The following is a 229,012-nucleotide window of genomic DNA, read 5'->3' on the forward strand; positions in this document are numbered from 1 at the left end:
GCCTGGGCCCTGGACCGGCTGGAAGCCCTGCTGCACCCCCTGCCCCCCGCCGCCCGGGCCGAGGCGGCCTGGGCGGAAGCCTGGGCCATCGCCCACGAGGACGCCGCCCAGTGCGCCGCCATCGGCGCCCACGGCGCGGCGCGGCTGCTCGCTGAAATCAGCGGAATCGGCGGAATCGACGCCCCCTCCGGAAACCCAATAGGGACGCGGACCTTGGCCCAGGCCGGCAGCGTCGGCACCGCCACGGCAGCGCCCCGCCCCCTCAACATCATGACCCACTGCAACGCCGGCTGGCTGGCCACGGTGGACCACGGCACCGCCCTGGCCCCCATCTACCGGCTCCACGCCGACGGGGTGCCGGTGCACGTCTGGGTGTCGGAAACCCGGCCGCGCAACCAGGGCCTGCTCACCGCCTGGGAACTGGCCGAGCGGGGCGTGCCCTACACGGTGATCGCCGACAACGCCGCCGGCCTGCTGATGATGCAGGGCCAGGTGGACGCGGTGATCGTCGGTGCCGACCGCATCGCCGCCAACGGCGACGTGGCCAACAAGGTCGGCACCTATCTCAAGGCCCTGGCCGCCCGGGCCCACGGCGTGCCCTTCTTCGTCGCCGCCCCGGTGTCCACCCTGGACTTTGCCTGCCCGGCGGGCAGCGCCATCCCCATCGAAGAACGGGCCGGCGACGAACTGCGCCAGGTGCCGGGCCGGGATGCTGCCGACCGGCCGGCCACGGTGCGCCAGCTGCCGGCGGAGCGGCCGGTGGCCAACCCGGCCTTCGACGTCACCCCGGCGGCCCTGGTGACAGCCCTGATCACCGAGCGGGGCGTCTGCCCGGCCAGCGACGCCGGACTGGCCGCCCTGTACCCGGAGCGGGCCAGCGCCCAGCCCCGCTAAACCCCGCGCCAGTAAAGGATCTTCAGGCAGCCACCCTGAAACGCCGCGCCAGATAAGGATCTCCAGCCATGCCCCACCAAGACCCGCGCCCCGCCTTGCTTTCCGCCATCCACCGTTTGGTCGGGATGCGCCTCACCCCGGGCACCTCGGGCAACCTGTCGGTGCGGGGCACCTGGCAGGACGGCTCAGGCCATCCTGACGACGGGCCCCGGCCCGGCTTCTACATCACCCCCACCGGCATGGCCTACGAGGGGCTGACGGTGAACGACCTACCCTTTGTCGGCCTGGACGGCACGGTGCATGGCCGGCGCAAGCCCAGTTCGGAATGGCGCCTGCACCGGGACCTGTACGTGGCCCGGCCGGAAGCCCACGCGGTGCTGCACGCCCATTCCACGGCGGCGGTGGCCCTGGCCTGCCTGCGCCGCGAGATCCCGCCTTTTCACTACATGATCGCCCGCTTCGGCGGCGACACGGTGCGCTGTGCGCCCTACGCCACCTTCGGCACCCAGGCCCTCTCCGACGGCGTGGTGGCGGCCATGACCGGCCGGCGCGGCTGTCTGATGGCCAACCACGGCATGGCGGTGATCGGCGACAGCCTGGACCAGGCCCTGGATCTGGGGCTGGAGTTGGAGGTGCTGTGCGAGCAGTACGCCCGGGCCAGCCTGCTCGGCACGCCGGTACGGCTCAGCCCCCAGGAGATGGCCGAGGCCCTGGCGGCCTTCGGCGACTACGGCCGCCAGGACTGACGCGGCCGGGCCGGACGCCCGCTAGCGCAAGCGCGGCGCGGCCCCAGGCCGGACCCTGGCCGCGCCGCCGGCCCCTGGGATCGCCTAGGAGCCGGTCTCGGCCATGACGTAGCGGTTGCGGCCCGCCGCCTTGGCCTGGTACATGGCCCGGTCGGCGGCGCGGACCAAGGCATCGAGGTTGTGGCCGTGGTCGGGGAAGAGCACCACGCCGACGCTGGCGGAAATCTCCAGGGTGGTCGCCTCCACCTCGAAGGGCTGGGCCAGGGCGGCCACCACCCCGTCGGCCACGCGCCGCACGTCGTCGATCGTCACCACCCCGGTGAGCAAGATGACGAACTCGTCGCCGGCCAGGCGGGCCACGGTGTCGCTGCCCCGCACCAGCGCCGTAAGCCGTCCGGCCACCTGAACCAGCAGGCCATCGCCCACGGCGTGGCCGTAGGTGTCGTTGACCGGCTTGAAGTGGTCGAGGTCGATGAACAGCAGCCCGACCTTTTCCGCGCCCCGCTCGGCCACCGCCAGGGCCTTGTCGAGCCGGTCGTTGAACAGGCGGCGGTTGGGCAACTGGGTCAGGACGTCGTGGTTGGCGCCGAACCACATTTCTTCTTCGGTGCGCTTCTTCTCGGTGATGTCCTGGTAGAGGGCCACGTAGTGAGCCACCTGGCCGGCCTCGTCGCGCACCACCGAAATGGCCGCCCACACCAGCAGGGCCACGCCGTTACGGTGGCGGTTCCACACCTCGCCTTCCCAATGACCGCGCTCCGCCAGACTCGACCACATGCGCCGGTAGAACTCCCGGTCATGGCGGTCGGCCCGGTAGAAGCCGGCGGGACGGCCGACGGCCTCGCGGCGGGTATAGCCGTACAGTTCCTCGAAGGCGGGGTTGATCCGGACGATGCAGCCGCTGCGGTCGGTGACCACCACGGCCTGGGCCATGGCCTGGACCACGGCGCTGCCCAGGCTGGCCTCCAGAACGCTGTCCATCACCCGGGTCACGTCCGAGAACGACATCAGCACGCCGCCGCCCACCTCGGCCGCCAGGGGCCGGGCCGACGTGTTCAGCCAGACGCGGCTGCCGTCGGGGCGGACAAAACCCAGGGTGATGTCTTTCTGCGGCTTGCCGGTGCGCAGGACCAGGCTGGCGGGCAGGTCGGCCCCGAGACATTCGCCGCCGTCGGGCTTGATCACCAGCCAGTCGTCGCTGACCGCCGACAGGCCGATGAGGAATTCGCGCTCGATGCCGAGGATGGTGGAGGCCGCCGCGTTGACGTCGAGGATGATTCCCGCCCCGTCGGTGCGGATCACCCCTTCAGCCATGGCATTGACCACGCTGGCGGCGAGCAGCTCGCTGCGCGCTAGCTTGCGCAGTGCCTGGCCGCGCTGGCCCAGGTCGCGCAGCAGCAGGGCGACGAAGGCGAGCATGCCGAGCAGGGGCAGCCCGGCAAACAGCAGGTAGGAACGCTCGATCTCCCGGCTGTGGCGCCGATCGGCGCTGTTGCTGGCTTGCAGGACGATGGTGAAGGGGTAGTCGCGCAGGCTCTTCCAGGCCATCACCTGGTCATCCACCAGCATGACGCCCTTGGACTGCCCTTCCCGGGGCTTGGCGGCACCACTCAAGTGGCTGCCCGGTGCAAACAACTCGGGATGGGTGCTGGTCACCACCTGGCCGTTGCGGTCGAGCAGGATCAGCCGGTCCGCCTCTTCCAGGTCGATGAAGCCCCCCAGGCGAACCAGGTATTCGGGATAGACGACCAGGGCCAGCACACCCGACAGGTGTCCGTTCTCGTCGCGCAGGGGGCGGGCGAACGGCGTCACCATCCGGCCGGACAGGCGGCTGGCGACAAGCTCGCCGATGAACAGCTGGTTGGAGCGGCTGGGGGCCTGGATGAAATAGTCGAAATAGTCCCGTCCCACCGCCGACAGGGGCTTGGCCGGAACCGTGCTGCCCGGGGCGTCGAGGAACACCATGCGCCCCTCGAGATCGATCACCGCCACGCTGATCTCGTAGTGGCGCAGGCTGCCCTTGCGCAGCTCGGCCACGGTCTGGGCGAACATGGCCGGGCCTTCCTGCCATTCATGCTGCAAGGCCTGCAGCTGGGCATCGAACAATTCGACCTGGCGCGCCAGGGCCTGCTCGTACGCCCGCACTTTGGCCACCGCGTCGGCCTCTTCGCTTTCGGCCTGTCTGACCCGGTTGAGGTGGATCTGGGTCGCCACGGCGGCCCAGATGGCAACCATGATCGCCACGGTGAAGAAAACGATCATCAGCCGCGACCGGGACTCCCGCGCGGCGATGCCCTGTTCTCCCTGCAATTTCTTTTTCATGGGTAGGGAAGGCCGCCCCCCGGCGGCCCCTTTGCCTTAATTGCCGGACATGTTCTCCAGCAGGGTCAGGGCGCGAACCGAATCGTCCTCGCCGTAGCCGGCCCCCACCAGGGCGTTGAACATCTGCGCCGTGGCGGCGGTGCTGGGCAGGCACAGCCCCAGCTCATGAGCGCTATTCATGACGATGTTCAAGTCCTTCTGGTGCATCCAGGACTTGAAGCCGGGCTTGAAGTTGCCGTCGAGCATGCGCTTGCCGTGGTTTTCCAGCACGCGGCTGTAGGCCGAACCGCCCATCAGGGCCTCGCGCACCTTGTAGGGATCGACGCCGGCGCGGCGCGCCAGGGTGAAGGCCTCGGCAGTGGCCATGACGTGGACGCCGGTGAGGATCTGGTTGCAGGCCTTGGTGATCTGGCCGGCGCCGGAGGCGCCCACATGCACCACGGTCTTGCCCATGGCCTCGAAGGCCGGCTTGGCCTTGGCAAAACCGGCCTCGGAACCGCCGACCATGATCGACAGGGTGCCGGCAATGGCCCCCACGTCGCCGCCGGACACCGGCGCATCGAGGAAATCCACGCCCCGGGCGGCGAGCTTCTCGCCGATGGCCTTGGCGGCGGAGGGGGCGATGGTGCTCATGTCCACCGCCACCAGGTCGCGCCGGCCGGTGGCTTCGGCCCCGGCGGCGACGCTGTTGTCGCCCAGCATCACCTGCTCCACGTCGGGGGCATCGGCCACCATGGAGATGACCACCTTGACGTCGCGCACGGCCTCGGCCGGGCTCGCGGCGGTCTTGGCGCCGGCCTCGGCGAGCGGCGCCATGGATTCGGCGCGGCGGGCCCAGACGGTCACGTCATGGCCGGCCTTGAGCAAATTGAGGGCCATCGGGCGGCCCATGATGCCCAGGCCGATGAATGCGATTTTCATTGTCTTTCTCCGTTGGGTGGGTAGTTGAGTGTAGCAATCAAACCAAGGCTTTCTCTACTGCCCTTCCCCGGGTTTTTCGGGCCGCCCGTGCAATGCATCACCCCCGGCGCGAAACGTCGCCACCTGCGACGGCCGGAATGGCGGTTGCGGCCCTGGCCCTGGGTTTAACCAGGCGACACGGTGGCGTCCTGCCGGGCCCCGGCGAAGCCGCCCAAAAAAACCAAGATTCACCATTTCGAAACAACGGACACACCAACAAGCAATTACGCGCAATGCGAAAAAAATATATTTCGATCTTGTTAAATCATTAAAATCATTGAGCTACAAATTGAAATGAAAGTAAATATGGTTTTATGGAAGCAATAAAAGAACGCCGGTATAATTTTCATTGAACATTCCATAAGATTTACCCCCCCCCCCTTACAAGGAACATCCATGCAAGCGCTTTCGGTGAAAGCCCGCCTGATCGGCGGCTTCACATTGATCATCCTGTTGCTGATCGGGGCCGCCGGCACCGCCATCGTCAATCTGCGTGCCCTGCGCGAAGATATCCGCATCATCGTCGACGAGCGCCAGGTCAAGACCGCCATCGCCAACGAGGTCGTCATCGATCTGCTGCAGCGCTCCCGCCACACCCGCTCGGTCCTGCTGCTCACCAAGCCCGACGAAGTGCGCGACGAGATAGGAAAAGTCGAAAAGCTGCGCGATGCCACGGTCGGGCAGATGAGCAAGCTGGAAGCCAAGCTGCGGGGCGAGGAAGAGAAGGCCCTGCTCGATGCAGTGCAGGCCAGCCGCAAGCCCTACGTGGATAGCGAGGAGCGCTACCTCAACCTGGCCCGGGCCGGCCAGCGGGATGAAGCCTTTAACCTGCTCTTCAATGAAACCCGCCATCTGCAGGCCAAGTACCTGGAGGCGGTGCGCAACCTGGTCAAGTACGAAGAAGAGCAGACCGCCCAGTTCGGCGAGCACGCCCAGGACTCGGTGCAACGCCAGATCGTCACCCTGCTCGCCATTGCCGTACTCGGCGTGGTGCTCGCCGGGGTGCTGGCCAGCCTGATCATCCGCCAGCTGTTCGCCGACCTGGGGGCGGAGCCGGCCCTGGTCAAGGAAGTGGTCGGACGGATCGCCGGCGGCGATCTGACCCACCCCCTGGCGGTGCGCCCCGGCGACCGGACCAGCCTGCTGGCCTCGGTCAAGACCATGCAGGAGCGGCTGCGCGAGCTGGTCGGCAAGATCCACGGCGACGCCGCCTCGGTGCGCGACTCCGCCGGCCAGGTGACCCACGCCGCCGGTGAAGTCTCGATCGGTGCGGCGCGGCAGAGCGAAGCCTCGTCGGCGATTGCCGCCTCGGTGGAGGAAATGACGGTGAGCGTGCGCACTCTGGCCGACAACGCCGCCGAGGCCCGCCACCTGGCCGAGGACTCGCGCCGTCTGTCGAGCGAAGGCAGCCAGGTGATCGAAGCGGCCCTGGGCGACATCGTCCAGGTGGCGGAAACGGTGAAGACCGCCGCTGGTATCGTGCAGCGCCTGGGCGAGCAATCCCAGGAGGTCTCCCAGGTGGTGACGGTGATTCGCGACATCGCCGACCAGACCAACCTGCTCGCCCTCAACGCCGCCATCGAGGCGGCCCGGGCCGGCGAAGCGGGCCGCGGTTTCGCCGTAGTGGCCGACGAAGTACGCAAACTGGCCGAGCGCACCAGCCAATCCACCGCCCAGATCGCCGATACGGTGACCCGCATCCAGGACGGCACCCGGGAAGCGGTGAGCAGCATCGAGACCGGCGTCAGCCAAGTCGAGGAAGGGGTGGTGGAAGCCCGCCAGGCCGGTGCGGCGATCCAGCAGATCCGCGACGGTTCGGAGCGGGTGCTGGAAGTGATCGGCGACATTTCCGCCGCCCTGTCGGAGCAGAGCGCCGCCTCCACCGAAATCGCCCGCAACATCGAAGCCATCGCCCAGATGGCGGAGGAAAACGCCGCGGTGGTGAAGAGCGCCGAAGCGTCGGCCGGCGAGCTGGAGCAGTTGTCCGGCTCCCTGCGCCAGACGGTGGACGCCTTCCGCATGTAGCCACCAGGCTAAACCCCGCGCCAGTAGCCGATCTCCAGATGGTACCCTCTGAAAGGCAGAAGGGGCGCGGTTCTTCAGGCATGCCACCTGGAGAACCGCGCCCCTTCTTGGTTTTCAGCCCATGCATTGTTGGCGACCAACTTCCGGATGCAGCGGCAGCGCGACAGCGGGAGCGGGAGCGGGCCGGGTACGGTGCCGGATCGGGAAAGATGGCGCCGTGGCCGGCAGCGCGGCGGGAGGGCCCGCACCGCCAGCCAGGTGGAACGGTTGGACGGTAGGACGGCCAGGCCGCCCTACCCGGCCGCCAGTTTTTTCTCCAGGCGCAGCAAGGCCTCGGGCGGGCCGGACAGGAGCAGCACGTCGCCGCCTTCCAGGACCAGCTCGGCCGCCGGGTTGTCGATGCGCACTTCACCCCGCTTGACCCGTTCGACCCGCACCGTGCTGCCGGCGGGCACCACCTCGCCGAGCAGGCGCCCCACGGTGGGGCTGCCGGCCTCCACCACGAACACGCCCTTTTCCTCGGCCAGCCGCTTCATGCGGTCCTTCTCGCCCCGGTAATAGCTCTTCAGCTTGCCATAGCGTTCGGCCCGGGCGGCGCGCACCTGGCCCACGGCGCGCTCCACCGGCACCCCGAGCTCGGCCAGGGTCTGGGCGGCCATCATCAGGCTGCCCTCGATCACCTCGGGAATGACCTCGGTGGCGCCCAGATTCTTCAGGTGGTCGATATGGGTGTCGTCGGCGGAACGCACCACCACCGGCATGTCGGGCCGGGCGTCCCGGGTGTGAAAGAGGGCCTTCTCGGTGGCGGCCAGGTCGTTGTAGGTGATGACCACGGCCCGGGCGCGTTGCAGGCCGGCGGCCATCAGCACTTCGAGGCGGTCGGCGTTGCCGAACACCACCCGCTCGCCGGCGGTCTGGGCCTGCTCGATGCGCACCGGGTCCACGTCCAAGGCGATGAAGGGAATGCCCTCCACCTCCAGGAAGCGGGCGATGGTCTGGCCGCTGCGGCCGAAACCGCAGACGATCACGTGGTCTTCGATGTCCATGGCCCGGGCCGCCACGTCCTGGACCATCTTGGCACGCTGGGCGAAGTCCTTGGCCGACAGGCGCTTGCCCACCTTGCCCGCCCGGGCGATCAGGAAGGGGGCGAGGAACATGGAGAGCAGCAAGGCGGCGGTGGTCACCTGGAAGACGTCGCCGGGCACCAGGTGCAGGTCGAGGCCCAGGGTGAGCAGCACGAAGCCGAACTCGCCCCCCTGGGCGAGCTGGACGGCGGTGCGCACCGCCGTGTCGGTGGAGTTGCGCATGGTCGCGCAGAGCAGCAGCACCACCCCGCCCTTGCCGACGATCAGCAGAGCCAGGGCGATCAGCACGCTGCCGATCGACTGGGCGACGAAGGCCAGGTCGAGCTGCATGCCCAGGGTAATGAAGAACAGGCCGAGCAGGATGTCGCGGAAGGGCCGGATGTCGGCCTCCACCTGGTGCCGGTAGAGGGTCTCCGAGATCAGCATGCCGCCGACGAAGGCGCCCAGGGCCAGGGACAGGCCGGCGGAGGCGGTGAGGAAGGACAGGCCGACGACGATCCACAGCACGTTGAGCATGAACAGCTCGGGGGAGCGCTGCCGCACCACCGCGTCGAACCAGCGGTGCATCAGCTTCTGGCCGACGAAGATCATCGCCACCAGCACACCGCCGGCCTGGAGCATGGCCAGGGACAGAGAGGCCGCCAACCCGGAGGTCTTGGCGGCCAGGGCCGGCAGGGTGATCAGCAGGGGCACCACCGCCAGGTCCTGGAACAACAGCACCGCCATGGTCTGGCGGCCGGCGTCGGAATGCAGTTCCAGCCGCTCGGACAGCAGCTTGCTGACGATGGCGGTGGACGACATGGCCACCGCCGCCCCCACGGCAAACCCTTCGCGCCAGCCCTGGTGATAGAAGAAGCGGGCCACCGCCACGGTGCCGAGCAGGGTCAGGATCACCTGGCCGCCGCCCAGGCCGAACACCAGACGGTGCATGGCCTTGAGCTTGGCCAGACTGAATTCCAGGCCGATCGAGAACATCAGGAAGACCACCCCGAGCTCGGCCAGCACGTCGATCTGGTGGCTTTCCGGGATCAGGGCCAGGCCGTGGGGCCCGACCAGGATGCCAGCCGCCAGGTAGGCGAGCAGCGGCGGCAGCTTGAGCCGCAACGTGATGGCGACGAACAGCACCCCCATCGAGAGCAGGATCAGGGCGCCCCGTAAGCTTTCCACCGCCGGCCCCGCTTACAGCAACTGGAAGGCGAGGATGGCGACGAGGGTCGGCGGCAGGGCCGACAGGAACAGCCCGAGGGGATGCACCGACTCGTCGTGGAAGTGGCCCTTGAGAATGGAGAACCCCGCCGGGTTGGGGGCGTTGGCGATGATGGTCAGGCCGCCGCCGGTGACCGCACCGGCCACCAGGGCGTATTTGTAGGCCTCGGTCACCCCGTCCACCAGGGAGCCCAGGTAGGTCAGGGCGGCATTGTCGGTGATGGCGGTGAGGGCCGTGGCACCGTAGTACAGGGCCACCGGCGAGAGGCCGGCAAGCACGTCCTGCAGCCACCACTTCTGCATGCCGCCCAGGGTCACCAGGCCAGCCAGGAAGAAGGCCACCATCAGCCCTTCGCGCAGGATCAGCCGGTCGTGGTAGCGCTGGTAGGCGTGGGCGAAGCCGAGGAAGAACAGGAACAGGCCCATGAACACCTTGGGATGATGGGCGGTCAGCACCACACCGCCAAGGAAGAGCAGGTGCAGGGCGATCATGGTCAGGGGCATCGGCTCATGGTTGGCCGCCGGTGCCAGGGCCGGCACCTTGCGCAGCTCCTTGGCGAACAGCAGGGTCGCGGCGAAGGCGTTGATCACCACCGCCAGCCAGGCCTTCCAGCCGAAGTGGGTGAACATGAAGGCCAGGTCCCAGTTCCACTTGCCCGCCACCATCAGCACCGGCGGCGCCGCGTAGGGGGTCAGGGTGCCGCCGATCGAGACGTTGACGAACAGCACGCCGATGGTGACGTACTTGAGCCGGTTGGAGATCCCCGGGGCATAGAAGCGCTCGCGCAGCATCAGGGCCGCCAGGGTCATGGCCGCCGGCTCGGTGATGAAGGAGCCGAGCAAGGGCACCAGGGACAGCACGACGAAATAGAAGGCCATCTGCCGCGGCATGGGCAACAGGCTGGCGTTGACCTTCACGCACCAGGAGGCGAAGCGCAGGATCGGCCGACTGGCGGCGATCACCATGATGACGAAGACGAACAAGGGCTCGGTGAAATCGCGCCCGTCCAGGTAGGCCACCGCCTCGTGCCAGCCATCGTGGGAGGCCAGCACGAGCACCAGAACCATGGCCCAGAAACCGAACACCGCCTCCACCTCGCCGAGTAGGTGCCACATCCCGGCATGCTTGGGCTGGGCATGGGCGAGGCGCTCGAAGAACTTGGTGGAAAAGGTATGAATGACCGCGATGGCAAACAGGGCGGCAGCGATGATCTCGAGGGTCGTCGGCACGATCGTCATGGGGAATCCGCAGGGGGAAGCAAGGCAGGAACGGCGGGGAGCCAACTGCTGCCGTTGCGAAAGCGACTCCCGAACGGCGGCCGCCGACGCCGCTAGCGCCGGGCACCCCTGTATTTACGGGATTTTTACACAAAGTCCCGCCTGCGCCCCCATGGCGCGGCGAAAAAACATGACAAAGAAATATGCCGGCCCGCCGTACGGCAGGCCGGTGCGGAGACGGCTTACAGATCGTCGCCGTGATCGCCCAGGGTGACGGCGCGGGTGGCGTCGTGGCCGGGCTGACCTTGCATCAGACCGGTAAGCTCAGTGAGCAGTAGCGACAGCTGCAGGCGCTTGGCCGGCGTCAGCGCCGCCAGGGCATCGGGCAGCACGCCGCGCAGGGGCTCGGGGGCCCGGCCCAGGGCCGTCGTACCGGCATGGGACGGATACAGCTCGACCACCCGCTGGTCCCGGGTGGAACGGCGGCGCTCGATGAAGCCGGACCGGGTCAGGCGGTCCACCAGGTTACTGGCGGTGGTCTGGTGCACCGCCAGGGCCTTGGCCAGTTCCCCCACCTTGATACCGGGCTGGCCGGCGATCTGGGCCAGAGCCCACAGCTGGGCACCGGACACGCCACAGGCTTCCTCGACGCTCTGGAAGTGGCGCTTCACGGCGCGGAAGATCAAACGGAACTGCTGCAAGACCTCCACTTCGGAGGGGGCCGCATCATGGCGCAGTGCATCGGGAAGGGGGGGGGTGAGCGGGGAGTTCAAGGCGGTATAAGTTTGTTTTTAATTGGATTTTTAAACTTAACACCGGCTATATATTTGCCACCATGGCAAATCTCACGCTCGGCCAAAAGTAATACCAAATCCGGCAAAAACTCGAACCGGATTTGTCGTAAATCAAAACAAACGGTTGCACATCCGGGGCAGAACTTGCCCGCCCCCGGCGGGTCTGAACAGGGGATCAATAGTAGAGATTACCCCCCATCCAGTCCCGCGCCTCGTCCGGGAGGAGTTGCACCATGACCGCCCACATCGCAAACGACGCCTTCCCCAGGGAGGCGACCATGCCGGTCGCCGTACGGTGGCTGGGCTTTGGCGGGTTGGTACCCTTTTTCACCCTGGTCGGAGCCATGGCCCTGTTCGGCACCGACTACCGGGGGTTCCTGCTCTTCGTCCTGGTGTCCTACGGGGCGGTCATACTCAGCTTCGTCGGTGCCCTGCACTGGGCCTTCGCCATGACGGCGGCGGCGGATCAACCCGCCATCCGTACCCGCTTGCTGGCCTGGAGCGTGGTGCCGGCCCTGTGCGCCTGGGCCGCGATGGTGCTGCCGGCCGGCTTCGACCTGATTCTGCTGGTGACGATGTTCTGGGTGCACTTCGCGGTGGACGCAGTCTGGGCCCGGCGCCTGGGCCTGCCCTCCTGGTACGTCACCCTGCGCACGGTGCTGACCGTGGGCGCCACCCTGGCGCTGACCCTGGCGATCGCCATGCTGCTGCTCAACCCGGCCGGCCCGCCGGACCTGGTGCCGGCCCAACTGACCTGTCCGGCCGAGTCCGTCGGCCTGGAGGTTTGAGCCCGATCCGGCACAGGATCGGGCGGCGATGCCCCGATAGCAACGACGAATCGCCGCGCCACGCCGTCAATCGGCACGAGGGGGCAAAACCCCACTTCCACCGCTTCCACCGCCTCCCTTCCACCGCCTCCACCGGCCTGGGGGCCGGTTGCGGCGGGAGGTAGCGGCGTTCAGGCGCCGCGGATCAGAATCAAATGGACCCGGTACGGGCCGTGGGCGCCAAGCACCAGAGTCTGTTCGATATCCCCGGTACGGGACGGTCCGGAAATGAAGTTCACTGCCCGCGGCGGCTGGCCTCCCGGGGCCGTTTCCCGCAACCGGGCGAAGGCGGCTTCCATGGTCGGTACCAGGCGGGAAACCGGGATCAGGGCCACATGGGTTTCCGGCAGCAGGCTGACCGTGGCCGGCGATCCGGGGGCCGACAGCAGCATCAGGGTGCCGGTTTCGGCGATGGCGCAGAAGCAGCCGGTGATGCCGAGCAGGTCGGCGTCCCGCGCCTCCCGGGGTTCCACTGCCAGGCCGGCTCCGGCCCAGGGCAGCGCCGCCAGTTCCGGGGCGATCACCCCCTGGGTATCCAACCCCTTTTCCGCCAGATAGGCGGCCACGGCCGCCGGTACGCTGCCCCAGCCTTCCACCACGGCGACCGTCGATGCCAATTGTTCCGCCTCGCCCTGGAAGCGGCTCAGGAGCGCCTCCGGGTCATCGGCCAGGGCGGGCGCCGTGGCCGGCACGGCGAGGCCCAGGCGGGCCTCCACCGAGGCGCGGCGCGCAGCCACGGCGGCCGGATCGGCGCCCAGGGTGTCGCGCAGGCGACCGAGAATGGAAGCCCGGATATCGGCCCGGGCAGCGGGATCGGAAAGGCTCATGAAAACAGGACCACAGCGGAAGGGGAAAGGCGGGATCAGGCCACGCGGTTGCGCGGCTCGCCCCGGGCGAAGGCTTCGATGTTGTCGATCAGCTGATCGGCCAGGGCCTGCATGGCCGGGGCGCTGGCCCAGGCCACGTGGGGCGTGAGGATGAAGTTGGGCAGGGCCAGGACGTCCGGTGCCAGCAGCGGGTTGTCGTCCTTGGGCGGCTCCTCGGTGAGCACATCGAAACCGGCGCCGCCGATGGTGCCGGCGCGCAGGGCGGCGGCCAGGGCGGCCTCGTCCACCAGCCCGCCCCGGGCGGTATTGATGAGCAGGGCCGTGGGCTTCATCGCCGCCAGTTCGGCCGCGCCGATCAGGTGGCGGGTTTCCGGCGTCAGGGGGCAATGCAGGGAGATGGCGTCGCTCGCGGCAATCACCCGGTCGAAGGCGGTGTAGCCAGGGCGTACCGTGGCGGCACCCTTGCGCTCGGCCTTGAGCACGGTCATGCCCAGGGCCTCGGCCAGGCGGGCGAAGCCATCGCCCAGGTCGCCGGAGCCGATCACGCCCAGGGTCTGGCCGTGCAGGTCGCGGATCGGGTGGTCGAAGAAGCAGAACTGGTCGGAACGCTGCCAGCGCCCGTCCTGCACGCTGGCCCGGTAGGCCACCAGGTTGCGCGACAGGGCCATGAGCAGGGCCAGGGCATGCTCGGGCACGGTCTGGCGGGCGTAGCCGCGGATGTTGGAAACGACGATGCCGCGGGCCTGGCAGGCGGCCAGGTCCACGTTGTTGGTGCCGGTGGCGGCCACGGCGATCATCTTCAGGTCCGGCAACCGGCCGATCAGCTCGGCGGTGAACGGCAGCTTATTGACGATGGCGATGGTCACGCCGGCCAGCCGGGCGTCGAGCTCGGCCGGCACGGTGCGGGAATATTCCACCCACTCATGGGCAAACGCCGGGCGGCGCACGTCCGCCCGGATCGATTCCCGCTCGAGGTACGCGATGCGGTGCATGGCAGGGTGCCCGGGATTACTTTTCGAGCAGGCTGCGCAGCATCCACGCGGTCTTCTCGTGGAGCTGGATGCGCTGGGTGAGCAGGTCGGCAGTGGCTTCGTCGCGGGCCTTCTCGGCGGCGGGGAAGATCGCCCGGGCGGTGCGCACCACGGCTTCCTGGCCGGCCACCAGCTCCTCGATCATCTTCTCGGCCTTGGGCACGCCCTTGGGCTCGGGGATGGAGGACAGCTTGGCGTACTCGGAGTAGGTGCCCGGGGCGGGGAAGCCCAGGGAGCGGATGCGCTCGGCCACCAGGTCCACGGCCAGAGCCAGTTCGTTGTACTGCGCCTCGAACATCAGGTGCAAGGTGTTGAACATGGGGCCGGTGACGTTCCAGTGGAAGTTGTGGGTCTTCAGGTAGAGCGTGTAGGTGTCGGCGAGGAGCTTGGAGAGGCCCTCGGCGATTTTCTTGCGGTCCTTCTCGGTGATGCCGATATCGATCTGCATGGTCTTCTCCTTGTGATTGCGTACAGACGGAAACGCACGAACTACGAGTACATCATGAACCGGGTGGCAGGCGCTGTCAGGTCGGCCCCAACGTCCGTGGCGCGGCCCGAGGGGGCGGCCACAAACTACCCGACCCGGGTCTTTATGCTGCCACCAAACGGTCGCCGAGTTTTTGCCGAAGTTTGACCGCCAGGGCCTCCTCGCCGGCAAACAACACCCGGGCCACTTCCGGGCTGGCGGCCAGGGCGGCCACCAAGGCATCGTCGCCGTGCACCAGGTTCACCGCGCCATCGGGCAAACCGGCCCGGGTCGCCAGTTCGGCCAGGGCCACCGCCGCGGAGGGGCCCCGGGGGCTGGGTTTCAAAATCACCACCCCGCCAAACGCCAATACTGGCGCGGACTTTGCGACCAGTCCCTCGAAACACCGCGTGGAATCTGCCATTACAGCCACCACCTCTGGAGATTGGCTTGTGGCCTTGGTTTCCAGGGTGCCGGCTGCGGCGCGCAGGGCGGCGACGGCGGCGGCCACTTCGGCCTGGGCGGCGTCCATGGCAGCGCCGGTATCCTCGGTAATCAACTTGACCAGATGCCCGGCATAGGTTTCGACGCTCTCCGCCAGGGCAAGCAGGCGGGCAGCGCGCTCGGCCGGGGCGGTGGCGGACCAGCCGGGCAAGGCGCGCTGGCAGGAGCGCACCGCCTCGGCCAGTTCGTCGGCGCCGCCCAGGGGCACCCGGTAGCGTACCTGGCCGCTGGCGTCGGCCAGGTCGAAAAAGCCCGGGGTGACGGTGAGGAAGGCGCGTCCGCCGATCCAGAGCGGCAGGGCGGGGGCGTCGGAAGAGGTCATCATGGGAAGCAGCCTGTGGAAACGGAACGGACGGTGGCGTCAGTCGCGGAAGAGGTTCGAAAACGGAGGTCAGCCGCGCCGGGCGGCCCGTTGCGCGTACAGCTCGCGGAAGGTCTTGCCCTCGGGGGCGGGAAAATCGCGACCCTTGGTCCATTCCGGCACCATGCTGAGGGTCTGGATGCGGTCTTTGCCGCCGGCCAGCCACTTCAGGTAGCGGGTGGCAATCCGGGTGCCGAAGGCGTACAGCCGCGGGTGACGTGCTGCGAAGCCCCACAGCTTGAGGGCGCGCCGCTCGGCCTTGGCCGTGGCGGTGCCGACGCCGGTCTGCACCTGCTTCTCGCGCAGCTTGCGCAACAGCTCGGGCAAGGGGATCTTGACCGGGCAGACCACGCCGCACTGGTTGCACAGAGTAGCGGCGTGGGGCAGGTCCGGCGCCTTGTCCAGGCCGGTGTACAGCGGCGTCAGCACCGAGCCCATGGGACCGGGGTAGACCCAGCCGTAGGCGTGGCCGCCGATGGTCTGGTACACCGGGCAATGGTTCATGCAGGCGCCGCAGCGGATGCAGCGCAGCATCTCCTGGAATTCGGAGCCGACCAGGCCGACCCGGCCGTTATCCACCAGGATGAAGTAGAGGTGCTCGGGACCGTCCCGGTCGGCCTCGGCCTTGACCCCGGTGAGCAGCGACACGTAGTTGGAGATGGTCTGGCCGGTGGCCGAGCGGGGCAGCAGGCGCATCAGCGCCGCCAGGTCGTTGAGGCTGGGGATGACCTTTTCCACCCCCACTACCGCCACGTGCACCTTGGGCAGGGTGGTGACCATGCGGCCGTTGCCCTCGTTGGTCACTAGGGCCACCGAGCCGGTCTCGGCCACCAGGAAGTTGCCGCCGGTGATGCCCATGTCGGCGGAGACGAAATGGCTGCGCAGCACCTCCCGTGCCTCCCGGGTCATCTCGGCGATCTCGGTCTTGCGCGGCTTGTGGTGGTGCTGTTCGAAGAGGTCGGCGACCTCTTCCTTGTTCTTGTGGATGGCCGGGGCAATGATGTGGGACGGCGGCTCCTTGGCGAGCTGGATGATGTACTCGCCCAGGTCGGTCTCGATCGAGGCGACGCCTACGGCCTCCAGGGCCTCGTTCAGCCCGGCCTCTTCCGAGAGCATGGACTTGGACTTGATGGCCTTCTTCACCCCGTGGCGCTGGGCGATCTCCACCACCAGGCGGCTGATCTCGGCCCCGTCCCGGGCCCACAGCACGGTGGCGCCCCGGGCGGTGGCGTTCTGCTCGAAGGTTTCCAGCCACACGTCCAGGTTGTCGAGCACCTCGTCGCGGATGCCGCGGCCGATGTCGCGCAGGGCCTCGAAGTCGCCGCCCTCGGCGTCGAAGCGGGCCACGGCGCGGGCCCGGCCGCCGACGAACAGGCCCTTGGCGGTCTTCAGCTTGCCCTGCAGGGAACCGTCGATGGCGCGCTCGGAGGCGCGCTGCTTGAATTCGATGGAACGGACTTCCACGGTCAGTTCTCCCCACCGTTGCCGGCGCCGGCCAGCACCTCGGCCACGTGCAGCACCCGGGTGGTCTCGTCGCCCATGCGGCGCAGCTTGCCCTCGATGTGCAGCAGACAGCCCAGGTCGCCGCCGACCACGGCGTCGGTAGCGGCGGCGCGGATGTTGTTGCACTTGCGCTCACCGATGGCCGCCGAGACGTCGCCGTACTTGATCGAGAAGGTGCCGCCGAAGCCGCAGCACTCCTCGCAGGCCTCCATTTCGCTGAGGGTCAGGCCGGGCACCTTGGCCAGCAGGTCCCGGGGCTGGGACTTGATCTTCAGGCTGCGCAGGCCGGTGCAAGAATCGTGATAGGTGACGCTGCCGTCGAAACGGCCGGGCACGGCCTCGACCTTGAGGACGTTGGCCAGAAAATCGGTCAGCTCGAACACTTTCGGCGCCAGGGCCTCGGCGCGGCGGCGCCAGTCGGAGCCTTCGTCAAACAACCCGGGGTATTCGGTACGGATCTGGTCGGCGCAGGAGCCGGAGGGGGCGACGACGTAGTCGAAACCTTCGAACTCGGCGATGGTCTTTTCCGCCAGCTGACGGGCCAGGGCACGATCCCCGGAATTGAAGGCCGGCTGGCCGCAGCAGGTCTGGGCGGCGGGAACCGTCACCTCACAACCGGCGGATTCGAGCAGATCCAGGGCGGCAAAGCCGATACGGGGACGCATCAGGTCCACCAGACAGGTGACGAAGAGGGCAACACGCATGGGGTAGAATATTGCGACGCACAAGCCTGCACGGTGGAAGGCCGGAAGCGCCGATTTGGCAAAAAACCGATTATAGTTCCGCGCGCCCGGTTTCGCCCCCCTCGGGAAACCGCACCAGTGCTTGAAAGCAGATTTTTTGACCCCCCGCAGATTTCACAGAAAGAACATTCATGGCCGAAAGGCAAGAAGGGAAGAATTCGATTCAGGTGATTGAGCGCATGATGGCGCTCCTCGACGCCCTGTCCGAATCTCCCGACGCGGTCAGCCTCAAGCAGCTGGCCCAAACCACCGGACTCCATCCTTCCACGGCACACCGCATCCTGGCCGCCATGACCGGGTCGCGCTTCGTCGAACGGCACGACCCGGGCACCTACCGGCTGGGCATCCGCCTGCTGGAGCTGGGCAACCTGGTCAAATCGCGCCTCAACCTGCGCGAAGTGGCCCAGCCCTACATGCAAAGCCTGCACGAGCAGGTCGGCGAGAGCGTCAACCTGGGTATTCGCCACGACGACGAAATCATCTACATCGAGCGGACCTCCAGCGGCCGCTCCCTGATCCGGGTGGTTTACCTGGTGGGCGGTCGCGCGCCCCTGCACCTGACCTCCGCCGGCAAGCTGTTCCTCGCCGAGGATGGGCCGCAAAAGGTCAAGGAATACGCCAAACGCACCGGTCTGCCGGGCAAGACCCCCCATTCCCTGACCTCCCTACCCGCCTTGGAGAAGGAACTGGACTGGATCCGCCGCCACGGGGTCTCGTTCGACAACGAGGAAGCCGAGGCCGGCCTGAAGTGCGTCGCCGTCCCGGTGCGCGACGATGAAGGCAATCTGGTGGCCGGCCTGTCGGTCTCGGCCCCCACCGACCGGCACAACGCCGACTGGATCGACATGCTGCGGACCACCGCCGACGAAATTTCCCATGCCCTCGGCTACACCAAGCCCCGTAAATAAGGCCGAGGAACCGGAGCCGACAAACGCAACGGGCGCCCCAGGGCGCCCGTTTTGCTTGGCCGGATCTTGGCCGGCCCTTACTTGTTGTGGCTGTACATGAATTGCTCAATGGCGGCGTCATTGACGCTGAACCAGGCCTGTTCGTTGCGGCGGAATTTTTCCCACTCGGAGTAGATCTTCTTGAAGGTCGGGTTGCGCCCCGCCTCCTCGTTGTAGAAGTCGAAGGCTGCCTTCTGGGCGGCAACCATGATCTCGTTGGAGAAACGCTTCAACTGCACACCGGCCTTGAGCAGCTTGGCCAGGGCCAAGGGGTTCTTGGCATCGTACTCGGCCAACATGTGCATGTTGGCTTCGGCACAGGCCACGTCGAGGGCGTACTGGTAGGACTTGGGCAGCTTCTCCCATTCCTTGGCGTTGACGACCAGAGTGACCTGGGCGGACGGCTCCCACCACCCGGGGGCGTAGTAGTACTTGGCCACCTTGTAGAAGCCGAGCTTCTCGTCGTCGTAGGGACCGACCCACTCGGTGGCGTCGATGGCGCCTTTTTCCAGGGCGGCATAGACATCGCCGGCCGGAATGTTCTGCGGCACGGCACCGAGGCGGGAGAGCACTTCGCCGCCCAGGCCGGGGATGCGCATCTTGAGCCCTTTGAGATCGGCCAGGGTGTTGATTTCCTTACGGAACCAACCGCCCATCTGAGCCCCGGTGTTGCCACAGGGGAAATTCACCACCCCATATTCCTTGAACAACTCGCGCATCAGGGGCAGGCCGCCGCCGTAGTACATCCAGGCCATTTGCTGGCGCGGGGTGAGGCCGAAAGGCACCACGGTGTCGAAGGCGAACGCCCGGTTCTTGCCAACGTAGAAGGAACTGGTGGTGTGGCCACATTCGACGGTGCCCTGCTGCACGGCATCGAGTACCTGCAGGGCGGGAACGATCTCGCCACCGGCGAAGACCTGGATCTTGAAGCGCCCTTCGGTGAGCTGGGCGACCCGGTTGGCGACCATTTCGCCGGCACCGTAGATGGTGTCGAGGCTCTTCGGGTAGCTGGAGGCCAACCGCCACTTGATGGCGGGGGCGCTCTGGGCCAGGGCCGGCGCCGAAGCGGCGGCAGTGGCAGCACCGGCGGCCAGACCAACGCTGGATTTCTTCAGGAATTCACGACGCTGCATGGGGTCTCCTTTCAACAGGCAAAAAAAAGCCGCGGTCAGTCGCCGCGGCCTTATGGGTAAAACCGAAATCAGGCGCGGGTCGCCTTGGCCCCGCTGGATTCCATCCAGCGCTTGAGGCGGTTGGCATCACCGATGCGGGTCATCTTACCGGCAGAATCGAGCAGCACGATGGCCACCGGACGACCGGCCACATGGGCCTGCATCACCAAGCACTTGCCCGCTTCCTGGATGAAGCCGGTCTTGGACAGGCCAATCTCCCAGCTATCGCTCTTCACCAGGGCATTGGTGTTGTTGAAGGCCATCGGCCGGCCCGCCACCTCCACGGTAGCGCCGGGGGTGGTGGAAAACTCGCGGATCAGGGGGTAGTGGTGTGCCGCGGAAACCATCTTAGCCAGATCCCGGGCGGTGGAGACGTTGTTGGCGGTCAGGCCGGTAGGATCTTCAAAGCGGGTGTGGGTCATCCCCAGAGACTGGGCCTTGCGGTTCATCGCCGCGACAAAGGCGGCGGTGCCCCCCGGATAGTGGCGCGACAGGGCATGGGCGGCGCGGTTTTCCGAAGACATCAGGGCCAGCAACAGGGCCTGCTCGCGGCTGAGCTGGGTGCCGACATGCAGGCGCGAGCGGCTGCCCTTGAGGGTGTCCACATCCTCTTCGCCAATGGTCAGCGTTTCGTTCAGGTTGGGGTTGGCATCGAGAGTCACCATGGCGGTCATCAGCTTGGTGATCGAGGCGATCGGTACCACCGTGCTGCCGTTCTTTTCGAACACGAACTCGCCGGTAGTCAGATCCTGCACCAAGGCGGCACTGGACTGCAGCCCCAGGTTGCGGGCGGCGCCGACCCAGTCGCCGGAGTCCACGGCGACGACCTTATGCACGTTCTTGCGCACGCTCTTGGCCACCGGCGCCGGCTTGGCTGCGACGCTCGCCTGGCTGGCACGGCGGCTGCCGGCGCTCAATTTCTCGGCCTTGGGCTTGGCTGCGGTTTTCGCCGGAGCCTTGGCAACGGACTTGCTCGCCTTGGCCTTCTTGGCAGTGGTTTCAGATTTCTTTTCGACGGCGAGAGAGGCGCTCGGAGCGGCCAGGGTCGCGACAGAAACCATCAGAGTGGCGCACAGCCAGGCACGAAGAGAAGGAGCGGGCATCGGGGCTCTCCGGGCCGGGATTTGTGGGAAATCCCGACTCAATACAGGGGTGAAAATTTCGTGACGACAGCCGGGAAAAGGACCGGCCAAAACCGCGCTGGATTTTACGCCAGTTTATCAGCCGAGCTTGCTAAATCAAGAAAAATAAGGGGATAGGTTATTAACCTAATCCCCTTTCTTGAATCAATGCTCTGATGCGGTCAGCGCGCTGTCCCCGCATCAACCACCGTCAGCGCGGTCATGTTGACGATGCGGCGTACCGTGGCGGTAGGCGTCAGGATGTGCACCGGACGGGCCGTACCAATGAGGATGGGCCCCACGGTCAAGTTATCCCCGGCGGAACTCTTGAGCAGGTTGAAGGAGATGTTGGCGGCGTCCAGGGTCGGCATCACCAGCAGGTTGGCCTGGCCCTTGAGGCGGGAATTGGGGAAGCCCTGCAGACGGATCTGCTCGTCCAGCGCCGCATCGCCGTGCATCTCGCCCTCGGCTTCCAAGTCCGGCGCCTGTTCGGCCAGCAGCTCCAGGACCTTGCGCATCTTCAGGGAAGTGGGGGTGTCCTCGGTGCCGAAACTGGAATGGGAAAGCAGCGCCACCTTGGGCGTGATGCCGAAGCGGCGGATTTCCTCGGCTGCCAGCAGGGTCATCTCGGCCAGCTGCTCCGCCGTCGGGTCGTAGTTCACATAGGTGTCGCCGATGAACACGGTGCGGCCCGGCAGGATCAGCAGGTTGAGGGTGTAGTAGCTGCTGGAGCGGTCGTTGGTGCCGATGACGTGCTTGACGTAGAAGCGGTGCAGCTGATGCCGGCCGAAGGTGCCGCAGATCAGGCCATCGGCCACGCCCAGGCGCACGGCCAGGGAGCCGCACAGGGTATGGCGACGGCGCACTTCGCGCTTGGCGTAGTCGAGGGAAACGCCGCGGCGCTCCATGATCCGGTGGTACTCCTGCCAGAACTCGTCGTAGCGGGGGTTGTTGTCCGGGTCCAGCACCTCGAAGTCCAGGCTTTCGCGGATACGCAGGCCAGCGGCCTCGATCTTGGCGTTGATCACGGCCGGGCGACCGATGAGGATGGGCCGGGCGATGCGCTCTTCCACCACCACCTGCACGGCCCGCAGCACCCGCTCGTCTTCGCCTTCGGCGTAGATGATGCGCTTGGGGGCGGCCTTGGCCTGGGCGAACACCGGCTTCATGATCAGGCCGGAGTGGTACACGAATTCGTTGAGGCTCTGCAGGTAGGCCGGCCAGTCGGCGATGGGCCGGGTGGCCACGCCGGAATCCATGGCGGCCTTGGCCACGGCCGGGGCGATCTTGACGATGAGGCGGGGATCGAAGGGCTTGGGAATCAGGTATTCGGGGCCGAAGCCGGAAACCTTCTCGCCATAAGCGGCAGCCACGATTTCGCTCTGCTCGGCCCGGGCCAGCTCAGCGATGGCCTTCACCGCCGCCAGCTTCATTTCTTCGGTGATGGTGGTGGCCCCTACGTCCAGGGCACCACGGAAGATGAAGGGGAAGCAGAGGACGTTATTGACCTGGTTGGGGTAGTCGGAACGGCCAGTGGCGATAATGGCGTCGTCGCGCACCGATTTGACCACGTCGGGCAGAATTTCCGGCGTCGGGTTGGCCAGGGCCAGGATCAGGGGGTTCTTGGCCATCTTGGCGACCATTTCGGCCTTGAGCACGCCACCGGCGGAGAGGCCGAGGAAGACGTCGGCGCCCTCGATGACTTCGCCCAGGGTGCGAGCATCGGTCTTCTTGGCGTAGCGCGCCTTGATCTCGTCCATCTCCTCGACGCGACCTTCATAGACCACGCCCTTGATGTCGGTGACCCAGATGTTTTCCACCGGCACGCCGAGCATCACCAACAGATCGAGACAGGCCAGGGCGGCAGCACCAGCGCCGGAGGTCACCAGCTTGACCTGCTTCAGGTCCTTACCCAGATAAGTAAGGCCGTTGAGGATGGCGGCGCCGACGACGATGGCGGTGCCGTGCTGGTCGTCGTGGAAGACGGGAATCTTCATCCGCTCGCGCAGCTTCTTCTCGATGTAGAAGCACTCGGGGGCCTTGATGTCTTCCAGGTTGATGCCGCCGAAGGTGGGCTCCAGGCTGGCGATGGTCTCGATCAGCTGGTCCGGGTCGTTCTGCTCGATTTCCAGGTCGAAGACGTCGATGTTGGCGAACTTCTTGAACAGCACCCCCTTGCCTTCCATCACTGGCTTGGCGGCCAGAGGACCAATGTTGCCCAGCCCCAGCACAGCAGTGCCATTGGTGATGACGCCCACCAGGTTGGCCCGTGCGGTAACGGTGGAGGCCTCCGCCGGGTTAGCGACGATTTCCTCGCAGGCGGCCGCCACTCCCGGGGAGTAGGCCATGGAAAGGTCGTACTGGTTGGTCAGCTGCTTGGTCGGGGTGACGGAGATTTTTCCCGGTTTCGGATTGCGGTGGTAGTACAGCGCGGCGTCGCGCAGTTGATCCTTGTCCATTGAGCCAGTCCTCTGGTGCGGTGGGTAAAAACGAAACGGCGGGCGTTGGTGAAGCGGCGAAGAGACTATGGAATGCGCGCGGTTGGGTAGGCAACTGCGCAAATTTTCGCTTCACTCGGCCCGTCTTTTTATTTCGCCTGATGAATTGTCATTCCGGATTATAGCAACACGATTGCAGGTCGAGCGCCCAAGCGGCCCGCAAAGCAACCCGCCAGAAAGCGGGGCGCCTTCCGTGAGAGGCGGCAAAATGGCATAATTACGCGCTTTACTGCTCTTGCGGCAGTGGTTCGCAGCGTTCGCCATCGTGGCTCTCGCACCATGAACCCACTGCCCAGATTCGCCCAAAGCATGCTGTCCCGCAACCACTGCCCTCGTATCGACGCTCCCGTGTCGGGAACGCGGGGGCGGGGCGCGTCGGAGAAGCGTGGCGAATCGTGCCGGTCCACCGCGACATCCCATCTCCCCTCCCCGCTCAGGCTGCAGCCGAATCCCGGCCGCAGCGGCGGCCCGATGACGGCGGCCTGCGACCAGTCCCTCATGCAGCCGACTTTGGCACAGAGGGAGCCCTGCTCCTCTGCCCGCCTCGGCCTTGTCTCACAGAATCCCCCCACCGGCTCCCAGTCCGCGCCCTGTCTGCGGCATGCCCGGGAATCGGCCATAATTATTAATTTTGAACCCCCAGCTTTTCTGATTCGCTCTTTACCCTTATAGCCACAGGCACATTCCGAGGAGACTTTCCCATGGTGCAACTGAACGCCCCCGCCTACGTGAAAAACGAACGGCTCAAACAGTGGGTCGCCCAGATCGCTGAACTGACTCAGCCCGATTCCATCTATTGGGCCGACGGCTCCCAGGAAGAGTACGACCAGTTGTGCGCCCAGATGGTCGAAGCGGGCACGCTGATCAAGCTCAACGACGCCAAGCGCAAGAACTCCTACCTGGCCTGGTCCGACCCCTCCGACGTCGCCCGGGTCGAGGACCGTACCTATATCTGCTCTGCCCAGAAGGAAGACGCCGGCCCGACCAACAACTGGGAAGACCCGGCCAAGATGCGCGAGACCCTCAACGGCCTGTTCAAGGGCTGCATGAAGGGACGCACCATGTACGTCATCCCCTTCTCCATGGGCCCCCTCGGTTCGCCTATCGCCCACATCGGCGTCGAAATTTCCGACTCCCCCTACGTGGTCGTCAACATGCGCACCATGACCCGCATGGGCAAGGCCGTGTTCGACGTGCTCGGCGCCGACGGCGAGTTCGTGCCCTGCGTGCATACCGTGGGCGCCCCCCTGGAACCGGGCCAGAAAGACTCCCGCTGGCCTTGCAATCCGGATGTGAAATACATCGTGCACTACCCGGAAACCCGCGAGATCTGGTCCTACGGATCCGGCTACGGCGGCAACGCCCTGCTCGGCAAGAAATGCTTCGCCTTGCGCATCGCCTCGACCATGGCCCGCGACGAAGGCTGGATGGCCGAACACATGCTGATCCTCGGCGTTGAATCCCCCAAGGGCGAGAAGACCTACGTGGCCGCCGCCTTCCCCTCCGCCTGCGGCAAGACCAACTTCGCCATGCTGATCCCGCCCAAGTCGTTCAACGGCTGGAAGATCACCACCATCGGCGATGACATCGCCTGGATCAAGCCGGGCAAGGACGGCAAGTTCTACGCCATCAACCCGGAAGCCGGCTTCTTCGGCGTGGCTCCCGGCACCAGCGAGAAGACCAACTACAACGCCCTGGCAACCCTCAAGGAAAACGTCATCTTCACCAACGTGGCCCTGACCGACGAGGGTGACGTGTGGTGGGAAGGCCTGACCAAGGAAGCCCCGGCCCACCTGATCGACTGGCAGGGCAAGGACTGGACCCCGGAAGACGGCAAGGCCGGCCGCAAGGCTGCCCATGCCAACTCCCGCTTCACCGCCCCGGCCAGCCAGTGCCCGTCCATCGACGCCGCCTGGGAAGATCCCGCCGGCGTGCCCATCTCCGCCTTCATCTTCGGTGGCCGCCGCGCCACCACCGTGCCGCTCGTCTACGAAGCCTTCAACTGGGACTTTGGCGTGTACCTGGCCTCGACCCTCGGCTCCGAAACCACCGCCGCCGCCTTCGGCGCCCAGGGTGTGGTGCGCCGCGACCCCTTCGCCATGCTGCCCTTCTGCGGCTACAACATGGGCGACTACTTCGCCCACTGGCTGCAAATGGGCCGCACCGTCGAACATGCGCCGCGCATCTACTGCGTGAACTGGTTCCGCCAGAACGACAAGGGCGAGTTCCTGTGGCCTGGCTTTGGCGACAACATGCGCGTGCTGGAATGGATCGTGGACCGGGTCCACGGCCGCGTCGGCGCCAAGGAAACCCAACTCGGCTGGATGCCCAAGTTCGAGGACATCGACTGGAACGGTCTGGAGTTCTCCAAGGATGACTTCGACGCCCTGACCAAGGTCGATGCCGAAGCTTGGCGCACCGAAGTGGCCTCCCACAAGGAATGGTTCGAGAAATTCGGCGACCGTCTGCCCAAGCAACTGGCGCTCAAGCGCGAATTGCTGGAACTGGCGTTCCAACCCAAGGCTGCCTAAGCTTTACGGCACTCCGGCAGGCCGCCCCACCCGGGGCGGCCTTTTTCTTTGGTCAGCCTAACCAGACCGCCACCTCCCGCGTCCCCAACCATGACTGCTCCGACAGCCCCGTACCTCTCCGCCGTCTCGCGACGGGCCCAGGAAATCGCCCCCTTTCACGTCATGGAGCTGATGGCCCGGGCCGCAGCCCTGGAAGCGACGGGGCATGACATCGTGCACATGGAAGTCGGCGAACCGGATTTCCCCACGCCAGCGCCGGTAGTCGAAGCCGCACGCGACTTTCTCGCCAGCGGGCACGTCCACTACACTTCGGCCCTCGGCCTGCCGCGATTGCGCGAGGCCATCGCCGGCTTTTACCAGGAACATTACGGCATCGCCCTGCCCGCTTCCCGGGTTGTGGTCACCGCCGGCGGCTCTGGCGCACTGTTGCTGGCCCTGGGCGCTTTGGTCAATCCTGGCGACGAATGGCTGGTGACAGACCCTGGCTACCCATGCAATCGCCATTTCATCCGCACCTTCGAAGGCCAAGCCAAAGCCATCGTGGTCGGGCCGGAAAACCGCTTTCAGCCCACGCCGGAACAAGTCGCCAGCCATTGGACGGCACACACACGGGGCGCCCTCTTTGGCTCCCCTTCCAATCCCACCGGTACCGTCCTGCGCGGTCATGAGCTGCGGGGACTCACCGAGGCCGTCGAGTCCCGCGGCGGCACCCTGATTCTCGATGAGATCTATCACGGCCTGACCTACGGCGGCTGCGACGAAAGCGTCCTGACCTACTCACAGCAGGCCTGCGTGGTGCAGAGCTTCTCCAAGTACTTCAACATGACCGGCTGGCGACTCGGTTGGCTGATCGTCCCCGAAGCGTTCATTCGCCCTGTGGAAAAGCTCGCCCAGAATCTTTTCATCGCACCATCGACACCGGCACAGCATGCGGCCCTGGCGGCATTCCTGCCGGAAACCCGCGCCATCCTGGAGGCACGCCGCACCGAATTTCGCCAGCGTCGCGACTTCCTTCTCGGCGAACTGCTGCGTCTGGGCTTCACCATCCCGGCACAGCCCGAGGGGGCTTTCTACATCTATGCCGATATCTCGGCCTTCAGCGGCGACAGCTTCGCCTTTGCCAGCCGACTGCTCGACGAAGCCGGAATTGCCGCCACGCCCGGCCTGGATTTCGGCAACGCCGACCCGGCCCGGTATATGCGTTTCGCCTACACAACCAATCTGGAACGCCTCGCCGAAGGCATTGCCCGCCTGGAAAAAATGCTTGGCCGCTAAGCAATAAAAAAGCGCCGCCGACCCGTGACCGGGTGGCGGCGCCGATGGTACGCACCGGAATTACTTGGGGCGGGAGCCCGTCGGGAAAGGCCAAGCCGCCGCCGGATTGAGCGCGGACTTGAGCCCCGGCGTGGCGGCCGTAGACGGCGTGGCCGGAGCCGTCACCGGAGTGGCCACCAGCTTGGCCGCGGGAACGGCTGCCGACTTGGCCGGAGCCTTGGGCGCGGCAGGCTTTTTCGCGGCCGTCTTGGCTGCCGGTTTAGCCGGAGTTTTAGCCGCAGCAGGTTTGGCCGCCGGTTTGGCCACAGCTTTAGCCGCCGGTTTGGCGGCAGCAGCCTTGGCCGCAGGCTTGGCAACCGCCTTGGGAGCCGCAGCAGGTTTGGCTGCAACCTTGGCCGGTGCCTTTGCAGCCGGTTTAGCAGCAGCGGTTTTCGCCGCCGGTTTCGCGGCGGGCTTGGCAACGGCCTTGGCCGGCGCTTTGGTGGCAGGCTTAGCAACAGCAGCCTTGGTTGCCGGCTTGGCGGCGGCTTTCGCCGGAGCCTTGGCAGCGGCGGCGGGCTTGGTCACGGGCTTCGCGGTAGCCTTCGGTGCAACTTTAGCCACCGGTTTGGCGGCAGGCTTCGCGGCGGCTTTGCTGACCGCGGCCTTCACCGGAGCTTTTGCTGCCGCTGCCGGTTTGGCAGCTGCTTTCGGTGCAGCCTTGGCTACTGGTTTGGCTGCAGCCTTGGCAGCTACCTTCGTCGCAGGCTTCACTGCAGCCTTGGCCGGAGCTTTGGCTGCCGGCTTGGCGACCGTCTTCGCGGCAGGCTTTGCTGCCACGGCTTTCTTCACAGCCGGTTTGGCTGCGGGCTTGGCCTCGGCTTTCTTGGCAGGAGCCTTGGCCGCCGGCTTGGCAGCGGCCTTCTTGGCCGGAGCCTTCTCCGCTGCTTTCTTGGCGACAGGCTTGGCAGCCGCCTTTTTCTCAGCCTTCTTTTCGACCTTCTTCTCGGCCTTGGCAGCGCTCTTCACTTCGGCCTTTTTAGCAGCAGCCTTCGGCGCTGCGGCTTTCTTGGCCGCGGGCTTCTTGACCTTCTCGTCCTCGCTCTTTGCTTTCTTCGTGGTTGCCATGATCACCTCCGTAGCTATGGGTGTGAGGGGTATTCCCTCATCAGTACCGAACGGGCAGTCCGGTGTGGTCCGCGGCTCGCCATGCGAGCTCCGCCGGATAGGAAAAGCCAGGCCAGGAACAACGGAACGACAACAACAAAAACGCCCCGGCACGAAAAGCGTACCGGGGCGTTTGGCCAGGCGATGAATGGGTAGAGAATGGGGTGCAGATGATTTCTTGTTTGCCCAGCAAAAACGCTTGCACCATCGAGTGGAAAGAAATGCGGGGGAGACGCCACCTTGCGAGCCCATGCCGGAGGCTCGTCGAGAAGCCGCGTCGCAGCAGGCTTCGAGGTCGAAAAGGGGCGAGGACGATCAAGCGTTGAACCCTCGTTTATGCCGATGGCAGGCCACTAGATATAGTAGTAATTAGTTGGTATCCAACTAATTCTAGGGGTGTATTCCTGGCACTGCAAGATGTTGTTTGATCAACTTTCACGCCAAGGGAATAGAAGCTCGGGATGAGCCGCGGCAACCACTGACCAATCGAACAATGGCCCTGGATCCGTCTTGCGTTGCGGGGCGATATGACAGTGCCCGACAACCTCCTTCACCGGATAGTTTGTACCGAGCGCCCCAAGCAGAACATCCAGCGCCGCGTATTGCGCCGCCTCGAATGGCAAGGTGTCGCAGCCCTCAAGCTCGATGCCGATCGAAAAATCGTTGCAGCGCTCCCGGCCCCACCAGGTGGATACGCCCGCGTGCCAGGCCCGCTCGTCGCACGAGACGAACTGCACGAGCTGGCCATCGCGGCGAATCAGGAAATGACTGGAAACGCGCAACTGATGAATACCCGCGAAATAGGGATGGGCATCCGGATCCAGGGTATTGGTGAACAGTCGCAGGATGTCGTCGCTACCGAATTGGTCCGGCGGCAGGCTGATCGCATGAATCACCACCAGGCCCGGGATCTCGCCGCCAGGACGCGCATCGTGATTGGGCGACGCGACCCGCACAGCGCTCTGGAGCCAGCCATCCCGCCAGACCGGCGCTGCCGGGGAAGAAGGCGAGCACAAGGTTTCAGAACTCCGCATCACTCTATTCCCAGGCGCTCGAGGCGATAGCGTAGTGAGCGGAAGGTAATGCCAAGCACCCGGGCGGCAGCGGTACGGTTGTTCTGCGTCTGCTGCAAGGCTTCGAGGATCGCCTGGCGCTCCACCCGGTTGAGATAATCGTCGAGGCTCTCCTCGCTGCGTCCCACGACCGGCTCGCTGTCGCCCTGGGGTTGAAGCTGCAAATCATCGACATCGATGACATCGCCATCGCACAGGGCATGGGCGCGCTCCAAGATATTTTCCAGCTCGCGCACATTGCCCGGAAAGGAATAGGACTGTAGCGCCCGCAATGCGGCCTCAGTGACGCGGGGCCGCTGCGATCCGGCGGCGGCCACGATCCGCGACAGGACCGCTTCAACCAGATCGGGAATGTCTTCCTGTCGCTCGCGCAGAGGTGGCAAGCGCAATTCGATGACATTGAGCCGGTAGTACAAGTCCTGACGAAATGTCCCGGCGTCCACACAGGCCCGCAGATCCTTGTGCGTTGCGCTGATGATGCGCACATCGACAGCTTCTTCTTGGGTCGCCCCCACCTTGCGCACCCGCTTTTCCTGAATCGCCCGCAGCAGCTTGACCTGCATTGCCAGCGGCAGGTCGGCCACCTCATCAAGAAAAAGGGTTCCGCTGTCGGCCGCTTGAAAAAAGCCGTCCCGATCACTCTCGGCACCGGTAAACGCCCCTTTGCGGTAGCCGAAGAACTCGCTCTCCATCAGATTCTCGGGAATGGCGCCACAGTTCACCGCCACGAACGCACCTCCCGCACGCGGCCCTTGTCCATGCATGAGACGAGCGGCCCGTTCCTTACCCGTCCCCGACTCCCCCGAGATGTACACCGGCGCCAGATTGCGGGCCAGCTTAGCAATGGTTTCCTTGACCTGGACCATTACAGCCGAATCACCAACCAGCCCGGCAATACGGGTCGCAGTATCTTTTTCCCCGGGCACCTCCAGGGCGGACTTGACCAGGGTGCGCAACTGGTCGAGGGCCACCGGCTTGGCCAGATAATCAAAGGCCCCCGCCTTGAGAGCCGCCACGGCATTCTCGGTGCTCCCGAAGGCGGTAATGACGGCCACCGGGGTCTGGCTATGGCATTCGCCGATATGCCGGACGATATCGAGCCCTTCGCCATCCGGCAGGCGCATGTCGGTAAGGCACAACTGATAATCGTGGTTGGCCAGCAGGGTGCGGGCCTCGGCCACAGAACCGGCACTGTCGCAGCGCAGGCCCATGCGGGCCAGGGTCAGATCGAGGAGCTCCCGGATGTCGGGCTCGTCGTCGACAACGAGGACCCGGGCGACATGGTCGCAGGTGCGTCGTTCGTTGCGCGCGGGGGGCTGAGGGGGCACGTGGTACTCCTTGCGACGATACGGAAGTGGGCGCCGGGATTGTTTTCCAACAGATCGAGTCGTGCGCCATTGGCCTCGCAGAGTTCGCGGGCGATGTACAACCCCAGTCCGGTGCCCTGGTGCTGGGTGGTGAAGAAAGGTTCGAAGACCTGGATCCGCTGGGCCTCATCGATACCCGGACCATCATCGAGGATATGCAATTCTATCTGCCCTTCCGCCACCGTCGCGAAGACGAGCACACTGCCGGGACGGCGTTGGCAATGACGCAAGGCATTGCGCAGCAGATTGGCCAGGACCTGATAGAGATGGGAACGATCGAAAGTAATCGCCAAACCCGCGGGAACATCGGACCGGATCATGCCCTCTTTGGCCTGTACCAGGGTATTGTCCGGATTCCCCTCGGCCACGGCAGCCGCCGGCACCAGCTCTTCGACCAACGACGCCACGAATCCTTGTAATTCAATGCCCTCCGGATTCGCCCGGTCGCGCCGCCCCAGTTGCAGCACATCGGTGACGATCCGGTCGATCCGCGCGGTATTGTCGAGAATGATGCGGATCAAGCGCTCCTGCAGCGCATCGCGCCGCTCCTCGCGCAGCAACTCGCCGGCGTGAGAAATGGCAGCCAGAGGATTGCGCACCTCGTGTGCGATGGAGCCGGTCAGACGCCCCAGGGCGGCCAGCTTGAGTTGTTGGGCCTGCGCTTGGAGGGACGAAAGATCCTCAAGGAAAACCAAGGCCTCGTCGCTGGTGCTGTCTGTTCCGACGAAACGCACGCGCAGGGCCACGACGCCACCGGGGCGACGGATATCCAGCAGGGCCGCCCCGCCGGTCCGCCATGCCGCCAAGGCATTGAACACCTCCGGAGCGCTCCCCGCCAACGCCCCGGCAAACCCAGGGGGAAGGCCGAGCAATTCAGCCGCCCGGGGGTTGTACTGGATCACGGTATTACCGCCGCTGACCAGCAATACGCCATCCTGCATCTCTTCCATGACGCGCTGGCTGATGCGCACCTGGTTTTGCAATGCAATGCCGCGGCGCCGGGCAAGCTCTTCGTTGGCCACGACCCGGCGCGCCACCAGACGGGCAGAAATAGCCGACGTAAAAAACCCGGCCGACAACAAGCCCGCCTGGAAGAAGCCGACTGCGTCGAATTCGCTGTTCACTCCTCGCATGAACTCGCCGAACAGCAACGACAGGGTTGCCAGCGCCGCGTAGAACAACACCCAGCGCGCCTCTCCGACCAGTCCGGCAGCGGCCAGGCTGACCAGGAGCATGGCCCCCAGACCGGTACGGATACCGCCGCCGAGATACATCAGGGTCGTCATCACCAGGATGTCGACGCCGACTTGCAGGGTCAGCTGCAGGGTGAAGCGTTGCCGGATACGGGTTCCGAGCATTACTGCAGCAAGGGTTTCCGTGGCATAGCCGACACTAATCCACCACCCCAGCACGGGGTTGTGCTGGTAAGCCGACGCCCAGGCGTAAAGAACCAGGAAACCGGCAATCAGGAGCCGGTAGAGATTGAAGTAGCGGAACGAGGTCCAGTAGGAATCCGGCAACTCCCCTGCTACGCGCCCTCCAACGGCAGGGTCGGCCGGATGAGGGGGCGGAAAGAAGGGAGGCAGCGCCGAACTCATCGATCAGGCCGGCCCGTGGCCGCCGTCTTCAAGCTGGCGATGGGCTTCGCCACAAAAGAAGCGCCCCGGCCGGTCACCGGCGACGGCTTCGCTTTCGGGGACGAAAACGCCGCAATGCGAACAGGCCACCATGCGCTCCGGCGCAGCAGGCAAATTCGGCCCTTGCCGCTCGTCACGCCGCAGACGCTTGGCCGGACGAAAAAAAACCGCCCAGACGACAAAGAGAGTCAGGAGAAAAAGGAGGAATTTAGCCACAAACGCTCCCAAGCGCTTCAGGACGCACCGGAACCGAATCAATCGCGATCAACCGGCACGATAGCAGAAAGCGCCGCACTTCCTGCCAGGCTGCGGCATTGGCGCCGCACAAATGAAAAAAGCCGGAGACGAATCTCCGGCTTTTTTGAATTGGTCGGGGAAAGAGGATTCGAACCTCCGGCCCCTGCGTCCCGAACGCAGTGCTCTACCAGGCTGAGCTATTCCCCGTACAGTTGGCGCGGGTGAAACTCGGGAAGCGAATCTCACCGCAAAGCTGCGGTTTTGATTCAATAAGACCGCGCAACTGCGAAGGACGACAATTCTAACAGCGAATCCTTGTAAGTGGAAGAGGGAAGTGCAGCAATTGCGGCTTCAGCCTTGGCCACCTCCACTTTGGCCTGCTCACGGGTGTGGTCCAGGGCACCCGTGGCACGGATCGCGGCGAGCACGGCGGGAAAGTCATCGCGACCGCCCTCTTCGATGGCATGACGAACCGCAGCAGCCTGCTCGGGGGTACCGTGCTGCATGGCGTAGATCAGCGGCAGGGTCGGCTTACCTTCGGCCAGGTCGTCGCCCAGATGCTTGCCGGTTTCCGCTTCCTCGCCCGAGTAGTCGAGCACATCGTCGATCAACTGGAAGGCAGTGCCGACGTGCATACCGTAGGCGGCCAACCCCGCCTCGAGTTCAGCAGAGGCTCCGCCTAGGATGGCGCCCAACTGGGTGGCCGCTTCGAACAGTTTGGCCGTCTTGTAATGAATCACCTGCAGGTAGCGCGCCTCATCCACGTTGGCATCGTGACAGTTCATCAACTGCAGCACTTCACCTTCGGCAATGATGTTGGTGGCACTGGAGAGCACTTCCATCACCCTCATGTTGCCCACCGAGACCATCATCTGGAAGGCGCGGGAATAGAGGAAATCGCCCACCAGGACACTGGCCGCGTTGCCAAACAAGGCATTGGCCGTGTCGCGGCCACGGCGCAGAGAAGATTCATCCACCACGTCGTCGTGCAGCAGGGTGGCGGTATGAATGAATTCGACCACTGCCGCCAGCTCATGGTGGCGCGTTCCCTGATACCCCAGGGCTCCCGCCGACAGCAGCACCAGTGCTGGACGCAAACGCTTGCCGCCGCTATTGACAATGTACTCGGCCACCTGACGCACCAGCACCACGTCGGAGTGAAGTTGCTGGCGGATGACGGCGTCCACCGCCTTCATGTCGGGGGCGATGAGCGCGTAAAGCTGGTCGAGATTCACGATATTCAGGGAGATAGCAGGCGGGAGCGCCGAAACCGCGGGATAGTAGGCGGCCACAACCCGCAGCGTCAAGCGCACCCGGGCAAAAACGGCGGAACCCTTTGACCCGGAAACAAAAATCCGTATAATCGCGGGTTCTTTGTCTGACCCCCATTGGCCTTCTGGGTCGTTTGGGATTTTTGTTTGGAGTCCAACATGTACGCGGTCGTAAAAACCGGGGGCAAGCAGTATCGCGTGTCCGCCGGCGAAAAACTTAAAGTAGAACAGATACCTGCAGACGTTGGCGCCCAGATCACTCTCGACCAGGTCCTCATGGTAGGCGAAGGCGAGTCGGTGAAGATCGGCGCCCCGCTGGTTGCCGGGGCCAAGGTCACCGCCACCGTGGTTTCCCACGGTCGCCACGACAAGGTCAAGATTTTCAAGATGCGCCGCCGCAAGCACTACCAGAAGCACCAGGGCCATCGTCAGAATTACACCGAGCTCAAGATCGAAGCGATCTCGGCTTAATTAAGGAGCTACCGACATGGCACACAAAAAGGCAGGCGGTTCTTCCCGCAACGGCCGCGACTCAGAAGCTAAACGCCTTGGCGTAAAGCGCTACGGCGGCCAAGTGGTTCTGGCTGGCAACATTCTGGTTCGTCAGCGCGGCACCCAGTTCCACGCCGGTGAAGGCGTTGGCGTTGGCAAGGATCACACCCTGTTCGCCCTGGTGGACGGCAAGGTGCAATTCTCCGTCAAGGGTGAAAAGCAGCGCCGTTTCGTGAGCATCGTTCCCGCTCAGTAAGCGCGAACAGCTCAGGAAGAAGCCCTATCCTTGCGGTAGGGCTTTTTCGTTTCTACCCTCTTCATTTATATCCGGCGTCGGCCAGGGAAATTCCCCGCCACCGGAACGAGACAGACCTCATGAAATTCATCGACGAAGCAAAAATCGAAGTGATCGCCGGCAAGGGTGGCGACGGGTCCGCCTCGTTCCGCCGCGAAAAGTTCATCCCTTTCGGCGGACCGGATGGCGGCGACGGCGGTCGTGGCGGCAGCATCTACGCCGTAGCCGACCGCAACATCAACACCCTGGTCGATTACCGCTATACGCGCAAGTTCAAGGCCAACAACGGCGAAAAGGGGCGCGGCTCGGACTGCTACGGCAAGGGTGCCGAGGATCTGATCCTGCGGGTGCCGGTCGGCACCGTAATCTCGGACCTGAACAGCGGCGACGTGGTCGCCGACCTGGCGGTAGACGGCCAGAAGGCGCGCATCGCCCGAGGTGGACGCGGCGGCCTGGGCAACCTGCACTTCAAGTCCAGCACCAACCGGGCGCCGCGCCAATTCACCCGGGGTGAGCCCGGTGAAGAGCGCGAGCTGAAGATGGAACTAAAGGTGCTGGCCGACGTGGGTCTGCTCGGCCTGCCCAATGCCGGCAAGAGCACTTTCATCCGCTCCGTTTCCGCCGCCAAGCCCAAGGTGGCCGATTATCCCTTCACCACCCTGCACCCCAACCTGGGGGTGGTGCGCACCGATGAGAATCGCAGCTTCGTCATCGCCGACGTACCCGGCCTGATCGAAGGTGCCGCCGACGGCGCCGGCCTGGGCCACCGCTTCCTCAAGCACCTGCAACGCACCCGCATCCTGCTGCACCTGGTGGATCTGGCCCCCCTGGACCCGGATGCCGATCCGGTGCGCGATGCCCTGGCCATCGTTGCCGAACTGGCCAAGTACGACGCCCGCCTGGCCGATAAGCCGCGCTGGCTGGTGCTCAACAAACTCGACCTGATCCCGGAGGAAGAACGGGATCAGCGCGTCGCCGATTTCCTCGCCGCCTTCAAGGCCGCAGGCCACAGCGAAACCGGTCGGGTATTCCGCATTGCCGCCATCAGCGGCGAGGGCACCCGCCCCCTGGTATACGCCATCCAGGATGCCCTCGACGCCATGGGACCGGCCCTGCCGGAAGTGGGCGAGGAGCAGGACGACGACTTCGGCGACACCCTGCCCGCCCCCATCGAAGAACTCCCCCTGGAGGGCGAGGAGGACGGGCAATGAGCGCCATCTCCTGCCTTTCCAGCCACACCCCGACCCGGCTCGCCGAAGCCAGCCGCTTGGTCGCCAAGGTCGGCTCCGCCCTGGTCACCGCCAACGGCCAAGGGCTGGACGAAGCCGCCATCGGCGAGTGGGCACGGCAAATCGCCGCTCTGGTGGCCAGCGGCCGCCAAGTGGTGCTGGTCTCCTCCGGGGCCATCGCCTGCGGCATGCAACGCCTGGGCTGGAGCAAGCGCCCGAGTACCGTCCCCGAACTCCAGGCCGCCGCTGCCGTGGGGCAGATGGGCTTGGCCCAGATCTACGAGAGCGCCTTCGGCAGCCATGGCCTGAAGACCGCCCAGGTACTGCTCACCCACGAGGATCTGGCCGACCGCACCCGCTACCTGAACGCCCGCTCCACCCTGACCACCCTGCTCTCCCTCGGCGTGGTGCCGATCATCAACGAGAACGACACGGTGGTCACCGCCGAGATCAAGTTCGGCGACAACGACACCCTGGGCGCCCTGGTGGCCAACCTGGTGGAAGCCGATGCCCTGGTCATCCTCACCGACCAGATCGGTCTGTTCACCGCCGACCCGCGCAAGGACCCGAACGCCACCCTGATCCAGGAAGCCGCCGCCGGCGAGCCTGCCCTGGAGGCCATGGCCGGCGGCGCCGGCACGACGGTGGGCACCGGCGGCATGATCACCAAGGTGCTGGCCGCCAAGCGCGCCGCCCGCAGCGGGGCTGACACGGTCATCGCCAGCGGCCGCGAACGGGACGTGCTGACCCGACTGGCAGCCGGCGAACCCATCGGCACCCTGCTGGTGGCGCAGCAGGAGCCCCTGGCCGCCCGCAAGCAATGGCTGGCAGACCACCTGCAACTGGCCGGCCGTCTGCACCTGGACGCCGGCGCCGTCGCGGCCCTGGCCGAAGGCAAGAGCCTGCTGCCGGTAGGGGTGGTCGAGGTGGACGGCGAGTTCGAGCGCGGTGCCGCCGTGGCCTGCCTCGGCCCGGACGGCCGGGAAGTGGCGCGGGGCCTGACCAACTACGGTTCCAGCGACGCCCGCCGCATTGCCCGGCGCGGCAGCCACGAGATCGCCGACCTGCTCGGCTACGTGGACGCCCCGGAACTGATCCACCGGGACAACCTGGTCACCCTCTGAGCCGTTGCGGCCAGTGCCGCACAACCGGATCAGGCGCCCGCCGCCGCAACCGCAGTCCGGTCTGGGCCGCGCCGCCCGAGCCGGCGCCCCAGGGCGGCGGCGGGCAACTCGACCCAGCGGTAGAAGAGCCGGGCCAGCACCAGGCTGAGGCCGAAGGTCAGGCCAAGGGCAAGAACCGCCAGCTCCGGGGAGTCCAATTCCAGCCGGGCCCACAGGGCGCCGACGAATACCAGCACCGGAAAGTGCACCAGGAAGAGGCTGAAGGAAATCCGCCCCAGCCCCAGCACGGCCTTGTGCCGCGGCCAGCTGGCGCCCCAGCCGCGCCATTCCCCGTGCCATAGCACCATCCCGACCAGCAAGGCGCTGAGCAGCCGCCAGCGCCACTCGAACCCCATGGCCACCACCAGCAACAGGGCGTAAAGCCAGAAGGACCATGGCGAGCGGGCGCGATGCACGGCATGGTGGATGACGATGCCCATGAAGAAATAGGGAAAGAAGTACAGCCACCAGCTGTCCCAGTCGGGATTCAGGTTGAAATGGAACAGGGAGAAGACTGCCAGGGGCCAGCCCAGTAACAGGGGCGCATCGATCCACCCCCGCCCGGGACCGTCCCGCAGCCACAGGCTGGCTGCATAGACCAAGGCCAGCTGGAAATTGACACAGATGAACCAGAAGCCTGCCGACAGGTGCTCGTAGCCAAGAATGGCCTGAAGAAAAAAGAGGTGGGCCAGCACCTGGGGCACAGTCACGGGGGCGCCGGTAACTTCCTCCGGCAGCCAGTCCCGGCCGTAGAGGTAGGCCAGCCCCACCAGCACCATGGCCGCCAGGTAGGGCAAGCCCAGGCGGCAATAGCGCCGTACCACGTAGCGCCCCAGGGCTGGCAGGCGCCAATCCCGCCCGCTCATGCTCAAGGCCATCACGTAACCTCCGACCACGAAGAACACCTGGGTGGCCCGACCGTGCTCGGCCAGCCAATCGAGCAGATGGCCCAGCACCGGCGCCGCCCAGTCCTTGAGCGGCGGATAAAGGGCGAAGTGATGCCAAGCAATGACCACTGCTGCCACGGCTCGCAGGCCAATGACGAAATAGCGCGTATCGGCGGGGGTTTTGGGTGAAAGGTTGGAATTGGCAGAAACGACAACGGGGACAGACATAAATCGACATCCTGACTTCGAGAACAACCGACAACCAAGGTGAAGCGGTACGTCAATGGGGAGGCGAAAGGCTGCAGGGACTGAACGGCGGCAACCGCCTCCAGAAAGGACAAAGCCTTCGCAAAGGAAGGCTTTGTCAGCGGCTAAGGCGCCCTACTGCGCGCCTCGTTCTGGCCCGCGGGGATCAGGGCTGGTGCAAACTGCGCCGCGCCACCGCCACCAGGGCGGCCCCATAGGCGACATAGACCAGCAAGGACCAGTGCGCCATGGACAGCCCCAGCAACTCCCATTCCTTGCTGCTGCAAAAGCCCGTAGCGAGGAACAACCGGGGCCAGCGCTCGCCCAGCCATTCCACCGACTGCTCGATCAGGTTGGGCGGGCCAAAGCCGCATTCCAGGGCCGGATCGGCCATCCATTGCAGCCAGCCCTGGTAGCCCGCCGCGGCGATGCCGCCCAAGGCCGCCATCAGGGCGATCAGCAGCCCCCAGGGGCGCAACGGGCGCCCTGCCGCCGCCAACAGGGCACCGACGCCGATGGCCAGGTACAGCACCCGCTGGAAGATGCACAAGGGGCAGGGGTTGAGGCGTAGGGCTTCACCCAGGACGATGCCCACGACCACCAGGGCGAAGGCACCGATGCCGAGAATGAGGCAGGCCGTGCGATCCGAAATACGGCCACAGAGACGGCCACAGAGCGACGACAGGGACATGAATTCTCCTGGGAACAAAAAAACGGGCGGCCCGCGACCTGTCCAGGTCCGGTGCCGCCCGCAGTTTATGTCAATCGTGGAGCGGTCGCGTTACACCGCGTAACGGCGCAAGCGCAGAGCGATCTCCTCAAGTTGCCGGATACCGGAGGCCTCGGCACGCTGGCACCAGTCCTGGAGCTGCTTGACCAGCTGATCGGAAGAGGCGCTGGTGCGTTCCCACACCTGGGCCAGTTCGTCGCGCATGGCGTGTAGGGTAGCCAGAGGGCGGCTCTCCTTGAACAGTGTCTCCAGGGCGGCGCGGCGCTCGGCCCCCAGCTTGGCGGGATCGGCGTTGAGCAGTCCCGCCAGCCCCTTGAAGCGCTGCACCTCCTGCTTGCCGAGTCGCTGCTTGAGGGCCTTCAATTCCTCACCGTAGGTGCGGCGCAGGGAGGCGGCGTAGCGCGACAGCAGATCGTAGCGATGGGTGATCACCGCCTGCAGGCTGTCCAGATCGAGCACGGGCTTGGGAGCGACGAAGCGGGGCTTGGGAATGACCTTCTTGATCGTCGCCAGCTTGAGTGCCGACAAAATCCGCAGGTACATCCAGCCCAGGTCGAATTCGTGCCACTTGGTGGAGAACTTGGCCGAGGTGGCGAAGGAGTGGTGGTTGTTGTGCAGTTCCTCGCCGCCGACGATGATCCCCCAGGGGATGAGATTGGTGGAAGCATCGGCGCAATCGAAGTTGCGGTAGCCCCAGTAGTGGCCCACGCCGTTGATGACGCCGGCCGCCCAGAAGGGAATCCACGCCATCTGCACGGCCCAGATGGTCAGGCCGATCGGCCCGAACAACACCACGTTGAGCACCAGCAGGATGGAAACGCCCAACGCCGAATGCCGCGAATAGAGCTTGCGCTCGATCCAGTCGTCCGGGGTGCCGTGGCCGTAGCGGCGCAGGGTTTCCTCATTCTTGGCCTCGGCCCGGTACAGCTCGGCGCCTTCAAAAAAGACCTTCTTCAACCCCTTGGCCTGGGGACTGTGGGGATCGTCAGCGGTCTCGCACTTGGCGTGGTGCTTGCGGTGGATGGCCGCCCACTGTTTGGTCACCATGCCGGTGGTGAACCACAGCCAGAACCGGAAGAAATGGGAGACGACCGGATGCAGGTCCAGCGCCCGGTGGGCCTGGTGGCGGTGGAGAAAGATGGTGACCGCGGCAATGGTGACGTGGGTGAGGGCCAGGGTAACGAGCACATACCCCCACCAGGGAAGGTCCAGCAGACCGGAATACATCGACAACACCTTTCCGCCCGAAGGCGAAGACAAAAACAAGCCGCCGATTTTACGCGCCAACCCGGCCACTCACCGCCTGCTCCGGACGAAGCATGACGTCGGGGCAGGTCCGGCGCGGCAAGCCGCGCCGGACGGGGCTTGCCGGGTTAGACGACGCCCTGGGCGAGCATGGCATCGGCAACTTTGACGAAGCCGGCCACGTTGGCGCCGCGCACGTAGTCGCTGCTGCCGCCCACCCCCTGACCCTTGCCGTACTCCAGGCAGGATTCGTGGATGGCGCGCATGATCTCGCGCAAACGGCGATCCACCTCGTCGCGGGTCCAGGACAGGCGCTGGGCGTTCTGGCTCATCTCCAGCCCCGAGACGGCGACGCCGCCGGCGTTGGAGGCCTTGCCCGGGGCATAGAGGATGCCGGCAGCGAGGAAGGCATGCACCGCCTCCAGCGTCGACGGCATGTTCGCCCCCTCCGCCACGGCGGTGCAGCCGTTGGACAGAAGACGGACCGCATCGTTGCCGTCGAGTTCGTTCTGGGTGGCACACGGCAGGGCCACGTCGCAGGGCACGCCCCAGGGACGCTCCCCCGGCAGGAACTTGAGGCCGAACCGGCGGGCGTACTCCTCGATACGGCCGCGCTCCACCTCCTTGAGCTGGTGCAGGGCCTGCCACTTCTCCGGGGTCATGCCCTCCGGGTCCACCACGGTACCACCGGAATCGGACACGGTGAGCACCTTGGCGCCCTGCTCCATGGCCTTCTGGGCCGCGTACTGGGCCACGTTGCCCGAACCGGAGATCGCCACCCGCTTGCCCGCCAGGGTCTCGCCCCGGGTCGCCAGCATCTCTTCGAGGAAGTACACCGTGCCGTAGCCGGTGGCCTCGGGGCGGATCAGGCTGCCGCCGTAGACCCGGCCCTTGCCGGTGAACACCGAGGTGAACTCGCCGGCCAGCTTCTTGTACATGCCGAACATGTAGCCCACTTCCCGGGCGCCGACGCCGATATCGCCGGCCGGCACGTCGATGTCGGCGCCGATGTACTTGTTCAGCTCGGCCATGAAGGCCTGGCAGAAGCGCATCACCTCGCCGTCGCTCTTGCCCTTCGGATCGAAGTCGGCACCGCCCTTACCGCCGCCCATGGGCAGGGTGGTCAGGGAATTCTTGAAAACCTGCTCGAAGGCCAGGAACTTGAGGATCGACAGATTTACCGAGGGGTGGAAGCGGATGCCGCCCTTGTAGGGGCCGATGGCCGACGACATCTGGATGCGAAAGCCCCGGTTGACCTGGACCTGGCCGGCGTCATCCACCCAGGGCACGCGGAAGGTGATCACCCGCTCCGGCTCCACCAGCCGCTCCAGCAACCCCTGGTCGCGGTAGCGCGGGTTGGCGTCGAGGAAAGGCCACAGGCTCTCCATCACCTCCTTCACCGCCTGGTGAAACTCCGGTTGGTGCGGGTCCCGTTGCCGCACCGCGGCGAGGAAGGTATCGAGGGTCATCATGAGCTCCGAAATAAAAAGGGTGGGTTCCCCGCAAGCGGCGCCGAACCTGAGCCCACCGTCGGTTTGCGGAAAAAACGCACCATTTTAGTGCATCCTTGCCGAGTACCGGTGAGCGGATCGTCATCGTGACTTAGTTCCCCTCCGGGAGCACACCGTTCCCTCGGCCCCTTCTCCTCCTCCGGGGGTTTGTTACACTCCAGTCTTATAACTTTTAGCAAGCCACCCCAACGGTTTGCCAACAACGATAAAAACCACCCGTACTGGGAGGAGACGTGACACCACCGCCGACGCTACACCCCGGCGGCCAGTTGGATCCCCTGCTGACGGCCCTGCGCCGCGCCGGGGAACTGGCCTGCCGCGCCGTCGATCTGGGCGACCTGGCCCGCACCACCTGCGAAATCCTGCTCCAGGGCGGACTGACCCTGGCCGCCCTGGCACGCCTGGCGCCGAACCTGCCCGAACCCGTACTGGTGGCCTGCCGCGACGTGCACGCCCTGCCCCATGCCGCCGACTCCCGGGGGCCGGCAGACACCTGGTCCGACTGCGGCCGCCTCGCCGAAGCCCGCTCCTGGCAGCGCCAGTGGCCGTGTAACTGGCGCGGCCGTACCCACGGCCTGCTGCTGATCGGCGGCGACGAGGCGGACAGCGCCGAACTGCCGCCCCGGGTGGTGGACGCCCTGGACACCCTGGCCGCGACTCTGGGCGCCGTCCTCGCCCTGCATTACTGCGAGGAAGAATCGGTGCGCCTGCGCCACGCCCTGGACCAAGGACGCCCCGCCGGCAACCGCGGCGGCACGGCCAAGGAATCCACCGCCGAAGAACAGCTGCGCCTCAAGACCCGGGCCCTGGAATCGAGCCTGAACGGGGTGATGATCACCTCCGCCGTGCTGCTCGACCACCCCATCACCTACGTCAACCCCGCCTTCGAGCGCATCACCGGCTACCGGGCCGACGAGGTCATCGGCAAGGCCGGCCGCTTCCTGGTGCGCGACGACCTCAACCAGCGCGGCCTCAACGAAATCCGCGCCGCCCTGCGCGACAAGCGCGAGGGCCACGCCATCGTGCGCAACTACCGGCGCGACGGCAGCCTGTTCTGGAACGAGCTGCACATCGCCCCGGTGCGCGACGAATCGGGCACCCACACCACCCACTTCGTCTCGATCATTTCCGACGTCACCGAGCGGGTGCGCTACCAGGAACAGCTCGAATACCAGGCCCACCACGACGTGCTCACCGGCCTGGCCAACCGGGCCCTGCTCGCCGACCGCATCGGTCAGGCCATCGCCCAGGCGCGCCGCGACAAGAGCCAGGTGGCGGTGCTGCTGCTCGACCTGGACCGCTTCAAGCTGGTCAACGACGGCCTTGGCCACGGCCCCGCCGACGAACTGCTCAAGACCGTAGCCACCCGCCTGATGGCCTGCGTGCGCGACACCGACACGGTGGCGCGGCTGGGGGGCGACGAATTCGTCATCGTGGTGCGCGACATCCGCCACCCGGAAGACGCCGCCGGGGTAGCCGACAAGGTGCTCAAGTCCCTGGCCCTGCCGTTCACCATCGCCGACAAGGAAGTGTTCATCGGCGCCTCCATCGGCATTTCCCTCTACCCGCGGGACGGCGACCACGACGAAATCCTGATGCGCAACGCCGACGTGGCCATGTACCGGGTCAAGGAGCACGGCCGCAACAGCTACCGCTTCTTCCTGCCGGAAATGGGTGGCATGGCCCTGGACAAGCTGGACATGGAAGGCAACCTGCGCCGCGCCCTGGAAAACGACGAACTGGTGCCCTACTACCAGCCCAAGGTGAATATCGCCACCGGCCGCATCGTCGGTGCCGAAGCCCTGGTGCGCTGGCGCCACCCCAAGATCGGCGTGGTCAGCCCCAACGAGTTCATTCCCCTGGCCGAGGAAACCGGCCTGATCCTGCCCATCGGCGAACAGATGCTCTACCAGGTCTGCCGCCAGATCCGCGCCTGGGACGAAGCGGGCCTGCCGCGCATCCCGGTGGCGGTGAACATCTCGGCCCGCCAGTTCCGCCAGGACGACCTGGCCCAGCGCATCCGCCGCGCCATCGAAGAATCCGGCCTGGACCCGGCCCGGCTCGAACTGGAACTGACCGAGAGCATGGTCATGCACGACGCCGACGGCGCCGTGGGCACCCTGCGCGAACTGCGCCTGATGGGCCTGCAGCTGTCCCTCGACGACTTTGGCACCGGCTACTCCAACCTCACCTACCTGAAGCGCTTCCCGATCAACACCCTGAAGATCGACCGTTCCTTCGTCTCCGACCTGACCACCAACCCGGACGACGCGGCCATCGCCGCCGCCGTGGTGGCCATGTCGCACCAGCTCGGTCTGACCGTGGTGGCCGAGGGGGTGGAAAGCGAAGAGCAGCTGCAACTGCTGGCAGCCAACGGCTGCGACCAGTACCAGGGCTTCCTCTTCTCCCGGCCGGTACCGGCCGAGGATTTCGAGAAGCTGCTGCGTCGCGACCTGGAGTAGCACTGCCACCAGCCCAAAGTCCGCACCAGTAGCCGATCTTCACGGTGCATGCCTGAAGATCGGCTACTGGCGCGGACTTCCGGGCACCCCTACCCAAGACCCAATAACGGCGCGGGCTTTGCACCACCACCCCGCAGGGTGGCCGGCTCGCGTTACACTCTGGGCCATCGCAACTTCTCCACATCGACCATGGCACAGCGCATCCTGCTGGTGGAAGACGACGAGCGTCTCGCCGCCCTCATCGCCGAATACCTGACCAAGAACGGGTTCGAGGTGGCCATCGAGCCCCGCGGCGACACTGCCGCCGAACGCATTCCCAGGGAAGCCCCGGATCTGGTCGTGCTCGACCTGATGCTGCCCGGCCTGGACGGCTTCGAGGTATGCAAGCAGGTGCGCAGCAAGTTCGACGGCATCCTGCTCATGCTCACCGCCCGGGACGAGGACATGGATCAGATCCTCGGTCTGGAACTGGGGGCCGACGACTTCATCGCCAAGCCGGTGCAGCCCCGGGTGCTGCTCGCCCGCATCCGCGCCCTGCTGCGCCGCGCCCCGGCAGCGGGCGGCGAGGCCGGCGAAGGCAGCGACGAAGTGATCGACATCGCCGACTTCCACATCAGCCAGGCCACCCGCACCGCCCACCTGGCCGGCGAGCCCCTCGACCTGACCACCGCCGAGTTCGACCTGCTCTGGCTGCTGGCCAAGAACGCCGGCTCGGTGCTGTCCCGGGACGACCTGCTGCAGGCCCTGCGCGGCATCGGCTTCGACGGCCTCGACCGTTCCATCGATGCCCGCATCTCGCGGCTGCGGCGCAAGCTCGGCGACGACCCGGACAATCCGGAGCGGATCAAGACGGTGCGCGGCAAGGGCTACCTGTTCAGCAAGGGCTGACCCGCACCGGCGCACCGCCCCTCCCAGCCACGGCGCCCTTTGCGGCGCCGTTTTTTCCTGCTGTAGCGCTTTCGCCCCCACCCGCCATGTCCGCCGCCACTCCCGACGCCAAGCCGAGCAAACCCCGCATCCGCAGCCGCCTGCCGATGCTGCCCCGGGGCCGCTACTCCCTGTCCCGGCTGTTCTTCAACTTCTACCTGTTCGTGATGGGGTCCTTCGTCCTCATCGCCTTCTTCGCCGACATCGTCATCAACACGGCCCTGCAGGGGATCACCGACGACTACGCGCGGCGCTTCATGCGCGGCACCATCCTGCTCATCGAAGAAGAACTGAACCGGCACCCGGCGGCGGAATGGCCGGATACCCTGAAGCGCCTCGACGACAAGTTTTCCTACCGCCTCGCCCTGGTCAAACGCAACCAGATGCGCCTGGCCGAAGCCCAGCTCGACCGGCTCGACAGCGGCGACATCGCCATCGACAACGTCAAGGACGTGATGTACCACCGCCTCACCAAGCACGCCGACCTGGTGCTCGAAGTTGGCCCCCTGTCGCCGGACCGCAACCCGGAGATGAAGCGCACCATTCCCTTGGAACTGCGCATCCGCCTGCTCACCTGGAGCATCATCGGCGTCGGCTTCGGCGTGGTCGCCTGGCTGTGGCTGCGCCCCATCTGGCGCGACCTGGAATCGATCCGCGAGACCGCCAAGTCCCTGGCCGAGGGCGAATTCGCCGCCCGCGCCCCCCTGCCCCGCACCCGCACCTTCGCCCTGCTGGCGCGGACCCTGAATGGCATGGCCGAGCGCATCCAGCGGCTGATCGCCACGCAAAAGGAAATGTCCTCGGCCATCTCCCACGAACTGCGCACCCCTATCGCCCGGCTGCGCTTCGCCCTCGACATGCTCGGCGAAACCGAGGAACGGGCCGAGCGCGAGCGGCTGTGGGCGGGCATGGAAGCCGATCTGGATGAATTGGACACCCTGATCGACTCCAGCCTGACCTACGCCCGCCTGGAGCGGGAACAGCCGGAGCCGGTCCTCGCCCCGGTGACCCTGCGCCCCTGGCTGGAAGACCAGCTCGCCGCAGTGCGCCCCCTGGCCGGCGCCCTGCGCCTGGAGCTCGATGCCGGGCAGCTCGATGAACGGCAGCAGGTCGCCTTCGACCGCAAGGTGATGCCCTTCGCCCTGTCCAACCTGCTGCGCAACGGCGTCAAGTACGCCAAGAGCGGCATCGTCATCCGTCCCGAGCTGGACCCGGCCAGCGGCTGGGTACGATTGCACGTGGACGACGACGGCATCGGCATTCCCGCCGACGAGCGGGAACACATTTTCACCGCCTTCACCCGCCTCGACCGCTCCCGGGACCGGGCCACCGGCGGCTACGGCCTGGGCCTGGCCATCGCCCGCCAGGTGATGGAGGCCCACGGTGGCAGCGCCACCGCCGGCGAATCCCCGGAGGGCGGTGCCCGTCTGACCCTGGCCTGGCCAGGGCTGGCGTACCTGACGACCAAGGACGAATGCGACGGCTGACCTCTGGCAGCCCCGCCCCCTGGCCGGCATGCACCGGTCCCACCGTTACACAGCGTCAAGCTTCCTCACCCACCGTCACCCCGGCAGCAACGAATGCCCATAGATGCCGCCCGGGGCAACGGCCTAGACTGGCTCCTGCCTCGACCAGTTTGCGATTGGAGTCCGTCATGTCCCATACATCCCCTGCCAACCACCGCGGTGCTTCCCCCGCCCTCCCCCTGTGGACGCGGCTGACCCGGGATCTGGGCGACTTTCTCGGACGCCTGCTGTTCCCCGTCGCCCCCCCGGCGCTACGTCCCGTAACGATCCACAGCCAGCGTCAGCACCGTCAGCGCCGGCCGTTCGTCACCCATGGCGAATGGTAAGCCACCAGCCCCGCACCACGCCCCGACTCCCCATGAATGTCACGGCCACGCCGGCACCCGCAACGGTGCCGCTGCGGGCAGCGTAGTTGTCCATGCGTTTCCCCCGTCCTGAACTGCTCGGTATCGCCCTTGGCCTGCTCGCCTGGGAATGGCTCGATACCGGCGAAAACGAAGCGCTCCAAGTGGCCGTCATCGGTGTGGTCACGGCCCTGGCGGTAGTGATGTACCGCAAGTGGAAGGAATGAGCCGAGACGCTGACCTGGGCGTTCTCTAACCCCTTTGTCGTATCGACCTCATCGCCATTTCAACATGGCGTTACCCGCGCCCCGGCGCGGGTTTTTTATGGCCGCGCCGTCCGAGCGGCCCCCCTTACGCCACCACTCCACCCCAACGCACACTTGGTTACATCGGTAGCATCGGACGTTACGCGAGCCGAACCGAACTGCCACAGATTTCGCCGCACGACCGGTCCATACTGCGATGGTGCGTTTCACGCATGCAGACTCCCCCTGAGGCCCGCTCCCCGCGGGCACTTCAAGGCCCGCATCCCCCTGCGGGCTTTTTTTTGTCCAACGCTTTCAAGCCAGCGCGGGGCAACGAAACCACCACCCAGTGCGAGCGCCACAGGGGCGGCAACACAGCGCGATCAGGAGTTTTACCTCCGGTTACAACCCGCGCATTAGGCGTTACGCGAGCCGAACCGAACTGCCACAGATTCCGTGGCGCGACCGGTCCATACTGCGATGGTGCGTTTCACGCATGCAGACTCCCCCTGAGGCCCGCTCCCCGCGGGCATTTAGAGGCCCGCTCCCCCCAGTGGGCCTTTTTTTTCGCCAGCCCGGCCCAAGCCCACCCCCTGCCAGGAGGAACGCCCCGCCCTCACTGCGGCACCCGGGGGGAAATCGCCCATCCAGCCGGTCACGTCACTACACGCGGCCGCTCCCGGGGCAGCAGGATAAAACCGAACAGCGGCACGCCCCCTTCGCTTTGTCGCGCCAGGGCCACCCCGGGCAGGATCAGGGCCAGCCCGGCCAGGTGGAAGCTGTGGAGCGTTTCCCCCAACAAGGGCCAGGCCAGCAGGGCCGCATAGACTGGCACCAGGTACATGGAGGTGCTGGCGCCGGCGGCGCCGGCCACGGCAATCAGGCGGTCATAGAGGAAATAGGCCCCCAGGCTGGGTACCAGGGCCAGAAAGGCCAGGGCGCCATACAGCGCCGGAGCACTGAAGTCCGGGCGGGCCCCGGCCAGTGCTTCACCGGCGGCAAACGGCGTGAGAGCCACGATGCCGCCCAGCATCAGGGCGGCCAGACGAACGTCGCAGGGCATGGCAGGCAAGGGGCAGCGCCGGGACAGCAGGGTGTACAACGCCCAGCCCGCCGCCGCCCCCATCACCCACAGATCACCCCGGCCAAAGGTCAGCTGCACCAGGGCATGGGCCTCGCCCCGGGTCAGGATCACCACTACGCCGGCCAGAGCCATCGCCAGACCGGCGACGCTACGGGGGCGCAGCGGCACGCGCCACAGCAGGGTGTCGAGCAGCACCACCAGAATCGGTGAGGCGGCAAAAATCAGGGCGATATTGGTGGCGCTGGTGGTACGGGCGCCGATGTACTGCGGCGCCACCGCCATCCCCATGCCCAGGGCGCTGAGCAGGAGCAGCCGCGGCAGGGCCGGCCGCAGCCGTGGACGCTCGGCCCACAGTCGACGCGCCACCCAGGGCAAGAGCAGCAGGAACGCCAGGGTCCAGCGCCCCCAGGCCAGGAACAGGGGCGGAATATCCGCCTGCTGGGCCCAGCGCGCCGCCACCATGTTGGCGGCAAACAGGGCCGGTGCAGTGAGGAGTAGCAGGGGTAAAGCGGCCCGGGAGAGCGGCGCACTGGCAGGCGGGGCGACGTGGAGGGCGGGAGAGGAAGCGGCAAGCATGGCGTTGATCCGTCGCAACAGCGCAGGGGAGGACGGAAAAAGTGTAGGGCCGTCCGGGAAAAATAGGCTTTCCATCCTTCCGGTAAAAACGGATCAGCAGAGAATTTTCATCCTTGAATTCAAATCAATTAAGATAAAAATTCTTTTCTCACTCAAAAATCAAGACAATGACCCTAGCCTCGACAGATGCCCGCCTGGACGATTACGACCGCAAGATCCTGCGCGAACTGCGTCGCGACGGGCGCATCAGCAACCAGAAGCTGGCCGAGCGCATCGGCCTCTCCCCCACCCCCTGCTGGAACCGGGTACGCGCCCTGGAAAAGGCCGGGGTGATCACCGACTACGTGGCCATCCTCGACCAGCGCGCCCTGGGCCTGCCGGACACGGTGATCATCGAGGTCACCCTGGACCACCACGACGACAACATGCTGGAGCGCTTCGGCCAGGCCCTCGCCGCCCTGCCGGAAGTGATGGAGGCGTTTCTCGTCACCGGCGAGTACGACTACCTGATCAAGGTGGCGGTAGCCGGGACCGAAGGCTATGAGCGTTTCCTGCGCACCAAGCTGTACAAACTGCCGGGCATCCGCCACAGCCGCTCGACCTTCGCCCTGCGCTGCATGAAGCGGGTTCATTCGGTCGAGCCGTAAACGGCCACGCCCCGCGCAAGGCGGGGCGTGGTGTCGGGGTGAGGAGCGGATCAGCCGCCGGCCTGGGCGGCAGCCCGGGCCACTGCCGGCGACGGCGGTGGATGGCCATCTTCGCCCACGACCCGCACCTCGCGCTGCGGGAAGGGGATTTCCACCTTCATCTCGTTGAAGCGGCGCAGGATCGCCAGATTCACCGCCGAACGCACGCTGCCGGTGCCGGCCTCGGGATCGGCGATCCAGAAGCCCACTTCCAGGTTGATGCCCGAATCGGCAAAGGCAGTCAGGTAGGGGAACGGCGCCGGGTCCTTGAGCACCCGGGGCACCGAGGCCGCCGCTTCGACCAGGGCCGCCATGGCCGCCTCGACATCGGTACCGTAGGCCACCTGGATGGCATTCTTGAGGAACACCCGGGAATCGGTATAGGTCTGGTTCTGCACGATGGTGGTCATCAGCAGCTCGTTGGGCACGATGAACTCGGTGCCGGCCAGGGAGCGCAGCACCGTGTAGCGGGTGGTGATCTGGGTCACCACGCCGCTGGTGTTGGCGTCCAGGGCGATGACGTTGCCCAGGCGGATCGAGCGGTCCATCAGGATGACGAAGCCCGACAGGTAGTTGCTGGCGATGCGCTGCAGCGAAAAGCCCAGACCGACGCCCAGGGCGCCGCCGAAGATGGAGAAGGTGGTGAGATCCACCCCCACCATGGAAATCGCCGCCAGCACCGTCACCACCAGGATCAGGGCCTGGAGGAAGCGGGACATCACCACCCGCACGCTGGAATCGAGCTTCTCGGCCTTCGCCAGGCGCAGTTCCACCAGGTTGCCGGCCCACATGCCCAGGATCAGGGCCATGCCGATGGTGAAGGTGCTGTGCAGGATGTCCCACAGGTTGAAGCGCTGCTTGCCCAAAGCGAAGCTGACCGACTCCAGCCCGGCAATCACGTCGGGCAGCAAGCCGGTGATATGCAGCGCCACCCCGGCCCACACGCAGGTGGCAATCAAGCGCTCCCAGGGCGCCAGGGCGTTGGACTGGTCGAAGGCCTGGCGCAGCACGTAGATGGTCAGGCGCACCGCCACCGCGGCGATCAGCAGGGCCGACACCAGGTTGAGCAGGCTGACGTGCATGTGCGGCTTGAGGAAGAAGCGCGCCACCACCACCAGGAGGTAGGCCGTCAGCGGCAGGGCCACCCGGGTGGCCACCGAGCGCAGGCTCTCCCAGCGCGCCGCATTCCCCTTCATCAGGAAGCGGCGGTAGTGGTGACGCACCAGCCAGCCGACGAACAGGGCCGCCAGCACCGTGGTCAGCTGCCACAGTACCGACGGTTCCTGGATATCGTTGAAGACCTCGCGCAGCAGGCCCGGCAGCATCTCCGGATTCATCGTCGCCCCCCCTTATTCGGCGGCAGCGGCCGTCGCTTCGGCCCGTTCCACGCGGCGTTCGAACACGGCGGCGAAAAAGCCGTCGGTACCGTGGCGCTGGGGCAACAGCTCCAGACGCTCGCCAGCGCCGGCAATGTCGATGCCCTGGCGTGCCAGTGCCTCGGCCGCCGACACCGACACGAAGCCCGGATGGGCGGCGAGGAAGGCGTCGGCCACCTCGTTGTTTTCCGCCGCCAGCAGGCTGCAGGTGGCGTACACCAGGCGGCCGCCCGGCTTCACCAGCTTGGCCGCGGCCGCCAGAATGGCGCCCTGCTTGGCCGCCAGCTCGGCCACGTCACCCTCCCCCTGGCGCCACTTCAGGTCCGGGTTGCGACGCAGGGTGCCAAGGCCCGAGCAGGGAGCATCCACCAACACCCGGTCGAGCTTGCCGGCCAGACGCGAGAGCTTCACGTCCCGCTCGTTGTCGATGCGGATCGGATGGACGTTGGACAGGCCGGAGCGGGCCAGGCGCGGTTTGAGGTTGGCCAGGCGCTTTTCCGACACATCGCAGGCGTAGAGGCGGCCCAGGGACTTCATCTGGGCGCCGAGCATGAGGGTCTTGCCGCCGGCCCCGGCGCACAGGTCCATGACCATCTCGCCACGCTTGGGGGCCACCAGGAAGCCGAGCAGCTGGCTGCCCTCGTCCTGGACTTCGACGCTGCCGTCGATGAACAGGGGATGACGTTGCAGCGCCGGCTTGTCGGCCAGGCGGATGCCCAGGGGCGACAGGGGCGTCGGCTCGGCGGCGATGCCGTCAGCGCGCAGCCGCTCCAGCACCGCGTCGCGCTCGGCCTTGAGGGTATTGACGCGCAGATCCAGGGGCGCGGGCCGATTGAGCGCCGCCGCCAGGGCGTCGGCCTCGCTCTCGCCGAGCTGGGCGGCCAAGCGCGCATTGAGCCAGTCCGGCCAGTCGCGGCGCACCGCGGCGGGCACCTCCGCCTCGCCCTTGGCCGCCTTCAGGGTCGGCAGCCACTCGGCTTCGGCCTTGGTCAGGCCGCTGCCCAGGGCCTCGCTCAGCTCCCGCGTGCTCATGCCGCGGTGACGCAGCAGGGCGGCCAGGATCAGGCGGCGCGGCGTGGCGCCCCCGCCGTCGGCCTGGCAGGCCGCGTCCAGGCTGCGCAGGCGGCGCAACACCAGGAACACGGTCTCGGCGATGAAGCCCCGGTCGTTATGGCCGAGGGTACGGTTCTCACGGAAGTAGCGCGATACCACCGCATCGGCCGGATGGGCGAAGGTCAGCACCTCACCCAACACCATGGCGGTGTGGAACATCAGGCCCGCGGGCAGGCGCGCCCCGTCGGTCTGCTGGGCCGCCGCGTGGCGGCTGGTCGGACGGGTCTCGCCGGCGGAGCGGGCACCCTGACGACGGGCGGCATTGGCGGTCTTGCTGGGATTGGATTTGCGGGTCGGTCGATTCATGGCTGGGCGGGTCCGGTAGTCGGGGCCACCGCGTCGCGGGACGCGGCGTTGGCATTGGGTGGCGCGGGCGGAGTGGCCGGCGCAGCAGGCGCGCTGCTGCGGATGTCCACCGCGAGTTGGTCGTAGCGGTCGCCGCGCCGGTCGGTATAACGCATTTTGACCGGCAGGGCGTAGTAATCGAGGGCCAGCCACAGTTCGATGGGCTCGCTGTCCTCGGTCTTGACGTGGAGTGTACGAAAAGTGCCGGCGGGAATCTCCACGATTTCTTCCCCTTGCACGATGATCAGTTGTTGAGAAATCTTCTTGCCGGTGGCCACCGTCAGGCTATAGGACGGCATCAGGGGAAATCCGGGCAGCCAGGCGAACTGGAAGAACAGGCTGAGAAAATCCTGGGCACCCCGCTCCACGGTGGCATCGCCCTTGGCATAGCTGACCCGGGCGCTGTCCTGGTCGGGAATGCCGGCCTGGACGTCGCCGCCCCAGTCGAAATCGGCCCAGTCCTGGCGCCGCCCATCCCGGGCCGTGAAGAAATGGCGCGGCTTCAGCCCCGCGGCAGTGACGTCGCCCTGGCTTTCCTGGGTGACCTGCACCGGCTTGATCAGCGCCGCCAGGCCGGCGGTTTCGGTCGTCATGGCGGCCCGGTAACGGCGCGGTGTAGCAACACCACTGGCATCGGCCGGCGCCGCCGCGTGGCTCTCCCAGCTGAGCCGGGTGCGGCCCAACTCGAAGCCCGGCTCGCCGCGGAACACCGCATAGCGGATGCGCACCTCGTCCGGCAGGCTGGCCGGAGCCACGGCGTGAAGCGCCGACAGATCCCCTTCCCCTGCCCCCGGCTCGGCGGTGCGTCCCCCATATTCGCGCCCGTTCCCGCCCCCGACGGCGACCGCCGGGACGTCCCCACCGGCGGCCGGCGTGGCCAGCAACGGCCGCGTCGGGCGGGGCAGGCGTCGGGCGGCGCGGCGTTGCGCCCCCGCAGCCCGCGGCCCCGTCACCGGCGGCGCAGGCACGGCGCGAGGGGGAGGCGGCAGCAGTTCGGCGCGCAACGGCGGCTCATGGTCGATCTCGTCGTGCAGCCCGGGCAACTCCAGGTCCGGGCCGAACAGCGCCGCCGTATGCAGGCCTAGGGAGGCGACCAGGGCGATGAGCAGGGCGATGGGCATGGAACACCAGGGGGCGTTGCGCGGCCGGTAGAACGGAAACGGCGCGGACCGTCAGGCCCCGCTCGGCGAATGCAGGACGGCTCCGGACTGGCTGGCGCTACCGGCGACCTGGACGCGGCCATCGACCACGCTCAGGCGCCCGGCGGCAAACCAGGCTACGGCCCGGGGATAGATGCGGTGCTCCTCGGCCAGCACCCGGGCGGACAGGGTCGGCTCGGTGTCGCCATCGAGCACCGGCACGGCGGCCTGCAGAATGATCGGCCCGTGGTCGAGCTTGGCGGTGACGAAGTGCACCGTGCAACCATGGACGCGCACCCCCTCTTCCAGGGCGCGACGATGCGTATGGAGGCCGGGGAAGGAGGGCAGCAGCGAGGGATGGATGTTCATCAGGCGGCCCTCGTAGCGGGACACGAAGCCCGGGGTGAGGATGCGCATGAAGCCGGCCAGCACCACCAGGTCCGGTGCCAGGCTGTCCACTGCCTCGGCCAAGGCCGCGTCGAAGGGCGCGCGCCCGGCCTCGCCGGCGGGAAAATCCTTGTGGTTCACCACCCGGGTGGGGATGCCGCGGGCCTGGGCGGTGGCCAGGCCCGCGGCATCGGGTCGGTTGGAGACCACACCCACCACCCGGGCCGGGTAGTCAGGAGCGTCGCTGGCGGCGAGGATGGCCTCCATGTTGCTGCCCCGTCCGGAAATGAGGACGACGACGGCCAGTTTGTTGCGGGCGGGGGAAAGGGTCGGGGAAGACATGGCTGAGATCGGTGAAACGCGCGGGTGCGCTTGAAAGTAAAAACAAAAGGGCAGCGGGGCGGTGCCGCCCCGCGCTCAGAACTTGACCGGCAGGAAGATGGCGGTGGCCAGGCTGTGGGTCACCCGGGTGACGGCCCGCCCGTTCTTGTCCACCACGATGCGGGCCAGGGTATCGAGCAAGCCGACCGTGCGCCCCACTTCACGCTCGAACGTCAGGTTGCGCACCGGCCCATCGACGTTGGCGTAGAGCAGCGGCTCACCGTTGCCGTCCCGGGCCGAATTGAGCTTCCAGGCCGCCACCTCGACGTTGCGCGCGCAGTTGTAGAGCTTTTGCGCATCGAGGGAATCGAGCAGGTAGAAGGCCTCCTTGTTTTCGAAAGCGCCGTCCACCATGTCCATCAGGCCGCCCATCAGGGCCAGCACCCGGTCGCCGGTGTAATCCTCGCGGAAAGCCAGCAGGGCCGCTTCCCGCTCGCGTCGGCCGCCCAGGGCCTGGCGCGCCGCCGGCAGGTCGAAGACCAGGGCCACCGCCGCTTCCAGGGAAGGCTGGTTGCCCTTGCGCCATTCCCGGGGATTGCGCCGGTAGAGCTTGTCGGTCAGGCGGCGCAGGCTGGCGACCACTTCGGTCCGGTGGATCTCCACCACCCGATCGATATCGGTCTTGGCCAGCAAGGACGGGTCAAAGGTGGTTTCGCGCCGCCCATCCGGCAATTGCCGGGTGGCACAGCCGGCCCCTATGCCCACGGCGGCGAGGAGAAAGCCGCTCCCCAGCGCCAGGAAACAGCGGCGTCGCGGGGGGGAGAAGGGAGCGCAACCCATGCGGCATCATACCTGAGCCCCCCGGACGCACCTACCGGGCGCGACGGGCCGGTTCAGGCGCTGCCGGCGCGGCGATGACGCAGGTATTCCAGCCCGGCCGGAACGAAGGACAGGACGATGATCGCCACGATCACCAGGGACAGGTTGTTCTTGACCAGGGGCAGGTTGCCGAACCAGTAGCCGGCCAGGGTCAGGGACACTACCCAGCCCAGGGCACCGGTCACGTTGAACAGGGTGAAACGGGCGGCGTTCATGCTGCTCACCCCGGCGACGAAGGGCACGAAGGTGCGGAACAGGGGCAGGAAGCGGGACAGCACCACCGCCTTGCCACCGTGGCGTTCGTAGAAGGCGTGGGTCTTGGCCAGGTTCTCGGCATTGAGGAAGCGGCCGCCCCGGGCGAACACCTTGGGGCCGAGCCAACGGCCGATGGCGTAGTTGGCGCTGTTGCCGAGGATGGCGGCCAGGGTCAGGGACACCATCAGGGTCGGCGCATCCATGCCGCCGACGGCGGCCAGAGCCCCGGCGACGAAGAGCAGGGAATCCCCGGGCAGGAAGGGGAACACCACCAACCCGGTCTCGGCGAAGACGATGAAGAACAGGATGGCGTAGATCCAGGGACCGTACTGCTGCACCAGCATGGCCAGGTGCTTGTCCAGGTGCAGGACGATATCGACGAAGGCGGAGAGAAATTCCATCAGGAGGGCGCCCAAGGCGCGGCAACGGTAAAGCCGGCTATTTTACCCGAACGGCCGGCCGCGCCTGTGACAGTACTTACGCCCTGCCCCGCCCAGGCGGGAAGCGAGTCGCAGCCTGGCCGGACGACGCTGACGGGGCCGCAGCGGGGCGCAGCGACCAGGCCCGCCAGAACACCACGGCAGCGCCCCCAGGGCGGAGAACGGCTCAGGTGTGGGACCGCCCCAGTTCGGGCGCCCCTCAGGCGCCGATCACGGCCCGCACCCGGGCCTCGCCGGCAGCAGCCAGGTCGGGGCGCAGGCAGTCGAGGGCCTCGTTGGCCAGGGTGTTGGTCAGCCAGGTGATCTGGCGCTTGGCCAACTGGCGGGTGGCGAAGATGCCCCGGTCGCACAGTTCGCCCGGGGGGATGCGGCCGTCGAGCATGTCCCAGGTCTGGCGGTAGCCGACGCAGCGCATCGACGGCAGGTCCGGGTGCAGGGCGTAGCGCGTGCGCAGGCCTTCCACCTCGCCCACCAGCCCGGCGTCGAGCATCTGGGCGAAGCGCTCGGCGATGCGCTGGTGCAGCACGCCCCGATCCGAAGGCAGCAGGGCCAGGGAGAGAAAACGGTAAGGCGGCGGGGCGGCGGTCTGCTCGGCCAGCAGGGCCGACATGGGCCGGCCGGTGAGGCGCAGGATCTCGATGGCTCGCTGCAAGCGCTGGGAGTCGTTGGGGGCCAACCGGGCCGCCGTGGTCGGGTCGAAGCGGGCCAGCTCGGCGTGCAGCGCCGGCCAACCGTGGGCGGCGGCCTCGGCATCGATGGCGGCACGCAGGGCCGGGTCGGCCTGGGGCAAATCCGACAGCCCTTCGAGCAGGGCCTTGTAGTAGAGCATGGTGCCCCCCACCAGCAGGGGCACCTTGCCCCGGGCGGTGATGGCGGCCATCTCGGCCAGGGCGTCGCTGCGGAAGCGGGCGGCGGAGTAGGCCTCCTCCGGGCTGATCACGTCCACCAGGGCATGGGGGAAGCGGGCCAGGGTTTCGGCGTCCGGCTTGGCCGTGCCGATGTCCATGTCGCGGAAAACCAGGGCCGAATCGACGCTGATCAGTTCCACCGGCAGACGCTCGGCCAGGTGCAGGGCCAGGCCGGTCTTGCCGCTGGCGGTGGGGCCCATCAGCAGGATGGCGGGCGGCAGGGCCTCCGGCCCGTTTGCCGGAGTGGCGGTGTGCGGCGCCATGGGTCAGCGGCCGTGCAGGAAGAAGGCCCCCACCTGCTCGGTGGTGAGCTGGACCCAGGTGGGCCGGCCGTGGTTGCAGCTGCCAGCCCGCTCGGTGGCCTCCATGCGGCGCAGCAGGGCGTTCATCTCCGGCACGGTCATGGGCCGGCGGCCGCGCACCGCGCCGTGGCAGGCGCAGGTGGCGAGCAGCTCGTTGCGCCAGGCCTCCAGCTCCCGGCCGGCACCGTGGTCGCCGGCCTGGCCCAGGGCGTCGAGCACCGCCCGCACCAGCTCCGCCGGGTTGGCCCGGCCGAGCAGCACCGGCACGGCCCGCACCGCCACTTCGCCGGGGCCGGCGGGAGACAGCTCGAAGCCGAAGCCGGCCAGTTCCTCCTGATGCTCCTCGGCGGCTGCCACCAGCAGCGGGTCGGCGCGCACCACCACGGGAATCAACAGGGGCTGGGAGGCCACCTGGCGGCCGTCGAAGGCGGCCTTCAATTCTTCATAGAGCACCCGCTCGTGGGCGGCGTGCTGATCGACGATCACCAGGCCCTGGGCGTTCTGGGCCAGGATGAACATGTCCTGGAGCTGGGCCATGGCGTAGCCCAGGGGCGGCGGGGCGTTGTCGGCGGCGGCCGGCATGCTGGCTGAGGCCGCCCCCCCGGCGCGGGGGGCGCCGGCCAGGGCCGCAGCCGCCAGGTTGGCCATTCCCTCGCCCCCGGCGGTGGCCAGTGCGGACGGGCCGTCAGCCGGCAGTGGCGATGCGGCGGCGACGCTCCCTGCCTCGCCCTCCCCTGCCCGCCCAGCGGGCGGAACGGCCGCCAGCGCCGCCGAGGCGGCATCGGGCCGCGCCTCGCCGCGGGCCGAGGCCTGGGCCGCATCTGTGCCCTCCTCGGCGCTGACGTAGAGCGCCTCGGTGGAGAGGCCCGAAGCGCCAATATCCACGCGGGTTTCCTGGGCGGCATGGACGAAGGCCAGGTAGGACGCGGCTTGCGCCGGGGTCGGCCGGGAGGCCCAGTCCTGGCGCGGGGTTTGGCCCGAGGGTTGCCCCACGGTACCGGCGGGCCGGGGCACATAGGCGGGAGGCGCCGGCTCGCGGATGCCCAGTGCGCCCTGTTGCGGTGCCGGCGCAGCGGGCACCGCCGGCGCCACGGGGGGCCGGGGCGCATAGGCGGCGCCGCCCTGGGCGGCGGCCTGCACGGCGGCCTGGGCGATGGGGGTGGCCAGGGCCTGGCGCAGGGCGTGGAAGACGAACTGGTGCACCGCCCGGCTGTCGCGGAAGCGTACCTCGGTCTTGGCCGGATGCACGTTCACGTCCACCGCCGCCGGGTCGATGTCGAGAAAGACGCACCAGGAGGGCTGGCGGCTGCCGTGCAGGATGTCCCGGTAGGCCTCGCGCAGGGCGTGCTGCAGCAGCTTATCGCGCACGTAGCGGCCGTTAACGAAGCAGTACTGGACCTCCTTGGTCCCATCCACAGCGGTGGGGCGCAGGGCCAGGCCGGTGACGCGCAGGGCGCCGGCGTCCGCATCCACCTCCACCGACTCGGTGAGGAAGGCAGCGCCGAGCAGGTCGGCGATACGCTGCTTGGGCTCGCCCCGGGCCAGGCGCAGGATCTCGCGGCCGTCCCGGGTGACGGTGAAGGCCACGTCGGCGTGGGACAGGGCGACCCGCTTGACCGCTTCCAGGCAGTGGGCGGCCTCGGTAGCGGCGGCCTTGAGGAATTTCCGCCGCGCCGGGGTGTTGTAGTAGAGGTCGCGCATCTCCACCACGGTGCCGGCCAGAAGCGCCGCCGGCTCGGCCTCGCCGGCCGCGTCGGTCAATTTCCAGGCGTGGGGGGCGCTGCGCTCCCGGGAGGTGAGGGTCAGGCGCGACACCGCCGCCACCGAGGCCAGGGCCTCGCCGCGAAAGCCCAGGGTGGCGACCCGTTCCAGGTCGAGCAGGTTGGCGATCTTGCTGGTGGCGTGGCGGGTCAGGGCCAGGGGCAACTCGTCCTTGGGTATGCCGCCGCCGTCGTCAGTGACCCGGATCAGGGCCACGCCGCCTTCTTCCAGGTCGATGCGCAGGGCGGTGCTGCCCGCGTCCAGGGCGTTTTCCAGCAGCTCTTTCAGCACCGAGGCGGGGCGTTCCACCACTTCGCCGGCGGCGATCTGGCTGATGAGGAGGTCGGGCAGGGGGCGGATCGGATTGCGCATGGGGCGGATTATACGTGGGCCACTCCGGCACGCCCCGGAGGCGAGGACGGAAAGGATGGCGGGAGAAAGAGGCGCAGAAAGGCGCCGCCCCATGCTGACAGCTGTAACAGGGCGGTGGCACACTGCGCATTCCCCACATTTCCCGCCATATAACAAAACATGAATGTGTTCGCTGCGGCCCGTATCGGCCAACGACTCGCCCTCGGCTTCGCCGCCGTGCTGGTCCTCTTCCTGATCACCAACGGCCTGGGCCTGTGGCAATTGCAGAAAGTGGCGGAATCGACCCGGGCGATGATGGAGGTCCCCCTGCAGAAGGAGCGCCTGACCAGCGACTGGAACCGCAACATCACCGCCGGGGTGGCCCGCACCACCGCCATCGCCAAGAGCAGCGACCCGGCCCTGGCCCAGTTCTTCGCCGAGGCCGCCGCCCAATCGACCAAGCAGTCGAGCGAATACCAGAAGGCCATCGAGGCCCTGCTCTCCAGCGACGCCGAAAAGGCCCTGTTCGCCGAGGTGGGCGAAGCGCGCAAGGTGTACCTGTCGTCCCGGGACGCCATCATGAAGGCCAAGAAGGAAGGCCAGGTGGAGGAAGCCAACCAGATCCTGGAATCCACCTTCGTGCCCGGTTCCAAGCGTTTCCTGGAAAAGGTCCAGGCCCTCACCGACATGCAGCGCCAGACCATCGACGCCACCGCCCGCCAGGTGGAAGAGGCCAACGCCCGGGGCCAGCAGATGGTGATGATCATGGCCGCCCTGGCGATCGCCCTCGGCGTGACCGTCTCCTGGCTGATCTCGCGCAGCATCCGCGGCCCCCTCGACGAGACCGTGGCCGCCCTGGAGCGGGTCGCCGCCGGCGACCTGACCGTGAGCCTGCGCGCCCACCCGAGCCACCAGGATGAAATCTCCCGGCTACAGCGCGCCACCGCCACCATGGTGCGCGAGCTGTCCGGGCTGCTGCGCGACCTGAAGGGCCAGTCCGGCCAGTTGTCGGACGCCGCCACCACCCTGTCCGGCGCTTCCCACCAGGTCAAGCAGGGCTCGGAGCACCAGTCCGAAGCCACCGCCTCGATGGCCGCCGCCCTGGAAGAAATGAGCACCAGCATCAACCACGTCGCCGACCTGAGCCGCGACGCCCAGCAGATCTCCAGCGCCTCCGGCCAGCAGGCCCGGGACGGTGCCGACACCATCCACCGCATGATGGACGACATCGGTCGCATCGCCGACAGCATCCAGGAAGCCGCCGGCACCGCCGCCGACCTGGGCGCCTCGTCGGAGCGCATCTCCGGCATCACCCAGGTGATCAAGGACGTGGCCGACCAGACCAACCTGCTCGCCCTCAACGCCGCCATCGAAGCCGCCCGGGCCGGCGAAGCAGGCCGTGGCTTCGCCGTGGTGGCCGACGAAGTGCGCCAGCTGGCGGAAAAGACTCGCCAGTCGGCCCTGGAAATCGCCGACATGATCACCTCCATCCAGCACGGTGCCAAAACCATGGCGGCCCAGATGGAAGTCTCGGTGCAGCGCGTCGGCGAAGGCCGGGCCATGGCCGCCGCCGCCGGCGAGGCCATCCACGGCATCAACGACGGCACCGAGCGGGTCGTCGGGGTAATCGACGACGTGTCCACCGCCCTCAAGGAACAGGCCGCCGCCAGCCAGGAAATCGCCGGCCGGGTCGAGAACATCGTGCAGATGATCGAGGAGAACAACGTCTCCATGGGCGCCGTGGCCGACACCGCCGGCAGCCTGGACGCCCTGGCCGCCCAACTCAAGCGCGACGTGGAGCGTTTCCGCATCGCCGGCTGAGCCGGACGGCGGTACGCCCCAACGACAAAGGCCCCCGGATGGGGGCCTTTGTCGTTATTGCGGCCGATGACGTGTGGAGGGCATTAGGCAAACCCCGCGCCAGTACTTGATCTTGGCGATGCATGCCTGGAAACCCTCGGCAATGCTTGCGTCTAGAGAACGCACCTTGGAGCGCCTTAATCCACGCGCCTTTCCGGGCACCCCATCATGCAACCCTCCTGGCACCTGGCCAGGCCGGCGCCAAGTCGCCAGCACGGCATCCGGGAATCCGCGGCCCGCTCACCAGCGCGCACGCACCTCGGCGGACCAGCGCATCGCCACCACTTCGCCGTCCCGGCTCAGGGCGTGGCAGCCGTCCACCAGGGGCGGTTTTTCCTCGCCGGAGAGGCCCTGACCGGCGGCTTCGCGGCGCTCGGCCAGGAGCGGCCAGATGGTCTGGAAGGCGGTGGTGGCCACCGGGCCGAGCAGTTCGGTGAGATGGGTGCAGCCCTTCACCCCCGCGAACATCTCCTTCACCCGGCGGGTGAAGCCCGGGCCGATGCGCAGGCCGATCAGGCCGTCGTAGGCCGCATTGACCTCGCGGCACACCCGGTAGGGGCTTTGTTCGGTCAGGGCCTGGGCGTCGCGGATCACCAGCTCGTCGTCCACGGTGAGGCGCAGGGTCATGCGATGGATGCCCTCCCCTGCCGGGATATGGCCCCGGTGCACGGTGTGGAAGGGGTAGGTCTTGGTGTCGAGCAGGCTGCCCTCGATCTCCCACAGGCCGTCCTCTCGCTCGTAGCCGCGGCACACCACTTCCCGGGTATGGGTCAGGCGGCGCGGCACGTCCCGAGGGGGGCGGGCAAGGGATGCGGGGGCCGCGGCAACGGGGGCGGCGGCGGTGCTGGAAGTGTCGGATTCGGCCACCTGGGCGGCCAATTCCGGGGTGAAGCGAACCTTAGAATCCATGAAAACTCCCGAAGGCGGCGACCGGCTCGCGCTCGCTGACCAGCCGGTTAGCCGGCTCGTCCGGGTCCGGCAGGCCCAGGGCCATGGCACAGACCACGATCTGGTCGTCGGGGATGGCCAGGTGCTGGCGCAGGATGCGGTGGTAACGGGCGAAGGCCTGCTGTGGGCAGGTCTCCAGGCCGTAGGCGCGGGCGGCGAGCATGACGTTCTGCATGAACATGCCCAGGTCGATCCAGCTGCCCACCGACAGGTCCCGGTCCAGGGTGAATACCAGGCCCACCGGGGCACCGAAGAAGCTGAAGTTGCGGCCGCGCTGGCGGTGCATCTTGTCGTTCTCGCCCCGGGCGATGCCGACGGCGCCGTAAAGCGCCCAGCCCAGGTCGCGACGCCGCGTGAGGTAGGGATCGCGCCACTTTTCCGGGTAATAGCGGTACTCGTCCCGGTGCGGCTCCCCTGCCGCCGGGTCGGCGGCTTCGGCGTCATGGGCGGCGAGCACCTCGCGACAGATGGCGTCGCGCACCGGGCCAGCGCAGACGTGCACTTTCCAGGGCTGGATGTTGGAGCCGCTCGGCGCCCGGCTGGCCACCGCCAGGATGGCCTCGACCGTTTCCCGGGGCACCGGGGTAGGCAAAAAGCCGCGCACGCTGCGCCGCTCCAGGATGGTGGTGAGGACGGACTGGGCCGGGGCCGGAACGGCGGACAGGTCGATGCCGGCCAGAACGGCGGCCGGGGCGCGGGGATCGCCCATGGGAACTCCTTGTTTCTGCAATGGGGAAACGACGTGTAGTGTTTTTATGCGGCCGCTCAGGAACGGAAGCGTTCCGGATCGATGCCGTGGCGGTGGAGTTTGTCGTAGAGGGTCTTCTTCGGCAACTGCAAGCGCTCGGCGGCCCGGGCCACCTGGCCGCCGCACTCCTTGAGGGCGGCCTCGATGCAGGCCTTTTCCACCGCGTCCAGGCGCGCCGCCAGGCTCTCGCCAGGGGCCGCCGGGGGCAGGGCCGGAGCGGCCGCGGCGGTCATGGCGTGGGGCGCGGCGGCGGCCGGCAGGGGTGTTTCCAGGCCGAGCACCACCCGGTCGGCGATGTTCTTCAGTTCGCGCACGTTGCCCGGCCAGTCGTAGGCCTGCCAGCGGGCCAGCTGCTCGGGGCTGGGCGCCGGCACCGGACGACCGTAGCGCTGGGCCGCCTGGCGGCAGAAGTGGGCCATCAGCAGGGGAATGTCCTCGCGCCGCTCGCGCAGGGGCGCCAGGTCGAGGGTCACCACGTTGAGCCGGTAATACAGGTCGGCGCGGAAGCGTCCGGCGTCGCTCTCGGCCTTGAGGTCGGCCTTGGAGGCGGCCACCACCCGGCAATCCACCGGGAACAGGGTGTTGCCGCCGAGGCGTTCCACCACCCGCTCCTGGAGCACCCGCAGCAGCTTGACCTGAAGCGCCAGGGGCATGGATTCGATCTCGTCGAGGAACAGGGTGCCGCCCTGGGCGAACTCGATCTTGCCGATGCGCCGCTTGCCCGCCCCGGTGAAGGCGCCGGCCTCGTGACCGAAGATCTCGCTCTCGAACACCGATTCGGGCAGGGCGCCGCAGTTGAGCGCCACGAACGGCCCCTTGCGCCCGCTGGCGGCGTGCAGGGCCCGGGCCACCACCTCCTTGCCGGCGCCAGTTTCGCCGTTGATCAGCACGTCCACGTCGGTGGGGGCCACCGCTTCGAGCAAGCGGCGCACCTGCTGCATGGCCGGGGACTGGCCGATCAGGCCGGCCAGGGGATGGTTGTCCTGGTCGGCCAGGCGCTCCTTCAGGCGCCGGTTTTCCAGGATCAGGGCACGCTTGTCCAGGGCGCGGCGGGCCGAATCCACCAGGCGGTCGGAGGAAAAGGGCTTCTCGATGAAGTCGTAGGCGCCCTCGCGCATCGCCTCCACCGCCATGGCCACGTCGCCATGGCCGGTGACCAGGATCACCGGCAGGTCCGGGTCGCGCTGGCGCAGCTCGGTCATCAGCGACAGGCCGTCGCGACCGGGCAGGCGCACGTCGCTGATCACCACCCCGACGCTGCGCGCCGAGGGGGCGACGACCAGGGCGTTCAGGGCCGATTCGGCATCGGCGAAGCTTTGCACCGGCAGATCGGCCAGGGCCAAGGCCTGTTCGGACCCGTGGCGCACCACCGGGTCGTCCTCGACGAGAAACACCGACAGAGGGGCGGCAGGGTCGGCATGCACGGATAGGGCGCTCATGCGGCGGGCAACTCCAGGATGAATTCGGCGCCGCCCTCGGGGCGGTTGCGCGCCGCCAGGGTGCCGCCGAAGCTTTCGGCAATGGTCAGGGAGATCGACAGCCCCAGGCCCAGCCCATCGCCCACCGGCTTGGTGGTGAAGAAGGGCTCGAACAACTGGGGCAGCACCTCGGGCGGAATTCCGGGGCCCTGGTCGGCGATGACGATACGCACCAGGCTGACGCCGGTGCTGCCCCGGGGCTCGCCGCCCTCGTCCTCGGGATCATGGTAGGCCGGCACGCGGCTGACGCTGACCAGCAGGCGCCGCCCGCCCGGGCGCTGGGGGTCGCCGGCGTCCACCTCGGCCACGGCATCGAGGCCGTTGCGCAGCAGGTTCACCAGCACCTGTTCCAGGCGTACCGGGTCGGCCAACACCTGGGGGGACGGCTCGGGCAGGGCCAGGGCGATGGTGGCATCGAGCTCGCGGCGGCGCAGTTCGACGATGAACAGGGCGTGGTCGAGAGCCTCGCGCACCGACACCGGCGCCAGCTCGCTCTGGCCCCGCCGGGCGAAGGCCTTCAGTTCGCCGACGATGCGCCCCATGCGCCCGGCCAGCTGGCTGATCAGGCGCAGGTTGTCCACCGCCCCCTCGGGCTTGCCCCGCTGCAAAAAGGCCACGGCATTGTCCGACAGGGTGTTGAGGGCGGCCAGGGGCTGGTTCAGTTCATGGGTGATGCCCGCCGCCATCTGACCCAGGGCCGCCAACCGGCCGGCCTGGAGCGCCCGATCCTGGGTGGCGCGCAGGATGCGCTCGGCATCGGCCTGGGCCTCCAGCTGCTCTTCGAGGCGGGCGTTGGTGGCGGTGAGCAGGGCGGTGCGCTCGGCCACCTTGGCCTCCAGCTCGGCGTTCACCCGGGCCAGCTCGGCCCGGGCGGCGCGGCGCTCCTGCAGGCGCGAATGGCGCTGCCGGGCGAAGAAGCCCAGGGCGAGCAGAAAGGCCGTGGCAAAGCCCAGGGCAGTGGCCTGGGCGGCCGCCAGGCCGTAGGCGCTGGCTAGGTCGGAAAAGAGCACCAGGCGCCAACCCAGGGGGCCCACCGGCAGGGTCTGCATCAGGGCCTCGTGGCGGCCGCCGCCGTTGTCCCACAGGGTGATCGGCCGGACCGGATCGGCAAAGCTCAGGGCCGCACTGGCCTTCACCGGCAGCAGGGGATAGGGGCCGTACTGGCGGGTTTCGTGCAGTTCGGCTTCCACCGCCGGGGGCAGAGGCGCCAAGGAACGGTAGCGCCAGTCGGGCAGGCTGGCGAGGAACAGCACGCCGTGGGCGTCGGCCAGGTTGAGGGCGTCGCCGCTCTCGCGCCAGGCGGTCTCGAAAGCGGCCAGGCTGACCTTGACCACTACCACGCCGCGGATCGTGCCGTTCTGCTGTACCGGCGCGGAAATGAAATAGCCCGGATCGCCGGTGGTGGCGCCGACGCCGTAGAAGCGGCCGGGACGCCCTTCCATGGCTTCGGTGAAATAGGGGCGGAAGGTGTAGTGCTGGCCGATGAAGCTCTGGGAGGTGGCCCAGTTGCTCGCCGCCAGGGTCAAGCCGGCGGCGTCGGTCAGGTAGGCGGCGGTGACGCCGGCACGGCCCTGGACCAGCTCCAGGTAGCGGTTGACCGTATCGACCCGGCCCGGGTCGTTGGGGTGGTCGAGCAGGTCGTGGAGGCGGTGGTCCTGGGCCAGCACGAAAGGCAGGGTCTCGTGGCGGGCCAGGGCGTTTTCCAGGCTGACGCCGTAGGCCCCCAGGCGCTGGGCGTTGGTGTGGGCCAGCTGGGCCACCTGCCAGCCGGACAGCAGGCGGTAGCTGCCCAGGCCCACGGCCAGGCAGGCCAGGGCGGCGAGCAGCCCGGCCAGGGTGCTGTTACTGACGAAAAAGTACCTCCCCGGCGCGGAGCCGCGGCCGGAGAGGAAAGGGGGTAGTTGAAAACGGGGGATCAAGGGACGAGCCAGCGGAATGGAGGGCGGACGCACGGCGGGGCGTGGGCCCGGCAGCGCCGCAGCAGTGCCGGGCCAGGCCGGCGGAGCGGAGATTTTACCGCCCCGGCCCGGCCCGCCGTCAGTCCACCGCGGCCAGCTTCAGCTCATCGGCGGCGTGGCGCTGCTGCTCTTCCATCACCAGGCGGCCCAGTTCGCGCTTGAGCTCATTGAAGGCCGGCGCGGCCGGGTCCCGGGGGCGGGGAATGTCCACCCACTGGTCGCGCTTGATGGTGCCGGGCCGGTAGGTCATGACCACGATGCGGTCGGCCAGGTAGATCGATTCCTCGATCGAGTGGGTGACGAACAGGATGGTCTTGCCGAACTCCTTCCAGATGCGCAGCAGCTCGTCCTGCAGGTTGCGCCGGGTCAGGGCGTCCAGGGCGCCGAAGGGCTCGTCCATGAGCATGATCGGCGAATCCAGGGCCAGCACCCGGGCGATGGCCACCCGCTGGCGCATGCCGCCGGACAGGTCCTTGGGGAAGCGGTTGCGGAAGTCCTTGAGGCTCAGGGTGTCGAGCAGGCTTTCCACCTTGGCGGCGATCTCGGCCTTGCCCAGGCCCTTCACCTCCAGACCGAAGGCGATGTTCTGGGCCACGGTCATCCAGGGGAACAGGGCGTATTCCTGGAACACCATGCCCCGCTCCGGCCCGGGGCCGGTAACGGTGGCCCCGGCGGCGGTAATCGAACCGCTGCTCGGCAGGGAAAAGCCGGCCACGGCGTTGAGCAGGGTGGATTTGCCGCAGCCCGAGGGGCCGAGCAGGCAGACGAACTCACCGGGGTTGATGGTGAGGTTGATGTCCTTGAGGGCGATGACGTCTTTTTCCGGGGTGCGGAAAACCTTGTTCACGCCGCTGACGATGATTTGGCTGGACATGGGGTCTCTCCTTGGCCGGTCAGTGTTCCAGGCCGCGGTGCCAGCGCAGCAGGTGGTTGTTCAGCTTGTTCATGGCCACGTCGATGGCCAGGCCGAGCAGGCCGATGGTGATCATCCCGGCGATGATCTTGTCGGACCACATGAACTCGCGCGCCTCCAGGATGCGGAAGCCCAGGCCGTCGTTCACCGCGATCATCTCGGAGACGATCACCACGATGAAGGCGGTGCCGATGCCGATGCGCACCCCGGCCAGGATGTAGGGGGTGGCCGCCGGCAGGATCACCCGGGCGAACATGGTCAGCGGCTTGACCCCCAGGTTGCGCGCGGCGCGCAGGTAGATACCGTCCACGTGACGCACCCCGGCGATGGTGTTCATCAGCACCGGGAAGAAGGCGCCCAGGGAGATGAGGAAGAACGACGGCGGGTTGCCCAGGCCGAACCACAGGATCGCCAGGGGGATGTAGGCGATCGGCGGGATCGGGCGCAGCACCTGGACCAGGGGGTTGAACAGGTCGTAGATGCGGGCGTTGGCACCCATCAACAGGCCCACCGGCAGGGCCAGGCCGGCGCCGATGACAAAGCCCACCACCACCCGGTACATGCTGGCCCAGGCATCGTGCAGCAGCTCACCGGAGAACAGCCAGGCCAGGTACGACCCGGCGGCCGGGTCGAAGTCCTGGGCCGGCAGCAGGGACTGCCACCACTTGAGGGCCACCGCCGAGGGGGCCGGCAGCACCACTTCCGAGACCAGGCCGGCGCGGGAGCAGATTTCCCACAGCACCAGCAGGACCACCGGCACGGCCAGGCCGTGGAGGATCGCGTTGAGACGTTTCATGGACGATCGCTCCTTACTTCACCTTGAGGTCGGCCTTGGCCTTTTGCAGCAGGTCGAGCTTGACCCAGTCGGCAGCCTTGGGCGGCTTGCTCATGCGGCCGACGCCGAACTTCTGCATGAAGGCGGTGGTGGTGTCGATGTGCTCCAGGGACACGTCGTAGGTGTAGTCGGCGTTGTCCATGGCGTCCTTGAAGTCCTGGGACGAAATCTGGCCCTTGAACATCTGCTCGCGCACGTACTTCTCGGCCAGGGCCGGGTCCTTGTTGAACAGGGCGGTGGACTCGACGAAGCACTTCATAACGCGCTGGGCCACGTCCTTCTTCTCGGTGTACATCTTCTCGGACATCACCAGCAGGCGGTACGGCTCGCCCATGGCGGTGTTGTAGGGCTTGATCACCTCGACGCCGAACTTCTTGTTGAGGGCTTGCGACGACTGGGGCTCGGACTGGCACATAGCGTCGATCTGCTTGGCGGCCAGGGCCTGGTTCAGGTCGGCAAAGGCCAGGTAGACGATCTGCACGTCCTTGCCCGGCTTGTCGGACCAGGTCAGGCCGACCTTTTCCAGTTCGGCCAGGAGCAGCAGCTCCTGGGCGCCGCCGCGAGTCACGCCGACTTTCTTGCCCTTCAGGTCGTTCAGGTTCTTGATGCCCGAATCGACGCCGGCGACGATGCGCGCGCCGCCCTTGGCAAAGCCGGCCACGGTGACGATGGGCACGCCGTTGGCGCGGCCGGAGATGGCACCGTCGGAGGCCAGGGCGGCGATGTCGATCTCACCGGCGACGATGGCCGGCATGATGTCCGGGCCCTTCGGGAACATGCGCTCTTCGACCTTGACGCCGTACTTGCCGCAGACTTCCTTCATGTAGGAAACCGCGCCGTAGTGGGCGAACTTGAGGTTGCCCAGGCGCACCACGTCGTCGGCGTGGGCAACGGAAACGGACAGGCCGGCGGCCGGCAGGGCAACGGCGAGGGCGGTGGCAATAGCGTGCTTGCGCATGGAGATCCTCCTTTGGATGTGTCGGGAAGAGGCCGCCCGGGGGATTCCCGGGCCGTCTCGGACGGAGGCTTCTTTGCACAGCCCGTGCCAGGTCTTATAGAAGAGCCTTAGCTGTTTGTTTCATAAGCATTTCCGTTTCTTTACCGTTACCCAGGGGGGGGCTTCCCGAGGAGCGGCGCGAGCGGAATTCCGCAAAACCCGTGCGGATTTCCGCACAAACACCCCATTCGTGCGGTTAAACGGACACGCCACCCTTGATCCATCCCTAAGCCATCCCTAAGCCATCCCTGCACCGCCGGCCATCCGCCGGCTCGGACCGTTGCTCCGCCCGGCCCGGAAAAAACAGCAAGTCTTGCTGCAAATCAAAGTACTTTCGCCACTCGGCAGGTACAAGCCCCCTTCGATGGATGACAACGCCATCACTACAACAAGCCACAACAGGCACAAACGGGAGGAGACCCCCAATGTCCGGAAGACGCACGTCCGTCGCCACCAAGCTCAGCATCATCCTGGCGGCCAGCATCACCGCCCTGCTCCTGGCCGCCGCCTTCGGCCTGTCCCAGTACCTCACCGCCAAGTTGGAGCAGAAGTCCCTCGATGCGCTGAAGACCAACAACCGCATGATCATCGACATGATCGATGCCTATAACTCCGGTCTCAGCCAGACGGTGGAACGGCTCGGCAAGGTCTTCGCCAGCAACTACCCGGACAAGTTCTCCATGGACGCTGACGGCGTGCTGCACCACGGCCGCAGCCCCATCGTCGCCCGCGAAACCGCCATCCCCGACCGTTTCACCGCCGTGGCCGGCACCCCCGCCACGGTGCTGACCCGGCGCGGCGACGACTTCCTGCGCACCTCCACCTCGATCACCAACGAAAAGGGCGAGCGCGCCTCGGACGTGCCCCTGGGCCCCACCCACCCGGCGGTGCCCGCCCTGCTCAAGGGCCAGACCTACACCGGCAAGGCCAAGATGCTGGGGCGGGACTTCATGACCCACTACATCCCGATCAAGGACGACGCCGGTCAGGTGATCGGCGCCTTCTTCGTCGGCCTGGACTTCACCGACGGCCTGGCCGCGCTGAAGAAGCGGGTGCTGGCGCTCAAGATCGGCGACACCGGCTACCCCTACGCCCTGGACGTGGGCACCGACAAGGGCCGCCTGGTGATCCACCCGGCCAAGGAAGGCACCAACCTGCTCGACGCCAAAGACAGCGACGGCAAGGAATTCGTCAAGGAAATGATCAGCCAGGGCAACGGCATCATCACCTACTGGTGGCAGAACCCGGGCGAAGAGAAGCCCCGGGAAAAGGTGGTGGTGTTCAACCACTACGCCCCGTGGAACTGGACCCTGGCCTCGGGCAGCTACCTGAACGAGTTCAACGACGAAGGCAAGCGCTCCGGTCAGGGGCTGATGCTGGTGGCCCTGCTGTTCGTGCCGGTGGTCTTCGCCATCGTCTGGGTCGCCGCCCGGCGCTGGGTCAGCCGCCCCCTGGGCGCGGCGGTGCAGGCCGCCAATAAGGTGGCCGAAGGCGACTTCACCACCCAGGTTGAAGTACGCAGCCGGGACGAGATCGGCGAACTGATGGCCGCCCTCGCCACCATGATCAAGCGCCTCGGCGGCACCATCACCGAGGTGCACAAGGCCGCCAGCGCGGTGGCCAGCGACGCCGGCCAACTGCACTCCTCCGCCGGCCGGGTGGCGCACAGCTCCGAGCAGCAGAGCGACGCCGCCTCGGGCATGGCCGCCGCCGTGGAAGAGATGACCGCCAGCATCGAGATGATCGTCCAGCACGCCGCCGAGGCCCACACCATCTCCGGCCACTCCGCCGAGGTCTCCCAGGAAAGCTCGGCCACCATCCAGCAGGCGGTGGCCGCCATGAACCACATCGCCGAAACGGTGCGTTCCGCCTCCGGCGCCGTCGAGCAACTGGGCCGGGAATCGGAGGAAATCTCCGCCATCGTCCAGGTGATCAAGGAAATCGCCGACCAGACCAACCTGCTCGCCCTCAACGCCGCCATCGAAGCGGCCCGGGCCGGCGAAGCGGGCCGCGGCTTCGCCGTGGTGGCCGACGAAGTGCGCAAGCTGGCCGAGCGCACCAGCCAATCCACCCACGAGATCGGCGCCATGATCGAGCGCATCCAGCACGGCACCCGCCACGCCGTGACGAGCATGAACCAAGGGGTGGACCAGGTGGCCAGCGGCGTCGAACTGGCCGCCGCCGCCGACGCGGCGATCAACCGCATCCGTGAGGGCGCCGCCCAGGTCACCGCCGCCGTGGCCACCATCACCGCCGCCATTCAGGAACAGAGCACCGCCAGCGCCAACGTCGCCCAGGGCCTGGAAAAGATCGCCGGCATGACCGAGCGCAACACCACCGACGCCCAACAAAGCGCCGCCGCCGCCGAGGAACTGAACGTGGTCGCCGCCCAGTTGCGCAGCACCGTGGACCAGTTCCGGGTCTAATCCCCGCCCCTACCGCCCCCCGCAAACCCAAGCGGGGCGCGGACTTCCACGAGGCCACCTTGAAACCCCGCGCCAGTCCTTGCTCTCCGGGCATACACCCTGAAGATCGAGGACTGGCGCGGGGTTTATTACCCCATGACACTAATCCAACGCTTCATTTCATCAGATTAAGAAAACTGTGCGCGGAACAACGCATGCAGTCGTTACCAGAATCTCCCACTTAAACCAGGGTTATTTCCAGTGCAACGCCATCATTACGTCCCACAGTTTTATCTGCGTGAATGGTATATCCCAGGAAAATCAGCGTTTTGGCTTTACTGCCGTGATAACGCAGGGCGCTTACTATTCGGAAAGAAATCTGCAAGATCAGTTGGCTACCAAAACGGCCTTTATTCAAGAATTCCAGAATTCTTTGAAAATCAAAATCAATCAACCAATAGCATTGAGGAGAATTTTTTCTCCCCCCTCGATTCCAAGGCAAGCAAAGTAATTAAAAAACTGATCCAGTCCGGCCCTCAAAGCTTATCTAAAGAAGATCGTCTCGTTTGGAGCATTTTCATCAATTCCCTCCTAGAGAGATCACCCAGCAGAATTGAATCAATAAAAAATAGCGCTAACAAGCTTGCAAATGAAGAATTCTCGAAAATAAAAGCAGTTCATGAAGTACAGGAAGGAGAACGGCATGCCTTCTTGGACGAAATGGACATAGCAGCCATAGCAAATAACACCGTACTAGCCGAGATGGTGAAATGGATATGTAACAATGAAACCATCAGCCACTTTGCCAACATGACATGGATGGTTGCCCGCCTTCCTGAAGGAAATGATCACTTTTTAACCAGTGACACTCCTGTGGTTGTAAATGGCGCCAGCGGCGGAAACCCTATCTACGTTTTATCAATAGCACTATCCCCCAACGCACTATTTATAATGCACAAACAGGAAAAAGATTTCAATGAAGATTTCATTCAAACACTAGCCATAATACACAACCACCTAATAGCAGAACAAACAAAGCGCTACTTAGTTTCATCAAGAGAGCTTATTGACGATGGCAACATAAAGTATAAAAAAATTGCAAACTTTCTTTTTTCGGGAAAAAACCACAAGGCCAACAATTAAACAAATTAATCAAACCAAGTCCATTGCACTCCCGAATGGAAATTTTCGACCTTGAAGAGCAGCCAATAAACACCAGGAGGAAAACTTAAAATGCAGCTCGCCACTGGTTGCAAATGTAAAAAGTGCGCTTAGCTAGTCGCAATACACTCAGCCCCTACTCCCCCACCCGCTCCATCCCCGCCGCCTCAACCAGCCGGTCGACGCTCCACCCGGCGCCGAGCAGCAGCATGCGGGTGTGCAGGTCGTCGTGCACCGTCCGGTCCACGCGGCGGCCCAGGTAGCGCGGCGTCTTGTCGCGCACATCGACGTAGCCCAGGGCATGGCGCCGGGCCAGGGCGTGCCACAGGGCGTGGGCGCCCGGGGATTGGCGGGCGCCGCTGAGCAGGCAGATGCCGCTCCCCAGGGCCCATTCGTAAACGGCGGTGCATAGCCCGCGGCGCTGGTAGGCCGGGGCGTATTTGGAGTGGGGTGCGCGCAGGTAGGGGTCGGCGCGGCGGCCGACCTCGATCAGCCGGTTGAACACGGTGTAGCCGGCGAGGCAGCCGTGGGCGGTGTCTTCGACGTACACGTAGTGCTCGCCGTCGGCTTCGCGGTAGCGGAAGACCAGGGACGGCCAGGGGGAGTCGATGTCGAGGGTGGCGATGCCGTGGAGCGCGCCGCCGGGGGTGACGAGGCGGCGGTGGAGGGTGTCGAGTTCGTTGTCGAGGGCGTCGGGGCGGTGCTGCACGTCGATGCGCAGTTCCAGCCCGAGGCCGCGCCAGGGCGGCCATGGCAGGGGGGCCAGCAGGGCGGTCATGTCGGTTTTCCTTTGCGGGGAGAGAGGCGGAGACGGGGCGTGACGGCCCGTCAGGCCAGACAGGCGCCGGCCCAGCAGCCGCTCATCAGGGCGTCGGGGCGGGTCGCGGCGCAGACCCGGGCGCTGGTGTCCCAGGAAGCCATCGCCACGTCCAGCCCGGCGAAGATGCCGAAGCCGCTGCCGGCGCGGATCTCGCCCTGGGCGTGCAGGCTCTCGCCGGCCCGGATCGCCCCTTCGGCCACCATTTCCCCGCCGGCCTTGATGCCCCAGCCGGCTTCCAGGTGCCGGGCGGTGCGGATGTCGCCGCCGGCGAGGATGCCGTTGCCGGCGCGCACCGTGTCTTCTCCGGTGATGCCGCCCCCGGCACGCAGGCTCTTGCCGCAATAGATCGGCCCGCTGACGATCACGTCCTGGCCGACGTAGGCGTTGCCGTCCAGGCGCAGGTCGCCGCGGCAGAGCAGATCCCAGGCGGCCCGCAGGTCGCCGCCCACGGTCAGGTCGCCGCCGGTTTCCACGCCCCAGCCGGCGCGCAGGTCGCCGCCCACGTCGGCGCTGCCGTCGCTGCGGATGCCGCCGCCGGCCTTGACGTCTTCCCCGGCCACCAGGGCGGTGCCGGTGCGGATGCTGCCCCCGGCGGAAATGGCGCGGCCGGCCCGCACCAGGGTGTCGGCCTCGATGTTGCCGCGCACCTCCAGGGTGCCGGCGAAAACGATGGCGTCCACCTCCAGGCGATCCACCGCCAGCACCCCATCGGTGGGGCCGAACTGGTCGAGCAACCAGCAGGCGTCGTTGACCCGGCCGGCGGCGACCAGGGCATCGAGCAGATCCTGGTAGTTGCTGCCGTCCTGGTGGTGGCGGATGAACCAGCGGAAGCCATCGGCGCAGGGGCGCTTGGCTTTGACGAAATTCTTGGTGATGTCGAAGGTGTTGAGGATGTCCATGGCAGTGCCCGTGTGCGCCGGCACCGGCACGAAGCGCGTGGCGGCGATGGCGCAACAATCACAAACGTCACAGGAAGCGCAGCCCGGACAGGGGACCGGCCCTGCCGGCAAGGCGGCCCGGCGGGACCGGACCTGGATGGGAGGGTGGCGCGGAGCGGGCGTTTACCGCTCCGAATCGACACCACGGCATGGTGGATGCTCCCAGGCTGCACGTTGAACAAGGCGCGCGCGAACAATGCGGTCGCGTCCTTGGGCAAGGCGCCGTGCGGGGAGGTGGGGCTGGTCAGCCCTGGCGATGGCCCCGCACGGCCTTGGAAAGCACTGCGGGAGACCCTGAAACCGGAAAGGCAGGTGCGGGCGTGACGCTCCACAGACGTGCCGGACGGAACAACACCCGGAACACGCGCCCACCGAGGCTCACGCCGCGAGGGGCGTAGCGCAGGTCGGTGGCAGGAGCGTGGGGCATCTGCGTAGGGAAGGGAGGGGTGAAGCGGAAAGGGCGGGAGTCTAAGCCATTGGCGCCGTTCCGGCCAGGCCCGGCGGCAAGCCCCCCCCGTGCCGCCGTCACCTCGCCTAGCGCCGCACCTCGGCGATGAACCAGGCTTTGACCTCGGCGGCCGCCGGGCGCAGGGCCTGGGTGCGGTGGTGCACCAGGTAGTAGCCGCTGGCCAGGGGCAGGCGGCAAGGGGAGGCAGACGGACCGCCAAACGGTTCGACCAGGGTGCCGGCGGCCACCTCTTCCACCACCAGCAGAGGGCTGGTCATCACAAGCCCCTGGCCCTGCTTGGCGGCTTCGATGGCGGTGAGCCCCAGGTCGAAGTGGATGCGCGGGATGGCGGCGACCCGGGCCGCCGTCAGGGTGGCGAACTCGGCCAGCCAGCGTTCCCAGTGGGGATGCATGGTGGTCACCAGCAGGGTGGCCCGGGCCACGTCGCCAGGCGCGGTCAATCCCAGGGCCGCGGCGTAGGCGGGGCTGCAATAGACGCGGGCCTCGTCGTCGTAGAGCAGGGTGGTATCCAGGTGGGGGGCGTTGCCGTCGAAGTAGCGGATCGCCAGATCGATGGGCTCCCGCTCGAAATCCACCAGGGCGGTGGTGGCGTTGAGGTGCAGTTGCAGGTGGGGATGGCTGGTCAGCAGCCGGGCCATGCGGGCGGGAAACCACTTGGCGGCGAAGCTCGGCAACATCGACAGCCACACCCCGGCACTGCGGCTGTCGCGCAGCTTGTGGCTGGCATCGGCGATCTGGGCCAGGGCCGGCTGAATACGCGCCCAGTAGGCCAGGGCCTCGGCGGTCGGTTGAACCTGGCGCACCTGCCGGGTGAACAGGGGGGTGCCAAGCCAGGCTTCCAGCTTCTGGATCTGCTGGCCGACGGCTCCCGGGGTCACCGACAGTTCTTCTGCGGCAACAGAAAAACTATTGCTGCGCATGGCAGCGTCAAAAGCGACGAGGGCCTTGAGTGGGGGTAGTGGTTTCATGGCGTAGAAAAACTATCGTATTGCGCATATTAAATCAGTTGTCGCAGCGCACCGACGCCACCACAATCGGTGCATCGTCTTCGCGAGCACTGCCATGTTCCAGTCCCTACGCCGGCCCCGGGTGCTGGCGGTCACCCTGGCCGCCGCCGGCATCCTCATGGTCACCATGGGCATCCGCCAGTCCTTCGGCCTGATCGTCAGCCCCCTCAACACCTCCACCGGCCTGGGCATCGCCACCATCAGCTTCGCCCTGGCCCTGGGCCAGTTCGCCTGGGGGGCGATCCAGCCCATCGCCGGCGCCGTGGCCGACCGCTACGGCCCCCGGGGCGTGCTCATCGGCGGCATTGTCGTGCTCGCCCTGGGCTGCGCCCTCACCCCCTTTGCCCAGAGCGGCTTCGCCCTGGCCATGACCCTGGGGCTGCTCGCCTCCATGGGTTCCGGCGCCGGCAGCTTCTCGGTACTGATCGGTGCGGCGGCCCAGCGCCTGCCCTTGGAATCCCGGGGCGCGGCCTCGGGGGTGATCAACGCCGGCGGCTCCTTCGGCCAGTTCGTCTTCGCCCCGATCCTGCAAAAGTTGATCCAGTCCTTTGGCTGGATGGGCGCCCTGTGGGCCATGGCCGTCGCCGCCCTGGCCGCCCTGCCCCTGGTGGGCAAGCTGACCGGCCCCACCCACGCCGCCGATGCGGCCCACGGCCACGCCAGCCAGGACAAGGGCCTGGGCGCCGCCGTGCACGAGGCCCTGGCCGACCGCAGCTACCTGCTGCTGCACGCCGGCTTCTTCACCTGCGGCTTCCACATCGCCTTCCTGGTCACCCACCTGCCCGGCGAGATCGACCTGTGCGGCCTGCCGCCCTCGGTGGCCAGCTGGTCCCTGGCGATCATCGGCCTGGCCAACATCGCCGGCAGCCTCTACGCCGGCGGCTGCATCGCCCGCTACCGCAGCAAGCACGTGCTGGCGGCCATGTACGCCTCCCGGGCGGTGCTGATCGGCGCCTACCTGCTGATGCCGCGCACCGACTGGGCCTATTACCTGTTCGCCGCCGGCCTGGGGGTCACCTGGCTGGCCACCGTGCCGCCCACGGCGGCCATCGTCGGCAAGCTGTTCGGCACCCGCTACCTGGCCACCCTGTTCGGCCTGACCCTGCTCTCGCACCAGATCGGCGGTTTTCTCGGCGCCTGGCTGGGAGGCCTGGCGGTGACCCGCTTCGGCGACTTCACCTGGATGTGGTACGCCGACATGGTGCTGGCGGCCCTGGCCGCCCTGGCCAACCTGCCGATCAAGGAAGCCCCGATGCTGCGCCCAGCGGCCCAGCCGGCCTGACCACCCGATTTATCCCCGCCCCACCCCAACAGAGCTATAAGGAGACCCACCCATGAGCCGGCTGCGCCCCGAAATTTCCGTCGCCGAACTCAACGCCCGCGGCGGCGAGTACCTGCCGGGCTTCCTCGGCGTCGAGATGGTCGAACTGGCGGAAAAGCGCCTCACCAGCCGCATGCCGGTGAAGAAACTGCACTTCGCCCCCAACGACTTCCTCCACGCCGCCAGCATCGTCGCCCTGGCCGACACCACCTGCGGCTACGCCACCATCGCCCACCTGCCCGAAGGCGCCGAATCGTTCACCACCATCGAACTGAAGAGCAACCACCTGGGCACGGTGCGCGACGGCGCCGTGGCCTGCGTCGCCACCGCCCAGCACCTGGGCCGCACCACCCAGGTGTGGGACGCGGTGGTCAGCGACGAAGCCACCGGCCGCACCATCGCCCTGTTCCGCTGCACCCAGATGATTCTCTGGCCGAAGGGCTGAAAACCGTAACAGCACTCGACGCAGAGCCCGCAGAGACGCGGAGCACGCAAAGTAAAAAGCACAGAGCAAAATCGTGGCGATCTCGGTGTCACCACGCCCTCCACGGTGCAAGCGGTCGCAGTAAAAACGCCAAGGGCGGCCCGGAATCACTTCCGGGCCGCCCTTGGCGTTTGGGGCACTACCACGCCGGCTAAGCCGGCATAGCGTGGAAGCCTGCTTAGCGCACCTGGGTCTGGTGCTCGTCGCCGTTGCGGGCGCGGATGGTGCCGATCTGCCAGACGGCTTCGCCGGCGGCTGCCAAGGCGGCCTGGGCGGCGGCGGCCTTGTCGGCCGGGACCACGATCACCATGCCGATGCCGCAGTTGAAGACGCGGTGCATCTCGTCCTCGGCCACATTGCCTTCGGCCTGGAGCCATTGGAACAGCTTGGGACGGGGCCAGGCGGACTTGTCCAGGTCGGCCACCACGTTCTCGGGCAGGACGCGGGGCACGTTCTCGGTGAGGCCGCCGCCGGTGATGTGGGCCAGGCCCTTGACGGCCTCGGGCATGGCGGCGAGGAGGGCCAGCACCGACTTCACGTAGATGCGGGTGGGAGCCATGATGGCGTCGGCCAGGGTCTTGTCGCCGTCGAACGTGGCATCCACGTCCGGGTTGGCGCGGGCCAGGATCTTGCGCACCAGGGAGTACCCGTTGGAGTGGGCGCCGGAGGAGGCCAGGCCGAGCACCACGTCGCCGGGGACGATGGTGGAGCCGTTGATGATCTTGGACTTTTCCACGGCGCCGACGGCGAAGCCGGCCAGGTCGTATTCGCCGTCCGGGTACATGCCCGGCATTTCGGCGGTTTCGCCACCGATCAGGGCGCAGCCGGCCTGCTCACAGCCGGCGGCGATGCCGCCCACCACCCGGGCGGCGGTGTCCACGTCGAGCTTGCCGCAGGCGAAGTAGTCGAGGAAGAACAGGGGCTCGGCGCCCTGAACCAGGATGTCGTTCACGCTCATGGCCACCAGGTCGATGCCCACGGTGTCGTGGCGCTTCAGGTCGAAGGCCAGCTTGAGCTTGGTGCCGACGCCGTCGGTGCCGGACACCAGCACCGGCTCCTTGTACTTCTTGGGCACTTCGAACAGGGCGCCGAAGCCGCCGATGCCGGCCATGACGCCTTCCCGCAGGGTCTTTTTCGCCAGGGGCTTGATGCGGTCGACCAGCGCATCACCGGCGTCGATATCCACACCGGCATCGCGGTACGAGAGCGGGGAGGAAGAGGAGGAAGTCTGTTGGGTCATGACGGAAAGGCGCAAAAGAAGACGAAAGGGACGGACAGCCAGGCCAATGGGGCGTCGGCACGGGTCGATGCCGGGCGCCGGACAGGCCGGGGCGCCGCGCGGGCTGGAAGGATGGACGGGGCAAGATGCTAGAATCGCGCCCTTGGTGCCTTGCGGCCAGCCCACTGAAAACGCGTGATTTTAGCTCAAAACACCGCTCCACCCCAGCCAACCCTCCCCATGCGCCAACTGCTCCTCGACCTGATGCCCGCAGCCCGGCCCACCTTCGACAATTTCGTCGTCGGCGGCAACGCCGAGCTGATCGCCGGATTCAACGGCTGGCTGTCGGAGCGAAGCCAGGAGCCGCTCTTTTATATGTGGGGCGAGACGGGCAGCGGCCGCACCCACCTGCTGCGTGCCAGCGGCGCCGAGTATCTCGACGCCGCTACCGACCCGGCCCTGGCCGCCTGGCCCGACGACGTACCCTTCGTCGCCGTGGACAACGTGGATGCCCTCGATGCCGCCGGCGAGCAGGCCCTGTTCAACGGCTTCAACCGGCTCAAGGCCGAAGGCGGCAAGCTGCTGGTGGCGGCCCACCAGCCCCCCGCTGCGGTGGGCCTGCGCGAGGACCTGCGCACCCGCCTCGGCTCGGGTCTGATCTACCGGGCCCAAGTGCTCTCCGACGCCGAAAAGGGCGCCGCCATCGCCGCCCAGGCTGCCGCCCGGGGCCTGGCCCTGCCCGAGGGGGCGGTGGACTACCTGCTGCGCCACGCCCCCCGCGACATGGGCTCCCTGGCCGCCATCGTGGTCGCCCTCGACCGTTTCTCCCTGGAGCGCAAGCGCCCCATCACCCTGCCCCTGCTGCGGGAAGTGCTGCACTCCACCTGATTCAGACAACGCCCCATGGAACTTGCCCTCTTCGACCTCGACAACACCCTGCTCTCCGGCGACTCGGACTACGAGTGGGCCCAATTCCTTATCGGTAAAGGCGCGGTTGACGCCGAGATCCAGGAAGCCAAGAACAAGGCCTTCTACGAGCACTACAAGGCCGGGACCCTGGATATCGACGAATTCCTCGCTTTCCAGCTCGCCCCCCTGGCCCGCCACGACCGGGCCGAGCTGGACGCCTGGCACGCCGAATACGTGGCCAACCGCATCCGCCCCCTGATCGGCGCCCCGGCCCGGGAACTGGTGGCCCGCCACCTGGACGCCGGCCACCTGTGCGCCATCGTCACCGCCACCAATTCCTTCGTCACCGGCCCGATTGCCCGGGAATTCGGCATCCCCCACCTGATTGGCACCATCCCGGCGGTGGACGTGCCCTCGGGCCGCTTCACCGGCGCCCCTACCGGCATCCCCTCGTTCCAGGCCGGCAAGATCACCCGGGTCGAGGCCTGGCTCGAATCCCAGGGCCTGTGGTGGGGCAGCTTCGCCAAGACCTGGTTCTACAGCGACTCCCACAACGATCTGCCGCTGCTGGAAAAGGTCAGCCACCCGGTGGCAGTGGATCCGGACCCGACCCTGCGCAGCCGCGCCGAACGGGATGGCTGGCCAGTGCTGAGCCTGCGTGGCTGAGCCCCGCATCCCGCGATGTTGCCGCAGCGCTTACCAAGCGCTCCGCTCCGGCGTACACTGCGCCCCATTTTGTGCACTGCACGGCTCCGCTGACTTGATCCCACACTCACCACGATGATCCGCAAGCTGATTACCCGCGCCATTACCCGCATCCGTGGCCCGAAAGGGGCCGGGAAGGGCCTCGTCACCGAGGCGGCCCGGATTGGCCGGTCCTCTCACGGCGTCACCCGCGACCAGCTCTCCTACGGCGGCCGCCGCGTCTGCGAGGTGCTCCAGGAAAACGGCTTCGAGGCCTTCGTCGTCGGCGGCGCGGTGCGCGACCTGCTGCTCGCCCGCGACCCCAAGGATTACGACGTGGCCACCAACGCCACGCCGGAACAGGTCAAGCGCTGCTTCCGCCGCGCCCGCATCATCGGCCGGCGCTTCCAGATCGTGCACGTGGTGATGCGCGACGAGATCATCGAGGTCACCACCTTCCGCGGCCTGCACGATTCCGAAACCGACGAGCACGGCCGAGTGCTCCACGACAACGTCTTCGGCAGCCAGGCCGAAGATGCGGCGCGGCGCGACTTCACGGTCAACGCCCTGTATTACAACCCGGCCGACGAGACCATCCTCGACTACCACCACGGTGTCGCCGACCTGAAGCAGAAGACCCTGCGCATCATTGGCGACCCGGCGGTGCGCTACCGGGAAGACCCGGTGCGCATGCTGCGCGCCGTACGCCTGGCGGCCAAGCTGGGCCTGTCCATCGACCCGGCGGCGCGCCGGCCGATCCGCGAGATGGCCGAACTGATCGAGAACATTCCGGCGGCGCGCCTGTTCGACGAGATGCTCAAGCTGCTCACCTCCGGCTATTCGCTAAAGTGTCTGCAGCAGCTGCGTGAGGAGGGTCTGCACCACGGCCTGCTGCCGCTGCTCGACGTGATCCTGGAACAGCCCCGCGGCGAGAAGTTCGTCCGCCTCGCCCTGGAAGCCACCGACCGGCGGGTCAAGGAAGACAAGCCGATCTCCCCGGGCTTCCTCTTTGCCACCCTGCTCTGGCACGAAGTGCTGGCCCAGTGGGACAAGAACCTGAACAAGGGCGAGCGGCGCATTCCGGCCCTGATGGCGGCCATGGACCAGGTGCTGGAAAAGCAGTGCCAGAAGCTCGCCATCACCCGGCGCATCGCCGGCGACATCAAGGAAATCTGGATGCTCCAGCCGCGCTTCGAAGCACGCGCCGGCAAGCGCCCCTTCCTGCTGCTCGACCAGCCCCGCTACAAGGCCGCCTACGACTTCCTGCTGCTGCGCGCCGCCTCCGGCGAGGTGGAGCAAGCGCTGGCCGACTGGTGGAGCGCCTTCATGGTGGCCGACTACGACGAGCAGCAGGACATGCTCGTGCCGGACAAGAAGGGCGAGGGCGACGGCGCCCGGAAAAAGCGCCGCCGGCGCAGCAACAACCGCAAGGGTAGCGGCGCCGACGGCGCCGGCCCGTCCGGCCAACCGCCTCAATAAGCCGACCGGCGGGGACGCCGCTCCTAGCCTCCCCGCCCCGCCGCACCCATCCGCCGGCATCGTCATGGCCGAACTCCCCTCTTCCCCTTCTTTCCCCGGTTTGCCGCACCGGGCCTACGTCGCCCTGGGCGCCAACCTGGGCGACCCGGTGGCCCAGGTGCACGCCGCCCTCGCCGCCCTCGACCAGCTGCCGGACTGTCGCCTGGCGGCAGCCTCCAGCCTGTACCGCACCGCCGCCATCACCGCCAACCCGGGCGAAGTCCAGCCGGACTACATCAACGCCGTGGCCGAACTGGCCACTTCGCTATCGCCCCAGGCCTTATTGGCGGCCCTGCTCGCCCTGGAATCGGCCGGCGGGCGCACCCGCCACCACAGCCACCCGCGCTGGGCGCCGCGCACCCTGGATCTGGACTTGCTGCTCTACGACGATCTGGCCGGTCTGTGGCCGGCGAAACCAGCAGGTGCGGCAGGTGCGGCGGTAGCGGCGACACAAACGACAGGGGACAACGCCACTGCCCTCGCCGCCAGCGGCACGGATCTGGCCGCCGACCTGGCCGCCGGCGCCCTGCCCACCCTGCTGCTGCCCCACCCGCGCCTGCACCTGCGCGCCTTCGTCCTCACCCCCCTGGCGGAGATCGCCCCCCAGCTGGCCCTGCCCGGCCGGGGCTCGGTGGCCGCCTGGCTGCCGGCAGTGCGTCTGCAGGACATCGAGAAATTGCCCGAATGAGCCTGAGCAACGTCATCGCCATGGTCAGCGATGCCCCGGTGATCCTGCGCACCGTGGTGCTGCTGTCGGCCTCCAACGTGTTCATGACCTTCGCCTGGTACGCCCACCTGAAGAACCTGGCGGACCGGCCCTGGTGGCTGGCAGCCATGCTGTCCTGGGGTATCGCCCTGTTCGAGTACCTGCTCCAGGTGCCGGCCAACCGCATCGGCGCCAGCCAGCTCAGCCTGGCCCAGCTAAAAATCCTCCAGGAAGCCATTACACTCACCGTCTTCGTGCCCTTCGTGGTCTTCTACATGAACCAGCCCCTCAAGCTCGACTACCTGTGGGCCGCGCTGTGTCTGTGCGGGGCGGTGTACTTCATCTTCCGCTCATGACTGGATCGCCCTTGAACGGTTCCCCCAAACCCCTGCTTGCCCAGGCCCGCCACATCGTCGTGGAAGGGCCCATCGGCGCGGGCAAGACCACCCTGGCCCGCCGCCTGGCGGCCCACCTGCAGGCCCGCCCGCTGATCGAGGACCCGGACGCCAATCCCTTCCTCGGCCGCTTCTACCAGGATCGTCACCGCTACGCCCTGCCCACCCAGCTGCACTTCCTGTTGAAGCGCCACGAACAGCTGGCGGCGCTGCAGGAGCACCTGCTGCCGGCGGAGGCGACTCCGGTGGTGTGCGACTTCCTGGCCGAAAAGGATGCCCTGTTCGCCCGGCTCAACCTGGACGACGACGAACTGGCCCTGTACCAGCGCATCCGCCAGCAAGCGCCGCTGCCCGAGCTGGCCCCGGACCTGGTGATCTTTCTCCAGGCCGCGCCGGAGAACCTGATCGCCCGGGTGCGCCGCCGCGCCAGCGCCAACGAGCGCACGGTGGACGACACCTACCTGGTGCGCCTGGCCGACGCCTACAGCCACTTCGCCTACCACTACGACGCCTGCCCGGTGATGATCGTCAATTCCGACAATCTCAACTTCGCCGACCGGGACGACGATTTCCACCTGTTGTTAGAGCGGCTGGCCACTCAGCGCAGCCACCGTGAATTCTTCAACCTGGGAGGTTGATCCATGTCCGTTCATGCCGACACCCGCCGCCTGACCACCGCCGACCTGGCCAAGATGAAAGCCGCCGGCGACAAGATCGCCATGCTGACCTGCTACGACGCCAGCTTCGCCCGCCTGTGCGACGACGCCGGTGTGGACTCCCTGCTCATCGGCGATTCCCTGGGCATGGTGCTGCAAGGCCATGAATCGACCCTGCCGGTGACCCTGGCCGACATCGCCTACCACACCGCCGCCGTGGCCCGGGGCTCGAAGCGCCCCCTGATCATCGCCGACATGCCCTTCGGCACCTCCCAGGTGACCCCGGAGGACACCTTCCGCAACGCCGTGCCCCTGCTCGCCGCCGGCGCCCAGGTGGTGAAGATCGAAGGCGGCGTGGAAATGGCCGAGACGGTGCGCTTCCTCACCAGCCGCGGCGTGCCGGTGTGCGGCCACATCGGCCTCACCCCCCAGTCGGTGCACCAGCTGGGGGGCTACCGGGTCCAGGGCAAGACCGACGCGGCGGCGGAAAAGCTCAAGGCCGATGCCTTGGCCCTGCAGGACGCCGGCGCCAGCCTGATCGTGCTCGAAGCCATTCCCGAAGCCCTGGCCCAGGCCGTCACCGATCTGATCGCCATCCCCACCATCGGCATCGGCGCCTCCGCCCACTGTTCCGGCCAGGTGCTGGTGCTGCACGACATGCTCGACCTGTCGCCGGGCAAGAAGGCCCGCTTCGTCAAGAATTTCATGGCCGGCCAGCCCTCCGTGGCCGCCGCCATCGCCGCCTACGTGGCCGCGGTCAAGGACGCCTCCTTCCCCGGCCCGGAACACTGTTACTGAGCACCGCCATGCAAGTCATTTCCGCCATTCCCGCCCTGCGCGAGGCCCTCGCCGGGCGCGGCCGCATCGTCCTCGTACCCACCATGGGCAACCTCCACGCCGGCCACATCTCCCTCATGGAGCAGGCCCGCGCCCACGGCGACACCGTGGTGGCGAGCATCTTCGTCAACCGCCTGCAGTTCGGCCCCAACGAGGACTTCGACAAGTACCCGCGCACCTTCGAGGCCGATTGCGCCAAGCTGCGCGAGGCGGGCGTGGACATTCTGTTCGCCCCCACCGAGGCCGACCTCTACCCCGAGCCTCAGACCGTCCAGGTGGACCCGGGCCCGGTCCAGGAGTTGCTCGAAGGCGAATGCCGCCCCGGCCACTTCCGCGGCGTCGCCACGGTGGTGCTCAAGCTGTTCAACGCCGTCCAGCCCGCCGTAGCCCTGTTCGGCAAGAAGGACTACCAGCAGCTGATGGTGATCCGCCACATGGTGCGCCAGCTGGCCCTGCCGATCGCCATCGTCGGCGGTGACACGGTGCGCGCCGACGACGGCCTAGCCCTGTCCTCGCGCAACGGCTACCTGAGCGAAGCCGAGCGGGCCGAAGCGCCGCGCCTGGCGCGCACCCTCGCCGCCCTGCGCGCCGCCGTGCTTGCCGGCGAGCGGGACTATGCCAAGCTGGAGCGGGATGCCGTCGCAGCCCTCAATGCCGCCGGCTGGCAAACCGATTATGTTGCGTTGCGGCAACAGTCGGACCTGACCCCCCCCTCCCCCGCCGCCGCCCCGGCAACCGGCGCAAACGCCGTGCCACTGGTGATTCTTGCCGCGGCCCGTCTGGGCAAGACGCGACTGATTGATAACCTTGAGATTTGATGAGGTTTTTTTGCAACAACTCGGGCGTTGACAGCAGGAAGTAGGCTATTACAATGCCCCCTCCCCAACCTTCGGCATAGGGATTCGCCATGCAACGCACCATGCTCAAGTCCAAGCTGCACCGCGTCACCACGACGCACTCCGAGCTCCACTACGAGGGCTCCTGTGCGATCGACGAGGATCTGCTGGACGCGGCTAACATCCGCGAATACGAGCAGATCGACATCTGGAACATCAACAACGGCGAGCGCTTCACCACCTACGCGATCCGCGCCGAACGCGGTTCGGGCGTCATCTCGGTGAACGGCTCCGCCGCCCGCCGCGCCGCGCCCGGCGACCTGTTGATCATCGCCACCTTCGCCTCCTACTCCGAGGCCGAACTGGCCCGCCACGAGCCGGACCTGGTGTACGTCGACTCCCAGAACCGCATGGTTCGCCACAGCAAGCAGATCCCGGTTCAGGCTGCCTGATCGTCTGATCGCCGCCCGTTCTGCCGCTTCGGCCCCCAGCGCCCCGCCCCGTGCGGGGCGTTGTGCTTTTGGGGGCCGGGAAATCCGTCGCGGCCGTCGCGGCACGGACCGGGCACAAGGCCCGGCCCGGTCACGCACCGCCGGGATTGCTCAGCCCCCGAGAACCTGGGCCGAGTTCGGCGGCGGCGCGGCGCGGTGGATTCCTCGCCCCGGGACGGGAAATAGCACCGCCCTAAACCCTAGGACTGGCGCGGGGTTCGACGATGCCACCCCGGAGAGCAAGGCAGGGCGCGGATCTCCGGGCATACCCCGTGGAGACCCCCTAACTACGCGGCCCTCAGGGCATCGACAATGTTCAGCCGTGCCGCCCGGAAGGCGGGCAGGAAGCCGCCGACGAAGCCCATGAACAGGGCGAAGCCCAGGCTCTTGGCGACGATGGCCGGGGTCAGGGTGAAGGAGAAGGCCAGCTCGGCGAAGGACTGCCAGTTCATGGTGGAGATGGTCACCAGTTGCATGAACGAGGCCAGCACCAGCCCGGCCACGCCGCCCACCAGCGCGAGCAGCAGGGATTCGCCGAGGAAGGCGAAGAGGATGCTGCTGCGGCGAAAGCCCAGGGCGCGCAGGGTGCCGATCTCGCCGACCCGGCTGGCCACGGCGGCGTACATGGTGATCATGGCGCCGATCACCGCCCCCACCGAGAAGATCAGCGAGAGGGTGACGCCGAGGATGCTGATGAACTTGGACAGGGTTTCCGACTGGTCGGCGTAGAAGCGGGTCTCGCGCTTGGCCTCCAGGGTCAGGCGCGGGTCGGCTTCGATGGCCGTCTTGACCGCGGCAAAGCGCGTCGGGTCGGCCAGCTTGAACACCATCGACGAGTAGGCGGTGCGGCGGAAGGACTGCATCAGGGTGTCGGCGTCGCCCCAGATTTCCGAATCGAAGCCGGTGCGGCCGGCGTCGAACACCCCCACCACCAGCCATTCCTGGCCGCCGAAGCGCAGCCGCTCGCCCAGACCGGCGCGCTCGAAGCGCTCGGCGATGGCCCGGCCGGCGATGATCTCGTTGCTGCCCGGGCGGAACATGCGCCCCGCCACCAACCGCACCTGGGGGCGCAGCTGGAGGCCCTGGGGGCCGGCGCCGCGGATGATGACGTTGGCCGGCTTGGTGGTGCCGCGCTTGTACAGGGAGATCAGCACCACCGATTCCTTCGAGGCCAGGATGGCGCCGCCGTCGCCCAGGGCCACCTCGGGCAGGCTCTCGACGATGGCCGCCTGGACCCGCTCGACGCCGCTCTGCACCTCGGTTTCGGACGAGCGACGGATCACCACCACGTTGTCGTCGCTGCCAGTGGCCACCAGGGTGGTGCGCAGGCCCTCGTCGAGCATCAGCACGGCGGCGAAGACGAACACCACCAAGGCCATGCCGCCGGCGGTGAGCGCCGTGGTCAGGCGCCGCGCCCACAGGTTGCGCAGGGAATAGGCGAGGGGCAGGGTCAGCATCGCGTATACACCGGACTCACCACACTCACCATGTGCACCTCACGCCACCGCCCGCAGGCCGTCCACGATGCGGATGCCCATGGCCCGCCGCGCCGGCACCGCCGCCGCCAGCAGCCCCACGCCCAGGGCGCAGAGCAGTTGCAGGGCGACGGTTTCGGCGCTGACGTTGAACACCGGGAACAGGGTACCGACGGCCTGGGCGAACACCGTCGCCAGGGGGAAAGTCAGGGCCACGCCGATCAGGCCGCCGAGCAGGGCGATGGCCACCGATTCGCCGACGATCAGCGCGGCGACGAAGCCCGGGGGAAAGCCCAGGGCCTTCAGGGTGGCGTACTCGGCGGTGCGCTCGCGCACGGTCATGGCCATGGTGTTGGCCATCACCGCCAGGATGATGACGATGACCAGGTAGGAGACGGCGCGGATGGCCACCACGATGGCCTCGGTCATGGAGACGAAGGACAGCTGGAAGGCCTTTTCGGTCTCGGTCAGGGTCTCGGCGCTGGTGTTCTTGAATTCAGCGTCGATGCGCGCGCTGACCTCCGCCGCCCGGGTCGGATCGTCGATCTTCACCACGTACACGCCGATCTGGTTGGCGCGGCGCGGAATCAGGCGGGTGATGGTCTCGTTCACGTAGCTCCAGTGAAAGAGCATCTGGCTGACGTCGGTCTTGGCCTCGCGCCCGCGGTAGATGCCGCGCACGACGAATTCCCAGGTGCCGGGGAAGATGGTGCCCTTCAGCTGGATGGTGTCCCCCACCTTGAAGCCGTAGGTGGCCGCCAGCTTGCTGCCGACGATGCAGCCCTTGCGGTCGCGCAGGAAGTCGCGCCGCTCGGCCTCGCTCAGCACGTACTCCGGGTAGAGGTCGAGAAAGGTGTCGGCTTCCACGGCGAACTGGGCGAAGAAGTTCTTCGGCTCTTTGTAAATGCCGCCGAACCAGTTGGAATGGGTGATGCCCACCACGCCATCCACCCGACGGATCTTCTCCCGGTAATTGACGGGCAGGGGAAAGACCAGGGAAATGGCGTTGCGCGTCACCAGCCGGGCGTTGGAGGCGCCCTCCGCTCCGGCGTACCAGGCGTCCACCACGGTGGACAACAGGCCGAAGGCGGTCACCGCCACGGTCAGCCCGGCCAGGGTCAGCAGGGTGCGCAGACGGTGGCGGAAGGCGTTGCGGAAGGCCAGGACGAGCAGCACGTCAGTCGGCGCTCCCGATCGGTTCCGCCGCCGCGCGGGCCGTGCCGACCTCTTCCCGCCCCGACAGGGCGCCCTTCTCCAGGTGCATGATGGCGTGGGCGTGGCCGGCGGCATGGGGGTCGTGGGTGACCATCACGATGGTCTTGCCCAGCTCCCGGTTGAGCCGCTGCAGCAGGCGCAGGATGTCGTGGGCCGATTCCCGGTCCAGGTCGCCGGTGGGCTCGTCGGCGACGATCAGCACCGGGTCGGTGATCAGGGCCCGGGCGATGGCCACCCGCTGCTGCTGGCCGCCGGACAGCTCGCTCGGGATGTGGTCCATGCGCTCGGCCAGGCCGACCATGGCCAGGGCCGCCGCCGCCCGCTCGCGCCGCTCGGCCCGGGACAGGCGGGTGAGCAGCAGGGGCAGTTCCACGTTCTCCAGAGCGGTGAGCACCGGCATCAGGTTGTAGAACTGGAAGATGAAGCCGATGGTGCGCGCCCGCCAGTCGGCCAGTTCGGCCTCGCCGTAGGCGGCGATGTCCTCGCCGGCCACCCGGATCTCGCCGCTACTGGCCCGGTCGATGCCGGCGATCAGGTTGAGCAGGGTGCTCTTGCCCGAGCCGGAGGGCCCCATCAGGGCGAGAAACTCGCCGGGGGCGATGTCGAAGCTGATGTCGGCCAGCACCGGGACCACCTGCTGGCCGCGCCGGTAGGCCTTGGCCACCTGGCGCAGCTGGACCAGGGGAGGCAGGGCCGAGCCGCCAGCAGCGGCGCCATTGCCGCCGCCCCCCGCCGCGGCAGACGGGTAGCCTGGCAACGCCCCGAATGCGCCAGTCACTTGCTTTCCACCTTGACCCGGGCGCCGTCCTTGAGCCCGGCGGGGGGCCGGGCCACCAGCCGGGTCCCCGGCTTGAGCGGCTCGCCGTCCCGGGCGGCCAGGGCCACCAGGTCGCCGTAGCGCTCGCCCAGGCGCACCTCGCGCTGGTGGGCGACGCCGTCACGCACTTCGAACACGCTGGCCTGGTCGCCCTCGCCCTGCACCGCGTCGTGATGCACGGCGATGAAGGGCTGGCGCTCGCTGTCCTTCATCTCCCGGGAAAGGAAGGCCACCTTGGCGGCCATTTCCGGCAGCAGGCGCGGGTCGGGCTGGCCGTCCGGGGTGACGAACTGGACCTTGGCCAGCACCGTGGCCTTGGCCCGGTCCACCGTCGGCACCAGCCGCGACACCCGGCCGCGCAGGCGCTCGTCGGGGAAGGCGTCGAGCTGGATCTCGCAGGGTTGGCCGACCTGGATCTTGGCCAGGTTGGCCTCGGACACGTCGGCCTCCACTTCCAGGCTGGCCATGTCGGCCATGGTCACCACCGCGCCCTTGCTGTCGGTGGCCGAGGAGAAGGGGGTGATGACGTCGCCGACGTTGGCCGCCTTGGTCAGCACCACCCCGTCGAAGGGCGCCCGGATCAGGGTCTGGTCCACCGCCACGTCGGCGGCACGCTTGGCGGCCTGAGCCTGGGCCAGGGCGGCGCGGGCCTTGTTGAGCCGCGCCCGGGCGGTATCGACGGCCGAGGGCGAGATGAATTTCTTGGCGGCCAGTTCCTCGGTGCGGTGAAAGCTCACCTCGGCATCGGCCAGCTCGGCCTTGGCCGACACCACGTTGGCTGCGGCCTGGTCGGCCTGGGCGCGCACGTCGCTGTTCTCCAGCCGGGCCACCACCTGGCCCTCCTTGACCGGCGAGCCCTCGCGCACCCCCAACCATTCCAGCCGGCCGGTGGCCTTGGAGGCCACGGCGGCCTTGCGGCTGGCCACCACGTAGCCGGCAGCGTTGAGCACGGTGACCGCCTGGTAGGGGTAGGCGCTGGTCACCGACAGGGTTTCCACGGCGACTTCGCGCCGGCCGGCCAGCCCTGCCGCCAGGGCGCCGAGCACCACCACGGCCACCACGATCCAGGGCCAGCGTCGGCGGCGCGGGCGGGCGGCCAGGGCACCGCGGTCGATGGTCAGCCGGGAGAGGTCGTGCTGGGTGTCAGGGGACATGGTCTGCATCCGGACGGGGACATTCCACCGCCCTGAAAAGAGGAAAAAACGGCCGTACGGGCCGGGGCGAAAAACCCTGCTGAAAACCAGGTTTTATCAGGGAAAACCGGGTTTTTGCAGCGCCCGCCAAGCATGCCGAAAAGGGCTTCTGACGCTTTTGATGGGAGTCAAAGTCGCACCCACCCGGCGGGCGATACCGTTCGTTACCTGTCAAATCTACAAGGAGGATTCTGTCATGAGTGGTGCATTCACCAAATCCATGGCGCGAAATATCTTCTACGGGGGAACGGTTTTCTTCTTCCTGTTATTTCTCGCGCTTTCGTTCGACACCCACCAGGCATTGCCCAAACGCGACCACCGGGCGGAAATCACGCCCCAGGTCGTCCACGGCAAGAAGCTGGTGGAGGTCAACAACTGCATCGGCTGCCACACCCTGATGGGCGAAGGTGCCTACTTCGCTCCCGAACTGGGCAACGCCATCACCCGGCTGGGGGGCCGCGAAGGCATCAAGGGCTTTATCAAGAGCCGTCCGGTGGAAGGCATCCCCGGCCGCCGCTCGATGCCCCAGTTCAACTTCTCCGACGACGACCTGGAAGCCATTGCCGCCTATCTTGAGCACATCAACAAGATCGACGACGCCAACTGGCCGCCCAACATCCAGGGTTGATTCCGACCTCAACCCCGAACCCATCAGGAGGGAAAACAATGCCATTCCAATCCCAAGGGGTCGCCAAGTACTACTTCATGGCGGCCATCGCCCTGTTCGCCGGACAGATCCTGTTCGGCCTGATCATGGGCCTGCAATACGTCTGGGGGGATTTCCTCTTCCCCGCCATTCCGTTCAACGTGGCCCGCATGGTCCACACCAACCTGCTCATCGTCTGGCTGCTGTTCGGCTTCATGGGGGGCGCCTACTACCTGATTCCTGAGGAATCGGAGACCGAGCTGTTCAGTCCCAAGCTGGCCATGCTGCTGTTCTGGGTGTTCCTCGTCGCCGGCGCGCTGACCATCGTCGGCTACCTGGCCGTGCCCTACGCCACCCTGGCCAAGTACACCGGTAACGACCTGCTCGAAACCATGGGCCGGGAGTTCCTGGAGCAGCCGCTGATCACCAAGGTGGGCATCGTCATCGTCGCCCTGGGCTTCCTCTTCAACATCAGCATGACCGTGTTGAAGGGCCGCAAAACCGCCATCTCGACGGTGCTGCTGCTCGGCCTGTGGGGCTTGGCCGTGTTCTTCCTGTTCTCCTTCTACAACCCGTCCAACCCGGTCGAAGACAAGTTCTTCTGGTGGTGGACCGTGCACCTCTGGGTTGAAGGCGTGTGGGAACTGATCCTTGGCTCCCTGCTCGCCTTCGTGCTGATCAAGGTCACCGGCGTGGACCGGGAAGTGATCGAGAAGTGGCTGTACGTGATCATCACCCTGACCCTGGTCACCGGCGTGATCGGTACCGGTCACCACTACTTCTGGATCGGTACCCCGGAATACTGGCAGTGGTGGGGTTCCATCTTCTCCGCCCTGGAGCCGATTCCCTTCTTCGCCATGACCGTATTCGCCTTCAACATGGTGAACCGCCGCCGCCGCGAGCACCCCAACCGGGCCGCCACCCTGTGGGCCCTGGGCACCGGTGTGATGGCCTTCCTCGGCGCCGGCGTGTGGGGCTTCCTGCACACCCTGGCCCCGGTGAACTACTACACCCACGGCACCCAGATCACCGCCGCCCACGGCCACATGGCCTTCTACGGCGCCTACGCCATGGTCGTGCTGTGCATGATCAGCTACGCCATGCCGATCATGCGTGGCCGCGCCGCCAACTCGAACAAGGCCCAGGTTCTGGAGATGTGGAGCTTCTGGCTGATGACCATCGCCATGGTCTTCATCACCCTGTTCCTCACCGCCGCCGGCATCCTCCAGGTGTGGCTGCAGCGTGTCTCCGACACCCCGCTGCCGTTCATGGTGGTGCAGGACAAGGTGGCCCTGTTCTACTGGATGCGCGAATGGACCGGCGTGGTCTTCCTGATCGGCCTGGTGCTCTACATCCTGAGCTTCTTCGTCAAGGGCGAAAGCAGCGCCAAGGCGGCCTGATCCGCCACTGCCCATCGATCCCAACCACCCGTCCCGCAGCCGGCCAGGGGCTCCATCCCCCCGGCCGGCTCCGGACTTGCAAGCGCCCCCGACGGGGCGCTTTTTTTCTTTCGATCAAGGAATTGGCGCGGCGATGCTCCTATCGTCCTCATCATGAACAGCGAATCCCTCACCCTGCCCGCGCCGTCCGCCCCATCGCCTGCCGAGGCACCGGTCGAACCTTCCCGCCACCTGGCCGGCGACCTGGCCATCTGGGTCTTCATCTGCGCCGAACTGCTGGCTTTTGCCGTGTTCTTCGTCGCCTACGGCGTGGCTCGTGCCCGACATGTGGACCTGTTCAACGCCGGTCAGCTGACCCTGGACCGCAACGCCGGGGCGATCAACACCGTGCTGCTCATCACCGGCAGCTGGTTCGTGGTCCAGGCCGTAGCGCGGCTGCGCGCTGGTAACGCCCGGGCCAGCGCCACCCGGCTGCTGTTCGCCCTGGCCTGCGGCGGCGGCTTCCTGGTGGTGAAGGTGTTCGAGTACAAGGCCAAGTTCGCCGCGGGGATCTCCCTGTCCACCGACACCTTCTACATGTTCTACATTTCATTGACCTTCTTCCACCTGATGCACGTGCTGCTCGGCATGGTCATCCTGATCCTGCTGTGGAACAGCCTGCGCCGCGGCCCCGGGCCCACCACCCTGTCCAGCCTGGAAAGCGGTGCGGCCTACTGGCACATGGTGGATCTGGTCTGGATCATCCTCTTCCCCCTGGTCTACGTGCTGCGATGAACACTCCCTCCCCCAGCGCTGCCGCCACGCCGGCCGCCCCGTCCCTGGCCGCCGCCCATGGCGTCTACGTGTTCCTGCTCGCCGCTACCGGCCTCACCTGGTTCCTCGGCGAGACCGGTGCTGCCGGCCCGGCGGTGATGGCGGTACTGATGGGCGCCGCCCTGCTCAAGGGCCTGGCCGTGGCCGGCGAGTTCATGGAACTGCGCCACGCGCCGCGCCTGTGGCAGGCGGTGGTGGCCGGCTGGCTGATCTTCGTCACCGGCTGCCTGGCCGCCGCTTACCTGGCCTGACCCTTCCCGCCCGACGCCCACTTTTTCCGCGAGGCTTCCCATGAACGCCCCCCTGCCCTCCCAGGCCACCGCCGAGCTGCCCTTCTACGCGCCGGCCGGCAACGAGATCACCCTGTTCGAGCACGCCTTCAAGAACCGCCTGCCGCTCCTCATCAAGGGTCCCACCGGCTGCGGCAAGACCCGCTTCGTCGCCCACATGGCGGCCCGCCTGGGCCTGCCGCTGCACACCGTGGCCTGCCACGACGACCTGACCGCCGCCGACCTGGTGGGCCGCCACCTGATCGAGGGCGGCGGCACCGTGTGGTGCGACGGCCCCCTGACCCGGGCGGTGCGTCACGGCGGCCTGTGCTACCTGGACGAGGTGGTGGAGGCGCGCAAGGACACCACGGTGGTGCTGCACCCCCTGGCCGACGACCGGCGCATCCTGCCCATCGACCGCACCGGCGAGGTCCTGGAGGCGCCGGACGACTTCATGCTGGTGGTGTCCTACAACCCGGGCTACCAGAACCTGATGAAGAGCCTCAAGCCCTCCACCCGGCAGCGCTTCGTCGCCCTGACCTTCGACTTCCCCGCCGCCGAGCGGGAGGAAGCAATCCTGGTGGGCGAGGCCGACATCGACCGGGACCTGGCGCGCCGCCTGGTGGGCATCGGCCGCGCCTTCCGCGCCCTCAAGGACCGGGACCTGGAGGAAGTGGCCAGCACCCGCTTGCTGGTCTATGCCGCCACCCTGATCCACGCCGGCCTGGAGCCCCTGGCGGCCTGCCGCGCGGCGCTGGTGGAGCCCCTCTCCGACGACGCGGAAACCGTGGAGGCGCTGATGGAAATCGTCGCTGCCACGTTCGGCCGCTAAGCCGCCCCTCTCCTTTTTGGCCACCGCCATGCCCGCCCCGTCCCCGGACCCGGCCCGCCGTAACGATGCGGAGGGCGCTCCCGTCGCCCCAGTCCCCGGGCTGCGCCTGGCTGTCCTCGCCGAAGCCCTCTTCCTCGCCAACCTGCTGGTGGCGCCGGGACTGGCCTTCGCGGTGCTGGCGGCACTGTGGTGGCGCCACCGCCACAGCGCGCCACCGCTGGCCCGCCAGCACCTTAAGCAGGCGGTGGCGGTGAGCTTCTGGGGCGGTGCCCTGCTGGTGGCCTTTTCCGCCCTGTTCATCCATGCCGGCGGGCTGACCTGGGCCTGGACCTGGGTGGCGGTGATCCTCTACTTCACCTGCATCCACTCCACCCTGGTGCTGTTCGGCATGTTCGGCTTGTCCCGGGCCATGGCCGGGCAACCCTACCGCTATCCCCTGATCGGCCCGTCGCTGTCATGAAAGACCGCCGCCAGACCCTGCGCGCCCTCACCCAAATGGGCTTCTTCGCCCTGTTCGTGGTGACGCCCCTGTTCGACCTGTTCCGCTACGACCTGACCGCCAACCACGCCTGGTTCCTCACCCTGCCCTGGCACCTGGGCATGGACGACCTGCTGGCCGGCCGGGTCAGCGCGGTGGAAGCCGGCGGACGCATCGTCCTCTTTCTCTTCGCGCCGCTCCTGCTCCTCGCCGCCGCGGTGATCTTCGTCGCCTGGAAGTGGGGCCGTCTCTACTGCGGCTGGCTGTGCCCGCACTTTTCGGTGGTGGAGACCATCAACCGGCTGATGCTGCGCGCCACCGGCAAGCACAGCGTGTGGGACCGCCAGCCGGTGCCGCCCTGGCAGCCCGACGGCAGCCCGACCCAGCGGGACGCCCGCTGGTGGCTCATCACCGTGCCGGTGGCGGTGGGCTTCGCCTTCACCTGGGCGGTGGTCTTCCTCACCTACCTGATGCCGCCGTTCCAGGTCTATGGCGGCCTGCTCGGCGCCGCGGGCTTGGGCGGCGGTGCCCTCAACCATTACGAGTGGATCTTTCTTGCCGCCGCCACCACGGTGATCAGCCTTGAATTCCTCTTCGCCCGCCACCTCTTCTGCCGCTACGCCTGCGCCGTGGGCATCTTCCAGAGCCTGGCCTGGATGGGCAACAAGAATGCCCTGGTGGTGGGTTTCGACCGCAGCCGCCTGGCCGATTGCGCCAGTTGCCAGGGCGGCAGCAAGGGCAGCCACGGCAGCGCCTGCGACGCGGTCTGCCCGATGCGCCTCAAGCCGCGCAACCTCAAGCGCTGGATGTTCGCCTGCACCCAGTGCAGCCAGTGCCTCTCCGCCTGCGCCACCACCAACCGGGACAATCCTCGGGGGCCGCTCTTGACCTGGGTCCAGGGCGAGGCGGCGCGGCAGAACGAGGCCGGCTTCAGCGCCCGGGACGGGGCCTGGGACGGCAGCCGCGACCACGCGGCGGCCCGGCGCCAGGACGAAAGGAACTGACATGGAAGAATGGGTCGGCGGCCTCTGGCACCGCTTCATCACCCGTCGCGCCGGCGGCCACTACCCGGAAGCGGCGGTGGCCCTGGGCGAAGTGGACAAGACCCTGGGCATCCTCTTTCGCGCCTTTGGCGGCGATGGCGGACTGACAGTCAGCGCCGCCGCCCTGGAGACCCACGGCGCCCGCCGCACTTGGCTGAAGCGCCTAGCCGGCAGCGGCGAGCGCACCGCCCCGGCCCGGCGCGACGGCGAAGCCCTGCGCCTGCCGCCGGAGATCGCCTGCTTTCCGGTACGCGAGCACAACCGGGACCTCTACCTCTGGCTCGCCGGCCTGGCCGCCAGCCCCCATACCGAGGATTTTTCCCAACCCTGGATCGTGCGCAACCAGCGCGCCGCCGTGGACACCCTGGCCCGCTACCCGGGCCTGCGCCCACGCTACGCGGCCCTGGTGGCGGCCTGCCTGGCCGAGCGCATCGCCCCGGAAGCACTGCCCCCGGACGAGGCCGCCCAGGAGGCGGCCCTGCGTCGAGCCCTGACCACCCCAGGCACGGTGGACGGTCTGCCGCCCCTGACCTCACGGCAGAGCCGCCCGCCCCAACCGGTGCCCCTGTGGCTGGGCTGGCCCGGCGACACTCCGGACGACGGCAGCCGCCCCCCCGGTGCCCCTACCGGCGACGCCCTGCCGCCGGAAGGCGGCGGCGGCCACGGCAAGGCGGACGACGGCAAGCGCCGCCACAAGGCCGAGCGGGAGGAGGCGCCGGACAACGAGGACGCGCTGATGCTGTGCTTTCGCGCCGAAAGCCTGCTCTCCTGGGCCGAGTACGTGAAGGTGAACCGCCCCACCGACGACGAGCCCGATCCCCAGGCGGCGCAAGCCGCCAACGACATGGAGCAGCTTTCTGTCGCCCAGGACGGCCAGACCACCGCCGGCCGGGTGCGCTTCGACCTGGACCTGCCCTCCGCCGCCGAGGACGACGCCCCCCTGGGCCCGGGCATCCCCCTGCCCGAGTGGGACTACCGCAAGAACGCCCTGCTGCCCGGCCACGTGCGCCTGCAACCCCTGCTTGCCGCCAACGCCGCCCCGGCACCCCTGCCCGAGGCCCTGGTGCGTCCGGCCAAGAAGCTGCGCCAGCAGTTCGCCGCCCTGGCGCCGCAGCGGCGCTGGCTCAAGCAGCAGCCCGACGGCCCGGAGCTGGATCTGGATGCCTGCGTGCGCTGGCAGGCCGACCGCCGTGCCGGCCATACGGGCAGCGGCCGCGACGGCCTGTACCTGGCCCAGGTGCCGCAAGCCCGGGAGTTGGCCTGCCTGTTGCTGGCCGACCTGTCCCTGTCCACCGATGCCTGGGTGAGTGATCACCAACGCATCGTGGACGTGATCCGCGACGGGCTGATGCTGTTCGCCGAGGCGCTGGCCGGCAGCGGCGACGCCTTCGGTATCTACGGCTTCTCATCGCTGAAGCGCGGCAACGTGCGCTTTCACGTGCTCAAGGACTTCGCCGAACCCTACGGCGACATTCCCCGCGGCCGCCTGCAGGCGATCAAGCCCGGCTACTACACGCGCATGGGCGCCGCCATCCGCCAGTCGGCCAACATCCTGGCCGAGCGGCGCGAGAAGCAGCGCCTGCTGCTGATCATCACCGACGGCAAGCCCAACGACCTGGACGTCTACGATTCCCGCTACGGGCTGGAGGACACCCGGGCGGCGGTGTTCGAGGCCAAGCGCCTGGGCCTGCAGCCCTTCTGCGTGACGGTGGACCGGGAAGGGGCCGATTACCTGCCCCATTTGTTCGGCCCGGCGGGCTATACGGTAATACGCAATCCTGACGACTTGCCCCGGCGCTTGCCCCTGTTGTACGCTCAGCTCACCCGCCAGCCCTAGGATGCGTTGCTGATATGGCCTCCATCCCATCGCTGGCTTCGGTCTTTGACGACCCCACGCCCGACGATTACGACCCGACCGCCTTGGACGCCACCACCCTCAACATCCCCGCCCTGCTCTCGCGCATCCCGCTCTTCAACGGCCTGGCCGAACCCGAAATCAGCCGCATCGCCAAGGGCACCCGGGAAATGGCCGTGCCCCGCGGCGAGATCCTGTTCCACCCGGGCGATCCCTGCCTGGGCATTTTCCTGGTGGTGTACGGTCAGGTGAAGCTGTCGGTGGTGTCGCCCCAGGGCAGCGAGAAGGTGGTGGAGATCATCGGCCAGGGCCAGACCTTCGGCGAGGCGGTGATGTTCCTGGAAAAGCCCTACCCGGTGCTGGCCCAGACCCTGGCCGACTCGACCCTGCTGCACATCTCCCGCCAGGTGATTTTCGACGAACTGGAGCGCGATCCGACCCTGGGGCGCAAGATGCTGGCCGGCCTGTCGATGCGCCTGCACCGCTTCGTCGCCGACGTGGAGAGCTATTCCCTGCACACCGGCCGCGAGCGGGTGATCGGCTACCTGCTGCAAAAGGCGCCGCCCAACGACAGCAAGGCCACCACCGTGACCCTGTCGGTGAGCAAGGGCATCATCGCCTCCCGGCTCAACCTGACCCAAGAACATTTTTCGCGCATCCTGCATGACCTTTCCAGCCGGGAACTGATCAAGGTCGAAGGCCGTCGTATCCAGATTCCGGACATCGAGCAGCTGCGCCACTTCGAGGGCTGAGCCCGCCGGGCCGCCCCGCTTTCGATGCGCCTACCCCCTGCTGAAACGCCGCGCCAGTCGGGCATCTCCGGGCAGGCATCGCCAAGATCAAGGCAGGGCGCGGCGTTTCAAGGCCCCTCGCTGAAGATCACCTATTGGCGCGGGGTTTGAGCCACCACTCGGACAACGACAGCGTTCGCCATGGCCACCGAAACCGAACTCAAACTCGCCCTGGCCCCCGCCGCCATTCCGGCACTGCTCGCCCACCCGTTGCTGGCCGCCGCTCCGCCGCGCCTGACCCGGCTGGCCAACACCTATTACGACACTCCGGATCTGGCCCTGCTGGCGCGCCGCTTCGCCATTCGCCTGCGCCGCGACGGACGTCGCCGTCTGGTCACCGTCAAGGGCGAGGCCCGGGCCCCGGGCGGCTTGTCGCGTCGCGCCGAGTGGGAAACGGAAGTGCCGGGCGACGCCCTGTCCTTCGACCACGTGGATGCGCCGGAGCTGCGTAGCGAGCTGACTGCCCTGCTGCCGACGCTCACCCCCGTGTTCAGTACCGATTTCCGCCGCCACACTTGGCGGGTGCAGCGGGGCGTGAGCACCATCGAGGTGGCCTTCGACCGGGGTCGCATCGAGGCCGTGCCCGCCGGCCGCGATCCCGGCCAGGCCGTGCGCGAAGCGATCTGCGAAGTGGAACTGGAACTGCTCGAAGGCCAGGACGACGACCTGCTTGCCCTGGCCGAGGCTCTGGCTGCCACCCTGCCGCTGCTGGCGGCCCCGGCCAGCAAGGCGGAACGGGGCTACCGCCTGTACCGCCAGGAACGCCCCGGCCCAGTCAAGCTGCGCAATGGCTCCACCTTCTTACCGGCCAGCGCGCAAGACGCGTTTTGCGACTACGCCTTCGCCTGCCTGGAAAACTTCAACCGCAACGTGGCCGGCTTTCTTGCCGCCATGGCGGCGCCCGGTGCCACCCGCAACCCGCCCGCCCCGGAATTCATCCACCAAGCCCGGGTCGCCCTGCGCCGGCTACGCTCAGCCCTGGAACTGTTCGCCGCTGCCCTGCCCGACGATTATGTGGCCCGCTGGCAATCCTCCCTCGCCGACCTGGCCGACGCCCTCAGCCCGGCCCGGGACTGGCAAGTGCTGGCCCACGACACCTGGCCTCAATTCCGCGCCCTCCTGCCGCCACGCCAGGCGACAGCGCTGGCCCGACGCCTGGCCGCACAGGAACGTCAGGCCCTAGCCACCGTCCGGGCAACCCTGGCGGATCCGGCCACGACCCGGCTGACCCTGGGCTTGCTGCGCACCACCCTGACTCTGGCCGCACTGGGTAACAACACACCGCGGCCCCTCCCCTTGCCCCACCTCGCCCGACGCGTCATCCGCCGGGCGGTCAAACAGGTGGAGCGCCGCGTGGCTCGCCTCAACCACGATCTGGCGGGTGCAAACAGCCCCAATCCGGAAGCCTATGCCCGGGATTGGCACCGCCTGCGCATCGCCATCAAACGTCTGCGCTACGGCCTCGACGTGCTTCGCCCCCTGCTTCGCGACAAGGACGTGCAGTGCTGGATCGATCACTTGCTTCCGTTGCAAGACGCCTTGGGGGCGCTCAACGACAGCGCCGTCGGCATCACCCGCCTGCGCGCCCTGAGCGACACGCCCAACGATCCCCTCACCGCCCCGGCCATCGCCTGGCTCGACGGCCGCACCACGGGCCTGCACCAGACGCTGCCGCACGTGCTCGGCCGCCTGTCCGGCCTCACCGCGCCGCGCTTGAAGAAATCCTCGCCCTGAACCGACTTTAATATCCAGGTAACGCGCCATGACCACCCTTGCGCCCTCGTCACACCACTCAATCGACAACAGCGCCAGCACGCGCGAGGGAACCAAGATGGATCTACTGCTCTGGCGCCACGCCGAAGCCGAAGACGGCCCGATCGACCTGAAACGCCGCCTCACCCCCCGCGGTGAAAAACAGGCCGATGCCATGGCTAAATGGATCCGCGCTCATGCCCCGAAAGGCCTGCGCATCCTTGCCAGTCCGGCGGTACGCACCCAACAGACCGCCGCCGCACTAGGCCTACCCTTCGAAACCCTCAACGCCCTCAAACCCAACGCCAACGTCGCCGACGTACTAGCCGCCTGCGGCTGGCCCGATGGCAGCACCTACGGTAATGCAGTGCTGGTGGTGGGGCACCAACCCACCCTAGGACAAGTCGCCGCCTTGCTGCTGGGGGGGCATGAGGCGGAGTGGAGCATCAAGAAGGGGGCGGTGTGGTGGCTGACGAAGCGGGTACGCCACAGAGAGGCACAATCCTTGCTCAAGGCCGTGATGGGGCCTGAGTTTACGCACTATTAACCCTCTCTCCCAGATCCGGTTTTTTTGAAAACGCCTAATTACATCGTACTCACAAGACAATCATGCCATTCGGCGTCAGAAGTTTTATTTCCAATCGCTACTTAATAACCCAGCTTATTCGCCGTGAAATTCTATTGAAATACCGAGGCTCGCTGCTTGGTATCTCCTGGTCCTTTCTGCACCCCTTACTCGTTCTTGGTGCCTATGTCATAGCACTTGGCCCACTCATCAGCGATCGCTGGGGATTGAATGGCTCCCACTGGGACACAGTCCTATTCGTCTATTGCGGTCTTAGCGTCTTCTCGCCGTTCGCTGAGGTAATTGCAGCCTCTCCGCGATTGCTCCAGAACCATCAAAGCTATGTCAAGAAAATTATTTTCCCGACAGAAGTCCTATCAGTAGTCACCACGTGTAGCGCAGTGATCCACGGCCTCGTTAGTCTATTCATTCTCACAGTTCTTGCCTGCGCTAACGGACACTGGCATCCGGCACTGCTCGCACTCCCGCTGCTCCTCCTACCAGCCTGGCTTTTTATCTTGGGCATCAGTTGGCTGCTATGCACAGCTGGAGCCTTTATTCGAGATGTTTCCCATGCAATGCCAGTAATCACCCAGCTGGCCCTATTCTTGTCTCCAGTTTTTTACCCCACCAGCGCCATGCCGAAAGCACTGCAGGTACTTCAAAGCTACAACCCTCTGGCCGTGGCCATGGAACAAACGAGGGGAACAGTACTCCGCCACAGCCTGCCTAGCCTTGAATCGTGGAGCCTGATGCTGCTTATCGGCAGTTTTATCATGGCTCTTGGCCTAGCCAGTTTTAATTCCGCTAAGGAGGACTTTGCGGATGTCCTCTGATCCAATCATCAGCATCAAGAAGATTAGTAAAAAATTCCCAATTTTCACCCATCCACTACACGCTTTGATCTACCGCATCTCCGGGGGGTTGGCAGGAAAAGGTAAAACTTTCGCGGCACTCACCGACATCTCACTAGATATTCAGCGTGGAGAAACTTTCGGCATTATTGGTCACAACGGCTCTGGGAAAAGCACTTTGTTGCAGTTGATCTGCAATATCAGGCGTCCCACTTCTGGCACAATTCAGACTAATGGACGAGTTGGAGCTTTGCTCGAACTCGGCGCAGGTTTTCATCCTGAACTAACAGGTCGTGAAAATGTATTCATCCTCGGCGCCATCTATGGATTCAACCAGCAGCAAATGCAGGAAAAGTTCGATGAAATCAATCGCTTTGCAGACATTGGAGATTTTATTGATCAACCGATCAAGCGGTACTCAAGCGGGATGTACGTTCGATTAGCCTTTGCCGCCGCAGTTTGCATAGAACCCGATATTCTCGTCATCGACGAAGCGCTTGCAGTTGGCGACATCCGCTTCCAGAAAAAGTGTTTTCAATTTATTCAGGAACGAAAAAAAACCGGCCTCACTGTTATTCTTGTCTCCCACGACTTGGAACAAATCCGCTTACTCTGCGATCGTGTTTTATTGCTTTCTCATGGCCGCATCGATTACGTAGGCCCCCCCCAGACAGCAATAAGAACCTACCGTAACAAGGTTTCTTGCTCATTAAAAGAAATCAGCACCGAAGCAACGCGCTTATCCGCCAGCTGGTTAAAAAACATTAAGATTAGCGACACATCAGGAAATCAACGCACCGAATTTTCAACAGGTGAAAACATTCAAATTAAAGCAACCCTCGTTCCGCAAAAAAAACTTGAGCACTGCAATTTTTCACTCCAACTCAGAACAGTTGAGGGAGCCAAAGTCTATTCTTGGGGAACCTTCAATCAAGACATGGGGATTTGGGCCAATAAAGTGACTGCATCAACCACCTGGGATCGATGCTTCCCAGCACAGAACCCGGTCACAATCAATTTCGACTTGAAGGGGCTACTTGGCCCCGGAAAGTACGAAGTGCAAGTCATAGTCAGCCAGGAGGAAGTTCGCGGTTTTGGTGCCCAAGAAATTTTATTCTGGATCGAAGAAGCAGCATTTTTCACTGTAAGCCCCCGGGGAGAGCACTACCATTTCGGGGGAATCTGCGATCTTCAGGCCAGCGCCTTTGTGACTGCATCATGAATTTCCCCGCTTCCTACTGGACATCACCTCTGCAACTCGCCGCCTACGGATCACCGATCATCAAGGATGTGGCCCAGCGAATCTTAACTTTCGCCGGACCAGGTAAACATCTGGTCATTGGAGGGGGCGTAGGCCCATTGCTGGCTGAGTTGCACGCAGCGGGTATCGATGCCTGGGGCATTGAGGAGTTGCGATATCCAACAACAGAAGAAAACCGCGTCATCCGCACCCGTCTAACACAATTATTTACTACTGGGCTGCCTTATGAGGCAAATAGCTTTGACTACATCTTTTGTTTAAATGTCTTCGAATTTTTATCTACTGATATTATTGCCCAAACATTTCGCGAGCTCCATCGCGTTTGTCGGCACGGTGCTTATCTTGAGCTGCATACTCGGCAAAACCGTGCTTCAGAAAGAAAGACTATTCAGGGTAGAGAATGGTGGGAAGACCAATCATTTCGGGCAGGATTTCGCAAACACCCGACTTACTACCGCGTGGTTGCCTACGGTGAACTAGATACCTACCCAAACCAGATAGTCATACCTCTAGCCAAAATTCGGCACGATGTATTCGCCCGCCACCCGATTGACGTTCTGCTTAAAAACCGGACTCTGCACATGGACATGAGCAGAGAAACAGGCCCTCGCTCTGATGCCCACATGGTTCGCTACGAACTGGCAGCCGAATGGATACGCCCTGGAGATCGAGTAGTGGATTGCGCCTGTGGTCTTGGATATGGCACGGCGCAACTAGCCGCCAGATCGACTGGCCGCCACTTTATTGGAGTGGACTTGGATGCAACCGCAATTGCCTATGCCAAAGACAATTTTGGCGATTATTTTAATATCGACTTTGTCTGCGCCAGCGCAACCGAGCTCGGTTTCATAGAAAGTAGCTCTATTGATTGTTTAGTATCGTTTGAGACCTTGGAACACCTACCAGACTATAGTAAATTTCTCGCGGAAGTAGACCGAGTTCTAAAACCCGATGGTAGATTTATCGCTAGCGTCCCAAACTTGTGGATGGATCATACGGGCAAGGACCCGAATCCGAATCATCATCACGTCTTCGATTACCAAAAACTCAAGCTGGCGGCAGAAGCCCATAATCTTGAGATTGAAGTCAGATACCATCAAACAGCCCCCGGAGGCTTCAAGCTTCTTGATGCGAAACGCACCCTAGAGCGCAAGCCTCTTGATATCATCGATGAAGATCCGGAATGGCTAGTTATCGTTGCCTCATCAAACAAGGCAATTAAGAATACACAGGGAATATCTTATTGCCACCCGATCTACACCACAGGCCATACAAAGCCACTCCTTTTAGTCGATTTCGCCAAGTATTATCAAAACCCTTGGCTATACAGACAACTCATCCAAATAGGTGAACGTTGCGCAAATAAGGACACACTAGGATCCCGGATTGATTGGGCTCTGCATACGTGCCCGAAAGATAGTGCGGATTACGGAGCAGCCCTAACAGTGCTTGGCTATACGTTACAGACTGAGAACCAGAGCCAAACCATAGGCAAGTTTGATATTTTCGCCGCACAGGTTGATGAATATTATAGTCAAACCATTAAGACTACCAATCCACACGTTCGGCGCTGGCGTATTTCTTTAGCATACTGTGCTGCGACCTGGAGCATGTCTTTGGGAGAACATAATGCTTCCTTGGCTTGGCTAGACCGCATTCACCAGGAAAATGCACTTGAATTTAGCCCATTGATTGGGACAAAAATTGTCAGCGCATGGTTTCTCAAAGGCGTCATTCATCTTTCACATGGGAAAACAGAAGAGGCATTTGCCGATTTCCGCTCTGGAACAACTGAAACCAAACGTCTCCTTTCCGCGCTTGATCAGCGCACATGGGGAGAAGAGGACAGTACTTTTCCCTTTGTGTTTCACGAGATAGCAGAGATTTCGCTCTGGGGAAAGCGCTGCGCGCTAGCCGTACAATGGTCTGCAATTTTTTTACACAGTCCAGGTAAATTTTGGGAAATTACCATGACAGAGAAGTTTGACAATTCAACTCATCCTGTGTCCTTTTCCCCCTCTACCGCACTCCCCCGCGGGAGTGAAACCATATGGGTAGAGACAAGCATGCTTGCGCGCAAGGTTAACTATTACCTCGATCGACTGTTTGGTTTGCGAATCGTCCGTTCGCGAGTTCTGTCCCGCATTATTCCTCACCAAGATTAAATGCCTGCTGCCCGCATCCTCCCTGATATCACCCTAATCGCGACATTTCATAATGAAGGGCGACTGGCCTACACTACACTTAAAAGTTTGGAAAGATGCAGAGCCAACGCCGAGCTACACGGGCTTTTTGTTGAAGCTATCTACATTTGCGACAATGTGGATGAGACAACTTTCAAGTTTATCAAAGAATTCGCGCGCAACACCGATAACGAAAAAATAGAGAGAGTCCGCTTTGGAGACCTGTCTTGTTCTCGAAACCGGGGAATTAGCATAGCCCGTGGCAGGTACATTGCAATTTGTGATGGCGATGACCTTTATTCAGAAAACTGGTTAGCAGCTTCCTATTTTTTCTGTGAATCAAGCAGCGCTCAAATGCTAGTTCATCCGGCAATCACAATATCATTTGGAGCGCTGCAGGGGTATACCCATACGATTGACCAGCTATCAAACCAATTCGATGCTGACAATTTACTCATGACAAATTTCTGGTGCTCTTGTGTTTTTGGTCTAAAGCAACATTTCATTGCCTACCCTTATCGGCAAATGCGTTCCGACGGCAAATCCTCAGGATTTGGCTACGAAGATTGGCACTGGAACTGCGAAACAGTGGCAGCTGGGCTGATCCACCGCCCCACTCCAGAGACCGCACTCTTCTATCGACGCAAAGCTGGCAGCTCGCTCAATGCGTTGCAACAGCAAGAGAATGCAACGATTCCCCCAACAACATTTTTTGCGTGAACTTGGTAAACGTAGTGTACGAATTGATCTTCATGATTTATCGGTTTATCTCACGCCATTTCCTGAACCGACTCCCTCCTCCGCTTCGAACCAGACTAGTCACATTCATCTACCGTGCTGCACGCAAACTCTTCCCAGAAAAAATTCGCAGCAACTCTAATGCTCTTGATAACCTCAATCTAAAAATTAGGCCTCGCGGCTCGCAGCTGCCTACATGGGCCATCGAGGAAATGAGCCGCCTCGCTCCGCTTGAGCCACTTCTTTACCCTCCCCAACCTTGGTTGGTTGGTAGCGCTTGCTGGGACACCCCGGACTATTCTTTACCGGGGGCGCTGTACCGCCAGCACTTGAAACCATTGCTAAAAACCAAGATTTCGCATCTAGTATTTGTACCTTGGCTAAAACATGGCGGCGCAGACCTCGGTGCTTTACACTGGATTGAGGCCCTTGCCGGCCTGAGTGAGACTCAATCGGTGCTTGTCGTGGCAACGGAGAATTCTGACTCACCATGGCAAAGTCGCCTTCCTTCCCATGTGCAATTCATTGATGCCGGGATGAAACTGGCCCAGCTTTCTCCTCGAGAAACCAGTCACGTCCTTGCTCGCTTCATCATTCAAGCCCAGCCAGATACAGCCCATATCATCAACTCCCAGCAAGGGTGGGAGTGTATTCGCCGATTTGGACAAGCGATTAGGGTCAGGACGCGGCTCTATGCATCAGTCTATTGCGATGACTATGATATGACTTTGGTCCCTAGGGGTTATGGTCGCACGGCCCTTCCACTAGCGTGGCAACACCTCGCAGGAATATTTTCCGACAATGGAGAATACCCACGCCTCCTCCAAAGCGACCTAGGCATCCCTTCCTCACTTTTCCACACAGTTTACTTTCCAGCCCCTGAAGAACGAAATTTCTTCTGGGCTTCACATACTAATAAAATCCTATGGGCAAGTCGTTTGGTTGCACAAAAGCGACCTGATCTGCTAATAGATATTGCGCAGAACGCCCCCAATTTATTTTTCTACATTTTCGGCTCCGCCGAAAGTTGTGATTACGCTATTTTAAAAAGGCTCAAACGGCAAAAAAATATAAAGCTACTCGGCCAATACGAAAATTTTGCCACCATTGCCTCCGAAGGTTTTTTAGCATTTCTCTATACTGCCGCCTGGGATGGGCTACCCAATGTTCTACTCGAAGCCGCCAGTGCAGGATTGCCAATCATTGCTCCTGCAATTGGTGGAATTGGTGATTTTATCAATCAAGAAACAGGCCACCTTGTGCACGAACACAATCGCCCCGAATCTTACATTAAAGCTATCAATACCATTGCTACTGACAAACAAGGAACCATGGCAAAAATCCTTGCAGCACAAGCCGTCCTTGACTTGCGTCATTCAACCACCGCATTTCGCTCCTCTGCCATGCTTGCCCTTGATCTTGCCTCACATTAACAGGGTACTTAATGTGACCACTCAACCTGCACCAAAAATATCTATTGCACTTTGTACATATAATGGCAAGGATCACGTTGAAGCATTCCTTAAAAGCCTTATTGAACAAAAACGCCAGCCTGATGAATTGATAATTTGTGACGACAACTCTACAGATACAACTCCTGATCTCATTCGACACTTCGCCTCTATAAGCTCATTCCCCATACGGACTTATTTTCATGCCAATAGGCTTGGTGTCCAGCAAAATTTTGACTTTGCGATTCGCCATTGCCAAGGTCAAATCATCATGCTGGCCGATCAAGATGATTATTGGCAACCGAGCAAAATCGAGTTATTAGAAACCACCTTTCTAGAAAAACAAGCCGTTGCCGTTTTCTCTGATGCGGAAGTCGTAGATAAGGAATTGCGCCCGCTCGGTTATGGGATGTGGGAGACGTGCAATTTCAGGGCTTCCGAGCAAGCTGCTTTACTACAAAACAATGATGGCACAGAGTGCCTGCTTCGCCATTATATTGTCACTGGAGCAACACTTGCATTCAAGCGTAGCCTAGTCGACGTAATCTCCCCAATTCCGAAGAACTGGCCTCACGACGCCTGGATAGCCTTACTTGCCACTGGCTACGGCCCAATCACTTTTAGAAAAGAAAAACTAATTCTCTATCGCCAGCACGGCAATAATATTGTAGGCGGCTTAAAAAAATCACTATGGAAAGATATAAAAAAAGGACTGCACATTAAAAGAACGGATATTTATTCAGAGGAAATAGACCGACTGCAAAAATTGATTACTCGGGCCCGGGATAAAAGATTAAAACCAAGCTTTATCTTTCACGCTGAAGAAAAATTAAAATTCTATATTCGACGAAAAGCACTACCATCAAATCGACTTTCCCGATTAGCACCGATTTTTCGCGATTTTCACGGAGGTTATTACAAACGCTTTACTCGCAACATAGGCAGCTTATTTATCGATCTTCTACAGCCTTAAGGTGCCTAACTAATTCGCGGAAAACCGTAGATCATCAACATACGAAATTTCTGAGGCAATATCCTAAAGACCGAAAAATAATCTACCAGCGTGCAACTTCGTTTGCATTGGGTCTCTACCCTAAAGCGTGCCAACCATCTCCGCTCTCTCCACAATGCTTTGAAGCAAGCAAGATAAATATCTCTCCAAATCTTATAGCGGCAGGTAAGTAAGCTCACGCCCCCCCCCTCCAAACAAAGCATCAGCAGATGAATCGGTAACAGGAAGAAAAAACTCACTCCCGGTGAGCAAGCTAGTAGGGCAAAAGTTTTATTCCGCTCCGTCAGTCGTCGTCTCTCCACACGTGTGTGCAACTCCCCTGCCGTAGCTTTGCCCCCTCCTAGGGAATACCCCACTCGATGGAGAAATCCAGAACCAGGTGCTATCCGAACAGGGTATCCAGCCAGTCGGGCTCGACAACACAAATAGGTATCTTCAGCCAACGCATGAAATGACTCAGGAAACCCACCTAGTTCATGCCAAAGTTCTTTATTGATCCAAAAACAAGCACCAATCACTACAGCCACATCCCCTTTTCGCCAATGCTGGTTAGGGACAGCATTAAGAAAAAGGTCCAAATCACTCCCACAGTCAATTAAGCCCCCCCCCCCGTAAGCATACTGTGGTAGCCCCAAAATTGCCTGCTTACCGAGGCTTTCTGCGTAGGCCAGCAAGGTTTGCAATGCCCCCTGCAAAAGTACGGCGTCATTATTCAAGAGTAGGACATACCGTCCGCGTGCAGCTGCAACCATACGATTGTTAGCCACACAGAAACCGACATTATTCTTACTGACAATAACTTGCACATTGGGAAAGACTTCATGCAGTAGATTTAGGGATCCATCAGTAGAACAATCATCATGAACGATTATTTCAACTGAAAAATCACCTACTTGTCGGACAATGGAGTCAAGGCACTCAAAAAGGATTTCTTCACCATTAAAATTGGCAATACAAACACTAATCAAGATCTTGTCACTAACCATTTACATCGACTCTTCTTTTCAACTCAACAGCGATCATGCGGCTTGGACTAGGTAGCGACGTCCCTTCAGCCTTGCCAGAAAATTTATCCAATGACGCTATAAAATTGTTAACTACAGCCCGTTCAAAGCAGCAAATTACTGCTGTGCTACCGATGCCTTCAGAACGCTCAGTCACTGTACGCATTACTAATGTCGGAATCCCTAAATAAGAAAGCTCTTCCTGATTCCCACCTCCGTCTGTAATGACAAAATCAGCCCTACTCACTAGCCCAATAAACTCAAAGTATCCCATCCGCGCGACCAAGGAAATATTTGGATTAAGCCGAAGTCGCGACATCAATCGACGCTTTTCCAATATCCGTTGTGTTGATGGGTGAAGCACAAAAACAACATGTCGCTGTCTAGATACCTCTTCAATTAATTCCAAAATGACAGAAAATCGCTTTTTATTGAAAATATTCTCGGTCCGATGCACAGAAGCAACGGCATAGTTATCTATCCTGCCCCCTTCCCCCGCTTTGATACTTTCCAGTGCTATAGCCAGAGAATCAACAAGGGTATTACGTCCTGTATTAACAACAAACGAACGGCTTGTGGCAAGGTTGGCTACGGCCCAAGAACCAGGACAAAAAGCAATGTCCGACATCTTAGCTACCACCCTCCGGATTATTTCCTCCGGGAATGGGTCAAAAATTCTTTTTGAGCACAAACCAGCTTCTACGTGAACGATTGACAGACCAAACAATCGACCAACCAACGCTCCGAGCAAGGTTGACGCGGTATCTCCATGAATCAAGAGATAGCCTACACCTGCAGCATTTCTTGCAAAAACATCCCTGCTTCGAATGAAAATTTTAAAAAAACAAATAAAAAACCAGAAGATCATCTGCCCAACTCCAGCCACCTCTTTCCCATCATAGATAATGACTGGAGCAGTTTTAATCCCAAACTGCCTAATAAGAAGCCCCATTGTTTCTTGATGCTGGCCTGTCAAGATCATTCGAAATGGAACGTGCATTGATTCCAGCTCAAGCAAGACAGGGGCCATCTTAATTAGCTGCGCCCGCGTACCAAGAATACAATTAATTTCCAAAAGCCCCCCCCACAATCAAGAATCGCTATCTCGGTACATCAATGCTGTTATCTGCTCTGAAACAAGGCCAACAAGAAAAACCATCAAAGCAGCCAAAAGAAGAAGTGCTGACATATTGGTAAAGCGACCGACTGAAAAATATGAATAAATATAATTACCCACACCAGCAATCGCCAAGCCCGCACTAACAGGAAAAAAAATCTTTAGCGGCGAATAAAGAACACCAACCTTAAAAATAATAAGTAAAAAACGAACACCATCACGCCAAATATTAATATGACTATGGCCTTTTCGCTGCATGGCCATTATCGGACGATAGGAAACGCCATAGCCAGCACGAAAAAAACTCATGGTTATGGTTGTCGGGTAAGAAAATCCGTTAGGTAATATATATGCAAACTTCATGAATTTATCGCGACGTACAGCACGAAAACCTGAAGTCAAATCTTTAACTCTTGCCCCAACCATCCAACTGGCAAACCAATTAAAAATCATGTTCGCCACACCTCTGTGCACTCCAGCATGAGTTGAAAACACTCTCGCACCAACAACCATGTCATAACCTTCACCAATCCCATCGAGCAACTTAAAAATATCCTCTGGAGAATGCTGATTATCCGCATCCATAAAAACGACTATTTCTCCATTTGCATTTCTAGCACCGGTTTTTATTGCCGCGCCATTCCCTCTGGCCTTGGGATGTGAAATGCAAACAACAGCATTATGAGAGCACACCTCTTGCGTGTCATCATTTGAGCCGTCGTTGACCACCAAAACCTCTGCATCGGGAAACAAATCCTTCAGTTTAGGCAGTAACTCTCTTAATCCTTCGCTCTCATTGCGAGCAGGCAATACAATACTCAGTTTCATTGCAAATCCACTTGCTTTACTCTCATCTCATAGCCGTTTAGCTGATTACGCTTCATCACATCGCTATCAGCCTGCCACTTTAAATTACTAATTTCTTTTTTAACCGATTCATAATCACCAACCCCAAGCAAAAGCTCTATTTTTCTACGATGCAGCTCCCAACTATCCGGCTCAAGCACTAAGCCATCTTGGATAGCGGACAAAGCCTCCTTCGTATTATTTTTTCTCAGAAACAAGTAATCGGCATACCATGTCAAAACAATAGCTCTTTGCTCGCTAACAAGGTATGGGTTTCTTAAAAACGAAGAAAAAAGCTCTTCCACGCGGCGATCACCCAAACACCCCCCCCCTAACATTACATTGTCTACTATTCCCTGAAAAACCTTCATACTTGACGGAAGAACCTTTTCATTGGAAAGAATTCGCAGAGTATCGAAAAACCCCTCCCCCTTTCCGTTCCCCCTCGCGCATTCCAAATTAAGCAACCCAACGCTCGCCGGTAAGCTTTCTGAATTTAACTCTTTTGCTTTATTAAAATAAAAAATAGCCTCACCTAATGCAAAGTCACTATTCTTTTGCAACCCTATATCCAACATTTTTATTGCATAATCAATATTTGCACGCTCCGACTCCGGATGAAATGCCACCTCTAAAGCGCTTCTTCTAAATTCATTTGAATTTTGCTGTGTGCGCATATAGGTTGAAAAAATTAACCACATCGAGCCAGCAGCCGTCAGGCATAAAACTAACGTCCGTACTGTTGAATGCGCACCCTCGGCATATAAAACTGTAGCCACAGAGATTGCCAAGAGCGGCCCGACCAAGGCCACATAATTTCGGTGCTCGTGCATTAACTCTAAAGGTAGAACAGTCGATTCTAGGCTATGCGCCAGCAGGAACCAAAGAACAGCAAAAGTCAGCCATCGATTCTTAACCTTTAGAATAACAATCAGAATCCCGAACCAACCTAAAAGCGCTAAGAGTGTAGTCGGAGGTTCTAGAAGCCCACGAGACACAACCACATCATCATGCTGAAGACCATAAGCCTGAAATACAGGAAAAAATATTAGCTTTAGATATGCGAACAGCACTCTACTTTCAGTAAGCAAACGTTCCACAGGCGAGAAGTTTCGGTACGCATAGCCAGAGAAAATTTTTTCTGCATAGCCAATAGTAACCATGGCTAATAACATCACTAAACCCAGCACCAACACTAAAAAATAGCGGCGCATCTTTGCATTCTGAATGCGCCCCCCCATATAGAGCGCCACAAAGACAAAAGCGAGAAAGCCTGTTTCTTTACTAAGAACCGCCAGAGGAAAACTTAATAGCGCAAGAGCCAACCACAGCCACCTATTATTTCCAGCGCTATTTTTATATCGCAACAGAGCAAAACATCCAAAAAAAATAAACAAGGTGGCCAGCTGAGTCATTCTCTGCACCACCAGATAAATTAAGTTTCCATTAATCGGATGCATCAACCACAGACTTGCAAGCAGCCACGCAGCCCACCCAACCCCACTTTCACTCAACCCACTCCGCTCTTCAGAAATAAACTCTTTTGCCAAAAAAAACAGAATTAAGCCATTTAATAAATGAAGAAAAATATTTACTAACTTAAAAGCCCCGGGGTGCAATCCAAAAAAATAATAATTAGTGGCAAACGTCAAATTGCTGACAGGTCGACCTATTGGCCCTGAAGAAAATCCATAAGCGGCCTCACGAATCTGATCAATACTATAGCCTTTCAACTGAATTGTTTTATTATCTACAATATTTGGATAATCATCAAAAACAAAATCCCCTTGTGCTGCAGGCCAATAAATCCATGCACAAAGCAGCATACTCCCAAGCAGGGAGGCAATTAATTTAATATTTCTGACCAAGCTAAGCATCCTCTGCATGAGAAAAAAGAAAAGCCCCACCGTAGTGGAGCTTTTCTTCTGTCTGCAACTAAAGATTACTTGCAGCTGGAAGGCAGGTAATTACGAGGAATCGGGTTGGTCGTCCCCGGCTGGCAAACCCAGGTCACTTTACCATTTGTCGGATCACCAGTACCAACCAGAGCAAGAGTCTTAGTATCGATTGCCGTATCATTAAAACCTTGAGCAGTAACAATAATTTGGCCGTTCGTATCACCCGTGCTATTCCAGGTAATCGAATTCACATATTTCGAACTTTGAGATACCACACCAACTGACGTACCATTATTAACAAACTTCAGCTTATCTTGGTAGTATTCAGAAGCAGCCGTTTTAGCCGAGGATGCGGCCAGCACTACTTCAGACATCTTAGCCCGCACCGTGTAGTCCTTGTAAGCGGGTAGAGCAACTGCGGCGAGGATACCGATGATCGCCACGACAATCATCAGTTCGATCAATGTAAAACCCGAGTGGGCTTTTTTCATCATGGTCATGATTATTCTCCGTTAAAAATTGGCCTCATGCGAGGTCACTTTATCCACTGCATGCTTCATGCCAACCTTGATGAAGCCCCTGAACACGGCATAGTCATGAACATGTCTTGCTCATAGTTACCCCATCCGCCGGAACGCTGCCAAAAATTGTCAGCTGGCACGACGTTTTACGGCACATTCGTACAAAAACTGAGCGTATCTGCTTTAGATATGCAATGCCAGCCAGAGCCGTCTTCATACTGCACAACCCCGCACCTTCGCCTCATTCATAGACAAGCAGAGGTTATGAAAAGAATTGAGCCTTAACCTTTGACGCGGTAAAGGAGCAGTCCAATGCCACAAGGGAAGGGGGCAGGGATAGCAAAATTCACGGCGCCATCCTCTCAAATGAAAAGCGCGGATGGTGCTTTCCTTCCTACAGCAAGAATATTTGGTTGTGCTGCAGCATTCGCGGTACGTTTGAACCAGTCAACGCCTCCAGCTCAGCCATTGTTTCTTCAGTCTGACCCGGCTTGAGGTGGGTTACGAAGATTTCGGCGGCACCTCGGTAAGCTGTCAGTTCGGCGGCCAGCAGGGCCGGACAGAGGTGCTTGGAGACGGCAGCCAGGTGCTGTTCCCGATTGGGGAAGGCGCACTCGATGACCAAGGCGCGCAGATCGGCTATGGCATTGAGTAGCGGCCACAGCGCCGGGTTGCAGGTGGTATCGCCGGTAAAGACAAAACTGCCTTGGCTGGAGGCCAGGTGGTAACCCACCGCCGGCACGGTATGTTCGGCTGGCAGGGCGGTGAAACGCCGCGGGGCATCGCCCCAGCTCTCGCCCACTTCTAGAGGGGCGTAGCGCAGCACCGGCGCTGCGGTATCCGGGATGGCAGAAAAGTCGGGCCACACCGCCCAGTTGAATATATGCCGGGTCAGGGTATCGATTACTGCTTGGGGAGCGTGCACCGTGAGTGGACGGCCATCACGGCGATCCATCACCGTATCCAGTAGTAAGGGCAGACAGGCGATATGATCGAGGTGGGCATGGGTGAGAAAGACGTGGTCGATCGCCGCCAATTCCCCCAATGACAGATCGGCAACGCCGGTCCCCGCATCGATCAGCACATCGTGATCGACGAGAAACGAGGTCGTGCGTAGATGGCGCCCCCCGATGCCGCCGCTGCAACCGAGCACGCGGATTTTCATGAGGAGGATTCCATCGCGCTGGAGTGAAACGCCATGCGTACAGTGGCGATCTCAATGATGTCGCCGTTGGCCAACATTTGCCGGGGCGCAGTCACCGGGCGGTCGTTGACCAGGGGGCGGTGCGGTCCTTCCACGTACTGGATGGCATAGCCGCCCGGTTCGCGCACCACCCACACCACCTGGACCCCGGGTTTGCCCAGCGTGGTTTTCTCTTTTTCCAGGTCCAGCCGACGACCGTTGTTATTGCCGTTGAGCACCTGCAGGTAGGCACCGCCGCTGCCGGATGCAGGCCCTGCCGTTGCGGCAGTGGGGGAGCCCGCCACCTGGGAAGACGTCGCCTGACTCCGCATAAACGCCGACTCCGTGCCCCGCCCTGCGGCGGCGGCGCCCTCGCTACCGGTTACGGTCAAAGGTTCGCCGTAGCCGCTCGGATCGCCAGGCTGCGGTTTTTCATTGAAAAACTTTAACTTGTACTTGCCAAGCTCGATGATGTCGCCGCTTTGCAGCACCACTTTCTTCACCGGCTGGCCATTGACCAGGGTGCCATTGGTGCTGTCCAGGTCTTCGAGAAACGAATCGTTGAGCACGGTGACAATCGCCGCATGTTCACCGGAAATGGCCAGATTTTCTATCTGTATGTCATTGCTCGGCTTACGGCCGATGGAAATGCGCTGCTTGCTCAATTCCACTTCCTTGAGCACCAGTCCATCCATGGACAACACCAGCTTCGCCATCAATCGTCACTCCGTCAGCACAGCGGCATTGCGGAATTGTGGCAGCGGCGTTCCGGCCGCGTCAAACCGCAATGGCGCCAACTGTGCAATCCGTCGCATCCAGCCCTAAAGCTAGGCATCCTCGGCTTCGGCCTCGCGAATGTCCTGGCGATTGGCCAGCCAACGCCCCAAGGCAACGACCAGCACCGCCCCCAAGGCGCCACCTAGCCAGTGGTGAAAGGGCGCCCCCGGAGCCTCGGTCCCCAGCCATTGATTCAGGTGCGGGTGGATGACCGGATCAGTCACCAACATGCTGCCGGCGACCCAGCCCAGCAGGCCGCCGCCGGCCGTGATGATGACCGGAAATCGATCCATCAGCTTCATCACGCCCTGGCTGGCGCCGATGATGAACGGCACGCTGACCGCCAAACCAAAGAGAATCAGGGGAAGGCTGCCTTCTGCCGCAGCCGCAACGGCAACGACGTTATCCAGGCTCATTACGAAATCGGCAGTGATGATAGTTCGCACGGCCCCCCACAAGTGTTCGGAAGCGGGCAGGTTGTGCTCTTCCTCCGACTCGGGCACCAGCAGTTTGACACCGATCCACAACAACAGCAGTCCGCCGATTATCTTGAGAAAGGGCAGATCGAGCAGGCTGGTGGCGAAAAAGGTGAACAACACCCGTAGCCCCAGGGCCCCGGCAACACCCCAGAGTACCCCCTGGCGACGCTGCTCGGCCGGTAGGTTGCGACAGGCCAGGGCGATCACCACGGCGTTATCGCCGGAGAGAAGGATGTCAATGACGATGATCTGGGCGACGGCAATCCAGAACGCGGGGTTATCCAAAGCGACGGTCATACGAATAGGGTCAATCGGCAATTACCGCGGGCAGTTCCACGCAGCAGTGATTCAACAAAGCACCAGCGAACCAACGAAAAAGGGGCAGGCACAACGGCCTGCCCCTCCGATTGCCGGATTCCGGCAATCACTTCCTTACAGCAGGGACTTGAGCAGCCGGCCCATCTCGGACGGGTTGCGAGTCACCTTGAAGCCGCACTCTTCCATGATGGCGAGCTTGGCATCGGCGGTGTCGGCACCACCGGAGATCAGCGCGCCGGCGTGGCCCATGCGCTTTCCCGGGGGGGCAGTCACACCGGCGATGAAGCCAACGATCGGCTTCTTCATGTTGGCCTTGCACCACATGGCGGCTTCAGCTTCGTCCGGACCGCCGATCTCACCGATCATGATCACGGCGTCGGTGTCGGGATCGTCGTTGAACATGCGCATCACGTCGATGTGCTTGAGGCCGTTGATCGGGTCGCCGCCGATACCGACCGCGGAAGACTGGCCGAGACCGATTTCGGTCAGCTGGGCCACGGCTTCGTAAGTCAGGGTGCCGGAGCGGGAAACCACGCCGATGCGGCCCTTGCGGTGAATGTGACCGGGCATGATGCCGATCTTGATTTCATCGGGGGTGATCAGGCCGGGGCAGTTGGGGCCGAGCAGCAGGGTTTCCTTGCCACCGGCGGCAACCTTGGCCTTCATCTTGTTGCGCACTTCGAGCATGTCGCGGACGGGAATGCCCTCGGTGATGCAGATGGCCAGATCCAGGTCGGCTTCGACGGCTTCCCAGATGGCTGCGGCTGCGCCGGCAGGCGGCACGTAGATGACGGACACGGTGGCCCCGGTGTCAGCGGCGGCTTCCTTGACGGACCCGTAGATGGGGATGTCGAAGATCTTTTCGCCGGCCTTCTTCGGGTTCACGCCGGCCACGAAGCAGTTCTTGCCGTTGGCGTATTCCTGGCACTTTTCGGTGTGGAATTGGCCGGTCTTACCAGTGATACCCTGGGTGATGACCTTGGTGTCTTTATTGATCAGGATGGACATTCAGTAACTCCTTACTTGACCGCAGCGACGATCTTCTCGGCCGCTTCGGCCATGGTGTCGGCGGCGATGATCGGCAGACCGGAATCCTTCAGGATCTGCTTGCCCAGGTCTTCGTTGGTACCCTTCATGCGCACCACCAGCGGCACGGACAGGTTCACTTCCTTGGCAGCGGTGACCACGCCGGTGGCGATGGTGTCGCACTTCATGATGCCGCCGAAGATGTTGACCAGAATGCCTTTGACCTTGGGGTTCTTGAGCATGATCTTGAAGGCTTCAGTGACCTTCTCGGTGGTGGCGCCGCCGCCCACGTCCAGGAAGTTGGCCGGCTCGGCGCCGAACAGCTTGATGGTGTCCATGGTGGCCATGGCCAGACCGGCACCGTTCACCAGGCAGCCGATGTTGCCGTCCAGGGAAATGTAGGCCAGGTCGAACTTGGAGGCTTCGATTTCGTCCGGGTCCTCTTCATCCAGGTCGCGGTAGGCGACGATTTCAGGATGACGGAACAGGGCGTTGGAGTCGAAGTTGAACTTGGCGTCCAGAGCCTTGATGTTGCCGTTGCCTTCCAGGATCAGCGGGTTGATTTCCGCCAGGGAAGCATCGGTTTCCATGTAACAGGTGTACAGCTTCTTGAAGGTATCGATGGCCTGGGCCTGGGAAGCCTCGGGAACGCCGATCCCCTTGGCCAGTTCCAGCGCCTGGGCGTCGGTCAGGCCGACGGCCGGATCGACGAACACCTTGATGATCTTCTCAGGAGTGCTGTGGGCAACTTCCTCGATGTCCATGCCGCCCTCGGAGGAGGCCATCATGGCGACCTTCTGGGTGGCACGGTCAGTCAGGGCCGCCACGTAGTATTCCTTCTTGATGTCGGCGCCGTCTTCAACGAGCAGGCGACGAACCTTCTGACCTTCGGGGCCGGTCTGGTGAGTCACCAGCTGCATGCCGAGGATCGCGTTGGCGTGCTCGCGCACTTCGTCCAGGGACCGGGCCAGCTTCACGCCGCCGCCCTTACCGCGGCCACCAGCGTGGATTTGGGCCTTCACCACCCAGATCTTGCCGCCCAGGGTTTCCGCTGCCTTCACCGCCTCGTCGACGGAGAAGCAGGGGATGCCGCGGGGGGTCGCCACGCCGAACTTTCTCAGGATCTCTTTCCCCTGATATTCGTGGATCTTCATGCGATTTCCTTGCTTGAGTTGAGTTGCGGGGCAAATGCAGGCGGAAGTGTGAACAAACCCTTCCTACCCGACCGATTGGCTACAACGCACGGGGTCATTACCCGCATCGCCCTTGCAGGCTGAGAGGGTATGCGGCGTCGCAACCGAAACTGATACCGGCTGTTGCGGGGCAACAGGGGGAGAGGATGGCGCAGCAGCGGCAACGGGGCCAGCAGCGCTCTCCTCGGGGGAGGCACCACCCCGATACCAGCGCGGATAGTAGCGCCGGACCACTGGAGTGGTGGTTTCCAAAGCATGACACCGGTCGAGCTGGTATGGCTTCTGACCGGTGTCTTCGTTGTCGGTGACCTCGCTGGCGTAGGTCTGCAGGGCCGCAGTGGGAATCTGCAGAGCCAGTTCGGTGAGGTGGGAGCAGCCGAGAACGCCGCCGAGACGTTCCTTGATTGCCTGGCGGAACCCCTGAAAGAGATTGAGACCGATCAGCGCGTCGTAAGCGGGGGCGATGTCATCACAATGACCCATGAAGGGCGTAGCGTCTGAAGACGCCGCCACTTGCACCACGGTGAAGTGCGCATCGATGGTCACGCGCAGCCACATATCGTGCACCGCTTCGCCGCGAAGGCGCAGACCGGAGGACAGCTGGTAGTCGTGATCCTTGGTGTCGGTCAGGCGCGCCTCGATGTCCCACAGGCCATCGTCGCGTTTATAGCCTTCCAGCACCACCTGGCGGAGGTGCATCCGCCGGCGGGGCGCGGACGGGGGAGGCAGAGGCATCGGCGTCGAATCCTGGGACGGGGATGAAGTGGAGAGGCTGACGCCAGGCACAAATAACCTGGTCGCAAACCCGGCGACTAAGCCTCTCATTCTAACACAAAGCCGCGCCAAGCCGCCCCCGTTTTGAATACATAATTACGGAATCAGGTTACACAACTCGAATTTTCCGCAAAAAATGACGAAATGCAGGACTTTGTCACTGATCTTCATTAACAAATCGAGACTGGTTCTACGGCGTCTTGAGAATGAGAGATATCATTCGCCCTGTCCCGCAGCTGACGCTGCGTAACCTCTTTTGGCATATAACCCTCACCGACAGCTTCATATTCGGAACCTGCACACCCATGAAAACCATTTTCCTGGTGGATGACTCCGCCACCATCCTGCTCAGCATTTCCAGCATCCTCACCAAGGCTGGCTACGCCGTTGAAAAAGCGGCCAACGCCGAAGAAGGCCTGCGCAAATTCCAAGCCGGCACCAAGGCCGACCTGCTCATCACCGACCTCAACATGCCCGGCATGAACGGTATCGAATTCATCAAGGAAGTGCGCAAGCTGGCGGCCTGCCGCTTCATGCCCATCCTCTTCCTGACCACCGAATCCGAACAGAGCAAGCGCCTCGAAGCCAAGGCGGCCGGCGCCTCCGGCTGGATCGTCAAACCGGCCACCGCCGACCAGCTGCTCAACACCATCAAGCTGGTGCTGCGCTAACCCTTTCCGCCTAGGAGCACCTCACGATGCCCCAGTCCCTGTTCGGACGGATCACCCTGGTCTACCTCGCCGTCGCCCTGAGCGCGGCCGTTGTCGTTTTCTTCGCCCACGATTGGTTCCACAGCAACCTGCTGTCCGGCATCGGCATCGCCCAACCCCTGGGCGACGCGGTTGGCACCGTGGTCATCCTCGCATCGGCCTTTCTCGGCCAGCGCCTGGTATCCATCGCCTTTTTCCGCGACTACGCCTACGGCATGGCCACCGCTGCCCGGGACATGTCGGCCAAAGGCAGCGCCGTACGCACCATTACCGATGAAGTGGCGGCGGAGCTGAATAGCGTCCCCGACTTCAACGAAGTACTGCGCGGCCAGCTCAAGGACGTCACCGCTGAAACCGAAACGGCGGCCTACCAGATCACCGAACGCCTGCAGGCCATCGACGACGTAGTCACTCGGCTCAACAACTTTGTGCAGGCAAGCTCGGACCAGGCCAGCCAGCGCATCGAATCCGCCGAAGCCCGCATCAACGACAACGCCCACCTGATCGAGGAGATGCGCTCCTATATTCAGGCTCGTCTCGAGGACGCCGAACGGGACCAGCAACGGGTCAACCAAGTGGTCAACGACGCCCGGGCTCTGGGCTCCCTCACGGGACTGGTCAAGGACATCGCCGCCCAGACCAACCTGCTCGCCCTCAACGCCGCGATCGAAGCCGCCCGGGCTGGCGAAGCCGGCCGCGGCTTCGCCGTGGTGGCCGACGAAGTGCGCAAGCTGTCCTCGGAAACCGAAAGCGCGGTACAAAAGATCAACCAGGGTATCTCCGGGGTAGCCGACTCGATCGCCACCCAATTCCAGGACAAGCTCTCCCATTCCAGCCTGGATCGAGAGCGCACCGCCCTGGAAACCTTCGCCGACCGGCTGAGCGAGTTGGGCGGCCGCTACGAGGACCTGATGCGCAGCGAGGCCACCGTGCTCAGCACCATCCGCCAATCCAGCGAAGAACTGGCTCAGATGTTCGTCGAAGCAGTGGCTAGCGTGCAATTCCAGGATGTCACCCGACAGCAGCTCGAACAGATTTCCGACGCCCTCGGACAACTGGCCGCCCATACCAAGATTCTCAGCGAACGGTTGCGCCAGTCCGACGACGAGAGCTTGAGTTACCGCCCCCTGGCCGAGCACCTTGACGATCTATACGGCAAATACGTCATGCAGCGCCAGCGCGATACCCACGCCCAAGCCCTGGGCAAGGCGGTGCCCGCCGGTGCCGCTGCCGAGGCAGCCAGCGCTCCGCCCCAAGTCGAACTGTTCTGACCCAACGCCGAAAGCCCGCCATGTCCGCCCCCCTGCGCCTGACGTTCACCGACGACATGACCATCTACAACGCCGCGCCGCAAAAGGCCCAGTTACTGGAAGCCCTGGAAGCCGGCCAGGACCTGGAGATCGACCTGTCCCTGGTGGCCGAGATCGATACCGCCGGTTTTCAGTTGCTACTCCTGGCCAAACGCGAAGCCGCCAGCCGTGGCCATGCGGCGCGCATCGTCGCCCACAGCCCGGCAGTACGCGAGGTCATCGACTTCTACCGCATGGCCGCCCATTTCGGCGACCCCTTGATCATTTCCGCCCGGGAAGGAGAGCAACGCCATGGATGAGCTGCTGGCCGTCTTCGCCCAGGAAGCCCGAGAACAGGTCGCCGCACTGGAGGCCGGACTGCTCCAGTTGGAGGACACCCCCGACGATGCCGACCTGATCAACGGAATTTTCCGTGCCGCCCACACCGTCAAAGGGGCCGCCGGAACGGTGGAGTGCGATTTCATCGTCGCCTTCACCCATGCCGTGGAAAGCGTCCTGTCCCGTCTGCGCGAGGGGGAAATCAGTGCCAACGGCGATCTGGTGGCCCTGCTACTGGCCTGCTCCGACCACATGGCCAGCCTGATTGGCGTGCTCGAAGCCGGGCAAAGCGCCCCCCCCGAGGAGTTGGCCATTGAAGGCCGCGACCTCAAACATCGCCTTGAAACCGACTGGCTGCAAGCAGGCGGCGGTGCCCATCCGGCGGAGAAAATCGAGCCGGTGCAAACCTCCGGCGGCGGATTGGTGGCGGGTGGCGACTGCTGGCACATTTCGCTGCGCTTCGGTGCCGACGTGCTGAAGAGCGGCATGGACCCGCTCAATTTCCTGCGCTACCTGGCCACCCTGGGCAGTATCGACAGCCTGGAAACCCTCACCGAGGCCCTGCCCCCCGCGGCGGAGATGGACCCGGAAAACTGCTACCTCGGTTTCGAGATCCGCTTCCGTAGCAGTGCCGACAAGGCGGCCATCGAACAGGTCTTTGATTTCGTGCGGGACGACTGTGAACTGCGCATCCTCCCGCCCAACAGCAAGGTCCACGACTATATCGGCCTGATCGCCGCGCTGCCGGAGGACCCGCTCAAGCTCGGCGAGATCCTGGTGCGCATCGGCGCCCTGACCCAGGCCGAGCTCGACGAGGGGCTGACCCGCCAGACTGAAACCAACGCCGCCCCCGTCGCCGCTACTGCCGACACTCACCCGGTGCACCACCCCTTGGGGGAAATCCTGGTCGAGCAAAAGGTTGTCCAACCCGAAGTGGTCGAAGCCGCCGCCGCCAAGCAGAAGCAAGTGGCCGACAAGAAAGCCGCCGAAGCCCGCCTGATCCGCATCCAGGCCGACAAGCTTGACCGTCTGATCGACCTGGTGGGCGAACTGGTGATCGCCGGCTCGGCGGTCAACCTGCTCGCGTCCAAGGCTGGCCTGGCCGATCTCACCGAATCCACCGGTGTCGTCAGCCGGCTGGTGGAGAACATTCGCGACCAGGCCCTGGCGCTGCGCATGGTGCAGATCGGCGAGACCTTCGGCCGCTTCCAGCGGGTGGTGCGCGACGTCTCCCGGGAACTCGGCAAGGACATCGAACTGGTCGTCAAGGGCGGCGAAACCGAACTGGACAAGAGTGTGGTCGAGAAGATCGGCGATCCGCTGATGCACCTGGTACGCAACGCCATCGACCACGGCATCGAATCCGCCGAGACCCGCCAAGCCGCCGGCAAGGACGCCCGCGGGCGCTTGTTGCTCAACGCCTTCCACGACTCGGGCAGCATCGTCATCGAAGTGGCCGACGACGGTGGCGGCCTCAATCGCGACCGCATCCTGCAGAAGGCCATCGATAAAGGTCTGGTGCCACCGGGCCAGACACTCTCCGACAACGAGATCAACCACCTCATTTTCGAGCCCGGTTTCTCCACCGCCGAACAGGTCTCCAACCTGTCCGGCCGAGGTGTCGGCATGGACGTGGTGAAGCGCAACATCCAGGCCCTGCGCGGCCGGGTGGACATCCACTCGGAGCCCGGTCGGGGCACCCGCTTCGCCATCCGCCTGCCGCTGACTCTGGCCATCATCGACGGCTTTTTGGTCGGTGCCGGACGCGCCTCCTACGTGGTGCCCCTGGACGCAGTAGTGGAATGCCTGGAGCTGCAACTCGACTCCGACGCCCGCAACGTCCTCAACCTGCGTGGCGAAGTGCTGCCCTTCATCCGCCTGCGCGACCTGTTCGGCATCGAAGGCGAACGCCCGGTGCGGGAGAACGTGGTGGTGGTCAAGGTTGCCGGACAGAAGGCCGGCCTGGTGGTGGATCAGCTGCTGGGCGAATTCCAGACGGTGATCAAACCCCTGGGGGCCCTCTTCCGTCACCTGCGCGGCATTGGCGGCTCGACCATCCTGGGCAGCGGCGAAGTTGCCCTGATCCTCGACGTGCAGGCCCTGGTCCAGATTGCCAGCCGCACGGAAGATCAGCGCCGCAGTTCATCCGCCCCCCTCCCTCGCCAGGAGGCGCACCCAGCCTTGCTTTCCGGCCCCCAGACTTGATCGGCTGCGCCCGGGCGGCGTAGCCATCCAACCTGATTCACGTTTCGACTTCCCCCCATTTCAACTTCTTCCAGATCGGAGATCCCCTTATGTTCGGCAACCTACGCATCGGTGTTCGCCTAGGCATCGCCTTCGCTACCCTGCTGATCCTGCTGATCGGCATTTCGGTGCTCGCCATCGGCAAACTCAATCAGGTCAACGACGATATGAACCGTATCGTCAATGAGCGTTTCCCCAAGGTGGTATCGGCCAACTCCATCATTGACCAGCTCAATATGGCCGCGCGGACGACCCGCAACATGCTGCTGCTGGACAACCCGGAAGCCATCAAGCGCGAAGCCGACCGTATTCCGCCGGCCAGCAAGATCATTTCCGAGCAAATGGCCTTCCTGGAAAAAGAAGCCAAAACAGCTGAGGAAAAAAACACCATTGAAAAGGTCAAAGCAGCCCGTGCCGGCTACACAGAGCAACTGCGCAAGATGCTGGGCCTGATGGAAAAGAACCAGCGCAGTGAAGCAGTGACGGTCATGCTGGGCGATATGCGGACCACCCAGCAGGCCTACTTCAAGGAACTGGAAGCGCTGATCAATCAGGAAACCCAGTCTATGCAGGACGCGGGCAAGGCTGCCGATGCACTGGCCCAGTCCACCCGGACCCAGCTGATCATCGCCGCCGCCGTTGCCGTGCTGATTGCCCTTGTCTTCGCCATCTTCATCACCCGCAGCATCACCCGCCCCCTGGTGGAAGCTGTGGGTGCGGCCAACCGCCTGGCCGAAGGCGACCTGACCCTGACGCTAAACGCCCAGAGCAAGGATGAAACCGGCCAGCTGCTCGCCGCCATGAGCCACATGGTGGGCAAGCTGTCCCAGATCATCGGCGAGGTGCGCGGTGCGGCCGACGGCCTGTCGTCTGCCTCTCAGGAGGTTTCGGCCACGGCCCAGAGCCTGTCCCAGTCCGCCTCGGAACAGGCCGCCAGCGTCGAGGAAATCACCTCCACCCTGGAAGAATCCGCCGCCTCGGTGACCCAGAACTCTGAAAACGCCAAGGTCACCGACGGCATGGCCGCCAAGGCCGCCCAGGAAGCCGGTGAGGGTGGCGCTGCCGTCACCGAAACGGTTGCTGCCATGAAGAAGATCGCCGACCGCATCGGCATCATCGACGACATTGCCTACCAGACCAATCTGCTGGCGCTGAATGCCGCCATCGAGGCCGCCCGGGCCGGCGAACACGGCAAGGGCTTTGCCGTGGTTGCCGCCGAAGTGCGCAAGCTGGCCGAACGCAGCCAGGTTGCCGCCCAGGAAATCGGCGAACTGGCCGGTTCCTCCGTCAGCCTGGCGGAAAAGGCCGGTCGCCTGCTCGACGAGATGGTGCCGTCGATCCGCCGCACCTCCGACCTGGTGCAGGAAATCTCCTCGGCCTCCGAAGAGCAGAATTCCGGTATCAACCAGATCAACCAGGCCATGAACCAGCTCAACCAGGCGACTCAGCAGAACGCCTCGGCCTCGGAGGAACTGGCTGCCACCGCCGAGGAAATGGGCGCCCAGGCCGAACAACTGCAAGGGCTGATGCACTTCTTCCGCATCGATGAGGAAGGGCAGCGCAGTGCGCAGCGCAGCCCTGCCCCCGCCGTCCGTACCGCTGCCCCCCGGGCCGCAGCACCGGCCCCCGCCCGTTCGGCGCCCCTGGCGCTCGACGAGCGCGACTTCGAGCGTTTCTGAGGAGATCGCCATGGGCCAGATCGTTCCCCAAGCCGCCACCGTCCTGAGCGTCGGCACCCCGGCCACCACCCTGGCTACCGGGGCGGAAGCCCACCAGGTGCTGACCTTTACCCTGGGCGGTGAGTTGTTCGCCATCGGCATCCTCAACGTCAAGGAGATCATCGAGTACGGCCAGGTTACCGAGATCCCGATGATGCCCAGCTTCATCCGCGGGGTGATCAACCTACGCGGCGCCGTGGTGCCGGTGATCGACCTGTCGGCCCGTTTCGGCGGCAGTCAGAGCGCCGTCGGCAAGCGCACCTGCATCGTCATCGTCGAGACTCCAACGGGCGAGGAAGGCCAGCGCCAGGACATCGGCGTGGTAGTGGATGCGGTTTCCGAAGTGCTCGACATCCCACCGGGCGATGTTGAGCCCCCCCCCGCCTTCGGCGCTCGCCTGCGCACCGACTTCATCGCCGGCATGGGCCGGGTGGCCGGGCGCTTCGTCATCATTCTCGACGTGACCAAGGTCCTGTCGGTGGACGAGCTGGCCCTGCTCTCCAACCTGGACGGTGCGGCTGCCAGCACGGCCCAACATCCCGGCCACGATGGCTGATACCCGCGCGGCAGCAAGTACTGCCTCCCGCGAGATCGGCGCCCTGACGGCGAAGGAGTTCGCCCTCTTTCGCGACCTGATCTATTCCCTGGCCGGCATCGCCCTGTCCGAGGGCAAGCAGGTGCTGGTCTCCGGGCGCCTGGCCCGACGCCTCAAGGAACTGGGGCTGAGCAGCTACGGCGAGTACTACCGGCTGGTCACCTCGGGCCAGCACCCGGAAGAGCAGCAACGCATGGTGGATCAGCTGACCACCAACGAGACCTACTTCTTCCGCGAGCCGAAGCACTTCGACTTTCTGGCCAAGGTGGCGGCCGAGCACGGCCGCCGCCCCTTTCAGGTCTGGAGCGCGGCGAGTTCCTCCGGCGAAGAGGCCTACACCATGGCCATGGTCCTGGCGGAAACCCTGGGACTCAACGCCCCCTGGCAAATTCTCGGTTCGGACATCAGCCGCCAGGTGCTGGAACGGGCCGAGCGCGGCCATTACTCCCTGGACCGGACCGACGGCATTCCCCCGGGCCTGTTGCGCAAATACTGCCTGAAGGGAGTACGCAGCCAGGCGGGAACCTTCCTGATCGGCCGCGAATTACGCGAGCATGTGACATTTCGCCCAGTGAACCTCATTGCGCCGCTGCCGGACATCCCGAGCTGTGATGTAATCTTCCTGCGCAATGTGATGATCTACTTCGATCAAGAAACCAAGCGCCAGGTGGTGGCTAATCTCACCTCCCGGCTCAAGCCCGGCGGGCATTTCATCGTCGGCCATTCGGAAACCCTCAATGGCATTTCCGAAACCTTGAAGAGCGTTGCGCCAACCATCTATCGCAAATCCTGATCGCCTTACCGTTGCCGCGCCCCTGGACCCGCCAGCCCTCGTGACCGTACCTCCCGCCACCCTATTCCCGGAAGATGCGCGTTCCCAGCCCCTTACCGAGGTGTTCCTCAATCCTGGCGAGTTCCACTTCGGGGGTGGCCGAACCCGCATCCGCACCTTGCTGGGCTCCTGTGTCGCCATATCGTTGTGGCACCCGCAACGACACATCGGCGGCCTGTGTCACTACATGCTGCCAAGCCGGAGCGGTAAGCCCGTAACGCCCCCGGACGGCCGCTACGCCGATGAGGCGCTGGCTCTCTTCGATGCCGCCATCCGCCGCGCCGGCTGCCGCCCGGAAGAGTTCGTCGCCAAGGTGTTCGGCGGTGGCAACATGTTTCCGGGACGGGAAGCCAAGGCCGGGCTGGAGGTGGGCATGCGCAACATCGAACAGGCGGAAGCCCTGCTGAAGGCCCGTCGCATCCCCATACTCGCCCGTCACCTAGGCGGTGACGGGCATCGCAAATTAGTATTCGACCTGTGGAGCGGCGATGCTTGGCTCGCCTTCCAGGAAGCCCCCCGCGACCCGACGAGGACACATTTATGAGCGCCCCCATCAAGGTCATGATCGTGGACGATTCCGCCGTGGTGCGGCAGGTCGTCCGGCAAACCCTGGCCAACGCCCCGGGTATCGAAGTGCTCGGTGCCGCCCCGGACCCCCTCTTTGCTCTGGAGCACATGCGTCGGCAATGGCCCGACGTGATCGTGCTCGATATCGAAATGCCCCGCATGGACGGCCTGACCTTCCTGAAGAAGATCATGGCCGAGCGCCCCACCCCGGTGGTGATCTGTTCAACCCTGACCGAGAAAGGCGCCCAGGCAACCATGGATGCCCTGGCGGCCGGAGCGGTCTCCATCATCACCAAACCCAAGGCCGGACTGAAGCAGTTTCTCGAAGACGCCCACTCCGACCTGGTCGGTGCCATCAAGGCCGCCGCCCGGGCCAATGTGCGCAAGCTGATTCCATCCCTGCCCACCATAGGAGCCGATGGCGTGCTCAAAGTGCCGCCCAAACTCACCGCCGACGCCATCATCTCCCCGGGATTGGGGACCGGTGCGGGCATGATCGGCACCACTGAAAAGATCATCGCCATCGGCACCTCCACCGGTGGCACCCAAGCCCTGGAAGCGGTGCTCACCCGTCTGCCGGCAGTCTGTCCGGGCATCGTGGTGGTGCAGCACATGCCAGAAAAATTCACCGCCCTGTTTGCCGAACGGCTCAACAGCCTGTGCCAGATCGAGGTACGGGAGGCCAAGCATGGCGACCGGGTCCGCCCTGGTCTGGCGCTGATCGCTCCAGGCGGCAAGCACATGCTGCTGTCGCGCAGCGGCGCCCAGTACACCGTGGAAGTAGTGGATGGCCCCCTGGTCAACCGCCACCGCCCCAGCGTGGATGTACTGTTCCGCTCCTGCGCCAAGTTCGCCGGCAAGAACGTGCTGGGCATCATCATGACCGGCATGGGTGACGATGGCGCCAAGGGACTCAAGGAGATGGCCGATGCCGGGGCCCATACCGTGGCTCAGGACGAAGCCAGCTGCGTGGTCTTCGGCATGCCCAAGGAAGCGATCAAGCTGGGTGGTGCCAAGACGGTGCTGCCCCTGGAACGGATCCCCGAGGCCATCCTGGCCGCAGCGCGGGGCTGACAGCTAGATCATCCCGGCTTCCGCCGCGATCGCCGGCAGCAGGTAGGTGGTTTGAAAGTGGTCGGCCCCCACCGGCGGGCTGACCAGGTAGCCCTGCATGTAGTTGCACCCCAGGTCGGCGAGAAACGCCTGCTGCGCCTCGGTTTCCACACCTTCGGCCAGCACCAGGAGCTTGAGCGAACGGGCCATATTGACGATGGTCGCGGCAATGGTCGCATCGTCGGCACTGGTGGCGATGTCGCGGACAAAAGTACGGTCGATCTTGAGCTTGTCGATGGGGAAGCGCTTCAGGTAGGCCAGGGACGAGTAGCCGGTGCCAAAGTCGTCGATGGACAGGCTGACACCGCGCTGTTTGAGACGGTCCAGCAACTCCAGAGCCCGCTCCGCATCCTGCATCATGATGCTCTCGGTCAATTCCAGCTCCAGCAGCTGCGGCGGCAGACCGCTGTCGGCCAGGGCCGCCACCACCGACGCCTCAAGCCCGGAATGGCGGAACTGCAGGGCCGAGATATTCACAGCCACCGGCACCGGCGACAGGCCCTGAGCCTCCCGGATCAGTTGCCATTCCCGCGCCTGGCGGCAGGATTCGCGCAGTACCCACTCCCCCAGGGCAATAATCAGTCCGCAATCCTCGGCCACCGGGATGAAGCGTCCCGGCGCCACCAGGCCAAGGTCCGGATGCTGCCAACGCACCAAGGCTTCCATTCCGACCAATTGGTCGCGTTGCTCGCCGATCAGGCCCACCTGGGGCTGGAAGTGCAGCACGAACTCGTTGCGTTCCAACGCCCGGCGCAGACTGGTTTCCAGAGAGAGGCGCTCAAGCACCCGAGCATTCATGTCAGCGGTGAAGAAGTGGAAGGCATTGCGTCCCGACTCCTTGCTGTAATACATCGCCGTATCGGCGTTCTGCACCAGCGCCGTTGCATCCCGGCCATCGTCAGGGAAGACGCTGATGCCGATGCTGGCCGTCACTATCAGGTCGTGGCCATCCACTTCGTAGGCTTGTCCCAGGGAGTGCAGCAACTTGCTGGCGACCACCGCCGCATCCTGGGGTGACTCGATGTCCGGCAACAGCACGACGAACTCGTCGCCGCCCGGGCGGGCCACCGTATCGGTGGCCCGGACTTCGGCCTGGATACGGCTCGCCACCTGCCGGAGCAAGCCATCGCCGATCTGATGGCCGAGAGAGTCATTGATGTTCTTGAATCGGTCCAGGTCGAGAAACAACACGGCCAACTGGCGCTGGTCCCGATCCGCATGCGCCAGGGCCAGAGCCAGGCGATCCGCCAGCAAGGTCCGATTGGGCAAATCGGTAAGCGGATCGTGCTCGGCCAAATGGCGAATGCGGGCCTCGGAGTTCTTGCGCTCGGTTATGTCGGCGAACACCGCTACGAAGTGCCGCCCCGCATTTTCGCCCGCCGGCGAGGTACGCATGTAGCTGTCGTTGACGACGAAGATCGACAACCACTCAGGGAAAATCTCGCCGCTCTTGCGGCGGTTCCAAATCTCGCCTTGCCAGCTCCCCTGGTAGAGCAGCGATTGCCACAGGGCGGCGTAAAAGTCCTTATCGTGCCGCCCCGAGGCCAGAATGCGTGGATCCTGGCCGATGACTTCCTCGGGTGGATAGCCGGTGATCGCGGTAAACGCCTTGTTCACCGAGAGGATGCGGTTGTCCGCATCGGTGATGACGATTCCCTCGCCGGAACCTTCGAACACCGTGGCCGCCAGCTGCAGTTGGGCCTCGGCACGGCACCGGGCGGTGATGTCATGCACGATCGAGTAGGTCAGCAAACGGCCGCGCACTTCCAGTGCGCCGGCATGGACCTCCACTTCGCGCACATCGCCGCTGGCCAGACGATGGCGCAAATGGAAGCAGGGACGCCCTTCCCGTTGCGCTGCCTCCTTTTCCACCGCCACCTCGTCCGGTCCCAGCGCGCTGATGTCCCAGACCGACATGCCCACCAAGGCTTCGTGAGCATAGCCGTAGAACCGGCAGGCGGCCGGATTGGCGTCCACCACCCGGTGGCTCTGGGGGTCCGACAGGAGCATCACCGAAGTGTTGTTCTCGAACATCTGCCGATAGCGGGCTTCGCTTTCGTGCAACGCCTCTTCCCGGCGGCGGCGGTCGTCGATGTCCTCGACCATGATGATCAAGCCTTTATCAGGCTGACTCGTGTCGAGCAGACAGGCATAGAAATTTGCCCAGAAAACACGCCCCGAGCGATGCCGGAAGCGGCGCTCGAACTTGGCCACCCCGCCCTGCAGCAAGGCAGGATAAAGCTCCTGGCCGAACGCCAGGAAGTCGTCATGATCCAGGTAATAGGGCTCCACGCTCTGGTTGGCCGCTTCGGCGGGGCTCCAGCCGAACATCGCCTCGAACACCCGGTTGACCCGGATCAGGCAGCGCTCCTGGACCAAGCCAATGACGATAGGACTGGCATCGAGGATCGACTGCAGTTCGTTGGCCCGCTCTTCTGCCAAGCTCCGGGCCCCCGCCAACTCCTGCAGGATGGAACGGAACTCCTCGGCAATACGGCCGATTTCATCGCGGCTGGCCGGAGTTGGTGCCAAAGGCATCTTGGCAATCTGGGTCGGATCGGTTCGCAGGTGGCGGATGTGATTGCGCAGCCGGGCCAGGGGGGCCACGATGCGTCGCGCGCCGAACCAGACGGCGCCGCCCATCAGTGCCGTACCGACGAAGAGAAAGGCAATGACCGTCCGCTGCAGTACAAAAATGGGGGCATAGGCTTCGGCGGCGGGCAGTACTGCGGCCACGACCCAGCCGGTGGAACGTACCGTACGGAAGGCCATGACCGCCGGCTCCCCGTAGCTTGTCCTTCCATCGCGGACCCCCTCAAAGCCTTGTAGGGCCTGGTCGAGCCAGGGGTTGGCGCCATAGGGCGCCACTTCCTTGAGGATGCGCTCGGGAAAGCGGCTAACCAGAGCGATCCGATTCTGGGTAAACACGGAAAAGTGCCCGGTTTTTCCCACCTGGCGGGTCGCTAAACCGCCGAGGAAACCCGGCTGAGCGATACGCAGCAACCCGACTAAATAGCCGCTCACTCCCCCCTCTGCATTGCGTATCGGCGCCAGAATGGCCTGGACCGGCTCCTGCAGGATGGGCCCCAGGTAAGGCGGCGGGATGATCACGCCGGCACTGGCAACTTCACGGCCGTAAGGAAGATAGGGGGTGAAGTTGTTGCCGGGACGACCGACACGCCCTTCCCGGGGAGGAAAATCGGCGATGACCACACCCGTGCCATCGAGCATCACCAGTTCATCGAACAGTTCCTGGAGTGCTTTCTGATCGGCCAGAAAGGCTGCGGCCGCCCTGCCTTGCATCTCCCCACCTGCGCTGGCCGCCGCCGCACTGAGGGCCGCGGTGTTGAGACGCATGCGCGCGTCGATTTCGCTGGCCACCTGGGTGACCAGGGTGAACTGCTGATCGGCCAGGGTCTGACGCAGCCGCTCCTGGGTCACCTGTAGCTGGACCAGGGCCCCGACCCCAAGCAGTACGGCAACGATCAGGGTCAGGATCAGGGTGGACTTGGTCTTGAACTTCATCGTCTCCGCCCTTCCCCCAGGCCAGGCACCCCAGCCCCTCCCGCAAGGGCTGCGATGGGGAGGAGGCAGGCGCGACGAGTCATGCCCCTATATACAGGGAACACGATCGACCGTGGTATGACAGATGCCACACCACGGCACTCCCTGCGCCTCAGGCAAAAACCACGGTCAAGCCACCCACGCCCTCAACCTGGCCTTCCAGGCGGTCACCGCGATTCACCGGTCCGACCCCGGCCGGCGTGCCGGTAAAGATCAGGTCGCCCGGACGCAGTTCGACCAGGGTGGACAGGTTGGCAATGACTTCGGGAATCGACCAGATCATCTGGTTGAGGTTGCCCTGCTGGCGTACCTGGCCATTGATCGTCAAGGTCACTGCCCCCGCTTCCGGATGGCCGATGTCAGCGGCCGGTGCCAGGGCCGAGACCGGCGCAGACTGATCGAAGCCCTTGCCCATGTCCCAGGGATGGCCCTTTGCCTTGGCACGGGCTTGCAGGTCGCGCCGGGTCAGATCGAGGCCCACGGCGTAGCCGAACACCTTGCCGAGCGCCTGCGCCACCGGGATGTCCCGCCCACCGCCCGCCAGCGCCACCACCAGTTCGACCTCATGGTGCAGGTCCTGGGTTGCCGGCGGATAAGCCACACTGACGGCGATAGCCGCGGTGTCGCACGGCACCACCCCGTCGGTAGGCTTGCAGAAGAAGAACGGCGGCTCCCGGTCCGGATCGTGCCCCATCTCGCGAGCGTGATCGGCGTAATTGCGACCGACGCAGAAGACGCGGCGCAGAGGAAAACGGTCGGAACTGCCGGCAACAGCCAAGGTGGGCAGTTCGGGGCGGGGCAGAACGAGGCTCATGGAAACTCCTGGGGGGAAGCGCTGGTTTTATTTGAAGTAACGAAGGCCGGCCAGACCGGCAACATCGGATAGCAGCTGGTACAGGTAGCAGCTGGGACCGCCTCCGGTCACTCAGGCCGGATTGTCGATATCGACGAACTCCCAGTCGATACCGAAATGCTCCGCCACACGGCGGGCCAGAGCTTGAATGCCATAGCGCTCGGTAGCGTGGTGGCCGCAGGCCAGGTAGGCGACACCGGTCTCCCGGGCAAGATGCACCGTCGGCTCGGAAATCTCGCCGGAAATATAGGCATCCGCGCCAGCAACCACGGCCGCTTCAAGGTAGCCCTGGGCGCCTCCGGTACACCAGGCGATGCGCCGCAAGGGGCGGTCCTCTCCCACCACCAGGGGGCTCCGTCCAAGGGCCTGGCCGACCCGCGCGGCCAACTCCTGCAGCGTCATTGGCTGGCAGGGCCGACCGAGCCAACCGATGTCCTGTTCGCCGAAGCGTGCATCCGCCACCAATCCGAGCCGCTCGGCAAGTTGGGCGTTGTTGCCCAACTCCGGATGGGCATCAAGGGGCAGGTGATAAGCCAGTAGGTTGAGCTCGTGGTCGATCAGGGTCTTGATGCGGCGCTGGCGAATGCCGACCAGGGTGGGATTTTCGCCACGCCAGAAATAGCCGTGATGGACCAGTACGGCGTCGGCTCCCCGGGCTACCGCTGCATCGAGCAGGGCCTGGCAGGCGGTGACCCCGGCAACGATCTTGCCGACCCGGGAGCGGCCTTCCACTTGCAGACCGTTTGGGCAATAATCCTTGAACCGCGCTGTTTCAAGGATTTCATCGAGGTAACGCGCCAGTTCGGCAGTGGCCACCGATGTCTTCATGAGCGACCTCCGCACGCCCGATGTCGCACCCCAGGGATATCCATCAAATCTCGCAGTTTCCACAGCGCGCCGGCCGGCTCTGCGTTTCTCGCCGTCATCATTTCACCCATTTTGTCTTTCCGAAAACGCCCATGCGCAGGTTCTGGCTGATTTTTGCACAAACGGTGACCATCAGTCTCGCCGTTCTCTTCGTCGTCTCCACCCTCAAGCCGGAATGGCTCGGGCGGGGCAACGGCATCGTGGCCCTGCACGAAGTCGCGGCGGGCAGCGACCAGGTGTCGGCCGCCGCCGGGTTCCGCGACGCGGCCAAGACCGCCCTCCCCTCGGTGGTGCACATTTACACCACCAAAGAGGTCAAAACCCCGCGCCACCCCCTGCTCGACGACCCGGTTTTCCGTCACTTCTTTGGCGACCGTTTCGGCGACAGCGACAATGAGCCGCAACAAACCTCGGGCCTGGGTTCAGGCGTGATCGTCAGTGCCAACGGCTACATTCTGACCAACTACCACGTGGTGGAAGCCGCCGACGACATCGAGGTGGCCTTGGCCGACGGCCGCAAGAGCAAGGCCCGCATCGTCGGCAGCGATCCGGATACCGACCTGGCGGTGCTCCAGATCAAGGGGGCCGACAAATCCCCCCTACCGGCCATCACCTTCGGCCAGATGGATTCGGTCAAGGTCGGCGACGTAGTGCTGGCCATCGGCAACCCGTTCGGCGTCGGCCAGACGGTGACCATGGGCATCGTCTCCGCCCTGGGGCGCTCGCACCTGGGGATCAACACCTTCGAGAATTTCATTCAGACCGATGCGGCCATCAACCCGGGCAATTCCGGCGGCGCCCTGGTGGATGCCTCGGGCAACCTGATCGGCATCAACACCGCCATCTATTCCCGTTCCGGCGGCTCCCTCGGTATCGGTTTCGCCATTCCGGTTTCCACGGCCAAGGCGGTGATGGAACAGATCGTCCAGAACGGTACGGTGACCCGTGGCTGGATCGGCGTCGAGGTCCAGGACATAACCCCGGAACTGGCGGAGTCCTTCCGGCTCCCGAGCAGCGACGGCGCCCTCATCTCGGGCGTCGTGCGCGGTGGGCCGGCCGATGCGGCCGGTGTCAAACCCGGCGATATCCTCGTGGCCGTTGGCGGCAAGAAGGTCGAGGATCCGGAAACCATGCTCAACCTGGTCGCCAACCTGCATCCCGGCCAAAGCACCGCTTTCAAACTGCGCCGCGGCCAGGGCGAGGTCGAGCTGAGCATCAAGATCGGCAAACGCCCGCCGATGCGTCGCCCGACGCCGAGCGAAGACGAATAAGCCATCATCATCCAGCGGAGTTACCCCGGAGTCATCCCATGTGTCAGCTTCTCGGCATGAACTGCAATGTGCCGACCGATATATGTTTTTCCTTTACCGGCTTCACCGCCCGGGGCGGACTGACCGACATCCACCAGGATGGCTGGGGCATCGCCTTCTTCGAGGGCAAGGGCGTCCGCCTGTTTCTCGATCCGGAACCCTCCGCCGCGTCGCCGGTGGCCGCCCTGGTCAAGCAGTACCCGATCCGCTCACGCAACGTCATCGCCCACATCCGCAAGGCGACCCAGGGACCGGTCGGGCTGGAGAACACCCACCCATTCCGGCGTGAACTGTGGGGGCGCTACTGGATCTTCGCCCACAACGGCAACCTTCTGAACTTTTCCCCGGTGTTCACCGGACCTTACCGCCCGGTCGGCGAGACCGATAGCGAAAAGGCATTCTGCTATCTCCTCGAGCACCTGCGCTTGCGCCATGGCGACACGCCCCCCGACCAGGCAGCACTGTTCGCGACCATTGCGGAAGTGGCGCGGGAGCTGGGTAGCCAAGGGGAATTCAATTTCCTGCTTTCGGACGGACAAGCGCTGTACGCCCACTGCTCGACCCGGCTTACCCACATCATCCGGCGCGCGCCCTTTGCCAAGGCGCACCTGACCGATCAGGACGTGACAGTGGATTTCAGCGAAGTCACCACGCCTGACGACCGGGTCGCCGTAATCGCCACCACGCCGCTGACCGATGACGAAGTGTGGTCGTCCCTCCCCCCCGGCTCCCTATGGTTGTTTGCCGATGGCGAAGTCGTCCGCCAGGCGGCGACCGTCGCCGCACCACCAAAAAAAACCGCCTGATCAGGCGGTTTTTTTCTCGCTCTCGGCTTCCCCTTCGGGTTTTCCTGAACCGATGAAGCGGGCCAGGAACAAGCCCAGTTCGTAGAGCAGGCACAGGGGCACCGCCAGCATGAACTGGGAGACCACGTCCGGCGGCGTAAACACGGCAGCGATGATGAAGGCACCAACGATCACGTAGGGGCGGGCGGACTTCAGCTTGTGCAGTTCGACGATGCCCATGCGCACCAGCACAATGACGATCACCGGCACTTCAAAGGTAACGCCGAAAGCCATGAAGGTGGTCATGACGAACGACAGGTACTTGTCGATGTCGGTCATCCAGGCCACCCCTTCCGGCGCCACCTTGGCCATGAAGCCGAACACCGTGGGGAAGACCAGGAAGTAGGCAAAGGACATGCCGAGGACGAAAAGCAGCAGGGACGCCACCACCAGTGGCAGCACCAGGCGCTTTTCATGGGCGTACAGCCCCGGGGCAATGAAGGCCCAGACCTGATAGAGCACGTAGGGCAAGGCGATCAGGAAGGCCACCATCATGGCGACCTTCATGGGCACCAGGAACACCCCGACCACATCGGTGGCGATCATCTGCCCCCCTTGGGGCAGGCTGGCAATCAGCGGCTGGGCCAAAGCAGCATAGAGTTCCTTGGCCCACGGGAACAGGCAGATGAACACGATCACCACCGCCAGGATCGCCCGGATCAGGCGATCCCGCAGTTCGATCAGGTGCGAGATGAAGGAATCTTCCTGAGATGGAGGCTGCGACGTGTCGCTCATGGACGCTCGAAAATAAGAGAACGGGGTGCTCGAGCCAGGAAGGCGTCGCCGGGCTCAGCCCTTGGCAACGGGTTCCGTGGCAGAGGAAGAGGTAGGCAGGGCAGAGCCGAGGCCGGAATGGGTGGGGACTTCAGTGCTCGCCACCGCGACGGGGGATTCGGTGGCGGATGGCTCGGCCGATGCCGGTGCCTCGCCAGCCGCGGTGATCTCATGCCCGGCCTGCTCGGCCGTGGCCACGGTGTCGGACAGGGCTTGGGCCACGTCGTCACCTGCCCCCTTGACCTCGGCAAAACCGCTCTGCAACTGCTTTTCGGCATCGCGCAGATCGGTGGTGAGCTTTTCTTCCACCTGCCGGGCCGACTCGGCCACTTCGGCTTGGAGCTTTTTCAACTCCTCCAGCTGCATCTCGCGCTGGATGTCGGACTTCACATCCGACACGTAGCGCTGCAGGCGGCCAAGCAGCAGACCGGCAGTACGGGCAACCTTGGGCAGACGTTCGGGGCCGATGACCACCAATGCCACCACGGCGATGACGATGAGCTCGGTAAAGCTGATGTCGAACATAGGGAATGTAGAGGGAGAGGAAAGGGATGAGGCACCTGGCAGCATTGCGCCTGGCGCCCCCCTCTACGATCAGGACTTGGTCTTTTCCTTGATCTCGCCTTCGATGGTCTGCCCACCGGGGATCTGCTGGGAAGGCTGGGCAGGCGCATCCGCCTTGCTATCGCCTTCCTTGAGACCATCCTTGAAGCCCTTCACCGCGCCGCCCAGATCCTGGCCGATATTGCGCAGCTTCTTGGTGCCGAACACCAGGAGGACGATGACCAGTACGATCAGCCAGTGCCAAATGCTAAAGCTACCCATGAAAATCTCTCCTTAAAATCGTTTCAGCATGGGACCCACAGGCTCGGGGCCGCCCACGATGTGCATGTGCAGGTGCATGACTTCCTGCTGGCCGATAGGGCCGGTGTTGATGATGGTGCGAAAACCGTTGGGACTACCGTTATCCACCGCCAGCTGCTGGGCAACCTGCAGCATCTTGCCGAGCACGGGAACGTCCGCCGGAGTGGCGTCGGTCAGGGAGGTGATGTGCCGCTTGGGAATCACCAGGATATGCACCGGACGCTGCGGGTGGATATCGTGAAAGGCCAGCAGATCCTCGTCCTCGTAAGCCTTCTTGGAGGGGATTTCCCCCCGGACGATCTTGCAGAACAGGCAGTTGTCCATCGACGCGACTCGTAACGTAACTGACCGGGCGGCTTACTTGGAAACCGTCCGTGCCTTCTTTTCTTCGATGCCGGAAATGCCCTCACGGCGGCGCATTTCGACCATGACATCGTCGATCGACAGACCGGCATGGACCAGCAGCACCATCATGTGGAACAGTACATCGGCGGATTCGCGCACGATATGCAGGCGATTGCCTTCCTTGCCCGCCATGATCAGCTCGGCCGTTTCCTCACCAATTTTCTTCAGGATCGAATCCGGCCCCTTGGCCAGGAGTTGGGCCGTGTAGGAGGAAGACGGATCGGCATTACGCCGGGAGGTCAGCGTTTCGGACAAGCGCTGCAACACTTCGTAGTCGATCATTTATAGATATCCTTGGGGTTCTTCAAGACAGGGTCTGCCGCCACCCAGGGCCCATTCTCCCCATCGAGCCGGTAGAAGAAGCAGCTCTCCCGTCCGGTATGACAGGCGATACCACCTTCCTGGGTAACGCTATAGAGAATCACATCACCGTCGCAATCGGTGCGGATGTCGCTGACCAGCTGCACATGACCCGATTCCTCGCCCTTGCGCCACAGGCGCCGGCGCGAACGGGACCAGTACACAGCCCGTCCGGTCGCCGCGGTTTCCAGCAGCGCCTCCCGGTTGGTCCAGGCGAACATCAGCACCCGACCCGAGGCGGCATCCTGGGCGATGACGGGCAGCAAGCCCTGCTCGTCCCAGACGAGGGCATCCAGCCAGGGCAGGTCGGCGTTGAGATCCTTGCTCATAGTCACGAGGCGCGGCATCTGGTCCAGGCTCAGAGCCGGACTTCGATACCCTGGTCGCGCATGTATTCCTTGGCCTGACGCACGGTGTACTCACCGAAATGGAAGATGGAGGCCGCCAGCACGGCATCGGCACGCCCCTGGGTGACACCATCAGCCAAGTGCTGCAGGTTGCCGACGCCACCGGAAGCGATAACCGGGATTTTGACCGCATCGGCCACGGCCCGGGTAAGACCCAGGTCAAATCCGTTCTTCGTGCCGTCCCGGTCCATGCTGGTGAGCAGAATCTCGCCGGCGCCCAATTCCTCGACACGGCGCGCCCAATCGATGGCGCTCATGCCCGTATCGTTACGCCCGCCGTGGGTGAACACGGACCAGCGGCCGGGAGCCACCTGCTTGGCGTCGATGGCCACGACGATGCACTGGGAGCCGACCTTGGCCGAGGCCTCGGCCACCAGATCCGGATTCTGCACAGCCGCGGTGTTCATCGACACCTTGTCGGCACCGGCGTTGAGCAGGCGGCGCACGTCCTCAACCTTGCGCACCCCGCCGCCCACGGTGAGCGGGATGAAGACCTGTTCGGCACAGGCTTCGATAATGTGCAGGATGATGTCGCGCTGGTCGGAACTGGCGGTGATGTCGAGAAAGGTCACCTCGTCGGCGCCCTGCTCGTCGTAGCGGCGGGCAATTTCGACAGGATCGCCGGCATCGCGCAAATCGACGAAATTGGTGCCTTTGACCACCCGCCCGGCGGTTACATCCAGGCAGGGAATGATGCGTTTAGCGAGCCCCATGGGGCACTCCGAAAGAAGCGATGCGCACCTCAGCGGCCCACGGTCGAGGCTGCATCGGCAGCCGCCTGGGCCGCCTGAAAGTCCAGGGAACCGTCGTAGATGGCCCGGCCCGCAATAGAACCGACGATGCCTTCGCCCTCGACGGCGCACAGAGCCTTGATGTCATCCAGACTGGACAGGCCGCCGGAGGCGATCACCGGAATACGCAGGGCCTGGGCCAGCTTGACGGTGGCGTCGATATTGACGCCGGAGAGCATGCCGTCGCGGCCGATATCGGTGTAGATCACCGACTCAACGCCGTAATCCTCGAATTTCTTGGCCAGATCGATGACGTCGTGGCCGGTCAGCTTGGACCAGCCGTCGGTAGCCACCTTGCCGTCCTTGGCATCGAGACCGACGATGATGTGGCCGGGAAAAGCGCCGCAGGCATCATGCAGGAAGCCCGGGTTCTTCACCGCGGCGGTACCGATGATGACATAGCTGATACCGCCATCCAGGTAACGCTCGATGGTATCCAGGTCGCGGATGCCGCCGCCCAGCTGCACGGGGATGTCGTCGCCGACTTCCTTGACGATGGCCTTGATGGCCTTTTCGTTGACCGGCTTGCCGGCGAAGGCACCGTTCAGGTCCACCAGGTGCAGGCGGCGGGCGCCCTTGTCCAGCCAATGGCGGGCCATGGCGGCAGGTTCTTCGGAGAAAACGGTGGCGTCTTCCATCACGCCCTGCTTGAGGCGTACGCACTGGCCGTCTTTTAGGTCAATGGCGGGAATGATCAGCATAGGTAGACGTCGGCAGAAACGGTGAAGCGATGAAGGAATGCCGGCCCCGCGAAATCCAGGGACCGGCAGCAGGAATCAGGGGCGCCAGGCGAGGAAATTGGCCAGCAATTGCAGCCCGTCCCGGGCGCTCTTTTCCGGGTGGAACTGGACCGCCACGATGTTATCCCGCGCTACCGCACAGGTAAAGGGGACGCCATAGTGAGCACGGCCGATGACCAAGGCCTCGTCGGCAGGTACCACGAAGTAGCTGTGCACGAAGTAGAAGCGCGCGTCCTGGGCGATGCCGGACCAGATCGGGTGCGCCGTTTGCGTCACTTCGTTCCAGCCCATGTGCGGAACCTTCAGGCGGCTGCCGTCGGCGGCCGCCATGGCCGCATCGGGAAAGCGCCGCACCTGGCCGGGCAGGATGCCCAGACCGGGCACATCGCCCTCTTCGCTGTGTTCAAAGAGCATCTGCTCGCCGATGCAGATGCCGAGAAAGGGCTTGCTCGCCGCGGCATCGATCACCGCCTGACGCAGGCCCCGGGCATCGAGCTCGGCCATGCAGTCGGGCATGGCGCCCTGGCCGGGAAAGACTACCCGCTCGGCCGCGGCGACCACGGCCGGATCGGCGGTCACCACCACGGAACGACCATCGGCAACGTGCTCCAGCGCCTTCGACACCGAGCGCAGGTTGCCCATGCCGTAGTCGATGACGGCGATCGTGCCAGCCGGCATTACAGCACTCCCTTGGTGGAAGGGGTCACCCCGGCCATGCGCGGATCGGGGCTGGCGGCCACGCGCAGGGCCCGGCCGAAGGCCTTGAAGATGGTCTCGGCCTGGTGGTGCGAGTTGTCGCCACGCAGATTGTCGATGTGCAGGGTCATGCCGGCGTGGTTGACCAGGCCCTGGAAGAATTCGCGGATCAGGTCCACGTCGAAACCGCCGATCATGGCGCGGGTGTAGGTCACGCCGTAGGTCAGGCCGGGGCGGCCGGACAGGTCGATGACCACGCGGGAGAGGGCCTCGTCCAGGGGGACGTAGGCATGGCCGTAGCGGGTCAGGCCCTTCTTGTCGCCCCAGGCCTTGGCCAGGGCCTGGCCCAGGGTGATGCCCACGTCTTCCACCGTATGGTGGGCGTCGATGTGCAGGTCACCCTTGGCCTCGATTTCCAGGTCGATCAGGCCGTGGCGGGCGATCTGGTCGAGCATGTGGTCGAAGAACCCCACGCCGGTGTTGAGCACGGACTTGCCCGTGCCGTCGAGATTGACCCGGACGGTGATCTGGGTTTCCAGGGTATTGCGCGTGACGTCGGCTTGCCGCATGGGAGTCATGAGAAAGGCTGGTGCGAGGAAAACTTGCCGAAATCGGCAAAAACGTAGGTGATGATACCATTTCAACCTTGTTTCTACTTTTTTCCGGCGGCCCTCCGCCGGGTCGCGGTGGTCCCCTGCATGAGCCAAACAAGCCGATTCTGGAGCGCCGTCACGCGCAGCCTGACGCCCTACGTTCCCGGTGAGCAGCCCAAGCTCGCCAACCTGGTGAAACTCAACACCAACGAAAACCCCTACCCGCCCTCCCCCAAGGCCCTGGCGGCCATCGGTGGCGAGAACGGGGCGGACGCGGCCCGGCTGCGCCTCTACCCGGACCCCAATGCTGACGCCCTGAAGTCAGCAGTGGCGCGCCACTTCGCTGCCCACGGCATCGCCGCCAACCAGGTGTTCGTCGGCAACGGATCGGACGAGGTGCTGGCCCACGCCTTCCTCGCCCTGCTCAAGCACGACCGGCCGATCCGCTTCCCGGACATCACCTACAGCTTCTACCCGGTGTACTGCGGTCTGTACGGCATCGAGTTCGAGAAAGTGCCTTTGGATGCAGAGTTCGCCCTCGACCCGGCGCCCTACCTGGCGCCGAACTGCGGCGGCATCATCTTCCCCAACCCCAACGCCCCCACCGGCCGGCTGCTGCCCCTGGAGGCGGTGGAACGCCTGGCTGCTGGCCAACCGGACTGCGTGGTGGTGGTGGACGAGGCCTACATCGACTTCAGCGGCGACAGCATCGCCACCATCCCCACCGCCATTGCTCTGGTGAATCGCCACCCCAACCTGCTGGTGGTGCAGACCCTGTCCAAGTCCCGCTCCCTGGCCGGGCTGCGGGTCGGCTTCGCGGTGGGTCACCCGGACCTAATCGAAGCCCTGGAGCGGGTCAAGAACAGCTTCAACTCCTATCCCCTGGACCGGCTGGCGATTGCCGGCGCGGTGGCCGCGATGGACGACAACACCCACTTCGACGCCACGCGCAAGGCAGTGATGGCCAGCCGGGACACCCTGAGCCGGGACCTGTCCGCCCTGGGCTTCGCGGTGGTGCCCTCCGCCGCCAACTTCGTCTTCGCCCGCCACCCGGGCCACGACGCCGGCGAACTGGCGCAGCAGTTGCGCGAGCGCAGCATCATCGTGCGCCACTTCAAGGCGCCGCGCATCGACCAGTACCTGCGCATCACCATCGGCACCGATACCGAGTGCCGGACCCTCATCCAGGCCCTGGCCGACATCCTCGGCTAGTCACCGGCCCGGGGCGGATGACCGTCCGCCCCTTCCTCCGCCCTTTCCTTTGCCCCCCCGTCCGCACGGATGCGCCCTGCACCGGACGGACGGTGTTGACGCCCGTCGCCACACTTCAACAAAGCTTATGTAACGCGTTGACTTAAAACCCAAGGTCCGCGCCAGTCGTGGGGTTTTTAGTAGCACCCACGTCAAAACATAAGAAAAACCAAAGTATTGATACGCTGCGGCGGGCTTCAGACAACGCCGAGCAGCCCGAGCAGCGCCCCTCCCGCGATCAGCCACAACGGGTGCAGTTTTGGCCAGCGCAGGCAGACCAGAATCGTCGCCAGCACCACAACGGCGCCCCCCAGCCCCAGGCCGGCGGACAGGCCGATCAAGGTGCCGCTGGCAAACACCAGCCCCACCGACAGGGGCCCCACCCCAGTCTGCACCGCCTGCTGCCAGGGGGCGCCGCGAAAACGCTCCCAGTGACGGAAGATGAAGTAGATCACCACGCTCATCGGCAGACACATGGCCACGGTGCTGACCACCGCCCCGGCCACACCGGCCACCTGCCAGCCGATCAGGGTCACCACCAGCACGTTGGGCCCGGGCGCCGCCTGGGCCACGGCGTAGAGGTGGGTGAAGGTGGCGTCGTTCATCCAGTGCTGCTGGTCCACCACCACCCGGTGGATTTCCGGCAGCAAGGCATTGGCCCCACCGAAGGACAGGAACGACAGCAGAGCAAAGTGCAGGAACAGTTGCAGGAGGATGCCGCTCATTTGTCCCCTCCTGGCACCAGGGTAGCCATGGCCCGGCGGACGCGCCGGTAGGCCACCACACTGCTGGCCGTCGCCAACACCACCATGACTACCACCAAGGGCAGGCGCAGCACGGCGATGGCGACAAAGGCGAGCACCGTGAAGGGCAGGTACACCCGCTTTTCCTTGAGGGCACCGAGCATGCGCACGCCCAGGGCCAGGATCAGCCCCACTCCCACGGCGGAAATACCGCGCAGCATGGCCTGGACCAGGTGCAGCTCGCCGTACAGGGAATAGAGCAAGCCGAGCAGCAGCACCACGGCAAACGGTCCAATCAACATGCCGAGCACGGAGACCACCGCTCCCAGGGCACCCTGGTAGCGGCTGCCGACGCATACCGCCAGGTTCACCACGTTGGGGCCGGGCAGGAACTGGCACAGGCCCAGTACCGAGTTGAACTCCTGGGGTGACAGCCAGCGCTGGCGCTCCACCAGCATGCGCCGGGCGAAGGGCAGCACACCGCCGAAGCCGGACAGACCAACCCTGGAAAAGCCCGAAAAAAGTGCCCCCAGAGTCACCTCGGGGGGCACAGCGTCGCTGGCGGCGCCAGGTGCCGGGGGACGGTTCTCGTCGGCCATCGCGCCTTCCGTCGCTCCGCCGTCAGTCCAGCCGGTATTCGGCGGACTTGGCGTGGGCGGGCAAGCCCTCGCCGCCGGCCAGGGTCGAAGCGATCCGCCCCAGGGTCTGGGCCCCGGCCCGGGAGACCTTGATCAGGCTGGTGCGCTTCTGGAAGTCGTAGACCCCCAGGGGCGAGGAGAAGCGGGCGCTACCCGAGGTGGGCAGCACGTGGTTGGGGCCGGCGCAGTAGTCGCCCAGAGATTCGGAGGTGTAGGGACCGATGAAGATGGCACCGGCGTGGTGCAGCTTGGCCACCCAGGGGTCGGCGTCCACCAGGGACAGTTCCAGGTGTTCCGGAGCCACCCGGTTGGCGATGGCACAGGCGTCGTCCATGTCGGCCACGGCAATCAGGGCGCCGCGGTTTTCCAGGGCGGTGCGGATCACCTCGGCCCGGGGCATGGTGGGCAGCAGCTTCTCGATGCTGGCGGCCACCTTGTCCAGGTAGGCGGCATCCGGCGAGATCAGGATCGACTGGGCCAGCTCGTCGTGCTCGGCCTGGGAGAACAGATCCATGGCCACCCAGTCCGGATCGGTGGAGCCATCGGCGATCACCAGGATCTCGGACGGGCCGGCCACCATGTCGATGCCGACGATGCCGAACACGCGACGCTTGGCGCAGGCCACGTAGGCGTTGCCCGGGCCGACGATCTTGTCCACCTGGGGCACGGAGGCGGTACCGAAGGCCAGGGCGGCCACGGCCTGGGCGCCGCCGATGGTGAACACCCGGTCCACCCCGGCCAGGGCGGCGGCGGCCAGCACCAGGGCGTTCTTCTCGCCGCCCGGGGTAGGCACCACCATGATCAGTTCCTTGACCCCGGCCACCTTGGCGGGGATCGCATTCATCAGCACCGACGACGGATAGGCGGCCTTGCCGCCGGGCACGTAGAGGCCCACCCGGTCGAGCGGCGTAACCATCTGGCCGAGCACCGTGCCGTCGGCCTCGGTGTAGGTCCAGCCGTCAGCCTTCTGCTTTTCGTGGAAGGTGCGGATGCGCGCCGCGGCGGTCTCCAGGGCGGCTCGGCGCTCGGCGGGCAGGCCGTCCAGGGCGGCCCGCAGCTCGGCCTGGGGCAGCTCCAGGGCGGCCATGCCGGCCACGGCCAAGCGGTCGAAGCGGTTGGTGTAGTCCACCACCGCCACATCGCCCCGGGCCTTCACATCGGCCAGGATCGCGGCCACGGTGGCCTCGATACCCTCGTCCTGGGCGGATTCGAAGGCCAGCAAAGCCTTCAGCCGGGCGTCGAAGTCGGCAGCACGGGAATCGAGTCGCTTGATGTTGACCATGGTCACTCCTTCACCGCACCGGCAATGGCCGCCAGAATCGGCTCCAGGGCCTCGCGCTTGAGTTTGAGGGCAGCCTGGTTGACCACCAGGCGCGACGAGATCGCCATGATCTCTTCCACGGCGACCAGGTTGTTGGCCTTGAGGGTGCCGCCGGAGGACACCAGGTCCACGATGGCATCGGCGAGGCCGGCCAGGGGCGCCAACTCCATGGAGCCGTAGAGCTTGATCAGGTCCACGTGGACGCCCTTGGCGGCGAAATGCTCCCGGGCCACCTTGAGGTATTTGGTTGCCACCTTGAGGCGGGCACCCTGACGCACGGCGTTGTCGTAGTCGAAGCCGGCGGGCACGGCCACCATCATGCGGCACTTGGCGATGTTCAGATCCAGGGGCTGGTACAGCCCGGCGCCACCGTGCTCGAACAGCACGTCCTTACCGGCCACGCCCAGATCGGCGGCACCGTACTGGACGTAGGTGGGTACATCGGAGGCGCGCACGATCACCACCCGGACGTTGTCCTGATTGGTGGGAATGATCAGCTTGCGCGAGGTTTCCGGGTCCTCCAGCGGGACGATACCGGCGGCGGCCAGCAGGGGCAGGGTTTCTTCGAAGATGCGGCCCTTGGACAGGGCGATGGTGATGGTGCTCACGGGCGGTCAACCAAAAGCGGGGGCGGAATCCGGTAGTTTATCAGGTTCCGCCCCCGCCCTCGGACACCGGGCAATTACAGCCCTGGCCGCTTTACAGGTAGCCCAGGTGGCGCGGCAGCCACAGGGCGATTTCCGGCACGAAGGTGACTAGGAACATGGTGCCGGCCATGGCCACCACCATCCACAACACCCAGGGAATGGTCGATTCCATAGATACCCCGGCCATGCGGCAGGTCACCATCAGGTTCACCCCCAGGGGCGGGTGGAACTGGCCCAGGGCCATGTTCATGGTGATGATGATGCCGAACCACACCAGGTCCCAGTGAAAGTGCTGGGCGATGGGAATGAGCAGGGGCAGGAAGATGAAGTAGATGGAGATGGCGTCGAGGAACATGCCGGCGATCAGCAGCAGCAGCTGGATCGCCAGCAGCATGCCGATTTCCGGCAGGTTGGCGCCGAGCAAGGCCGCCGCCAGGTGATCGAAGGTGCCCAGGGTGTTGCTCGCCCAGGCGAAGACGCTGGCCAGGGCCACCACGGTGAGGATCACCGAGGAAATCTCGGCGGACTCCACCAGCACCTCGTAGACGTCCTTCCAGGACAGCGAGCGGTAGATCACCATGCCCACCACCACACCATAGGCAACCGCCACCACCGCTGCTTCGGTCGGAGTGAAGAAGCCCGAGCGCATGCCGCCGAGGATGATCACAGGGGCGAGCAGGCCCCAGCCGGCCTCCTTGAGGCTCTGCCAGAAGGGCGGCCGGGGCTCGGCCGGGGCGGCCTCGAAGCCGTGGCGCACCGACAACCACCAGGCCACCAGGATCAGGGTCAGGCCGGAGAGGATGCCCGGGATCATGCCGGCGGCGAACAGGGCCGGCACCGAGGCCTGGGGCACCAGCAGGCTGTAGATGACGAAGGCGATCGACGGCGGGATCAGGATGTCGGTAGAACCGGCGGCAGCGATCACCCCGGCGGTGAACGAGCGCGGGTAGCCGGCCTTGAGCATGGACGGCAGCATCACCGCCCCCACCGCCGCCGAATCCGCCGGGCCGGAGCCGGAAATGCCCCCCAGGATCATCGCCACCAGGATGGCGACGATGGCCAGGCTGCCGCGCCGCTGGCCGACCACCGCCGAGGCGAAGCGGACGATGGTGGCGGCGACCCCGGCCTTTTCGAAGATCAGACCGGCGATGACGAATACCGGAATGGCCATCAGCGGGTACTTGGCGATGCCGGTATAGACGTTAGTGGGGATCGACATCACCCCCAACCCGGTGGCGGCCACCACGGCACCGCCGGCCACGCCCATGGCCACCGCCAGCGGCACGCCGGAAAACATCAGGATGGCAAACAAGCCGAACAGGAGCCAATCCATCAGTGCGCCTCCTGACCGGCCCGCAGGCTAGCGACAATGCGCTGCACCAGGCGCAGCACCACCAGGGCCGACAACAGCGGCAGCCAGACGGTGTACAGCCACTGGGGAATATCCAGGGACGGCGACGTCACCTCGAACTGGAAGTCGTCCCAGGCCATACGCGTACCGAGCACTGCCAGGGTGGCAAACGCCAGCAGGGAGGCAGCGTAAGCGAGCAGTCGGGACCAGTAGCGCACCGCCGGACCGCGCCGCTCGACGAAGAAAGCGATGGCGATGTGGTGATGCCGGACGAAGGCATGGGACGCACCGACCAGGGTCATGACCACCATCAGCCAGACCGAGATTTCCTCGGTGAAGGCAAACGAGATATCGGTGAAGTAGCGCACCACCACGTTGGCCAGGGTGATCAGGCAGAGCAGGCCCATGGTCAGGGCCATCAGGGCCCGTTCGACACGGTCGAGCAGGGGGAGAGGGGCGGACGGCCGCTCCCCCTCCCCGGGTGCCGCGGCAACCGGGGAGATGTGGGAGTCGGCCATGATTACTTCTTCTGCCCGGCAGCGATGGCGGCTTCGGCCTTCTTCACCAAAGGCTCGCCAATGGTCTTGCTCCACTTGGCATAGACCGGACGGGTGGCGGCAACGAACTGCTCACGCTCGGCCGCGGTCGGCACGGTGACGGTAACGCCGGAGGCCTCGATCTGCTTGACCAGGGACGAGTCGGCAGCAGTCAGGCCCTTGCGTGCCTTGTCCACGTTCTCGCGGCCGGCCTGCAGCGCGGCCTGGCGCACGGCCTCACGGTCGGCGGCGGACCAACTGGCCCAGACATCCTTGTTCACCACGAAGATCAGCGGGTCGGCCACGTAGTGCCACAGGGTCAGGTGTTTCTGGCCGACGGTGGGCAGCTTGGCGGCAACAAACACCGACAGGGGATTCTCCTGGCCGTCCACGGCACCGGAGGCCAGGGCCGGCTGGGCGTCGGCCCAACTCATCTGGGTCGGGTTGGCGCCCAGGGCGGAGAAGGTTTCGTTGTAGAGGGGGGAGCCCACCACGCGCAGCTTCATGCCCTTCAGGTCGGCCGGGGTGCGCACCGGACGCTTGGAATTGGACAGTTCTCGGAAGCCGTTTTCCCCCCAGGCAAGCGGCACCACCTGGTTCTTTTCCAGCACCTTGAACAGATCCTGGCCGACTTCGCCGTGGGTCAGGGCGTCAATGGCCCGGTAGTCGGGCAGCAGGAAGGGCAGGGAGAAAAGGTTGAGTTCCTTGACCTGGGGCGACCAGTTGATGGTCGAGCCCACGGCCAGGTCGATCACCCCCTGGCGGATGGCGGTGAATTCCCGGGTCTGGTCCCCGCCCACCAGGGAGGTGCCGGGGTAGAGCTTGATGTTGATGCGGCCCTGGGTCTTTTCCTTGACCAGTTCGGCCCAGCGCTCGCCGGCCTGCCCCCAGGGGAAGGCGGTACCGAGCACGGTGGACAGCCGGTATTCGGCCCGGTAGGACTGGGCCTGGGCGTGCGACACAACGCCGCCGAGCAACATCCCGACTGCCGCCAGAGCGGCAAACAATGCCTTGGGTTTACGCATGACTCCTCCACAATTCTTGGAATTTTCTCGGTTGGCTCGCCCCGCAAAATGACAGGGACGAGCGCCGGATTATGGGAGTGATGCGCGCGCGGAGCAATACGCCGGCGTGGGCCAATACCACGCCGGCAAAGGCTTAGGAGATCAAGGGATGCGGCGGACCCGGGCGCCCAGCCTGGACAGTTTTTCCTCGATACGCTCGTAACCGCGGTCCAGGTGATAGATACGCTCGATGATCGTCTCGCCCTGGGCGGCCAGGCCGGCGATGACCAGAGAGGCCGAGGCGCGCAAGTCGGTGGCCATCACCGTGGCCCCCTGCAGGGCCGGCACGCCGGTGACCACGGCGGTGTTGCCGTCGATGCGGATGTCGGCCCCCAGGCGCATCAGCTCCACGGCGTGCATGAAGCGATTCTCGAAGATCGTCTCGCGGATCACCGCCGCCCCGTCGGCAACGCAGTTGAGTGCCATGAACTGGGCCTGCATGTCGGTGGGAAAGGCCGGGTACGGCGCAGTACGCAGGCTCACCGCCTTGAGGCGCTGGGGGGCCTTGAGGCGGATCGCGTCGCGCTCACAGGTGATATCGCAGCCGGCATCGAGGAGTTTATCCACCACCACGTCCAGGTAGGAGGCGGAGGTGCGGGTCAGCCGCACCTCGCCACCGGTGGCCGCAGCGGCGCACAGGTAGGTGCCGGTTTCGATGCGGTCGGGCATGATCGAATGGGTGGCCCCATGCAAGCGCTCGACACCCTGGATGCGAATCACGTCGGTGCCGGCGCCGGAAATGCGCGCGCCCATGCTGATCAGGCAACTGGCCAGGTCCACCACCTCGGGTTCCCGGGCAGCGTTCTCGATCACCGTCTCGCCCTCGGCCAGGCAGGCAGCCATCATCAGGTTCTCGGTCCCAGTCACGGTGACCATGTCGGTGCAGATGCGGGCGCCCTTGAGACGGCCGCTGGCAGAGGTGACCTTGGCGTGCACGTAGCCCTGCTCGACGCGGATTTCGGCCCCCATGGCCTGCAGGCCCTTGATGTGCTGGTCCACCGGCCGGGCGCCGATGGCGCAACCGCCGGGCAGGGAGACCTTGGCTTCGCCGTGGCGGGCCACCAGGGGGCCGAGCACCAGCACTGAAGCGCGCATGGTCTTGACCATCTCGTAGGGCGCCACCGGATTGTTCAGGCCGGCGCCTTCGAGCACCACCCCATCCACGCCGTCCAGGGTCACGCCGACACCCATCTGGGCCAGCAGGCGCAGCATGGTGGCCACGTCCTTGAGGTGCGGCAGGTTGGTCAGGGTGAGCGGATCAGCGCTGAGCAGGCCGGCGCAGAGAATGGGCAGGGCAGCGTTCTTGGCCCCGGAAATGGCAACTTCGCCGGCCAGGGGCAGGCCGCCTTCGATGGCGAGCTTATCCACGTTGCGCCTCCCACTCGTCCGGGGTCAAGGTCTTCAGCGCCAGCGCGTGAACCAGGTCGTCGTGCATGGTGGCGCCCAGAGTCTGGTACACCAACTGGTGCTGACGCACCCGGGACAGGCCCTTGAAGGCGTCGCTGACGATGAGCGCCTGGAAATGGCGGCCGTCGCCATCAACTGCCAGGTGCTGGCAGGGGAGTCCGGCCTTGAGGGCCGCTTCCAGGTCTTCGATTCTTACCATGGTTAAGCTCGCAGTTTGTAGCCGCGCTTGAGCAGCGCGAGAGTGAAAGCGGCGGTGGCGAGAAAGCCTCCCAGTACCACCGCCAGCGACAGCCCCGGGGCCACGTCGGACACGCCGAAGAAGCCGTAGCGGAAGCCGTCAATCATGTAAAACACCGGATTGAAGCGGGACACCCCCTGCCAGAACGACGGCAGGGAATGGATCGAGTAGAACACGCCCGAAAGCATGGTCAGCGGCATCACCAGAAAGTTCTGGAAGGCCGCCAACTGGTCGAACTTGTCCGCCCACATGCCGGCGATCAGGCCCAGGGCGCCCATCAGAGCGCCACCCAGCAAGGCGAAGGCCAGCACCCAGCCCGGTGCGGCAAGGCCGAAACCGGCATCGGGCAAGGACAGGGCCACCAGCCCGCCGGTGACGACCAGCACCCCCGCACCGACCACCAAGCCACGCACGGCGGCAGCCAGGACGAAGGCAGCAAAGAAGTCCAGGTAGGAGAGCGGCGGCAGCAGGACGAAGACGATGCTGCCGGTGACCTTGGACTGGATCAGGGAGGATGAGGCATTGGCAAAGGCGTTCTGCAGCACCGACATCATCGCCAGGCCGGGGATGAGAAACGCCACGTAACGCACCCCATGGACCGCCACATGGCCATCGAGGACGTGGGCGAAGATGAGCAGGTACAACAGGGCGGTCAGCACCGGCGCTGCCACAGTCTGGAAGCCGACCTTCCAGAAGCGCAGCATTTCCTTCTTGAACAGGGTCTGAAAGCCGAGCCAGCGATCCGGCGTTTCCGCCTGGGCTCCGCGCAACTCACGGGGGTCAGCCATGACCGCCCTCCCGCAGCAGATTGACGAACACTTCTTCGAGATCCGGAGGGAAGACGCGCAGGTCCTCGACGATGCAGCCGGACTCGCGCAGCCGGCTCAAGGTCGGCTCCAGGTCGGCGGCGCCGCTCAGGGGCAGGCGCAGGCTGCGTCCGTCATCCTCGAAACGGGCCCGGGCAGCCAGCTCCCCAGACAGCGGGCGCGGATCGGCCAGGCGCACCCACAGGGCGTGGCCGGAAAAACGCGCCAGCAGGTTGGCGGTGGTATCCAGGGCCACTACCCGGCCCTGCTTCATCATGGCAATGCGCCCGCACAGCGCCTCGGCCTCTTCCAGGTAATGGGTAGTGAGGATGATGGTGTGTCCCTGGCCGTTGAGCTTGCGCACAAAGGTCCACAGCCCCTGGCGCAACTCCACATCGACCCCGGCGGTAGGCTCGTCGAGGACGATCACCGGCGGTTTATGCACCAGGGCCTGGGCCACCAGCACCCGGCGCTTCATGCCCCCGGACAGGCGGCGCATGTTGGTGTTGGCCTTGTCGGTCAGGTCCAGGGCCGCCAGGATCTCGTCGATCCAATCGTCGTTACGGGTCAGACCGAAGTAGCCGGACTGGAAGCGCAGGGTTTCGCGCACAGTAAAGAACGGGTCGAAGACCAGCTCTTGTGGAACCACGCCCAGCAGGCGGCGCGCCGCGCGGTAATCGTCGACCACGTCGCGGCCGAGCACCGACAAACGCCCCGAATCGGGACGGGCCAAACCGGCCAGACAGGAAATCAGTGTGGTTTTGCCGGCGCCGTTGGGGCCGAGCAAGCCGAAGAACTCGCCCTCTTCGATCGCCAGGCTGACGCCGTCCAGGGCCGTCAGGGCACCAAAGCGCTTGACCACTCGATCGATGGAAACGGCAATGGCCATGGAACTACGCGCTGAAAAGGGCAAGGACAGGAAAGGTGGAAAAGCGTCAGGCCGACGCTGCGGGGACCAAGCCGAGCAAGTCGTCCAGGTCATAGAGCGCGGCCAAGGCGACCAGGGACGCAGGCGCCCCGACCACAGCCAGGGGCCGCCCCAGCTCCCGGGCCCACTCCAGCAGCACCGCAAGCCCCGACGAATCGACTTCGGCCACCGCGCTCAGATCGACGCCGCCGCTGGCCTGGGCCAGTTGGGACATCCCTCCTTGCAGCAGGGAGGCAGCCGTGGCCATGGTCATGGCGCCGGCCACGTGCAGGCGACCATCCGCCAGGGTGATCATTTCTTGTCCGCCACCTTGGTGTCCGAGGCCTTGTTCTTGGCCTGAAGCGACTTGATCAGGCCGTCCACCCCGCCGGAACGTACCTCCTGGGCAAAGGTGTCGCGGTAGTTGGTGACCAGGGACACCCCGGCGACCACCACATCGAACACCTTCCAACCGTCATCCAACTTTTCCAGGTTGTAGTCGATCTGCACCGGCTTGCCGCCCGGCTGGTTGACCTGGGTGCGCACCAGCACCTCGGTATCCGCCGGCTGCATCTTGAGCGGTTTGTAATCGATGGTCTGATTCTTGTAAGCAGTCAGGGCGTTGGAGTAGGTGCGCACCAGCAGGGTGCGGAATTCCACGACCAACACCTTCTTCTGGTCCGGGTTCGCCTTGTTCCAATCGCGCCCCATGGCCAGGGCGGTCATGTGGTTGAAATTGAAGTGGGGCAAAACCTTGGCATCGACCAGGGCGATGGCCTTCTGGGTGTTGCCGCTCTGGATGTCCTTGTCGTTGCGGACGATGTGCAGCACTTCCTCGGTGACACGCTTCACCAGGACATCGGGAGCATCGTCATTGGCCTGGGCCGGAACCGCGCAGCAGAGAGCCAGGAGGGGCAAGGCAAGGGAGAGAAGTCGTTTCATCATCGCGTTTTCGTCTTGGCTAGGTCAAAAAGCCGCGCGGGACTGGCGTCCCGCGGCGGTATCTTTCAGGCTGGCTGGCAGCACGGATCAGTCGTCATCCTTGGGGCGGGGCGGATTGCCGTCGTACACCAGGTTGCGGCGGCGCTGCAGGTAGGCGTCGCGCAGATAGCTGTACTTGTCCAGGGCGGCCTCCTCGATCACCTTCTCGGCCGGTAGCAGCTGGGCCCGGGTGTTCACCAGTCGGGTCCCCCACAGGGAGTTACGCACCGCCACCTGGTGGGGATAGTAGGCCAGAGGGTCGGTCAGCAGGTCCACCACGAAGCCACCAGTATCGCGCACATCACGGGGCCCGGCGATAGGCAGGACCACGTAGGGGCCGGTTTCCAGACCCCAGCGCCCCAGGGACTGGCCAAAGTCTTCCTCGTGCTTCTCCAGGCCGATCGGCGTCGCCACGTCGAACACGCCGAGGATACCGACCGTGGAGTTGATCAGCAGACGGCCCAAATCGCTCGCCGCATCCGCCGGCTTGCCCTGGATCAGATTGTTCACCCCGATCATCAGGTCGGCGATGTTATCGAAGAAATTGGTCACCCCGGTTTTCACCGGCGTGGGCAGCACATAGTCGTAGCCTTGGGCAACGGGTTTCAGGGCGTACTTGTCGACCCCTTCGTTGAAGGCAAAAACCGCCCGGTTCTGGCTTTCCCACGGATCCCGGGGGTTTTCCCCGGTGGTGGCGCAACCGGACAGGACCAAGCCTGCCAGCAGGCCGGTAGCAACGAGTTTGCAGATGGATTTCACGGCATTCCCTGAGTAGTCGTGATAATTCAAAGCGTTTCGCCGCGGCGCGGCGACGCAACATTCGCTTGGGGTTACTTCCCGGAATCGCCTTCAGACGCCTTGTTGAACATGAACTGGCTGATCAGCTTTTCCAGCACCACGGCCGACTGGGTCTTGGCAATGGTGTCACCGGGCTGCAACTTCTTCTCATCCCCACCCGCGTCCAGACCGACGTAGTTTTCGCCGAGCAGGCCGGCGGTGAGGATGGAAGCGAAAGTATCCTTGGGGAAACGGTAGCGCGACTCGACGCTAAGCGAGACCACGGCTTCGTAGGTTTCCGGGTCGAAGCGAATGTCCGTCACCCGGCCCACCACCACCCCAGCGCTTTTCACCGGACCACGCACTTTCAGGCCGCCGATGTTATCAAAGCGGGCTTCGATACGGTACGTCTCGGCGAAGTTGGCGGCGGACAGGTTGCCTACCTTGAGGGCAAGAAACAGGATGGCGGCAATGCCGACGGCGACAAAGGCGCCGACCCACAGGTCGAGCACGGTACGTTTCATCAGAGTCCCCGGAACATGAACGAGGTGAGCACGAAATCCAGCGCCAGAATGGCCAGCGCCGAGGTAACCACGGTACGGGTGATAGCCGCCGACACGCCCTCGGCGGTCGGGGTGGCATCGAACCCTTCGAAGACGGCAATGAACGAGACGGCGATGCCGAACACCACGCTCTTGATCACCCCGTTCAGCACATCGGTACGAAAATCTACGGAAGCCTGCATCTGGGACCAGAACGCGCCATTATCGACACCGATGAATTGCACGCCGATGATCCAGCCGCCGAAGATGCCCATGGCCGAAAACAGGGCCGCCAGCAGGGGCATGGAGATCACCCCCCCCCAAAAGCGCGGTGCCACGACCCGGGCGATGGGATTGACCGCCATCATGTCCATGGCCTTCAACTGTTCCGAGGATTTCATGATGCCGACCTCGGCGGTGATCGACGAGCCCGCCCGGGAGGCGAACAGCAGCGCCGCCACCACCGGTCCCAACTCGCGCACCAGGGACAGGGCAACAAGGATGCCCAGGGCTTCGGATGAGCCGTAGCGTTGCAGCGTTTCGTAGCCTTGCAGCCCCAGCACCAGGCCGACGAACAGGCCGGAGACGAGGATGATGACCAAGGACATCACCCCGGAAAAGAATACTTCCCGGATGGTCAGATTGAAGCGAGTCAGAGCCGTGCCGGAGTGGGTCAGAATGGCCCACAGGAAGCGGGTGGCAAATCCCAACCGCCAGACCGGATTGACCACGGACGCTCCCAGGCGGGAAAGCAGACGCTTAAGCACGACGAGGCTCCAGCAGCGAGGCGATGGGAGGCGCCGGGTAGTGGAACGGCACCGGCCCATCGGCCTGGGCATGGACGAATTGATAGACGAACGGGTCGGTGGAGTTGCGAATCTGCTCCGGCGTCCCCTCGGCCACCACCTTGCCGTTGGACATGAAGTAGATGTAATCCACGATCAGGAGTGACTCCTGAATATCGTGGGTCACCATGATCGAGGTTGCCCCCAGGGCATCGGTGAGTTTGCGGATCAACTGGCCGATGATTCCCAGAGAAATCGGATCGAGGCCGGTAAACGGCTCGTCGTACATCACCAACATCGGATCCAGGGCAACCGCCCGGGCCAAGGCCACACGCCGCGCCATGCCGCCGGACAGCTCACGGGGCATCAGCCGGGCCGCACCGCGCAGACCGACCGCCTGAAGCTTCATATCCACCAGATCGGCAACCAGGGATTCGGGCAGCCCCGCATGCTCCCGGATCGGAAAGGCCACGTTATCGAACACCGACATGTCGGTGAACAGGGCCCCGAACTGGAACAGCATGCCCATGCGCCGGCGCAGGGCATAGAGCTCGGCCTCTTTCATGGCCGCCACTTCGTGGCCAGCCACCCGCACCTCGCCCGACGAAGGGCGCAACTGCCCGCCAATCAGGTTGAGCAGCGTCGTCTTGCCGCAGCCGGAGCCCCCCATGATGGCCACCACCTTGCCCTTGGGAAAACGCATGTTGATTCCCGAGAGGATGGGGCGATCATCGTAGGCAAAGTGCAGATCGCGAATTTCGACGAGACTGTCGGAGGTCACGGCAGAAAGCGTTTCCAGGAGAGAAGAGACGGGAAGGGAAGGCGCCAGCAGAACGCAAGCGCGAACGCGGGGTTCTGGCAAAGCCCGGCATTGTATCAGAACCCCCGTCCGTCTCGCCCTCCCCCGCCTATCCAGACCAGAACAGGGAAAGGCCACCACAAGGCCGCAAAAATCTGCCTACAAGCCCCAAAAGATACCAAAGTCCTAAAACGACGCATTTCTCATACTGAAATCAACCCAGAGTCTGTAGACGCCTTTGAGCCTTACACTTGAGGTCGTAGAGAGGAGACATGAGCAGCAAGCCCTCAGGAATAACGCGCTGACGCCAAGTTCTACTCAGGCTTCTTTATGACCTTCGTCTGATTGATAGTGGGCAAAAACCAGCTCACTCTTTTGAGTTAGAAACATCCCATTACTGATCAAACTTGGAGAGAGACATGAAAGTCCTGCTGGCATTGATTGCTGCCGTCACATTTGCGCTACCGCCATCAACTGTTTGGGCTAAGGGCGGCAGCGGGGGGCGGCCACATTACGGTGGTGGATCGCACACGACTAGCCATGGTGGACACTATGCAGGCGGGAAAGGCTCATCTCACAAGGGTGGCGCCTACAAAAACACTTCATCACGCAACCAATACGGCAAACACAAATAGCTCTAGCAGGTCGATGACAGATGTTTACTATTCGACTCCGAGTCCCAGCCTTGTTGGCAATTTTCTGCATCGCCTCACCTGCATTCGGGCATGGGGGTGGATTAGATTCCAACGGTTGCCATTTCGAGCGCTCTACTGGTGAATACCATTGCCATCGAAGCAGAGGTAAGCCAGCACCGGACAGGGCACTCTCAAACATGCAGGAGGCCAGATCACCCAACAATCTGGTGCCCCGCGTAGATAACACGTGCTACACCGGCCCCCGCGGCGGCAGGTATCGAATCGTAAATGGCCGCAAGCGTTATGGATGCTAAACAACGGCGATCCCAGACCTGATTTTCCAGACAAAGCAGTATGCGAATCCAGGCACAAGGGCATCAATAGGTAGTTTCGGGGAGATTGAGGTCGCCGCCGGGCGTCTGCCGTAAGGCGCGTAGGACACGACAAAGTGCATAGGTTCACCGCCGGTCTCGACATAAAATGCTCAGATCGTCGGCCAACGCTTCACCTCGAAGCGGGATCACGACCCAACGCACCTTTCACGCCGCCAACGCCCCCTCGCGCCCCACCCGCTCCGCCATGCCCGCTACCGCGACCTTTGCCCTCGACCTGCGCACCTTGCATTTGGTCATCCTGATCGTCGCGATGGTCTCGGCGGGGGCGCTGTCGCTCACCTGGCGCCGCCATCCGGCCATTCCCGGGGTGCCGGACTGGACCTACGGCATGGCCTTGATGGCCCTGGGCGGCCTGGGCCTCTCTCTGCGCGACCTGATCTGGGACCCCCTCTCGGTGGTTGGCGCCAACGTGGTTCTGGTGGCCGGTCACGCCTACCTGTGGCAGGGCATCAGCCGCTTTCGCGGCGTACCGGTCCTGCCCGGGCAGGTGCTCGTTCCGACCCTGATCACGTTCGTATTCCAGCTCACGGCCCTGATCCTGGCGCCGAACTGGGTGCTCGGCCGGATTGTGTTCATCTCTGCCATGATCGGCAGTCTGGAAGCCCTGGGCGCATACGCCCTGCTGTGCCAGGCGTCCCAGACCGCCACCATCATCAACCGCACCCTGGCGGCCCTGCTCCTCGCCGATGCCCTCAACAACCTGACCCGCATCGCCATCACCCTGCTCACCCCGGCACCGAACCACTATCTGGGGCCCAGCATCTTCCAGGGCGCCTTCATCCTGATCGCCCTGATCCTCGGCATTGCCAAGGTGCTCGGCATCCTGACCCTGATCAGCGACCGCCTGCAGGAAGAGCTCAACCGGGCCGCCACCCACGATTTTCTCACCCAGCTTCCCAACCGCCGCGCCTTCAGCCATCAGGCCCAGCAGGAGGTCTCGCGCATTGCCCGCGGTGGCGCGCCAGCCACCGTGCTGCTGCTCGACCTGGATCATTTCAAGGACCTCAACGATGCTTACGGCCATAATGCCGGCGACGCGGCATTGCAGGCTTTCGGCCAGTTGTTGAGTACCTGCCTGCGCCAGCACGACCAGGGCTGCCGCTACGGCGGCGAGGAATTCTGCGTCCTTCTGCCCGAGACTCCCCTGGCCGAAGGCCTGGCCGTGGCCGAACGAATCCGCGCGGCCGCCGCGGCCGCCGCCCGACCGGGCTGCGGCACCACCGTCAGCATCGGCGTCGCCCTGCTGGGGGCCGGCCAGCGCCTCGAAGAGGTCATCAACCAGGCCGACCAGGCCCTCTATGTCGCCAAGCGCAGCGGCCGCAACTGTATCGAGGTGGCCCCCTGCGCCGCCCCGCCTACTCTCACTCGTACCCAGCATTCCCTGTCATGACCACCTACCCCGCCCCCGCCTTCGAAGCCAAGATCTGCCCGCCGGACCAACTGGCCGCTCGGGCCGCCGCCCTGCCCCGTCCCCTGGTGTTTACCAACGGTTGTTTCGACATCCTGCACCGGGGTCACGTCACCTACCTGGCTCAAGCCCGGGCCTTGGGCGCGGCCATGATCGTGGCCCTCAACTCCGACGCCTCGGTGAAACGCCAGGGCAAGGGCGACGACCGGCCGATCAACACCCTGGAAGACCGTCTGGCGGTAATGGCGGCCCTGGGTTGCGTGGATCTGGTGACCTGGTTTGACGAGGACACGCCCATTGCCCGCATTCTGGACGCCCGGCCGACGGTGCTGGTGAAGGGGGGCGATTGGCCGGTGGAGCGCATCGTCGGCGCCCCGGAAGTGCTCGGCTGGGGAGGCACCGTCCATTCGGTACCGTTCCGCCACGAGCGCTCGACCACTGCCCTGGTGAACAAGATCCGCTCGCTCTGAGCCGCTGACGGGCACGCCGCGCCAACGCTTGTGTTTCGGCATGTGGCCGTGCTCGCCGGGGGCAGTTCTCCAGAGTTTCCCTTTTAGGGCACGGTATTGCCCTGGCGGCATTGCATCCGGATCGCCCCGGTTTTGCCTGGCGCCGAGCCATGTTCTGTCCGGCGGCAGAACGTGGCCAAAGAACACCCGAAACGTACAGCGCGCTCCCCCGCCCCCCGCAAAACCCGCTGAGAGTGACCTGCGCGACCCGCCCGGGGCGGGGGCTGCGGAAGTCGGCCTACTGCCTCAAACCGTCCGCGCCCTTATCCGTCCCGGCCTGCGTTGCTCGGCAGGGGAGAAGGGCACAAGGGGACGCTCGATTTTAGGGTTGCCCGGAAAGCCAATGCTGGCGGGGTGTTTGAAGGCATACCTTTCGAGAGCCGCGCCAGTGCTTGATTTCCGAGCATATGCTCTGGAGAGCAAGTATTGGCGCGCCTTTCCAGGCCATGCACAAAGGAACATGGGAAGGAAAGCGCCAAGACGCGAGTGCCGTGCACGCCTTCAACCGCCACTCAACCACCGCCCCAATCACCGGCACGGCCCATGCCCCTTCGCCCCCGCCGAGCAGCGCAGCCGGCCCAGGGAGCAGTCGACGAGGGCGGTTTGAGGCCGCAAGCCGAGTTCCGCAGCCGCCCCGGTACGGAGAGGAGCACAGAGCACCACCGGACCAGCTTCATCGGCCCGGCAGCGGGGGCGCTGGGGTCGCCCTTGCTTTGGTGACGTTCTTTTGGCGACGCAAAACGTACCCGCCGTCAGGGCGAAATACAGCGCCTAACGAGGCGCTCACCTCCGGGGAGGCCGCTGCCCCCCCCAGGGCCACCTCCCCACCCCGCAGAAATTCGACCTACCCCGCCAAGACCCGGGCCACATCTACCGCATCGATCTGGTTGGGCTTGAGGAAACGCTCGGCATAGCGGCGATACACGCCGGAGGTGAGGAACAGGGCGAACAGGTCCGGATCGACGTGGTGGTCGCGGGCCATGCGCGCCATGATCGCCACCGATTCGGACAGGGTCTTGCCCTTCTTGTAGGGACGATCCACCGCGGTGAGGGCCTCGAAGATGTCGGCAATCGCCATCACCCGCGCCTCGATGCTCATCTCGTCCCGGGTCAGGCGCTTGGGATAGCCCCGGCCGTCCATGGTCTCGTGGTGCCCGCCGGCAATCTCCGGCACCCGTTTCAGGTGGTTGGGGAAAGGCAGCCGGGACAGCATGACGATGGTCTGGACGATGTGATCGTTGATCTTGTAGCGCTCTTCCTCGGTGAGGGTGCCGCGCCCCACCGCCAGGTTGGTCAGTTCTCCCCGGTTGTACTTGTAGGCGGGCACCTGCAGTTTGAAGCCCCAGGGGTTGCTGTCGGACATGCGGTCGGCCGGTTCGCGCTCGATCAGGTGCTCGGGCTTATCCGCCAGCAACGGTTCGAGCACCGGCAGCAGCGGCTCCGGGGTCCGCGCCTTGCGCTGCTTTTCTTCCCAGGAAATGCCGATCCGGTCGGACAGGGTGCGCCTCCAGGTGCGGGCGGCAATGCCTTGCAGACGCTCGATCCGCTCCGGGGCCATGAATTCGCCGCCCTCGTTGCATTCAGCGACAAAGGCGAAATCGGCATCGAGCTGGGCCAGCTCGGCATCGCGCTGCTTGCGGGCAAAGGCTTCGTCGTCGCCACGCTGCAGCGCCTGCCAGTAGCCGATCTCGACGTCGCGCTTCAAGACCTCGAAGCGCATGCGCACCTCGTGGATGCGGTCGTAGAGGGTTTCCAGCTTGGTGGCCTTGTCCACCACGTACTCCGGCGTGGTGACCTTGCCGCAATCGTGCAGCCAGGCGGCGATGTGCAGGGCCTCCCAGCCTTCCTCGTCAAGATCGAAGTCGGCAAAGGGGCCGCTGCGGGCCTCGCAGGCGGCCCGGGCGAGCATCTTGGTCAGTTCCGGCACCCGCTGGCAGTGGCCACCGGTATAGGGGCTCTTGGCGTCGATGGCGCCGGCCACCAGCTTGATGAAGGATTCGAGCAGGGCCTTCTGGGCGAGCAGCAGGCGCTGGTTCTCGATGGCCACTGCCGCCGCGCCGGAGAGCTGCTCGATGAACGACACCAGCTCCTGGGCCGGTGCATCCTGCTCCTGTTCCCGATACAGGCAGAGCACGCCGATCACCTCGCCGCTGCGGTTCTTGAGCGGCACCGCCACCAACTGCAGCGGCCCCGCCCCCAGAATGCCGCGCAGGGGCCCGGGAGAAATGCCGGCGGGCAGCAGGTTCGACACTGCCGTCACGCCGGACAGGACAACCCCGGCTACCGGATCGAGGGCCGACGCCGCACCATTGAGGGAGAGGGAGTCCAGGCTGGCGAGCAGGGCTTCCTGGCCCTGGTCTCCCCGGTCGGCGTCGCCTTCGGCGCCGTCCTCGCCATCCACCGCCGCGCCGCGCCGCACCGCCTCCGGCACCAGGCTGTGCTCGTCGTCACCCAGCAGGTAGAGCACACCGGCCCGGGCATCCACCGCATCCACCGTTTCCTTGAGCACCCGCTGTACCAATCGGCCAAAGTTGCGTTCGGCAGCCAGGGCCGCGCTGATGTCGAGGAAGCGGCGGATGGTGCGCCGGGTACGTCCCAGGGTATCCGACAGTTCCTGCACCTCGCGCACCACCGAATTGATGCGGGCGCCCTCGGCAAAGCTGAAGCGCCGGATCGCCCGGGTTTCGGCGGTGAGGGTGCGCAGATCCCTGGAAACACGCCGCGACAGGTACAGGGTCAGGGGCACGGTCAGGATCAGGATCAGCAAGGTGACCAGGCCCTGGCGGCCCAGATGGCGCCAGGCATCCACCAGCAACTCGTCCTCCGGGGCGGCCACCGCCAGGTAGGTCGCCTTGTCGCCGGCGCCCTCGACCCGGTGGATCAGCACATTCCAGTCCTGTTGCCCGGCCGTCAGGGTAAGGGCCTCGTCGACGTGGCCGGCCTGGAAGGCGGTTTCCACCTCGGCCATGATCGGGCTGCCGATTTCTGCCAGGGACTTGCGCAACAACTGCCCGCCCAGATCGCCGCGGACAATACGGGCGGGCTGGGAATAGGCCACCATGTTGCCCTGGGCATCGAACAACGCCAGTTCGGACGATGGGGTGGTGCGCGACGCGGTGAGCAGCAGGGACAGATCGGCCAGGGTCAGGTCGGCGCCGATCACCAGGCCGGCGCGATGGCCGCGCCGGGCAATGGTCTGGCCTACCTCCTGGGTGGTGAAGAAGACGTAGGGGGCGGTCTCGATGTTCTCGTCGACTTGCAGGGCCTCCCGGTACCAGGGGCGGTCGCGGGGGTCGTAGAGATAGTCGCGCCGCTCCCGGTTTTCCAGCACCGCCAGCTTGTCGTCGAGAAAGATGAAGCGGCCCTGCACCTGACCGGCCTGGCGTTCGACACTCTGCACGACGTAGCGCGTCGCCCGGGGGGCGCTGAACGACTGGCGCTGCTCGGCATTGGCCAGGGGGCGCACCAGGATGAAATCGCCATCGCCGTAACCGGCATAGACGGCCGACACCGCCGGATTGAGGCGCAGGGTTTCGACCAGCAGGGGCACGGCCTGGAGGCGTTCGGCCAGGGTCGTGGCATCGGCCAGGCGGGAGCGGGAAAGCAGGGAAACGGCGCCGACGATGGGCCCGCGCAGACGCTCCAGACGCTCCCCGGCCTCGTTGCCAATGCGCCCGAACACGTCCTGGGCAGCGGTCAGCAGGGTTTCCCGGGACTGCATGTAGTTGAGCACCCCGATCACCGTGCCGGACAAGAAGATCAGCAGGGTGAACAGCAGGGTGAGGTGAACGTGCAGTGGAAAACGACGTCCTTGCCGGGGAGATCCGGACAGGATGGACGTGGTGGCCGACGACAGGGACTCGCCCATGGCAGCTCCGCAAGCGCGGGCTCCGGGCCGATCCCGGAACTCCGGCCCTCATTGTAGGGGCTTAATGACGACCGGTTAATCCCGGTCGTCATTATTGTCAGAGCACGACCTGGGTACCGAGTTCCACCACCCGGTTGGAGGGAATCTTGAAGAACGAGGTGGCGCTGCCGGCGTTGCGGAACATGGCGATGAACAACTTTTCGCGCCAGAAGGCCATTTCCGAGCCAAGCCGCGGGATCAGGGTTTCGCGGCCGAGGAAGAACGAGGTTTCCAGCATCTCGAATCCCAGGCCGGCATCGGCGCACATGGCCAGGGCGGCGGGGATGTCCGGCTCGTCCTTGAAGCCGTACTGGACCACCACCCGCCAGAAGTTTTCCTTGAGGGTATGGACCTCGACCCGGTCGATCTCGGGCACGAAGGGCACATCGAAGATCTGCACGGTAACGATGACGATGCGCTCATGCAGCACCTTGTTGTGCATCAGGTTGTGCAGCAGGGCGTGGGGCACGGCGTGGGGATCGGCGTTCATGAACACCGCGGTGCCCGGTACCCGGGTCGGGGCACCGGCGGAAATGCTGTCGATGAACATCTCCAGGTTCAGGTTCTCGCCCTTGAGGCGGTCGGAAAGCAACTGCCGGCCACGCTTCCAGGTCGTCATCAGGAAGAACACCCCGGCGCCGGCCACCAGCGGAAACCAGCCGCCGTCGGGGATCTTCAGAATGTTGGCCGCCAGGAAGATCAGTTCCACGGCGAGGAAACAGGCGAACAGGGCAATGGCCCGGGTCCAGCCCCAACCCCACACCTGGGCCGCGACGATGGTGGCCAGGATCGAGGTGGTGACCATGTTCCCGGTAACGGCAATGCCGTAGGCCGCCGCCAGATTGTTGGACGACTTGAAGCCGAGCACCAGGACGACCACCGCCAGAAAGATGCCCCAGTTGATCCCGGGCAGATAGATCTGGCCTTGCTCCTTCTCAGACGTGTGCTGCACCTCCATGCGCGGCACGAAGCCCAACTGCATCGCCTGCCGGGTGATCGAGAAGGCCCCGGAGATCACCGCCTGGGAAGCGATCACCGTTGCCACGGTGGACAGCCCCACTAGCGGGTAGAGGGCCCAGCTCGGCGCGGCCTTGAAGAAAGGATTGGAGACGGTGGACGGGTCCACCAGCAGCAGAGCACCCTGACCGGCATAGTTGAGCGCCAGCGACGGCAGCACTAACCCGTACCACGCCAACCGAATGGGGCGACGGCCGAAGTGCCCCATGTCGGCGTACAACGCCTCGGCGCCCGTCACTGCGAGCACGATATTGCCCATGGCTACCAGGGCCATGGCCTTGTTAACCCAGAGGAACTCCAGGCCGTACCAAGGGTTGATGGCCAGCAGAATGCTGGGATTACGCTCAATGTTGTAGAGGCCGATGGCCGCCAGGGCAACGAACCAGGCCACCATCACCGGGCCGAAAGCGATGCCTACGGTAGCGGTACCACGCCGTTGCACAAAGAACAGCAAGGTCAGCACCACCAAGGTAATGGGCAGGATATAGGGCGTGAAGGCCGGCGTCGCCACCTCCAGCCCTTCAACGGCGGAGAGTACCGAAATGGCAGGAGTGATCACACCGTCGCCGTAAAACATGGCAGCGCCGAAGATGCCGATGATCAAAATGCTCTTGCGCCGCATCGGGTGCTCGGTGCCATCACGGCGGGAGGCCAGGGCGATCAGGGCCATGATGCCGCCCTCACCCCGGTTGTCGGCACGCATGATGAACGCCACGTACTTGAACGAGACAATGATGATCAGCGCCCACAGGAACAAGGACAGGCTGCCCAGCACGTTGGCTTCGGTGAGGGGAATCGCGTGGTTGCCGGCGAAGACCTCCTTCACCGAATAAAGCGGGCTGGTGCCGATATCGCCATAGACCACCCCGAGGGCGGCCAGTGAGAGGGCCGCCAGGGGCGATGACGCCCCGTGGGAAGCGGGCGAAGGATTGGGTGAAGCTTTAGCGGACGGCGACCCGGCGGCGGACATAACGGCTCCCTGAGATTCCATGCGGCGGCGCAACAAAGTCCGCGGATTCTATTACTTTTTTCTGACGCTCCATGACCATTTGTAACGCTGGCTGTGTGAAAAAAGTCACACCTCTGAGCGCTTGTGGTGCAAATCCAACAAAAGGTTCCGGATGTATTTCAGCAGCCCACGCCAGAGGGCGCGTTCGCGGTTCAGGAAAGCAGCGTTACCGCCCGGACCAGCCGTTCGAGTGCCTGTTCGAGGCGCGCCGGCGGGCAGCCGAAATTGAGGCGGACGAAACCGGGCAGGCCAAAGTCCGCGCCATTGCTCAATCCCAGGCCATGGGCCTCGAAGAAGCCCGCCGAATCTAGGCCTTGGGGCAGGCGGGCCTGGAGGCCGCGACAGTCGAGCCATCCCAGGTAGGTGGCCTCGGGCCGGGCCATGGCGACGCCGGGCAGGCCGGCCACCGCCGCCACCAGCTGGTCGGCGTTACCACGCAAGGTGGCGAGCAAGGCGGCCAGCCAGTCGTCGCAATCCCGGTAGGCAGCCTCGGCAGCCGCCAGGCCGAGCAGGTTGGGTTCGGGCACGAAGCCCCGGGCGGCGGCGCGAAAGCGCTGGCGCAGGCCGGCGTCGGGGATCACGGCGAAGGCGCAGTAGAGGCCGGGGATGTTGAAGGTTTTCGACGGGGCGAACAGGGTGACGGTGCGGCTCGCCAGTTCCGGCACGGCCCGCGCCAGGGGCAGGTGGCGGGCGCCGGGCGCCAGCTGCAGGTCGGCGTGGATGTCGTCGGACACCACTACCAGGTCGTGGCGCAGCACCCGCTCGGCCAGGGCTTCCAGTTCGTCACGGCGCCAAGCCCGGCCTACCGGGTTGTGAGGGTGGCAGAGCAGCAGGCCAGCGGCGCGCTGCTCGGGGTCGGCGAGCAGGGTGTCCAGGGCCGGCCAGTCCCAGCCCCACTCCGGCCCGACGGGCGTGGCCCCCTCGATCAGGTCGGTGCGCAGCAGGCGCCGCCCGGCGTGGCCGGGGGCGGCGAAAAAGGGCGGATAGACCGGGGCAGCCACCACCACCCCGTCGCCCTCCTCCCCCATCAGGCGGCAGCCGACGTTGAAGCCGGACACCACCCCGGGCAGCCACACCAGCCAGTCCGGGGCCACCTCCCAGCCGTAGTGGCGGGCGAGAAAGCCGGTGACCGCGGCGGTAAGGCCGTGCCCCGGGTGGCCGTAGCCGAACACCGGGTGTGCCAGGCGGTGGCGGATGGCCTCGACCACCGGTTCCGGGGCCGCGAAGTCCATGTCCGCCACCCACAGGGGCAGCACGTCGCCCTCGAATTCGCTGCCCTTGGCCCGGGGCCAAGGACGGTTCCACTTGACCGAATCGCTGCCGCGCCGGTCGGGAGCGGTGGAGAAATCGAAGGCGGTGCTCACGGCCGCGCCCCTCAGACTTCCAGGTCGGCGAACAGGGCGGTGGACAGGTAGCGCTCGCCGAAGGACGGCACCACGGCGACGATCAGCTTGCCGGCGTTCTCCGGCTTCTTCGCCTCTTCCAGGGCGGCCCACACGGCTGCACCGGAGGAGATGCCCACCAGCAGGCCCTCTTCCTTGGCCAGACGGCGGGCGGTGACGAAGGCATCTTCGTTCTTGACCCGGGCCACGGCGTCGTAAACATGGGTATTGAGCACCGCCGGGACGAAGCCAGCACCGATGCCCTGGATCGGGTGGGGGCCCTTCTGGCCGCCGGACAGCACCGGGGATGCGTCCGGTTCCACCGCCACCACCCGCACCGAAGGCTTACGCGCCTTGAGCACTTCGCCCACGCCAGTGATGGTGCCGCCGGTGCCTACCCCGGCGACGAAGATGTCCACGGCGCCATCGGTGTCGCGCCACACTTCCTCAGCGGTGGTGTTGCGATGCACTTCCGGGTTGGCCGGGTTCTCGAACTGCTGGGGGATGAAGTAGCGGGAATCGGCGGCGGCCAGTTCCTGGGCCTTCTTGATTGCCCCGCCCATGCCTTCCGGCCCCGGGGTGAGGATCAGCTCGGCGCCATAGGCCTTGAGCAGCAGCTTGCGCTCGCGGCTCATGGTTTCGGGCATGACGAAGGCACACTTGATGCCCCGAGCGGCGCAGACCATGGCCAGGCCGATGCCGGTGTTGCCCGAGGTGGGCTCGATGACGATGGTGTCGGGGCCGATTTTGCCGGCCTTCTGGGCGGCGTCGAGCATGGACACGGCGATGCGGTCCTTGACGCTGTGGCCAGGGTTCATGAATTCCAGCTTGACCACCACGGTGGCCGCCAGGCCGGCGGTGAGGCGGTTGAGCTTGACCAGGGGGGTGTTGCCGACCAGTTCGGCGACATTGTTGGCGATGCGGGCCATGACGGACTCCTGAAAATGAACGGCGCTACCTTAGCGCAAAGTCGTTCAACACCTGAGAATTAGGGGTTTTCTCGTTATTCCCGGGCGTAATAAGGAAACTATTGACGCACTTCCCCCCGGTTGTCCGGCATCGGACCGGGAGCACTGCTGCGCCAGGGGTTGATGTCCAGGCCGCCGCGCCGGGTGTAGCGGGCGTGCACCGACAGAAACGCCGGGCGGCAGCGAGCCAGAATATCCACGTAGATGCGTTCGACACACTGTTCGTGGAATTCGTTGTGGTTGCGGAACGAAACGATGTAACGGAGCAGCCCGGCCCGGTCGATCGGCGCCCCCCGGTAGCGCACCACCACGCAGCCCCAGTCGGGCTGGCCCGTGACCAGGCAGTTGGACTTGAGCAGGTGGGAGACCAGGATTTCCTCCACCGGCGCGGCATGGGGGTCGGCGGACAGCAACTCCGGGGCCGGCAGGTAGACATCGCAAGCCACGTCCAGGTCGTCGAGCAGGATGCCTTGGGGGTAGCCCACCTCCCGCGCCGGGTGCGTGGTGAGGGGCTCCACGGTCACCGCCACCGGCGCGCCGGCGGCGGCGGAAAGGTCCCGTTCGAGCACGGCGCGCACGGCGGCGGCGTCGGCAAACGACGTCTGGTTGAAGGAATTGAGGTAGAGCTTGAACGACTTCGATTCGATCAGTCGGGGTGATTCGGCCGGCACCACGAAGGTGGCCAGGGCCGCCACCGGCTTACCCTTGGGATTGAGCCAGGAGAGTTCATAGCCGTTCCACAAGTCGGCGCCGTGGAACGGCAGCCGGGCCGGATCGACGCCGATCTCGCGGCGCTTGTCGTCCCGGGAGATGGGGAAGAGCAGCTCGGGGGCGTAGGTAGCGCAGTAGGTCACCGCCTTGCCCAAAGGGGAGTGTTCCGGGCGGGAGGAAGAAACGTCGGTCATGGGGAAACAGGTGAAAAGCCTGAAGGCCATTGTACCCGCCCGCCCCGCCCCAGGGCCGCCGCCCCGCCTGGCCGCCATCCCCGCGCGGGTAGCGCGGTCCAGAGATCGGCGGGCCCCATGCCCTAGAAAAAGAGCGTGCGGATCAGAGGGGCGGCGAGTACGTTGGCGGCCCCGGCGAGCATCATCACCAAGGCGGCCACCACGCCCTGTACCTGGCCCAACTGTTGCGCCTTGGCGGTACCGCCACCGTGGGCCGCCCCGCCAAAGATCGCCCCCTGGGCCAGACGGCTGCGCACCATGGGCAGCAGGGCCAGCACCGTTTCGCCGACGAGCATGCCGGTCAGACCGGTCATCAACACGAACAGGGCGGCCAGGTCCGGCGGACCGCCCAGGCTGCGGGCCGCCTCGATGGCGAAGGGGGTGGTCACCGAGCGCACCGCCAGCCCCTTTTGCAGCAAGGGCGACAGCCCCAGCCAGCGGGCCAGCCACACCGAGGTGACGATGGAAGTGGCGCTGGCCACCAGCACGCCCACCGCAATCGACAGGCCATGGCGGCGCAGCATGGCCCGGTGATCGTGCATGGGCAGGGCGAAGGCGATGGTGGCCGGGCCCAGCAGCCAGATCAGCCAGCGGGTGTCGGCAATGTAGTCCCGGTAGGGGATGCCCGCTCCCAGCACCAGCAGCAGCAACAGCACCGGGGTGGCCAGCAGCGGCATCAGCAGGGGGTGGCGGCGACACGCGTAAAGGTGTTTGTTGGCGTAATACAGCCCCACCGTGGCGGCGAACGACAGGGTGGCCAGCAGGGCGTCACTCATGCCCGGCTCCCGCGAGGACCGCGGCGACGCGCCAGCCACACCTCCAGCCGGTGCACCCGGTCCACCGCCAGGGCGGTGGCGGCCATCACCAGCACCGTGCTCAGGCCAATCACCAGAGCAATGCGCCAGCCATCGTGGCGCACCAGGTCCGGGTACTGGGTCACCACCAGCATGGCCGGGATGAAGAACAGCACCATTTCGCCGAGCAGCCAGTTGGCGCCGTGGCGCAGCCAACGCCCCCGCACCAGGCCGGAGAAGAGCCCGGCGGCCAGAGCCAGAAAGCCGATCAGTCCCGCCGGCACGGGCAGGGCGAACTGGCGACGCAGGGACTCCGCGACCAACCATAGTCCGCACAGCAGGCCCACCTGGGCGAGCACTGCGCCCGCCCGGCGCAGGGGCGGCAGGCTGGGCGCAGACGACGGGGTATCGGGCGCATTGGGCGCCTTGGCGGCGGAGGGACGGGGCATTGCGGGAACGTGCCGGACACGCTGGATCAAGATGGCGCCAGTGTAGGCAGGGGTAGTTGATGCGTAAAATGAATAATAAGAATTAAGTCAATTCAAAAAAGGAATGAAAATATGGACGTGCGCGCCCTGCGCTATTTCGTCGAAGTGGTCGAGCGGCAGAGCTTCACCCGGGCGGCGGAAGCCCTGCACGTTACCCAGCCCACCATCAGCAAGATGGTGCGCGCCCTGGAGGACGAACTGGGCGGCCCCCTGCTGATCCGCGACGGGCGCCGCCTGCAACTCACCGACGCCGGCCGGGTGGTGCTGGAGCGCGGCCGCGCGGTGCTCGCCGAGGTGGGCCGGCTGCGCTGCGACGTGGCCGAGGTGGAGGGCCTGGCCCGGGGCGAGCTGACCGTGGGCATCCCCCCCACCGCCGGCCCCTACTTCGCCCCGGTGATCGGCGTCTACCGGCGCCGCCACCCCGGCGTTACCCTGCGCCTGCGCGAACAGGGTGCCCGGGCCCTGGAGGCCGGGGTGGCCGCAGGCGAGCTGGACATTGGCGTGACCTTGCTGCCCCTGGCCCGGCCGGAGCTGACCGCCCACCTAGCCCAGCTCTCGGTGGCCCGGCAGAGCGTGGTGGCACTCTTTCCCCGCGCCCGGGCGCCGGCGCACCCCGGGCCGGTGGCCCTGGCCGAACTGGCCGGCCTGCCCTTCGTCATGTACGAGGACGACTTCGCCCTGCCCCGGCTCATCGCCGACGGCTGCCGAGCCGCCGGCTTCGAACCGGAAATCGCCGCCCAGAGCCGCTACTGGGACTTCATCGGCGACCTGGTGGGGGCCGACGTGGGGGTGGCGATTCTGCCTGCCCACGTGGCCGGCCGCGTCGACCCGGCCCGGGTGGACTGCCGCCCCCTGGCCTCCCCCACCCTAGTATGGGAACTGGGCCTGGTCTGGCGCCAGGGCTATCTTTCCCGGGCAGCCCGGGCCTGGCTCGACTGCTGCCGGGACGCCGCTCCCCTCAGCCCGGGCAATCCGCTGCCGTGAATCTTCCCCCCAGCGCAGGCATGTGGAGGCCGAACCGGGGCGCAAAAACTAGGCGTGGTGGCCGCTGCGCCAGCGGTCCGCGCCTCATCCCTGGGACGGGCGTGCCCGGTGCCATGCCAGCGCCTCGCGCAGGCGCGCTTCGAGGCGGGGCCCGAAACCGGGCAGGGCACCCACGACGCCGTCGTCCAGGGCCCGCTCCAGATCGGCCGGCGAGGTGATCGCCAGCTCGTGGTAGAGGGTATGGACCCGCTTCGGGCCCAGCCCGGGAATCTCCTGCAGGGAGGCCACCGCCGGGGGTACCTCGCCCCGCAGCCGCTCTAGCAGGCGGCAATGGCCGGTACTGGCGATTTCCACGATCTTCGCCCCCAGGTCCTCGCCGATCCCGGGCAGCTTGGGCAGCGGCGCGCCCTGCCGCACAAGGTCGGCCAGTTCCCGCCCGTATTCACCGAGCACACGGGCCGCTACGCGATAGGCGCGGATGCGGAAGGGATTGGCCTCCTCGACTTCCAGCAGGTCGGCGATGTCCTGGAAGATGCGGCAGATGGCCACGTTATGCAGGGGCATGATGCGCCTCGGCTCCGCCCGGGTCAGGGCAGGCGGTAATCCAGCGGCCAGTACTCCTGAACATAATCGAGGATGTTCATGTCCGCATTGGGCGAGATGTATTCCCGGGGATGGCCGCCCCGGTCGAGCTTGTGCAGGCGCCGGTATTTGATGTTGACCGGCAGCAGCGGCAGGCCCTCGGCCCGGTAACTGTCGATCTCCGCGGCACTGCCCGGCGCATCCGGGTAGAACAGCCACTCGCCGGCAAAATTCGACTGCATTTCCTCCAGCCGCTGGCGTTCCTCGTCCTCGATGGGGACGGCCTCGCCAAGGCGCGGGTGGGATTGGGCGTAATCGAACACCCAGCCCCCCGCCATGTCCCCTCCCCGGGTGGCGAGGAAGCGCTGGGGCGCGCTGGAAAAGAAGTCCTCCAACTTGAAGAAGGCCGCGGCGAAATCCCCCGCCTGGGCGCCGGTCCACCAGCCATGGACATGGGGCCCCGCCGTCTCGTAGGTAAGGGCGCACAAGAGCCCCCGCCCGCTGGAGGAATAGGCCAGATAAACCTGAGGGGTGCTGTGCTTCATCGGTGCCTCCCGTATCCATTCCCTCGCCCCATGGCCCCCCGCGGACATGGGTGGCACATCGGGCGGGCTACCCGGCGCAACCGCTCGCCCCCTGCGCCGGGCTTGATGTCCAACATAGCACCCCGTCCCGGACCAGCAAGGTCGTTCCCAACTCGGCGGAAAGGCGCATCTGGCGCCGGCAGATCGCCTCGGCCTCGGCGCCCGTCGCCCGGCGGACCCGGGCCAGTGCCAGACAAACCGGGATCAACGCCAACCGGGTGCATTGGCCGGAATCGTCGAGATCGACTAGAAAGAGGCAGGACCAGTCGTTGCGCAGCACCGGATCGACCGCATAGTCGTCGATGAAATCGCCACAGTCGTAAAGAATGGGCTTGCCCCGGTAGAGCTCGACCCCCTGGGTCAGGTGGGCGCTGTGGCCGACGTAAAGGTCGGCGCCCAGGTCGATGACCCGGCGGGCGAACTGGCGGAACGCGGGAGGGGGTCGCTCCACGAAATTGGGTCCCCAGTGGTTGGAAAAAATCACCAGGTCCGCCCCCGCGCGGCGGGGGCTGGCCAGCAAGGCCGCCAGAGCGGCGTCCGCGGCCGGCGACAGATCCACCGGCAGGTAATGGGTGCCCGCGGCCGTGGCGGTAGCGGCAAACCCGGGCTCGTTGTCGGTGACGGCGATCACGGCCACCCGTTTGCCGCCCGCATCCAGCCAGGCCGGCGCGGCCGCCTCGCCCAGGTTGCGCCCGGCACCGGCATGGGCAATGCCTGCCCAGTCGAGATGGGCCAGGGTGTCGCGCAATCCCCGCGCCTCGAAATCGAGGGTGTGGTTGTTGGCCAGGGAGACGACATCGACCCCGCCGGCCCGCAGCACGTCCAGAACATCGGGGGCTGCGCGGAAATGGAAGCGCTTGCCGTAGCGCGACCAGGGGCGGCGGTGACGGGTGATGGCGCATTCCAGGTTGGCAAAACGCAAATCCGCCGTCGCCAGCCAGGGCAGTAAATCGCCCCAGAGCGCGGCCCCGTCCTGGCCCTTGAGCGCCCGCGCCACTCCCCGCCCGAGCATGATGTCGCCCATCAGCGCAATTCTCACCGCCGCCTCCTTGCTTCATCCATCCTAGACGAGCAGGCGCCGTCTACGACGATGGCGCAGGCAACGGGGCTCTTCTACCCTGAAAGTAAGCACGGCGGTCCGCGGAACGGTTCCCGAACCGGCCTGCGGTCGTGAAACGGGGAAGGACGCCATGGCACGAACGGAATCCGCCGTCACCATCGAACTCGACCCCATCCGGCTGGACGGGGTGTTGAGCAGGCCCGGGCATGTCGTGGGCACAGTGCTGTTCGCCCACGGCAGCGGCAGCAGCCGCATGAGCCCACGCAACCGTTACGTGGCCGGCGTGCTGCAGGAAGGGGGAATCGCTACCCTGCTGTTCGACCTGCTGACCCGGGAGGAGGACACCGACTACGCCACCCGCTTCGACATCGACCTACTCAGCCAACGTCTGGTGGCGGCGACGCGCTGGCTGCAACGCCAGCAGGGCCGGGCCCCTCCGCCAATCGGCTATTTCGGTGCCAGCACCGGTGCGGCAGCCGCGCTGCGCGCCGCCGCCAGCCTGGACGGAGACATTGCCGCGGTAGTGTCCCGGGGCGGCCGGCCGGATCTGGCCGGCGCCGCGGCGCTCGCCCGGGTCCGCAGCCCCACTTTGTTGCTGGTCGGCGGCTTCGACCCCGACGTGCTCGCCCTGAACGAGGAAGCTCTGGCCTGTCTGCACTGCACCAAAGGGCTCACGGTCATCCCTGGCGCCACCCATCTCTTCGAGGAGCCGGGCACCCTGGAGCAGGTGGCCGACGCCGCCCGGCAGTGGTTCCTGCGCTACCTGCCCCAGGAGCGCTGAACCGTCTCAGATCCCGGGCAGCAGGTTGGCCTTGAGCACCTGGCCGGCCCGCGCGAAGTTGCCGGCCCCCAGGTGGTGCAGGGTATGCAGGTCGGCGTTGCCGTCGTTGAAGTTCCAGCGGCCGTCGGCAAAGATGCGGCTGTCCGCGGCGGCGGCAACGACCTCGCCGAAGCAGGTGTCGTAGGCCTCTTCGGCATGGGGTTCGGGGATCAGGCGGCATTCGAGCCAGGCGGCGCAGCCGGCCTCGATCAGGGGCACGCCCGTCGCCGCGCCGTCCTGGGCGGAGATGGCGAAACGGGCGAACTTGTCCCCGTCCCGGCCGCTCACGCTGCCCACCGCGTAGGTCAGATCCGCCAGAAGCGCACCGGGAATGCAGATGCCAAAGACGCCGCTTTCCTGCATCAGGGTCCGGGTATGGGTGTGCTTGTCCACCACCACGGCGATGCGCGGCGGGCTGAACTCTACCGGCATCGACCAGGCCGCGGCCATGACATTGCGCCGTGCGCCGTGGCGGCTGGTGACGAGGACGGTGGGACCGTGGTTGATGAGTCGGCTCGCATGGGCGAGGTCCACCGGTTGGAAGTGGCTCATTGCTGCTCCGTGAGAAAACGCCTGCCCACCACCCCGGATGTGCGGACGAGGGACGCGGCCATGGGCAAGAGGTGCGAAGCTAAAAAAACAAGACCCCGGTTACGTCGGTAACCGGGGTCCGGATGGGGCAAACGGGCGATCCGCCTCAGAACGGGATGTCGTCGTCCATGGTGAACGGGTCGGCCTTGGCCGGGGCGCGGGCAGCGCCACCGCCGGACGCCCGGGGTGCAGGGGCCGGGGCCTGGGCGTAGTCGTCGCCGCCGTAGCTGTCGCTGCCATAGTCGCCGCCACCCGCGCTGTCGCGGCGGCTGCCGAGCATCTTCATCTCGGTGGCTTCGATTTCGGTGGTGTAGCGCTCCTGACCGCTCTGATCCTGCCACTTGCGGGTCTTGATGCGGCCTTCGATATAAATCTGGCTGCCCTTCTTCAGGTACTGGGTGGCAATCTCGGCGAGGCGGCGGAACATCACCACCCGGTGCCATTCGGTCACGTCCTTGCGCTCGCCGGAAGCCTTGTCCTTGTAGGAATCGGTCGTCGCCAGGCGCAGGTTGGCCACCGCATCGCCGTTGGGCAGGTAGCGGGATTCGGGGTCGGCACCCAGGTTGCCGATGAGGATGACTTTGTTGAGGGACGCCATGGCGGTCTCCGTATTTTGAATCTGATGAAATTATCGCACCCCGGGCCGAATGCCAACGCCTGATTGCAGCGTCAGGCTTTGGGCCGGGGAGCAGGAAACTGGAACGTGGCGGCCACCGCCAGCCACAGCAAGGCGATGCCGGCGCAGGCCCAATAGACGGTGTGGGGGCCGGCGCGCTGAACGATGGCGCCGCCCACGGCGCCGCCAAGGAACAGCCCGAGGGACTGGGTCGTATTATAAACGCCCAGGGCCGCTCCCTTGGCCTGAGGCGGGGCGATGCGCGAGATGAGCGACGGCTGGGTGGCCTCGAGCACGTTGAACGAGACGAAGAACAGGGTCAGGCACAGGGCCAGCCCGGTCAGGGAGTCGCCGAAAGCCTCGAAGCCGAACTGCACTAGCACCAGCAACGCCACGGCACCGTTGAACACCAGCTTCATGCGGCCGTATTTCTCGGCAGCGATCACCGCCGGCACCATCACGGCGAAAGACACCAGCACCGCCGGCAGGTACACCTTCCAGTGTTCCCCCAGGGGCAGGTCGCCCACCCGTACCAGGGCGGCGGGCACCACCACCCACATGGCGGTCTGCATTAGGTGCAGTGCGAACACGCCGAAGTTGAGGCGTAGCAGGCGACCGTCGCGCAGCACATCGGCAAAGCGCGCCCGGACGATACCACGCTCGGCGGTCGACGCTTCGCGCTCCGGGTCGGGAACCACCACCAGCACGGCGACAATGGCGCCGGCGGCGAGCAGTGCGGTGAGCCAGAAGATGCCGCCCATGCCCACGGTGCGGAACAGCAGCGGCGCCAGCACCAGGGAACCGGCGAAGGTCAGGCCGATGCTCGACCCGATCATGGCCATCACCTTGGTGCGCTGGGATTCCCGGGTCAGGTCGGCAGCCAGGGCGGTGACGGCGGCGGAAATCGCCCCGGCCCCCTGGAGAACCCGACCGACGATGATCTGGGGCAGGTCGCTGGCCAGGGCGGCGACGATGCTGCCGATGATGAAGAGGAGCAGGCCGACCACGATCACCGGCTTGCGCCCGTAACGGTCCGAGGCCATGCCGAAGGGGATTTGCAGGAAGGCCTGGGTGATGCCATAGGCGCCGATGGCCAGCCCGATCAGGGCGGTATCGTGGCCGGAAGGCAGATCTTTCGCGTACACCGCGAAGACCGGCAGGATGAGGAACAGCCCCAGCATGCGCAGGGCGAAGATGGCGGCGAGACTGACGCCGGCGCGGCGCTCTTCAGCGTTCATGGCATTCCCGGAGGAAGCGGGGTCGACAGCGGCCATGGCGGGTTCAGAAAGGGGGAGTCGAAAAAGGCGGCTATCGTATCAGGTTCGCCTGACGGACGCGGTACCCACCGCAGCGCCGAGGCCCATCCTCACCCCTGCCCGCGCCCACCCCACGCACCCCGGCGGCGGCGGTGCCGGACCCGATTGCGGCCGCACCCTGTTCGGATTTCCGAACGACACAACGCCACTCCATCCGGAAATCCGGCCGCCACCCAGACGTTGCGCAGGAAAAACGGTTTCCAATCAACCGCTTGAAAAAATCGATCAGTTGGCACGCTCCGTGCAAAAACCTGGAGGCCCCCTTGCGAGGGCCCACGACACACCACCAGGAGACCGGAGACACCATGAGCGGCACCCCCTACCGTTCCGAGCACGACCTGCTCGGCGACAAGAACGTCCCTGCCGACGTCTATTACGGCGTGCATACCCTGCGCGCCCTGGAAAACTTTCCCATCACCGGCATTTCCATCGCCGTCTACCCGGACCTGATCAGGGCCCTGGCCCAGATCAAGCTGGCCGCCGCCCGCGCCAACCAGCAGCTCGGCCTGCTCGACGCCACCCGGGCCGACGCCATCGTCGCCGCCTGCCGCGAGCTGATCGCCGGCAAGCTGCACGACCAGTTCGTGGTGGACGTGATCCAGGGCGGCGCCGGCACCTCGACCAACATGAACGCCAACGAGGTGATCGCCAACCGGGCCCTGGAAATCCTCGGCCACGGCAAGGGCGAATACGCCCACCTGCACCCCAACGAGCACGTCAATATGGGGCAGTCCACCAACGACGTGTATCCCTCGGCCCTCAAGCTGGCCACCTACGTAGGCATCTTCCGCCTGGTGGAGGCCATGGCCCACCTGCGCCGCAGCTTCGAGCGCAAGGCCGACGAATTCGCCGACGTGCTCAAGATGGGCCGCACCCAGTTGCAGGACGCGGTGCCCATGACCCTGGGCCAGGAGTTCTCCACCTACGCCGTGATGCTCGGCGAGGACGAGGAGCGCCTCAAGGAAGCGGCCCTCTTGATCCGCGAGATCAACCTGGGCGCCACCGCCATCGGCACCGGCATCAACGCCCACCCGGACTACGCCCCTCTGGTCTGCCGCCTGCTCGCCGAGGTGAGCGGCGTGCCGGTGGTGACCGCCCCCAACCTGGTGGAAGCCACCCAGGACTGCGGCGCCTTCGTACAGCTGTCCGGCGTGCTGAAGCGCGTCGCCGTGAAGCTGTCCAAGACCTGCAACGACCTGCGCCTGCTCTCTTCCGGCCCCCGGGCCGGCCTGGGCGAGATCAACCTGCCGGCGCGCCAGGCCGGCTCGTCGATCATGCCGGGCAAGGTGAACCCGGTGATCCCGGAAGTGGTGAACCAGATCGCCTATGAAGTGATCGGCAACGACCAGACCGTCACCTTCGCCGCCGAGGCCGGCCAGCTCCAGCTCAACGCCTTCGAGCCGATCATCGCCCACAGTCTGTTCAAGAGCGTGCACCACCTGCGCGCCGGCTGCCTGACCCTGGCCGACCGCTGCGTGGACGGCATCACCGCCAATCGGGACACCCTGCGCGCCAGCGTCGAGAACTCCATCGGCATCGTCACCGCGCTGAACCCCTACATCGGCTACGCCAACGCCACCGAAGTGGCGGCGGAGGCCTTCCGCAGCGGCAAGAGCGTCACCGAGGTGGTGCTGGGCCAGGGCCTGATGACCCCGGAAGCCCTGGCCGAAGTGCTGCGCCCCGAGGTGCTGACCCGGCCGCGGGCCATTCCTGCCGCCCCTGCCGCCAAGCCCTGATCCCCCACCGAAGAGACGATCAACGTCATTCCCATTTCATCCCGGCCTGACCGGGGGAGGAGTCCTGCAATGAAAATGAACAAGCTGACCACCTGGATCGGGGTCGCCCTGGTCCTCGGCATCGTCGTCGGCTACGTCTGCCACGAGATAGTGCCGGATGCCGCCGCAGCCAAGGATCTGGCCGGTTACTTCGGCATCCTCACCGACATCTTCCTGCGCCTGATCAAGATGATCATCGCGCCCCTGATCTTCGCCACCCTGGTGGCGGGCCTGGCCAACATGGGCGATGCCAAGGCGGTGGGCCGCATCGGCGGTCGTGCCCTGGGCTGGTTCGTTTGCGCCTCGTTCTGTTCCCTCTTCATCGGCCTGCTCTTTGCCAACGTGCTGCAGCCGGGCCACGGGCTGAACGTACCCCTGCCCGACTCCGCCGCTGGTCTCAACCTGAAGACCGCCGCCCTCAACCTGAAGGACTTCATCACCCACGTCTTTCCCAAGAGCGTGATCGAGGCCATGGCCGGCAACGAGGTGCTGCAGATCCTCATCTTCGCCGTGTTCTTCGGCGTCGCCCTGGGCCATCTGCACAACCAGACCGCCCGCTCCCTGGTGAACACCATGGACGAGGTGGTGCACGTGATGCTGAAAGTCACCGACTACGTGATGCGCTTCGCCCCCTTCGGCGTGTTCGGCGCCGTGGCTGCCGCCATCACGGTCAACGGCCTGGGCATGCTGCTGGTGTTCGGCAAGTTCATGGTCAGCTTCTACATCGCCCTGGCGGCCCTGTGGGGTGTGCTGATCCTGGCCGGCTTCGCCGTGCTGGGCAAGGACGTGTTCCGCCTCCTCAAGCTGGTGCGCGGCCCGCTCCTGGTGGGCTTCTCCACCGCCTCCAGCGAGTCCGTGTACCCCAAGCTGATGGAACAACTGGAAAAGTTCGGCATCAAGAACCGGGTCACCGGCTTCGTCCTGCCCCTGGGTTACTCGTTCAACCTGGACGGTTCGATGATGTACACCACCTTTCTGGCCTTGTTCATCGCCCAGGCCTACGACATCCCGATGAGCCTGGGCGCCCAGATCACCATGTTGCTGGTACTGATGGTCTCCTCCAAGGGCATCGCCGGGGTGCCCCGGGCTTCCCTGGTGGTGGTGGCCGCCGTGCTACCCATGTTCAACCTGCCGGAAGCCGGCCTGCTGCTGGTGCTGGGCATCGACCACTTCCTCGACATGGGCCGCACCGTCACCAACGTGCTGGGCAACTCCATCGCCACCGCCGTGGTGGCCAAGTGGGAAGGCGCCATCGACCCGGTGCCGGCCGACCAGGCCGATGCCGAAGAGTCCCTGCCGGTGGTGGACGAGACCTACCCCGAAGCCGCCTGAGCGGTCCATCCCTTGCCGGGCAGCGGCCCACCGCGCGCCGCCGCCTGCCCCTCTCCTCCAGTTCGCCCGGCACCGTCTTGCCGGGCTTCTTTTTCTCCGGCCATGACTTTCGACTGGTACATCCTCGCCCCCGCCGCCTTCTTCGCCGGGATGGTGGACGCCGTGGTGGGTGGCGGCGGCCTCATCCAGATTCCGGTGCTGCTCGGCCAATTTCCCGCGACGCCGATCCCCACTCTGTTCGGCACCAACAAGGTTTCCAGCATCGCCGGCACCGGCGCGGCGGTATGGCGCTTTGCCCGGGCAGTCTCCATCCCCTGGGCGGTGGTGCTGCCAGCCACCGGCGCCGCCCTGTTTGGGGCCTGGGGGGGCGCGGCTCTGGTGGCCTGGCTGTCCCGGGAGGCGATGCAGCCCCTGGTGCTGGTGCTGATGATCGTGGTGGCCGGCTACACCTTCCTGCGCAAGGACCTGGGCCATGCCGCCACCCGGGAACTAACCCGGGCCGACCGCTGGAAGGGCGCCGCCCTCGGCCTGGTCATCGGCCTGTACGACGGTTTCTTCGGTCCGGGCACCGGCAGCCTGCTGATCTTCGCCTTCGTCCGCCTGTTCGGCATGGACTTCCTGCACGCCTCGGCCAGCGCCAAGGTGGTCAATGCCGCCACCAACGTCGCCGCCATCGCCTTCTTCGCCAGCCACGGCCCCCTGCTGTGGGGCATCGGGCTGATCATGGCCGCCTGCAACCTGGCCGGCGCCCAGGTCGGCACCCTGCTCGCCCTGCGCCACGGCGCCGGCTTTGTCCGCCGCGCCTTCCTGCTGGTGGTGGCGGTGCTGATCATCAAGCAGGCGACCGGCTATTTCCATGCCTGAGCCCGTCCCACCGTCCGCGGCGGCACCTGATAGCATGGTGCCGTTCCCCGACTCCGCGCCAGCTCCCCTGTCCGCCATGTCCGCCCCGCAACGCCTGCTCCGCCTCCTGGCCCTGGTCTGCACCCTGGCCCTGCTGATCGGCGGCGCCAGCTACACCACCTTCCGGGTCAGCCAGGCCATGGGCCTGGCCGAGTTGCAGGCGACCGGGCGGCATCGCCTCGACCTCTACGCTACCAGCCTGGAGCGGGAGATCGACAAGTACGCCTACTTCCCCACCACCCTGGGGCTGGAGCGGGACGTGCTCGACCTGCTCGCCCGGGACGCGCGGGACACGCCCCTGGCCAAGCGGGTCAGCCTCTACCTGGAGCAGCTCAACGAGCGGGCCGGCACCCTGTCGATCTACGTGCTCGACACCCGCGGCACGGTACTGGCCACCAGCAACTGGCGCCGCCCGGACAGTTTCCTCGGCGAGGACCTGTCGTTCCGCCCCTACTTCCGCGAGGCCCTGGAAACCGGCAGCAGCCGCTTCTTCGGCATCGGCACCACCCGGGGCGAGCCGGGCTACTACCTGGCCTCGGCCCTGGCCAACGCCCAAGGCACGGTGGGCGTGGCGGTGGTCAAGGTCAGCCTGGAGCAGCTGGAAAAATCCTGGGCGACGGTGGAGGCCCCCGCCCTGGTGGCCGACGAAAACGGCGTGGTGATCCTGGCCTCGGTGCCGGACTGGAAATTCACCACCCTGCGCCCCCTGGACGAGACCACCCGGCACACCTTCGACCGCACCCAGCAATACAACCGACGCGCCCTCAACCCCCTGGGAGTGAAGGAAATCGCCCCCCTCGACCACGGCGCCCAATTGGTGCGCCTGCCCCGGGTCGGGCCGGAGACGGTGTCGGTGTTCCCGGTCACCGGCAAGTTCCTCGCCCAGGCCCAACCCCTGCCCGGCACCCCGTGGAACCTGACGGTGTTCTCCCACGTCGAGCAGGTGCGCGAAATGGCCGCCAACCGGGCCGCCCTGGCCGGCATCGGGGCGGTGCTGGTGTTCATCGTGTTGTTCATGTTCAACGAGCGGCGCCGCCACCTGCGCGACCGGCTGGCCGCCCGGGAAGCCCTGCAGCGCGCCCACGACGAGCTGGAGCGCAAGGTCGAGGCCCGCACCGCCGCCCTCTCCGCCGCCAACGCCCGCCTCCAGGCCGAAGTGGCCGAACGCATCCGGGCCGAGCGCACCCTGCGCGCCGCCCAGGACGAACTGGTCCAGGCCGGCAAGCTGGCGGTAATCGGCCAGCTTGCCGCCGGCATCGCCCACGAGCTGAACCAGCCCCTGGCTGCCCTGCGCACCCTCTCGGGTAATGCCGGCAAGTTCCTCGACCGGGGCGACCTGCCCACGGTGCGCGGCAACCTGGGGCGCATCGCACAACTGGTGGACCGTATGGGGACCCTGACCGGCCAGCTCAAGTCCTTCGCCCGCAAGTCCTCGGGCCGACCCCAGCCGGTGGTGCTGCAACAGGCCATCGACAATGCCCTGGCGCTGCTCGAACAGCGCCTGCGCCAGAGCGGCGCCCGGGTCGAGCAAACCCTGCCGTCGGCGGACCTGGTGGCCCTGTGCGACCCGAACCGGCTGGAGCAGGTGCTGGTCAACTTGATCGGCAACGCCCTCGACGCCATGGCCGGCCAGGACGCACCACGCCTGGAACTGACCGCCGAACAAGCGGGCGCCCTGCTGCGCCTGCGGGTGCGCGACCACGGCCCGGGGTTGAGCGACGAGGTGCGCGCGCACCTGTTCGAGCCCTTCTTCACCACCAAGGAGGCGGGTGTCGGCCTGGGCTTGGGGCTGCCCATCTCCGCCGGCATCGTGCACGATTTTGGCGGTACCCTGGCGGGTGACAACCACCCGGAGGGCGGCGCCGTGTTCACCCTGGAAATCCCCGCTGCCGACGAGATCCGCCATGACTGACGCTGCCCCCGCTACGCCCCTCGCCACGCCGCTTTCGGTGCTGATTATCGAGGACGACCCGGACGTGCTGCTGGGCTGCGAGCAGGCCCTGCAGCTCGAAGGCATCGCCACCCAGTCCGCCGGCTCGGTGGAACAGGCGCGCAAGCGTCTGGGGGCCAACTTCGCCGGCGTAGTGGTGAGCGACATCCGCCTGCCCGGCGCCGACGGCATGGCCCTGCTGCGCGAGCTGCACGCCCTGGACCCGGAGCTGCCGGTGGTGCTGATCACCGGTCACGGCGACGTCTCCCTGGCGGTGCAGGCGATGAAGGACGGGGCCTACGACTTCATCGAGAAGCCCTTCGCTCCCGAGCACCTGGTGGACGTGACCCGGCGCGCCCTGGACAAGCGTCGCCTGACCCTGGAGGTGCGCGCCCTGCGCGCCAGGTTGGAGGGCGAGGACCAACTGGAGGCCCGCCTGATCGGCCGCGCCCCGGCCATGGTGCGCACGCGCCGGCTGATCGTGGACCTGGCCAACAGCGCCGCCGACGTGCTGATCTTCGGCGAGACCGGCACCGGCAAGGAGCTGGTGGCCCGCTGCCTGCACGAGGCCGGCCCGCGCCGCAGCGGCAACTTTGTCGCCATCAACTGTGGCGGCCTGCCCGACACCCTGTTCGAAAGCGAGATTTTCGGCCACGAGGCCGGGGCCTACACCGGCGCCGGCAAGAAACGCATCGGCAAGATCGAGCACGCTAACGGCGGCACCTTGTTCCTCGACGAGATCGAGTCCATGCCCCTGGCGATGCAGATCAAGCTGCTGCGCGTGCTGCAGGAGCGCAGCCTGGAACGGCTGGGCTCCAACACGCCGATCCCCGTCGACTGCCGGGTGGTGGCCGCCACCAAGGCCGACCTCAAGGAACTCGCCGACCAGGGCCGCTTCCGCGCCGACCTCTACTACCGCCTGAGCGTCGCCACCCTACCCCTGCCCCCCCTGCGCGAGCGGCGCGAGGACATCCCCTTATTATTTGAGCACTTCCTGCTCCAGGCCGCCGCCCGCCACGAGCGCCCGGTACCCGCCGCCGATGCGGCGCGCCTCAACCTACTGATGGCCTACGACTGGCCGGGCAACGTGCGCGAACTGCGCAACGTGGCGGATCGCTGCGTGCTCGGCATCGAAGCCGGGGTGGCTCCCTTCGCCGCCGCCCCGACCGGGCCGCAACATCTGGCGGAAACAGTGGAATCCTTTGAACGGGCCCTCATCGCCGACGCCCTGGCCCGCCATGGCGGCAGCCTGGCCCGCACCGCCGAAGCCCTGGGCGTGGCCAAGACCACCCTGCACGACAAAATCCGCAAGTACCACCTCGGCGAACAGGGCTAAGGTCCGCGCCAGTGCTTGTTCTCCGGGCATCTGCCCGGGCGGAGAGTTTTCCCCTTGGCGCGATTTCCGGACCTCCTCGCCGCAGTCCGGACAGTTTCTCGGAAATCAAGGAGCAAGTGCATCGCCACATGAGGCCGAACGTGCGGGGAACGGAACGGCCAGGCCAGCGGAACGGAGGAGAGGGGCGATTCAGGGTGAAACCGGCGTTCCCTCCCAAACGCCACCCCCAAGCATCACCACACCACCAGAATTCCCTTTAAGTCCGTCGCCGCGGTATAGTTTCCGGTTGCCCCCAATCGAGCCGGACACCCCATGGACGAGATCAAGATCCGCGGCGCGCGGACCCATAACCTGAAGAACATCAGCCTGGACCTGCCCCGGGACAAGCTGATCGTGATCACCGGCCTGTCCGGCTCGGGCAAGTCGTCCCTGGCCTTCGACACCCTCTACGCCGAGGGCCAACGCCGCTATGTGGAATCGCTCTCGGCCTACGCCCGGCAGTTCCTGCAACTGATGGAAAAGCCCGACGTGGACCTGATCGAGGGCCTGTCCCCGGCCATTTCCATCGAGCAGAAGGCCACCAGCCACAACCCGCGCTCCACCGTAGGCACGGTCACCGAGATCCACGACTACCTACGGCTGCTGTTCGCCCGGGCCGGCACGCCCTACTGCCCAGACCACCATCTGCCCCTGGAGGCCCAGACCGTCTCCCAGATGGTGGACCACGTGCTGGCACTGCCCGAGGACACCAAGCTGATGGTGCTGGCGCCGGTGGTGGCCAACCGCAAGGGCGAGCAGCTGGACCTGTTCGCCGAGCTGCGCGCCCAGGGCTTCGTACGCCTGCGCATTGACGGCGAGATCCACGAGATCGACGCCCTACCGAAGCTGGACAAGAACAAGAAGCACACCATCGACGTGGTGGTGGACCGCCTCAAGGTGCGCGATGACATGCGCCAGCGCTTGGCCGAGTCGTTCGAGACGGCCCTGCGCCACGCCGACGGCCGAGCCATCGCCCTGGAGATGGATTCGGACACGGAACACCTGTTCTCGGCCAAGTTCGCCTGCCCGGTGTGCTCCTACGCCTTGCAGGAGCTCGAGCCGCGCATCTTCTCCTTCAACAACCCGATGGGTGCCTGCCCCAAGTGCGACGGCCTGGGGGTAATGCAGTTCTTCGACCCGAAGCGGGTGGTGGCCCATCCGGAGCTGTCCCTGTCCGCCGGCGCCATCCGCGGCTGGGACCGGCGCAACCAGTTCTACTTCCAGATGCTGCTGTCCCTGGCCCAGCACTACGGCTTCGACGTGGATACGCCGTGGAACGAGCTGCCCGAGGCGACCCGGGAGATCCTGCTGTTCGGCTCGGGCAAGGAGGCCATCGCCTTCCAGTACCTCAACGAGCGGGGCAAGTACGTGCTCAAGGAGCACGCCTTCGAGGGGATCATTCCCAACCTGGAACGGCGCTACAAGGAAACCGATTCCCTGACGGTCAAGGAAGAGCTGGCCAAGTACATCAGCACCCGCCCCTGCCCCACCTGCGAAGGCACCCGCCTGCGCAAGGAGGCGCGCAACGTGCGCATCGGCCAGGGGGACCAGGGCAAGACCCTGCACGAGATCAGCCGCATGCCCCTGGCCGCGGCCCGGGACTTTTTCTTCACTCTGGAGATGACCGGCCACAAGGCCCAGGTGGCGGAAAAGATCCTCAAGGAGATCACCGCCCGCCTGCAGTTCCTCATCAACGTGGGCCTGGACTACTTGTCCCTGGACCGCTCGGCCGAGACCCTTTCCGGCGGCGAGGCCCAGCGCATCCGCCTGGCCAGCCAGATCGGCTCCGGCCTGACCGGCGTCATGTACGTGCTCGACGAACCGTCCATCGGTCTGCACCAGCGCGACAACGACCGGCTGCTGGCCACCCTGCGCCAGCTGCGCGACATCGGCAACACGGTGATCGTGGTGGAGCATGACGAGGACGCCATCCGCACCGCCGACTACGTGGTGGACATTGGCCCCGGGGCCGGGGTGCACGGCGGCGCCATCGTTGCCGAGGGCACGCCCGAGCAGGTGGCGAACAACGCCAAATCACTCACCGGCGCCTACCTCTCGGGCGCCAAGCGCATCGCCGTGCCGACGCAGCGCCGTGCTCCCGACCCGGAGCGGCAGTTGCAGATCAAGGGCGCTCGGGGTAACAACCTCAAGGACACCGACCTGCACCTGCCGGTAGGGCTGTTCACCTGCGTTACCGGCGTCTCCGGCTCGGGCAAGTCCACCCTGATCAACGACACCCTGTATGCGGTGGCGGCCAAGACCCTCTATGGCTCCAACACCGAGCCCGCCGAGCACGACGAGATCACCGGCCTGGATCACTTCGATAAGGTGATCAACGTGGACCAGAGCCCCATCGGCCGCACCCCTCGCTCCAACCCGGCCACCTACACGGGCCTCTTGACCCCCATCCGCGAACTCTTCGCCGGGGTGCCGGAAGCCCGCTCCCGGGGCTACGGCCCCGGCCGCTTCTCCTTCAACGTCAAGGGCGGCCGCTGCGAGGCTTGCCAGGGGGACGGCGTGATCAAGGTGGAGATGCACTTCCTGCCAGACATCTACGTGCCCTGCGACGTCTGCCACGGCAAACGCTACAACCGGGAAACCCTGGAGGTGCACTACAAGGGCAAGTCGATCTACGACGTGCTGCAAATGACCGTGGAACAGGCCCGGGAATTCTTCGACGCGGTGCCAACGGTGGCGCGCAAGCTGCAGACCCTGGTGGACGTAGGCCTTTCCTACATCACCCTGGGGCAGAGCGCCACGACGCTCTCCGGCGGGGAGGCGCAGCGGGTCAAGTTGTCCCTGGAACTGTCGAAGCGCGACACCGGCCGCACCCTGTACATCCTGGACGAACCGACCACCGGCCTGCACTTCGCCGACATCGAACTGCTGCTGAAGGTGCTGCACCGCCTGGCCGACCACGGCAATACGGTGGTGGTGATCGAGCACAATCTGGACGTGATCAAGACCGCCGACTGGCTGGTGGATCTGGGGCCTGAGGGTGGCGGCGGCGGTGGCCGCATCATCGCCGCGGGCACGCCGGAACAGGTGGTCAAGGTCAAGGAAAGCCACACCGGCCGCTTCCTCGCCCCCCTGCTGAAACGAGGCTAACCCCCACGCCTTCCCCGGTGCGAAGCAACCCCTCGCCCGGGGGAGGTCTCGCACCTCAAGCGGCGGTGGAAAGATCCTGCGGCAGCACTTTGGTCACAGCCGGAATCTCGGGGGCAAGCAACGCCGCCGCCCGCGCTTCCAGGGCTTCCCGGACCAGGCGCGGCAATGACTGATTGGCCGCCTCGCGCAACAGGTTCTGGCAAAACACCAGGCGGGGATCTTCCTCCTCCTCCCCGGGGAGCACATCGAAAATGCCATCTTCGACCAGGGGCTCCAGGTAGGAGGCAATTTCACCGACCGTCAGGCCGCATAGACCGGCCAGATGCGAAAGCGAGAATTCCCGCCCCAGGATCGAGGCGTATTGCACCACCCCCTTGGCCACACCCAAGCCATCCAGGCGAGCCATCATCAGATCCCGTAGGGATGATGGAATCAGCTGGCGGCTTGCGGATTGCAAACGGCCGCCGTTACGCAAACCCATAACCAGAAACTCCTCGATGAAGAGGGGGTTGCCTTCGCAACACCCCAGCACCTTCTCGGCCCACTCGGGGAGCCCGCCACGCCCACTGTCGAGAAAGCTCTCAGCCAACTCCCGGTCCAAGGGAAATGCCAGGGGGGCCAATGGCAGGGAAACCGCCGGCGATCGCCCGCCAAAGGTACGGCGCCCCGTCACCACAACCAGCAGCGGCAAGCCTGGAGTGGCAACCAGTTGATCAAGCAGCCGAAGCGTCTCCGCATCGGCAAATTCCACATCGTCCAAGGTCAGCAGCAAGGGGTGCTGGCGAGCCACCTGCCCAAGTAGGGCGGCCAACAGTTCAACGATGTGCGTCGCGTCATTAGCGCTATCAGGAGCGTCATGCAACCAGCGGGCCAGATCGTCCAGATCGCCATCGCTGGCGGGCACTGCGCGCAGCAAACGGCGCAAGCGTGCAACCGTAACGGCTTGGCCACTGGTAGGGCGGACCGGCAGCCGGCGGGCCAGCCAGTGGCGTACGGGCCCAAGCGGCATAGTGCGCTGGTCGCGGTGCGCAATCAGGGGAAGCAGCGCGGCATCACTGCCAGCCAGGCGGCGGCGCAGTGCCCCGACCAAAAAGGTCTTCCCCACACCAGCCTCGCCCACGATCTGCACAAGCCGCCCCTGGCCACGCCGCGCCTCACGCCACCAGCCGAGCAGGTGCAGCAGCTCACCCTGGCGCCCCACCAGGCGCGGTGTGCGAGCAGGCTCGCCCGCCCGTTTGGCCACGCGCCCGCCGGCACGGGGGCGTAGCAGGCGGTGAGCCGGCAGGTGCCGCCTCCCAGGACTGCCAGCAGGAACCTGGGGCTCGTGGACAAATGCGCCACGCAACTGCGGCAGGGTCGCATCAGAAACCACTATCTGACCTGGTGGCACCGCATAGGCCAGCGCCATGGCCGCCGCGGAGACATGCCCGCACAGGCCATCTTCAAGCCCCTCACCCACGGTCACCATGCCGGTATGGATGGCCACGGTACATTGCAGATCGGCGTCGGACACCGCTCGCTGAGCGCTGAACGAGGCATTGGCCGCCGATAGCGCCGCCCCCTCCCAAGTCTTGGGAAACCCGAAATAGGCCAATACGGACAAACCGTGGTTATGCACCACACGTCCCCCGGCCTGCACCAGATGGCGGACGAACTCATCGCGGCGGGCTGCAAACATGCCGCCCATGTCTTCATGTTCGGGTTCGCAGTTGGGCGACAGCTCACAAAACACCACCGTGACCTGGCGTCGCTCTGCTGCCACCGGGGCCACCCGCCTATCATCGACGGGCTCTATCTCGGGGCGACAGGATTCGCCACTGCGCAGCACGTCGGCCAAGGCGCGAATTTCCACGCTCGGTCGAATTCCCAGCTCGGCCAGAAGTTCCTTTTCAAAACGCTGGTAGTGGACGAGGCCGGCAGCGGAGTTACCGGTTTGTGCGTAAAGGCGCATCAACCGCTGCAGCCCCTCCTCATCCCAGGGCTCCAGGTCGACGTAGCGCATGGCCCACTGCAAGGCATCTTGAAAAGCCCCTTGGCTGGAACGCCAATCCACATAGCGCGCCATGAAATCGACGGCACAACGGTGCAGGGACTCGCGCCGAGCCACCAGCCAACGCTCGAATTCCGGACAATCGGGAAGAGTCAGGCCTTCGGCAAATGGGCCGCGATAGCCTTGCAGCGCCACTTCGGGGCTACACGCGCAGGAGGGCAAGCCCGCGCACCCGGTACATTCGGCAAACCCGCGCGCCGCTTGCTCAAGGAATAAGGCATCGACGCCGACCCGCCGCCCCGGTACGAACCGCACCGTCTGGCGGCTGGATTCGATAACGTCGTCCCCGAGGACGCTGCGCAGGAGAAACAGCGCCTGGCGCAGATTCTGTCGCCCGGCGTCGGCGCTGAGCTCGGGCCAGAACAGCCCGGCAAGAAACGTCCGGGACAACGGCATCTGCGGCTGCATTGCCAGGTAGGCAAGGAGTCCCTTGAGTTTTTCGTAACGGAACGCGGCTTGCCCAACGCCTCCGGCGACGATCGAAATCGTACCGAACAGAATGACGGAAAGCTTATTTTCCTCTGCGCTACCGAAGCAGGCGGAAACACCGGCGGCAGGGCACCGCTCGCCCGGGGAATCGGGGCGATGGAACACACCTGTTTTTCCCCGCAGGGCTGTCGTCATTGAAGAATTCCGCCGTATGGCCACGATCTAGGCAGACCGTAGCCAGTCCAATAATTGAGGCGTCATTCTATGGCAGCAAACATGCCAGATAAATACGACCTACCGCATACAACAAAAGCCCTATTGCCCCAAGCGCCGCCAGGCATTCCAGACCCGTTCTGCATAGCGGCTATTCAACTCGGGGGTACGTGAATGGTAATTACCCACGGCCCGCCAGAAGGTCTGGCGATCAAGGCCCGTCACATCGAAACGGGTAATTTCCCGGGAGAGCAGCCACGTCCCAAAATGAATGTTGGCGCAGGAATGATCGCGAATCAGCCGAAAACTGCCGCCCCGGCGCTCGATCTCGGGTAGCCAGATAGAATTGATCTGCATCGGGCCGATATCGACACTACCGTTTCGATTGGACACGGTTTGCCCGACCTGCCCCCCTTCCACCATGAGGATGGCCCGGATCAAAGAGGCGGGAACCCGATGCCGTACCGCCGCTTCATGGATGCAGCCCTCCCACTCGGGACGAGGCTTGGCCCAGACGCTGGCGGAGATCAGGCAGCTCCCCAGGCCTAGACAAACGAGCAAACTAAAAAGGGAGGGAGGCCGCCGGCCTCCCTCGATTCTCCGGGTCCAGTCAGAGATCATCTCAGCGCCCCAGACGCTGCTCCACATAGCGGCGCAGCGAGGCATAGCGGGGAGCTTCGCCCGCCAATTGCAGGAAGCGGTTCCACTCTTCCTCCGCCACTGACTTGTTGCCCAGTGCCTGACGCGAGTACCCCAGGTTGAACCAGACTTCCGGGGCCAGGGGCGTCAAGGTCCGCGCCTGCTCGAGGTAGACAACGGCGCGCGCATGATCACCGCGCTCCTGGGCCGCCAGCCCCCGGCTGATCCAGATTTCTGCCACCCCAGGGTTGAGCTCCGCCGCCCGGGACAGATAATTCTCTGCTTCTGCGGCGCGCCCTTGGCCAAGCACCGCACGCCCCATCCACCACCAGGCTTCCCAACGGCTGCCCGCTTCGAGCAGCAGGGGCCGCGTACGCTCTTCGACTTCACGCCATTGCCCGGCGCGAAAAGCCGCTCGAATCGGTTCGGCACGCCCATCGAAGCGGAAATCGTCACCACCAGCCGCCGGCGTCAAGGTGGTTGCCGGGGCTCCGGTAGAGGGCGCGGGAGCAGTAGTGGCGGCAACGAATTTTTCCCCACTGGACGAAGGTTTCACCGTGGCCGCCTGGACAACTGGCGCATCGCCGTTGAGCGATTGGTTCAAACGGCTGACGGTAGTAATGGCCGCGCTCTTGATCCCGGTGATCTGGCGGACTGCGGCCAGATCATCCTTACGCTGCGCCGGCTCGGAGTTCACCACGGCGTAGAAGGCGTCCTGACCGCGGAACAATCCGCGCGTCAGGAAGGCACCTGGCAGATCGGCCAGTTTTTGCAGCGCTTTGTCTGCCGTAGGACGATCATAAAAGGCCGCCACGGCAATGAGACGTTGCTGAGCGGACAGGCTGGCGACACCTTTATCCCATTCGGCCAGAGCCTGATCCGTTTTACCCGCGGCCCACAGCGCCTTGCCCGCAGCCAGCCATTCCGGCTGAGCCACATCCTTGGCGGAAGTGTCCGCCGCGGGAGCCGGCGTTGCAGTCGCAACGGTAGCGGCCTCCGGTTGAGACGGGGCGGCAACCGCATCCGCCGGGGGAACCGCTCCCGGCATCTGAGATGCTCGTGCATCCGCGGCAGAAGGAGCCAGGGACACGGGCTGCAACCCTGCCCCTGTTTCCTGGGCAGCCACGGGTTTAGCGGTGCGCGCTGCCAGAGGCCCGTCATCGGGGGCGCCCCCCGGCGCCCCCCAATACAGGATACCGCCCGTCGCCAAGACCGCCGCCGAAAGGGCGACCGCCCCGGCCGGCAGCAGCCAGCTGCGCCGGCTGGCCGGGCGACCGAAGGCGCTTGCAGGCAGTGGCGTGGACAGCCCGGGGTTCTGAACTTGCTCCAGGCGGTGCAGGGTTTCTTCAATGATGCTCATGAACGTGGATTCCGAAAGAACCGTACAGGGGTCGGTCAGACGATCAGCGGCCGAAGCCGGTGACTTCACGGGCGGCGGTGCGCACCATGGCCCGGGTGACCTCGTGGGAGCCCCGGGCAAAGGCCAACAGCACCGCCCGATCACAGATCTGGTTGATGCGCCGGGGCACTCCCCGGGCATACCAGTGCACGGCCAGCAGGGCCGTGCGCGAAAATTGGAATACGCCGGTAGAGCGGGCCGTGTTCATGCGATGCCGTACGTACTCCCCGGTCTCCAGCCAACCGAACGGCTTGAGCCGATGCCAGATGCTGATACGTTGGCGCAGAGCGCGCATTTCCGAAGTGCCAAGCATGCTTTCCAACTCGGTTTGACCGAACAGCATCAAGGAGATCAGCTTGCGCTGCTCGGTTTCCAGGTTGGAGAGCAGGCGCAAGCCTTCCAGCAGGCGGGGCGTCATGCCATGCGCCTCGTCGACGATCAAGGCCACCCGGATCTGCTGCTCGGCGAAGCGCACCAGGGTGGCATACATCAGGTCGTGCAACTCGCCTTCCGAAGTTACCGGCGCTTGTTCTCCGGTCAGATCCCGATAGATGCCGGCGAGAAGATCGCCGTAACTCTGCGCCGGGTTGAACACATAGGCAGTGCGGACCTGCTCCCCGGCCAGTTGGCGCATGAAATAACGGCACACCAGGGTCTTGCCCAGCCCAACTTCACCGGTAAGCAGGGTGAAGCCGCCGGTCATCAAGCCATAGCGCAAGTGGCTAAGGGCTGTCAGGTACTGGCTGTGGGGAAAGAACAGGTCCGTATCCGGCGTGATGCGGAACGGGGCCCGATGAAACCCCAGGGCCTGGTACACCGCATCCAGCTCGGGCAGGGAAGCAGACATGGCGGACATGGAGTCTCGTTACTGCACGATGTAGGGGGTGAGGATGACCACCAACTCGCGGCGGCTGAGGGATTTATAGGTTGTGCCAAAGAGATTGCGAACCCCGGGAACATCTCCCAAGCCAGGTACGGCACGATTCGTTTCCTCTTCGACCTCCTGGATCAAACCACCGATGATCACCGTTTCCCCATCGCCAACGCGAACCATGGTGGAGGTCTGTTTGACATCCAGCCTGGGCGCATTGGACTTACCGTCCGGAGAAACATCGACCCCGGAAATCCGGGTAATGACGGGGGACACATCCATGGCAATACGCCCATTGACCGAAATCTGCGGCGTCAGGCTCAGGACCAAGCCCTCGGTAATGGTCGTCGGGGTAGTTGTGGTGGAGATTACCGGCGTTCCCCCGGCAACCGGAGTCAGCACCGTCTGGGTGGTGAAGAAGGTCCGCTCAGTGCCCGAGCGGACAATGGCCGATTGGTTGTTGAGGGTCCGGATCCGGGGCTGGGAAACCACCTTCACGTCCCCCTGCTGTTGCAATGCCCGGATCACCACATCCATGTCGTTAACCAGGAAGGACTTGGGGAACACCTTGCTATACAAGGCTGCGGCCGTCAGCGGGGGGACATTGGAGCCCGCGGCCGAAGTGGTGAAGTTAGTCGCCGAGCCGACCTTCAGGGCACCGAAATTGATCTGATTCCAGTCGATCCCCAGGGAACGGTCCGAATTCAAACCGACTTCCACGATGCGCACGTCAATGAAAACCTGGCGACCGATGTTTTCGTGGAGTTGCTTGAGGTAATCCTCGACCGCCCGCATCCGGGTCCGGGTCGAAGTAACCTGCACCGTGCCGGACAGGCGGTTGATGATCAACCGGCCCTCTTTTTCCTTGAGGGGTTTGATACTGGTGGTAGTGGTGTTAGCAACCCGATCCAGGGTCGTCACCGTTTCCATGGGCGGCGCCTGCTCGTCGGTGCTATCCGCACGCCCTTTGGTCAGGATGTCTTCAAGCTGGCTTTCCAGCTCACTCCAGAAATTGATCGTGTCCGACTTGGACAGACCCGCCCGGGTAGTATCTCCGCCACCCCCACCACCGGTAGAGGTCGAGGACGTGGTAGTGGTGGAGTTCCCCGTCCGGGTCAGGCGCAGATAATCCACGTTGAAGGTTTTGGTTTGCAGGCGGGTCACCCGCAGCAAGCCATCGTCCCATTCCCAGGACAAACCATTGACTTCGAGCAAGGCTTCCAGCGCCTTGTCGAGCGGCAGATTGCGAAAGTCCGCCGTCACCTGACCCCGAACATCCCGGTCAATACTCACATTGATGCCATAGACCTGGGCAAACTGGGCCATGGCCAACTCAACCGGCAGACCGCGGGCGCGGAAGGTGTACAACTTGCGCGCAGCAACAGGGGTAGCCACTGCAGGCTCAGGCATACGCGCATCCAGTCCCAACTCGCCAGCGGGTTTTGCATCGACAACAGGCGGTGTTTTTGCACGCTGCAACTCTTCCTGACTGAAGAGTGACGGACGTTCGGGAAGACGAGGGGTCGTGCAGCCCGCAACGACCAAGGCCAGGACGGGGAGCGTTACATACGTTCTCATTATGATTCAATCCCTTGCATGCTAAATATCAGAGGCGGTCCAGCAGGCGGCGGTACTGCCGCTCCAGCTCGTCCGAGGAAAGAGGCGGCTGGGAAGGCACACCAGCATCGACCCGACGTTTTGGTGGCAGCAAAGGCAGACTGGCCAATCCCGCACCATCCAGACGCAGCACCTCCCGCCCTTGGGCACCGAGCAGGACCACCCGATCATCGGTGATGCGCTGTACCCGATAGCCTTTGATCACATTGCCTTCGAACACCAGATCGCTATCGATCACCGCTGCTCGCTTATCAGGGGTCACCAGCACCGAGCGCAAACGCAGACGCTCCCCTGCCGAACGGTTGTTTTCCACTTCAGGGGGGGGAACGAAGCGGTCCACAACTTCACTCGGCATCAACGCGGAAAGCCGTAGCGGCGCAGCCTCCCGCTCCTCTCCCTGCGCGTGTAAATCGCGGACTCCGGGGGGGATCGAAATACGCGTCATGGCGATGGTTTCAGGAGTATTGGCAATCAACCCGTCAACCCAGGGAGCCAGCCAATAGCCTCCTCCGACCAGAACCGGAACGATGGCAAAAGGAATGAACGCTTGCATGAACGAATCTCTCAGGCGGTATCGACGTACTAGGATCGGCCGGGTCAGTGGGTGAAGATCTTTTCACCCTGAAAACTCAGGGTGAGCGTTGCGCCAGGCTGGCCGCGATCCGTGCTGCGCTCCTGTTCCTCGCCCCGAGCCGGGCCCTTCTCTTGCCAGGCCAATTCAAAGCTGCGCAGCAAGAGGAAGCCATCGCCTTCGTATGCGCGGGTGAGCAAGGATTGCAGGCGCGGCAGCTCATTCGGCGCAAACGATGTGGTCAAGGACACCCGCTCATGTCGAGCGATCCCACCGTCCTGACCAAGGCGGGAACGGGCGTTTTCATACTGCTCGACGCTGCGCCTCAGTTCCTTCAAGTCCTGACTTGCCATGGACAGGGAATCCCGCTCCTGGTGCAAAGCCCCAATCCGGGCCTCACCGAGCCGATAGGCGAACAACGCGGCCGCCAAGGCAAGGCTCACGGACAGCAGCAGCAACGTAAGTTTTCGTTGTAGGGTCATGACGACTCCGGATTAACTTGGCAAACCAGATTTAAAAACGTGGTTACTCAATTGCATTTGGCTGCTGCACGCAGCTCTTGCAGGGTTACCGTCTCGACCAGATCGTCGTAGATATCGACATGACGACGAGCCGGGTTTTCAAAGATGCGATCCGAAACACCCGAACCATTGGGGAGATTGAGGTTTTGATTCACCAGGCGAGTCGCCAGGTTTTCACCTTCACCGTTCGTGCCAGGTCGATTGGCACCTGTCCCGACCAAAAGAAAGGCAACGGGGGTCGTGTTGGTGCAATAAGTCCCGTAAGAAGCCAGGTTGTCTTGGTCAGGAGTGCCAAGGCAAATCCGTGGACCGGCGATGACCGCGGGAGAGCTGGTAGCTAACGTAATGGCCGTATCGAGCCGATTGCACAGACCGCTGACATCGGGAGCAGTGGTTCTTCCAGGGCTGCCGACTGCGGTCAGGTCGATGTTGTTTGCCGCGTCGTTGAGCACGTCGTAGACGAAACCACTGCCACGACCATCCGACCAGCGCACCCCCAGCGGCTCCAGCGTTTGCTTCGCATCGCAGTTCGAGCCAGTCGCCGAAACAGCACCGGCCGCATTGCGGCAAACGGGGAGCTGCCCGGTAGCCAGGACCTGACCGATCAAGGCCTGCTTCAAGGTCCGCAGCATCCGCCGATCGTCGTCCGCCATGGTCTTTTGATGAAGGAAACTGGCGCTGGGTGCAGCAAAGGCCACCATGATCCCGAACACGATGAAGACAAACGCCAACTCAAGCAGGGTGAACCCGGTCTGCGCAGCGCGAATCTTCTGCGTACGGCTTTTCCGACTCCCAATATGGTGCGTCATTACTGCCCCCCTCCAAGATTTGCGAGCATGTCGGACAGGATCGAGTAGATGGGTCCCATCATGGCCACCACGAAGAAAATGAAGAAGACGCCCATCAGCAGAATCAGCAGCGGTTCGATGGCCTTGGTCAGCAACTCCACGCTGGCGCGAACCCGTTGTAGGTACATGCCGGCCAGCTTGCGCAACTGCTCTTCCAGGGCGCCGGTCTGCTCACCAATGGCGATCATGCGGATATCCAAGGGCTGGAAAATGGAGGTTCGCTGAAACGCCTCCTTGAGGGACAAACCCAGGCGCAAGAATTCCGGAATGCGCTTGATGCGCGCACGGAAATAGCGGTTGTGGGCAGTATCGACCAAGCGCCCCACAGCCTCGGTAATCGGCACGCCGGCCCCGTACACAAGCGCCAAGTACTGGAAATAAAACGCCTCCTGGGCGTTACGCACCACCGGGCCGATGACGGGAAAATCCCAAAGAAAACGGTCGACAACCACACGAAAATCCCGCTGCCGACGCGCCATGGAAAAGCCCACGGGAAGCAGTACCAACCCCAGAACCACCCAGATCCATTCGGACGAGAAGAAATCGCTCAGCGCGATCATGGCCCGGGTTGTCGCTGGCAACTCAATGCCCATGGTCTTGTAGACAGCCGCCAATTTCGGCACCACCACGGCCATCCAAAAAATGCCGGTAGCTACCAGCACGCTGAGGCTGAAGGCCGGATAGACCATGGCGCGCTTGGTCGCCGATTTGATTTCCTCGATCCGGCTCAGGTAGTCCGATGCATCCTTGAGCATTTGGTCGAGATTGCCGCTGACTTCGCCCAACTGGGCCATGCTGACCACGACATCGGGGAACTGCTCGGTACGCCGCATCGCCTCGGACAACGACAGGCCGGTTAGCAGGCTTTTGCGCAGCGTATCGGCGGTATGACGCATCAATCCATTGCGCGACCCACGGGAAAGGTCGGCCAGCGCAGTTTGCAAATCAAGACCACCCTGAATATAGAGAGCAAGGTAACTGCACAACTCGATCACCTGGGCAATTCGCAGGCGTCCGCGCAGGGTATGCAGCACCTGCTCGGCGAAACCAGGCAGTTCGTAGAACTTGTCCAGGTGCTCGCCGCGCTTCTCCAGTTCTTCGTAGAGCACCCCCAAGTGATCGTAGGTGCCGGAGCGCCATGCCACCGCACCTTCGCTGGTCACGCAGGAATAAATGATGTAAGGCATGGCCGTCTCAGAGGACCCGTTCGATCTCGGTCAGGTCGGTCACGCCGGAACGCACCAGGGACAGGGCGGCCTCGCGCAACGATTTCATGCCTTTTTCCCGGGCACGGCGCTCCACTTCGGTCGGCATGGCGCCACGCTCGACCAAACTGCGCAGCTCTTCGTCGAACTCGATCACTTCGGCAATCGCAGCCCGCCCCGCATACCCGGTGAAATGACAGCGCGCGCACCCTTGATGGTGCGCCACATGGGGCGGCAATGCACCGTAGCGGGCCAGATCATCGTCCTGAATCGCCACCTCGGTCTTGCAGTGCGGGCAAAGCCGGCGCACCAGGCGCTGGGCCACCACCCCGATCAACGAGGCCGACAGCACCATGTCGTCCACCGCCAGGTCGCGCAAGCGGACGATGGCGCCAATAGCATCGTTGGTATGCAGCGTGGACAAGACTAGGTGACCCGTCTGGGAGGCGCGCATCGCCAACTGGGCGGTATCTTCGTCCCGTACCTCACCGACCAGGATCACATCCGGATCCTGGCGCAGGAAGGCCCGCACGGCGGAAGAAAAGGTAATGCCCGCCTTCTCATTGACTTCCATCTGGCGCGCCAAGGGAATGCGGAATTCGACCGGGTCTTCAATGGTCAGCACATTGCGCTGCAGCATGTTGATCCGGCGCAGCATGCCGTACAGGGAAGTGGTTTTCCCTGCACCGGTGGGACCGGTCACCAGAATGGCCCCGTGGGAGCGCCGAATCATGCGGTCCAGACGGGCGATCTGGGCATCGTCAAAGCCGATGCTGGACAGCGAATACAGTTCGTTGTTGCCCGCCAGCACCCGGATCACCAGGTTCTCGCCATTCACCCCGGGCATGGTGGAAATACGCAGATCGAACTTCTCTTCCAGATAGGGGAAGCTCATCCGGCCGTCCTGGGCCCGGTTCATGTCGGCGATGTCCAGACCGCTCATCACCTTGACGGTCGACACCAGGCGGCCATGGGCCGAGGCGGGCAGGGTATAGGTAAGCTGCAACACCCCGTCGAGTCGCAACGACACCAGCGTTGCCAGGGGGGTCGGCGAAATGTGCAAATCCGACGCTCGGGCATCGATCGCCGCCGACAACAGCAGTTCCGCCAAACGTTCGGCGGGAAAATCCCGGCCCGCCGCAATCGTTTGGGACATCCGCTCGATTTCTGCATCCAACGGGTGTTCGGCGCGGTAATAACGACGCTGGATTTCACGCACCAAACGCCCTTTGGGCGCAACCTTGAGTCGGTGTGGCTGGCTGACGAAGCGAGCCAGCAACGCCCCCAGTTGCGGGTTGCCCGGATCCTCGACGGCCAGCACCGCCGTTCCCCCCTCCACCGCCAACGGCAACATCAGATGGCGCTGGGCAAAGTTAAACGGCAGCAGGCGCAACACTTCCGGAACCAGGGGTTCGTCGAGCTCGGTAAACGGCACCTCGAACTGGTGCGCCAGCACCTGGGCAATTTCCTGGTCGGTGACAAACTTCAGCTGCTGCAGCGTTTCCCCAAGACGTGTTCCCGAGGTGGCTTGGACCTTCAGCGCGTACGCGAGGGTCTCCTCGTTGACGACTTCTGCTTCCTTCAGCAATTGCCCAAGCGGGCGCTTCGTTGCTTCGCTCACTTGAAATCCTCCGACCGGGCAAACAATTCGGTGGTCAGCACCGCCCGATCTTGACCCGACTCATAGTTGAGATTGCTTTTGCCAAAGCGCAGCTTGGCCGAAAGACGCTTGAGCACCTCCCCTGCCTGGGCTTCGACACTTTCGTAGCTCCCCGGGACCGTCAGTGCCAACTGAACACGATGCTCACCGTTGGCAGCCTCTCCCCCCTTATCGGGCCGAGCCCCGCTTCCGCCGACGGGGACCAGGCGCGGTTCCGCTGCGCCCGGCTCGCTACCGGCAGGACGAATGCTCACGGAGCGAATCACCACCCCCGGCGGCAATTCCTGGGTCACCCAGGAAAGCAGGCGATCAACGCGCACTTGCTGGTTGCGCTGCTGCAACAGGCCGAAAAATTCGCTGAAGCTGGCCTGCACGGTTTTGTCCGGGATCCGGCCCATCAATGCATCCCGGTCCCGTACGATCTGGGCACGCTCGCTCTCAAGCTGACGGGCCAGCCCAGCGTTTTCAATGCCATGGCTCACCGCCAACCCGGCCAGCACCAGACTCGCGCCCCCCAACGCCAGGGAGGCTGGCAAGGCGGCCTGCCAGGCGACAGCCCGCTGGACCTGGGCGTTTTCCAGCATGTTCCAACGATTCTTCACCCAGAGCAGGCCATACAGCTCGGGGCGGGCCAGGACGTCGCCACCGTTGATCAGTGCGGCCAGTTGCCGTTCGATGCTGCGCGAGGCGCTGTCGCGTTGCGCCTCCGGGCTCGCCGAACGCTTGGCAAGATCACCCAGGTAGACCCGCAGCGGGTTGCGCTCGGCCGCATCGCTCAGGCCCCAACCGCCGCCACCCGACAGCGCCAATTCGGCACGCTGCAGTGCATCTTTGATGCCGTCTTCATCCGCCGGCAGGAAATCAAGGCGACGCTGGCGGACTTCGCCCGCTTCGGCGACAAAGTACACAAAGCGCTCACCCCGGGCGAAATAGACCTGCACCGGATCGGACGTGGCATTCGCCACCAGCGCGGCAATGGCGGACTCTTCCAGAGACGCCAGGCGCACCGGCTGGCTATCCAGGGGCAGCCCTTCCTCGATGCGCATGCAATCTATCTCGGCACAGGCGGCCAAGCGCAGGTTGAAGTCGGTTTCCCCGGCAGCAACCACCTGCAGGCGCAGGCGGTAGGCTTCGCTGAAGAGCATTTCACCGTCGATAAAACGCCGGGCGACCACGGCGGCCAGGCGCGGGTTATCGGTCTGGGAAGGAGTCCGGTCAAAATAGGCCCCCCGGGAGAAAAAGCTGGCGCGCATTTGCCAGCCGCCCAGGCGTGCAAGTTCATGTACTTCGCACTCCGCCTCGGACACCACGCGGCGCCCCTTGAGGATGGCATAGCGGACACGGCGAGCTTCCAGGCTCTCACCTCCCGACTCACCCACCGACACCAGCACGGTAGCGGTCATGCGCTTGAACATTCGGCAACTCCGGTAATGTTGGCGGCCAAGGCCACCCTAACGAAACAAATCCCTTTCGCAAGGCTGCCGCCTTGCGAAAGGGGCCGCCCGCAGGCGGCTCCTTGCAGCACGTTACGTACGCCCTTAGTTGGCCGGAACCGCCCGGTCGAACTGGAAGGACACCGCGACGAGCTGGTCATCGCCCTGGTTGGCATTGGGCCAGGCAGCACCATCGATGCTCACGCCGCCGGTGCCGTTATGGAACAGACGGACGCGGCCGACTTGTCCGCCATCCTGGGTTCCCGTACCCATGGTCACAGGATCAGGACCGTCGATTGCCACGTCGATACCCTTGGCCATCCACAGCGGGATGTCATAGACGACGATGTAATTGGTGACCGCGTTGCTGCCAACGGCGCTGGTCATGGAGCCGAAGGCGTACCAGTTATTGGTCTGGTTCTTCGCCAACTGGCGGTTCACCCGGTTGGGGTCCACCAGGTTGGCCTTGCGCAGGTCGGACCAGGGAGTGTTGATATTGGTCTCGACCACACCAACCCCACCGCCACCTGTAGCGTTCCCGGAACAAGCGCCACCAGTCGTCGCCATCGGGTTCGGATCATCGGTGTAGGTCGCACCGGCCAAACGCACCACGTTGGCGGGAGCATTAGAAAGAATCACGCCGATGATGCCATCGCCATTGCAATCGCCCGGCAGACGGCCGGTGCGCTTCTCGTGCTCGAAGGCCATGCCTTGCAGGCCCTTGATGTCGGAGACGACACGCTCGATCTTGGCCTTGTTGATCATGTCGGTACCCTTGAGGGCGGCGACGAGGATGATGCCGGCGATAACCAGGACAATGGCCAGTTCCACCATAGTGAAACCGCCCTGGCCGCGCCGCTGGGCGGCGAGCGCCCGCTGGATGCGTTGGTGCATTGAATTGCTCCCGAATGAGGTTCTGAAGTGTGGGCCGGTCGATATCGCCAGACCTGTTGCAAACGTCATGACGCTGCCGAGGCAAGCCCGCCGCCTCGGATGGTCGAAAGAATAGGAAGCAAGCGTTAACGCAGCGTCAAAGAACCCCAAACTCGTTCAGCCATCGGGAACTTTTTGCGTCAACGCAGCGTTAAACCCCCCCTTTAACCGTGATTTTTTTCACGGATGGCAATTTGTTTATTTTTTGCATAGCCGCTTCTTCCTAATTGCCATCTATGCCAATTGGGATAGGCTTGCCGACCAAAAGGAATAGCACGGAGCTTTCAACCGGTTTTAGCCCGCGAACCCGCTTTACCCGATGTGACTCCGTACCAATAATGGGAGCCTGATGTCCAACCAATGCTTCGTATCGCCATGACCGCCCCTCCCGGCTTCTTCCACTCGCTGCGCAACGCCGGTATTTCCCCCCAGGACGCGGAGGAGATGCGGCTGAAGAAATCGCTGCTGATGTTAGCCACCGGACTGATGAGCGTGGCGTCGATGGTGTGGCTGCTCATCTACTGGCAATTGGGCCCCCAGTTTTCCGCCACCATCCCCTTTGTTTTCGAGCTGCTCCTGGCGGGCAACCTGTTCTATTACCTGAAGAGCGGCAACTTCCCCCTGTTCCGCACCCTGCAGCTGGGGCTGTTCCTGTTCGTGCCCTTCGTGGTGCAGTGGAGCATCGGCACCTTCATCACGGCTTCCGGCGTCAGCCTGTGGGGCTTGCTGGCCCCGATCGGCGCCATCCTCTTCGTCGGGCACCGGGAATCCCTGGCCTGGTTTGCGGCGTACCTGTTTCTCACCGCTCTCTCGGGTTTCTTCGATTACTACCTGGCCGATACTGCGCCCCTCGGCCAGGTCGTCGTGCCGATCAAAACCAGCGTGTTCTTCTTCGCCCTCAACTTCGCCACGGTCTCGACCCTGGTTTTTCTGCTGCTGCGCTACGCCTCGGTGGAAAAGGAGCAGACCCAGCATCGCCTCGAAGAAGCCCACCGTCTGCTGCAGGCCGAGCAGGACCGTTCCGAGCGCCTGCTGCTCAACATCCTGCCCGGCCCGATCGCCGAGCGGCTCAAAAACAGCAATCAGACCATTGCCGACGGCTTTGCCGACGTCACGGTGATGTTCGTCGACATCGTCAATTTCACCCAGGTAGCGGAAGGGCTGTCGCCCCAGCAGGTGTTCTCGATGCTCAACCGAATCTTCTCCACCTTCGACGAGCTGGCCGAGCAGTACGGCCTGGAGAAGATCAAGACCATCGGCGATGCCTATATGGCCGCGGGAGGCTTGAACAGCGCCAATGACGAAGATGGCGAGCAGATCGACTACACCGCGGCTATAGCCAACCTGGCGCTGGCCATGCGCGATTTGCTGCACGAGAATTTCGACGTCAACCGCCGCCGCCTGGAGGTGCGCATCGGCATCGGCACCGGCCCGGTGGTGGCCGGCGTGGTGGGCAAGAAAAAGTTTATCTACGACCTGTGGGGCGATACGGTCAATATCGCCAGCCGCATCACCAGCGAAGGCACGCCCGGCATGATCCAGGTGGACGAGACCACCTACCGCCGGCTGCGGGACCGCTTCGCTTTCCAGCCCCCTCAAATCCTTCGTCTCAAGGGCAAGGGGGAGACGGTCGTCTACCGGCTGACGGGTCACCTGGCCGGTGACCCTACCCTGCGCGAATCAATCCCACGTCCGCTGGCAGCGCCAGGCAATGCTTGATGAGCGGCGGGGTAAGACGGCGCAGGGCAGTCGTCACACCCGACTCCGCACTTAATTCCAATTGAATAAAATTGACGCTAGCGAGCCGCTCCGGGCTTTTCCATAAAAAGCGCCAAATATTCCCTATTTTCTCTGGCACACTCCGTGCTGAGATTCAGCGCATCCCATATCGATAACGATAGGAGTCCATGACATGAAAAAGCAACGGGGCTTCACGCTGGTGGAAATCGCCATCGTGCTGGTCATCATCGGCTTGCTGCTCGGCGGGGTGCTGAAGGGGCAGGAGCTGATCAACAGCGCGAAGGTGAAAAACTTCGTCAACGACTTCCGCACCATCCCGGTCTTCATTTATGGCTACCAGGATAAATTCCGCGCCCTGCCCGGCGACGACCGCCAGGCGGCCGCCCATCTCGGCAGCGCCGCCACGGCTGCCGGCGTCACCCTGCTCGACCCGAGCAGCCAGAGCAGCAACACCACCGGCAACGGCCGCATCGAAGGTCAATACAACTCGATCTCGGCCAGCGACGAAAGCGTCGCGTTCTGGCAACACGTGCGCCTGGCCAACCTGGCCTCGGGCAGCAGCGACTTCACCGCCCCGAAAGACGTTCTCCCCACCAACGCCGACGGGGGCCGCCTAGGAGTACAAAGCAGCGCGCCGATCACCGGCATGTCCGGTTCCTACTTCATCTGCTCCGAAGGCATCCAGGGCAAGTTCGCCAAGCAGATCGACATCACCATGGATGACGGCAACACGGCCACCGGCACGGTCCGGGTGGCCACTGGCCCCTACAGCGGCACCGCACTGACCGCCGTGGCCACCACCGGCACCAGCGGGATTGTCGATAGCAACACCTATATCGTCTGCGCCGGCTTCTAATCGGCCCCGGCTTGTCAGCGCCCGCCGACGTCTTTCGCGGCGGGCGTTTCTTTTGCCCTAGCCCTGGAGCAACCGGGTTTCCGCCGCGCTGACCTCGTATTGCCCGCCGAGCAGGACCACCACGTCGCCGGACTGGAAACGCATCTCGGAATCGGGTTCGACCCCGGTGATACCGCGGCGGCGTACGGCGCTAACCTCGATGCCCATTTCGTCCAGGCCCAGTTCCTCGATGCTGCGCCCCACGCCGTAGGCCTGATCGGTGAGCAGCACCGAGTGCAGGCGGGGCGCCTGGGTGTCCGGGCTGTCGTCGCTCCGCTCGGTCAGACCATGGAAGAAGCCACGCAGCAGCCGGTAGCGCTCGCTACGGGTTTCGCGCAGGCGGCGCAGCACCCGGTTGAGCGGCACCCCGAGCAACACCAGGGCATGGGAGGCGAGCATCAGGGTGGCCTCCATCACGTCCGGCACGATCTCGGCGGCACCGGCCTTGGAGAGGCGCTCCAGATCGCGCTCGTCGGCGGTACGGACCACCACCGGCAGGTCCGGCCGCAGCTGCTGGACATGGTGCAGGATGCGCTCGGCCGAGGCCGTGTCGTTGAAGGTCACGATCAGCACCTGGGCCCGGGCCACCCCGGCCGCCACCAGGGTTTCCTTGCGCGTCGCGTCGCCATAGACCACCGATTCACCGGCACTAACCGCCTCGCGCACGTGCTCCGGGTCCAGATCCAGGGCGACGTAGGAGAACCCCTCCCGGGCGAGGAAACGGGCCAGGTGCTGACCGGAGCGACCGAAGCCGCAGATCAGGACGTGCCGGTCGGTGGCCATGGTCTGGGCGGCGATACGGGTCAGCTGCATCGAACGCAGCATCCATTCACTGGCGGCCAGACGCATCACGATGCGCTCGCTAAAATGGACGATCAGGGGCGCCGCCAGCATCGACAACACCAGAGCCGCCAGCACCACCTGCAAGGTTTCCATCGGCACCAGGGGCTGGTTGCTGGTCAGGGCGATCAGCACGAAGCCGAATTCCCCGCCGGCCGCGAGCCACAAGCCGCTGCGCAGGGCGGTGCCCGGCGAGGCGCCCATCAGGCGTGCCAGGCCGGCCACCAGGGCGAACTTGCCAAGCAGCACCCCGACCAGAACCAGGGCCACCCAGAAGAAATGCTGGAAGATCGTATGGGGGTCGAGCAGCATCCCGACCGAGACAAAGAACAACCCCATCAGCACATCGCGGAAGGGCTTGATGTCCTCTTCCACCTGATGGCGGTATTCGGTCTCGGAAATCAACATGCCGGCGACAAAGGCGCCCAGGGCTAGGGACAGCCCCGCCATCTCGGTGACGTGGGCCAAGCCCAGGGTGACCAGCAGCACGTTGAGCACGAACAATTCGGCCGACTGGCGCCGCGCCACCACGTAGAACAGGCGGCGCATCAGCTTTTGCCCCAGGTACAGGACCAGGGCGAGCACGAATACCGCCTTGAGGGCGGCCAGCCCCAGGGTGCGCAACATCTCCCCGGCCGGCTCGGCAAAGGCGGGAATAAGGATCAGCAGGGGCACCACCGCCAGATCCTGGAAGAGCAGTACGCCGATCACCTGCCGGCCATGGGGGGAGTCCAGTTCAAGCCGCTCTGTCAGGAGTTTGGACAGCACCGCGGTAGACGACATGGCGATGATGCCGCCCAGAGCCACCCCGGCCTGCCAGGGCAACCCGGCAGCCAGGGAAATCAGCAGTACCACCGCCATCACCCCCAGCACCTGGGCCGAGCCCAGGCCAAACACCACCTGGCGCATGGCGTGGAGCTTGGGTAGGGAAAACTCCAGGCCGATCGAGAACATCAGAAACACCACACCGAACTCGGCCAGGTGCTGCACGCTGGCCACGTCGCGCAACAGGCCAAAGGCGTGGGGGCCGACCAGGGTACCCACCACCAGGTAGCCAAGTACCGGCGGCAACTGGAAGCGACGAAACAGGGCCACGGCGACCACGCTGGCGGCGAGCAGGAAGATGGTGACGGTCAGCAGGTTCATGGCGAGGACGCAGTGAGGGCAAGGTACGGCCAACCACCCAGAACCCCAGTCCGAACAAGGCCCGACGGGGGGAGTGGTATACTTGACCGAATCATAACCGCAGCACCCCGACCGACCCAATGACCTCCGCATTGCCTCCCGTTGCCAAGGCAACTCCCCAAGCGCTCGAACTGGCCCGCCAGGTTCTGCGCATCGAGGCCGACGCGGTCGCGGCGCTAATCGGGCGCATCGGCGCCGATTTTCTCGCCGCCGTGGATCTGGTGCTCGCCTGCAAGGGTCGCCTGATCGTCTCGGGCATGGGCAAGTCCGGCCACATCGGCCGCAAGATCGCCGCCACCTTCGCCAGCACCGGTACCCCGGCCTACTTCGTCCATCCTGCCGAAGCCAGTCACGGCGATCTGGGCATGATCACCGGCGAGGACGTGGTGGTCGCCTTATCCAATTCCGGCGAGTCCGAGGAACTGGTGCGCATCGTCCCCATCCTCAAGCGCCAGGGCGCCAAGCTGATCGCCATGACCGGCAACCCGGCCTCGTCCCTGGGGCGCCAGGCTGATGTGCACCTGGATGCAGCGGTCGCGCAGGAAGCCTGCCCTCTGGGGCTGGCCCCCACCGCCAGTACCACCGCCGCCCTGGCCCTGGGCGATGCCCTGGCCGTGGCCGTGCTCGACGCCCGGGGTTTCGGCCCGGACGACTTCGCCCGCTCCCACCCCGGCGGTACCCTGGGCCGGCGCCTGCTCACCCACGTCCGTGACGTGATGCGCCCGCAGGAGGCCGTGCCGACCATCGGTCCCGATGCCAGCCTGGCCGACGCGGTACTGGCCACTTCCCGTGGCGGCCTGGGCATGACGGCGGTGGTCGATGCGGCGCACCGCGTCCTGGGCATCTTCACCGACGGCGACCTGCGCCGCACCTTCGAAAAGAAGCTCGATTTCAACACGGTGGCCATCGCCGATGTGATGACCCGCACGCCTCGCACCATCGGGCCGGAAAAGCTGGCCGTGGAAGCCGTCGAGATGATGGAACGGCACCACATCAACCAGCTGATCGTCACCGACCCCGCCGGCCAGCTCCTCGGCGCACTGAACATGCACGACCTGTTCCGCGCCAAGGTCATTTGACCCGACTCCGTTTTCGCCATGTCCGCACCCACCCTCAAATTGATGGCCTTTGACGTCGATGGCGTCATGACCGACGGCCGCCTCTACTTCACCGACGACGGCAGCGAGGTCAAGGCCTTCCACACCCTGGACGGCCAAGGACTGAAGATGCTGGCCGGCGCCGGCGTGCAATTGGCCATCATCACCGGCCGGCGTTCCAACTGCGTCACCCACCGCGCCCACAACCTGGGCATCGACCTGCTGTTCCAGGGCGTGCACGACAAGCATGCGGTGATGGCCGATCTGCTGCGCCGCCTCGGCCTGTCCTTCGCCCAGGCCGGCTACATGGGTGACGATGTGGTGGACCTGCCGGTGATGCGTGCCTGCGGTTTTTCCGCCGCCCCGGCCAATGGCCACGCCGTGGTCAAGCAATACGCCAGCCTGGTCACCCAGCTAAAAGGCGGCGAAGGAGCCGTGCGCGAAGTCTGCGACCACCTGCTCACCGCCCAAGGCCGTCTCGACGCCGCCCTGGCGCCGTACCTGGTGACCTTTCCGGACGCTGCTCCGCGATGAAGCCCTCGTTCGGCCCCGGGCTCTTCCCCATCGGCGTGATGGCGGCGCTGGCCGGCCTGACCCTATGGCTGTCCCAGACCACCCAGTTGCCCGAACCGGACCGCAGTGGCAAATTCCGCCACGACCCGGATTACCGCATCGAACGCTTCACCCTGACCAAGCTGTCCCCCCAGGGCGAGCCGCACCACGTGCTCGTCGCCGACAAGATGCTGCATTACCCGGATGACGACACCACCGACGTGACCCGGCCACGCTTGACCACCCTGGTGCCGGGCAAGCCCCGCACCCTGGTGACCTCCGACATGGGCCACGTCAATAGCGACGGCAGCGAAGTCCAGCTGACGGGCAACGTGCACCTGGTCCGTGACGGCACCAAGGGCAATCCGCCCATGGAAGCCTTCGCCCCCGATCTGCTGGTCCTGCCCGACGACGAGAAGGCCAGCACCAAGAGCCCGGTGCGTTTCGTCCAGGGCGCCTCCCAACTCAACGGCACCGGCTTCGACATGGACAGCGCCGCCATGCAGGCCAACCTTCACTCCCGCGTTTCCGGCCAGTTCGAAAGCCGCCACAAAAAATGACCGCCACCTTCCACTCCAGCCGCCCCGTCCTCCTCCTTTCCTTGGCGCTGGCCCTGCACATGCTGATGGCCACGGCACCGGCCCGCGCCGAGAAGGCCGACAAGGAAAAACCGGTCAACCTCGAAGCCGACCGGGTCAGCGCCGACGATGCGCGCAAGGTCTACACCTTCGAAGGCAACGTCCGGCTGGTGCAGGGCACCATGAGCCTGCTCGCCGACCGGGTGGTGGTGACCCAGGATGAAAGCGGTTTCCAGAAGGGGGTCGCCTACGGCCTCAACGGCAAGCTGGCCAAGTTCCGGCAAAAGCGCGAAGGCAAGGACGAGTGGATCGACGGCGAGGCCGAGCGCATCGATCACGACGCCAAGACCGACACCACAGAACTGTTCATCCGCGCCTGGGTCAAGTCCGGCCAGGACGAGGTGCGCGGCCCCTACATCCGCTACGACGCCCTGACCGAGCAATACCTGGTGGCGTCGGCGCCGGGCGCCAAGCCCACCGCCAGCGGCACGGCCCCGGGGGCCGCCCCCGCCGGCCGGGTACGGGCCATCCTCCAGCCCAAGGGCAAGGGCGCCGACACCGCCGCGCCGACGGGAACAACCAAGGGCGATGGTCTGCCGCTGAAATCGGCGCCGACGGTCAACACCGACCGCTGACCCCTGCGGCAACGCGCAAGTCTTGTAATTACAGCAAGACAACCTTCTGTTTTTAAGGCGTTTAATAAGTTTGTGCACCGCAACAAAAAGGTGTTGACATCGCAACCAGTCTCCCTATAATGGGAAACATGCTGCGGTGCAACACTTCTACCCGGGTCACTCCGGAAGCAGACCGCACAGATTCGAGAGTCCCTCGGGACTCCGGACCGGGGCCTCGAGATAACGCTGGCAACGGTCTTCCCCCGAAGGATGTTGAACGAGCTTAACTTCCGAAGGAGATGTACATGTTCGCCACCCCCGAGCAATTCGCCGCTGCCAACAAGGTCACCGTGGACGCCCTGCTGACCATCGCCAACACCGCCCTGGCTTCCGCCGAGCGCGTTGCCGCCCTGAACCTGCACACTGCCCGCGCCCTGATCGAGGACAGCGTGTCCAGCACCAAGACCCTGCTGGGTGCCAAGGACGTGCAGGAGCTGGTTTCCCTGCAAGCCGCCCTGGCGCAGCCCAACGTGGAAAAGGCCGTGGCCTACTCCCGCAGCGTCTATGAAATCAGCGCCCAGACCCAGGAAGAAGTGTCCAAGGTCTTCGAAGCCCAGCTGACCGAGTTCAACAAGGCCATCGGCGGCGTGCTGGACAAAGTGTCCAAGAACGCCCCGGCCGGTTCCGACGTGGCCGTGGCCGCCGTCAAGTCCGCCATCGCCGCTGCCAACTCCGCTTTCGACAGCGTGAACAAGGCTGCCAAGCAAGTGGCCGAGATCGCCGAAGCCAACGTGGCTGCCGCCACCAACGCCACCGTCAAGGCGGTCGGCGCTGCCGGCAAGAAAAAAGCCGCCTAACGGCGCGCTGAAATCCCCCGGTTCGCCGGGGGATTTTTTTATCGGCTACAGCCAAAGCCGCTTGCTACAATGATTCAACGCTACGACAAAAGCATCACACGATAACTAGCGACAATAAAAACAGGCGCCCCCACGCCAACCGCTCTTGGACGATTACATTCTGTCCCATCTACCTGGAGGGTTTGCACTATGTCGACGCAACAAAATCTTGAACAACTGAAGGCTGCCCAGAAGGTCAACGCCGAGGTTCTCCTCGAGCTGACCCGTTCCACCTTCGACAGCATCGAGCGCCTGTCCGCGCTGAATATCGAAACCGCCCGCGAATTGCTGAACGCCTCGGTGGCCCAGAGCAGCACCCTGCTCGCCGCCAAGGACGTGCAGGAAGCCGCCCGTCTGCAGACCACCTTGGCCCAGCCCAACCTGGAGCTGCTGACCAACTACTACCGCAAGCTCTACGAGCTGGTCACCGAATTGCAGAAGGACGCCACCCACGTGGTCGAGTCCCACTATAACCACCTGTCGAAGAACGCTTCCGCGGCCATCGAGAAGAGCACCGCCAGCGCCCCAGGCGGTGACGTGGTCGAAGCGGCACTGAAGTCCATCCTGTCGGCCTCCACCCAGGTGTTCGACAACATGACCAAGGCCGCCAAGCAGTTCGCCGACATCGCCGACGCCAACGTCAAGGCCGCATCCACCGCCACCAGCAAGGCCGTGAGCAGCGCCACCAAGGCCAGCGCCGCGAAAAAATAAGAAGAATCAACGCAAAACAAAAAGCCCCGGGACTTCCCGGGGCTTTTTGCGTTTACGCCACCGCCCGCCACCGCGGTGCCGACCAGGCGGCTCCGCGCACGGCCTTAGCGCCGCATCAGGGCCGCCAGGTCCAGGCGATGTTGCGCGCCTTCACCTCGGCCAGGATTTCGTCCATGGCCGCCGCCACCCGGGGCGCCAGGCCTTCGACGCCCAGCTCCAGGTGGCGCCGCTCGCCGTTTTCGGCCATGGACGGCAACGAGAACAGGCGCAGGTCCGGGTAGGCGGCGACGATGCGTTCCATCAGCTCCAGCAGGTTGCTCTCGTAGGCGCCGGGGCCGGTCAGTAGCAGGGCCCGGTCCACCAGTTCCACGGGGCGGTGCAGGTCGCGGTGGCGGGAGTCCAGGGCCCACTCGATCATCGGCCAGGCCATCTGGGGAAAGCCGGGCACGAAATAGTGGTCGCGCACGAAGAAGCCGGGAATCTGGTTCACCGGGTTGGGGATGATGCCCGTGCCGGCCGGGAAGGTGCCGAGCAGCAGGCGCTTTTCCGTCGCCTCGGCGCCGAAGCGGCCGCGGATCAGGGCCTCGGCCTCGGGATGCAGTTCCAGGGGCACGCCCAGGGCGGCGGCCACCGCCTGGCGGGTATGATCGTCCGGGGTGTTGCCGATGCCGCCGCAGGAAAAGACCAGGTCGCCGGAGGCCAGGCTGCGCCGGAAGGCTTCGGTGAGGCGCGCCCGGTCGTCCCCCAGGTACTGCACCCAGGACAGGCGCAGCCCCCGGGCGGCGAGGAGCTCGGTCAGCTTGGCAAAGTGCTTGTCCTGGCGTTTGCCGGACAGGATCTCGTCGCCGATGATGAAGGCGCCGATGGTCCGGGACGGTGCCGGAACATCCCCAGCGCCAGGCGTGGTAACAACGTCGCTCACAACAATTCTCCTTGAATGACCCGGACCTTGCCGTCCGGACCGTCTGGACCACCGCTGCCCTCGATGGTCACGTTCACCACCTCGCCCTCCATCACCGCGCCGCGACGCAGGCGGCGCAACACTTCCAGGCCGAGATGGACGTAGGCCAGGGCGGTAAACGAGGGCACGAACAGGCCGAGCAGCGGCACATGGGCGGCAAAAGCCAGGATCAGGCCGAGCAGGTAGAAGCTGCCGCCATGGCGGCGCTTGATCTCCTGCCATTCGGCCGGGGTGGCGTGGGCCGCCAGGGCGTCGAAGGCGAAGGTGCGGCGGTTGAGCCAGGCCAGCAGCATGATCGGCAGGATCAGGGCGGCGCCCGGGATCAGCCACAGGGGCAGGGTCACCAGCCAGCCGCCCAGGTAGCCGGCCACCGCCACCAGGCTGTTGACCGTGGAAGCGATAAAGCTGTCGCGCCCCAGGGGCGCCACGTCCCGGTAGTCGCTGCGCGCCAGCAGGCGCAGCAGCAGGGGCAGGATGACCGTGGCGGCGATGACCACGGCGGTCAGATAGGCCGCGGCCAGGATCACCACCCAGCCGCCAATGGCCGCCAGCAGGTGGGCCAGCCAGGCCACGCCCCAGCCGGAGAGCCAGGACAGGGGCGGCTGGAGCGCCAGCCAGTCGATCACCACGCCGAGAAAGGCGAAGGCCAGGACGATCCAGATCAGCAGCGCCAGGATCGCTGGACCGAGGATGGCGGCCCACACGCCGCCCCGGGACAGGGAGGCGAAGCTGCGCGCCAGGGCGAGCAGAACGTCAGCCATGGGCGGACTCCTTGGCGAAAGGGAGGGACGATGCCATGGCCAAACCCCGCGCCAGTCGGGCATCTCCAGGCATACACCGTGAAACTCCGCGACTGGCGCGGATCTCCAGGCAGGCATCGCGGAGAACAAGCACTGGCGCGGCGTTCCAGGCAGCAGGTAGCGCGGTCATGCGCTTCGAAGCAACGATCGGTTCCATACCCTCAACCATACTGGATTCCCTCCCACTGCTTCTGTAACCGTTTCACCGACACCGGCACCGGGGTGCGCAGTTCCTGGGCGAACAGGTTCACCCGCAACTCTTCGAGCAGCCAGCGGAACTGCACCAGTTGCGGGTCGGCAACCCCCTGCTTGGCCAGTTGCAGGGCGCGGCGCTCGTAGTTGGTCCACAACGGCGCGTAGTCCGCCAGGTTGCGGGCGTCCCGGGCCGGGTCGGCCTTGAGCTTGTCCAGGCGCAGCTGGGCGGCCTTGAGGTAGCGGGGGAAGTGCTGCAGGCGCTCGAAGGGGGTGTCCGCCACGAAGCGCTTGCCCATCAGCCGCTTCACCTGGGCCTCGATGTCCGCCACCACCGCCGGGAAGGCCTTGAAGCCGGGCAGCTTCTTGGCCAGGGTCTGCCACTCGCTGAGCACCTGGCCGGCCAGTCGGGCCACTTCCTGGAGCAGCAGGCCGAGGCGGCTCTTGGCCTCGGCGCAGCGGGCGCGGAACTCGGCCTCGGAAGCGGGCAGCGGGTCGCCGGCGGGCAGGCAGGCGCGCTCGAAGGTGACGGCGATGATCTGGTCGCGCAGCTCCTCCTGGCTGCCCAGGGCCATGTACTGCATGGCCATCTGGGTCAGGCCCGGGATGTTCTTCTCGAAGTACTTCACCTGCTCCTTGAATTGCAGCTGGAACAGCCGACGCAGGCCCTGGCGGTGCACCGTGGCGGCCTCTTCCGGCGAGTCGAACACGGCGAGCGACACCGTTTCGCCCTCGTCCTTGAGCCCCGGGTAGCCGACCACGGTCTGGCCGCCGGCGCGCACTTCGAGCAGCTCCGGCAGCTCGCCGAAGGTCCAGTCGGTGAGCCCGGTGTATTCGGAGGGCGCCTCGTGCAGGTTGGAGAACTCCTGCTTGGCCTCCCGGCCCCACTCGGCGCGCAGCTCGGTGAGGCTGCGGCTCATGGCCAGCTGGCGGCCGTGCTCGTCCACCAGCTTGTAGTTCATGGCCAGGTGGGGCGGCAGGGTGTCGGGGCGGAAGGCGTCCGGGGTCACCACCCAGCCCCGGGCGTTGAGCCCGCGGGTGGCGTGGATGAAGTCGATCAGGGCCGGCAGCAGGCCGAAGTTGAGCTTCTTCTCGTCCGCACCGCAGGCGGCGACGAACTCGTCGGCGAAGTCCGGCACCGGCACCAGCTTGGCGCGGATCTTCTGGGGCAGGGTTTTCACCAGCTGCACCACCTTGTCCTTGAGCAGACCGGGCACCAGCCACTCGCCCCGGGTGGCGGAAATGGCATTGAGCTGGGCCAGGGGTAGGGTCAGGGTCACCCCATCCCGGGGGTTACCCGGTTCGAAGTGGTAGGCGAGCTTGTACTCGATGCCGCCGATCTTGACCGTGGGCGGGAAGGCGTCGGTGGTCACCCCGGCCGCCTCGTGGCGCATCAAGTCGTCCTTCTTCAGGAACAGCACCTTGGGGTCGGCGGCCTCGGCCTCCTTGCGCCAGGCGTCGAAGCCGGCGCCGTTGTAGATGCCCGCGGGGATCAGGTGGTCGTAGAAGGCGAAGATCAGCTCATCGTCCACCAGCACGTCCTGGCGGCGCTGCTTGTGCTCCAGGGTCTCGATCTCGGCGATCAGCTTGCGGTTGTGCTGGTAGAAGGGCCAGCGGCGGACGTAGGCCTCATCGATCTCGCCGGCCACCAGGCCGTCGCGGATGAAGATCTCCCGGGCTGCCTTGGGGTCCAGGGGGCCGTAGTGGATGCGCTTGCGCGGATTGACCACCACCCCGTACAGGGTGGCCCGCTCGAAGGCCACCACCTGCATCGGCTTCTTTTCCCAATGGGGCTCGAACTGGCTGCGCCGGATCAGGTGGGCACCCACCTCCTCCAGCCACTCCGGCTCGATCTTGGCCACGCAGCGGGCATAGAGCTTGGTGGTCTCGGTCAGCTCGGCGGCCATGATCCAGCGCCCGGCCTTCTTCTGCAGGGCCGAGCCGGGGTGGATGAGGAACTTGATGCCCCGGGCGCCCAGGTAGTGGCCGCCTTTCTCGGCGTCCTCGGCCTTGCAGCCGATGTTGCCGAGCAGGCCGGAGAGCAGGGCCTTGTGGATGGCGGCGTAGGCGCCGGGGATGTCGTTCTCCTTCCAGCCCGCCTCCCCCACCAGGGCGTGCAGTTGGCTGTGCACCTCGCGCCACTCGCGCATGCGCAGCGGCGAGAGGAAGTGGTCCTGGCAGGCCTGGGCCAGCTTGCGGTGGGAAAGGTGCTTGGCCTGCTCCTGGTACCACTGCCACAGGGACAGCCAGGCGAGGAATTCGGAAGACTCCTGTTTATCGTCGCCGGTCTTGAACATGATGCGGCGGTGGCGCTCGTCGGCGGCCTGGAGCTTGTCCTGGGGCCGGTCCCGAGGGTCCTGCACCGACAGGGCGGCAGCGATCACCAACAGCTCGCGCAGGCAGCCGTTGTCCCGGCCGGCCACGATCATGCGGGCGATGCGCGGGTCCAGGGGCAGCTTGGCCAGGCCGTGGCCGATGCCGGTGAGGCGCTTGTCGTCGTCCAGGGCCCCCAGCTCCTGCAGCAGGGCGTAGCCGTCGTTGATGGCCTTGGCCGGCGGCGGCGAGAGGAAGGGGAAGTCCTCCACGTCGGAAAGCTTCAAGCCCTTCATGCGCAGGATCACCCCGGCCAGGGACGAGCGCAGGATTTCCGGGTCGGGGAAGGCCGGGCGGGCCTTGAAGTCGGCCTCGTCGTAGAGGCGGATGCACACCCCCGCCGCCACCCGGCCGCAACGGCCGGAACGCTGGTTGGCCGAGGCCTGGGCGATCTTTTCCACCTGCAACTGCTCCACCTTGTTGCGGTAGGAGTAGCGCTTGACCCGGGCCAGACCCGTATCCACCACGTAGCGGATGCCCGGCACGGTGAGCGACGTTTCCGCCACGTTGGTGGCGAGCACGACGCGGCGCGGCCCGCCGGTCTTGAACACCCGGTCCTGCTCCTGGGCCGAGAGGCGCGAGAACAGCGGCAGGATTTCCGGTTGCGGCCCGGCGAAGTGGTGCTTGCGCAGAGCTTCGGCGGCGTCGCGGATTTCCCGCTCGCCGGGCAAAAAGACCAGCACGTCACCGGGGCCGACCCGGCACAGCTCGTCCACGCCATCGACGATGGCGTCGTACAGGTCGCGCTCCTCGTCCCGGGCCTGCTGGGCTTTTTCCCGGTCGTTGCGGGGCGCGCCGGTGGTAGCGGGTGCCACATCGGCGGATTGGATCGGCCGGTAGCGGATTTCCACCGGGTAGAGGCGGCCGGACACCTCGATCACCGGCGCCGGCTTGCCGTCCGTGGCGAAGTGCGCGGCGAAGCGCTCGGCGTCGATGGTGGCCGAGGTGACGATCACCTTCAGGTCCGGCCGCTTGGCCAGGATCTGCTTCAGGTAGCCAAGCAGGAAGTCGATGTTCAGGCTGCGCTCGTGAGCCTCGTCGATGATGATCGTGTCGTAGGCGTTGAGGTAGGGGTCGCCCTGGGTCTCGGCCAGCAGGATGCCGTCGGTCATCAACTTGACCACCGACTCGGGCACCGAGCGGTCGTGGAAGCGGATCTTCACCCCCACCCCCATGCCCACCTGGGTGTTCAGTTCCTGGGCCAGGCGCGAGGCCACCGAGCGGGCCGCCAGGCGGCGCGGCTGGGTGTGGCCAATCAGGCCGAACACGCCACGGCCCTGCTCGATGCAGATCTTGGGCAGCTGGGTGGTCTTACCCGAACCGGTCTCGCCGCAGACGATCACCACCTGGTGGTCGCGGATCAACTTGGCGATCTCGTCGCGCCGGGCATTGACCGGCAGGGCCTCGTCGAAGGTGGGCGTGGGCAGGCGCTTGCGCCGGGCGGCGACGATAGACTTGGAGCGCTCCAGCAGGGCGTCGAAATCGGCCCGGGCCTTGGCCGCCCGGGGGCCGTTCTGCTTCATCTCGCGCGACAGGGCGCGCAGCTTGGGCCGGTCGGCAGCCAGGCAGTCGGCAAATGCAGTGGCGGGCGCGCCAGCGCCCGGCGCCGGGCGGGTGCCGGCGCGGGGATTGGTAACCTTCATCGGTGCTGATCCAACCGGGGGCAGAAGGCCCGCCGGGGTACAAAACATAAAGGGCCCGCAACGGGCCGGAGGGCATCGCGCAGCGACAGCCAGGGGAGCAATGCATGTGCGGGGCGCGCCTGTCGCAACCCAACACCTAGCCGCTTGAATGCAAAGGGGGAATCGCAGCCCCCGCAAAGAACCCGCATCTTACCCGAGGGCCGTAGCCCAGCCCAGCAGCCCCGCAGCGACAAGGCGACCGCTACTCGCCCCACTACCGCGTCTGATCCGTCGCCTGCCGGCCAAGTCAGTGCGCGGCCGACACGACAAGTTCCTGGGCCGCTGGCGGCGTCGGAATTTCCCTGTACAGACGCAACGGAGCGGCATTTTCTTCTACTGAGTGGTGGATTGCGGTCACGCATCGGAGGCTCCGGGCACGCTCCAGGCCCCTCTGCGCCCCTTCTGGCAGGGCGCACCCTCGCTACTTTTGCGGCTTGCCGGCTCCGGGTCGACCGGGCAGGATCATCACTTCAGCCGAAAGAAGCCCTTCACAACCCGCCGCCATGATCGTCCGCCCCAAAGTCCACTGGTTCCGCATGCTCTTCGTCTGGCGCGGCTCGGTGCTCGGCCTGGTCATGCCCCGGCTGCTGGGCATCCTGGCGATCTCGCTGGTGGCCCTGGCCGGGCATCTGTGGTTCCGCGACTTCGGGGTACGCCTCAACCCCGCCCCGTTCAGCCTGGTGGGCATCGCCCTGGCGATCTTTCTCGGCTTTCGCAACAACGTCAGCTACGACCGCTTCTGGGAAGGGCGCCGGCTGTGGGGCCAGTTGGTGATCGCCACCCGGGCCCTTAGCCGCCAGGCCGCCACTCTCGTCGCCTTGCCCGACGACGACCCGCGGGTGCGCCATTTCGCCGCCCTGCTGATCGCCCTGGCCCACAGCCTCAAGCATCAGTTGCGCGGCGATCCGGTCCATGACGACTTGGCGCGCCTGCTGCCCGCCGACCTGGCAGCCCGCTGCGCGGCTGCACAGTTCGTGCCAGTGGCGCTGCTCACGGAGTTGGCCCGCTGGGTGCAGGAGCGGCGCCGCGAGGGCCAGTTGCCGGACATTTTGGCCGCCAACATGGATGCCAACCTGGACAGCATTGCCGAGGTCATCACCGGCTGCGAGCGCATCGCCAACACGCCGATCCCCTACGCCTACAACGTGCTGCTGCACCGCACCGTGTATGGCTACGCGGCCTTGCTGCCGTTTGGCCTGGTGGACAGCATCGGCTATCTGACGCCCCTGATGGCAGTATTCGTCGCCTACACCTTTATGGCCCTGGAGGCCATCGCCGGCGAACTGGAAGACCCCTTCGGCCGGGAACCCAACGACCTGGCCCTGGATGCACTGGCGCGCACCATCGAGCGCACCGTGCTGGAAACCGTGGGGGTGCCTTCCGCCGACCTGCCCCCGGCCCTGCAGCCGGACGGCAACTACCGTCTGACCTGAGCCGGCGCCGCCCCGCTCACCCCCAGATGCGGGTCACCCCCAGATGCGGGTCGCCCCCAGGGTGGCCAACCCCAACCAGGTGGCGGTGAGCGACCCCACCAGATGCACGCTGCCCAGCGCCAGGGCCAGCCCGGGCTGACCGGACAGCAGGCGCTCCACCACCTCGGCGGAAAAGGTCGAGAACGTGGTCAGGCCGCCGAGAAAGCCGGTGATGACGAACAGTTTGAGTTCAGTGGGCAGGCCGCTGTTGAAGTGGAACACCGCCACCGCCAGGCCGATCAGGTAACCGCCGATCAGGTTGGCGGCCAGGGTGCCTAGCGGCAGGGCTGGCAGCAGCGGATTCAGCGCCATGCCCAGCCCCCAGCGCAGCCAGGCCCCCAGGGCCGCACCGCCGCCGATAGCGGCGAAGCTCAAACCGTTGTTCATGTCGATGTCCCGGGAATGAAAGTCGAGGAAGGTTGGAATAATCTCGGTCGGCATTGTACGGAAGAAGCCCCCGCCCCTCAGGCCGGCAGGGCCTCGCGGCGCGGCGCGGCCACCGCTGCCGGCTGCGCGCCCCGCCCCTGCCAGAGCCGGGCCTCGAACATCTCCACCAGCCGGGTGGCCGCCGGCCACTCACCGTTGGGGGCATAGAGCACCACCCATTCGACGTCGGGCAGGGCCGGCAGACCCTCGCGCACCCGCACCAGCCCCGGGCCAATCAAGCTGAGCGGCAGGGGCGATACTGCCAACCCGGCGGCCACGGCCTGGCGCAGGCCGGTGTGGCTATGGCCGGAAAAAGCCTGGCGCCAGGGAATACCCGCCTGGCCGAGGGCCGCCTGGGCGACCACACGGAAGATGCAGCTTTCCTGAAACAGGGCCAGGGGCAGGGGGCGTTCGTCCGCGGCGCCGCCCCGCTCGCCGGTCACCCACACCATGGGCTCACGCCATAGGGGCCGCCCCTCGGCGGTGGGCTGGCTGCCGACGCGCTTGATCAGAGCCACGTCCAGCTCGCCGGACTGAACCCGGGCGGCCAGGCGCGCCGACAGGTCGCATTCCAGGGCCAGGCGGACCCGGGGGTAGGCCTGGTGGAAGTCATCCACCACCACGCCCAGATCCCGCTCCATGATCTCTTCGGCCAGGCCGACGCGTAGGCTGCCGGCCAGCTCCGGCTCGCTGAAGCAGCCCACCGCCTCGTCGTTGAGACGCAGGATGCGCCGGGCGTAGTCGAGCAGCAGCAGCCCCTCGGCGGTCGGCCCGTCGAGGCGGCCCTGGGAACGTACCAGCAGGGGGTGGCCCACCAATTCTTCGAGACGCTTGATCTGCAGGCTCACCGCCGATTGAGTTCGCCCCAGGCGGCTGGCGGCCAGGGAAAAACTGGCGGCGTCCGCAGTGGCGACCAGGGCGCGCAGCAGATCCATATCGAGGTGACGAGGCATCATTTAATTCCAAAATATTGGAAAGACAATTATCAATTTATCAAATTTTGCAGCAACCGCTAGGGTGACGGGGTGTTGTCCAAACCGCATCTTTTGGAGCCCCCCCATGTCCAGCGCATCCACTACCCTGTCCCGTCCCCTTGCAGGAGACGGCGATTCCGCCCCTCTCGCCACCACCCCGAGCCGCACCGCTCTGGTTGCCGCCGGCATCGCCTTCAGTGTCATCTGGAGCTCGGCCTTCGTCGCCGGCAAGGTCGGCCTCTATTACGCCGGCCCCCTGACCATCCTGGCCATGCGCTTTTTAGCCGCCGGGCTGCTACTCGCCGGCGTGTGCGCCCTCCAGGGCCGCAGCCTGCGCGGCATGACCCTGCCGGGCCGCACCCTGGTGGCAGGGGTGCTCTACAACGCGGTGTACCTGGGCCTGGCCTACTGGGGCATGCAGGCTACGCCGGCGGCACTCACCTCGATCCTGGTCAGCACCTGCCCGTTGCTCACCTTGCTGCTGGCGGCCCTGATCGCCGGCGAACGGTTGACACCAGCCAAGCTCCTCGGTGTCGGCCTGGGGCTGGCTGGCGTGATCTGGATCACCCAGCACCGCTTAGCGGTAGACCACCTCGATCCGTTGTCCCTCGCCGCCATTCTGGCCGGAACCCTGGCACTGGCCCTGGGCACCGTCCTGACCAAGCGGGTGGCGGGGAGCCAGGACATGCTGGTGGCAGTGACCCTGCAGATGTTGTGCAGCGGTCTGGTGCTGCTCCTGCCCGCCTGGGGCTGGGAAGGGTTGCGCTTCGAAAACGCCTGGGGGTTGTGGCTGAGCCTGGGCTACAGCGCCGGGGTGGCGTCCCTCGGCACCACCCTGCTGATGTTCTGGATGCTGCGCCACGGCCAGGCCGGCAGCGCCAGCAGCTTCCACTTTCTCAACCCCTTCTTCGGCACCCTGTTTGCAGTGGCCTTGCTTGGCGAGCCGCTCTACAGCAGCGATCTGCTCGGGGTGTTGCCCATCGCCCTGGGCATCGTGCTGGTGGCCCGAGGTGGAATCGGCTCGCCCCGCTCCCCCCGGTGAGCGCGCCGGGCTGATAAAATCGGGGTTTTCGCACGCTCCGGGACACGCAGCCGACGGATCTTCCGTTTGATCCGCCGCCTTCCCGGGGCGACGCGCACTCCGGGGCTTGGGCCGCCAGGTTCCGCCCGCCGCCGCCCCTCATCCGCTTTCACGCCCGCGCCATGACCGACCGTAAGAACGAGCACGTCCCCGCCGCCAACTTCATCCGTAACATCGTCGAAGCCGACTTGGCCGCCGGCAAGCATGCCAGCCGCCGCTGGGCCGGGCGCCCCGGCCCGGCCGCCGTCCAGGCGGAAGCCCCCCTGGATGCGGCCAAGATCCGCACCCGCTTTCCGCCGGAACCGAACGGCTACCTGCACTTCGGTCACGCCAAGTCGATCTGCCTGAACTTCGGCCTGGCTGAGCAGTTCGGTGGCCGCTGCCACCTGCGCTTCGACGACACCAACCCGGAAAAGGAAGAGCAGGAGTACGTCGATTCGATCATCGACGCGGTGAAGTGGCTCGGCTTCCATTGGCAGGACGGGGTAGAGGACAACCTCTACCACGCCTCCGACTACTTCGACTGGATGGTGCAGTTCGCCGAATCCCTGATCGAAACCGGTCACGCCTACGTGGATAGCCAGTCCGCCGAGGAAATGCGCGCCAACCGGGGCACCCTGACCCAGCCGGGCAAGGACAGCCCCTACCGCAACCGCAGCGTGGCCGAAAACCAGGACCTGTTCCGCCGCATGCAGGCCGGGGAATTCGCCGACGGCGCCCACATCCTGCGTGCCAAGATCGATATGGCCTCGCCCAACATCAACCTGCGCGACCCGGCCATCTTCCGTATCCGCCACGCCACTCACCACCGCACTGGCGACAAGTTCTGCGTGTACCCCATGTACACCTTCGCCCACCCGATCGAGGATGCGCTGGAGAACATCACCCACTCCATCTGCACCCTGGAGTTCGAGGACCAGCGCCCCTTCTACGACTGGCTGCTGGAACGCCTGGCTGACGCCGGCCTGCTGCTGCGCCCCCTGCCCCACCAGTACGAGTTCTCGCGCCTCAACCTGACCTACGTGGTGCTGTCCAAGCGCAAGCTGATCCAGCTGGTGGAGGAGAAGCACGTCGAGGGTTGGGACGACCCGCGCCTGCCCACTCTGGTGGGCGCCCGCCGGCGTGGCTACACGGCCGAAGGCTTCCGTCTGCTGATGGAGCGGATCGGCGTGACCAAGTCCGACTCCCTGATCGACTATTCGGTGCTCGAAGAGTGCATGCGCGAGACCCTCAACGAATCCGCCGAGCGTCGCATCGCCGTGCTCGACCCGTTGAAGCTCATCATCACCAACTACCCGGAAGGCCAGAGCGAGGAGTGCCACGCCCCCAACCACCCGCTCAAGCCCGAGCTGGGCAAGCGGGCCATGCCCTTTAGCCGGGAGCTGTGGATCGAGCGCGAGGACTTCATGGAAGAGCCGGTCAAGGGCTACCACCGCCTCTATCCGGGCAATATGGCCCGCCTGCGCTACGGTTTCGTGGTGAAGTGCACCGGCTGCGAGAAGGATGCCGCCGGCAACGTGACCGCCGTACTGTGCGAGTACCTGCCCGACTCCAAGTCCGGCACCCCGGGCGCCGACAACTACAAGGTCAAGGGCAACCTGCACTGGGTGTCCGCCGCCCACGCCTATGCCGCCGAGGTGCGCCTCTACGACCGGCTGTTCAAGGTCGCCAACCCCGGGGGACGCCGCGGGGGCGACCCGGAGGAGCTGGAGCGCGACTTCCTCGACGACATCAACCCGAATTCCAAGGTGGTCATCGGTGCCCAACTCGAGCCGGCCCTCAAGGATGCCAAGGCCGAGGAACGCTTCCAGTTCGAACGCCACGGCTACTTCGTCGCTGACCGGGTCGACTCCAAGGCTGGCGCCCCGGTATTCAACCGGGCGGTGACCCTCAAGGATTCCTGGGGTCACGGGGCCAAGTAAGGGACGAGACGATGACCACAACTACAACCTTTACCCAGTCCCTGGCTGCCGCCTGGCAGAAGAACAACTCGCTGCTGTGCGTCGGCCTCGATCCCGAGCCGACCAAGTTTCCCATCCACCTTCAGGGCCGGCCGGACGCCATCTTCGAGTTCTGCAAAAGCATCGTCGATTCCACCGCCGACCTGGTGTGCTGCTTCAAGCCCCAGATCGCCTACTTCGCCGCCCATCGGGCCGAAGACCAGCTCGAAGCCCTGATCGCCCACATCCACGGGCGCCACCCGGGCATCCCGGTGATCCTCGACGCCAAGCGCGGCGACATCGGTAGCACCGCCGAGCAGTACGCCATCGAAGCCTTCGAGCGTTTCCAGGCCGACGCCATCACCGCCAGCCCCTACATGGGCCGGGATTCGGTCACCCCGTACCTGGCCTACCCGGACAAGGGGGTGATCCTGCTCTGCCGCACCTCCAACCCCGGCGGCAGCGACCTGCAATTCCTCGACGTGGGCGGCGGCGAAAAGCTGTTCGAGCGGGTCGCCAAGCTGGTCGCCAGCGAATGGAACACCACCGGCCAGTGCGCCCTGGTGGTAGGCGCCACCTTCCCGGCCGAGATCGCCCGGGTGCGCAGCATCGTCGGCGACCTCCCCCTGCTGGTGCCGGGCATCGGTGCCCAGGGCGGGGATATCCAGGCCACGGTGGAGGCGGGCAAGACCGCTGGCGGGACCGGGCTGATGATCAGTTCCTCCCGCGCCATCCTCTACGCCGGCAAGGACGAAGGTTTCGCCGCCGCCTCCCGCCAGGTGGCCCTTGCGACCCGGGACGCCATCAACCGCTACCGCTAACCCGACGGGCGCCACCTGCTCTGGCGGGCCCGGGTCTGCTTCCCCGCTTTCTACGCCTCTCCCCCATGTCTGCTCTGCCTCGTTTCGCCCTCCCCCATGGCGCTTACCAAGCCCGAGACAGCCGCATGGCCAACGGTAAGAAAAACCCAGCCAGGGTGTGGGACGGAGCGTGCAAGCTGTCCGGACACCATATCCCTGTCGCGCTACTGGCGGCGCTGGCGAGCATGCCCATCCACGCCGCTCCCCGAGATTTGCCGGTTCCCGGGGGCGTCGCCGTCGTCCCCCTGGAGGCACCGGCCCACCAGGCCATCGCGGCCCGGCTGGGGGACGCGCCCGTGGCGGTGGTCAAGGAGGGCGGACGCTGGCTGGCCCTGGTCGGCATCCCCCTGGAAACGCCGCCTGGCCCCCTGCCCCTCACCGTGGAGACAGGCGGTACGACCCGCTTCACCACCATCGAGGTACGCGCCAAGGATTACCCGGTGCAACGCCTGACCGTGCGCAACCAGCGCCACGTCACGCCCCTGGAAGAGGATCTGCGCCGCATCGCGCAGGAAAAGCAGCTCACGGACCAATTCAAGCGCCAATTCTCCCCAGCCTGGCCCGAGACTACCTTCACCCTACCCGCAGAAGGCCACCTTTCCTCGCGCTTCGGCCTGCGCCGTATCTTCAACGGCGAGCCGCGCAACCCCCACGCCGGGCTGGACATCGCCGTCGGCACCGGCGCGCCGATCCGCGCCCCGGCGCCGGGCAAGGTGCTCGACACCGGCAACTATTTCTTCAACGGCAACACGGTTTTTCTCGATCACGGCCAAGGCCTGATCACCGCCTACATGCACCTGTCGCGCATCGATGTCAAAGCCGGCGACAGCGTGCCACGCGGCGCCCAGCTCGGCGCCGCCGGTGCCACCGGCCGAGTGACCGGACCGCACCTACACTGGGCGGTCTTTCTCAATGGCACTGCCGTCGAGCCGGAACTGTTCCTGAAAACTCCCTGAGGAATAAGACCGAAAAGGGAAGGCAAGGCCTTCCCTATTACACATCCCCTGCACGGGCAAATCGTAACGGCCATTAGCACTAATGGCACCGCCGGCTTGCCATGGGCTCGACACTGCCTCCCCCCAGCTACCATTACCATGTGTCACTACCACCAATTGCGCGCACCCGCCCACGACCTGAGAGCGCTTGCCATCGACTCGCCCTCGCTAGTTACGGCAGCCTCCCCGGCCAGCTCTCAGCCAATCACTTAATCCTGACTCTGCACCGTAGTCTTTAGGTTGAAAATACATCGATCAATATTGTTGACCACAACACGAATTGATCACCAATGTAACTTCCTGGATCATGAGGGCAGCTGCGGCCACTACAGAAATATCACGTTGCCAAACACCAAAGAAAAACGGGCACCCGAAGGTGCCCGTTTCAACTTCAGATCGTCGTAAGACGATTAGAAGCGATGTTGCACGCCGACCATCAGGGACTGGGCGTTCTTACCGGCAACGCCGGTCAGACCTTGAGCCACAGCACCGTCGATACGGACTTGGCCATTAGCATTCCAAGTACCGCTGTTGTCATCCTTGATCAGACGAGCGTAGGAGGTGTACAGATTGGTACGCTTGGACAGATCGTAGGTGTAACCCAGGCCCCACAGCTTGGCGCCGTCATTGGAGGGGGAGCCAGCGGTGTTGTTGTAGGCTTGGGTGTAAGCAGCGATAACCTTGTGCTTGCCGAGGAACGGCACGGTCACGCCCACGTTCCACAGGCGGCCCTTCAGATCGTTGTCGGAACCGACAGTGTTCTTAGCGGCAGAGCCTTGGCTGTAGTTGGCGAAGAGCTTCACGACTTGGAAGTCGTAGGAAGCGCCCAGGTACCAAGCATCAGCACGGGGCACGGAGCCGGCAACGGCAGTCGGAACGGTGCGGGCGTTGTGGTAAGCCAGGCCAACGTACACGGGGCCATTGGCGTACTGAGCCAGAGCACCGAAGGTGCGGCCAGCTTCGTAGGAGTTGCCGCCCAGGTTGTTGGCGTTGCTATTGTTTTCCTGACCGGTGGAGTAACCAGCACCGAAGGTGAAGCCGGCGAAGGAGGGGGACACGTACAGAGCAAAGTTGTTCAGACGGTCGGCGTTACCCGGAACGTAGCCCATCAGGTTGTTCAGGGTGCCACCCAGGCCCAGAGCGAACGGGTCGGTGGAAGCCTTGACAGCGTAGAACGGGGTGTACTGGCGACCGAAGGTCAGCTGACCCAGGGTGTTGCTCTTCAGGCCGGCAAAAGCCTGACGCTGGAAGATGGCGGAGCCGTTGGTCACGTTCTGCACGTTGGTAGCACCGGTGTCACCACCGTTGGTGCCGTGCAGGGTGGACTGGCCGTTATCCAGGGACAGGCCCATTTCCAGGGTCCAGATGGCGGACAGGCCGTTGCCCAGGTCTTCCTGACCCTTGAAGCCCAGACGGGAGCCAGCTTGCTGGCCGGACTGGATACGGAAGTCGGAGCCGCGGTTGCCACCGGCGCCAGAGGAGGCCCATTCGGCACCGACGTCAACCAGACCGTAGATGGTGACGTTGGACTGAGCGAAAGCCGGAGCGGCGGCGAGGCCGGCGACGGCGAGGGCGATCAGCTTCTTCTGCATATCGATCTCCTAATAATTAGCGGGTGAGGTACCCAAAAGCTCTCATCCGAGAGTTGAGTGGATTTTGGCAAGGGGGGAAGGGAGGGGCAACCTGCTTTCGCCTCTACCCTCTTATCAATGTGCCATGCGTTGCAAAAAAACAACAACGCATGGCACTTACATTCAGAGAACTTCAACAACGACGTCCAACCTCATGAATTAAGAGAGGTTCGGCGCAGCGCAAATGGTTTCTGGCATTAGCGGGAATGAAACAGGCCAGCCAAGGCCACCCCAGGATCGTCGGCACGCATGAAGGCCTCACCCACTAGGAAAGCATCCACATGATGCTGACGCATCAACGCCACATCGCTGCGTGCCAGGATGCCGGACTCCGTCACCACACGACGACCGGTCGGGATGCGCGGCAGCAGGTCCAGGGTGTTCTGCAGACTGACCTCGAAAGTGCGCAGATTGCGATTGTTGATGCCGAGCAAGGGCGTCTTGAGCTGCAGCGCCAGATCAAGTTCGTCAGCATCGTGCACTTCCACAAGCACGGCCAGCCCCAGGGAATCGGCCACTGCTTCCAGCGCTTTGAGGCGTGCCAACTCCAGGGCCGCGACAATCAGCAGGATGGCGTCTGCCCCCATGGCGCGGGCTTCCACAACCTGGTACTCGTCCACCAGGAAGTCCTTGCGGATCACCGGCAGGTTACAGGCCGCACGGGCCTGTTGCAGGTAGTCGGGCGCCCCCTGAAAGAATTGCCGGTCCGTCAGTACCGACAGGCAGGCCGCACCGTGGGCGGCGTAACTGGCGGCAATGGCCGCCGGATCGAAATTGGCGCGCAGCACGCCCTTCGACGGGCTGGCCTTTTTCACCTCGGCGATCACCCCGGCCTGGCCGGCGGCGATCTTGGCCTCGATGGCGCCGACGAAGTCGCGCACCGGGTTGTCCCGGTTGGCAGCCTCGGCCTCTGCGCGCAACGCCGCCAGGGGCTTGGCGGCCTGGGCGGCGGCCACTTCCTCGGCTTTTACTGCAAGGATTTTCTTCAGGATGTCGCTCATGCCGACTCCTTGAACTGCCGGGTAAAGGCGATGAACTGGTCGAGCTTGGCCCGGGCCGCGCCGCTGGCGATGGTCTCCAGGGCCAGGTCCACGCCCTCGGCCAGGCTCGGTACGTGGTCGGCCACGTAGAGGGCCGCCCCGGCGTTCATGGCGACGATGTCGCGGCCGGCGGTGTGGCGGTTCTCCAGGGTGGCGATGACCATCTCCTGGGATTCCTGCACCGACCCCACCTGCAGGGCGCGGGGATCGTGCACCGGCAGGTTGAAGTCCTCCGGATGGATTTCGTACTCGCGGATCTTGCCGTCCTTGAGCTCGCCGATCAGGGTGCGGCCGGACACGGAAATCTCGTCGAGCCCTTCCAGGCCGAACACAGTGAAGGCGCGCTTGGAGCCGAGCCGTTGCAGCACCCGGATCAGGATGCCCACCAGGTCGGCGTGGAACACGCCGAGCACCTGGCGCTCGGCCCGGGCCGGGTTGGTCAGGGGGCCGAGGATGTTGAAGATGGTGCGCACCCCCAACTCGCGCCGCACCGGGGCCGCGTGCTTCATCGCACCGTGGTGGTTGGGGGCGAACATGAAGCCCATACCCACCTGGTCGATGCAGCGGGCGATGTGCTCCGGGGTCAGGTTGATATCGGCGCCCAGGGCCTCCAGGGCGTCGGCGCTGCCCGACTTGCTCGATACCGAGCGGCCACCGTGCTTGGCCACCTTGGCCCCGGCCGCCGCCGCCACGAACATGGAGGTGGTGGAGATATTGAAGGAGTGGGCGCCGTCGCCGCCGGTGCCAACGATATCCACCACCGCATTGGGATCGGCCACCGGCACCGGAGTGGCGAACTCGCGCATCACCTGGGCAGCGGCGGCAATCTCGCCGATGGTTTCCTTCTTCACCCGCAGGGCGGTGGTGATGGCGGCGATCATCACCGGGCTCATTTCGCCGGACATGATCTGGCGCATCAGGCCGAGCATTTCGTCGTGGAAGATCTCCCGGTGCTCAATGCAGCGGGTCAGGGCATCCTGCGGGGTCATCGTGCGTGCTCCTTCAAAAAGTTGGCCAGCAGATCATGGCCGCGCTCGGTGAGGATGGATTCGGGGTGGAACTGGACGCCCTCGACCGCCAGGGTCTTGTGGCGCAGGCCCATGATCTCGCCATCGTCGGTCCAGGCAGTGATCTCCAGGCACTCGGGCAGGGACTCGCGCTCCACCGCCAGAGAGTGGTAGCGGGTACAGGTGAGCGGATTGGGCAGGCCTTTGAACACGCCCACGTCCTTGTGGTGCACCGGCGAGGTCTTACCGTGCATCAGCTGCTTGGCGTGCACCACCTTGCCACCGAAGGCCTCACCGATGGACTGGTGGCCCAGGCACACGCCGAGGAGCGGGATCTTGCCGGCGAACTCGCGAATAGCCGCCAGGGATACCCCGGCCTGGGCCGGGGCGCAGGGCCCCGGGGAGATCACCAGGTATTCCGGATCGAGCCGGGCGATCTCGGCCAGGGTGATGGCGTCGTTGCGATACACCCGCACGTCCTGCCCCAGCTCGCCGAAGTACTGGACGATGTTGTAGGTAAAACTGTCGTAGTTGTCGATCATCAGCAACATGGCGTGTTCCTCACGGCAAGCGGGTATCGAGGCCGCCTTCGGCCATTTCCGCGGCACGCAGCACGGCGCGGGCCTTGTTCTGGGTTTCCTGCCATTCGGCGTCCGGGTTGGAATCGGCGACGATGCCGGCCCCGGCCTGGACGAGCAACTGGCCGTCCTTGAGCACCGCGGTGCGGATGGCGATGGCCAGGTCCATGTCGCCGTTGAAGCCCAGGTAGCCCACGGCCCCGGCGTAGATACCGCGCTTGACCGGTTCCAGCTCGTCGATGATCTCCATGGCCCGCACCTTGGGGGCGCCGGAGACGGTGCCCGCCGGGAAGGTGGCCTTGAGCACGTCCAGAGCGTCCAGGCCCGGCTTGAGGCGGCCTTCTACGTTGGAGACGATGTGCATCACGTGGGAATAACGCTCGATCACCATGGTGTCGGTGAGCTTCACCGACCCGGT

General features: G+C 65.0%; 210 protein-coding genes and 1 tRNA gene (2 of these 211 running past the window's edge). 85 read left to right on the top strand and 126 right to left on the bottom strand.

The window, feature by feature from the left end:
* A protein-coding gene (gene mtnA / locus OTERR_RS11760) for an S-methyl-5-thioribose-1-phosphate isomerase (RefSeq protein ID WP_149425873.1) crosses the window boundary here: on the top strand, positions 1-894 show its 3' portion. It extends 294 nt beyond the left edge of the window; only the last 894 of its 1,188 coding nucleotides appear in the window; the start codon falls outside the window, past its left edge; it ends in the stop codon at positions 892-894.
* Positions 895-962: 68 nt separating this feature from the next.
* Positions 963-1,640, top strand: a complete 678-nt coding sequence (locus OTERR_RS11765) for a class II aldolase/adducin family protein (RefSeq protein WP_149425874.1) — start codon at positions 963-965, stop codon at positions 1,638-1,640.
* Positions 1,641-1,724: 84 nt separating this feature from the next.
* Here OTERR_RS11765 and OTERR_RS11770 read toward each other — a convergent pair whose 3' ends face one another.
* Positions 1,725-3,962: a diguanylate cyclase domain-containing protein gene (locus tag OTERR_RS11770; protein WP_149425875.1), complete on the bottom strand. Its 2,238-nt coding sequence runs from the start codon at positions 3,960-3,962 to the stop codon at positions 1,725-1,727.
* 36 nt (positions 3,963-3,998) lie between these two features.
* Entirely contained in the window at positions 3,999-4,883 is an 885-nt protein-coding gene (locus OTERR_RS11775; protein ID WP_149425876.1) for an NAD(P)-dependent oxidoreductase, read from the bottom strand.
* A 435-nt stretch (positions 4,884-5,318) separates the two neighbouring features.
* Between OTERR_RS11775 and OTERR_RS11780 the strand changes: the two genes are divergently transcribed.
* Entirely contained in the window at positions 5,319-6,947 is a 1,629-nt protein-coding gene (locus OTERR_RS11780; protein WP_149425877.1) for a methyl-accepting chemotaxis protein, read from the top strand.
* Between the two features lie 293 nt (positions 6,948-7,240).
* Here OTERR_RS11780 and OTERR_RS11785 read toward each other — a convergent pair whose 3' ends face one another.
* From OTERR_RS11785 to OTERR_RS11795, 3 genes are all read right to left on the bottom strand, one after another.
* Positions 7,241-9,199, bottom strand: a complete 1,959-nt coding sequence (locus OTERR_RS11785) for a monovalent cation:proton antiporter family protein (RefSeq protein ID WP_246154150.1) — start codon at positions 9,197-9,199, stop codon at positions 7,241-7,243.
* A 12-nt stretch (positions 9,200-9,211) separates the two neighbouring features.
* Positions 9,212-10,477: a putative Na+/H+ antiporter gene (locus OTERR_RS11790; RefSeq protein WP_223115944.1), complete on the bottom strand. Its 1,266-nt coding sequence runs from the start codon at positions 10,475-10,477 to the stop codon at positions 9,212-9,214.
* Positions 10,478-10,698: 221 nt separating this feature from the next.
* On the bottom strand, positions 10,699-11,229 hold the full coding sequence (locus OTERR_RS11795; RefSeq protein ID WP_246154151.1) for a MarR family winged helix-turn-helix transcriptional regulator: 531 nt from the start codon (positions 11,227-11,229) through the stop codon (positions 10,699-10,701).
* 254 nt (positions 11,230-11,483) lie between these two features.
* Between OTERR_RS11795 and OTERR_RS11800 the strand changes: the two genes are divergently transcribed.
* Positions 11,484-12,038 (top strand): DUF3429 domain-containing protein, encoded by a 555-nt coding sequence (locus OTERR_RS11800; protein WP_223115945.1) that lies wholly within the window; start codon positions 11,484-11,486, stop codon positions 12,036-12,038.
* Positions 12,039-12,208: 170 nt separating this feature from the next.
* Here the strand turns inward: OTERR_RS11800 and OTERR_RS16600 are convergent, their stop codons facing one another.
* From OTERR_RS16600 to OTERR_RS11830, 6 genes are all read right to left on the bottom strand, one after another.
* Positions 12,209-12,904, bottom strand: coding sequence for a LutC/YkgG family protein (locus OTERR_RS16600; RefSeq protein WP_149425878.1), 696 nt, complete (start codon positions 12,902-12,904; stop codon positions 12,209-12,211).
* 35 nt (positions 12,905-12,939) lie between these two features.
* Positions 12,940-13,896, bottom strand: a complete 957-nt coding sequence (locus OTERR_RS11810; protein ID WP_149425879.1) for a D-2-hydroxyacid dehydrogenase — start codon at positions 13,894-13,896, stop codon at positions 12,940-12,942.
* A 16-nt stretch (positions 13,897-13,912) separates the two neighbouring features.
* Positions 13,913-14,383 (bottom strand): Dps family protein, encoded by a 471-nt coding sequence (locus tag OTERR_RS11815; RefSeq protein ID WP_054621221.1) that lies wholly within the window; start codon positions 14,381-14,383, stop codon positions 13,913-13,915.
* 142 nt (positions 14,384-14,525) lie between these two features.
* Positions 14,526-15,230 (bottom strand): aldehyde dehydrogenase family protein, encoded by a 705-nt coding sequence (locus OTERR_RS11820; RefSeq protein ID WP_149425880.1) that lies wholly within the window; start codon positions 15,228-15,230, stop codon positions 14,526-14,528.
* 66 nt (positions 15,231-15,296) lie between these two features.
* Complete coding sequence (locus tag OTERR_RS11825; protein ID WP_149425881.1) at positions 15,297-16,730, bottom strand: LutB/LldF family L-lactate oxidation iron-sulfur protein; 1,434 nt, start codon at positions 16,728-16,730, stop codon at positions 15,297-15,299.
* Between the two features lie 2 nt (positions 16,731-16,732).
* Positions 16,733-17,473, bottom strand: coding sequence for a (Fe-S)-binding protein (locus OTERR_RS11830; RefSeq protein WP_149425882.1), 741 nt, complete (start codon positions 17,471-17,473; stop codon positions 16,733-16,735).
* Positions 17,474-17,643: 170 nt separating this feature from the next.
* Between OTERR_RS11830 and OTERR_RS11835 the strand changes: the two genes are divergently transcribed.
* Complete coding sequence (locus OTERR_RS11835; protein WP_054621225.1) at positions 17,644-18,420, top strand: IclR family transcriptional regulator; 777 nt, start codon at positions 17,644-17,646, stop codon at positions 18,418-18,420.
* Positions 18,421-18,497: 77 nt separating this feature from the next.
* On the opposite strand, the gene OTERR_RS11840 is transcribed toward OTERR_RS11835, so the two are convergent.
* From OTERR_RS11840 to OTERR_RS11850, 3 genes are all read right to left on the bottom strand, one after another.
* Positions 18,498-19,592: a TRAP transporter substrate-binding protein gene (locus OTERR_RS11840; RefSeq protein WP_149425883.1), complete on the bottom strand. Its 1,095-nt coding sequence runs from the start codon at positions 19,590-19,592 to the stop codon at positions 18,498-18,500.
* 68 nt (positions 19,593-19,660) lie between these two features.
* Entirely contained in the window at positions 19,661-20,734 is a 1,074-nt protein-coding gene (gene pbpG / locus OTERR_RS11845; protein WP_054621227.1) for a D-alanyl-D-alanine endopeptidase, read from the bottom strand.
* A 200-nt stretch (positions 20,735-20,934) separates the two neighbouring features.
* On the bottom strand, positions 20,935-23,211 hold the full coding sequence (locus tag OTERR_RS11850) for an NADP-dependent malic enzyme (protein WP_149425884.1): 2,277 nt from the start codon (positions 23,209-23,211) through the stop codon (positions 20,935-20,937).
* 740 nt (positions 23,212-23,951) lie between these two features.
* Between OTERR_RS11850 and OTERR_RS11855 the strand changes: the two genes are divergently transcribed.
* Positions 23,952-25,781, top strand: a complete 1,830-nt coding sequence (locus OTERR_RS11855; RefSeq protein WP_054621229.1) for a phosphoenolpyruvate carboxykinase (GTP) — start codon at positions 23,952-23,954, stop codon at positions 25,779-25,781.
* Positions 25,782-25,871: 90 nt separating this feature from the next.
* Entirely contained in the window at positions 25,872-27,056 is a 1,185-nt protein-coding gene (locus OTERR_RS11860; RefSeq protein ID WP_054621230.1) for a pyridoxal phosphate-dependent aminotransferase, read from the top strand.
* A gap of 60 nt (positions 27,057-27,116) precedes the next feature.
* Here OTERR_RS11860 and OTERR_RS11865 read toward each other — a convergent pair whose 3' ends face one another.
* The 7 genes from OTERR_RS11865 to ispB all read right to left on the bottom strand — a co-directional run bounded on the left by OTERR_RS11865 (position 27,117) and on the right by ispB (position 33,751).
* On the bottom strand, positions 27,117-28,454 hold the full coding sequence (locus OTERR_RS11865) for a hypothetical protein (RefSeq protein ID WP_246154152.1): 1,338 nt from the start codon (positions 28,452-28,454) through the stop codon (positions 27,117-27,119).
* A 176-nt stretch (positions 28,455-28,630) separates the two neighbouring features.
* A complete protein-coding gene (gene ampD, locus OTERR_RS11870; protein WP_082396930.1) occupies positions 28,631-29,236 on the bottom strand; it encodes a 1,6-anhydro-N-acetylmuramyl-L-alanine amidase AmpD in 606 nt (201 codons plus the stop codon).
* Positions 29,236-30,603 carry a sigma-54-dependent transcriptional regulator gene (locus tag OTERR_RS11875; RefSeq protein ID WP_054621232.1) on the bottom strand — a complete coding sequence of 456 codons (1,368 nt, stop codon included), beginning with the start codon at positions 30,601-30,603 and terminating at the stop codon, positions 29,236-29,238. The genes ampD and OTERR_RS11875 overlap by 1 nt, the downstream gene beginning before the upstream one ends.
* The gene (locus OTERR_RS11880; RefSeq protein WP_246154153.1) at positions 30,498-32,162 is read right to left on the bottom strand and encodes a sensor histidine kinase; all 1,665 of its coding nucleotides are present in this window, start codon (positions 32,160-32,162) and stop codon (positions 30,498-30,500) included. Before OTERR_RS11880 ends, OTERR_RS11875 begins: the two co-directional genes overlap by 106 nt.
* An 81-nt stretch (positions 32,163-32,243) precedes the next feature.
* Positions 32,244-32,495 (bottom strand): PP0621 family protein, encoded by a 252-nt coding sequence (locus OTERR_RS11885; protein WP_082396977.1) that lies wholly within the window; start codon positions 32,493-32,495, stop codon positions 32,244-32,246.
* A 151-nt stretch (positions 32,496-32,646) separates the two neighbouring features.
* Positions 32,647-32,723, bottom strand: a tRNA-Pro gene (locus OTERR_RS11890).
* A gap of 59 nt (positions 32,724-32,782) precedes the next feature.
* On the bottom strand, positions 32,783-33,751 hold the full coding sequence (ispB, locus tag OTERR_RS11895) for an octaprenyl diphosphate synthase (protein ID WP_054621339.1): 969 nt from the start codon (positions 33,749-33,751) through the stop codon (positions 32,783-32,785).
* 195 nt (positions 33,752-33,946) lie between these two features.
* Here ispB and rplU point away from each other — a divergent pair, with 195 nt between their 5' ends.
* The 4 genes from rplU to proB all read left to right on the top strand — a co-directional run bounded on the left by rplU (position 33,947) and on the right by proB (position 36,927).
* Positions 33,947-34,258 carry a 50S ribosomal protein L21 gene (gene rplU, locus OTERR_RS11900; protein WP_054621233.1) on the top strand — a complete coding sequence of 104 codons (312 nt, stop codon included), beginning with the start codon at positions 33,947-33,949 and terminating at the stop codon, positions 34,256-34,258.
* Between the two features lie 16 nt (positions 34,259-34,274).
* Positions 34,275-34,535, top strand: a complete 261-nt coding sequence (gene rpmA / locus OTERR_RS11905) for a 50S ribosomal protein L27 (RefSeq protein WP_054621234.1) — start codon at positions 34,275-34,277, stop codon at positions 34,533-34,535.
* Positions 34,536-34,654: 119 nt separating this feature from the next.
* The gene (gene cgtA / locus OTERR_RS11910) at positions 34,655-35,785 is read left to right on the top strand and encodes an Obg family GTPase CgtA (protein ID WP_149425885.1); all 1,131 of its coding nucleotides are present in this window, start codon (positions 34,655-34,657) and stop codon (positions 35,783-35,785) included.
* Positions 35,782-36,927: a glutamate 5-kinase gene (gene proB / locus OTERR_RS11915; protein WP_149425886.1), complete on the top strand. Its 1,146-nt coding sequence runs from the start codon at positions 35,782-35,784 to the stop codon at positions 36,925-36,927. Before cgtA ends, proB begins: the two co-directional genes overlap by 4 nt.
* Before the next feature lie 29 nt (positions 36,928-36,956).
* Here proB and OTERR_RS11920 read toward each other — a convergent pair whose 3' ends face one another.
* The 4 genes from OTERR_RS11920 to gdhA all read right to left on the bottom strand — a co-directional run bounded on the left by OTERR_RS11920 (position 36,957) and on the right by gdhA (position 41,543).
* On the bottom strand, positions 36,957-38,081 hold the full coding sequence (locus tag OTERR_RS11920) for an acyltransferase family protein (protein WP_149425887.1): 1,125 nt from the start codon (positions 38,079-38,081) through the stop codon (positions 36,957-36,959).
* A 184-nt stretch (positions 38,082-38,265) separates the two neighbouring features.
* The gene (locus tag OTERR_RS11925; RefSeq protein WP_149425888.1) at positions 38,266-38,790 is read right to left on the bottom strand and encodes a disulfide bond formation protein B; all 525 of its coding nucleotides are present in this window, start codon (positions 38,788-38,790) and stop codon (positions 38,266-38,268) included.
* Between the two features lie 90 nt (positions 38,791-38,880).
* Positions 38,881-40,056, bottom strand: coding sequence for a DesA family fatty acid desaturase (locus OTERR_RS11930; protein WP_149425889.1), 1,176 nt, complete (start codon positions 40,054-40,056; stop codon positions 38,881-38,883).
* 146 nt (positions 40,057-40,202) lie between these two features.
* A complete protein-coding gene (gene gdhA / locus OTERR_RS11935; protein WP_246154154.1) occupies positions 40,203-41,543 on the bottom strand; it encodes an NADP-specific glutamate dehydrogenase in 1,341 nt (446 codons plus the stop codon).
* A gap of 275 nt (positions 41,544-41,818) precedes the next feature.
* Here gdhA and OTERR_RS11940 point away from each other — a divergent pair, with 275 nt between their 5' ends.
* The 5 genes from OTERR_RS11940 to OTERR_RS16065 all read left to right on the top strand — a co-directional run bounded on the left by OTERR_RS11940 (position 41,819) and on the right by OTERR_RS16065 (position 47,071).
* The gene (locus tag OTERR_RS11940) at positions 41,819-44,047 is read left to right on the top strand and encodes a putative bifunctional diguanylate cyclase/phosphodiesterase (protein WP_149425890.1); all 2,229 of its coding nucleotides are present in this window, start codon (positions 41,819-41,821) and stop codon (positions 44,045-44,047) included.
* A gap of 189 nt (positions 44,048-44,236) precedes the next feature.
* Positions 44,237-44,935, top strand: coding sequence for a winged helix-turn-helix domain-containing protein (locus OTERR_RS11945; RefSeq protein ID WP_054621241.1), 699 nt, complete (start codon positions 44,237-44,239; stop codon positions 44,933-44,935).
* An 86-nt stretch (positions 44,936-45,021) separates the two neighbouring features.
* On the top strand, positions 45,022-46,461 hold the full coding sequence (locus OTERR_RS11950; protein WP_149425891.1) for an ATP-binding protein: 1,440 nt from the start codon (positions 45,022-45,024) through the stop codon (positions 46,459-46,461).
* Positions 46,462-46,628: 167 nt separating this feature from the next.
* A complete protein-coding gene (locus OTERR_RS11955) occupies positions 46,629-46,826 on the top strand; it encodes a hypothetical protein (protein ID WP_149425892.1) in 198 nt (65 codons plus the stop codon).
* 92 nt (positions 46,827-46,918) lie between these two features.
* Positions 46,919-47,071, top strand: a complete 153-nt coding sequence (locus tag OTERR_RS16065) for a hypothetical protein (RefSeq protein ID WP_156313384.1) — start codon at positions 46,919-46,921, stop codon at positions 47,069-47,071.
* Between the two features lie 673 nt (positions 47,072-47,744).
* Here OTERR_RS16065 and OTERR_RS11960 read toward each other — a convergent pair.
* Positions 47,745-48,749, bottom strand: coding sequence for a DMT family transporter (locus tag OTERR_RS11960; protein ID WP_149425893.1), 1,005 nt, complete (start codon positions 48,747-48,749; stop codon positions 47,745-47,747).
* 167 nt (positions 48,750-48,916) lie between these two features.
* Between OTERR_RS11960 and OTERR_RS11965 the strand changes: the two genes are divergently transcribed.
* Complete coding sequence (locus tag OTERR_RS11965; RefSeq protein WP_054621242.1) at positions 48,917-49,396, top strand: Lrp/AsnC family transcriptional regulator; 480 nt, start codon at positions 48,917-48,919, stop codon at positions 49,394-49,396.
* Positions 49,397-49,446: 50 nt separating this feature from the next.
* On the opposite strand, the gene OTERR_RS11970 is transcribed toward OTERR_RS11965, so the two are convergent.
* The 8 genes from OTERR_RS11970 to mutL all read right to left on the bottom strand — a co-directional run bounded on the left by OTERR_RS11970 (position 49,447) and on the right by mutL (position 59,033).
* Positions 49,447-50,772 carry a mechanosensitive ion channel family protein gene (locus OTERR_RS11970; protein ID WP_149425894.1) on the bottom strand — a complete coding sequence of 442 codons (1,326 nt, stop codon included), beginning with the start codon at positions 50,770-50,772 and terminating at the stop codon, positions 49,447-49,449.
* 12 nt (positions 50,773-50,784) lie between these two features.
* Positions 50,785-52,230, bottom strand: coding sequence for an RsmB/NOP family class I SAM-dependent RNA methyltransferase (locus tag OTERR_RS11975; protein ID WP_149425895.1), 1,446 nt, complete (start codon positions 52,228-52,230; stop codon positions 50,785-50,787).
* On the bottom strand, positions 52,227-53,390 hold the full coding sequence (locus tag OTERR_RS11980; RefSeq protein WP_187775232.1) for a DUF3108 domain-containing protein: 1,164 nt from the start codon (positions 53,388-53,390) through the stop codon (positions 52,227-52,229). Before OTERR_RS11980 ends, OTERR_RS11975 begins: the two co-directional genes overlap by 4 nt.
* A 51-nt stretch (positions 53,391-53,441) precedes the next feature.
* Positions 53,442-54,137, bottom strand: coding sequence for a phosphoribosylglycinamide formyltransferase (gene purN / locus OTERR_RS11985; protein ID WP_149425897.1), 696 nt, complete (start codon positions 54,135-54,137; stop codon positions 53,442-53,444).
* A gap of 75 nt (positions 54,138-54,212) precedes the next feature.
* Positions 54,213-54,956: a hypothetical protein gene (locus OTERR_RS11990; protein WP_246154157.1), complete on the bottom strand. Its 744-nt coding sequence runs from the start codon at positions 54,954-54,956 to the stop codon at positions 54,213-54,215.
* Positions 54,957-55,009: 53 nt separating this feature from the next.
* Entirely contained in the window at positions 55,010-55,651 is a 642-nt protein-coding gene (locus OTERR_RS11995) for a DedA family protein (RefSeq protein WP_149425898.1), read from the bottom strand.
* A 238-nt stretch (positions 55,652-55,889) separates the two neighbouring features.
* Positions 55,890-56,861: a tRNA (adenosine(37)-N6)-dimethylallyltransferase MiaA gene (gene miaA / locus OTERR_RS12000; protein WP_149425899.1), complete on the bottom strand. Its 972-nt coding sequence runs from the start codon at positions 56,859-56,861 to the stop codon at positions 55,890-55,892.
* A 3-nt stretch (positions 56,862-56,864) separates the two neighbouring features.
* Positions 56,865-59,033, bottom strand: coding sequence for a DNA mismatch repair endonuclease MutL (mutL, locus tag OTERR_RS12005; RefSeq protein WP_149425900.1), 2,169 nt, complete (start codon positions 59,031-59,033; stop codon positions 56,865-56,867).
* Between the two features lie 159 nt (positions 59,034-59,192).
* Here mutL and OTERR_RS12010 point away from each other — a divergent pair, with 159 nt between their 5' ends.
* Positions 59,193-60,833 carry a methyl-accepting chemotaxis protein gene (locus OTERR_RS12010; protein ID WP_149425901.1) on the top strand — a complete coding sequence of 547 codons (1,641 nt, stop codon included), beginning with the start codon at positions 59,193-59,195 and terminating at the stop codon, positions 60,831-60,833.
* A gap of 279 nt (positions 60,834-61,112) precedes the next feature.
* Here OTERR_RS12010 and OTERR_RS12015 read toward each other — a convergent pair whose 3' ends face one another.
* The 7 genes from OTERR_RS12015 to OTERR_RS12045 all read right to left on the bottom strand — a co-directional run bounded on the left by OTERR_RS12015 (position 61,113) and on the right by OTERR_RS12045 (position 68,710).
* Positions 61,113-61,781 (bottom strand): DUF2889 domain-containing protein, encoded by a 669-nt coding sequence (locus OTERR_RS12015; protein ID WP_149425902.1) that lies wholly within the window; start codon positions 61,779-61,781, stop codon positions 61,113-61,115.
* Positions 61,771-62,529 carry a nitroreductase gene (locus OTERR_RS12020; RefSeq protein ID WP_149425903.1) on the bottom strand — a complete coding sequence of 253 codons (759 nt, stop codon included), beginning with the start codon at positions 62,527-62,529 and terminating at the stop codon, positions 61,771-61,773. The genes OTERR_RS12015 and OTERR_RS12020 overlap by 11 nt, the downstream gene beginning before the upstream one ends.
* 56 nt (positions 62,530-62,585) lie before the next feature.
* Positions 62,586-64,007, bottom strand: a complete 1,422-nt coding sequence (locus tag OTERR_RS12025) for a sigma-54-dependent transcriptional regulator (RefSeq protein ID WP_149425904.1) — start codon at positions 64,005-64,007, stop codon at positions 62,586-62,588.
* Positions 64,004-65,965 carry a sensor histidine kinase gene (locus tag OTERR_RS12030; protein ID WP_246154160.1) on the bottom strand — a complete coding sequence of 654 codons (1,962 nt, stop codon included), beginning with the start codon at positions 65,963-65,965 and terminating at the stop codon, positions 64,004-64,006. The genes OTERR_RS12025 and OTERR_RS12030 overlap by 4 nt, the downstream gene beginning before the upstream one ends.
* Before the next feature lie 118 nt (positions 65,966-66,083).
* Complete coding sequence (locus OTERR_RS12035; protein WP_054621252.1) at positions 66,084-66,878, bottom strand: ABC transporter ATP-binding protein; 795 nt, start codon at positions 66,876-66,878, stop codon at positions 66,084-66,086.
* 19 nt (positions 66,879-66,897) lie between these two features.
* Positions 66,898-67,713: an ABC transporter permease gene (locus OTERR_RS12040; protein WP_054621253.1), complete on the bottom strand. Its 816-nt coding sequence runs from the start codon at positions 67,711-67,713 to the stop codon at positions 66,898-66,900.
* Positions 67,714-67,726: 13 nt separating this feature from the next.
* Entirely contained in the window at positions 67,727-68,710 is a 984-nt protein-coding gene (locus tag OTERR_RS12045) for an ABC transporter substrate-binding protein (RefSeq protein WP_054621254.1), read from the bottom strand.
* A 464-nt stretch (positions 68,711-69,174) separates the two neighbouring features.
* Here OTERR_RS12045 and OTERR_RS12050 point away from each other — a divergent pair, with 464 nt between their 5' ends.
* Both OTERR_RS12050 and OTERR_RS12055 read left to right on the top strand, forming a co-directional pair.
* The gene (locus tag OTERR_RS12050) at positions 69,175-71,175 is read left to right on the top strand and encodes a methyl-accepting chemotaxis protein (protein ID WP_187775233.1); all 2,001 of its coding nucleotides are present in this window, start codon (positions 69,175-69,177) and stop codon (positions 71,173-71,175) included.
* Positions 71,176-71,415: 240 nt separating this feature from the next.
* Positions 71,416-72,297, top strand: a complete 882-nt coding sequence (locus OTERR_RS12055; RefSeq protein WP_149425906.1) for a DUF4238 domain-containing protein — start codon at positions 71,416-71,418, stop codon at positions 72,295-72,297.
* Between the two features lie 154 nt (positions 72,298-72,451).
* Here the strand turns inward: OTERR_RS12055 and OTERR_RS12060 are convergent, their stop codons facing one another.
* From OTERR_RS12060 to OTERR_RS12070, 3 genes are all read right to left on the bottom strand, one after another.
* Complete coding sequence (locus OTERR_RS12060; RefSeq protein WP_149425907.1) at positions 72,452-73,093, bottom strand: N-acetyltransferase; 642 nt, start codon at positions 73,091-73,093, stop codon at positions 72,452-72,454.
* 50 nt (positions 73,094-73,143) lie between these two features.
* On the bottom strand, positions 73,144-74,034 hold the full coding sequence (locus OTERR_RS12065) for a DUF342 domain-containing protein (RefSeq protein ID WP_149425908.1): 891 nt from the start codon (positions 74,032-74,034) through the stop codon (positions 73,144-73,146).
* Between the two features lie 573 nt (positions 74,035-74,607).
* A complete protein-coding gene (locus OTERR_RS12070; protein WP_149425909.1) occupies positions 74,608-75,510 on the bottom strand; it encodes a LysR substrate-binding domain-containing protein in 903 nt (300 codons plus the stop codon).
* Positions 75,511-75,604: 94 nt separating this feature from the next.
* Between OTERR_RS12070 and OTERR_RS12075 the strand changes: the two genes are divergently transcribed.
* Positions 75,605-76,831, top strand: a complete 1,227-nt coding sequence (locus tag OTERR_RS12075) for an MFS transporter (RefSeq protein ID WP_149425910.1) — start codon at positions 75,605-75,607, stop codon at positions 76,829-76,831.
* Between the two features lie 52 nt (positions 76,832-76,883).
* Positions 76,884-77,315, top strand: a complete 432-nt coding sequence (locus tag OTERR_RS12080) for a PaaI family thioesterase (RefSeq protein WP_149425911.1) — start codon at positions 76,884-76,886, stop codon at positions 77,313-77,315.
* A gap of 217 nt (positions 77,316-77,532) precedes the next feature.
* Here OTERR_RS12080 and purM read toward each other — a convergent pair whose 3' ends face one another.
* Entirely contained in the window at positions 77,533-78,594 is a 1,062-nt protein-coding gene (gene purM, locus OTERR_RS12085; RefSeq protein WP_054621262.1) for a phosphoribosylformylglycinamidine cyclo-ligase, read from the bottom strand.
* 219 nt (positions 78,595-78,813) lie between these two features.
* Here purM and hda point away from each other — a divergent pair, with 219 nt between their 5' ends.
* The 9 genes from hda (at position 78,814) to panD (ending at position 85,566) form a co-directional block, all read left to right on the top strand.
* Positions 78,814-79,461 carry a DnaA regulatory inactivator Hda gene (hda, locus tag OTERR_RS12090; protein WP_149425912.1) on the top strand — a complete coding sequence of 216 codons (648 nt, stop codon included), beginning with the start codon at positions 78,814-78,816 and terminating at the stop codon, positions 79,459-79,461.
* Between the two features lie 15 nt (positions 79,462-79,476).
* Complete coding sequence (locus OTERR_RS12095) at positions 79,477-80,148, top strand: histidinol-phosphatase (RefSeq protein WP_054621264.1); 672 nt, start codon at positions 79,477-79,479, stop codon at positions 80,146-80,148.
* Between the two features lie 114 nt (positions 80,149-80,262).
* Positions 80,263-81,645, top strand: a complete 1,383-nt coding sequence (gene pcnB / locus OTERR_RS12100; RefSeq protein WP_149425913.1) for a polynucleotide adenylyltransferase PcnB — start codon at positions 80,263-80,265, stop codon at positions 81,643-81,645.
* Between the two features lie 64 nt (positions 81,646-81,709).
* Positions 81,710-82,372 carry a 2-amino-4-hydroxy-6-hydroxymethyldihydropteridine diphosphokinase gene (folK, locus tag OTERR_RS12105; protein ID WP_149425914.1) on the top strand — a complete coding sequence of 221 codons (663 nt, stop codon included), beginning with the start codon at positions 81,710-81,712 and terminating at the stop codon, positions 82,370-82,372.
* Positions 82,369-82,746: a DMT family protein gene (locus OTERR_RS12110; RefSeq protein ID WP_054621267.1), complete on the top strand. Its 378-nt coding sequence runs from the start codon at positions 82,369-82,371 to the stop codon at positions 82,744-82,746. The genes folK and OTERR_RS12110 overlap by 4 nt, the downstream gene beginning before the upstream one ends.
* Positions 82,747-82,757: 11 nt before the next feature.
* Positions 82,758-83,423: a deoxynucleoside kinase gene (locus OTERR_RS12115; RefSeq protein WP_342780102.1), complete on the top strand. Its 666-nt coding sequence runs from the start codon at positions 82,758-82,760 to the stop codon at positions 83,421-83,423.
* A gap of 3 nt (positions 83,424-83,426) precedes the next feature.
* The gene (panB, locus tag OTERR_RS12120; protein ID WP_149425915.1) at positions 83,427-84,239 is read left to right on the top strand and encodes a 3-methyl-2-oxobutanoate hydroxymethyltransferase; all 813 of its coding nucleotides are present in this window, start codon (positions 83,427-83,429) and stop codon (positions 84,237-84,239) included.
* 8 nt (positions 84,240-84,247) lie between these two features.
* On the top strand, positions 84,248-85,096 hold the full coding sequence (gene panC, locus OTERR_RS12125) for a pantoate--beta-alanine ligase (RefSeq protein WP_149425916.1): 849 nt from the start codon (positions 84,248-84,250) through the stop codon (positions 85,094-85,096).
* Positions 85,097-85,185: 89 nt separating this feature from the next.
* Positions 85,186-85,566 (top strand): aspartate 1-decarboxylase, encoded by a 381-nt coding sequence (gene panD, locus OTERR_RS12130; protein ID WP_054621270.1) that lies wholly within the window; start codon positions 85,186-85,188, stop codon positions 85,564-85,566.
* Between the two features lie 326 nt (positions 85,567-85,892).
* Here panD and OTERR_RS12135 read toward each other — a convergent pair whose 3' ends face one another.
* From OTERR_RS12135 to OTERR_RS12150, 4 genes are read right to left on the bottom strand one after another with little or no spacing between them, the layout of a single operon-like run.
* Entirely contained in the window at positions 85,893-87,062 is a 1,170-nt protein-coding gene (locus OTERR_RS12135; protein ID WP_246154164.1) for an ABC transporter permease, read from the bottom strand.
* Positions 87,063-87,101: 39 nt separating this feature from the next.
* Positions 87,102-88,256, bottom strand: a complete 1,155-nt coding sequence (locus OTERR_RS12140) for an ABC transporter permease (RefSeq protein WP_054621271.1) — start codon at positions 88,254-88,256, stop codon at positions 87,102-87,104.
* Position 88,257: 1 nt separating this feature from the next.
* The gene (locus tag OTERR_RS12145; protein ID WP_223115946.1) at positions 88,258-89,073 is read right to left on the bottom strand and encodes an ABC transporter ATP-binding protein; all 816 of its coding nucleotides are present in this window, start codon (positions 89,071-89,073) and stop codon (positions 88,258-88,260) included.
* Positions 89,070-90,266: an efflux RND transporter periplasmic adaptor subunit gene (locus tag OTERR_RS12150; protein WP_149425917.1), complete on the bottom strand. Its 1,197-nt coding sequence runs from the start codon at positions 90,264-90,266 to the stop codon at positions 89,070-89,072. The genes OTERR_RS12145 and OTERR_RS12150 overlap by 4 nt, the downstream gene beginning before the upstream one ends.
* A gap of 235 nt (positions 90,267-90,501) precedes the next feature.
* Between OTERR_RS12150 and OTERR_RS12155 the strand changes: the two genes are divergently transcribed.
* The 17 genes from OTERR_RS12155 (at position 90,502) to OTERR_RS12235 (ending at position 108,209) form a co-directional block, all read left to right on the top strand.
* Entirely contained in the window at positions 90,502-90,933 is a 432-nt protein-coding gene (locus OTERR_RS12155; RefSeq protein WP_054621272.1) for a c-type cytochrome, read from the top strand.
* A gap of 38 nt (positions 90,934-90,971) precedes the next feature.
* Positions 90,972-92,351: a cbb3-type cytochrome c oxidase subunit I gene (locus OTERR_RS12160; RefSeq protein ID WP_054621273.1), complete on the top strand. Its 1,380-nt coding sequence runs from the start codon at positions 90,972-90,974 to the stop codon at positions 92,349-92,351.
* A 153-nt stretch (positions 92,352-92,504) separates the two neighbouring features.
* Positions 92,505-93,125 (top strand): cytochrome c oxidase subunit 3 family protein, encoded by a 621-nt coding sequence (locus tag OTERR_RS12165; RefSeq protein WP_149425918.1) that lies wholly within the window; start codon positions 92,505-92,507, stop codon positions 93,123-93,125.
* Positions 93,122-93,415: a cytochrome C oxidase subunit IV family protein gene (locus OTERR_RS12170; protein WP_149425919.1), complete on the top strand. Its 294-nt coding sequence runs from the start codon at positions 93,122-93,124 to the stop codon at positions 93,413-93,415. Before OTERR_RS12165 ends, OTERR_RS12170 begins: the two co-directional genes overlap by 4 nt.
* A gap of 40 nt (positions 93,416-93,455) precedes the next feature.
* Positions 93,456-94,265, top strand: a complete 810-nt coding sequence (locus tag OTERR_RS12175) for a CbbQ/NirQ/NorQ/GpvN family protein (RefSeq protein WP_149425920.1) — start codon at positions 93,456-93,458, stop codon at positions 94,263-94,265.
* 28 nt (positions 94,266-94,293) lie between these two features.
* Entirely contained in the window at positions 94,294-94,725 is a 432-nt protein-coding gene (locus OTERR_RS12180) for a magnetosome magnetite crystal formation protein family (protein WP_149425921.1), read from the top strand.
* On the top strand, positions 94,722-95,747 hold the full coding sequence (locus OTERR_RS12185; RefSeq protein WP_149425922.1) for a 4Fe-4S binding protein: 1,026 nt from the start codon (positions 94,722-94,724) through the stop codon (positions 95,745-95,747). The genes OTERR_RS12180 and OTERR_RS12185 overlap by 4 nt, the downstream gene beginning before the upstream one ends.
* 1 nt (position 95,748) lies before the next feature.
* On the top strand, positions 95,749-97,623 hold the full coding sequence (locus OTERR_RS12190; protein WP_149425923.1) for a nitric oxide reductase activation protein NorD: 1,875 nt from the start codon (positions 95,749-95,751) through the stop codon (positions 97,621-97,623).
* A 14-nt stretch (positions 97,624-97,637) separates the two neighbouring features.
* Positions 97,638-98,393: a Crp/Fnr family transcriptional regulator gene (locus OTERR_RS12195; protein ID WP_082396953.1), complete on the top strand. Its 756-nt coding sequence runs from the start codon at positions 97,638-97,640 to the stop codon at positions 98,391-98,393.
* 180 nt (positions 98,394-98,573) lie between these two features.
* Positions 98,574-100,166 carry a CYTH and CHAD domain-containing protein gene (locus OTERR_RS12200; RefSeq protein ID WP_149425924.1) on the top strand — a complete coding sequence of 531 codons (1,593 nt, stop codon included), beginning with the start codon at positions 98,574-98,576 and terminating at the stop codon, positions 100,164-100,166.
* Positions 100,167-100,263: 97 nt separating this feature from the next.
* Entirely contained in the window at positions 100,264-100,731 is a 468-nt protein-coding gene (locus OTERR_RS12205) for a SixA phosphatase family protein (RefSeq protein ID WP_149425925.1), read from the top strand.
* 62 nt (positions 100,732-100,793) lie between these two features.
* A complete protein-coding gene (locus OTERR_RS12210) occupies positions 100,794-101,585 on the top strand; it encodes an ABC transporter permease (protein WP_149425926.1) in 792 nt (263 codons plus the stop codon).
* Positions 101,575-102,825 carry an ABC transporter ATP-binding protein gene (locus tag OTERR_RS12215; RefSeq protein WP_149425927.1) on the top strand — a complete coding sequence of 417 codons (1,251 nt, stop codon included), beginning with the start codon at positions 101,575-101,577 and terminating at the stop codon, positions 102,823-102,825. Before OTERR_RS12210 ends, OTERR_RS12215 begins: the two co-directional genes overlap by 11 nt.
* Positions 102,822-105,029: a class I SAM-dependent methyltransferase gene (locus tag OTERR_RS12220; RefSeq protein ID WP_149425928.1), complete on the top strand. Its 2,208-nt coding sequence runs from the start codon at positions 102,822-102,824 to the stop codon at positions 105,027-105,029. The genes OTERR_RS12215 and OTERR_RS12220 overlap by 4 nt, the downstream gene beginning before the upstream one ends.
* A complete protein-coding gene (locus OTERR_RS12225; protein WP_149425929.1) occupies positions 105,030-105,767 on the top strand; it encodes a glycosyltransferase in 738 nt (245 codons plus the stop codon).
* 14 nt (positions 105,768-105,781) lie between these two features.
* Entirely contained in the window at positions 105,782-107,218 is a 1,437-nt protein-coding gene (locus tag OTERR_RS12230) for a glycosyltransferase family 4 protein (RefSeq protein WP_149425930.1), read from the top strand.
* A gap of 13 nt (positions 107,219-107,231) precedes the next feature.
* The gene (locus OTERR_RS12235; RefSeq protein WP_187775234.1) at positions 107,232-108,209 is read left to right on the top strand and encodes a glycosyltransferase family 2 protein; all 978 of its coding nucleotides are present in this window, start codon (positions 107,232-107,234) and stop codon (positions 108,207-108,209) included.
* 5 nt (positions 108,210-108,214) lie between these two features.
* Here the strand turns inward: OTERR_RS12235 and OTERR_RS12240 are convergent, their stop codons facing one another.
* The 11 genes from OTERR_RS12240 to OTERR_RS12290 form a co-directional block, all read right to left on the bottom strand.
* Positions 108,215-109,234 carry a glycosyltransferase family 2 protein gene (locus tag OTERR_RS12240; protein WP_149425932.1) on the bottom strand — a complete coding sequence of 340 codons (1,020 nt, stop codon included), beginning with the start codon at positions 109,232-109,234 and terminating at the stop codon, positions 108,215-108,217.
* On the bottom strand, positions 109,227-110,270 hold the full coding sequence (locus tag OTERR_RS12245) for a UDP-N-acetylglucosamine 2-epimerase (protein WP_187775235.1): 1,044 nt from the start codon (positions 110,268-110,270) through the stop codon (positions 109,227-109,229). The genes OTERR_RS12240 and OTERR_RS12245 overlap by 8 nt, the downstream gene beginning before the upstream one ends.
* A gap of 72 nt (positions 110,271-110,342) precedes the next feature.
* Complete coding sequence (locus OTERR_RS12250) at positions 110,343-111,197, bottom strand: glycosyltransferase family 2 protein (protein WP_149425934.1); 855 nt, start codon at positions 111,195-111,197, stop codon at positions 110,343-110,345.
* Complete coding sequence (locus tag OTERR_RS12255; protein ID WP_149425935.1) at positions 111,194-113,092, bottom strand: hypothetical protein; 1,899 nt, start codon at positions 113,090-113,092, stop codon at positions 111,194-111,196. The genes OTERR_RS12250 and OTERR_RS12255 overlap by 4 nt, the downstream gene beginning before the upstream one ends.
* A gap of 65 nt (positions 113,093-113,157) precedes the next feature.
* The gene (locus OTERR_RS12260) at positions 113,158-113,613 is read right to left on the bottom strand and encodes a pilin (RefSeq protein WP_425466015.1); all 456 of its coding nucleotides are present in this window, start codon (positions 113,611-113,613) and stop codon (positions 113,158-113,160) included.
* 415 nt (positions 113,614-114,028) lie between these two features.
* Positions 114,029-114,799, bottom strand: coding sequence for an MBL fold metallo-hydrolase (locus OTERR_RS12265; protein WP_149425936.1), 771 nt, complete (start codon positions 114,797-114,799; stop codon positions 114,029-114,031).
* Complete coding sequence (locus OTERR_RS12270; RefSeq protein WP_149425937.1) at positions 114,796-115,533, bottom strand: FHA domain-containing protein; 738 nt, start codon at positions 115,531-115,533, stop codon at positions 114,796-114,798. The genes OTERR_RS12265 and OTERR_RS12270 overlap by 4 nt, the downstream gene beginning before the upstream one ends.
* 111 nt (positions 115,534-115,644) lie before the next feature.
* Entirely contained in the window at positions 115,645-116,370 is a 726-nt protein-coding gene (locus OTERR_RS12275) for a TerC family protein (RefSeq protein WP_149425938.1), read from the bottom strand.
* A 135-nt stretch (positions 116,371-116,505) separates the two neighbouring features.
* Positions 116,506-117,399, bottom strand: coding sequence for a succinate--CoA ligase subunit alpha (sucD, locus tag OTERR_RS12280; RefSeq protein WP_054621285.1), 894 nt, complete (start codon positions 117,397-117,399; stop codon positions 116,506-116,508).
* Between the two features lie 11 nt (positions 117,400-117,410).
* Positions 117,411-118,571 carry an ADP-forming succinate--CoA ligase subunit beta gene (sucC, locus tag OTERR_RS12285; protein WP_054621286.1) on the bottom strand — a complete coding sequence of 387 codons (1,161 nt, stop codon included), beginning with the start codon at positions 118,569-118,571 and terminating at the stop codon, positions 117,411-117,413.
* A 63-nt stretch (positions 118,572-118,634) separates the two neighbouring features.
* Positions 118,635-119,309: a DUF2889 domain-containing protein gene (locus tag OTERR_RS12290; protein WP_342780103.1), complete on the bottom strand. Its 675-nt coding sequence runs from the start codon at positions 119,307-119,309 to the stop codon at positions 118,635-118,637.
* Positions 119,310-119,689: 380 nt separating this feature from the next.
* Between OTERR_RS12290 and OTERR_RS12295 the strand changes: the two genes are divergently transcribed.
* The 9 genes from OTERR_RS12295 to OTERR_RS12335 all read left to right on the top strand — a co-directional run bounded on the left by OTERR_RS12295 (position 119,690) and on the right by OTERR_RS12335 (position 128,752).
* Positions 119,690-120,055, top strand: coding sequence for a response regulator (locus OTERR_RS12295; RefSeq protein ID WP_054621287.1), 366 nt, complete (start codon positions 119,690-119,692; stop codon positions 120,053-120,055).
* 26 nt (positions 120,056-120,081) lie between these two features.
* The gene (locus OTERR_RS12300; protein WP_149425940.1) at positions 120,082-121,365 is read left to right on the top strand and encodes a methyl-accepting chemotaxis protein; all 1,284 of its coding nucleotides are present in this window, start codon (positions 120,082-120,084) and stop codon (positions 121,363-121,365) included.
* A gap of 20 nt (positions 121,366-121,385) precedes the next feature.
* Positions 121,386-121,703 carry an STAS domain-containing protein gene (locus OTERR_RS12305; RefSeq protein WP_149425941.1) on the top strand — a complete coding sequence of 106 codons (318 nt, stop codon included), beginning with the start codon at positions 121,386-121,388 and terminating at the stop codon, positions 121,701-121,703.
* A complete protein-coding gene (locus tag OTERR_RS12310; protein WP_149425942.1) occupies positions 121,696-123,927 on the top strand; it encodes a chemotaxis protein CheA in 2,232 nt (743 codons plus the stop codon). The genes OTERR_RS12305 and OTERR_RS12310 overlap by 8 nt, the downstream gene beginning before the upstream one ends.
* A gap of 89 nt (positions 123,928-124,016) precedes the next feature.
* Positions 124,017-125,645, top strand: coding sequence for a methyl-accepting chemotaxis protein (locus OTERR_RS12315; RefSeq protein ID WP_149425943.1), 1,629 nt, complete (start codon positions 124,017-124,019; stop codon positions 125,643-125,645).
* A 10-nt stretch (positions 125,646-125,655) separates the two neighbouring features.
* Entirely contained in the window at positions 125,656-126,240 is a 585-nt protein-coding gene (locus OTERR_RS12320; RefSeq protein ID WP_149425944.1) for a chemotaxis protein CheW, read from the top strand.
* Positions 126,233-127,072 (top strand): CheR family methyltransferase, encoded by an 840-nt coding sequence (locus OTERR_RS12325; RefSeq protein ID WP_149425945.1) that lies wholly within the window; start codon positions 126,233-126,235, stop codon positions 127,070-127,072. Before OTERR_RS12320 ends, OTERR_RS12325 begins: the two co-directional genes overlap by 8 nt.
* Positions 127,073-127,112: 40 nt before the next feature.
* A complete protein-coding gene (locus OTERR_RS12330; protein ID WP_054621294.1) occupies positions 127,113-127,655 on the top strand; it encodes a chemotaxis protein CheD in 543 nt (180 codons plus the stop codon).
* Positions 127,652-128,752: a protein-glutamate methylesterase/protein-glutamine glutaminase gene (locus tag OTERR_RS12335; RefSeq protein ID WP_149425946.1), complete on the top strand. Its 1,101-nt coding sequence runs from the start codon at positions 127,652-127,654 to the stop codon at positions 128,750-128,752. Before OTERR_RS12330 ends, OTERR_RS12335 begins: the two co-directional genes overlap by 4 nt.
* A 3-nt stretch (positions 128,753-128,755) precedes the next feature.
* Here OTERR_RS12335 and OTERR_RS12340 read toward each other — a convergent pair whose 3' ends face one another.
* The 3 genes from OTERR_RS12340 to OTERR_RS12350 form a co-directional block, all read right to left on the bottom strand.
* On the bottom strand, positions 128,756-132,316 hold the full coding sequence (locus tag OTERR_RS12340) for a bifunctional diguanylate cyclase/phosphodiesterase (RefSeq protein ID WP_149425947.1): 3,561 nt from the start codon (positions 132,314-132,316) through the stop codon (positions 128,756-128,758).
* Positions 132,317-132,467: 151 nt separating this feature from the next.
* Positions 132,468-133,169 (bottom strand): fumarylacetoacetate hydrolase family protein, encoded by a 702-nt coding sequence (locus OTERR_RS12345; RefSeq protein WP_149425948.1) that lies wholly within the window; start codon positions 133,167-133,169, stop codon positions 132,468-132,470.
* Positions 133,170-133,280: 111 nt separating this feature from the next.
* The gene (locus OTERR_RS12350) at positions 133,281-134,024 is read right to left on the bottom strand and encodes a Nif3-like dinuclear metal center hexameric protein (protein WP_149426542.1); all 744 of its coding nucleotides are present in this window, start codon (positions 134,022-134,024) and stop codon (positions 133,281-133,283) included.
* Between the two features lie 143 nt (positions 134,025-134,167).
* On the opposite strand from OTERR_RS12350, the gene OTERR_RS12355 reads away from it, so the two are divergent.
* Positions 134,168-135,346, top strand: coding sequence for a Do family serine endopeptidase (locus OTERR_RS12355; RefSeq protein ID WP_149425949.1), 1,179 nt, complete (start codon positions 134,168-134,170; stop codon positions 135,344-135,346).
* A gap of 38 nt (positions 135,347-135,384) precedes the next feature.
* A complete protein-coding gene (locus OTERR_RS12360; protein ID WP_149425950.1) occupies positions 135,385-136,191 on the top strand; it encodes a class II glutamine amidotransferase in 807 nt (268 codons plus the stop codon).
* On the opposite strand, the gene tatC is transcribed toward OTERR_RS12360, so the two are convergent.
* From tatC to hisB, 10 genes are all read right to left on the bottom strand, one after another.
* Complete coding sequence (tatC, locus tag OTERR_RS12365) at positions 136,192-136,965, bottom strand: twin-arginine translocase subunit TatC (protein ID WP_054621301.1); 774 nt, start codon at positions 136,963-136,965, stop codon at positions 136,192-136,194.
* A 54-nt stretch (positions 136,966-137,019) separates the two neighbouring features.
* The gene (gene tatB / locus OTERR_RS12370) at positions 137,020-137,529 is read right to left on the bottom strand and encodes a Sec-independent protein translocase protein TatB (protein WP_082396957.1); all 510 of its coding nucleotides are present in this window, start codon (positions 137,527-137,529) and stop codon (positions 137,020-137,022) included.
* A 69-nt stretch (positions 137,530-137,598) separates the two neighbouring features.
* Positions 137,599-137,829, bottom strand: coding sequence for a Sec-independent protein translocase subunit TatA (tatA, locus tag OTERR_RS12375; RefSeq protein ID WP_054621302.1), 231 nt, complete (start codon positions 137,827-137,829; stop codon positions 137,599-137,601).
* Between the two features lie 12 nt (positions 137,830-137,841).
* Positions 137,842-138,192, bottom strand: a complete 351-nt coding sequence (locus OTERR_RS12380) for a histidine triad nucleotide-binding protein (protein ID WP_149425951.1) — start codon at positions 138,190-138,192, stop codon at positions 137,842-137,844.
* Between the two features lie 33 nt (positions 138,193-138,225).
* The gene (locus OTERR_RS12385) at positions 138,226-138,555 is read right to left on the bottom strand and encodes a phosphoribosyl-ATP diphosphatase (RefSeq protein ID WP_054621304.1); all 330 of its coding nucleotides are present in this window, start codon (positions 138,553-138,555) and stop codon (positions 138,226-138,228) included.
* Positions 138,552-138,962, bottom strand: a complete 411-nt coding sequence (gene hisI / locus OTERR_RS12390) for a phosphoribosyl-AMP cyclohydrolase (protein WP_054621305.1) — start codon at positions 138,960-138,962, stop codon at positions 138,552-138,554. Before hisI ends, OTERR_RS12385 begins: the two co-directional genes overlap by 4 nt.
* 29 nt (positions 138,963-138,991) lie before the next feature.
* Positions 138,992-139,753: an imidazole glycerol phosphate synthase subunit HisF gene (hisF, locus tag OTERR_RS12395; RefSeq protein ID WP_054621306.1), complete on the bottom strand. Its 762-nt coding sequence runs from the start codon at positions 139,751-139,753 to the stop codon at positions 138,992-138,994.
* Positions 139,754-139,782: 29 nt separating this feature from the next.
* Positions 139,783-140,532, bottom strand: coding sequence for a 1-(5-phosphoribosyl)-5-[(5-phosphoribosylamino)methylideneamino]imidazole-4-carboxamide isomerase (gene hisA, locus OTERR_RS12400; protein ID WP_054621307.1), 750 nt, complete (start codon positions 140,530-140,532; stop codon positions 139,783-139,785).
* A 75-nt stretch (positions 140,533-140,607) separates the two neighbouring features.
* Entirely contained in the window at positions 140,608-141,249 is a 642-nt protein-coding gene (hisH, locus tag OTERR_RS12405) for an imidazole glycerol phosphate synthase subunit HisH (RefSeq protein WP_149425952.1), read from the bottom strand.
* Entirely contained in the window at positions 141,249-141,836 is a 588-nt protein-coding gene (gene hisB / locus OTERR_RS12410; RefSeq protein WP_054621309.1) for an imidazoleglycerol-phosphate dehydratase HisB, read from the bottom strand. The genes hisH and hisB overlap by 1 nt, the downstream gene beginning before the upstream one ends.
* 129 nt (positions 141,837-141,965) lie before the next feature.
* On the opposite strand from hisB, the gene hisC reads away from it, so the two are divergent.
* A complete protein-coding gene (hisC, locus tag OTERR_RS12415; RefSeq protein WP_149425953.1) occupies positions 141,966-143,072 on the top strand; it encodes a histidinol-phosphate transaminase in 1,107 nt (368 codons plus the stop codon).
* A 236-nt stretch (positions 143,073-143,308) separates the two neighbouring features.
* On the opposite strand, the gene OTERR_RS12420 is transcribed toward hisC, so the two are convergent.
* The 17 genes from OTERR_RS12420 to OTERR_RS12500 all read right to left on the bottom strand — a co-directional run bounded on the left by OTERR_RS12420 (position 143,309) and on the right by OTERR_RS12500 (position 156,635).
* Entirely contained in the window at positions 143,309-143,836 is a 528-nt protein-coding gene (locus tag OTERR_RS12420; RefSeq protein WP_149425954.1) for a chromate transporter, read from the bottom strand.
* Complete coding sequence (locus OTERR_RS12425) at positions 143,833-144,453, bottom strand: chromate transporter (RefSeq protein WP_149425955.1); 621 nt, start codon at positions 144,451-144,453, stop codon at positions 143,833-143,835. Before OTERR_RS12425 ends, OTERR_RS12420 begins: the two co-directional genes overlap by 4 nt.
* A gap of 22 nt (positions 144,454-144,475) precedes the next feature.
* Entirely contained in the window at positions 144,476-145,780 is a 1,305-nt protein-coding gene (gene hisD / locus OTERR_RS12430; RefSeq protein ID WP_223115947.1) for a histidinol dehydrogenase, read from the bottom strand.
* Positions 145,777-146,421: an ATP phosphoribosyltransferase gene (gene hisG, locus OTERR_RS12435; RefSeq protein WP_054621313.1), complete on the bottom strand. Its 645-nt coding sequence runs from the start codon at positions 146,419-146,421 to the stop codon at positions 145,777-145,779. Before hisG ends, hisD begins: the two co-directional genes overlap by 4 nt.
* Before the next feature lie 91 nt (positions 146,422-146,512).
* Complete coding sequence (locus tag OTERR_RS12440) at positions 146,513-147,793, bottom strand: TRAP transporter large permease (protein WP_054621314.1); 1,281 nt, start codon at positions 147,791-147,793, stop codon at positions 146,513-146,515.
* On the bottom strand, positions 147,793-148,329 hold the full coding sequence (locus OTERR_RS12445) for a TRAP transporter small permease (protein ID WP_082396961.1): 537 nt from the start codon (positions 148,327-148,329) through the stop codon (positions 147,793-147,795). The genes OTERR_RS12440 and OTERR_RS12445 overlap by 1 nt, the downstream gene beginning before the upstream one ends.
* A 2-nt stretch (positions 148,330-148,331) precedes the next feature.
* On the bottom strand, positions 148,332-149,372 hold the full coding sequence (locus OTERR_RS12450; RefSeq protein ID WP_054621315.1) for a DctP family TRAP transporter solute-binding subunit: 1,041 nt from the start codon (positions 149,370-149,372) through the stop codon (positions 148,332-148,334).
* A 141-nt stretch (positions 149,373-149,513) separates the two neighbouring features.
* Positions 149,514-150,779, bottom strand: a complete 1,266-nt coding sequence (murA, locus tag OTERR_RS12455) for a UDP-N-acetylglucosamine 1-carboxyvinyltransferase (RefSeq protein ID WP_149425957.1) — start codon at positions 150,777-150,779, stop codon at positions 149,514-149,516.
* Positions 150,772-151,017, bottom strand: coding sequence for a BolA family protein (locus tag OTERR_RS12460; protein ID WP_054621317.1), 246 nt, complete (start codon positions 151,015-151,017; stop codon positions 150,772-150,774). Before OTERR_RS12460 ends, murA begins: the two co-directional genes overlap by 8 nt.
* Positions 151,018-151,019: 2 nt before the next feature.
* Positions 151,020-151,844, bottom strand: coding sequence for an ABC transporter permease (locus tag OTERR_RS12465; protein WP_054621318.1), 825 nt, complete (start codon positions 151,842-151,844; stop codon positions 151,020-151,022).
* Positions 151,837-152,751, bottom strand: a complete 915-nt coding sequence (locus OTERR_RS12470) for an ABC transporter ATP-binding protein (protein ID WP_149425958.1) — start codon at positions 152,749-152,751, stop codon at positions 151,837-151,839. The genes OTERR_RS12465 and OTERR_RS12470 overlap by 8 nt, the downstream gene beginning before the upstream one ends.
* Positions 152,752-152,797: 46 nt before the next feature.
* Positions 152,798-153,085: an STAS domain-containing protein gene (locus tag OTERR_RS12475; RefSeq protein WP_149425959.1), complete on the bottom strand. Its 288-nt coding sequence runs from the start codon at positions 153,083-153,085 to the stop codon at positions 152,798-152,800.
* Entirely contained in the window at positions 153,082-153,711 is a 630-nt protein-coding gene (locus OTERR_RS12480) for an MlaC/ttg2D family ABC transporter substrate-binding protein (protein WP_425466040.1), read from the bottom strand. Before OTERR_RS12480 ends, OTERR_RS12475 begins: the two co-directional genes overlap by 4 nt.
* Before the next feature lie 87 nt (positions 153,712-153,798).
* Positions 153,799-154,509: an MlaA family lipoprotein gene (locus OTERR_RS12485; RefSeq protein WP_054621322.1), complete on the bottom strand. Its 711-nt coding sequence runs from the start codon at positions 154,507-154,509 to the stop codon at positions 153,799-153,801.
* 71 nt (positions 154,510-154,580) lie between these two features.
* A complete protein-coding gene (gene mlaD / locus OTERR_RS12490) occupies positions 154,581-155,051 on the bottom strand; it encodes an outer membrane lipid asymmetry maintenance protein MlaD (protein ID WP_054621323.1) in 471 nt (156 codons plus the stop codon).
* Positions 155,051-155,836, bottom strand: coding sequence for a lipid asymmetry maintenance ABC transporter permease subunit MlaE (mlaE, locus tag OTERR_RS12495; RefSeq protein WP_054621324.1), 786 nt, complete (start codon positions 155,834-155,836; stop codon positions 155,051-155,053). The genes mlaD and mlaE overlap by 1 nt, the downstream gene beginning before the upstream one ends.
* Positions 155,829-156,635, bottom strand: a complete 807-nt coding sequence (locus tag OTERR_RS12500) for an ABC transporter ATP-binding protein (protein WP_082396967.1) — start codon at positions 156,633-156,635, stop codon at positions 155,829-155,831. The genes mlaE and OTERR_RS12500 overlap by 8 nt, the downstream gene beginning before the upstream one ends.
* A gap of 437 nt (positions 156,636-157,072) precedes the next feature.
* On the opposite strand from OTERR_RS12500, the gene OTERR_RS12505 reads away from it, so the two are divergent.
* From OTERR_RS12505 to rfaE2, 4 genes are all read left to right on the top strand, one after another.
* Complete coding sequence (locus OTERR_RS12505; protein WP_149425960.1) at positions 157,073-157,288, top strand: hypothetical protein; 216 nt, start codon at positions 157,073-157,075, stop codon at positions 157,286-157,288.
* Positions 157,289-157,308: 20 nt separating this feature from the next.
* Positions 157,309-157,602: a YHYH domain-containing protein gene (locus OTERR_RS16655; protein WP_149425961.1), complete on the top strand. Its 294-nt coding sequence runs from the start codon at positions 157,309-157,311 to the stop codon at positions 157,600-157,602.
* Positions 157,603-157,867: 265 nt separating this feature from the next.
* Positions 157,868-159,073, top strand: coding sequence for a GGDEF domain-containing protein (locus OTERR_RS12515; protein WP_187775236.1), 1,206 nt, complete (start codon positions 157,868-157,870; stop codon positions 159,071-159,073).
* On the top strand, positions 159,070-159,561 hold the full coding sequence (rfaE2, locus tag OTERR_RS12520) for a D-glycero-beta-D-manno-heptose 1-phosphate adenylyltransferase (RefSeq protein ID WP_054622254.1): 492 nt from the start codon (positions 159,070-159,072) through the stop codon (positions 159,559-159,561). The genes OTERR_RS12515 and rfaE2 overlap by 4 nt, the downstream gene beginning before the upstream one ends.
* A gap of 883 nt (positions 159,562-160,444) precedes the next feature.
* Here rfaE2 and OTERR_RS12525 read toward each other — a convergent pair.
* The 7 genes from OTERR_RS12525 to OTERR_RS12555 form a co-directional block, all read right to left on the bottom strand.
* Positions 160,445-163,468 (bottom strand): HD domain-containing phosphohydrolase, encoded by a 3,024-nt coding sequence (locus OTERR_RS12525; protein ID WP_149425963.1) that lies wholly within the window; start codon positions 163,466-163,468, stop codon positions 160,445-160,447.
* A gap of 97 nt (positions 163,469-163,565) precedes the next feature.
* Positions 163,566-165,494, bottom strand: a complete 1,929-nt coding sequence (locus tag OTERR_RS12530; protein ID WP_149425964.1) for a potassium transporter Kup — start codon at positions 165,492-165,494, stop codon at positions 163,566-163,568.
* Positions 165,495-165,685: 191 nt separating this feature from the next.
* On the bottom strand, positions 165,686-166,897 hold the full coding sequence (locus OTERR_RS12535; protein WP_149425965.1) for a MalY/PatB family protein: 1,212 nt from the start codon (positions 166,895-166,897) through the stop codon (positions 165,686-165,688).
* 11 nt (positions 166,898-166,908) lie between these two features.
* Positions 166,909-167,844 (bottom strand): cysteine synthase A, encoded by a 936-nt coding sequence (cysK, locus tag OTERR_RS12540; RefSeq protein ID WP_149425966.1) that lies wholly within the window; start codon positions 167,842-167,844, stop codon positions 166,909-166,911.
* A gap of 98 nt (positions 167,845-167,942) precedes the next feature.
* Positions 167,943-168,788, bottom strand: a complete 846-nt coding sequence (queF, locus tag OTERR_RS12545) for an NADPH-dependent 7-cyano-7-deazaguanine reductase QueF (RefSeq protein WP_149425967.1) — start codon at positions 168,786-168,788, stop codon at positions 167,943-167,945.
* A 122-nt stretch (positions 168,789-168,910) separates the two neighbouring features.
* Positions 168,911-169,603: an LrgB family protein gene (locus OTERR_RS12550; protein WP_149425968.1), complete on the bottom strand. Its 693-nt coding sequence runs from the start codon at positions 169,601-169,603 to the stop codon at positions 168,911-168,913.
* Positions 169,600-170,070 (bottom strand): CidA/LrgA family protein, encoded by a 471-nt coding sequence (locus OTERR_RS12555; protein WP_054622248.1) that lies wholly within the window; start codon positions 170,068-170,070, stop codon positions 169,600-169,602. Before OTERR_RS12555 ends, OTERR_RS12550 begins: the two co-directional genes overlap by 4 nt.
* A 111-nt stretch (positions 170,071-170,181) precedes the next feature.
* Here OTERR_RS12555 and OTERR_RS12560 point away from each other — a divergent pair, with 111 nt between their 5' ends.
* The gene (locus OTERR_RS12560; RefSeq protein WP_149425969.1) at positions 170,182-171,093 is read left to right on the top strand and encodes a LysR substrate-binding domain-containing protein; all 912 of its coding nucleotides are present in this window, start codon (positions 170,182-170,184) and stop codon (positions 171,091-171,093) included.
* A gap of 84 nt (positions 171,094-171,177) precedes the next feature.
* Here OTERR_RS12560 and OTERR_RS12565 read toward each other — a convergent pair whose 3' ends face one another.
* The 3 genes from OTERR_RS12565 to OTERR_RS12575 all read right to left on the bottom strand — a co-directional run bounded on the left by OTERR_RS12565 (position 171,178) and on the right by OTERR_RS12575 (position 173,298).
* A complete protein-coding gene (locus tag OTERR_RS12565; protein ID WP_149425970.1) occupies positions 171,178-171,657 on the bottom strand; it encodes a helix-hairpin-helix domain-containing protein in 480 nt (159 codons plus the stop codon).
* A 23-nt stretch (positions 171,658-171,680) separates the two neighbouring features.
* Positions 171,681-172,220: a hypothetical protein gene (locus OTERR_RS12570; RefSeq protein ID WP_054622245.1), complete on the bottom strand. Its 540-nt coding sequence runs from the start codon at positions 172,218-172,220 to the stop codon at positions 171,681-171,683.
* A 67-nt stretch (positions 172,221-172,287) separates the two neighbouring features.
* Entirely contained in the window at positions 172,288-173,298 is a 1,011-nt protein-coding gene (locus OTERR_RS12575) for a CapA family protein (protein WP_223115949.1), read from the bottom strand.
* A gap of 151 nt (positions 173,299-173,449) precedes the next feature.
* On the opposite strand from OTERR_RS12575, the gene OTERR_RS12580 reads away from it, so the two are divergent.
* Complete coding sequence (locus tag OTERR_RS12580) at positions 173,450-174,100, top strand: dienelactone hydrolase family protein (protein ID WP_149425971.1); 651 nt, start codon at positions 173,450-173,452, stop codon at positions 174,098-174,100.
* A gap of 6 nt (positions 174,101-174,106) precedes the next feature.
* On the opposite strand, the gene OTERR_RS12585 is transcribed toward OTERR_RS12580, so the two are convergent.
* The 3 genes from OTERR_RS12585 to OTERR_RS12595 form a co-directional block, all read right to left on the bottom strand.
* Positions 174,107-174,691: a flavin reductase family protein gene (locus OTERR_RS12585; protein WP_149425972.1), complete on the bottom strand. Its 585-nt coding sequence runs from the start codon at positions 174,689-174,691 to the stop codon at positions 174,107-174,109.
* Positions 174,692-174,836: 145 nt separating this feature from the next.
* Entirely contained in the window at positions 174,837-175,328 is a 492-nt protein-coding gene (ssb, locus tag OTERR_RS12590) for a single-stranded DNA-binding protein (RefSeq protein ID WP_149425973.1), read from the bottom strand.
* 71 nt (positions 175,329-175,399) lie between these two features.
* Positions 175,400-176,584, bottom strand: a complete 1,185-nt coding sequence (locus tag OTERR_RS12595) for an MFS transporter (protein ID WP_149426544.1) — start codon at positions 176,582-176,584, stop codon at positions 175,400-175,402.
* Positions 176,585-176,967: 383 nt separating this feature from the next.
* On the opposite strand from OTERR_RS12595, the gene aspA reads away from it, so the two are divergent.
* The 6 genes from aspA to uvrA all read left to right on the top strand — a co-directional run bounded on the left by aspA (position 176,968) and on the right by uvrA (position 187,085).
* A complete protein-coding gene (aspA, locus tag OTERR_RS12600) occupies positions 176,968-178,398 on the top strand; it encodes an aspartate ammonia-lyase (protein WP_149425974.1) in 1,431 nt (476 codons plus the stop codon).
* 69 nt (positions 178,399-178,467) lie between these two features.
* A complete protein-coding gene (locus OTERR_RS12605) occupies positions 178,468-179,769 on the top strand; it encodes a dicarboxylate/amino acid:cation symporter (protein ID WP_149425975.1) in 1,302 nt (433 codons plus the stop codon).
* A gap of 102 nt (positions 179,770-179,871) precedes the next feature.
* Positions 179,872-180,633 carry a sulfite exporter TauE/SafE family protein gene (locus OTERR_RS12610; RefSeq protein ID WP_149425976.1) on the top strand — a complete coding sequence of 254 codons (762 nt, stop codon included), beginning with the start codon at positions 179,872-179,874 and terminating at the stop codon, positions 180,631-180,633.
* Positions 180,634-180,709: 76 nt separating this feature from the next.
* Positions 180,710-182,584 carry a sensor histidine kinase gene (locus tag OTERR_RS12615; RefSeq protein WP_149426545.1) on the top strand — a complete coding sequence of 625 codons (1,875 nt, stop codon included), beginning with the start codon at positions 180,710-180,712 and terminating at the stop codon, positions 182,582-182,584.
* A complete protein-coding gene (locus OTERR_RS12620) occupies positions 182,577-183,938 on the top strand; it encodes a sigma-54-dependent transcriptional regulator (protein WP_149425977.1) in 1,362 nt (453 codons plus the stop codon). Before OTERR_RS12615 ends, OTERR_RS12620 begins: the two co-directional genes overlap by 8 nt.
* A gap of 312 nt (positions 183,939-184,250) precedes the next feature.
* Positions 184,251-187,085, top strand: coding sequence for an excinuclease ABC subunit UvrA (uvrA, locus tag OTERR_RS12625; protein WP_149425978.1), 2,835 nt, complete (start codon positions 184,251-184,253; stop codon positions 187,083-187,085).
* A 55-nt stretch (positions 187,086-187,140) separates the two neighbouring features.
* Here uvrA and OTERR_RS12630 read toward each other — a convergent pair whose 3' ends face one another.
* The 12 genes from OTERR_RS12630 to OTERR_RS12685 all read right to left on the bottom strand — a co-directional run bounded on the left by OTERR_RS12630 (position 187,141) and on the right by OTERR_RS12685 (position 201,435).
* The gene (locus OTERR_RS12630) at positions 187,141-189,759 is read right to left on the bottom strand and encodes an ATP-binding protein (RefSeq protein WP_149425979.1); all 2,619 of its coding nucleotides are present in this window, start codon (positions 189,757-189,759) and stop codon (positions 187,141-187,143) included.
* 120 nt (positions 189,760-189,879) lie between these two features.
* Positions 189,880-190,218, bottom strand: coding sequence for a lytic transglycosylase domain-containing protein (locus tag OTERR_RS16750; protein ID WP_246154167.1), 339 nt, complete (start codon positions 190,216-190,218; stop codon positions 189,880-189,882).
* A gap of 181 nt (positions 190,219-190,399) precedes the next feature.
* Positions 190,400-191,845, bottom strand: a complete 1,446-nt coding sequence (locus OTERR_RS12640) for a tetratricopeptide repeat protein (protein WP_187775238.1) — start codon at positions 191,843-191,845, stop codon at positions 190,400-190,402.
* A complete protein-coding gene (locus OTERR_RS12645; RefSeq protein WP_054622231.1) occupies positions 191,820-192,671 on the bottom strand; it encodes an ExeA family protein in 852 nt (283 codons plus the stop codon). The genes OTERR_RS12640 and OTERR_RS12645 overlap by 26 nt, the downstream gene beginning before the upstream one ends.
* A 9-nt stretch (positions 192,672-192,680) precedes the next feature.
* Positions 192,681-194,096, bottom strand: a complete 1,416-nt coding sequence (locus tag OTERR_RS12650) for a hypothetical protein (protein ID WP_187775239.1) — start codon at positions 194,094-194,096, stop codon at positions 192,681-192,683.
* A 196-nt stretch (positions 194,097-194,292) separates the two neighbouring features.
* Positions 194,293-194,856, bottom strand: a complete 564-nt coding sequence (locus OTERR_RS12655; RefSeq protein WP_149425981.1) for a hypothetical protein — start codon at positions 194,854-194,856, stop codon at positions 194,293-194,295.
* 44 nt (positions 194,857-194,900) lie between these two features.
* Positions 194,901-195,356: a hypothetical protein gene (locus tag OTERR_RS12660; RefSeq protein ID WP_054622228.1), complete on the bottom strand. Its 456-nt coding sequence runs from the start codon at positions 195,354-195,356 to the stop codon at positions 194,901-194,903.
* A gap of 47 nt (positions 195,357-195,403) precedes the next feature.
* Positions 195,404-196,204, bottom strand: a complete 801-nt coding sequence (locus OTERR_RS12665; RefSeq protein ID WP_149425982.1) for a type II secretion system protein — start codon at positions 196,202-196,204, stop codon at positions 195,404-195,406.
* A complete protein-coding gene (locus OTERR_RS12670; protein WP_054622226.1) occupies positions 196,204-197,430 on the bottom strand; it encodes a type II secretion system F family protein in 1,227 nt (408 codons plus the stop codon). Before OTERR_RS12670 ends, OTERR_RS12665 begins: the two co-directional genes overlap by 1 nt.
* Before the next feature lie 7 nt (positions 197,431-197,437).
* Positions 197,438-199,069: a GspE/PulE family protein gene (locus OTERR_RS12675; protein WP_149425983.1), complete on the bottom strand. Its 1,632-nt coding sequence runs from the start codon at positions 199,067-199,069 to the stop codon at positions 197,438-197,440.
* Complete coding sequence (locus tag OTERR_RS12680; RefSeq protein WP_054622224.1) at positions 199,066-200,523, bottom strand: hypothetical protein; 1,458 nt, start codon at positions 200,521-200,523, stop codon at positions 199,066-199,068. Before OTERR_RS12680 ends, OTERR_RS12675 begins: the two co-directional genes overlap by 4 nt.
* Before the next feature lie 123 nt (positions 200,524-200,646).
* Positions 200,647-201,435, bottom strand: a complete 789-nt coding sequence (locus tag OTERR_RS12685; RefSeq protein WP_054622223.1) for a type II secretion system protein — start codon at positions 201,433-201,435, stop codon at positions 200,647-200,649.
* A gap of 414 nt (positions 201,436-201,849) precedes the next feature.
* Here OTERR_RS12685 and OTERR_RS12690 point away from each other — a divergent pair, with 414 nt between their 5' ends.
* Both OTERR_RS12690 and OTERR_RS12695 read left to right on the top strand, forming a co-directional pair.
* Positions 201,850-203,193: an adenylate/guanylate cyclase domain-containing protein gene (locus OTERR_RS12690; RefSeq protein WP_149425984.1), complete on the top strand. Its 1,344-nt coding sequence runs from the start codon at positions 201,850-201,852 to the stop codon at positions 203,191-203,193.
* Positions 203,194-203,386: 193 nt separating this feature from the next.
* The gene (locus OTERR_RS12695) at positions 203,387-204,070 is read left to right on the top strand and encodes a prepilin-type N-terminal cleavage/methylation domain-containing protein (RefSeq protein WP_149425985.1); all 684 of its coding nucleotides are present in this window, start codon (positions 203,387-203,389) and stop codon (positions 204,068-204,070) included.
* Between the two features lie 57 nt (positions 204,071-204,127).
* On the opposite strand, the gene OTERR_RS12700 is transcribed toward OTERR_RS12695, so the two are convergent.
* The gene (locus OTERR_RS12700) at positions 204,128-206,095 is read right to left on the bottom strand and encodes a monovalent cation:proton antiporter family protein (RefSeq protein ID WP_149425986.1); all 1,968 of its coding nucleotides are present in this window, start codon (positions 206,093-206,095) and stop codon (positions 204,128-204,130) included.
* A 119-nt stretch (positions 206,096-206,214) separates the two neighbouring features.
* Here OTERR_RS12700 and OTERR_RS12705 point away from each other — a divergent pair, with 119 nt between their 5' ends.
* From OTERR_RS12705 to OTERR_RS12730, 6 genes are all read left to right on the top strand, one after another.
* Positions 206,215-207,213, top strand: coding sequence for a KpsF/GutQ family sugar-phosphate isomerase (locus tag OTERR_RS12705; RefSeq protein WP_054622219.1), 999 nt, complete (start codon positions 206,215-206,217; stop codon positions 207,211-207,213).
* A gap of 18 nt (positions 207,214-207,231) precedes the next feature.
* Entirely contained in the window at positions 207,232-207,765 is a 534-nt protein-coding gene (locus tag OTERR_RS12710) for a KdsC family phosphatase (RefSeq protein ID WP_054622218.1), read from the top strand.
* Entirely contained in the window at positions 207,762-208,343 is a 582-nt protein-coding gene (lptC, locus tag OTERR_RS12715) for an LPS export ABC transporter periplasmic protein LptC (protein ID WP_149425987.1), read from the top strand. The genes OTERR_RS12710 and lptC overlap by 4 nt, the downstream gene beginning before the upstream one ends.
* A complete protein-coding gene (lptA, locus tag OTERR_RS12720; RefSeq protein ID WP_149425988.1) occupies positions 208,340-208,996 on the top strand; it encodes a lipopolysaccharide transport periplasmic protein LptA in 657 nt (218 codons plus the stop codon). Before lptC ends, lptA begins: the two co-directional genes overlap by 4 nt.
* 278 nt (positions 208,997-209,274) lie before the next feature.
* Positions 209,275-209,832, top strand: coding sequence for a phasin family protein (locus OTERR_RS12725; protein WP_054622215.1), 558 nt, complete (start codon positions 209,275-209,277; stop codon positions 209,830-209,832).
* A 189-nt stretch (positions 209,833-210,021) separates the two neighbouring features.
* Entirely contained in the window at positions 210,022-210,582 is a 561-nt protein-coding gene (locus OTERR_RS12730) for a phasin family protein (RefSeq protein WP_054622214.1), read from the top strand.
* Between the two features lie 115 nt (positions 210,583-210,697).
* Here the strand turns inward: OTERR_RS12730 and OTERR_RS12735 are convergent, their stop codons facing one another.
* The 3 genes from OTERR_RS12735 to hrpA all read right to left on the bottom strand — a co-directional run bounded on the left by OTERR_RS12735 (position 210,698) and on the right by hrpA (position 216,551).
* The gene (locus OTERR_RS12735) at positions 210,698-211,504 is read right to left on the bottom strand and encodes a competence/damage-inducible protein A (RefSeq protein ID WP_246154170.1); all 807 of its coding nucleotides are present in this window, start codon (positions 211,502-211,504) and stop codon (positions 210,698-210,700) included.
* Positions 211,501-212,304, bottom strand: a complete 804-nt coding sequence (locus OTERR_RS12740) for an EI24 domain-containing protein (protein WP_149425989.1) — start codon at positions 212,302-212,304, stop codon at positions 211,501-211,503. The genes OTERR_RS12735 and OTERR_RS12740 overlap by 4 nt, the downstream gene beginning before the upstream one ends.
* 200 nt (positions 212,305-212,504) lie before the next feature.
* Positions 212,505-216,551: an ATP-dependent RNA helicase HrpA gene (gene hrpA / locus OTERR_RS12745; RefSeq protein WP_149425990.1), complete on the bottom strand. Its 4,047-nt coding sequence runs from the start codon at positions 216,549-216,551 to the stop codon at positions 212,505-212,507.
* A gap of 542 nt (positions 216,552-217,093) precedes the next feature.
* On the opposite strand from hrpA, the gene OTERR_RS12750 reads away from it, so the two are divergent.
* The gene (locus OTERR_RS12750; RefSeq protein WP_149425991.1) at positions 217,094-218,023 is read left to right on the top strand and encodes a bestrophin family protein; all 930 of its coding nucleotides are present in this window, start codon (positions 217,094-217,096) and stop codon (positions 218,021-218,023) included.
* 33 nt (positions 218,024-218,056) lie between these two features.
* On the opposite strand, the gene crcB is transcribed toward OTERR_RS12750, so the two are convergent.
* Both crcB and OTERR_RS12760 read right to left on the bottom strand, forming a co-directional pair.
* Positions 218,057-218,449, bottom strand: a complete 393-nt coding sequence (gene crcB, locus OTERR_RS12755; protein WP_149426547.1) for a fluoride efflux transporter CrcB — start codon at positions 218,447-218,449, stop codon at positions 218,057-218,059.
* A 77-nt stretch (positions 218,450-218,526) separates the two neighbouring features.
* Entirely contained in the window at positions 218,527-219,444 is a 918-nt protein-coding gene (locus OTERR_RS12760; RefSeq protein ID WP_149425992.1) for a LysR substrate-binding domain-containing protein, read from the bottom strand.
* Between the two features lie 103 nt (positions 219,445-219,547).
* Here OTERR_RS12760 and OTERR_RS12765 point away from each other — a divergent pair, with 103 nt between their 5' ends.
* The 4 genes from OTERR_RS12765 (at position 219,548) to OTERR_RS12780 (ending at position 224,299) form a co-directional block, all read left to right on the top strand.
* Complete coding sequence (locus OTERR_RS12765) at positions 219,548-220,504, top strand: DMT family transporter (protein ID WP_149425993.1); 957 nt, start codon at positions 219,548-219,550, stop codon at positions 220,502-220,504.
* Between the two features lie 161 nt (positions 220,505-220,665).
* A complete protein-coding gene (locus OTERR_RS12770; protein WP_149425994.1) occupies positions 220,666-222,465 on the top strand; it encodes a glutamine--tRNA ligase/YqeY domain fusion protein in 1,800 nt (599 codons plus the stop codon).
* An 11-nt stretch (positions 222,466-222,476) separates the two neighbouring features.
* Positions 222,477-223,304: an orotidine-5'-phosphate decarboxylase gene (gene pyrF, locus OTERR_RS12775; protein ID WP_149425995.1), complete on the top strand. Its 828-nt coding sequence runs from the start codon at positions 222,477-222,479 to the stop codon at positions 223,302-223,304.
* A 224-nt stretch (positions 223,305-223,528) separates the two neighbouring features.
* Complete coding sequence (locus OTERR_RS12780) at positions 223,529-224,299, top strand: peptidoglycan DD-metalloendopeptidase family protein (RefSeq protein ID WP_149425996.1); 771 nt, start codon at positions 223,529-223,531, stop codon at positions 224,297-224,299.
* Positions 224,300-224,748: 449 nt separating this feature from the next.
* On the opposite strand, the gene OTERR_RS12785 is transcribed toward OTERR_RS12780, so the two are convergent.
* The 5 genes from OTERR_RS12785 to trpE all read right to left on the bottom strand — a co-directional run.
* Positions 224,749-225,930: a porin gene (locus tag OTERR_RS12785; RefSeq protein ID WP_149425997.1), complete on the bottom strand. Its 1,182-nt coding sequence runs from the start codon at positions 225,928-225,930 to the stop codon at positions 224,749-224,751.
* Between the two features lie 236 nt (positions 225,931-226,166).
* On the bottom strand, positions 226,167-226,970 hold the full coding sequence (gene trpC, locus OTERR_RS12790; RefSeq protein WP_149425998.1) for an indole-3-glycerol phosphate synthase TrpC: 804 nt from the start codon (positions 226,968-226,970) through the stop codon (positions 226,167-226,169).
* Positions 226,967-227,998 carry an anthranilate phosphoribosyltransferase gene (trpD, locus tag OTERR_RS12795; RefSeq protein WP_054622205.1) on the bottom strand — a complete coding sequence of 344 codons (1,032 nt, stop codon included), beginning with the start codon at positions 227,996-227,998 and terminating at the stop codon, positions 226,967-226,969. The genes trpC and trpD overlap by 4 nt, the downstream gene beginning before the upstream one ends.
* A complete protein-coding gene (locus OTERR_RS12800) occupies positions 227,995-228,567 on the bottom strand; it encodes an aminodeoxychorismate/anthranilate synthase component II (RefSeq protein ID WP_149425999.1) in 573 nt (190 codons plus the stop codon). Before OTERR_RS12800 ends, trpD begins: the two co-directional genes overlap by 4 nt.
* A 10-nt stretch (positions 228,568-228,577) precedes the next feature.
* Positions 228,578-229,012: the 3' portion of an anthranilate synthase component I gene (gene trpE / locus OTERR_RS12805; protein ID WP_149426000.1), read on the bottom strand. Its footprint extends 1,065 nt past the window's final position; only the last 435 of its 1,500 coding nucleotides appear in the window; its start codon lies beyond the right edge, outside the window; the stop codon is at positions 228,578-228,580.

The organism is Oryzomicrobium terrae, assembly GCF_008274805.1.
Classification (GTDB): Bacteria; Pseudomonadota; Gammaproteobacteria; order Burkholderiales; family Rhodocyclaceae; genus Oryzomicrobium; species Oryzomicrobium terrae.

Coding starts and splice junctions, on each gene's coding strand:
- OTERR_RS11765 (WP_149425874.1), top strand. CDS start 963: ATGCCCCACCAAGACCCGCGCCCCGCCTTGCTTTCCGCCATCCACCGT.
- OTERR_RS11770 (WP_149425875.1), bottom strand. CDS start 3,962: ATGAAAAAGAAATTGCAGGGAGAACAGGGCATCGCCGCGCGGGAGTCC.
- OTERR_RS11775 (WP_149425876.1), bottom strand. CDS start 4,883: ATGAAAATCGCATTCATCGGCCTGGGCATCATGGGCCGCCCGATGGCC.
- OTERR_RS11780 (WP_149425877.1), top strand. CDS start 5,319: ATGCAAGCGCTTTCGGTGAAAGCCCGCCTGATCGGCGGCTTCACATTG.
- OTERR_RS11790 (WP_223115944.1), bottom strand. CDS start 10,477: ATGACGATCGTGCCGACGACCCTCGAGATCATCGCTGCCGCCCTGTTT.
- OTERR_RS11800 (WP_223115945.1), top strand. CDS start 11,484: ATGACCGCCCACATCGCAAACGACGCCTTCCCCAGGGAGGCGACCATG.
- OTERR_RS16600 (WP_149425878.1), bottom strand. CDS start 12,904: ATGAGCCTTTCCGATCCCGCTGCCCGGGCCGATATCCGGGCTTCCATT.
- OTERR_RS11810 (WP_149425879.1), bottom strand. CDS start 13,896: ATGCACCGCATCGCGTACCTCGAGCGGGAATCGATCCGGGCGGACGTG.
- OTERR_RS11815 (WP_054621221.1), bottom strand. CDS start 14,383: ATGCAGATCGATATCGGCATCACCGAGAAGGACCGCAAGAAAATCGCC.
- OTERR_RS11820 (WP_149425880.1), bottom strand. CDS start 15,230: ATGATGACCTCTTCCGACGCCCCCGCCCTGCCGCTCTGGATCGGCGGA.
- OTERR_RS11830 (WP_149425882.1), bottom strand. CDS start 17,473: ATGCGTGTTGCCCTCTTCGTCACCTGTCTGGTGGACCTGATGCGTCCC.
- OTERR_RS11835 (WP_054621225.1), top strand. CDS start 17,644: ATGGCCGAAAGGCAAGAAGGGAAGAATTCGATTCAGGTGATTGAGCGC.
- OTERR_RS11840 (WP_149425883.1), bottom strand. CDS start 19,592: ATGCAGCGTCGTGAATTCCTGAAGAAATCCAGCGTTGGTCTGGCCGCC.
- pbpG (WP_054621227.1), bottom strand. CDS start 20,734: ATGCCCGCTCCTTCTCTTCGTGCCTGGCTGTGCGCCACTCTGATGGTT.
- OTERR_RS11850 (WP_149425884.1), bottom strand. CDS start 23,211: ATGGACAAGGATCAACTGCGCGACGCCGCGCTGTACTACCACCGCAAT.
- OTERR_RS11855 (WP_054621229.1), top strand. CDS start 23,952: ATGGTGCAACTGAACGCCCCCGCCTACGTGAAAAACGAACGGCTCAAA.
- OTERR_RS11860 (WP_054621230.1), top strand. CDS start 25,872: ATGACTGCTCCGACAGCCCCGTACCTCTCCGCCGTCTCGCGACGGGCC.
- OTERR_RS11865 (WP_246154152.1), bottom strand. CDS start 28,454: ATGGGCTCGCAAGGTGGCGTCTCCCCCGCATTTCTTTCCACTCGATGG.
- ampD (WP_082396930.1), bottom strand. CDS start 29,236: ATGCGGAGTTCTGAAACCTTGTGCTCGCCTTCTTCCCCGGCAGCGCCG.
- rplU (WP_054621233.1), top strand. CDS start 33,947: ATGTACGCGGTCGTAAAAACCGGGGGCAAGCAGTATCGCGTGTCCGCC.
- rpmA (WP_054621234.1), top strand. CDS start 34,275: ATGGCACACAAAAAGGCAGGCGGTTCTTCCCGCAACGGCCGCGACTCA.
- cgtA (WP_149425885.1), top strand. CDS start 34,655: ATGAAATTCATCGACGAAGCAAAAATCGAAGTGATCGCCGGCAAGGGT.
- proB (WP_149425886.1), top strand. CDS start 35,782: ATGAGCGCCATCTCCTGCCTTTCCAGCCACACCCCGACCCGGCTCGCC.
- OTERR_RS11920 (WP_149425887.1), bottom strand. CDS start 38,081: ATGTCTGTCCCCGTTGTCGTTTCTGCCAATTCCAACCTTTCACCCAAA.
- OTERR_RS11925 (WP_149425888.1), bottom strand. CDS start 38,790: ATGTCCCTGTCGTCGCTCTGTGGCCGTCTCTGTGGCCGTATTTCGGAT.
- OTERR_RS11930 (WP_149425889.1), bottom strand. CDS start 40,056: ATGTATTCCGGTCTGCTGGACCTTCCCTGGTGGGGGTATGTGCTCGTT.
- gdhA (WP_246154154.1), bottom strand. CDS start 41,543: ATGACCCTCGATACCTTCCTCGCCGCGGTGCGGCAACGGGACCCGCAC.
- OTERR_RS11945 (WP_054621241.1), top strand. CDS start 44,237: ATGGCACAGCGCATCCTGCTGGTGGAAGACGACGAGCGTCTCGCCGCC.
- OTERR_RS11950 (WP_149425891.1), top strand. CDS start 45,022: ATGTCCGCCGCCACTCCCGACGCCAAGCCGAGCAAACCCCGCATCCGC.
- OTERR_RS11955 (WP_149425892.1), top strand. CDS start 46,629: ATGTCCCATACATCCCCTGCCAACCACCGCGGTGCTTCCCCCGCCCTC.
- OTERR_RS16065 (WP_156313384.1), top strand. CDS start 46,919: ATGCGTTTCCCCCGTCCTGAACTGCTCGGTATCGCCCTTGGCCTGCTC.
- OTERR_RS11960 (WP_149425893.1), bottom strand. CDS start 48,749: ATGCTTGCCGCTTCCTCTCCCGCCCTCCACGTCGCCCCGCCTGCCAGT.
- OTERR_RS11965 (WP_054621242.1), top strand. CDS start 48,917: ATGACCCTAGCCTCGACAGATGCCCGCCTGGACGATTACGACCGCAAG.
- OTERR_RS11970 (WP_149425894.1), bottom strand. CDS start 50,772: ATGAATCCGGAGATGCTGCCGGGCCTGCTGCGCGAGGTCTTCAACGAT.
- OTERR_RS11975 (WP_149425895.1), bottom strand. CDS start 52,230: ATGAATCGACCGACCCGCAAATCCAATCCCAGCAAGACCGCCAATGCC.
- OTERR_RS11980 (WP_187775232.1), bottom strand. CDS start 53,390: ATGCCCATCGCCCTGCTCATCGCCCTGGTCGCCTCCCTAGGCCTGCAT.
- purN (WP_149425897.1), bottom strand. CDS start 54,137: ATGTCTTCCCCGACCCTTTCCCCCGCCCGCAACAAACTGGCCGTCGTC.
- OTERR_RS11990 (WP_246154157.1), bottom strand. CDS start 54,956: ATGGGTTGCGCTCCCTTCTCCCCCCCGCGACGCCGCTGTTTCCTGGCG.
- OTERR_RS11995 (WP_149425898.1), bottom strand. CDS start 55,651: ATGGAATTTCTCTCCGCCTTCGTCGATATCGTCCTGCACCTGGACAAG.
- miaA (WP_149425899.1), bottom strand. CDS start 56,861: ATGGCGCCGCACACCGCCACTCCGGCAAACGGGCCGGAGGCCCTGCCG.
- mutL (WP_149425900.1), bottom strand. CDS start 59,033: ATGCGCAATCCGATCCGCCCCCTGCCCGACCTCCTCATCAGCCAGATC.
- OTERR_RS12010 (WP_149425901.1), top strand. CDS start 59,193: ATGAATGTGTTCGCTGCGGCCCGTATCGGCCAACGACTCGCCCTCGGC.
- OTERR_RS12015 (WP_149425902.1), bottom strand. CDS start 61,781: ATGGATTCTAAGGTTCGCTTCACCCCGGAATTGGCCGCCCAGGTGGCC.
- OTERR_RS12020 (WP_149425903.1), bottom strand. CDS start 62,529: ATGGGCGATCCCCGCGCCCCGGCCGCCGTTCTGGCCGGCATCGACCTG.
- OTERR_RS12025 (WP_149425904.1), bottom strand. CDS start 64,007: ATGAGCGCCCTATCCGTGCATGCCGACCCTGCCGCCCCTCTGTCGGTG.
- OTERR_RS12035 (WP_054621252.1), bottom strand. CDS start 66,878: ATGTCCAGCCAAATCATCGTCAGCGGCGTGAACAAGGTTTTCCGCACC.
- OTERR_RS12040 (WP_054621253.1), bottom strand. CDS start 67,713: ATGAAACGTCTCAACGCGATCCTCCACGGCCTGGCCGTGCCGGTGGTC.
- OTERR_RS12045 (WP_054621254.1), bottom strand. CDS start 68,710: ATGCGCAAGCACGCTATTGCCACCGCCCTCGCCGTTGCCCTGCCGGCC.
- OTERR_RS12050 (WP_187775233.1), top strand. CDS start 69,175: ATGTCCGGAAGACGCACGTCCGTCGCCACCAAGCTCAGCATCATCCTG.
- OTERR_RS12060 (WP_149425907.1), bottom strand. CDS start 73,093: ATGACCGCCCTGCTGGCCCCCCTGCCATGGCCGCCCTGGCGCGGCCTC.
- OTERR_RS12065 (WP_149425908.1), bottom strand. CDS start 74,034: ATGGACATCCTCAACACCTTCGACATCACCAAGAATTTCGTCAAAGCC.
- OTERR_RS12070 (WP_149425909.1), bottom strand. CDS start 75,510: ATGAAACCACTACCCCCACTCAAGGCCCTCGTCGCTTTTGACGCTGCC.
- OTERR_RS12075 (WP_149425910.1), top strand. CDS start 75,605: ATGTTCCAGTCCCTACGCCGGCCCCGGGTGCTGGCGGTCACCCTGGCC.
- OTERR_RS12080 (WP_149425911.1), top strand. CDS start 76,884: ATGAGCCGGCTGCGCCCCGAAATTTCCGTCGCCGAACTCAACGCCCGC.
- purM (WP_054621262.1), bottom strand. CDS start 78,594: ATGACCCAACAGACTTCCTCCTCTTCCTCCCCGCTCTCGTACCGCGAT.
- hda (WP_149425912.1), top strand. CDS start 78,814: ATGCGCCAACTGCTCCTCGACCTGATGCCCGCAGCCCGGCCCACCTTC.
- OTERR_RS12095 (WP_054621264.1), top strand. CDS start 79,477: ATGGAACTTGCCCTCTTCGACCTCGACAACACCCTGCTCTCCGGCGAC.
- pcnB (WP_149425913.1), top strand. CDS start 80,263: ATGATCCGCAAGCTGATTACCCGCGCCATTACCCGCATCCGTGGCCCG.
- folK (WP_149425914.1), top strand. CDS start 81,710: ATGGCCGAACTCCCCTCTTCCCCTTCTTTCCCCGGTTTGCCGCACCGG.
- OTERR_RS12110 (WP_054621267.1), top strand. CDS start 82,369: ATGAGCCTGAGCAACGTCATCGCCATGGTCAGCGATGCCCCGGTGATC.
- panB (WP_149425915.1), top strand. CDS start 83,427: ATGTCCGTTCATGCCGACACCCGCCGCCTGACCACCGCCGACCTGGCC.
- panC (WP_149425916.1), top strand. CDS start 84,248: ATGCAAGTCATTTCCGCCATTCCCGCCCTGCGCGAGGCCCTCGCCGGG.
- panD (WP_054621270.1), top strand. CDS start 85,186: ATGCAACGCACCATGCTCAAGTCCAAGCTGCACCGCGTCACCACGACG.
- OTERR_RS12135 (WP_246154164.1), bottom strand. CDS start 87,062: ATGCTGACCCTGCCCCTCGCCTATTCCCTGCGCAACCTGTGGGCGCGG.
- OTERR_RS12150 (WP_149425917.1), bottom strand. CDS start 90,266: ATGTCCCCTGACACCCAGCACGACCTCTCCCGGCTGACCATCGACCGC.
- OTERR_RS12155 (WP_054621272.1), top strand. CDS start 90,502: ATGAGTGGTGCATTCACCAAATCCATGGCGCGAAATATCTTCTACGGG.
- OTERR_RS12160 (WP_054621273.1), top strand. CDS start 90,972: ATGCCATTCCAATCCCAAGGGGTCGCCAAGTACTACTTCATGGCGGCC.
- OTERR_RS12165 (WP_149425918.1), top strand. CDS start 92,505: ATGAACAGCGAATCCCTCACCCTGCCCGCGCCGTCCGCCCCATCGCCT.
- OTERR_RS12170 (WP_149425919.1), top strand. CDS start 93,122: ATGAACACTCCCTCCCCCAGCGCTGCCGCCACGCCGGCCGCCCCGTCC.
- OTERR_RS12175 (WP_149425920.1), top strand. CDS start 93,456: ATGAACGCCCCCCTGCCCTCCCAGGCCACCGCCGAGCTGCCCTTCTAC.
- OTERR_RS12180 (WP_149425921.1), top strand. CDS start 94,294: ATGCCCGCCCCGTCCCCGGACCCGGCCCGCCGTAACGATGCGGAGGGC.
- OTERR_RS12185 (WP_149425922.1), top strand. CDS start 94,722: ATGAAAGACCGCCGCCAGACCCTGCGCGCCCTCACCCAAATGGGCTTC.
- OTERR_RS12190 (WP_149425923.1), top strand. CDS start 95,749: ATGGAAGAATGGGTCGGCGGCCTCTGGCACCGCTTCATCACCCGTCGC.
- OTERR_RS12195 (WP_082396953.1), top strand. CDS start 97,638: ATGGCCTCCATCCCATCGCTGGCTTCGGTCTTTGACGACCCCACGCCC.
- OTERR_RS12200 (WP_149425924.1), top strand. CDS start 98,574: ATGGCCACCGAAACCGAACTCAAACTCGCCCTGGCCCCCGCCGCCATT.
- OTERR_RS12205 (WP_149425925.1), top strand. CDS start 100,264: ATGGATCTACTGCTCTGGCGCCACGCCGAAGCCGAAGACGGCCCGATC.
- OTERR_RS12210 (WP_149425926.1), top strand. CDS start 100,794: ATGCCATTCGGCGTCAGAAGTTTTATTTCCAATCGCTACTTAATAACC.
- OTERR_RS12215 (WP_149425927.1), top strand. CDS start 101,575: ATGTCCTCTGATCCAATCATCAGCATCAAGAAGATTAGTAAAAAATTC.
- OTERR_RS12220 (WP_149425928.1), top strand. CDS start 102,822: ATGAATTTCCCCGCTTCCTACTGGACATCACCTCTGCAACTCGCCGCC.
- OTERR_RS12225 (WP_149425929.1), top strand. CDS start 105,030: ATGCCTGCTGCCCGCATCCTCCCTGATATCACCCTAATCGCGACATTT.
- OTERR_RS12240 (WP_149425932.1), bottom strand. CDS start 109,234: ATGGTTAGTGACAAGATCTTGATTAGTGTTTGTATTGCCAATTTTAAT.
- OTERR_RS12250 (WP_149425934.1), bottom strand. CDS start 111,197: ATGAAACTGAGTATTGTATTGCCTGCTCGCAATGAGAGCGAAGGATTA.
- OTERR_RS12255 (WP_149425935.1), bottom strand. CDS start 113,092: ATGCTTAGCTTGGTCAGAAATATTAAATTAATTGCCTCCCTGCTTGGG.
- OTERR_RS12260 (WP_425466015.1), bottom strand. CDS start 113,613: ATGACCATGATGAAAAAAGCCCACTCGGGTTTTACATTGATCGAACTG.
- OTERR_RS12265 (WP_149425936.1), bottom strand. CDS start 114,799: ATGAAAATCCGCGTGCTCGGTTGCAGCGGCGGCATCGGGGGGCGCCAT.
- OTERR_RS12270 (WP_149425937.1), bottom strand. CDS start 115,533: ATGGCGAAGCTGGTGTTGTCCATGGATGGACTGGTGCTCAAGGAAGTG.
- OTERR_RS12275 (WP_149425938.1), bottom strand. CDS start 116,370: ATGACCGTCGCTTTGGATAACCCCGCGTTCTGGATTGCCGTCGCCCAG.
- sucD (WP_054621285.1), bottom strand. CDS start 117,399: ATGTCCATCCTGATCAATAAAGACACCAAGGTCATCACCCAGGGTATC.
- sucC (WP_054621286.1), bottom strand. CDS start 118,571: ATGAAGATCCACGAATATCAGGGGAAAGAGATCCTGAGAAAGTTCGGC.
- OTERR_RS12290 (WP_342780103.1), bottom strand. CDS start 119,309: ATGCACCTCCGCCAGGTGGTGCTGGAAGGCTATAAACGCGACGATGGC.
- OTERR_RS12295 (WP_054621287.1), top strand. CDS start 119,690: ATGAAAACCATTTTCCTGGTGGATGACTCCGCCACCATCCTGCTCAGC.
- OTERR_RS12300 (WP_149425940.1), top strand. CDS start 120,082: ATGCCCCAGTCCCTGTTCGGACGGATCACCCTGGTCTACCTCGCCGTC.
- OTERR_RS12305 (WP_149425941.1), top strand. CDS start 121,386: ATGTCCGCCCCCCTGCGCCTGACGTTCACCGACGACATGACCATCTAC.
- OTERR_RS12310 (WP_149425942.1), top strand. CDS start 121,696: ATGGATGAGCTGCTGGCCGTCTTCGCCCAGGAAGCCCGAGAACAGGTC.
- OTERR_RS12315 (WP_149425943.1), top strand. CDS start 124,017: ATGTTCGGCAACCTACGCATCGGTGTTCGCCTAGGCATCGCCTTCGCT.
- OTERR_RS12320 (WP_149425944.1), top strand. CDS start 125,656: ATGGGCCAGATCGTTCCCCAAGCCGCCACCGTCCTGAGCGTCGGCACC.
- OTERR_RS12325 (WP_149425945.1), top strand. CDS start 126,233: ATGGCTGATACCCGCGCGGCAGCAAGTACTGCCTCCCGCGAGATCGGC.
- OTERR_RS12335 (WP_149425946.1), top strand. CDS start 127,652: ATGAGCGCCCCCATCAAGGTCATGATCGTGGACGATTCCGCCGTGGTG.
- OTERR_RS12340 (WP_149425947.1), bottom strand. CDS start 132,316: ATGAAGTTCAAGACCAAGTCCACCCTGATCCTGACCCTGATCGTTGCC.
- OTERR_RS12345 (WP_149425948.1), bottom strand. CDS start 133,169: ATGAGCCTCGTTCTGCCCCGCCCCGAACTGCCCACCTTGGCTGTTGCC.
- OTERR_RS12355 (WP_149425949.1), top strand. CDS start 134,168: ATGCGCAGGTTCTGGCTGATTTTTGCACAAACGGTGACCATCAGTCTC.
- OTERR_RS12360 (WP_149425950.1), top strand. CDS start 135,385: ATGTGTCAGCTTCTCGGCATGAACTGCAATGTGCCGACCGATATATGT.
- tatC (WP_054621301.1), bottom strand. CDS start 136,965: ATGAGCGACACGTCGCAGCCTCCATCTCAGGAAGATTCCTTCATCTCG.
- tatB (WP_082396957.1), bottom strand. CDS start 137,529: ATGTTCGACATCAGCTTTACCGAGCTCATCGTCATCGCCGTGGTGGCA.
- tatA (WP_054621302.1), bottom strand. CDS start 137,829: ATGGGTAGCTTTAGCATTTGGCACTGGCTGATCGTACTGGTCATCGTC.
- OTERR_RS12380 (WP_149425951.1), bottom strand. CDS start 138,192: ATGGACAACTGCCTGTTCTGCAAGATCGTCCGGGGGGAAATCCCCTCC.
- OTERR_RS12385 (WP_054621304.1), bottom strand. CDS start 138,555: ATGATCGACTACGAAGTGTTGCAGCGCTTGTCCGAAACGCTGACCTCC.
- hisI (WP_054621305.1), bottom strand. CDS start 138,962: ATGAGCAAGGATCTCAACGCCGACCTGCCCTGGCTGGATGCCCTCGTC.
- hisF (WP_054621306.1), bottom strand. CDS start 139,753: ATGGGGCTCGCTAAACGCATCATTCCCTGCCTGGATGTAACCGCCGGG.
- hisA (WP_054621307.1), bottom strand. CDS start 140,532: ATGCTGATCATTCCCGCCATTGACCTAAAAGACGGCCAGTGCGTACGC.
- hisH (WP_149425952.1), bottom strand. CDS start 141,249: ATGCCGGCTGGCACGATCGCCGTCATCGACTACGGCATGGGCAACCTG.
- hisB (WP_054621309.1), bottom strand. CDS start 141,836: ATGCGGCAAGCCGACGTCACGCGCAATACCCTGGAAACCCAGATCACC.
- hisC (WP_149425953.1), top strand. CDS start 141,966: ATGAGCCAAACAAGCCGATTCTGGAGCGCCGTCACGCGCAGCCTGACG.
- OTERR_RS12420 (WP_149425954.1), bottom strand. CDS start 143,836: ATGAGCGGCATCCTCCTGCAACTGTTCCTGCACTTTGCTCTGCTGTCG.
- OTERR_RS12425 (WP_149425955.1), bottom strand. CDS start 144,453: ATGGCCGACGAGAACCGTCCCCCGGCACCTGGCGCCGCCAGCGACGCT.
- OTERR_RS12440 (WP_054621314.1), bottom strand. CDS start 147,793: ATGGATTGGCTCCTGTTCGGCTTGTTTGCCATCCTGATGTTTTCCGGC.
- OTERR_RS12445 (WP_082396961.1), bottom strand. CDS start 148,329: ATGGCCGACTCCCACATCTCCCCGGTTGCCGCGGCACCCGGGGAGGGG.
- OTERR_RS12450 (WP_054621315.1), bottom strand. CDS start 149,372: ATGCGTAAACCCAAGGCATTGTTTGCCGCTCTGGCGGCAGTCGGGATG.
- OTERR_RS12460 (WP_054621317.1), bottom strand. CDS start 151,017: ATGGTAAGAATCGAAGACCTGGAAGCGGCCCTCAAGGCCGGACTCCCC.
- OTERR_RS12465 (WP_054621318.1), bottom strand. CDS start 151,844: ATGGCTGACCCCCGTGAGTTGCGCGGAGCCCAGGCGGAAACGCCGGAT.
- OTERR_RS12470 (WP_149425958.1), bottom strand. CDS start 152,751: ATGGCCATTGCCGTTTCCATCGATCGAGTGGTCAAGCGCTTTGGTGCC.
- OTERR_RS12475 (WP_149425959.1), bottom strand. CDS start 153,085: ATGATCACCCTGGCGGATGGTCGCCTGCACGTGGCCGGCGCCATGACC.
- OTERR_RS12480 (WP_425466040.1), bottom strand. CDS start 153,711: ATGAAACGACTTCTCTCCCTTGCCTTGCCCCTCCTGGCTCTCTGCTGC.
- mlaD (WP_054621323.1), bottom strand. CDS start 155,051: ATGAAACGTACCGTGCTCGACCTGTGGGTCGGCGCCTTTGTCGCCGTC.
- OTERR_RS12505 (WP_149425960.1), top strand. CDS start 157,073: ATGAAAGTCCTGCTGGCATTGATTGCTGCCGTCACATTTGCGCTACCG.
- OTERR_RS16655 (WP_149425961.1), top strand. CDS start 157,309: ATGTTTACTATTCGACTCCGAGTCCCAGCCTTGTTGGCAATTTTCTGC.
- OTERR_RS12515 (WP_187775236.1), top strand. CDS start 157,868: ATGCCCGCTACCGCGACCTTTGCCCTCGACCTGCGCACCTTGCATTTG.
- rfaE2 (WP_054622254.1), top strand. CDS start 159,070: ATGACCACCTACCCCGCCCCCGCCTTCGAAGCCAAGATCTGCCCGCCG.
- OTERR_RS12525 (WP_149425963.1), bottom strand. CDS start 163,468: ATGGGCGAGTCCCTGTCGTCGGCCACCACGTCCATCCTGTCCGGATCT.
- OTERR_RS12530 (WP_149425964.1), bottom strand. CDS start 165,494: ATGTCCGCCGCCGGGTCGCCGTCCGCTAAAGCTTCACCCAATCCTTCG.
- cysK (WP_149425966.1), bottom strand. CDS start 167,844: ATGGCCCGCATCGCCAACAATGTCGCCGAACTGGTCGGCAACACCCCC.
- queF (WP_149425967.1), bottom strand. CDS start 168,788: ATGACCGACGTTTCTTCCTCCCGCCCGGAACACTCCCCTTTGGGCAAG.
- OTERR_RS12550 (WP_149425968.1), bottom strand. CDS start 169,603: ATGAGTGACGCCCTGCTGGCCACCCTGTCGTTCGCCGCCACGGTGGGG.
- OTERR_RS12555 (WP_054622248.1), bottom strand. CDS start 170,070: ATGCCCCGTCCCTCCGCCGCCAAGGCGCCCAATGCGCCCGATACCCCG.
- OTERR_RS12560 (WP_149425969.1), top strand. CDS start 170,182: ATGGACGTGCGCGCCCTGCGCTATTTCGTCGAAGTGGTCGAGCGGCAG.
- OTERR_RS12565 (WP_149425970.1), bottom strand. CDS start 171,657: ATGCCCCTGCATAACGTGGCCATCTGCCGCATCTTCCAGGACATCGCC.
- OTERR_RS12570 (WP_054622245.1), bottom strand. CDS start 172,220: ATGAAGCACAGCACCCCTCAGGTTTATCTGGCCTATTCCTCCAGCGGG.
- OTERR_RS12580 (WP_149425971.1), top strand. CDS start 173,450: ATGGCACGAACGGAATCCGCCGTCACCATCGAACTCGACCCCATCCGG.
- OTERR_RS12585 (WP_149425972.1), bottom strand. CDS start 174,691: ATGAGCCACTTCCAACCGGTGGACCTCGCCCATGCGAGCCGACTCATC.
- ssb (WP_149425973.1), bottom strand. CDS start 175,328: ATGGCGTCCCTCAACAAAGTCATCCTCATCGGCAACCTGGGTGCCGAC.
- OTERR_RS12595 (WP_149426544.1), bottom strand. CDS start 176,584: ATGAACGCTGAAGAGCGCCGCGCCGGCGTCAGTCTCGCCGCCATCTTC.
- aspA (WP_149425974.1), top strand. CDS start 176,968: ATGAGCGGCACCCCCTACCGTTCCGAGCACGACCTGCTCGGCGACAAG.
- OTERR_RS12605 (WP_149425975.1), top strand. CDS start 178,468: ATGAAAATGAACAAGCTGACCACCTGGATCGGGGTCGCCCTGGTCCTC.
- OTERR_RS12610 (WP_149425976.1), top strand. CDS start 179,872: ATGACTTTCGACTGGTACATCCTCGCCCCCGCCGCCTTCTTCGCCGGG.
- OTERR_RS12615 (WP_149426545.1), top strand. CDS start 180,710: ATGTCCGCCCCGCAACGCCTGCTCCGCCTCCTGGCCCTGGTCTGCACC.
- OTERR_RS12620 (WP_149425977.1), top strand. CDS start 182,577: ATGACTGACGCTGCCCCCGCTACGCCCCTCGCCACGCCGCTTTCGGTG.
- uvrA (WP_149425978.1), top strand. CDS start 184,251: ATGGACGAGATCAAGATCCGCGGCGCGCGGACCCATAACCTGAAGAAC.
- OTERR_RS12630 (WP_149425979.1), bottom strand. CDS start 189,759: ATGACGACAGCCCTGCGGGGAAAAACAGGTGTGTTCCATCGCCCCGAT.
- OTERR_RS12645 (WP_054622231.1), bottom strand. CDS start 192,671: ATGTCCGCCATGTCTGCTTCCCTGCCCGAGCTGGATGCGGTGTACCAG.
- OTERR_RS12650 (WP_187775239.1), bottom strand. CDS start 194,096: ATGCCTGAGCCTGCAGTGGCTACCCCTGTTGCTGCGCGCAAGTTGTAC.
- OTERR_RS12655 (WP_149425981.1), bottom strand. CDS start 194,856: ATGCAAGCGTTCATTCCTTTTGCCATCGTTCCGGTTCTGGTCGGAGGA.
- OTERR_RS12660 (WP_054622228.1), bottom strand. CDS start 195,356: ATGACCCTACAACGAAAACTTACGTTGCTGCTGCTGTCCGTGAGCCTT.
- OTERR_RS12665 (WP_149425982.1), bottom strand. CDS start 196,204: ATGACGCACCATATTGGGAGTCGGAAAAGCCGTACGCAGAAGATTCGC.
- OTERR_RS12670 (WP_054622226.1), bottom strand. CDS start 197,430: ATGCCTTACATCATTTATTCCTGCGTGACCAGCGAAGGTGCGGTGGCA.
- OTERR_RS12680 (WP_054622224.1), bottom strand. CDS start 200,523: ATGTTCAAGCGCATGACCGCTACCGTGCTGGTGTCGGTGGGTGAGTCG.
- OTERR_RS12685 (WP_054622223.1), bottom strand. CDS start 201,435: ATGCACCAACGCATCCAGCGGGCGCTCGCCGCCCAGCGGCGCGGCCAG.
- OTERR_RS12690 (WP_149425984.1), top strand. CDS start 201,850: ATGACCGCCCCTCCCGGCTTCTTCCACTCGCTGCGCAACGCCGGTATT.
- OTERR_RS12695 (WP_149425985.1), top strand. CDS start 203,387: ATGAAAAAGCAACGGGGCTTCACGCTGGTGGAAATCGCCATCGTGCTG.
- OTERR_RS12700 (WP_149425986.1), bottom strand. CDS start 206,095: ATGAACCTGCTGACCGTCACCATCTTCCTGCTCGCCGCCAGCGTGGTC.
- OTERR_RS12705 (WP_054622219.1), top strand. CDS start 206,215: ATGACCTCCGCATTGCCTCCCGTTGCCAAGGCAACTCCCCAAGCGCTC.
- OTERR_RS12710 (WP_054622218.1), top strand. CDS start 207,232: ATGTCCGCACCCACCCTCAAATTGATGGCCTTTGACGTCGATGGCGTC.
- lptC (WP_149425987.1), top strand. CDS start 207,762: ATGAAGCCCTCGTTCGGCCCCGGGCTCTTCCCCATCGGCGTGATGGCG.
- lptA (WP_149425988.1), top strand. CDS start 208,340: ATGACCGCCACCTTCCACTCCAGCCGCCCCGTCCTCCTCCTTTCCTTG.
- OTERR_RS12725 (WP_054622215.1), top strand. CDS start 209,275: ATGTACATGTTCGCCACCCCCGAGCAATTCGCCGCTGCCAACAAGGTC.
- OTERR_RS12730 (WP_054622214.1), top strand. CDS start 210,022: ATGTCGACGCAACAAAATCTTGAACAACTGAAGGCTGCCCAGAAGGTC.
- OTERR_RS12740 (WP_149425989.1), bottom strand. CDS start 212,304: ATGGCTGACGTTCTGCTCGCCCTGGCGCGCAGCTTCGCCTCCCTGTCC.
- hrpA (WP_149425990.1), bottom strand. CDS start 216,551: ATGAAGGTTACCAATCCCCGCGCCGGCACCCGCCCGGCGCCGGGCGCT.
- OTERR_RS12750 (WP_149425991.1), top strand. CDS start 217,094: ATGATCGTCCGCCCCAAAGTCCACTGGTTCCGCATGCTCTTCGTCTGG.
- crcB (WP_149426547.1), bottom strand. CDS start 218,449: ATGAACAACGGTTTGAGCTTCGCCGCTATCGGCGGCGGTGCGGCCCTG.
- OTERR_RS12760 (WP_149425992.1), bottom strand. CDS start 219,444: ATGATGCCTCGTCACCTCGATATGGATCTGCTGCGCGCCCTGGTCGCC.
- OTERR_RS12765 (WP_149425993.1), top strand. CDS start 219,548: ATGTCCAGCGCATCCACTACCCTGTCCCGTCCCCTTGCAGGAGACGGC.
- OTERR_RS12770 (WP_149425994.1), top strand. CDS start 220,666: ATGACCGACCGTAAGAACGAGCACGTCCCCGCCGCCAACTTCATCCGT.
- pyrF (WP_149425995.1), top strand. CDS start 222,477: ATGACCACAACTACAACCTTTACCCAGTCCCTGGCTGCCGCCTGGCAG.
- OTERR_RS12780 (WP_149425996.1), top strand. CDS start 223,529: ATGCCCATCCACGCCGCTCCCCGAGATTTGCCGGTTCCCGGGGGCGTC.
- OTERR_RS12785 (WP_149425997.1), bottom strand. CDS start 225,930: ATGCAGAAGAAGCTGATCGCCCTCGCCGTCGCCGGCCTCGCCGCCGCT.
- trpC (WP_149425998.1), bottom strand. CDS start 226,970: ATGAGCGACATCCTGAAGAAAATCCTTGCAGTAAAAGCCGAGGAAGTG.
- trpD (WP_054622205.1), bottom strand. CDS start 227,998: ATGACCCCGCAGGATGCCCTGACCCGCTGCATTGAGCACCGGGAGATC.
- OTERR_RS12800 (WP_149425999.1), bottom strand. CDS start 228,567: ATGTTGCTGATGATCGACAACTACGACAGTTTTACCTACAACATCGTC.